196 protein-coding genes and 2 pseudogenes (2 of these 198 running past the window's edge) are annotated in these 230,686 nt (G+C 68.9%); 101 read left to right on the top strand and 97 right to left on the bottom strand.

Annotated features, from left to right (window positions below):
- Positions 1-662, top strand: partial view of an NAD(P)-binding domain-containing protein gene (locus ASF30_RS15685; protein ID WP_055908592.1) — the 3' portion only. It extends 406 nt beyond the left edge of the window; 662 of the gene's 1,068 nt are visible here — the last part of the coding sequence; its start codon lies beyond the left edge, outside the window; its stop codon occupies positions 660-662.
- A 9-nt stretch (positions 663-671) separates the two neighbouring features.
- Here ASF30_RS15685 and crcB read toward each other — a convergent pair whose 3' ends face one another.
- The 6 genes from crcB to ASF30_RS15655 form a co-directional block, all read right to left on the bottom strand.
- Positions 672-1,040 (bottom strand): fluoride efflux transporter CrcB, encoded by a 369-nt coding sequence (crcB, locus tag ASF30_RS15680; RefSeq protein ID WP_055908589.1) that lies wholly within the window; start codon positions 1,038-1,040, stop codon positions 672-674.
- Positions 1,037-1,456, bottom strand: a complete 420-nt coding sequence (locus tag ASF30_RS15675) for a fluoride efflux transporter FluC (protein WP_055908586.1) — start codon at positions 1,454-1,456, stop codon at positions 1,037-1,039. The genes crcB and ASF30_RS15675 overlap by 4 nt, the downstream gene beginning before the upstream one ends.
- Before the next feature lie 10 nt (positions 1,457-1,466).
- Entirely contained in the window at positions 1,467-3,581 is a 2,115-nt protein-coding gene (locus ASF30_RS15670) for an APC family permease (protein ID WP_442914973.1), read from the bottom strand.
- 75 nt (positions 3,582-3,656) lie between these two features.
- On the bottom strand, positions 3,657-4,184 hold the full coding sequence (locus ASF30_RS15665; RefSeq protein WP_055908582.1) for a GNAT family N-acetyltransferase: 528 nt from the start codon (positions 4,182-4,184) through the stop codon (positions 3,657-3,659).
- Between the two features lie 105 nt (positions 4,185-4,289).
- Positions 4,290-4,904 carry a PadR family transcriptional regulator gene (locus tag ASF30_RS15660; protein WP_055908579.1) on the bottom strand — a complete coding sequence of 205 codons (615 nt, stop codon included), beginning with the start codon at positions 4,902-4,904 and terminating at the stop codon, positions 4,290-4,292.
- The gene (locus ASF30_RS15655) at positions 4,901-5,761 is read right to left on the bottom strand and encodes a DUF4097 family beta strand repeat-containing protein (protein ID WP_055908576.1); all 861 of its coding nucleotides are present in this window, start codon (positions 5,759-5,761) and stop codon (positions 4,901-4,903) included. Before ASF30_RS15655 ends, ASF30_RS15660 begins: the two co-directional genes overlap by 4 nt.
- Positions 5,762-5,964: 203 nt before the next feature.
- Between ASF30_RS15655 and ASF30_RS15650 the strand changes: the two genes are divergently transcribed.
- Positions 5,965-6,723 carry a MerR family transcriptional regulator gene (locus tag ASF30_RS15650; protein ID WP_055908573.1) on the top strand — a complete coding sequence of 253 codons (759 nt, stop codon included), beginning with the start codon at positions 5,965-5,967 and terminating at the stop codon, positions 6,721-6,723.
- A 174-nt stretch (positions 6,724-6,897) separates the two neighbouring features.
- Here ASF30_RS15650 and yczE read toward each other — a convergent pair whose 3' ends face one another.
- Positions 6,898-7,599, bottom strand: coding sequence for a membrane protein YczE (gene yczE / locus ASF30_RS15645; protein ID WP_235480356.1), 702 nt, complete (start codon positions 7,597-7,599; stop codon positions 6,898-6,900).
- Positions 7,600-7,660: 61 nt separating this feature from the next.
- Between yczE and yczR the strand changes: the two genes are divergently transcribed.
- Positions 7,661-9,124 carry a MocR-like transcription factor YczR gene (gene yczR, locus ASF30_RS15640; RefSeq protein WP_055908570.1) on the top strand — a complete coding sequence of 488 codons (1,464 nt, stop codon included), beginning with the start codon at positions 7,661-7,663 and terminating at the stop codon, positions 9,122-9,124.
- Between the two features lie 18 nt (positions 9,125-9,142).
- Here yczR and ASF30_RS15635 read toward each other — a convergent pair whose 3' ends face one another.
- Positions 9,143-9,709 (bottom strand): HhH-GPD-type base excision DNA repair protein, encoded by a 567-nt coding sequence (locus ASF30_RS15635; RefSeq protein ID WP_055908864.1) that lies wholly within the window; start codon positions 9,707-9,709, stop codon positions 9,143-9,145.
- Between the two features lie 219 nt (positions 9,710-9,928).
- Between ASF30_RS15635 and ASF30_RS15630 the strand changes: the two genes are divergently transcribed.
- Complete coding sequence (locus ASF30_RS15630; protein WP_157497451.1) at positions 9,929-13,096, top strand: efflux RND transporter permease subunit; 3,168 nt, start codon at positions 9,929-9,931, stop codon at positions 13,094-13,096.
- Positions 13,097-13,250: 154 nt separating this feature from the next.
- Positions 13,251-13,724: an NUDIX hydrolase gene (locus tag ASF30_RS15625; RefSeq protein ID WP_055908568.1), complete on the top strand. Its 474-nt coding sequence runs from the start codon at positions 13,251-13,253 to the stop codon at positions 13,722-13,724.
- Positions 13,725-13,751: 27 nt separating this feature from the next.
- On the opposite strand, the gene ASF30_RS15620 is transcribed toward ASF30_RS15625, so the two are convergent.
- Positions 13,752-15,950, bottom strand: coding sequence for a heavy metal translocating P-type ATPase (locus ASF30_RS15620; RefSeq protein WP_055908859.1), 2,199 nt, complete (start codon positions 15,948-15,950; stop codon positions 13,752-13,754).
- 275 nt (positions 15,951-16,225) lie between these two features.
- Here ASF30_RS15620 and ASF30_RS15615 point away from each other — a divergent pair, with 275 nt between their 5' ends.
- A complete protein-coding gene (locus ASF30_RS15615) occupies positions 16,226-17,206 on the top strand; it encodes an arginase family protein (RefSeq protein WP_055908565.1) in 981 nt (326 codons plus the stop codon).
- A 147-nt stretch (positions 17,207-17,353) separates the two neighbouring features.
- Here the strand turns inward: ASF30_RS15615 and ASF30_RS15610 are convergent, their stop codons facing one another.
- A complete protein-coding gene (locus ASF30_RS15610; RefSeq protein ID WP_055908562.1) occupies positions 17,354-18,157 on the bottom strand; it encodes a dienelactone hydrolase family protein in 804 nt (267 codons plus the stop codon).
- 58 nt (positions 18,158-18,215) lie between these two features.
- Between ASF30_RS15610 and ASF30_RS15605 the strand changes: the two genes are divergently transcribed.
- Positions 18,216-18,743, top strand: coding sequence for a SixA phosphatase family protein (locus tag ASF30_RS15605; RefSeq protein WP_055908558.1), 528 nt, complete (start codon positions 18,216-18,218; stop codon positions 18,741-18,743).
- Between the two features lie 10 nt (positions 18,744-18,753).
- Here the strand turns inward: ASF30_RS15605 and ASF30_RS15600 are convergent, their stop codons facing one another.
- On the bottom strand, positions 18,754-20,049 hold the full coding sequence (locus ASF30_RS15600; protein ID WP_055908555.1) for an ROK family protein: 1,296 nt from the start codon (positions 20,047-20,049) through the stop codon (positions 18,754-18,756).
- A gap of 94 nt (positions 20,050-20,143) precedes the next feature.
- On the opposite strand from ASF30_RS15600, the gene ASF30_RS15595 reads away from it, so the two are divergent.
- From ASF30_RS15595 to ASF30_RS15580, 4 genes are all read left to right on the top strand, one after another.
- The gene (locus ASF30_RS15595) at positions 20,144-21,418 is read left to right on the top strand and encodes an ABC transporter substrate-binding protein (RefSeq protein WP_055908552.1); all 1,275 of its coding nucleotides are present in this window, start codon (positions 20,144-20,146) and stop codon (positions 21,416-21,418) included.
- Positions 21,419-21,450: 32 nt separating this feature from the next.
- Positions 21,451-22,401: a carbohydrate ABC transporter permease gene (locus ASF30_RS15590; protein WP_082467895.1), complete on the top strand. Its 951-nt coding sequence runs from the start codon at positions 21,451-21,453 to the stop codon at positions 22,399-22,401.
- Positions 22,398-23,315 (top strand): carbohydrate ABC transporter permease, encoded by a 918-nt coding sequence (locus ASF30_RS15585; protein WP_082467893.1) that lies wholly within the window; start codon positions 22,398-22,400, stop codon positions 23,313-23,315. Before ASF30_RS15590 ends, ASF30_RS15585 begins: the two co-directional genes overlap by 4 nt.
- 76 nt (positions 23,316-23,391) lie before the next feature.
- Positions 23,392-25,041 (top strand): glycoside hydrolase family 13 protein, encoded by a 1,650-nt coding sequence (locus ASF30_RS15580; RefSeq protein WP_055908851.1) that lies wholly within the window; start codon positions 23,392-23,394, stop codon positions 25,039-25,041.
- 41 nt (positions 25,042-25,082) lie between these two features.
- Here ASF30_RS15580 and hutI read toward each other — a convergent pair whose 3' ends face one another.
- Positions 25,083-26,351 (bottom strand): imidazolonepropionase, encoded by a 1,269-nt coding sequence (gene hutI / locus ASF30_RS15575; RefSeq protein ID WP_055908549.1) that lies wholly within the window; start codon positions 26,349-26,351, stop codon positions 25,083-25,085.
- 124 nt (positions 26,352-26,475) lie between these two features.
- Positions 26,476-28,230, bottom strand: coding sequence for a urocanate hydratase (hutU, locus tag ASF30_RS15570; RefSeq protein ID WP_055908546.1), 1,755 nt, complete (start codon positions 28,228-28,230; stop codon positions 26,476-26,478).
- A 121-nt stretch (positions 28,231-28,351) separates the two neighbouring features.
- Between hutU and ASF30_RS15565 the strand changes: the two genes are divergently transcribed.
- Positions 28,352-28,894, top strand: a complete 543-nt coding sequence (locus ASF30_RS15565) for a DUF1697 domain-containing protein (protein WP_055908848.1) — start codon at positions 28,352-28,354, stop codon at positions 28,892-28,894.
- Here ASF30_RS15565 and ASF30_RS15560 read toward each other — a convergent pair.
- Positions 28,891-30,432, bottom strand: coding sequence for a M23 family metallopeptidase (locus ASF30_RS15560; protein ID WP_055908543.1), 1,542 nt, complete (start codon positions 30,430-30,432; stop codon positions 28,891-28,893). The two genes, ASF30_RS15565 and ASF30_RS15560, sit on opposite strands and share 4 nt — an antisense overlap.
- A 149-nt stretch (positions 30,433-30,581) precedes the next feature.
- Positions 30,582-32,147 (bottom strand): histidine ammonia-lyase, encoded by a 1,566-nt coding sequence (hutH, locus tag ASF30_RS15555; RefSeq protein ID WP_055908540.1) that lies wholly within the window; start codon positions 32,145-32,147, stop codon positions 30,582-30,584.
- Between the two features lie 143 nt (positions 32,148-32,290).
- Here hutH and ASF30_RS15550 point away from each other — a divergent pair, with 143 nt between their 5' ends.
- Positions 32,291-32,752 carry a hypothetical protein gene (locus tag ASF30_RS15550; RefSeq protein ID WP_055908537.1) on the top strand — a complete coding sequence of 154 codons (462 nt, stop codon included), beginning with the start codon at positions 32,291-32,293 and terminating at the stop codon, positions 32,750-32,752.
- Between the two features lie 65 nt (positions 32,753-32,817).
- Positions 32,818-33,645, top strand: coding sequence for an IclR family transcriptional regulator (locus ASF30_RS15545; protein WP_055908535.1), 828 nt, complete (start codon positions 32,818-32,820; stop codon positions 33,643-33,645).
- Between the two features lie 111 nt (positions 33,646-33,756).
- On the opposite strand, the gene ASF30_RS15540 is transcribed toward ASF30_RS15545, so the two are convergent.
- The gene (locus tag ASF30_RS15540) at positions 33,757-34,815 is read right to left on the bottom strand and encodes an alpha/beta hydrolase (RefSeq protein ID WP_157497450.1); all 1,059 of its coding nucleotides are present in this window, start codon (positions 34,813-34,815) and stop codon (positions 33,757-33,759) included.
- Between the two features lie 179 nt (positions 34,816-34,994).
- Here ASF30_RS15540 and ASF30_RS15535 point away from each other — a divergent pair, with 179 nt between their 5' ends.
- A complete protein-coding gene (locus ASF30_RS15535) occupies positions 34,995-35,174 on the top strand; it encodes a hypothetical protein (protein WP_055908529.1) in 180 nt (59 codons plus the stop codon).
- A gap of 13 nt (positions 35,175-35,187) precedes the next feature.
- Here the strand turns inward: ASF30_RS15535 and ASF30_RS15530 are convergent, their stop codons facing one another.
- Positions 35,188-35,703, bottom strand: a complete 516-nt coding sequence (locus ASF30_RS15530; protein WP_055908845.1) for a GNAT family N-acetyltransferase — start codon at positions 35,701-35,703, stop codon at positions 35,188-35,190.
- A 260-nt stretch (positions 35,704-35,963) separates the two neighbouring features.
- Here ASF30_RS15530 and ASF30_RS15525 point away from each other — a divergent pair, with 260 nt between their 5' ends.
- From ASF30_RS15525 to ASF30_RS15510, 4 genes are all read left to right on the top strand, one after another.
- Positions 35,964-38,081 (top strand): DEAD/DEAH box helicase, encoded by a 2,118-nt coding sequence (locus ASF30_RS15525; RefSeq protein WP_055908526.1) that lies wholly within the window; start codon positions 35,964-35,966, stop codon positions 38,079-38,081.
- A 159-nt stretch (positions 38,082-38,240) separates the two neighbouring features.
- Positions 38,241-38,453: a hypothetical protein gene (locus ASF30_RS15520; RefSeq protein ID WP_055908522.1), complete on the top strand. Its 213-nt coding sequence runs from the start codon at positions 38,241-38,243 to the stop codon at positions 38,451-38,453.
- A 143-nt stretch (positions 38,454-38,596) separates the two neighbouring features.
- Positions 38,597-39,325, top strand: a complete 729-nt coding sequence (locus ASF30_RS15515; protein ID WP_055908520.1) for a sulfite exporter TauE/SafE family protein — start codon at positions 38,597-38,599, stop codon at positions 39,323-39,325.
- 291 nt (positions 39,326-39,616) lie between these two features.
- Positions 39,617-41,011, top strand: a complete 1,395-nt coding sequence (locus tag ASF30_RS15510; RefSeq protein ID WP_055908517.1) for an FAD-binding oxidoreductase — start codon at positions 39,617-39,619, stop codon at positions 41,009-41,011.
- A 35-nt stretch (positions 41,012-41,046) separates the two neighbouring features.
- Here the strand turns inward: ASF30_RS15510 and ASF30_RS15505 are convergent, their stop codons facing one another.
- Together ASF30_RS15505 and ASF30_RS15500 are read right to left on the bottom strand one after the other, a co-directional pair.
- Entirely contained in the window at positions 41,047-41,574 is a 528-nt protein-coding gene (locus tag ASF30_RS15505) for a hypothetical protein (protein WP_055908514.1), read from the bottom strand.
- Positions 41,575-41,804: 230 nt separating this feature from the next.
- Entirely contained in the window at positions 41,805-42,854 is a 1,050-nt protein-coding gene (locus ASF30_RS15500) for an LLM class flavin-dependent oxidoreductase (RefSeq protein WP_055908512.1), read from the bottom strand.
- Positions 42,855-43,005: 151 nt separating this feature from the next.
- Between ASF30_RS15500 and ASF30_RS15495 the strand changes: the two genes are divergently transcribed.
- The 4 genes from ASF30_RS15495 (at position 43,006) to ASF30_RS15480 (ending at position 45,680) form a co-directional block, all read left to right on the top strand.
- Positions 43,006-43,254: a hypothetical protein gene (locus ASF30_RS15495; protein ID WP_082467885.1), complete on the top strand. Its 249-nt coding sequence runs from the start codon at positions 43,006-43,008 to the stop codon at positions 43,252-43,254.
- 18 nt (positions 43,255-43,272) lie between these two features.
- On the top strand, positions 43,273-43,707 hold the full coding sequence (locus tag ASF30_RS15490; protein ID WP_055908509.1) for a YdeI/OmpD-associated family protein: 435 nt from the start codon (positions 43,273-43,275) through the stop codon (positions 43,705-43,707).
- Entirely contained in the window at positions 43,704-44,054 is a 351-nt protein-coding gene (locus ASF30_RS15485; protein WP_055908506.1) for a gamma-glutamylcyclotransferase family protein, read from the top strand. The genes ASF30_RS15490 and ASF30_RS15485 overlap by 4 nt, the downstream gene beginning before the upstream one ends.
- A 144-nt stretch (positions 44,055-44,198) precedes the next feature.
- Positions 44,199-45,680 (top strand): HNH endonuclease signature motif containing protein, encoded by a 1,482-nt coding sequence (locus ASF30_RS15480; protein ID WP_055908503.1) that lies wholly within the window; start codon positions 44,199-44,201, stop codon positions 45,678-45,680.
- A 74-nt stretch (positions 45,681-45,754) separates the two neighbouring features.
- On the opposite strand, the gene ASF30_RS15475 is transcribed toward ASF30_RS15480, so the two are convergent.
- A complete protein-coding gene (locus ASF30_RS15475; protein ID WP_055908500.1) occupies positions 45,755-46,015 on the bottom strand; it encodes a glutaredoxin family protein in 261 nt (86 codons plus the stop codon).
- Complete coding sequence (locus tag ASF30_RS15470; RefSeq protein ID WP_055908840.1) at positions 46,012-46,680, bottom strand: TetR/AcrR family transcriptional regulator; 669 nt, start codon at positions 46,678-46,680, stop codon at positions 46,012-46,014. The genes ASF30_RS15475 and ASF30_RS15470 overlap by 4 nt, the downstream gene beginning before the upstream one ends.
- Positions 46,681-46,788: 108 nt before the next feature.
- Here ASF30_RS15470 and ASF30_RS15465 point away from each other — a divergent pair, with 108 nt between their 5' ends.
- The 3 genes and pseudogenes from ASF30_RS15465 to ASF30_RS15455 all read left to right on the top strand — a co-directional run.
- Positions 46,789-48,327 carry a purine-cytosine permease family protein gene (locus ASF30_RS15465; protein WP_082467883.1) on the top strand — a complete coding sequence of 513 codons (1,539 nt, stop codon included), beginning with the start codon at positions 46,789-46,791 and terminating at the stop codon, positions 48,325-48,327.
- A complete protein-coding gene (locus tag ASF30_RS15460; RefSeq protein WP_055908496.1) occupies positions 48,324-49,379 on the top strand; it encodes an agmatine deiminase family protein in 1,056 nt (351 codons plus the stop codon). The genes ASF30_RS15465 and ASF30_RS15460 overlap by 4 nt, the downstream gene beginning before the upstream one ends.
- Positions 49,376-51,097 (top strand): annotated as a pseudogene (locus ASF30_RS15455) (amidase); the annotation flags it as partial. The gene ASF30_RS15460 and the pseudogene ASF30_RS15455, both read left to right, overlap by 4 nt.
- A 564-nt stretch (positions 51,098-51,661) precedes the next feature.
- Here ASF30_RS15455 and ASF30_RS15450 read toward each other — a convergent pair.
- The 4 genes from ASF30_RS15450 to ASF30_RS15435 all read right to left on the bottom strand — a co-directional run bounded on the left by ASF30_RS15450 (position 51,662) and on the right by ASF30_RS15435 (position 58,658).
- Entirely contained in the window at positions 51,662-53,482 is a 1,821-nt protein-coding gene (locus ASF30_RS15450) for a carbohydrate-binding domain-containing protein (RefSeq protein WP_055908487.1), read from the bottom strand.
- A gap of 19 nt (positions 53,483-53,501) precedes the next feature.
- Entirely contained in the window at positions 53,502-54,398 is an 897-nt protein-coding gene (locus tag ASF30_RS15445) for a polyphosphate polymerase domain-containing protein (RefSeq protein WP_055908484.1), read from the bottom strand.
- Positions 54,395-54,994: a DUF4956 domain-containing protein gene (locus ASF30_RS15440; protein WP_055908481.1), complete on the bottom strand. Its 600-nt coding sequence runs from the start codon at positions 54,992-54,994 to the stop codon at positions 54,395-54,397. Before ASF30_RS15440 ends, ASF30_RS15445 begins: the two co-directional genes overlap by 4 nt.
- Positions 54,995-55,142: 148 nt before the next feature.
- A complete protein-coding gene (locus ASF30_RS15435) occupies positions 55,143-58,658 on the bottom strand; it encodes a TM0106 family RecB-like putative nuclease (protein ID WP_055908478.1) in 3,516 nt (1,171 codons plus the stop codon).
- Between the two features lie 194 nt (positions 58,659-58,852).
- Here ASF30_RS15435 and ASF30_RS15430 point away from each other — a divergent pair, with 194 nt between their 5' ends.
- Complete coding sequence (locus ASF30_RS15430) at positions 58,853-59,461, top strand: hypothetical protein (protein WP_055908476.1); 609 nt, start codon at positions 58,853-58,855, stop codon at positions 59,459-59,461.
- A gap of 5 nt (positions 59,462-59,466) precedes the next feature.
- Here the strand turns inward: ASF30_RS15430 and ASF30_RS15425 are convergent, their stop codons facing one another.
- The 3 genes from ASF30_RS15425 to ASF30_RS15415 all read right to left on the bottom strand — a co-directional run bounded on the left by ASF30_RS15425 (position 59,467) and on the right by ASF30_RS15415 (position 62,668).
- Positions 59,467-60,924: an MFS transporter gene (locus ASF30_RS15425; RefSeq protein ID WP_055908474.1), complete on the bottom strand. Its 1,458-nt coding sequence runs from the start codon at positions 60,922-60,924 to the stop codon at positions 59,467-59,469.
- 67 nt (positions 60,925-60,991) lie between these two features.
- Entirely contained in the window at positions 60,992-62,362 is a 1,371-nt protein-coding gene (locus ASF30_RS15420) for a M20/M25/M40 family metallo-hydrolase (protein WP_082467879.1), read from the bottom strand.
- Positions 62,363-62,449: 87 nt separating this feature from the next.
- Complete coding sequence (locus ASF30_RS15415) at positions 62,450-62,668, bottom strand: hypothetical protein (protein WP_055908470.1); 219 nt, start codon at positions 62,666-62,668, stop codon at positions 62,450-62,452.
- A 213-nt stretch (positions 62,669-62,881) separates the two neighbouring features.
- Here ASF30_RS15415 and ASF30_RS15410 point away from each other — a divergent pair, with 213 nt between their 5' ends.
- From ASF30_RS15410 to ASF30_RS15400, 3 genes are all read left to right on the top strand, one after another.
- Positions 62,882-63,130 carry a hypothetical protein gene (locus ASF30_RS15410; RefSeq protein WP_147430862.1) on the top strand — a complete coding sequence of 83 codons (249 nt, stop codon included), beginning with the start codon at positions 62,882-62,884 and terminating at the stop codon, positions 63,128-63,130.
- A gap of 64 nt (positions 63,131-63,194) precedes the next feature.
- Positions 63,195-63,593, top strand: a complete 399-nt coding sequence (locus tag ASF30_RS15405; RefSeq protein ID WP_055908465.1) for a hypothetical protein — start codon at positions 63,195-63,197, stop codon at positions 63,591-63,593.
- An 84-nt stretch (positions 63,594-63,677) separates the two neighbouring features.
- Positions 63,678-65,174 carry an MFS transporter gene (locus ASF30_RS15400; RefSeq protein WP_055908462.1) on the top strand — a complete coding sequence of 499 codons (1,497 nt, stop codon included), beginning with the start codon at positions 63,678-63,680 and terminating at the stop codon, positions 65,172-65,174.
- 64 nt (positions 65,175-65,238) lie between these two features.
- Here ASF30_RS15400 and ASF30_RS15395 read toward each other — a convergent pair whose 3' ends face one another.
- From ASF30_RS15395 to ASF30_RS15360, 8 genes are all read right to left on the bottom strand, one after another.
- Positions 65,239-66,075: a tryptophan-rich sensory protein gene (locus ASF30_RS15395; protein ID WP_235480355.1), complete on the bottom strand. Its 837-nt coding sequence runs from the start codon at positions 66,073-66,075 to the stop codon at positions 65,239-65,241.
- Positions 66,076-66,243: 168 nt separating this feature from the next.
- Complete coding sequence (locus ASF30_RS15390; RefSeq protein WP_055908458.1) at positions 66,244-67,170, bottom strand: endonuclease/exonuclease/phosphatase family protein; 927 nt, start codon at positions 67,168-67,170, stop codon at positions 66,244-66,246.
- 137 nt (positions 67,171-67,307) lie between these two features.
- Positions 67,308-68,798 (bottom strand): sugar porter family MFS transporter, encoded by a 1,491-nt coding sequence (locus ASF30_RS15385; protein WP_235480354.1) that lies wholly within the window; start codon positions 68,796-68,798, stop codon positions 67,308-67,310.
- A gap of 201 nt (positions 68,799-68,999) precedes the next feature.
- Positions 69,000-69,716 (bottom strand): hypothetical protein, encoded by a 717-nt coding sequence (locus ASF30_RS15380; protein WP_055908455.1) that lies wholly within the window; start codon positions 69,714-69,716, stop codon positions 69,000-69,002.
- Positions 69,703-69,915, bottom strand: a complete 213-nt coding sequence (locus ASF30_RS15375) for a hypothetical protein (RefSeq protein ID WP_157497446.1) — start codon at positions 69,913-69,915, stop codon at positions 69,703-69,705. Before ASF30_RS15375 ends, ASF30_RS15380 begins: the two co-directional genes overlap by 14 nt.
- Before the next feature lie 127 nt (positions 69,916-70,042).
- Complete coding sequence (locus tag ASF30_RS15370) at positions 70,043-72,094, bottom strand: ABC transporter ATP-binding protein (protein ID WP_055908450.1); 2,052 nt, start codon at positions 72,092-72,094, stop codon at positions 70,043-70,045.
- On the bottom strand, positions 72,091-73,824 hold the full coding sequence (locus ASF30_RS15365; RefSeq protein ID WP_055908447.1) for an ABC transporter ATP-binding protein: 1,734 nt from the start codon (positions 73,822-73,824) through the stop codon (positions 72,091-72,093). The genes ASF30_RS15370 and ASF30_RS15365 overlap by 4 nt, the downstream gene beginning before the upstream one ends.
- Positions 73,825-74,050: 226 nt before the next feature.
- Positions 74,051-75,358 (bottom strand): MFS transporter, encoded by a 1,308-nt coding sequence (locus tag ASF30_RS15360; protein WP_055908823.1) that lies wholly within the window; start codon positions 75,356-75,358, stop codon positions 74,051-74,053.
- 73 nt (positions 75,359-75,431) lie between these two features.
- Between ASF30_RS15360 and ASF30_RS15355 the strand changes: the two genes are divergently transcribed.
- Positions 75,432-77,228: a DUF2207 domain-containing protein gene (locus ASF30_RS15355; protein WP_055908443.1), complete on the top strand. Its 1,797-nt coding sequence runs from the start codon at positions 75,432-75,434 to the stop codon at positions 77,226-77,228.
- 9 nt (positions 77,229-77,237) lie between these two features.
- Here the strand turns inward: ASF30_RS15355 and ASF30_RS15350 are convergent, their stop codons facing one another.
- Genes ASF30_RS15350 through ASF30_RS15335 form a run of 4 tightly spaced genes read right to left on the bottom strand, consistent with a single transcriptional unit; the run spans position 77,238 to position 90,188 of the window.
- Positions 77,238-79,010, bottom strand: a complete 1,773-nt coding sequence (locus ASF30_RS15350) for a hypothetical protein (RefSeq protein WP_055908440.1) — start codon at positions 79,008-79,010, stop codon at positions 77,238-77,240.
- Complete coding sequence (locus ASF30_RS15345; RefSeq protein WP_055908436.1) at positions 79,010-83,566, bottom strand: hypothetical protein; 4,557 nt, start codon at positions 83,564-83,566, stop codon at positions 79,010-79,012. The genes ASF30_RS15350 and ASF30_RS15345 overlap by 1 nt, the downstream gene beginning before the upstream one ends.
- A gap of 3 nt (positions 83,567-83,569) precedes the next feature.
- Positions 83,570-87,094, bottom strand: a complete 3,525-nt coding sequence (locus ASF30_RS15340) for a hypothetical protein (protein ID WP_055908433.1) — start codon at positions 87,092-87,094, stop codon at positions 83,570-83,572.
- A gap of 4 nt (positions 87,095-87,098) precedes the next feature.
- The gene (locus ASF30_RS15335) at positions 87,099-90,188 is read right to left on the bottom strand and encodes a DUF6603 domain-containing protein (RefSeq protein WP_157497444.1); all 3,090 of its coding nucleotides are present in this window, start codon (positions 90,186-90,188) and stop codon (positions 87,099-87,101) included.
- Positions 90,189-90,610: 422 nt separating this feature from the next.
- Here ASF30_RS15335 and ASF30_RS15330 point away from each other — a divergent pair, with 422 nt between their 5' ends.
- From ASF30_RS15330 to ASF30_RS15305, 6 genes are all read left to right on the top strand, one after another.
- Entirely contained in the window at positions 90,611-91,078 is a 468-nt protein-coding gene (locus ASF30_RS15330) for a MarR family winged helix-turn-helix transcriptional regulator (protein ID WP_055908429.1), read from the top strand.
- A gap of 45 nt (positions 91,079-91,123) precedes the next feature.
- Positions 91,124-91,741, top strand: a complete 618-nt coding sequence (locus ASF30_RS15325; RefSeq protein ID WP_055908425.1) for an isochorismatase family protein — start codon at positions 91,124-91,126, stop codon at positions 91,739-91,741.
- Entirely contained in the window at positions 91,738-93,186 is a 1,449-nt protein-coding gene (locus ASF30_RS15320) for an MFS transporter (protein ID WP_200918462.1), read from the top strand. Before ASF30_RS15325 ends, ASF30_RS15320 begins: the two co-directional genes overlap by 4 nt.
- A gap of 104 nt (positions 93,187-93,290) precedes the next feature.
- Positions 93,291-93,662: a YciI family protein gene (locus tag ASF30_RS15315; RefSeq protein WP_055908421.1), complete on the top strand. Its 372-nt coding sequence runs from the start codon at positions 93,291-93,293 to the stop codon at positions 93,660-93,662.
- Positions 93,663-93,681: 19 nt separating this feature from the next.
- Positions 93,682-94,902 carry an RNA polymerase sigma factor gene (locus ASF30_RS15310; protein ID WP_055908418.1) on the top strand — a complete coding sequence of 407 codons (1,221 nt, stop codon included), beginning with the start codon at positions 93,682-93,684 and terminating at the stop codon, positions 94,900-94,902.
- Between the two features lie 238 nt (positions 94,903-95,140).
- Positions 95,141-95,641, top strand: a complete 501-nt coding sequence (locus ASF30_RS15305; protein ID WP_055908415.1) for an Hcp family type VI secretion system effector — start codon at positions 95,141-95,143, stop codon at positions 95,639-95,641.
- Here the strand turns inward: ASF30_RS15305 and ASF30_RS15300 are convergent.
- Positions 95,638-96,252, bottom strand: coding sequence for a TetR/AcrR family transcriptional regulator (locus tag ASF30_RS15300; RefSeq protein ID WP_055908412.1), 615 nt, complete (start codon positions 96,250-96,252; stop codon positions 95,638-95,640). The genes ASF30_RS15305 and ASF30_RS15300 overlap by 4 nt on opposite strands.
- A 74-nt stretch (positions 96,253-96,326) precedes the next feature.
- On the opposite strand from ASF30_RS15300, the gene ASF30_RS15295 reads away from it, so the two are divergent.
- Both ASF30_RS15295 and ASF30_RS15290 read left to right on the top strand, forming a co-directional pair.
- Complete coding sequence (locus tag ASF30_RS15295) at positions 96,327-97,901, top strand: MDR family MFS transporter (protein WP_082467873.1); 1,575 nt, start codon at positions 96,327-96,329, stop codon at positions 97,899-97,901.
- Positions 97,902-97,934: 33 nt separating this feature from the next.
- On the top strand, positions 97,935-98,327 hold the full coding sequence (locus ASF30_RS15290) for an MmcQ/YjbR family DNA-binding protein (RefSeq protein ID WP_055908817.1): 393 nt from the start codon (positions 97,935-97,937) through the stop codon (positions 98,325-98,327).
- A gap of 271 nt (positions 98,328-98,598) precedes the next feature.
- Here the strand turns inward: ASF30_RS15290 and ASF30_RS15285 are convergent, their stop codons facing one another.
- Complete coding sequence (locus ASF30_RS15285) at positions 98,599-100,332, bottom strand: S8 family peptidase (protein ID WP_235480353.1); 1,734 nt, start codon at positions 100,330-100,332, stop codon at positions 98,599-98,601.
- Positions 100,333-100,660: 328 nt separating this feature from the next.
- A complete protein-coding gene (locus ASF30_RS15280; RefSeq protein WP_082467871.1) occupies positions 100,661-102,808 on the bottom strand; it encodes a beta-galactosidase in 2,148 nt (715 codons plus the stop codon).
- Positions 102,809-103,004: 196 nt separating this feature from the next.
- Here ASF30_RS15280 and ASF30_RS15275 point away from each other — a divergent pair, with 196 nt between their 5' ends.
- The 7 genes from ASF30_RS15275 to ASF30_RS22335 all read left to right on the top strand — a co-directional run bounded on the left by ASF30_RS15275 (position 103,005) and on the right by ASF30_RS22335 (position 112,270).
- Positions 103,005-104,321, top strand: coding sequence for an ABC transporter substrate-binding protein (locus ASF30_RS15275; protein WP_055908409.1), 1,317 nt, complete (start codon positions 103,005-103,007; stop codon positions 104,319-104,321).
- Positions 104,322-104,486: 165 nt separating this feature from the next.
- Positions 104,487-105,455, top strand: a complete 969-nt coding sequence (locus ASF30_RS15270; RefSeq protein WP_055908406.1) for a carbohydrate ABC transporter permease — start codon at positions 104,487-104,489, stop codon at positions 105,453-105,455.
- Positions 105,456-105,458: 3 nt separating this feature from the next.
- Positions 105,459-106,421, top strand: coding sequence for a carbohydrate ABC transporter permease (locus ASF30_RS15265; RefSeq protein WP_082467869.1), 963 nt, complete (start codon positions 105,459-105,461; stop codon positions 106,419-106,421).
- 27 nt (positions 106,422-106,448) lie between these two features.
- Positions 106,449-107,465 (top strand): LacI family DNA-binding transcriptional regulator, encoded by a 1,017-nt coding sequence (locus ASF30_RS15260; protein WP_055908402.1) that lies wholly within the window; start codon positions 106,449-106,451, stop codon positions 107,463-107,465.
- Between the two features lie 467 nt (positions 107,466-107,932).
- A complete protein-coding gene (locus ASF30_RS15255; protein WP_235480352.1) occupies positions 107,933-109,474 on the top strand; it encodes a gamma-glutamyltransferase family protein in 1,542 nt (513 codons plus the stop codon).
- Positions 109,475-109,853: 379 nt separating this feature from the next.
- Positions 109,854-111,353, top strand: a complete 1,500-nt coding sequence (locus ASF30_RS15250; protein WP_055908395.1) for a SulP family inorganic anion transporter — start codon at positions 109,854-109,856, stop codon at positions 111,351-111,353.
- Positions 111,354-111,598: 245 nt separating this feature from the next.
- Entirely contained in the window at positions 111,599-112,270 is a 672-nt protein-coding gene (locus ASF30_RS22335; RefSeq protein WP_235480351.1) for a helix-turn-helix domain-containing protein, read from the top strand.
- Between the two features lie 333 nt (positions 112,271-112,603).
- Here the strand turns inward: ASF30_RS22335 and ASF30_RS15240 are convergent, their stop codons facing one another.
- Complete coding sequence (locus ASF30_RS15240; protein ID WP_055908391.1) at positions 112,604-113,224, bottom strand: ClpP family protease; 621 nt, start codon at positions 113,222-113,224, stop codon at positions 112,604-112,606.
- The gene (locus ASF30_RS15235) at positions 113,221-113,835 is read right to left on the bottom strand and encodes a ClpP family protease (protein WP_055908388.1); all 615 of its coding nucleotides are present in this window, start codon (positions 113,833-113,835) and stop codon (positions 113,221-113,223) included. The genes ASF30_RS15240 and ASF30_RS15235 overlap by 4 nt, the downstream gene beginning before the upstream one ends.
- A 156-nt stretch (positions 113,836-113,991) precedes the next feature.
- On the opposite strand from ASF30_RS15235, the gene ASF30_RS15230 reads away from it, so the two are divergent.
- Positions 113,992-115,971, top strand: coding sequence for a collagen-binding domain-containing protein (locus ASF30_RS15230; RefSeq protein ID WP_055908386.1), 1,980 nt, complete (start codon positions 113,992-113,994; stop codon positions 115,969-115,971).
- A gap of 41 nt (positions 115,972-116,012) precedes the next feature.
- Here the strand turns inward: ASF30_RS15230 and ASF30_RS15225 are convergent, their stop codons facing one another.
- From ASF30_RS15225 to ASF30_RS15215, 3 genes are read right to left on the bottom strand one after another with little or no spacing between them, the layout of a single operon-like run.
- Entirely contained in the window at positions 116,013-116,204 is a 192-nt protein-coding gene (locus tag ASF30_RS15225; protein WP_147430859.1) for a hypothetical protein, read from the bottom strand.
- 32 nt (positions 116,205-116,236) lie between these two features.
- A complete protein-coding gene (locus ASF30_RS15220; protein WP_082467865.1) occupies positions 116,237-117,019 on the bottom strand; it encodes an ABC transporter ATP-binding protein in 783 nt (260 codons plus the stop codon).
- Positions 117,016-118,086, bottom strand: a complete 1,071-nt coding sequence (locus ASF30_RS15215) for an ABC transporter permease (RefSeq protein ID WP_055908382.1) — start codon at positions 118,084-118,086, stop codon at positions 117,016-117,018. The genes ASF30_RS15220 and ASF30_RS15215 overlap by 4 nt, the downstream gene beginning before the upstream one ends.
- 163 nt (positions 118,087-118,249) lie before the next feature.
- Between ASF30_RS15215 and ASF30_RS15210 the strand changes: the two genes are divergently transcribed.
- Together ASF30_RS15210 and ASF30_RS15205 are read left to right on the top strand one after the other, a co-directional pair.
- The gene (locus ASF30_RS15210) at positions 118,250-119,467 is read left to right on the top strand and encodes a sensor histidine kinase (RefSeq protein WP_055908381.1); all 1,218 of its coding nucleotides are present in this window, start codon (positions 118,250-118,252) and stop codon (positions 119,465-119,467) included.
- Positions 119,464-120,090: a response regulator transcription factor gene (locus tag ASF30_RS15205; RefSeq protein ID WP_055908378.1), complete on the top strand. Its 627-nt coding sequence runs from the start codon at positions 119,464-119,466 to the stop codon at positions 120,088-120,090. Before ASF30_RS15210 ends, ASF30_RS15205 begins: the two co-directional genes overlap by 4 nt.
- A gap of 151 nt (positions 120,091-120,241) precedes the next feature.
- Here the strand turns inward: ASF30_RS15205 and ASF30_RS23215 are convergent, their stop codons facing one another.
- The gene (locus ASF30_RS23215) at positions 120,242-121,441 is read right to left on the bottom strand and encodes a class I SAM-dependent methyltransferase (protein WP_055908375.1); all 1,200 of its coding nucleotides are present in this window, start codon (positions 121,439-121,441) and stop codon (positions 120,242-120,244) included.
- A 185-nt stretch (positions 121,442-121,626) separates the two neighbouring features.
- Here ASF30_RS23215 and ASF30_RS15195 point away from each other — a divergent pair, with 185 nt between their 5' ends.
- Both ASF30_RS15195 and ASF30_RS15190 read left to right on the top strand, forming a co-directional pair.
- Entirely contained in the window at positions 121,627-123,207 is a 1,581-nt protein-coding gene (locus ASF30_RS15195) for a Na+/H+ antiporter (RefSeq protein WP_055908371.1), read from the top strand.
- Positions 123,208-123,354: 147 nt separating this feature from the next.
- A complete protein-coding gene (locus ASF30_RS15190) occupies positions 123,355-123,717 on the top strand; it encodes a VOC family protein (protein ID WP_055908368.1) in 363 nt (120 codons plus the stop codon).
- Between the two features lie 52 nt (positions 123,718-123,769).
- Here the strand turns inward: ASF30_RS15190 and ASF30_RS15185 are convergent, their stop codons facing one another.
- From ASF30_RS15185 to ASF30_RS15170, 4 genes are all read right to left on the bottom strand, one after another.
- On the bottom strand, positions 123,770-125,014 hold the full coding sequence (locus ASF30_RS15185; RefSeq protein ID WP_055908365.1) for an alpha/beta fold hydrolase: 1,245 nt from the start codon (positions 125,012-125,014) through the stop codon (positions 123,770-123,772).
- 135 nt (positions 125,015-125,149) lie between these two features.
- Positions 125,150-125,713, bottom strand: coding sequence for an alpha/beta fold hydrolase (locus ASF30_RS15180; RefSeq protein ID WP_055908362.1), 564 nt, complete (start codon positions 125,711-125,713; stop codon positions 125,150-125,152).
- A 134-nt stretch (positions 125,714-125,847) separates the two neighbouring features.
- On the bottom strand, positions 125,848-126,225 hold the full coding sequence (locus ASF30_RS15175) for a RidA family protein (RefSeq protein ID WP_055908359.1): 378 nt from the start codon (positions 126,223-126,225) through the stop codon (positions 125,848-125,850).
- Between the two features lie 239 nt (positions 126,226-126,464).
- Positions 126,465-126,740: a GlsB/YeaQ/YmgE family stress response membrane protein gene (locus ASF30_RS15170; protein ID WP_055908356.1), complete on the bottom strand. Its 276-nt coding sequence runs from the start codon at positions 126,738-126,740 to the stop codon at positions 126,465-126,467.
- A gap of 169 nt (positions 126,741-126,909) precedes the next feature.
- On the opposite strand from ASF30_RS15170, the gene ASF30_RS15165 reads away from it, so the two are divergent.
- The 5 genes from ASF30_RS15165 (at position 126,910) to ASF30_RS22330 (ending at position 131,077) form a co-directional block, all read left to right on the top strand.
- Positions 126,910-127,548 carry a response regulator transcription factor gene (locus tag ASF30_RS15165; protein WP_235480350.1) on the top strand — a complete coding sequence of 213 codons (639 nt, stop codon included), beginning with the start codon at positions 126,910-126,912 and terminating at the stop codon, positions 127,546-127,548.
- A 186-nt stretch (positions 127,549-127,734) separates the two neighbouring features.
- Positions 127,735-128,169, top strand: a complete 435-nt coding sequence (locus ASF30_RS15160; protein WP_055908350.1) for a hypothetical protein — start codon at positions 127,735-127,737, stop codon at positions 128,167-128,169.
- A gap of 275 nt (positions 128,170-128,444) precedes the next feature.
- Entirely contained in the window at positions 128,445-128,573 is a 129-nt protein-coding gene (locus ASF30_RS23485) for a hypothetical protein (RefSeq protein ID WP_268765555.1), read from the top strand.
- 146 nt (positions 128,574-128,719) lie between these two features.
- Entirely contained in the window at positions 128,720-129,886 is a 1,167-nt protein-coding gene (locus tag ASF30_RS15155; protein ID WP_055908347.1) for an RtcB family protein, read from the top strand.
- Between the two features lie 123 nt (positions 129,887-130,009).
- A complete protein-coding gene (locus tag ASF30_RS22330) occupies positions 130,010-131,077 on the top strand; it encodes a G5 domain-containing protein (RefSeq protein ID WP_082467863.1) in 1,068 nt (355 codons plus the stop codon).
- Positions 131,078-131,164: 87 nt separating this feature from the next.
- Here ASF30_RS22330 and ASF30_RS15145 read toward each other — a convergent pair whose 3' ends face one another.
- Positions 131,165-132,169: a TM2 domain-containing protein gene (locus ASF30_RS15145; RefSeq protein ID WP_157497442.1), complete on the bottom strand. Its 1,005-nt coding sequence runs from the start codon at positions 132,167-132,169 to the stop codon at positions 131,165-131,167.
- 355 nt (positions 132,170-132,524) lie between these two features.
- On the opposite strand from ASF30_RS15145, the pseudogene ASF30_RS22325 reads away from it, so the two are divergent.
- A pseudogene (locus tag ASF30_RS22325) lies at positions 132,525-132,764 on the top strand (RtcB family protein); the annotation flags it as partial.
- 98 nt (positions 132,765-132,862) lie between these two features.
- Here ASF30_RS22325 and ASF30_RS15140 read toward each other — a convergent pair.
- The 3 genes from ASF30_RS15140 to ASF30_RS15130 form a co-directional block, all read right to left on the bottom strand.
- A complete protein-coding gene (locus ASF30_RS15140; RefSeq protein WP_055908341.1) occupies positions 132,863-134,677 on the bottom strand; it encodes a DUF262 domain-containing protein in 1,815 nt (604 codons plus the stop codon).
- Between the two features lie 207 nt (positions 134,678-134,884).
- Positions 134,885-135,643: a class I SAM-dependent methyltransferase gene (locus tag ASF30_RS15135; protein ID WP_055908338.1), complete on the bottom strand. Its 759-nt coding sequence runs from the start codon at positions 135,641-135,643 to the stop codon at positions 134,885-134,887.
- A gap of 34 nt (positions 135,644-135,677) precedes the next feature.
- Positions 135,678-136,055, bottom strand: a complete 378-nt coding sequence (locus ASF30_RS15130) for a RidA family protein (RefSeq protein WP_055908335.1) — start codon at positions 136,053-136,055, stop codon at positions 135,678-135,680.
- A 201-nt stretch (positions 136,056-136,256) separates the two neighbouring features.
- On the opposite strand from ASF30_RS15130, the gene ASF30_RS15125 reads away from it, so the two are divergent.
- The 3 genes from ASF30_RS15125 (at position 136,257) to ASF30_RS15115 (ending at position 137,389) form a co-directional block, all read left to right on the top strand.
- Complete coding sequence (locus ASF30_RS15125; RefSeq protein WP_055908331.1) at positions 136,257-136,541, top strand: hypothetical protein; 285 nt, start codon at positions 136,257-136,259, stop codon at positions 136,539-136,541.
- Between the two features lie 81 nt (positions 136,542-136,622).
- Positions 136,623-137,024: a ChaB family protein gene (locus ASF30_RS15120; protein WP_055908328.1), complete on the top strand. Its 402-nt coding sequence runs from the start codon at positions 136,623-136,625 to the stop codon at positions 137,022-137,024.
- A 131-nt stretch (positions 137,025-137,155) separates the two neighbouring features.
- Positions 137,156-137,389: a hypothetical protein gene (locus tag ASF30_RS15115; RefSeq protein ID WP_055908325.1), complete on the top strand. Its 234-nt coding sequence runs from the start codon at positions 137,156-137,158 to the stop codon at positions 137,387-137,389.
- Positions 137,390-137,578: 189 nt separating this feature from the next.
- Here ASF30_RS15115 and ASF30_RS22320 read toward each other — a convergent pair whose 3' ends face one another.
- On the bottom strand, positions 137,579-138,583 hold the full coding sequence (locus ASF30_RS22320) for a DNA cytosine methyltransferase (protein WP_082467861.1): 1,005 nt from the start codon (positions 138,581-138,583) through the stop codon (positions 137,579-137,581).
- Between the two features lie 255 nt (positions 138,584-138,838).
- On the opposite strand from ASF30_RS22320, the gene ASF30_RS15110 reads away from it, so the two are divergent.
- A complete protein-coding gene (locus ASF30_RS15110; RefSeq protein WP_162240771.1) occupies positions 138,839-140,785 on the top strand; it encodes a sigma factor-like helix-turn-helix DNA-binding protein in 1,947 nt (648 codons plus the stop codon).
- A gap of 25 nt (positions 140,786-140,810) precedes the next feature.
- Here the strand turns inward: ASF30_RS15110 and ASF30_RS15105 are convergent, their stop codons facing one another.
- Genes ASF30_RS15105 through ASF30_RS15095 form a run of 3 tightly spaced genes read right to left on the bottom strand, consistent with a single transcriptional unit; the run spans position 140,811 to position 145,641 of the window.
- Complete coding sequence (locus tag ASF30_RS15105) at positions 140,811-141,380, bottom strand: hypothetical protein (RefSeq protein WP_055908319.1); 570 nt, start codon at positions 141,378-141,380, stop codon at positions 140,811-140,813.
- Positions 141,377-143,107: a DEAD/DEAH box helicase family protein gene (locus ASF30_RS15100; protein ID WP_157497440.1), complete on the bottom strand. Its 1,731-nt coding sequence runs from the start codon at positions 143,105-143,107 to the stop codon at positions 141,377-141,379. The genes ASF30_RS15105 and ASF30_RS15100 overlap by 4 nt, the downstream gene beginning before the upstream one ends.
- Positions 143,108-143,130: 23 nt before the next feature.
- A complete protein-coding gene (locus tag ASF30_RS15095) occupies positions 143,131-145,641 on the bottom strand; it encodes an ATP-binding protein (protein ID WP_055908314.1) in 2,511 nt (836 codons plus the stop codon).
- 431 nt (positions 145,642-146,072) lie between these two features.
- Between ASF30_RS15095 and ASF30_RS15090 the strand changes: the two genes are divergently transcribed.
- From ASF30_RS15090 to ASF30_RS15080, 3 genes are all read left to right on the top strand, one after another.
- Complete coding sequence (locus ASF30_RS15090) at positions 146,073-147,077, top strand: hypothetical protein (RefSeq protein WP_200918461.1); 1,005 nt, start codon at positions 146,073-146,075, stop codon at positions 147,075-147,077.
- A gap of 2 nt (positions 147,078-147,079) precedes the next feature.
- The gene (locus tag ASF30_RS15085; protein WP_157497438.1) at positions 147,080-148,207 is read left to right on the top strand and encodes a hypothetical protein; all 1,128 of its coding nucleotides are present in this window, start codon (positions 147,080-147,082) and stop codon (positions 148,205-148,207) included.
- 258 nt (positions 148,208-148,465) lie between these two features.
- Positions 148,466-150,094 carry a DUF885 family protein gene (locus ASF30_RS15080; RefSeq protein ID WP_055908306.1) on the top strand — a complete coding sequence of 543 codons (1,629 nt, stop codon included), beginning with the start codon at positions 148,466-148,468 and terminating at the stop codon, positions 150,092-150,094.
- A gap of 37 nt (positions 150,095-150,131) precedes the next feature.
- On the opposite strand, the gene ASF30_RS23535 is transcribed toward ASF30_RS15080, so the two are convergent.
- A complete protein-coding gene (locus ASF30_RS23535; RefSeq protein WP_055908303.1) occupies positions 150,132-150,773 on the bottom strand; it encodes a TetR/AcrR family transcriptional regulator in 642 nt (213 codons plus the stop codon).
- A 98-nt stretch (positions 150,774-150,871) separates the two neighbouring features.
- On the opposite strand from ASF30_RS23535, the gene ASF30_RS15070 reads away from it, so the two are divergent.
- From ASF30_RS15070 to ASF30_RS15060, 3 genes are all read left to right on the top strand, one after another.
- Positions 150,872-152,179, top strand: coding sequence for a glycosyltransferase (locus tag ASF30_RS15070; protein WP_055908300.1), 1,308 nt, complete (start codon positions 150,872-150,874; stop codon positions 152,177-152,179).
- A 264-nt stretch (positions 152,180-152,443) separates the two neighbouring features.
- Entirely contained in the window at positions 152,444-152,782 is a 339-nt protein-coding gene (locus ASF30_RS15065) for a hypothetical protein (RefSeq protein ID WP_162240770.1), read from the top strand.
- Positions 152,783-153,127: 345 nt separating this feature from the next.
- Positions 153,128-153,832 (top strand): hemerythrin domain-containing protein, encoded by a 705-nt coding sequence (locus ASF30_RS15060; protein ID WP_055908294.1) that lies wholly within the window; start codon positions 153,128-153,130, stop codon positions 153,830-153,832.
- A gap of 57 nt (positions 153,833-153,889) precedes the next feature.
- Here the strand turns inward: ASF30_RS15060 and ASF30_RS15055 are convergent, their stop codons facing one another.
- A complete protein-coding gene (locus ASF30_RS15055) occupies positions 153,890-155,356 on the bottom strand; it encodes an amino acid permease (RefSeq protein ID WP_055908290.1) in 1,467 nt (488 codons plus the stop codon).
- Positions 155,357-155,714: 358 nt separating this feature from the next.
- Here ASF30_RS15055 and ASF30_RS15050 point away from each other — a divergent pair, with 358 nt between their 5' ends.
- Positions 155,715-156,605: a Rieske 2Fe-2S domain-containing protein gene (locus tag ASF30_RS15050; RefSeq protein ID WP_055908287.1), complete on the top strand. Its 891-nt coding sequence runs from the start codon at positions 155,715-155,717 to the stop codon at positions 156,603-156,605.
- Positions 156,606-156,654: 49 nt separating this feature from the next.
- Here ASF30_RS15050 and ppk2 read toward each other — a convergent pair whose 3' ends face one another.
- Positions 156,655-157,473: a polyphosphate kinase 2 gene (gene ppk2, locus ASF30_RS15045; RefSeq protein ID WP_055908284.1), complete on the bottom strand. Its 819-nt coding sequence runs from the start codon at positions 157,471-157,473 to the stop codon at positions 156,655-156,657.
- 388 nt (positions 157,474-157,861) lie between these two features.
- Between ppk2 and ASF30_RS15040 the strand changes: the two genes are divergently transcribed.
- Together ASF30_RS15040 and ASF30_RS15035 are read left to right on the top strand one after the other, a co-directional pair.
- A complete protein-coding gene (locus ASF30_RS15040) occupies positions 157,862-158,344 on the top strand; it encodes a PGPGW domain-containing protein (RefSeq protein WP_082467859.1) in 483 nt (160 codons plus the stop codon).
- A gap of 310 nt (positions 158,345-158,654) precedes the next feature.
- Positions 158,655-160,157 carry an HNH endonuclease signature motif containing protein gene (locus ASF30_RS15035; protein WP_055908281.1) on the top strand — a complete coding sequence of 501 codons (1,503 nt, stop codon included), beginning with the start codon at positions 158,655-158,657 and terminating at the stop codon, positions 160,155-160,157.
- A 53-nt stretch (positions 160,158-160,210) separates the two neighbouring features.
- Here the strand turns inward: ASF30_RS15035 and ASF30_RS15030 are convergent, their stop codons facing one another.
- Complete coding sequence (locus ASF30_RS15030; RefSeq protein WP_235480349.1) at positions 160,211-160,759, bottom strand: GNAT family N-acetyltransferase; 549 nt, start codon at positions 160,757-160,759, stop codon at positions 160,211-160,213.
- 100 nt (positions 160,760-160,859) lie between these two features.
- Between ASF30_RS15030 and ASF30_RS15025 the strand changes: the two genes are divergently transcribed.
- The gene (locus tag ASF30_RS15025; RefSeq protein WP_055908278.1) at positions 160,860-161,651 is read left to right on the top strand and encodes an alpha/beta fold hydrolase; all 792 of its coding nucleotides are present in this window, start codon (positions 160,860-160,862) and stop codon (positions 161,649-161,651) included.
- 7 nt (positions 161,652-161,658) lie between these two features.
- Here the strand turns inward: ASF30_RS15025 and ASF30_RS15020 are convergent, their stop codons facing one another.
- Together ASF30_RS15020 and ASF30_RS15015 are read right to left on the bottom strand one after the other, a co-directional pair.
- Entirely contained in the window at positions 161,659-162,171 is a 513-nt protein-coding gene (locus tag ASF30_RS15020) for a hypothetical protein (protein ID WP_157497436.1), read from the bottom strand.
- Between the two features lie 255 nt (positions 162,172-162,426).
- Positions 162,427-164,619 (bottom strand): glycosyl hydrolase 53 family protein, encoded by a 2,193-nt coding sequence (locus tag ASF30_RS15015; protein ID WP_235480348.1) that lies wholly within the window; start codon positions 164,617-164,619, stop codon positions 162,427-162,429.
- Positions 164,620-164,978: 359 nt separating this feature from the next.
- On the opposite strand from ASF30_RS15015, the gene ASF30_RS15010 reads away from it, so the two are divergent.
- The 4 genes from ASF30_RS15010 to ASF30_RS14995 all read left to right on the top strand — a co-directional run bounded on the left by ASF30_RS15010 (position 164,979) and on the right by ASF30_RS14995 (position 170,061).
- Positions 164,979-166,292: an L-fuconate dehydratase gene (locus tag ASF30_RS15010; RefSeq protein ID WP_055908272.1), complete on the top strand. Its 1,314-nt coding sequence runs from the start codon at positions 164,979-164,981 to the stop codon at positions 166,290-166,292.
- Positions 166,293-166,440: 148 nt separating this feature from the next.
- Positions 166,441-167,967, top strand: a complete 1,527-nt coding sequence (locus tag ASF30_RS15005) for a sugar ABC transporter ATP-binding protein (protein WP_082467857.1) — start codon at positions 166,441-166,443, stop codon at positions 167,965-167,967.
- Complete coding sequence (locus tag ASF30_RS15000; protein ID WP_082467855.1) at positions 167,964-168,998, top strand: ABC transporter permease; 1,035 nt, start codon at positions 167,964-167,966, stop codon at positions 168,996-168,998. The genes ASF30_RS15005 and ASF30_RS15000 overlap by 4 nt, the downstream gene beginning before the upstream one ends.
- A gap of 76 nt (positions 168,999-169,074) precedes the next feature.
- Positions 169,075-170,061 (top strand): ABC transporter substrate-binding protein, encoded by a 987-nt coding sequence (locus tag ASF30_RS14995; RefSeq protein WP_055908269.1) that lies wholly within the window; start codon positions 169,075-169,077, stop codon positions 170,059-170,061.
- Between the two features lie 103 nt (positions 170,062-170,164).
- Here ASF30_RS14995 and ASF30_RS14990 read toward each other — a convergent pair whose 3' ends face one another.
- The 12 genes from ASF30_RS14990 to ASF30_RS14935 form a co-directional block, all read right to left on the bottom strand.
- Positions 170,165-170,857 (bottom strand): FadR/GntR family transcriptional regulator, encoded by a 693-nt coding sequence (locus tag ASF30_RS14990; protein ID WP_055908267.1) that lies wholly within the window; start codon positions 170,855-170,857, stop codon positions 170,165-170,167.
- Positions 170,858-170,912: 55 nt separating this feature from the next.
- Positions 170,913-171,635, bottom strand: coding sequence for a sortase domain-containing protein (locus tag ASF30_RS14985; RefSeq protein WP_082467853.1), 723 nt, complete (start codon positions 171,633-171,635; stop codon positions 170,913-170,915).
- A gap of 16 nt (positions 171,636-171,651) precedes the next feature.
- Positions 171,652-172,539, bottom strand: a complete 888-nt coding sequence (locus tag ASF30_RS14980; protein WP_157497434.1) for a DUF4397 domain-containing protein — start codon at positions 172,537-172,539, stop codon at positions 171,652-171,654.
- A 220-nt stretch (positions 172,540-172,759) separates the two neighbouring features.
- Positions 172,760-173,482 carry a histidine phosphatase family protein gene (locus tag ASF30_RS14975; protein WP_055908257.1) on the bottom strand — a complete coding sequence of 241 codons (723 nt, stop codon included), beginning with the start codon at positions 173,480-173,482 and terminating at the stop codon, positions 172,760-172,762.
- Between the two features lie 44 nt (positions 173,483-173,526).
- Positions 173,527-174,753, bottom strand: coding sequence for an aminotransferase-like domain-containing protein (locus ASF30_RS14970; RefSeq protein ID WP_055908254.1), 1,227 nt, complete (start codon positions 174,751-174,753; stop codon positions 173,527-173,529).
- Positions 174,750-176,552 carry a dipeptide ABC transporter ATP-binding protein gene (locus ASF30_RS14965; RefSeq protein WP_082467851.1) on the bottom strand — a complete coding sequence of 601 codons (1,803 nt, stop codon included), beginning with the start codon at positions 176,550-176,552 and terminating at the stop codon, positions 174,750-174,752. Before ASF30_RS14965 ends, ASF30_RS14970 begins: the two co-directional genes overlap by 4 nt.
- Complete coding sequence (locus ASF30_RS14960) at positions 176,549-177,421, bottom strand: ABC transporter permease (RefSeq protein WP_055908251.1); 873 nt, start codon at positions 177,419-177,421, stop codon at positions 176,549-176,551. Before ASF30_RS14960 ends, ASF30_RS14965 begins: the two co-directional genes overlap by 4 nt.
- Positions 177,418-178,443, bottom strand: a complete 1,026-nt coding sequence (locus ASF30_RS14955) for an ABC transporter permease (protein ID WP_235480347.1) — start codon at positions 178,441-178,443, stop codon at positions 177,418-177,420. Before ASF30_RS14955 ends, ASF30_RS14960 begins: the two co-directional genes overlap by 4 nt.
- A gap of 17 nt (positions 178,444-178,460) precedes the next feature.
- The gene (locus ASF30_RS14950) at positions 178,461-180,116 is read right to left on the bottom strand and encodes an ABC transporter substrate-binding protein (protein ID WP_055908249.1); all 1,656 of its coding nucleotides are present in this window, start codon (positions 180,114-180,116) and stop codon (positions 178,461-178,463) included.
- On the bottom strand, positions 180,113-181,663 hold the full coding sequence (locus ASF30_RS14945) for an FAD-binding oxidoreductase (protein ID WP_082467849.1): 1,551 nt from the start codon (positions 181,661-181,663) through the stop codon (positions 180,113-180,115). The genes ASF30_RS14950 and ASF30_RS14945 overlap by 4 nt, the downstream gene beginning before the upstream one ends.
- A 258-nt stretch (positions 181,664-181,921) precedes the next feature.
- On the bottom strand, positions 181,922-182,899 hold the full coding sequence (locus ASF30_RS14940) for a patatin-like phospholipase family protein (RefSeq protein WP_055908247.1): 978 nt from the start codon (positions 182,897-182,899) through the stop codon (positions 181,922-181,924).
- Between the two features lie 160 nt (positions 182,900-183,059).
- A complete protein-coding gene (locus ASF30_RS14935) occupies positions 183,060-183,674 on the bottom strand; it encodes a dihydrofolate reductase family protein (protein WP_235480346.1) in 615 nt (204 codons plus the stop codon).
- A 131-nt stretch (positions 183,675-183,805) separates the two neighbouring features.
- Here ASF30_RS14935 and ASF30_RS14930 point away from each other — a divergent pair, with 131 nt between their 5' ends.
- On the top strand, positions 183,806-184,258 hold the full coding sequence (locus tag ASF30_RS14930) for an SRPBCC family protein (protein ID WP_055908241.1): 453 nt from the start codon (positions 183,806-183,808) through the stop codon (positions 184,256-184,258).
- Between the two features lie 94 nt (positions 184,259-184,352).
- Positions 184,353-184,877 carry a metallophosphoesterase family protein gene (locus ASF30_RS14925; protein WP_055908238.1) on the top strand — a complete coding sequence of 175 codons (525 nt, stop codon included), beginning with the start codon at positions 184,353-184,355 and terminating at the stop codon, positions 184,875-184,877.
- A 28-nt stretch (positions 184,878-184,905) separates the two neighbouring features.
- Here ASF30_RS14925 and ASF30_RS14920 read toward each other — a convergent pair whose 3' ends face one another.
- The 3 genes from ASF30_RS14920 to ASF30_RS14910 form a co-directional block, all read right to left on the bottom strand.
- Positions 184,906-185,838 carry a 1-phosphofructokinase family hexose kinase gene (locus ASF30_RS14920; protein ID WP_055908235.1) on the bottom strand — a complete coding sequence of 311 codons (933 nt, stop codon included), beginning with the start codon at positions 185,836-185,838 and terminating at the stop codon, positions 184,906-184,908.
- Positions 185,839-185,878: 40 nt separating this feature from the next.
- The gene (locus ASF30_RS14915; protein ID WP_055908232.1) at positions 185,879-186,754 is read right to left on the bottom strand and encodes an SIS domain-containing protein; all 876 of its coding nucleotides are present in this window, start codon (positions 186,752-186,754) and stop codon (positions 185,879-185,881) included.
- Between the two features lie 96 nt (positions 186,755-186,850).
- On the bottom strand, positions 186,851-187,705 hold the full coding sequence (locus ASF30_RS14910) for a class II fructose-bisphosphate aldolase (RefSeq protein ID WP_055908228.1): 855 nt from the start codon (positions 187,703-187,705) through the stop codon (positions 186,851-186,853).
- A gap of 141 nt (positions 187,706-187,846) precedes the next feature.
- Here ASF30_RS14910 and ASF30_RS14905 point away from each other — a divergent pair, with 141 nt between their 5' ends.
- The gene (locus ASF30_RS14905; protein ID WP_082467847.1) at positions 187,847-188,677 is read left to right on the top strand and encodes a DeoR/GlpR family DNA-binding transcription regulator; all 831 of its coding nucleotides are present in this window, start codon (positions 187,847-187,849) and stop codon (positions 188,675-188,677) included.
- Positions 188,678-188,698: 21 nt separating this feature from the next.
- On the opposite strand, the gene ASF30_RS14900 is transcribed toward ASF30_RS14905, so the two are convergent.
- From ASF30_RS14900 to ASF30_RS14890, 3 genes are all read right to left on the bottom strand, one after another.
- Positions 188,699-189,412 carry a GNAT family N-acetyltransferase gene (locus tag ASF30_RS14900; protein ID WP_055908225.1) on the bottom strand — a complete coding sequence of 238 codons (714 nt, stop codon included), beginning with the start codon at positions 189,410-189,412 and terminating at the stop codon, positions 188,699-188,701.
- Positions 189,413-189,537: 125 nt separating this feature from the next.
- Positions 189,538-189,777, bottom strand: coding sequence for a hypothetical protein (locus tag ASF30_RS14895; RefSeq protein ID WP_055908222.1), 240 nt, complete (start codon positions 189,775-189,777; stop codon positions 189,538-189,540).
- A 534-nt stretch (positions 189,778-190,311) separates the two neighbouring features.
- Positions 190,312-191,169, bottom strand: coding sequence for an endonuclease/exonuclease/phosphatase family protein (locus tag ASF30_RS14890; protein ID WP_055908219.1), 858 nt, complete (start codon positions 191,167-191,169; stop codon positions 190,312-190,314).
- Between the two features lie 134 nt (positions 191,170-191,303).
- Here ASF30_RS14890 and ASF30_RS14885 point away from each other — a divergent pair, with 134 nt between their 5' ends.
- A complete protein-coding gene (locus ASF30_RS14885) occupies positions 191,304-192,143 on the top strand; it encodes a patatin-like phospholipase family protein (RefSeq protein WP_055908216.1) in 840 nt (279 codons plus the stop codon).
- A 32-nt stretch (positions 192,144-192,175) separates the two neighbouring features.
- On the opposite strand, the gene ASF30_RS14880 is transcribed toward ASF30_RS14885, so the two are convergent.
- From ASF30_RS14880 to ASF30_RS14870, 3 genes are read right to left on the bottom strand one after another with little or no spacing between them, the layout of a single operon-like run.
- Positions 192,176-192,655 carry a gluconokinase gene (locus ASF30_RS14880; RefSeq protein ID WP_055908783.1) on the bottom strand — a complete coding sequence of 160 codons (480 nt, stop codon included), beginning with the start codon at positions 192,653-192,655 and terminating at the stop codon, positions 192,176-192,178.
- A gap of 38 nt (positions 192,656-192,693) precedes the next feature.
- Positions 192,694-193,005, bottom strand: a complete 312-nt coding sequence (locus ASF30_RS14875; RefSeq protein ID WP_055908213.1) for a putative quinol monooxygenase — start codon at positions 193,003-193,005, stop codon at positions 192,694-192,696.
- 59 nt (positions 193,006-193,064) lie between these two features.
- Positions 193,065-194,111 carry a LacI family DNA-binding transcriptional regulator gene (locus tag ASF30_RS14870; protein WP_055908211.1) on the bottom strand — a complete coding sequence of 349 codons (1,047 nt, stop codon included), beginning with the start codon at positions 194,109-194,111 and terminating at the stop codon, positions 193,065-193,067.
- A gap of 187 nt (positions 194,112-194,298) precedes the next feature.
- On the opposite strand from ASF30_RS14870, the gene ASF30_RS14865 reads away from it, so the two are divergent.
- The 9 genes from ASF30_RS14865 (at position 194,299) to ASF30_RS14825 (ending at position 203,738) form a co-directional block, all read left to right on the top strand.
- Positions 194,299-195,651, top strand: coding sequence for an NAD(P)H-dependent oxidoreductase (locus ASF30_RS14865; protein ID WP_055908208.1), 1,353 nt, complete (start codon positions 194,299-194,301; stop codon positions 195,649-195,651).
- Positions 195,652-195,763: 112 nt separating this feature from the next.
- A complete protein-coding gene (locus ASF30_RS14860; protein WP_055908205.1) occupies positions 195,764-196,828 on the top strand; it encodes a sugar ABC transporter substrate-binding protein in 1,065 nt (354 codons plus the stop codon).
- A 60-nt stretch (positions 196,829-196,888) separates the two neighbouring features.
- Positions 196,889-198,391, top strand: a complete 1,503-nt coding sequence (locus ASF30_RS14855) for a sugar ABC transporter ATP-binding protein (RefSeq protein WP_055908202.1) — start codon at positions 196,889-196,891, stop codon at positions 198,389-198,391.
- Positions 198,388-199,458 (top strand): ABC transporter permease, encoded by a 1,071-nt coding sequence (locus tag ASF30_RS14850; RefSeq protein ID WP_055908199.1) that lies wholly within the window; start codon positions 198,388-198,390, stop codon positions 199,456-199,458. The genes ASF30_RS14855 and ASF30_RS14850 overlap by 4 nt, the downstream gene beginning before the upstream one ends.
- Positions 199,455-200,444, top strand: coding sequence for an NAD-dependent epimerase/dehydratase family protein (locus ASF30_RS14845; RefSeq protein WP_055908196.1), 990 nt, complete (start codon positions 199,455-199,457; stop codon positions 200,442-200,444). Before ASF30_RS14850 ends, ASF30_RS14845 begins: the two co-directional genes overlap by 4 nt.
- The gene (locus ASF30_RS14840) at positions 200,441-201,367 is read left to right on the top strand and encodes an NAD(P)-dependent oxidoreductase (RefSeq protein WP_235480345.1); all 927 of its coding nucleotides are present in this window, start codon (positions 200,441-200,443) and stop codon (positions 201,365-201,367) included. Before ASF30_RS14845 ends, ASF30_RS14840 begins: the two co-directional genes overlap by 4 nt.
- 8 nt (positions 201,368-201,375) lie before the next feature.
- Positions 201,376-202,299 (top strand): amidohydrolase family protein, encoded by a 924-nt coding sequence (locus ASF30_RS14835; RefSeq protein WP_055908193.1) that lies wholly within the window; start codon positions 201,376-201,378, stop codon positions 202,297-202,299.
- A 106-nt stretch (positions 202,300-202,405) separates the two neighbouring features.
- A complete protein-coding gene (locus tag ASF30_RS14830) occupies positions 202,406-202,873 on the top strand; it encodes a MarR family winged helix-turn-helix transcriptional regulator (protein ID WP_055908191.1) in 468 nt (155 codons plus the stop codon).
- A 10-nt stretch (positions 202,874-202,883) separates the two neighbouring features.
- Positions 202,884-203,738: a 3-hydroxyacyl-CoA dehydrogenase gene (locus tag ASF30_RS14825; RefSeq protein ID WP_055908187.1), complete on the top strand. Its 855-nt coding sequence runs from the start codon at positions 202,884-202,886 to the stop codon at positions 203,736-203,738.
- 101 nt (positions 203,739-203,839) lie between these two features.
- Here the strand turns inward: ASF30_RS14825 and ASF30_RS14820 are convergent, their stop codons facing one another.
- Complete coding sequence (locus ASF30_RS14820) at positions 203,840-204,649, bottom strand: hypothetical protein (protein WP_055908184.1); 810 nt, start codon at positions 204,647-204,649, stop codon at positions 203,840-203,842.
- A 207-nt stretch (positions 204,650-204,856) separates the two neighbouring features.
- On the opposite strand from ASF30_RS14820, the gene ASF30_RS14815 reads away from it, so the two are divergent.
- A complete protein-coding gene (locus ASF30_RS14815; protein WP_055908181.1) occupies positions 204,857-206,266 on the top strand; it encodes a pyridoxal phosphate-dependent decarboxylase family protein in 1,410 nt (469 codons plus the stop codon).
- A gap of 6 nt (positions 206,267-206,272) precedes the next feature.
- Here the strand turns inward: ASF30_RS14815 and ASF30_RS14810 are convergent, their stop codons facing one another.
- The 3 genes from ASF30_RS14810 to ASF30_RS14800 all read right to left on the bottom strand — a co-directional run bounded on the left by ASF30_RS14810 (position 206,273) and on the right by ASF30_RS14800 (position 209,166).
- Positions 206,273-206,677: a hypothetical protein gene (locus ASF30_RS14810; RefSeq protein WP_055908178.1), complete on the bottom strand. Its 405-nt coding sequence runs from the start codon at positions 206,675-206,677 to the stop codon at positions 206,273-206,275.
- A gap of 198 nt (positions 206,678-206,875) precedes the next feature.
- Entirely contained in the window at positions 206,876-207,703 is an 828-nt protein-coding gene (locus ASF30_RS14805; protein WP_055908175.1) for a nuclease-related domain-containing protein, read from the bottom strand.
- Positions 207,704-207,807: 104 nt separating this feature from the next.
- Positions 207,808-209,166, bottom strand: coding sequence for a GNAT family N-acetyltransferase (locus tag ASF30_RS14800; protein ID WP_055908172.1), 1,359 nt, complete (start codon positions 209,164-209,166; stop codon positions 207,808-207,810).
- 174 nt (positions 209,167-209,340) lie between these two features.
- On the opposite strand from ASF30_RS14800, the gene metH reads away from it, so the two are divergent.
- Positions 209,341-212,940: a methionine synthase gene (gene metH / locus ASF30_RS14795; RefSeq protein ID WP_200918465.1), complete on the top strand. Its 3,600-nt coding sequence runs from the start codon at positions 209,341-209,343 to the stop codon at positions 212,938-212,940.
- On the opposite strand, the gene ASF30_RS14790 is transcribed toward metH, so the two are convergent.
- The 4 genes from ASF30_RS14790 to msrB form a co-directional block, all read right to left on the bottom strand.
- Positions 212,828-215,983, bottom strand: coding sequence for an ATP-binding cassette domain-containing protein (locus ASF30_RS14790; protein ID WP_055908169.1), 3,156 nt, complete (start codon positions 215,981-215,983; stop codon positions 212,828-212,830). The two genes, metH and ASF30_RS14790, sit on opposite strands and share 113 nt — an antisense overlap.
- 59 nt (positions 215,984-216,042) lie before the next feature.
- Entirely contained in the window at positions 216,043-216,600 is a 558-nt protein-coding gene (locus ASF30_RS14785) for a hypothetical protein (protein WP_055908164.1), read from the bottom strand.
- A gap of 130 nt (positions 216,601-216,730) precedes the next feature.
- Positions 216,731-217,261 (bottom strand): peptide-methionine (S)-S-oxide reductase MsrA, encoded by a 531-nt coding sequence (gene msrA, locus ASF30_RS14780; protein WP_055908162.1) that lies wholly within the window; start codon positions 217,259-217,261, stop codon positions 216,731-216,733.
- A complete protein-coding gene (gene msrB, locus ASF30_RS14775) occupies positions 217,258-217,746 on the bottom strand; it encodes a peptide-methionine (R)-S-oxide reductase MsrB (RefSeq protein ID WP_055908159.1) in 489 nt (162 codons plus the stop codon). The genes msrA and msrB overlap by 4 nt, the downstream gene beginning before the upstream one ends.
- 341 nt (positions 217,747-218,087) lie before the next feature.
- Between msrB and ASF30_RS14770 the strand changes: the two genes are divergently transcribed.
- The 11 genes from ASF30_RS14770 (at position 218,088) to ASF30_RS14720 (ending at position 229,344) form a co-directional block, all read left to right on the top strand.
- Positions 218,088-218,882, top strand: a complete 795-nt coding sequence (locus ASF30_RS14770; protein WP_055908156.1) for an SDR family oxidoreductase — start codon at positions 218,088-218,090, stop codon at positions 218,880-218,882.
- Between the two features lie 26 nt (positions 218,883-218,908).
- Positions 218,909-219,529, top strand: coding sequence for a TetR/AcrR family transcriptional regulator (locus tag ASF30_RS14765; protein WP_055908154.1), 621 nt, complete (start codon positions 218,909-218,911; stop codon positions 219,527-219,529).
- Positions 219,522-220,568 (top strand): NADPH:quinone oxidoreductase family protein, encoded by a 1,047-nt coding sequence (locus ASF30_RS14760; RefSeq protein WP_235480344.1) that lies wholly within the window; start codon positions 219,522-219,524, stop codon positions 220,566-220,568. Before ASF30_RS14765 ends, ASF30_RS14760 begins: the two co-directional genes overlap by 8 nt.
- Complete coding sequence (locus ASF30_RS14755; protein WP_055908151.1) at positions 220,565-221,299, top strand: glucose 1-dehydrogenase; 735 nt, start codon at positions 220,565-220,567, stop codon at positions 221,297-221,299. Before ASF30_RS14760 ends, ASF30_RS14755 begins: the two co-directional genes overlap by 4 nt.
- A gap of 74 nt (positions 221,300-221,373) precedes the next feature.
- The gene (locus tag ASF30_RS14750; RefSeq protein WP_055908148.1) at positions 221,374-223,449 is read left to right on the top strand and encodes a PQQ-dependent sugar dehydrogenase; all 2,076 of its coding nucleotides are present in this window, start codon (positions 221,374-221,376) and stop codon (positions 223,447-223,449) included.
- Positions 223,450-223,590: 141 nt separating this feature from the next.
- Positions 223,591-224,145 carry a hypothetical protein gene (locus ASF30_RS14745; protein ID WP_055908145.1) on the top strand — a complete coding sequence of 185 codons (555 nt, stop codon included), beginning with the start codon at positions 223,591-223,593 and terminating at the stop codon, positions 224,143-224,145.
- 414 nt (positions 224,146-224,559) lie between these two features.
- Positions 224,560-225,309 (top strand): ABC transporter ATP-binding protein, encoded by a 750-nt coding sequence (locus ASF30_RS14740; RefSeq protein WP_055908142.1) that lies wholly within the window; start codon positions 224,560-224,562, stop codon positions 225,307-225,309.
- Positions 225,306-226,022 carry an ABC transporter ATP-binding protein gene (locus ASF30_RS14735; protein WP_055908139.1) on the top strand — a complete coding sequence of 239 codons (717 nt, stop codon included), beginning with the start codon at positions 225,306-225,308 and terminating at the stop codon, positions 226,020-226,022. Before ASF30_RS14740 ends, ASF30_RS14735 begins: the two co-directional genes overlap by 4 nt.
- A gap of 2 nt (positions 226,023-226,024) precedes the next feature.
- Entirely contained in the window at positions 226,025-226,903 is an 879-nt protein-coding gene (locus tag ASF30_RS14730; protein ID WP_055908137.1) for a branched-chain amino acid ABC transporter permease, read from the top strand.
- Positions 226,900-228,048 (top strand): branched-chain amino acid ABC transporter permease, encoded by a 1,149-nt coding sequence (locus ASF30_RS14725; RefSeq protein ID WP_082467839.1) that lies wholly within the window; start codon positions 226,900-226,902, stop codon positions 228,046-228,048. The genes ASF30_RS14730 and ASF30_RS14725 overlap by 4 nt, the downstream gene beginning before the upstream one ends.
- Before the next feature lie 3 nt (positions 228,049-228,051).
- Entirely contained in the window at positions 228,052-229,344 is a 1,293-nt protein-coding gene (locus ASF30_RS14720; RefSeq protein WP_055908134.1) for an ABC transporter substrate-binding protein, read from the top strand.
- A gap of 86 nt (positions 229,345-229,430) precedes the next feature.
- Here ASF30_RS14720 and ASF30_RS14715 read toward each other — a convergent pair whose 3' ends face one another.
- Positions 229,431-230,686, bottom strand: the 3' portion of a protein-coding gene (locus tag ASF30_RS14715; protein WP_055908128.1) for an AMP-binding protein. 364 nt of this gene lie beyond the right edge of the window; 1,256 of the gene's 1,620 nt are visible here — the last part of the coding sequence; the start codon falls outside the window, past its right edge — the gene reads right to left on this strand; it ends in the stop codon at positions 229,431-229,433.

Here is a 230,686-nt window from a genome sequence, read left to right as displayed (position 1 = left end):
ATGCCACCGGAACCTGGGGCTCACCGTTCGTGCCGTACTACCCGGGCATGCGCGAGTTCACCGGACGCCACGTGCACACCTCCGAGTACGTCTCGGCGGAGGAGTTCCGCAACATGAACGTCGTGGTCGTGGGGGGAGGCACCTCGGCCATCGGCTTCCTGCTCGAGCTCGAGGGTGTGGCAGCGAGCACGGCGTGGGCGTCGCGGCGGCCCATCGACTGGATCGAGGGTGAGGCGCTCGACCTCGAAGGAGCATCCGCCGCCGTCGCAGCGCAGGACGAGGCCGCCCGCTCCGGCCGTGCGCTGCCGAGCATCGTCAGCGGGACCGGCGTGCACAAGAGTCGCCGCATCGCTGCCGGAATCGAACGCGGCGTCCTCGAGGCGCGGCCGATGTTCGAGCGCATCGAGGCCGATGGCGTGCGCTGGAGCGACGGATCGTTCTCGCCGGCGGATGCCATCATCTGGGCCACCGGATTCCGACCCGAGCTGCGCCAGCTCGCGCCGCTGAAGCTGCGCGAGAAGGCCGGCGGCATCACCGTGGGCGCCGGAGCATCGTGGAGCGACCCGCGGGTGTTCCTGGCCGGCTACGGACCGCAGGCCTCCACGATCGGAGCCCAGCGCGCCGGGCGCATGATCGCGCGGCAGATCGTGGCGCTGCTGTAGTTCGCGTCCTCACCGAGCGAGGAGATACGCGCCCGCCGCCACCACCAGGCCGAGGGCCAGCGTGACCACGATGTTCAGGACGGCCGCCCGCCAGCGACCACCCTCGGCAAGCTCGATGGTCTCGACGGTCCAGGTGCTGAATGTGGTGAGGCCGGCGCAGACGCCGCTCAGGACGACGAACTGCCACTCCGGCGAGACGGCCGCCCGCTCTGCGAGCCCCAGGGTCAGGCCGCCGACCAACGACCCGACGACGTTGACGATCAGCACGCCGCGAGGCAGGTGCCCCGGCACGACGGGCAGGGCCTTCGTCACGAGGAAGCGGATGACGGCACCGATCGCCCCGCACAGCAGGGCCGCGATCACCACGAGAGGAGTCACAGCGTGTCTCCGTCCTGGACCTCACCGGGCATCATGAGGTGCGCCAGCGTCGATCCGACGCGGAGACCTGCGAAGGCCGCGGCGAGGCCGAGCACGAGTGAGGCCACGAGATAGACGGATGCCGCACCGACGGCATCCGCAGCGCTCATGCCCACGACCGAGACCATGACGGCCGAGAACGTGGTGAACGAACCGAGCACGCCGGCGCCCAGCCCGGCCCGGACCCAATGGGGCAGACCCGGCCGCTTCCAGAGCGCTCCGACCAGCAGCCCGAGCACGAGGGCGCCCGTCACGTTGATGATCAGCGTCGACCACGGGAACTGCGCGGTCGAATGCGGAAGGGCGGCGTCGATCGATAACCGCAGACCCGTCCCCACGATGCCGCCGATGAAGACGGCCAGGAGGTCACGGGTCATGCGGATGCGGCTACTTGCGCTTGCGTCGGCGAGAGGCGGCCGGCCGTGAGACGCCGGGCGCTGCCGGCGGCGGCGCTATCGTCGTCGTCGTGATCGTCGCCGGTGGCATCGGCGCGCGGGGCACCGGGCGCACGGGCTCACCACGGCGGTCCTGGCCGGGCAGCGGCCGTGACCGGCGGCCGTAGAGCAGGTCGGAGGAGTCGAGCAGCCACGGCACCAGGGCGATGGTGACGCCGTGCACGAGCATCAGCTTCTGACGGATGCGGCGAGCCTTGTGGTTGTGCAGCAAGGACTCCCACCAGTGCCCGACGATGTACTGGGGCATGTAGATGGTCGTCACCTCGGAGCCGTGCTCGGCCCGGCGATCCTTCACGTGACGGATGACGGGGTAGCTGAGGTCGCGGTACGGCGACTGGATGATGCGCAGCGGCACCTGGATGTTCATGCGCACCCAGTCCTTCTTGACCTTCTTGGTCTCCTCGTCGTCGATGGAGACGTGCACGGCCTCGAGGCTCTCGTGGCGCGCCGCGATGGCGTAGTCGAGAGCCTTCAGCACGGGCTTCTGCACCTTGCCCACCAGCACGATGGCGTGGTCGCCCGTCGCACCGAAGGTCGTCGTGGGGTCGGCTTCGACCTCGGTGGCGACGTCGCGGTAGTAGCGGTTCACTCCCATCATGAGGAAGAACAGGATCGGCATCATGACGAAGACGATCCAAGCCCCGTGGCCGAACTTCGTGATGGTCACGACCACGAGCACGACGGCTGTCATGCCGGCGCCGAGGGCGTTGATGGTGAGGCTCTTGATGATCGAGCCCCGCGGTGCTCCCGGCGCCTTCAGCTCGCGGAGCCAGTGGCGCACCATGCCGGACTGCCCGAGAGTGAACGACACGAAGACGCCGATGATGTAGAGCTGGATGAGCACGGTGAGGTTCGCCTGGAACACCACGAGGATGAGGACGGCCGCGAGGCCGAGCAGGAGAACTCCGTTGGAGTAGATGAGGCGATCGCCGCGGGTGGAGAGCGACTTGGGGGCGTAGCCGTCCTTGGCCAGCACCGAGCCCAACAGTGGGAAACCGTTGAACGCGGTGTTGGCCGCGAGCAGGAGCACGAGCGCCGTCGCAGCCTGGATCACGAAGAACATGATGGAGCTGTTGCCGAACACCGCGCCGGCAACCTGTGCCATCAGGGAGAGTTGCGGCTCGGTGGCGCACTCGGCCCACCCCTGGAGCGAGCACGGATTCTCCGCGTAGTGCACGTTCGAGATGAGGGCCAGCGCCGTGAGACCGACGAACAGCGTGATGGCGATGCCGCCCATGATCACGAGGGTGCGCTGGGCGTTCTTGACCTTGGGGAGGCGGAAGGCCGGAACGCCGTTCGCTATCGCCTCGACACCGGTGAGGGCGGAGCATCCGCTTGCGAAGGAGCGCAGGAGGAGCAGCACGATCGCGGCCTGGGTCAACTGCTCGCCTTGCACGGTGTACGCAGCGGACTCCGCAACCGGGGCGACGCCGAGGAACGTCTGGCCGAGGCCGACGACGATCATGACGAAGACGCTGCCGATGAAGATGTACGTGGGGATCGCGAAGGCCTTGCTCGACTCGCTGACTCCGCGCAGGTTGACTGCAGCGAGCACGATGACGAAGAACACGGCCAGTTCGACGCGGAACGGCGCCAGCACGGGGATGGCCGAGATGATGTTGTCGACTCCGGATGCCACCGACACGACGACGGTCATGACGTAGTCGACGAGCAGGGCCGATGCCACGACGAGGCCGGCCTTCTCGCCGAGGTTCTTGTGCGCGACTTCGTAGTCGCCGCCGCCGGAGGGGTAGGCCTTGACCAGCTGGCGGTACGACATCACGACCGTGACGAGGAGCACGACCACTGCCGCGGCGACCCAGGGCGCGAAGGTCAGGAAGGACAGGCCGCCGAGCAGGAGGATCATCAGGAGCTCCTGCGGCGCGTACGCCACGGAGGAGAGCGGGTCGCTCGCGAAGATCGGGAGCGCCAGGTGCTTCGGGAGCAACTGCCCCTCGAGGTGTTCGCTCGGGAGCGGGTCGCCGATGATCCAGTGCTTCGGCGACTTCAGTTCGGGTGGGGGCGTGATCGCCCCGTCATTTGCCACGGGGGACAAACCTACTCAATCGGCACGCACTGTCAAGTTCCACACGTTTCCCTCACGGATCCCTTACGCGCGACGCTACTCCGCGGAGGGCGGAACAGGCGGAGGTTCGAGGACGAATTCCCAGTCGTTGCAGCGGATGGGAGTGCCGGGCGGGTACTCGAAGTCCATCTCGCCGTTGAGCGTCATCCCGGCCTTGGCGCAGATCGCGTTGGACGCCGCGTTGTCGGTGCGCGGGTAGGCGTGCACCGAGCGTCGACCGCCGACGAAGCCCGCGTGTTCGAGCACGGCGACGAGCGCCCTCGTGCCGATGCCCTGGCCCTGGTAGGCGCTCTCGACGCTCCAGCCGGTCTCGTAGACGGCGGTGTCGGCGTGCACGGCGTTCCAATAGCCGATGACGCCGACGCCTTCAGGATGCTCCGGGGTCACGATGCGGAACATGTGGGCCTCGCCCTCCCGGCCGAGCCGGAGGTACCGCTCCTGACGGGTGAGCAGCTTCTCCTCGGTCTCTGGACCGCCGAGGTAGGTCATCATCTCGGGCGCGTTGCTGCGACGCAACGTCTCGAGGTCGTCAGTACTCCAAGGCTTCAGCGTCACATCAGGCACGGGGTCATCCCACCACAGGGGGCAGACACAGCGGCACGGATGCCGGAACGCGCAGAGGAATGGGGCGGTCGGCTGTGCCGACCGCCCCAACCATCGTCGTGCTGGTCAGGCCTTGCCGCCCAGTGAGCCGAGGAACTCGGCCCGCACCTCGGCGAGGCGTCGACGCAGCAGGTCGACACTGGAGTCGTCGACCCCGGTGCGTGCAGCCTGCAGCCGCAGGTCGGTGCGGATCTGCTGGCGGAACTTGCTGATGATCAGTTCGGCGTCGCTGACGGCGCGGTTCGACGGCGTGGTGCTGGTCTCGTTCGCTCGTGTCGGAGTCGCCGTGCGCTTGGCCTCGCGAGCTGCACTCGCGAGATCGGCACGCAGGCTCTTCATGGCGGAATCGACCTCGGAGCGCACCTCGTCGGCGAGGCGGCGCACCGAGTCCGTCACCTCGTCCTCGATGCCGGCCAGCTCGGGTTCGCGGGCGGCGAGTTCGGCGCGTCCGGCATCCGTGATCTCGTAGACGGTCTTGCGACCGTCGGAGCTCTTGGTGACGAGGCCCTCCTCCTCGAGCTTCGCGAGGCGCGGGTAGATGGTGCCGGCGCTCGGACTGTACGTGCCGCCGAAGCGGTCGCTGAGCGCGGTGATGAGTTCGTAGCCGTGGCGCGGCTGCTCGGCCAGCAGGCTGAGCAGGTAGAGCCGCAGGCTTCCGTGGGCGAAGACAGGTGGGGTCATTCCGCGGCCTGCCCGTTCGTCGCGGTCGACTCCTGCGAGCTCGACGCTGCCGCCTCGCGGGCGACGACGGCGATGTCACCCGACACCGAGTTGGCCTGCAGATCGAGCCAGTCGCCGCCATCGAGCGAACCGATGACGCGCTCGAATCCCTTGCCGAGGGTTCCCTTCACCGTCGTGTCGTCGAGCTGCACCTTTCCGCCGACGGTGTTGACACGGTAGCGGGCACCGGTGCCGCGCGTGAGGCGCAGGGTGAGGTTTCCGGAGACGGTGTTGGTGTTCACGTCGCGAGGGGTCTCGGTCGCATCGACGATCATGTTGCCGGAGACCCCGTCTGCCGAGAACCGCGTGATGTCGCCGCTGGCGGTGATGTCACCCGAGACCGTGTTGGCGCGGATGCCTCCGGTGTGGCGGCCGATCGACAGCTCGCCGCTGACCGAGTTCAGGTCGAGGTCGCCGACGATGCTGTCGGTCACGATCTCTCCCGAGACCGTGCTGAGCCGGGCGTCCGCCGTGAGACCGGCGACGAGAGCGTCAGCCGTCACGACGCCGAGCTTCACCTCGACGTCACGGGGAACGAGGATGCTCACCTCGGCCTTGGCGCGACCCCGGAAGCCCTTGAACGTCTCGATGAAGTTGTCCCAGCGCACCATCGGGTGATCGATCAGCAGGCGGTCGCCGTCGATCTCGACGGTGAGCTCCTTCCCCGAAACCAGGCTCACCTCGACGCGGGCGTTCGGCTCGTCGTGGCCGATGATGTTGACCCGTCCGCCGATGAGGCTGACCTTGAGCCGGCGCACCACCTCGAGGTCGATGACCTTGGTCTGGTCGGGCTGGATGACCCATTTCTCGATTGCCATGTGGTTCTCCCTGCTGAGTGGCATCCGTGTCTCGGATGCCGGAAAATCATCGAACGCGATATATCGCGTGTCTTTGTTCTGATCACGATATATCGCGTTTCGGACGCGGTCAACCCTCGCGTCGGAGAATCATGCTTGACCTTGACGCAACGTCAACTTGTAGCGTGGGGACATCCACTGACGAGGCGAGAGGAGGCCCACCGATGGACTGGTCCATCCAGGAGATCGCGAAGCTGGCGGGGACGACGAGTCGCACCCTGCGTCACTACGGCGACGTCGGACTGCTCGAGGCCACCCGTATCGGCGGCAACGGCTACAGGTACTACGACGAGTTGGCGCTGATTCGCCTGCAGCGCATCCTGCTGCTGCGCGACCTGGGGCTGGGTCTCCCCGCAATCGGCGAGGTGCTGGAGAACGAGCGGGATTCCGGTCGTGCACTTCTCAACCACCTCACCTGGTTGCGGCAGGAGCGCGAACGACTGGCGCGCCAGATCGCGACGGTGGAGGACACGATTCTGACGATGGAGGGAGGTGAACAACTGATGGCAGAGAACATGTTCGATGGATTCGACCACACCCGCTACGAGGAGGAGGTCGCAAGCCGCTGGGGACGTGACGCCTATGCGACAGGCGATGCCTGGTGGCGCTCGATGACCGCCGCCGAGAAGAAGGAATGGCAGCAGAGGCAGGCCGCGCTCGCCGCGGACTGGGCTGCAGCAGCGTCGCGTGGTGTGGCAGCGGACAGCGACGAGGCTCAGGAGCTGGCGCGGCGACAGGCCGAGTGGCTCGGGAGCATTCCCGGCACTCCGGGCAGTGCACAGGGCCGGCCGACGAGGGAGTACTTCGTCGGGCTCGGCGAGCTGTACGTGGCCGACGAGCGCTTCGCGGCGAACTACGGCGGCGTGACCGGCGCGACCTTCGTCCGCGATGCGATGAGGGTCTATGCGGAGCAGCTCGGCTGACGCACCGCCCGTTGATCGAGTAGCGACCGAGCGCCGTGAGGACGCGTATCGAGATCACACCGGCGTCAGCGTGACGCTGGGAGTGGTCTCGATGCGGCTGCTCGCTGCGCTCGCGGTCTGCTCGACCAGCGGAACACGGGAGAGGTCAGCGGGTGGGCGTCCGCCGGCGCCCGGCTAGTTCGCCGGGGAGTCGACCGCGGGCTCCGAGGGTACGACCGATCCCTCGATGACGGCTTCAGTCGCTGCGTCCGTCGCTGCATCCGTCGTGGGCAGCCTGATGGCGAAGAACGGGATGGCCCAGCCGCACAGCGGGCCGATGAGCAGCGCGAATGCCAGCGTTCCGATGCCGACATTGCCGCCCAGCGCCCAGCCGATGGCCACGACGACGACCTCGATGCCCGTGCGCACGATCCAGATGCGCCAGCCGGTCCGGCGGTGCAGCCCGGTCATGAGGCCGTCGCGCGGGCCTGGACCGAAGTGCGCGCCGATATAGAGGCCGGTGGCGCCGGCCAGAACGAGAAGGCCGGCGATGAACACGAAGATGCGGGCGACGAGCGGCAGGTCCGTGGGAATGAGTGCCAGCCCGATGTCGGCCGACGGCCCGACGAGCAGGGCGTTCAGCACGGTGCCGATGCCCGGCCGCTGCCGGAGCGGGATCCAGAGCAGCAGCACGACGCCACTCGTGAGAATGGTGATGAGGCCGAACGAGAGCCCGGTGTGCTTCGCGATGCCCTGGGTGAGCACGTCCCACGGTGCCGCACCGATCTGGCCGCGGACTATGAGCGCGATGCCGATCCCGTAGAGGAACAGTCCCACGAGGAGCTGCGCGATGCGGCGGCTCATCAGCAGGGGTGCGGATGCGGCAGGTGCGGTCATGATGCAATCCAATTGCATGATTGGCCTTTCATCCAATATCCAATTCACCTAAAGTGGCCTCATGGCTGAGACCGTGCTGACCGCCCGTTCGCTTGAGAACCTGCTCGGCGACTGGCGCACGCGGGGAGCGGCCGCCTATCTGACGCTGGCCGAACGCATCCGTCTCCTCGTGCTCGACGGCCGCGTTCCCGTCGACACTCGTCTACCGGCCGAACGCGATCTCTCCGAGCGGCTCGGCGTCAGCCGCACGACGGTGACGGCGGCGTACAGGCACCTGCGCGAGGCCGGTTACCTCGACAGCGTGCGCGGATCGGGCAGCGCGGCCCGGCTTCCCGGAGTGAGGCCGACGGCCGCACCGTCGCACGATGCCGGCTTCCTCGACTTCAGCCAGGCCACGACGCCGGCCATTCCCGGTCTCGCCGACGATGCACGCGCAGCAGCCGAGGAGCTTCCGCTGCACCTGCTCGGCCACGGCTTCGACCCTGTCGGCATCCCGTCCCTGCGCGAGGCTCTGGCGCAGCGCTACGCCGACCGTGGACTCCCCACCAGCCCCGACCAGATCATGGTCACGATCGGTGCGCAGCACGCGATAGCCCTGCTCGCCCGCACCATCATCAGCCGCGGAGACCGCGCCGTCATCGAAGTGCCGACGTACCCGCACTCGTACGAGGCCCTGCGGGCTGCCGGTGCGAGGCTCGTCGCTGTCGGCATCACGCCGGAGTCGGATGGCGCAGCCGGTGCGGCCTTCGATACCGACGTCGCCGCCGCAGACGAGGCAGACGACCTCGTGCAGGCCATCAGGTTCAGCAATCCGGCGATGGCCTACCTCATCCCCGACTTCCACAACCCGACAGGTCGCTCGATGACGATCGAGGCACGCGAGCGGATGCTCGCAGCGGCGTCGCGCCAGGGCACGATCATCGTGGCCGACGAGACCACGGCCGAGATGGACATCGACCGCCCCAACTCGTACCTCCCGCTGGCCGCCTACGGCGACGCCGTGCTGATCGGGTCCGTCGGCAAGACGGTGTGGGGCGGCCTGCGGCTGGGCTGGATCCGCGCCGAGGCTCCGCTCATCCGCCGGCTGGTGGCGAACCGCTCCCACAACGACCTCGGGACGCCCATCCTCGACCAGCTCGTGGTGAAGCAGGTGCTGCAGCGCATGGACGACGTGCTCGCCGTCAGGCGCGAGCAGCTCCGGGTCGGCCGCGATCACCTCGAGGGCAGGCTCGCCGAGGCGTTCCCCGAGTGGACCGTGCCGCACGTCAACGGCGGCCTCGCGACCTGGGTGAACCTCGGAACGCCGGTGAGCTCGCAGCTCGCCCTGGGTGCCCGGGCGAACGGGCTGATCATCGCGGCCGGCCCGCGCTTCGGCATCGACGGGGCGTTCGAGAGGTTCCTGCGCATCCCGATCGGCTACACGCCCGAGGAGACCGACCGCGCCGTCGAGGCGCTCGCGCGATCCTGGGCTGCGCTCGGTTCGCATCCGGTTCCGGATGCCCCGTACCTGGCTGCCGTGGTCTGAGGCGTTCGCCCGCCTGCCCTACTTCTTCGCAGCGGCCTTCGCGGCCCGCTTGGTCTCGCGCACCTGGGCGAGCGAATCCGCGTCGACGATGTCGGCGACCGAACGGTGCGATCCCTCGTCGCCGTACGCACCGGCGGCCTGGCGCCATCCGTCTCCGGTGAATCCGTACTGCTTGCCCAGCAAGGCGACGAAGATGCGCGCCTTCTGGTCGCCGAAGCCCGGGAGTGCCTTGAGGCGCCGGAACACCTCGGCGCCGTCGGGGTCGCCGCGGGTCCAGAGCTGGGATGCGTCGTCGCTCCACTCCTCGGCGATCGCGGCGCAGAGTGCCTGGACGCGGCCGGCCATCGATCCGGGGAAGCGGTGCACGGCCGGGGTGGTGCGGAAGATCTCGACGAACTCGTCCTCGGGGAAGGCCGCGATGGTCGAGGCATCCAGGGTTCCCATGCGGTCGCGGATCTTCGCGGGGCCGGCGAACGCCGTCTCCATCGGCACCTGCTGGTCGAGCAGCATGCCGATGATGAGCGCGAGGGGGCTCTGGGTGAGCAGGTCGTCTGCGGCGTCGTCGCCGGTGATGTGGAGGGCCATGGGCTTCAGTCTGCTCTGCTCGTGTCGTGATCGCGAGTGCTCTCGAGCGATCTCGACACGCGTCGACGCGGTCGACGCCACTCGATCGACGACAGGGTTCACAGCTGCCCGTGACCTTCATGCAGTCACTGCAATGCGATACTGAACCCTGGTGCGTCGCCGCTGACCGCCCTCCGCCGCAACTCGCGGCATCCACACCTGTTCCCGAGGGGATCATCCGTGCACTTCCTTGCCGTTCTCAGCATGAAGAACCGCGCACTCATCGCGCTCATCACAGTGGTGGTGGCGATCTTCGGTGGCATCACGCTCACCACGCTCAAGCAGGAGCTCGCGCCGTCGATCCAGTTCCCGCAGCTCGCGATCGTGGCGACCTACCCGGGCGCATCTCCCGAAGTGGTGAACAACGACGTCAGCACGCCGGTCGAGGCCGCCATCCAGGGCGTGCCGGACCTCGAGAGCACCACGGCCGTCAGCAACACGAACCAGTCGCTCATCACGGCGCAGTTCACCTACGGCACCGACCTCGCGACGGCCGAGCAGAAGCTCACCCAGGCCATCAACCGCATCAAGGGCACCCTGCCCGACGGCGTCGACCCGCAGGTGTTCAGCGGAAGCTTCGACGACCTGCCCATCGTGCAGCTCGCCGTCACCAGCGATGACGACGAGAAGAGCCTCGCCGCCGACATCACGAAGCTCGCCCTGCCCGACATCGAGAAGGTCGAGGGCGTCAACGGCGCCCAGCTGACCGGTGCGGTCGGCCAGCGCATCACGATCACTCCCGACGATGCCGCGCTCGCCGCAGCCGGGCTCAGCAGCCAGGCCATCAGCGACGCCCTCAAGCAGAACGGCGTGCTGCTGCCCGCCGGTTCGATCACCGAGAACGACCTCACCCTCACCGTGCAGTCCGGCGCGAAGCTCGACTCGGTGGACGCCATCGCGGCCCTGCCGCTGGTGCCGACGGATGCGGCAGGGTTCGCATCCGGCATCCAGACCGTCGGCGACGTGGCCACGGTCGAGGAGACCGACGACCCGACCACCTCGATCTCGCGCGTCGACGGCAAGCCGGCGCTCACGATCGCCGTGACCAAGCTGCCGTCGGCGAACACCGTCGACGTCTCGAAGGGCGTCAACGCGCTCATCCCCGACCTCGAGGACAAGCTCGGCTCGAACGCGAAGATCACCGTGGTGTTCGACCAGGCTCCGTTCATCGAGCAGTCGATCCAGTCGCTCACCGAGGAGGGCCTGCTCGGCCTGTTCTTCGCCGTGATCGTCATCCTGATCTTCCTGATGTCGGTGCGCTCGACCCTCGTCACGGCCATCTCCATCCCGACCAGCGTGCTCGTCACGTTCATCGGCATGCAGGCGACGGGCTACACGCTCAACATCATCACGCTGGGCGCCCTCACCATCGCCATCGGCCGCGTGGTCGACGACTCCATCGTGGTCATCGAGAACATCAAGCGGCAGATGGTCGCCGGCGTCGATCGCGTCGAGACCATCCTGCGCGCGGTCAAGGAGGTCGCCGGCGCGATCACGGCGTCGACCATCACCACCGTCGCCGTGTTCCTGCCGATAGCCTTCGTCGGCGACGTGACCGGTGAGCTGTTCCGCCCGTTCGCCCTCACCATCACCATCGCGCTGCTGTCGTCGCTGCTGGTGTCGCTGACGATCGTGCCGGTGCTGGCCTACTGGTTCCTGCGTCCGCCCAAGGCGAAGCACGATGCCGTCGAGCTGCCGGCCGATGAGGGCGGTGATGCGAGCTTCGACGAGCTGGAGCATCCGTCGCGCCTGCAGAAGGGCTACCTGCCGATCATCCGCTGGACGCTCAGGCACTCGGTCGCGACCATCCTCATCGCCGTCGTGATCCTGTTCGGAACCCTGGGCCTCACCCCGCTCATGAAGACCAACTTCCTCGGGGCGACGGGCCAGAACACCCTGACGGTCACCCAGACGCTCGAGCCCGGAGCCTCGCTCGAGGCTCAGGATGCCGCGGCATCCGTCGTCGAGGACAAGCTGCGGGCGACCGACGGCGTCGAGACCGTGCAGCTCACCATCGGCTCCAGTGGAAGCGCCCTCCGTGACGCCTTCACCGGTGGCGGTGGCGGGATCACGTACTCGATCACGATGGATCCCGACGCCGATGCCACGGCCGTGCAGGCCGACATCGAGGACCAGCTCGCGCAGGTCACCGACTCCGGCGACATCGCCGTGACGGCATCGAGCGGTTTCGGCGGCGGCAGCGACATCCTCGTCGACGTCACCGCGTCGTCGAACGACGACCTGCAGAAGGCGTCGGACACCATCGTGAAGTCGCTCGACGACCTCGACTCCATCAAGGCCGTCTCGTCGAACCTCAGCGCCTCGCTGCCGTACATCGCCGTGACCGTCGACCGCGACGCGGCGGCGCAGGCCGGCCTCAGCGAGGTCGCGATCGGCAGCATCGTGTCGCAGGCCATGCAGCCGAGCACCATCGGCTCCATCGCAATCGACGACAGCACCCTGAAGATCTACCTGCAGTCGGAGAACCCGCCGACCACCATCGCCGAGCTCCAGGCGCTGCAGATTCCGACCATCGCAGGCCCCGTCGCCCTCGACACCCTCGCGACGGTGGAGGACACCAAGGGTCCGGCATCCGTCACGACGGTGAAGGGATTGCGCAGCGCCACCATCACGGCGACGCCGGGCACCGACAACCTGTCCGTGGCCAATGCCGACGTGACGGCGGCTCTCGCCGATGCGAAGCTGCCGCAGGGCGCGAATGCCGAGATCGGCGGCGTCACGGCCAGCCAGGGCGACGCGTTCAGCCAGCTCGGACTCGCCCTGCTCGCGGCCATCCTCATCGTGTACATCGTCATGGTGGCCACGTTCCGCTCGCTGCGCCAGCCACTCCTGCTGCTCGTCTCCGTGCCGTTCGCAGCGACGGGTGCGATCATCCTGCAGATCATCTCGGGCATCCCGCTCGGCGTCGCCTCGCTCATCGGCGTGCTGATGCTGATCGGAATCGTGGTGACGAACGCCATCGTGCTCGTCGACCTGGTGAACCAGTATCGACGGCGCGGCATGGGCGTGGAGGATGCCGTCATGCACGGCGCATCCCGTCGTCTGCGCCCGATCCTCATGACGGCGCTCGCGACCATCTTCGCGCTGCTGCCCATGGCGGTCGGTCTCACCGGCCACGGCGGCTTCATCTCGCAGCCGCTCGCGATCGTCGTGATCGGCGGCCTGGTGTCGTCGACGGTGCTCACGCTGGTCGTGCTGCCGACGCTGTACAACCTGGTGGAGGGCTCCCGCGACCGGCGTGCGGCGAAGAAGGCGGCGAAGGCGGAGGGTGCCTCCGCTCCCGCCTCCCCGTCCGCTCCCGCGGCGGCTGCGGCTTCCGCCGAGTAGCCCGCAGCAGCACGTCGTTTGCAGGATGAGAGCCGACACGAGCGCGATATGCGCCCGAGTCGGCTCTCATCCTGCATTCGGGGCGCTCGGCGCATTCGGGGCGTTCGGCGCATTCGCGGCATTCGCGGCATTCGCGGCGAAGTAGGGTGACGGCATGCCCACTCCCGACTTCGTCCTCGATCTGCGCCGAGTCGTCGGCCATGCTCCGCTCTGGCTGAGTGGCGTGACGGCCGTGATCCTGCGCGGCGACGAGGTGCTCCTCGCCCGCCGGGCCGACAACGGACGCATCGCGCCGATCGCCGGGATCCTCGAGCCGGGTGAGGAGCCAGCCGTCGCCGCCGTGCGCGAGGCGTTCGAGGAGACGAACGTCGTGATCGAGGTGGAGCGCCTCGCCTGGGTGCACGTGCTCGATCCCGTGACGTATGAGAACGGAGACCAGAGCGTCTACCTGGACCTGACATTCCGCTGCCGGTATGTCTCGGGCGAGCCGCATCCGGCTGACGGCGAGAACACCGAGGTGATGTGGGTGCGGCTGGACGAGCTGCACACGATCGAGCTGAGCGACGACCACCGACGACGCATCGCCTACGCCCTCTCGTCGGACGAGGCGGCGCACTTCGAGCGTTGAGCTGGGAGTGTCACCTCGGGCTCGCCGTCAGCGGCGCGCGGACACCTCCGGGCGCAGGTCGAGGCGACGCAGCAGCTGCGCGTTCGCTGCCACGATGATGGTCGACAGGCTCATCAGGATGGCGCCGACCGACATCGGCAGCACGAACCCGATCGGCGCGAGCACGCCTGCGGCGAGGGGCACCGACAGCAGGTTGTAACCGGCCGCCCACCAGAGGTTCTGCTGCATCTTGCTGTAACTCGCGCGGGACAGCTCGATGACCGACAGCACCGAGCGCGGGTCGGAGCTGGCCAGCACGACGCCGGCCGAGGCTATGGCCACGTCGGTGCCGGCTCCGATGGCGATGCCGACGTCGGCCTGGGCCAGCGCGGGGGCGTCGTTAACGCCGTCGCCGACCATCGCGACGCGAAGTCCCTCGGCCTGGAGCTCCTGCACCTTCGCCGCCTTGTCCTCGGGGCGAACGCCGGCGAAGACCCGGTCGATGCCCAGCGCCGAAGCCACCGTGGCGGCCACGGGCTCGGCATCGCCGGTGATCATCACCACGCGGATGCCCCGACGATGCAGGGCGGCGACGGCCTCGAGCGACTCCGGCCGGATCTCGTCGGACAGTGCGAGCGCGCCGGCGACCCGTCCGTCGACGACGACGTGCAGCACCGTGGAGCCCGCCTGCGCCCAGCCCGCCGCAGCCGTTGCGAGCGGGGAGGCAGCGGAAGGCGCGTGAGCCTCGGGATCGGCTGTTACGAGAGTCGCGAGCAGCGCCGGCCCGCCGACCTGAACCACATGCCCGTCAACGTCGGCGCGAACACCCACCGACGGCGACGCGACGAAGCCCGTCGCCGGTAACGACGCGAGGCCACGGAACGCAGCGTTCGCCACGATCGCCCGGGCGAGCGGATGCTCCGAGTCGGCCTCGGCGGCTGCCGCCAGGGCGAGCACGCGGTCGGGGTCGAAGCCGGGGGCTGCTGCGGCATCCGTCACCACGGGCTCGCCCTTCGTGAGCGTGCCGGTCTTGTCGAACAGCACGGCATCGACGGTGCGCATGGTCTCGAGCGCCAGGCGATCCGTGATGAGCACGCCGCCCTTCGCCGCCCGCTCCGTCGCGATCGAGACGACGAGCGGGATGGCCAGGCCGAGGGCGTGCGGGCAGGCGATCACGAGCACGGTGATGGTGCGCACCACCGCGTCGTCGGGGTTACCGAGGGCGGTCCAGACCACGGCGGTGATCACGGCGGAGCCGAGCGCGAACCAGAACAGCCACGCAGCGGCCCGATCGGCGAGGCGCTGGGCGCGGGAGCTCGACGCCTGAGCCTTCGCGACGAGGCGCTGGATGCCGGCGAGGGCGGTGTCGTCGCCGATGGCACTCACGCGGATGCGGATGGCGGTGTCGGTCGCGACGGTTCCGGCGACGACGTGGTCGCCGGGGCCGCGGGGGACGGGGCGCGACTCGCCGGTGATCATCGACTCGTCGATGTCGGCTGAGCCCTCCGTCACCTCGCCGTCGGCCGGCACGCGACCGCCGGGACGCACGATGACCACGTCGCCGAGTGCGAGATCGGCGGGGGAGACCAGCTCGGTGCCGGCATCCGTCACCCGCTCGGCCTCATCGGGAAGGAGCGCTGCGAGGGCGTCGAGCGCCGAGGATGCCTGCGCGATCGAGCGCATCTCGATCCAGTGGCCGAGCAACATGATCACGATGAGGAGGGCGAGCTCCCACCAGAAGTCGAGCTGCTGGTCGAGCAGGCCGAGGCTCGCGCCGAGGGAGGCGATGAAGGCCACGGAGATCGCCAGCGCGATGAGCAGCATCATGCCGGGCTGGCGGCTCTTCAGCTCGGAGACGCCGCCAGACAGGAAGGGCCAGCCGCCCCAGAAGAACATGACGGTGCCGAGCACCGGCGAGATCCAGGCGACGACGGATGCATCGGGCAGCTCGTACCCGAGCAGCATCGCGAACGTCGGACTGAACGCGATGACGGGCACGGCGATCGCGAGCATGATCCAGAACAGGCGACGGAACTGGGCGACGTGGTGGGCGTGGCCGCCGTGGCCTGCATGTCCGGAATGTCCGGCGTGGGCGTCGTGGTCCGAATGTCCGGCGTGGGCATCGTGTTCCGCGTGGTCGGCGTGGCCCGCGTGGTCGTGCCCGGCATGCTGGTCGTGCATCGCGTGGGCATCGTGCGCCGAATGGTCGGCGTGTCCCGCGTCGTCATGCCCGGCGTGCTCGTGCATCGCGTGGGCGTCGTGTTCCGAGTGGTCGTACCCGGCGTGCTCGTCGTGAGAGTGCGCGCCCGGGTGGCCGTGGCCTTCGTGGCCGTCATGTGCCGCCTCGTGCCCGTGCTGCGCGTGCTCGGCGTACGCATCCGTCACGACGTCCTTCTCAGCCATTACGACCCCTTTCGACCCGGTTTCCTGCAATACCCCTGGGGGGTACCTCTCCATACAACCACAGATCGCGGATTCTGTTCCCGATTCCGCCGAACGAGGCCACTCGTTAGGCTCGAAGGGTGACCGACCCCGCGACTGACCCCGACTCCGATCTCGACGCCGAACACGGTCTTCCGCACGACCCGCTCTGGCCCCGCGCCGGCGATTGGCCGTCGTTCGACGAGCTCGAGCCGGGCATCCACCCCGACCTCGCGATCATCGGTCTCCCGGCGTGGCGCACCTCGCTCTCGCCGACCGGTGCGCACGCCACTCCGGCCGCGATCCGCGAGGTGCTGCGCCGCTACAGCCCCGCCCTGATGCCCGACCGCAGCTCGACCTCGCGGCTCGTGCTCGACCACCTCGACCTGGCTGCGCTCGTCACCGTCGACGCCGGCGACGTCGACGACCCCGACGGACCCATCGGCGAGGGGCGTGCCATCGCCGCCGTGGCGGATGCCGCAGACCGAGCGCGGCTGCTCGTGGCACTCGGCGGCGACAACTCGGTGACCGTCGCCACGGCTCTCGGCGTGTGGGGTGAGGCGCTGCCTGCAGCCGGCCTCGTGACCCTCGATGCTCACTACGACCTGCGCGACGGCGAGTCGAACGGCTCCCCGGTGCGCCGCCTCATCGAGGCCGGCCTCGACGGCCGCCGCGTGGTGCAGATCGGCATCGCCGACTTCGCGAACTCAGCCGAGTACGCCCGTCGCGCCCTCGACTACGGCATCACCGTCGTGCACCGCGACGAGCTGCACCGCCGCCCGATGAGCGACGTCATGGCCGAGGCCCTCGACATCGCTGGTGCCGCGGGCGGGCCGGTCCACGTCGACGTCGATGTTGACGTCTGCGACCGCTCGGTCGCTCCGGGATGCCCGGCGTCAGTGCCCGGGGGCATCTCGGCCTGGGAGCTGCGCGCGGCGGCCCGTGCCGCAGCCGCCGACGATCGCGTGCGCTCCATCGACATCGCCGAGGTCGATGCCACAGCGGATGCCGAAGACGGACGCACTGTGCGCCTCGCCGCCCTCCTCGTGCTCGAGGCGCTGGCCGGGGTCGCCCTGCGCTAGGGGTCGCCCTGCGCTAGCGGTGGCGCTGCGCTAGCGGTCGCGCTGCGCTTGCGGTCGCGCGATCGAGTTGCCCACTTCCGGTGGTTACGGACTTCGCGACTGGCGGAAGTGGGCAACTCGGTGGCTGGGGTGGGCGACCCGAGACGCTCAGCCGAGCCGCTCGTGCAGGAACGCCACGACGCGGGCGCGAGCCTCGAGGGCCAGGTTCCCCGGCGTCTCGCGCACCTCGTCGGTGAGCACGGAGTGCGCCGTGCGGGAGAAGCCGCCGGGATTGCCGGGCGAGGAGTCGAGCGGGATGACCTCGAACGCCTCGCCGAGCCGCGCCTTGATGGTGCGGAAGCGAGCGCCCTGGGAGGCGAAGTCCTCGCTGAAGCGCAGTCCGATCGCGCAGAGGTCGCCGGATGCCGCCCGCGCGGCGACGCGATCCAACTCGGCAGTGCTCAGGCCGGGGTCTGCGATGCGCCGGGCGCCCAGGGGGAACGGAACCGACGGTTGGCTGGCGACGGCCGCGAGCACAGAGTCGTCGACGGCCGCCGCCAGCGCGAACCCGCCGGTGAAGCACATCCCGATCACGCCGACCCCCGGCCCCGGGGTGCGCTCATTGAGATCGGCGGCGACGGCGCGCAGGAAGGCGCTGACGGGGCGGGCGGCATCCGTTGCGAAGGCCCGGAACTCGCTCGAGACGCACAGCCTGGCGACGACCCCCATCGTGTAGCCGGTGCTCGCGGGACGCCCGGGCACGCCGAACGGCGACGGCACCACCACGGTGAAGCCCTGCCCGACCAGGTGCTCGGCGAGCCCGAGAACCTCGGGCGTGATGCCCGGGATCTCGGGGATGAGCACGACGCCAGGGCCGCTGCCCTTCTCGTAGCAGTCGTGGGTGAGGCCGCCGCCGGTGAAGGGCGAGACCACCCAGCCGTCGAGGGTTGCGGTGGGGGCGGCATCGGTCATGGGCTGATCGTAGCCGCAGCACCCACGCCGCTACCGTGCCGGAGTAGCGTGGACTGGCATGAAGACCCTCGTGATCGTGCGGCACGCGAAGTCCGACTGGGATGACCCGGACCTCACCGATCATCAACGCCCGCTGAACGATCGCGGGCGGCGGGATGCTCCTCGCATGGGGCGACGGATGCGGGAGCGTGGCCTCGCGCCCGACGTCGTGTTCTCCAGCAGCGCTGTCAGGGCGCTGACCACGGCCACCATCATCGCCGACGAACTGGGCTACGCGACCGATCGCATCCGGGTGCTCGACCTGCTCTACGGGGCATCGCCGGCGACGATGCTCGATGTCGTCGCCGAGTTGGACGAGACGGATGCCGACGCCGACGTCGACACCGTCATGGTGGTCGCGCACGACCCGGGTATGAGCGACCTGGCCGCGCACTTCACCGTGGATCGTGGGTCCGAGGCCATCGCCGCGATGCCCACGTGCGCCGTCGCCGAGTTCGGATTCGACACCGGCGCCTGGACGGGCCTGGCGGGGCTGCGGCCGGTCTCGGTGCTGTTCGCGGCGCCGGAGCACTCCGCCGATCGCTGAGCGCCTGACGTCAGAGCGACGCCGGGCTCCGTTCGGGCGTCGACGTCGCCCGGTCGCCTGCGAGCGAGGCGAGCTCGAGGTCCAGCGCGCTTTCACGGACGGCGTCGAGGGCCCTGCGCACCGCGCCGAGGCTGACGACGCCCCCTCCGAGACGGGACCCGACGAGCTCCGGAGCCGTCGGATCGTCATAGCCGGCGATGGAGACGCGAGCCGCGGCCAATACGGCCTCGAGCGGTTCGGCCATGGCACCGGCGATGACCACGCGCTGCACGTCGAGCAGTTCGCCGAGCACGACGCAGATACGGGCGAACCGCTCGGCGAGACGCTGGGTCACTGCCGCGGCTGCGGCATCACCGGCACCGGCGGCGTCGAGCACGTCCTGGGCGTCGAACTCGGGCAGTCCGGCGTGCCGCAGCACGCTCGTCGCCGGAACGGAACCCGTCGCCACCGCCTCGCGTGACCACTCCCTGATGAGTGCCGCCGCGCCGTCGGCCGATCCGACGCCGTCGACGTAGTCGAGCACGCGCATCTCTCCTGCTCCGCCGCGCACCCCGCGCAGCAGGTGGCCATCGACGACGATGCCGCCACCGATGCGCTCCCCGGAGAGGAGGGTGATGAACGACTCGACGCCCCTGCCCTCGCCGAGTCTCTCGGCGCCCTCGGCGATGGCGGCCAGGTTGGCGTCGTTGTCGACGAGGGCCAGGCGTCGCTCGTCCGCGAGCAGCCCGACGAAGTCGGGGTTGGACAACGACCAGAAGCCATCCGTTCCGCGCGGCGATGCACCGGTGGCGTCCGTCGGGGCCGGCACTCCGACGCAGATCGCGCGCACGCCGACGTCGGCGAGTCCGGCTGCCGCCACCGCGTCGTCGATGACGGCGCGCACCACGGCCCGCCGCTCCTCGCCGTCGGCGTCGTCGGTGATGGCCCGGCTGGCTGTCCCGAGCACGGTGCCGCGCAGGTCGGCTGCCGAGGCTGTGACGCTGTGGCGTCCGGCGTCCACTCCGACGACGGATGCTGCATCCGCCCGAAGTGCGTACCGCCTCGCCGGCCGGCCCTTGCTGTACTCGCCGACGCTGCGTGCATCGTCGAGTTCGGCGAGCCAGCCGCGGTCGACGAGTTCGTCGCAGACGCCGATGACGGTGGATCGCGTGAGCCCGGTGTGTGCGATCAGGTCGCTCGCGGTGAATGCCTGCTCGGACCAGGCGAAGCGCAGCACCACGTCGGCGTTCCGTCGTCGCAGCATCGTCGGCGATGTCGCTGCGACGGATTCGAGCACGCGCTTGACCTTTCCTCGAGGATGGTTCATTATTTCCTACACCAAGTAAATCTACATTCTATATTTACAAAGGAACGGATGCGGCCCGCTGGCGAGCCGCCGACGCACACAGGGAGACGACGACGTGCCCCACGCATCACCACGGCGCCCACGGCGCACACGAACCGCACTCGCGACCGCCGCGGTCGTCGGATTGAGCCTCGCCCTCGGCGGCTGCGCCGCGGACTCGGGCGGCGCATCCGAGATCACCTTCCTCATCAGCAAGCCCGAGGCGATCCCGTTCTTCCGCGACCTGGTGAAGACCTTCAACGCCGAGCAGTCCGACGTGCACGTCACGCTCGACAGCGCCTCCAACCTCTCGGCCGGATTCCTCCGCGGCAATCCGCCCGACGTCGGGCTGCTCAACTACAACGAGGAGATGGCGCGCTTCATGGAGCGCGGCGCCCTCTCCGACCTCGGCGACATGCCGGAGGCGAAGCGCATCCGCCCCGACGTCCAGGACCTCGTCGACCAGTACGCGACCTATCCGGGACGCACCAGCGTGCTGCCGTACTCCGTCGCAGCGGCCTCAGTGATCTACAACGTGAAGATGTTCGAGGACAATGGCGTCGAGATCCCGACCACGTGGGACGAGCTCATCGCCGCGTGCGACACGTTCCAGGCTGCGGGGATCACGCCCATCTACAGCACCTTCAAGGAACCGTGGTCGGTCGGGCAGGGACTGTTCGACTACACGGTGGGCGGCTCCATCGACGTCTCGGGGTTCTACGACGAGTTGAGTGCCGAGGGCACGGACGTGGGCCCGAGCTCGACGGTGTCGTTCGAGAAGACTCTCAAGGCGCCGGTCGAGAAGATGGTGAAGCTCGCTTCGTACACGAACCAGGATGCCGCCAGCCGCAGCTACGGCGACGGCAACGTCGCCTTCGCGAAGGGTGAGGCCGCGATGTACATGCAGGGGCCGTGGGCGCTCGGCGAGATCGCCAAGACGAACCCCGACCTCGAGCTCGGAACCTTCCCGCTGCCGGTGACCGACGATCCCGACGACCTCAAGGTGCGCGTCAACCTCGACCTCGCTCTGTGGGTGCCCGAGGTCGGCACCGACAAGGCTGCAGCGCGCGCGTTCATCGGCTACCTCATGCAGAAGCAGATCATGGACGACTACAACGCCGCCTTCCTCGGCTTCGGGACGACGACGGATGCGGCTCCCGCCACCGATCCGCGCATCCTCGGGATGCAGAAGTACTACGACGACGGCCGGTTCTACCAGGGCGCATCCAAGTTCATCCCGCTCAGCATCCCGTCAGACAACTACATGCAATCGATCGTCACAGGCTCCGACGTCGACTCGACGCTCTCGCGGCTCGACGCCGACTGGGCCCGACTCGCGCTGCGCGGGTAGACGAGCACCGGCATCCGGAAAGGACTGAACCGATGACAACAATCGCCAAGCCGGCCGGCCGCACGGCGACCCAGGCAGACACCGCCACGACCTCGCCGCCGCCCGGCGGCCCGGGTCGACGGAGGATCCGCGTCGAAGGGATCTACCTCTGGTATCTCGTTCCATCGCTCGTGCTCTTCACGCTGGCGATCACGCTGCCAGCAGTGCTCGGCATCTTCTACAGCTTCACGAACTTCATCGGATTCGGTGACTGGGAGTTCATCGGGATCACGAACTACATCGCCGTGTTCTCCGACCCGGCGATCCTGTCGAGCTACCTCTTCACCTTCGGCTTCGCCGTCGTGACGGTGCTCCTGGTCAACCTCATCGCGTTCCTGCTGGCTGTCGGGCTGACGTCGCGCATCAGGGTGAAGACGGGGCTGCGGGCCGTCTTCGTGATCCCGATGGTGATCTCGGGCATCGTCATCGCCTACGTGTTCAACTTCCTGTTCTCGAACTCGCTGCCGGCATTCGCGACTTCGATCGGCCTCGGTCCGCTGCAGGAGTCGATCCTCGCGAATCCCGATCTCGCCTGGATCGCGATAGTGATCGTGAGTGCCTGGCAGTCGATCCCCGGCACCCTGCTCATCTACATCGCCGGCCTGCTCTCGATCCCCGGCGAGGTGTACGAGGCCGCAGCGATCGACGGCGCCAAGCCGACCCGTCAGCTCTGGTCGGTCACACTGCCGCTGGTGTCGGGCTACGTCGTGATCAACATCATCCTGGGATTCAAGAGCTACCTCAACGTCTACGACGTCATCGTGGGCCTGACGAACGGCGGACCCGGAACTGCGACACGCAGCGTCGCCATGACGATCTTCACAGGCTTCACCGGCGGCGACTACGCCTATCAGATGGCGAACGCGACCCTCTTCTTCATCATCGCCGTGGTCATCTCGGTGATCCAACTCAGGCTCACCCGCGGAAGGACGGCCCTCGCATGACTCAGGCAGCAGCAAGCATCCCGCTCGGAGACTCCCGTCGGACCGCGCGAGACGAAGCTGTCACCACGAGGCGGCGGCGTGGCCGCGTCGGGCAGGAACGCGCCAACTGGGGCACGACGATCGTGCTCATGCTGGCGGCTCTCACCGTGCTCGTCCCGCTCTATGTGACAGTGTCGATGGCGCTCAAGTCGACGTCGCAGTCGGTGGACGGGAACGCGTTCTCCCTGCCGTCGCCGATCGACTTCTCCGGGTTCGCAAAGGCGTGGGAGCTCACGAACTTCCCGGTGTCGTTCACGATCTCCATCCTGATCACGGCCGTGACGGTCATCGGGACCATCCTGTTGAGCGCTCTCGCCTCCTATGCGATCGCCCGGAACTGGGAGCGCAGGTTCTTCAGGTACTCGTTCTTCTACCTGCTGGCGGCGATGTTCCTCCCGTTCACCGTCGTGGCCCTCCCGCAGATCCAGTTGACCGGCCTGCTGGGCCTGGCGAACCCGGCCGGGGTCGCAATCCTGCACATCATGTTCCAGCTCTCGTTCAGCATCCTGCTGTTCACGGCCTTCCTGCGGTCGATCCCGCTGGAGCTCGAGGAGAGTGCACGGATCGACGGCGCCACGACGAACCAGACGTTCTGGCGGCTCGTCTTCCCGCTGCTCGCCCCGATGAGTGCGACAGTCGGCATCTTCGCCTTCCTCGCCTCGTGGAACGACTTCATGATGCCGTCGCTGATCATCGCCGATTCGGCGCAGCAGACCCTGCCGGTGGTGCAGAACATCTTCCAGACGCAGTTCAGCACCAACTACAACGTGTCGTTCGCCTCGTATCTCATGGCCATGGCCCCGGCGATCATCGCGTACCTGTTCACCCAGCGTTGGGTCATGGAAGGCGTCACGCAGGGCGCCGTCAAGGGCTGACGCATCCGATCCGCACACAGCCACCTCAAGAAAGGAAGAGCGCTTGATCACTGTGCTCGACACCCCGCCCGATGCCATGGAGGATACGGAGGTGATGAACTCCGATCCCACCTGGTGGCGCCAGGCAGCCGTGTACCAGATCTACCCCCGCAGCTTCTCCGACGCCGACGCCGACGGCATCGGCGACCTGCCCGGGATCACGGCGCGCGTGTCCTACCTGCGCGACCTCGGCATCGACGCGGTCTGGCTGAGCCCGTTCTACCCGTCGGCGCTGGCCGACGGCGGTTACGACGTCGACGACTACCGTGACGTCGACCCGCGGCTCGGCACCCTCGCCGACTTCGACGCGATGGTGGCGGCGCTGCACGGAGCCGGCATCAGGATCATCGTCGACATCGTTCCGAACCACACCTCGAATCGGCACGAGTGGTTCGTCGAGGCGCTGGCATCGCCGGCGGGATCGGCCGCGCGAGCGCGCTACATCTTCCGCGACGGCCTCGGCGAGAACGGCGAGCTGCCACCGGCCGACTGGACCAGTGCGTTCGGCGGCCCGGCCTGGGAACCCGTCGGCGACGGACAGTGGTACCTGCACTACTTCGCCACCGAGCAACCCGACCTGAACTGGGACAACCCCGAGGTGCACGAGGACTTCGTGCGTACGCTGCGGTTCTGGTCGGACCGTGGGGTCGACGGCTTCAGGATCGACGTCGCCCACGGGCTGAGCAAGAAGCTCGACGCCGAGCTGCCGACCCAGGCGGAGATGGACGCCATGCCCCACGACGGCGGCCACCCGCTCTGGGACCGCGACGAGGTGCATGAGATCTACGCGGAGTGGCGCCGGGTCTTCGACAGTTACGACCCGCCGCGTACGGCTGTCGCGGAGGCGTGGGTCGACTCGTCGCGACGCCCCCGCTACGCCAGCCCCGACGGGCTCGGCCAGGCGTTCAACTTCGACCTGCTCGAGGCGGAGTTCGACGCCGACGAGTTCCGCTCGATCGTCGCGGCGAACCTGGCCCTGGCAGCGGCATCCGGATCATCGACGACGTGGGTGCTCTCCAACCACGACGTCGTGCGCCATGCGACCCGCTACGGACTGCCGCCGCGTTCCAGCGCCGGTGAGAAGCACGGGTCGCAGTGGCTGCTGTCCGGCGGCACCGCCCCGGTGCTCCTCCGTGAACAGGGGTTGCGTCGGGCACGGGCCGCGTCGTTGTTCATGCTCGGCCTGCCCGGGTCGGCCTACGTCTACCAGGGCGAGGAGCTCGGCCTGCACGAGGTCGCGGACATCCCGGCGGCCGAGCGTCAGGATCCCGCGTACTTCCGCAATCCCGGGGTCGACATCGGGCGTGACGGATGCCGCGTGCCGCTGCCCTGGACGCGCGCCGGCTCGTCCTTCGGCTTCGGCGACGACTCGGCCCACCTGCCGCAACCGGCCTGGTTCGGCGACTCCTCGGTCGAGGCCGAGCAGGGTGATCCGGGCTCGACGCTGTCGCTCTACCGCGACGCCCTCGCTCTGCGACATGCCCTGCAGACGGCGGAGGAACTCGAGTGGGTCTCCACTGATCGTGCCGACGTCCTGCATGTCCGCCGCCCGAACGGCTGGGAGATCGTGCTGAACTTCGGCATCGAGCCGGTGGCGCTGCCAGCAGGCGAGGTGCTCATCACGAGCGCTCCGCTCGACGGAGGCCGACTGGCCGGCGAGTCCGCGGTGTGGTTGCGCTCGGCGTGACGGCACGCCGGCTTTTCGACTGAGAGCGGTGTGCGGGTGGTTCAGGCCGCCCGCACGCCGTCCTTCCAGACCGCCGCGACCTGGGGAACGCCCGGCCTGTAGGCCAGGTGCACGTGGCTCGGCGCGCTCAGCTGCACGAGGTCGGCACGGGCGCCGGGTCGGATGACGCCCACGTCGTCGCGGCGCAGTGCTGCAGCGCCTCCGGCCGTCGCGGCCCACAGTGCCTCGCCCGGGGTCATGCCCATGTCGCGCACGGCCACGGCGATGCAGAACGGCAGCGAGCTCGTGTAGCTCGACCCCGGGTTGCAGTCGCTCGCCAGCGCCACGGTCACGCCCGCGTCGATCAGGCGGCGGGCATCCGGATACGGCTGCCGAGTCGAGAACTCCACGCCCGGCAGCAGCGTCGCCACGGTGCCGAATCCCGCGGTGCCGGATCCAGCGGCGCTGCCGGATGCAGCCAGCGCCGCGATGTCGGCATCCGTCAGGAAGGTGCAGTGGTCGACGGATGCCGCCCCCAGCTCGACGGCCAGCTGAACGCCGGCGCCCTCGCCGAGCTGGCTGGCGTGCACTCGGGGAAGCAGGCCGGCAGCGAGGCCGGCCTCGAGCACCCGACGCGACTCCGCGATGGTGAACGCGCCGGTCTCGCAGAACACGTCGATCCAGCGGGAGTGCGGCGCGCAGGCGGCGAGCATGTCTCCGACCACGAGGTCGACGTAGGCGTCGCGGTCGTCGGTGTACTCGGCCGGCACCACGTGCGCCCCGAGGAAGGTGACCTCCTCGGTCACCTCGTTGGCGAGTCTCACGGCGCGCTCCTCATCGGCGACGCTCAACCCGTAGCCGCTTTTGATCTCCACGGTCGTCGTGCCCTGGGCGCGCATCTCGGCGATGAAGCCGGCCAGCCGCATCCGCAACTCGTCATCGGAGGCCGCGCGAGTTGCAGCGACCGTGGAACGGATGCCGCCCGCCTCGTAGCGCCGCCCCGCCATCCGAGCCTCGAACTCGACGGCCCGATCGCCGCCGAACACGAGGTGGGCGTGCGAGTCGACGAACCCCGGGATGACGGCGAGTCCGCCGGCGTCGACGACCTCGCGCTCGCCGTCGAGGTCGATCGAGTTGCCCACTTCCGCCTGTGCGGCGGTCGTGCGACTGTCGGAAGTGGGCAACTCGACGGCCCGACCGACCCAGGCGATGCGCCCATCCTCGATGAGCACGGCGGCGTCGCGGATGATGCCGAGCATTCCGCCGTCGCGACCCGACGCCGGGTCGTTCGTGACGAGTTCGCCGATGTCGGTGATGACCAGGGTGCTCACGCGCCCATCCTCCCCGCTCCGGCTGCCGCCGTGTGAAGGCACAGCGACGACGCCGTCCGCGTGATCACTGGGGTCGGCGCGGGATTGCCTTCAGATGGATGGCGGAATGCCTTCATACGGTGGCTCACTCCTCCATCGGGATGCGCAGGCCGCGCTCGTGAGCGACCTCGCGGGCGCGGTCGTAGCCGGCGTCGACGTGGCGCATCACGCCGGTGCCGGGGTCGTTCACCAGCACCCGCTCGATCTTCTCGGCGGCGAGAGGTGTGCCGTCGGCGACGATGACCTGGCCGGCGTGGATGGAGCGGCCGATGCCGACGCCGCCGCCATGGTGGATCGACACCCAGGTCGCGCCCGAGGCCGTGTTCAGCAGGGCGTTCAGCAGCGGCCAGTCGGCGATGGCGTCCGATCCGTCGGCCATGGCCTCGGTCTCGCGGTAGGGCGATGCCACCGATCCCGAGTCGAGGTGGTCGCGGCCGATGACGACGGGCGCCGACAGTTCTCCGGATGCCACCATCTCGTTGAACTTCAGGCCGGCGAGGTGGCGCTCCTTGTAGCCGAGCCAGCAGATGCGGGCGGGCAGCCCCTCGAAATGCACCTTCTCTCCGGCCTGGGTGATCCAGCGGCGCAGGTGCTCGTCCTCGGGGAACAGCTCCAGGATGGCGCGGTCCGTCGCGGCGATATCGGCCGGGTCGCCCGAGAGCGCAGCCCAGCGGAACGGGCCCTTGCCCTCGGCGAACAGCGGACGGATGTAGGCGGGCACGAAGCCCGGGAAGGCGAACGCCCGCTCGAAACCGCCGAGCTCGGCCTCGCGGCGGATCGAGTTGCCGTAGTCGAACACCTCGGCTCCGGCATCCTGGAAGCCGACCATCGCGGCGACCTGCTTGGCCATCGACGCGCGGGCGCGGAGAGTGAACGCTTCGGGGTCGGATGCCGCGAGCTCATGCCACTCCTCGACCGAGACGCCCTCGGGCAGGTAGTGCAGTGGGTCGTGCGCGCTGGTCTGGTCGGTCACGATGTCGATCGGCACGTTGCGCTCGAGCAGCTCGGTGAACACAGTCGCCGCGTTGCCGACGACGCCGACCGAGAGCGGCACGCGTGCCGCCTTCGCCGCGAGGACGCGCTCGAGCGCCGCGTCGAGGTCTGTCGTGTACTCGTCGAGGTAGCCGTGCTCCACGCGGCGGGCGAGTCGCGACTCGTCGACGTCGACGATGAGCACGACCCCCTCGTTCATCGTGACGGCGAGGGGCTGTGCTCCGCCCATGCCGCCGCATCCGCCCGTCAGGGTCAGGGTGCCGGCGAGGGTCGCGCCCGCGAGCTGTGCCGAGTTGCCCACTTCCGCCAGTGGGAAGGCGTCTGCACGGGCGGAAGTGGGCGAATCGGCGCCGCGCGGCACGCGGGCCGCCAGCTTGCGCGCGACGGCCCCGAAGGTCTCGTACGTGCCCTGCAGGATGCCCTGGGTGCCGATGTAGATCCACGATCCGGCCGTCATCTGGCCGTACATGGTGAGGCCGAGGGCCTCGAGGCGGCGGAACTCGGGCCACGTCGCCCAGTCGCCGACGAGGTTGGAGTTGGCGATGAGCACCCGCGGAGCCCACGCGTGAGTGCGGAACACGCCCACAGGCTTACCCGACTGCACGAGAAGAGTCTCGTCGTCGTCGAGGGTCTCGAGGGTGCGCACGATGGCGTCGTAGGCCTCCCAGCTGCGGGCGGCCTTGCCCGTGCCGCCGTAGACGATGAGGTCCTCGGGGCGCTCGGCGACCTCGGGGTCGAGGTTGTTCATCAGCATGCGCAGAGGCGCCTCGGTCTGCCAGCTCTTCGCCGTGATGGTCGTGCCGCGGGCGGCGCGGACAGTGCGAGCTGTCGTGGGTGCATCGGTCATGCATCGATCACACAGCACCCGGATGCCGCGGACAACCGACGCCGCCACCCGAGTGTCCGGGATCCCAGACGTCGGCGGTTCGCCCGTGCACGGCATCCGTGGTCCGTGTCACAGTGGGGTCATGTCGCGTTCGGTCGCGCTGCTGCGCGGGATCAATGTCGGTGGCAGGAATGCCGTGCCGATGTCGGCCCTCGTCGACTGCTTCAGCGACGCCGGCTACACGGGCGTGCACACCCACCTGCAGAGCGGGAACGTGCTGTTCGAGGCGAAAGTCGCGACGGGACCGAAGCTCGAGGACGCCCTCGAACGGATGCTGCTGCAACGCTTCGAGATCCCGATCCTCGTCGTGGTGAGGTCGCACGACGAGTTCGCGGCGACGATGGCGGCCGCCCCGGCCGACCACGGCTCCGAGAAGCTGCGCAGCGACGTGTACTTCCTCAAGCAGCCGCTCACAGCCGACGAGGTCTGGCCGCACCTGCCCGAACTCCGCGACGGCGTGGACTCGATCGCCCGCGGTCCCGGCGCGCTCTACTTCTCGAGGGTCGCGGCGCAGGCCACGAAGACGCGCGTCCAGAAACTGATGGCGCTGCCGGTGTTCCAGCAGATGACTGTACGCAGCTGGCGCACGAGCACCCGGCTGATGGAGCTGCTCGACGAGGGCTAGTCGCCGAGTGCGACTCCGCGTGCGGCGAAGAACGGCATCGGGTCTGTGCGCACCCCGTCGAGTCGCACCTCGACGTGCAGGTGACATCCCGTCGATGCTCCGGTGCTTCCGACGAGGCCGATCGGTTCGCCGACCTCGACCTTCTCCCCGACGCTCACGACGGTTCCGCCGGTTGCGAGGTGGGCGTACGCGGTCTCGACGCCGCTTCCGTGATCGATGAGCACCCAGTTGCCGAGGGATCCGAACCAGCCGGTGTCGACCACGGTTCCGGCCGTCGCGGCGCTGATCCAGGTCGAGCAGGCGGCAGCGATGTCGGTGCCGTAGTGGAAGGGACCTGCTCCGGCCGGCTGCTCCGGCCGGGGCCCGTAGCCGTCGGTGATGTTCCCGAGAACCGGGCTGATCCAGCCGGCGTCGCTGAGCTGCCCGCGGTCCACTGCGCTCGGGATGCTGGACGCCACCCCGGATGCTGCGACCTGCAGGCGAACCGTCGCGAGGGCTGCCGTGGCGGTCCCCACCGTGCTGTTGGCCGCATCCATCGCGAGCTGCATCTCATCGAGCGGGACCGATGCGGCCTTCTGGGCTGCATCCGCCGCCTTCTCACGCAGTTCCTCGGCCCTGGCGGCGTCGGCCTTCATCCGCACGCCGAGATCGGCGGGATTCGCCGAGATGCGGTCGAGCTGCTTGACCGCGCCGAGTGCGCTGAGGAGGTCGCCGCCATGGGTGTCGAACAGGACGTCGAGCGTGCTCGGCCCCCCGTGAGTTCCCGTGGAGTGCGCCACCTGCAGCAGGGCGCGGGCGGAGGTCTGCGCCTGGAGGTCTGCCGCGTCAGCGAGGGACTCGAGCTTGTCGGAGACACTGCGTGCTGCATCGACCTCCGCCTGCGCCGACCTGTAGGCCTGCGAGGCCTTCGTGTAGCTCGCGCGCGCGGCGTCGAGCTTCGTCTTGGCCACGAGCATGCTCGCGGCGCGGGCCTTCGCCAGGCTGGCGAGGGCTGTGGACATGACGACGGGGCGGCGCACCGGGATCTGCGAGCCGGCGTCGTCCGGCTGTCCTGTCGGCGCCGCGATGGGCGGTGCGGTGGGCTCCGGATCGGCCGGGCCGGTGGTCGGCTCCGTCGTGGGCTCAGGGGAGGGAGTCGGCGTCGCCGTCGGCTTCGGAGTCGGCGTCGCGGTCGGCTTCGGAGTTGGAGTCGGTGTCGCAGTCGGCTTCGGCGTCGCCGTCGGTTCGGGGGTGGCGGTCGGTTCCGGCGTCGCGCTCGGCTCGGGCGTCGCCGTGGGCTCCGGGGTGGCGCTCGGTTCGGGCGTCGGGGTGGGAGTCGCAGTGTCCGTGCAGGCGGCGTCGGTCTGCCCGTCCGAGGGTTCGGGAGCCGGCGTCGACGTGGCATCGCTGATCGCCGTCGAGTCGCATCCCTCGGCCAGAGCCGCCGACGGCGCGCCGAGGATGCCGAGAGTCGCCGCCAGCGTGACGGCTGAGAGCAGCGAGATTCGGCGGACGACCCCCCGCCGTACCGCCGGTCGTGCTTCCGTCGAGTTCTGCATATGCACTGGATTCCATCTTCGGGTGATGGATGGCCGGTCATGCGACCGGCACCGATTTCAGTCTGTCACTCGACCTGCCCGGTGACAATGCATCTGTGCGCCGATCGGGGCGCAGAACGGTGAATTCTGCCCGAACGGGCGCCGGTTCGCTACCGAACGAGTGTCACGGCCGTGTTCGCGGCTGTGACGACGGCACCGGAGGCCACGAGTTCCACGATCGCCTCGATCTCGGGCGAGAGGAACCTGTCCTGTCCGGGTCCATCGACGACGGTGCGCACGAGGCCGACGACGGCACCGGTCGCGGCACCGGGAACGAGCGGTGCCCGAAGGTCGAGGCCCCGAGCGGCCGTCATGACCTCGATGGCGAGCACCCTGGTGAGGCCGTCGATCGAGCGGCGGAGCTTGCGGGCCGCTGCCCACCCCATCGACACGTGGTCCTCCTGCATCGCCGACGATGGAATCGAGTCGACGGATGCCGGGACAGCCAGCCGCTTCAGCTCGCTCACGATGCCGGCCGCCGTGTACTGCGCGATCATGAGGCCGGAGTCGACGCCGACCTCGTGCGCCAAGAACGGTGGCAGGCCGTGACTGCGGGCCTGGTCGAGGAAGCGATCGGTGCGCCGCTCCGACATGCTCGCGACATCCGCCACGGCGATGGCGAGGAAGTCGAGCACGTAGGCGACCGGGGCGCCGTGGAAGTTGCCGTTCGACTCGACCCGGCCGTCGAGAGTGAGCACGGGGTTGTCGACGGCGCTCGCCAGTTCGCGGTCGGCGACGGATGCCGCGTGGTCGACGGTGTCGCGGGCGGCGCCGTGCACCTGGGGGGCGCAGCGCAGCGAGTAGGCGTCCTGCACGCGGGTGCACTCTGGGCCCTTGTGGCTCGCGACGATGGGGGAGCCGGCGAGCAGGGCGTACAGGTTCGCGGCCGAGACCGCCTGGCCCACCTGGGGACGCAGCCTGTGCAGTTCCGGCGCGAACACGGCCTGGGTGCCGAGCAGGCCCTCGACGCTCATCGCGGCGCTCACGTCGGCCGTCGTGAGCAGCATCCGCAGGTCGTCGATGGCCAGGGCGAGCATGCCGAGCATGCCGTCGGTGCCGTTGATGAGGGCGAGGCCCTCCTTCTCGCCGAGCTTCAGCGGCGAGATGCCCGCGGCCGAGAGGGCATCGCCGGCGGCGAGCAGCCGGCCGTCGGCCGCGCGCACCTCGCCCTCGCCCATGGCCACGAGCGCGCAGTGCGACAGGGGGGCGAGGTCGCCTGAGCAGCCCAGGGAGCCGTACTCGCGCACTATCGGGGTGATGCCGGCGTTGAGGATGGCGGCGTAGGTCTCCACGGTGACGCGGCGCACGCCGGTGCGGCCGGTCATGAGGGTCGACAGGCGCAGGAGCATGAGCGCCCGCACGACCTCGCGCTCCACTTCCGCGCCGGAGCCGGCGGCGTGCGAGCGCACCAGGCTGGCCTGGAGCTGCGCGCGACGGTCGGCGGCGATGAAGGTGGTCGCGAGAGCCCCGAAGCCGGTGGAGATCCCGTAGTGCGGTTCCGGGTCCTCGGCGAGGGCGTCGATGATGGCGCGGCTGCGCTCCACCTCGACCAGCGCGGCCTCGTCGAGCACGACGGCGGCGTCGCGCCGGGCGACCGCGACGACCTCGTCGATGCTCAGGGCGGCGATGCCCACGGTGACGGATGCGGCCTGGCTGATGTCTGCGCTCGTGCTCATCCTCCGATCCCACTCCACGCCGGTGCGCCGGGCCACCACGCCGGCGGCATCCGTGTCCGGGATCCCAGACGTGCGGTCGGGCCTTCACCTCCGATTCAGCCGCTGTCCCCCGGGATGTCACCGCCGCGCGGAAGGGTGGACCCGTGACCGGAAGCCCGAGGATCGTCTTCTCGACCTTCCGGTCGGGCTCGGACCCGATGCTGCGGGCCTGGACCAGGTTCCGCGACTCTGTCGTCGGAACGCGACAGCTCGCCGACCACCCCGACCACCCGGGGGTGTGGCGGGTGCTCGCGTCGAACAATCGCGAACTCGCCCGCAGCGGCGGGTTGTACGACACCTTCGACTCCGCGCATGCGCACGCGATCGGCATCCGTCGGTCCATCAACGACCTCGACATCGTGCTCGTCGATGGGCAGGGTCCAGGCCGTCACGGCTGGTACTTCTCGCTCGATGGCTGCGTCGTTCTGACCTGCGGGCGCTGGTACGGCAGCTCTGCTCTGGGGCTTGAATCGGCGCTCGCGGCGGTGGACGCGCTGCGTACCGGTCTCGTCGCCGACGGGTCGCAGGAGATCCGATCGAGTCGACGGACGGCGCGCATCCACTGAACGAGGTCGCGGGCCGCGTGCGGCATCCGCTCGAGTCGGCGTGTCCGGGATGCCAGACTGTGCGCATGCCCGGCACCAAGGTTCCAGCCGCCGACCAGACCCTCGCGATCCTGTCGCACCTGGCAGCCCAGCGCGGTCCGGTGCCGGCGTCGACGATAGCGAGTGCGCTCGGCCTGCCGCGTTCCACGGTCTACCACTTGCTCGGCGTGCTCCAGGAGCGCGGCTTCGTCGTGCACCTGCCCGAGGCTCGGCGCTACGGGCTCGGCGTGGCCGCCTTCGAGCTGAGCAGCGGGTTCTCGCGGCAGCAGCCGCTCTCGCTGCTCGGTCGTCCGCTGGTGGCATCCCTCGTCGACCGCACGGGGGAGAGCGCTCACCTCGCGGTACTGCACGGACGCGACGTGCTCTACATCGTCGAGGAGCGTGCCCGGCGGCGACCCTCCCTGGTGACGGATGTCGGCGTGCGACTTCCCGCGCACCTCACGGCGAGCGGGCGGGCCCTCCTCGCGGCGTTGCCCGTCGCCCAGGTTCGGGCGCTGTATCCGGATGCCGCAGCCTTCGTCACCCGCAGCGACGACGTCGAGGCCACCGGGCCGCGCTCCCTCCGGGAGCTGCGCGCGGTGCTCGACAGGGTGCGCACCGACGGGTTCGCCGTGGAGGACGGCGAGATCACGGCCGGGTTCGCCTCCGTTGCCGTTGCGGTGCTGGACCACGCCGGCTGGCCGGCCGCCGGCATCGCGAGCACCTTCCCGCGGGAGAACGTGGCACCGTCGGATCGCGCGGCGCTCGCTGCGGAGATCACGCGCACGGCGAGCGAGCTGAGTCGCCGCATCCGTGGGGCCGCGACGCCCGCGGCAGGTGCCGCTGGTGCGGTTGGTGCGGCTCCGCAACGCTGACCGCGAGCCCAATTCAGGCCGGATCGAGCGACGCGCCGTTCCGGAGGCGCGACTCGCCATGCCGAAGCGAATCGAGCCTGAACTGTGCCGGCGTTCGAGCGCGGGCGCGGCTCAGCCCGCTGCGAGGGGCGCGGGCGTCGCCGCGGCCTGGGCGGCGGCATCCGTCGCCACCGGCGCAGCGAGCGTCGCCCTGAAGAAGTCGGCGACCTTGGCACGCATGCCCTCGTCGAGGATTCCGATGGAGTGACCGGCGCCAGCGACGACCTGGACTGTGTTCGCCACGCCGGCATTGCTCAGGGCATCGGCGAAATCCGTCGACTGCCCGAGAGGGATGAACTCGTTCTCCGAGTGCCCGATGAAGACCGGCGGATCGCTCGGGTCGATGAAGGTCGTGGCCGACGCGTCCGCTGCCTGGGGGCAGCTGTCGAGATGCTCGCATCCGAGGTAGTTCAGGGAGATCTGCTGCACGAGCTCGCCGGCTCCGGTGCTGCGCATGGCGGCGTCAGTGAGGTCGATGGGGCCGCTGAGCTCGGCTACGGCGGCGACCCGCGACCCGGTGTCCAGGGCGCCCTCGCCACGGGTTCCGAGGAGGGCCGCGAGGTTGCCGCCGGCCGAGCCGCCGAAGGCGCCGATGCGCGTGGAGTCGATGCCGTAGTCGGCGGAGTGCTCGCGCACCCATTCGACGGCGAGCTGCACGTCGTCGATCGCCGCCGGGAAGTGCACGGCCGGCACGAGCCTGTAGTTCACCGAGAACGCGACGAAGCCTTCCGACGCGAGCCACTGGCAGACATGACGCCAGTCGTCGTTCGACTTGTCACCGCGCGCCCAGCTGCCCCCGTGGATCGAGACGATGCCGATGCGGGTCTCGCCGGGCACGGGGTCGGATGCGGGGGAGCACACGTCGAGGTCGAGGCGCGTGCCGTCCTCTCGGGTGCCGTAGGTGATGTCGGGCTGCACCGTGATGCCCGTGGACACGGTCCAGGTGCGGATGCCGATGCGCTCGGGGGTGGTCAGCTCACTGGCTCGATCGGACCCGGCCGGGTCGATGTCGTGGAGTTCGGCGTGGAAGCCCGACAGCATCACTGCTCCAGCGAGCGCCGTCGCCGAAGCGGCGAGCGCTATGACGGCTCGGCGGCGGGGGCGCCCCTGGGCGGGTCGGGAGAACTTCACGGATGCTCCGGTCGTGCGGCGTGGATCGTGCTCCACGTGCCGGGACCGGTCGACTGAGCGTGAGATGAGGATAGATCCGCGTCGCCCCGATTCCTAATCCGAATCAGGGGTTCAGCACCGGCGAGAGCGCCCCGCATCTCGGTGACCCACGCAGCGGCCCCGAGCGTTATCGTCGGCTCATGGACTGGACGGGGTGGGCGGCGCTCGCCGTCATCGGCGCCGGCATAGCGGTCTACGCCCTCGTGGCGCGGGCGCCGCGGCGTCGAACGGAGGCCGACGAACTTCGCGACGACGACATCGTGCGTCGGGGAGTCGCCTCGGAGTCGGCCGGCGGCGATCGCACGCCCGACGCCACCTGAGAGCCGGGTGGGGTCAGACCGCTGCGGCGAGATCCTTGGCGAAGCACACGCTGTGCGGCTCGCCGACGTACTGGCCGAACTGCGGGATGAGCTCGTAGCCGGCACGTCGATACAGCGACTGCGCTGCGTCGTGCAGGTCGCCGGTCTCGAGCACGATGCGACGGATGCCGCTGGCAGCCGCATCCGTTTCGATGCGATCCAGCAGGCGGCTGGCCACGCGCTGACCGCGCGCCTCGGGGCTGACGAACATGCGCTTGAGCTCGGCGGTCTCCGTTCCGGCCCCGGACTCCCCCTCCCCGGACTCCCCGTCCCCGGACTCCGCGTCGACGACGATGGCCGCGCAACCGATGGCCTCCCCCCGTGTGCCACGAGCGACATAGAAGGTGACGCCGGGCTGCTCGAGCGAGTCGATGCTCAACAGGAAGTTGCTCTCCGGCGGATACAACGCCATGGCGTAGGCGCTGGATTGACGGAGCAGGTCTTCGATCTCGGGCTGACGGGGCGGTTCCACGGTGATGCTGACTGACACGGAAATCATGCTAAACCGGGCATATTTCATCGACGTTTCCCAGCTTCGTCCGGTAGTCTGCCTCAGTCGGCTCTTGACACCGCACTGTGTGCGGATGGGTTTGTAAGTCTGTTGGGCCGGTTTCGCAGCAATTCTGCTGGCGAAAATCACACTGTATGTGAACGGCCCCGGGCGACGAAGATTCCGGGTTCTCAGTTGCGCTGCGCTTTCGTGCGCACCGCTGTTCTGCCATGTACGCGAGAACAACCCAGGAATGAGCTATGCCCAATAACAAGAAGCCCGCTGGCGGTCGCCCCGCCAAGAACTTCGACCCCTACGCCCGTAGCGGCAAGGGTGGACCCAAGGCCGGCTCGCGCAGCCCGGGCCACCGCGGCTGGAAGCCCGAGTCGGAGGCCCCCGCCAAGAAGGCGCGCTGGAACGCCGACGAGCGCGCCGAGCGCGCAGCATCCGGTGCCGGAGAGCGTCGCTCCTACGGCAACGACCGCAACGATCGCGGCAACGACCGCCCGCAGCGCAGTGAGCGTCCCGCATACGGCCAGCGCTCCGAGCGCCCGGCCTACGGTGACCGCAACGCGCGTCCGGCTTACGGTGACCGCAACGACCGTGGTGCTCGCACTGAGCGTCCGGCCTACGGTGACCGCAACGACCGTGGTGCTCGCTCCGAGCGTCCGGCTTACGGTGACCGCAACGCGCGTCCCGCCTACGGTGACCGCAACGACCGTGGCGCTCGCACCGAGCGTCCGGCTTACGGCAACGACCGCCCCGCATACAACAACGACCGCCCGCAGCGCGGCGACCGCCCCGCCTACGGCAAGCGCGAGTCCGGCTACGGCGATCGCCCCCGCGAGGAGCGCGCACCGCGCACCGAGCGTCCCGCCTACGGCGACCGCAACGACCGCAGCGCTCGCCCCGCCTACAACGATCGCGCCCAGCGCGCCGATCGTCCCACCTACAACACCGGCGAGCGTCCCCCGCGTCGTGACGACAACCGTCGCGATGACCGCGGCGACCACCGTGGCGGCGCCTACGAGCGCCCCGGCTTCAAGCAGTCGGACCGCAGCGAGAGCAAGTTCTACGGAGCGCGCGAGCACAACGGTGCCGGTCGCGTGCACGGCGACCAGAAGGGGCACTTCACCCCCGAGGACGACGTGGTGCTCGAGCGTCTCGAGGCCCAGGCCATCGAGGCGACGGATGTCGACGGCGTGAGCTTCGGAGACCTGGGCCTCGGCGGCAACATCGTCGCAGCCCTCACCGCTCTCGGCGCAGCCAGCCCGTTCCCGATCCAGGCGGCGACCATCCCGGTCGTGCTCGAGGGTCGCGACGTTCTCGGCCGCGGCAAGACCGGCTCCGGCAAGACCATCGCCTTCGCGGCTCCCACCGTCGAGCTGCTCATGAAGCAGTGGGCGCAGAGCGGCAAGTCGGGCGGAAAGCGCCAGATCGGCCGCAAGCCCCGTGCGCTCATCCTCGCTCCGACGCGTGAGCTCGCCCTGCAGATCGACCGCACAGTGCAGCCCATCGCCCAGAGCGTCGGCCTGTTCACCACGCAGATCTACGGCGGCGTGCCGCAGTACAAGCAGGTCGGTGCCCTCCAGCGCGGCGTCGACATCGTGATCGGCACCCCCGGTCGCATCGAGGACCTCATCGAGCAGGGTCGTCTCGACCTCAGCGAGGTGGCCATCACGGTTCTCGACGAGGCCGACCACATGTGCGACCTCGGCTTCCTCGAGCCCGTGCAGCGCATCCTCCGTCACACCAAGGACGGCGGCCAGAAGCTGCTGTTCTCGGCCACCCTCGACAAGGGCGTCGCCACCCTCGTCAACGAGTTCCTCGTGAACCCGGCCGTGCACGAGGTCGCCGGTGAAGACCAGGCCTCCTCCACGATCGACCATCGCGTTCTCGTCATCGAGCACCGCGACAAGGCCGCCATCATCGAGCAGCTCGCCGACCGCAACGGAAAGACCCTGGTCTTCGCCCGCACGCGCGCCTTCGCCGAGCAGCTCGCCGACCTGCTCGACGACGCCGGCATCCCCGCCGTCTCGCTGCACGGCGACCTCAACCAGGGCCGCCGCACGCGCAACCTGGCCCAGCTCACCTCGGGTCGCGTCAGCGTTCTCGTGGCGACGGATGTCGCAGCCCGCGGCATCCACGTCGACGACATCGACCTGGTCATCCAGGCCGACGCCCCCGACGAGTACAAGACCTACCTGCACCGCGCCGGCCGCACCGGCCGCGCCGGCAAGCAGGGCACGGTCGTGACGCTCATCCCGCGTCAGCGTCAGCGTCGCATGAGCGAGCTGCTCGAGCGCGCCGAGATCTCGGCCGACTTCGTCGACACCCGCCCCGGCGACGAGCTGCTGCGCGAGCTCGCTGCGCTGTAGACCAGCGGCTCCTGCACTCGCAGGATGCATCGAAGGCCCTCGTCCGGTTCGCCGGGCGGGGGCCTTCCGTCTATTCGGTGTCGAGAAGTTCGCCTGCCCGTCGCCGTCCGATCACATGCGCGGCCTACCGTTCTCGGGAAACAAGCTGGGAGGAAGATCATGAGTCATGTAGAGGCTTTCGACGTCATCGACGCCGGAGAAGGACGCTGGGATGTGCAGCGTCGGCAGAGCCTGTCGGTCGTCGGTCATGTCTGGCGCACGGCGGCGGGATTCCTGCTCTGGGACTGGGCGGACCGCCAGCTCGGCACCTTCTCATCGCTCTCCGACGCGTTGCGCACCCTGTGGGCCATCGAGAACCGTACCTTCGCCTGACCCGTTCGCCGCTGCCTGCTCGCTCCTGACGGCCGGCGGCAAGCGGATCGGCCCGAATGGGGTGGGGCCGTGATTCGGTGCGAACGGATGCGGCGGGTTACGCTCATCCGTCCCCTCCGCTCGATCCGAAATGCCGATCCGCCATGCCCGCCGTCGTCGTCACAGTGCTCACCTGCGCATCGGTTCTCGTGGGAGCGGCGGCACAGCGCATCACCGGCCTGGGCTTCGCCCTCGTGGCAGCGCCCCTGCTGGTGGCATCCGTCGGCCCCGTCGCCGGAGTCTCGATGGGCAACGTGCTCTCCGCGGTGCTCTGCGTCGTGGTGCTCGCCAGTGCCTGGCGATTCGTGGACTGGCGCCGCGCACTGCTGCTGACGCTGCCGGCCCTCGTCGCCATCCCGCTCGGCGTCGCCGTCACCAGGCTGGTGCCGACGGCTCCCCTCATGATCCTCGTCGGATCGATCGCCCTCGTCGCCATCGCCACGGTCGCGTTCAGCCAGTCGGCCAGCGTGCTGCCTGGTCGGCGCGGAGCCGTCGTGGCCGGCGGACTCTCGGGCTTCATGAGCGCGACGGCCGGCGTCGGCGGACCGGCGCTCGCCGTGCACGCCTTCAGTGATCGCTGGCCCCGCCAGGTCTTCCTCGGCACTGGGCAGGCGTTCCTGCTCGCGACCAACCTCGTGGCCGTCGGCGTGAAGGGCATTCCCGTGATCGACGGATGGCTCTGGGTCGCCGCCGGCGCCTCGCTGGGCGTCGGCATCCTCCTCGGCCACCTGCTCGCCCCCACGGTCAGCGACGGGCTCGGGCGCCGGCTCGTGATCGGGCTCGCAGCGCTGGGCAGCGCGGCCGCGATCATCCGCGGCATCCTGCTGCTGTAGGCGGGTTCAGCGGATCCCGAACGCAGGACCAGACGGCACCTGGCCGCATATCGCAGCCGTATCGCGCCTGGTCCTGCATTCCGCACCCGTGGCCGGTGGCCCGATCTGCGGGTTGGCCCTGAGGAGAGAGCGGGGTGCTCTCCGATGGGCGCCCCGGCACTGCAGGTGTTCGATGGAGCTCGCGCCTCGTGCGGCGGAGGAGGACCTGGAGTCCCGCCGATCGTGTTGAGGCATCAGCTCCGTGACGGAGCAGCTACACCCGAGGAGCACCTCACCCGAAAGGAAACATCTGTGAACACCCTTGCGCCCACCACCGCACTCGACTCCACCCTCGCCGACGCCGTCCTCGAGTTGCGCGACGCCCTCGACGGATCGCTTCACCTGTCGACGGATGCCGACTGGGATGCCGCGCGGACAGCGTGGAACCTCACCGTCGACCAGCGCCCGGCAGCCGTCGTGATCGCCGGCAGTGCCCGCGACGTCGTGCTGACAGTGAACGCCGCTCGCGAGCTCGGACTGCGCGTCGCACCCCAGAGCACAGGCCACAACGCGGCCCCGCTCGGCGATCTCGCCGATACGATCCTGCTGCGCACCAGCAGCCTCCGTGGCGTGACCATCGTGCCGGAGGCCGGTACGGCGAGTTGCGAGTCCGGTGCCCTCTGGGCCGACGTCACGGCTCCAGCGGCGGCCTTCGGCCTCGCGGCGCTCGCCGGATCGAGTGCCGACGTCGGCATCGCCGGCTACCTGCTGGGCGGCGGCGTGAGCTGGCTGGCCCGCTCGCACGGCCTCGCCGTCAACCACGTCACGGCCATCGAGATCGTGACGGCCGACGGACTCCTGCGCCGCATCGACGCCGACCACGAACCCGAGCTGTTCTGGGCCGTGCGCGGTGGAAGCGGCAACTTCGGCATCGTCACGGCGATCGAGATGCGGCTGTACCCGATCAGCGAGGTCTACGCCGGAACGCTGTTCTTCCCGCTCGCCGAAGCCGGCCGCGTACTGCAGGCCTGGCGCGAATGGGTCGTCGACGTGCCGGAGCAGGTCACCAGCGTCGGCCGCATCCTGCAGTTCCCGCCGCTGCCGGAGCTGCCCGACTTCCTGCGCGGCCAGAGCTACGTCGTGATCGAGGCCGCCCTGCAGGCTCCGCCGGTCGATGCCGATGCCGTGCTCGCGCCGTTGCGCGACCTCGGCCCCGTGATCGACACCTTCCACCCCACGCCGATGTCCGAGCTCGACCAGTTGCACATGGACCCGCAGGGGCCGGTTCCCGGTGTCGGCGACGGCTTCGCCCTCTCGGCGCTCACCACCGAGGCCGTCGAGGCCTTCGTGGCCGCCGCTGGTGCCGGGTCGGGGTCCGCGCTGCTGTCGGCCGAGATCCGCCACGTGGGCGGCGCCACCGGACGCGCCCCGCTCGGTGCCGGCGTGGTGTCGCACTTCGATGCCGAGTTCCTCGTGTTCGGCGCCGGCATGGCGGCGACGCCCGCGATGGGGACCGCCGTCGCGGCCTCGGTCGAGAGGCTGGCAGCGGCCCTCGCGCCGTGGCGCGCCGAGGTGCTCTACCAGAACTTCGCCGAAGGCACTCAGGAGCCCGGCGCCATCTGGGGAGCCGACCTCGACAGGCTGCGCGCCATCAAGGTGGTCTACGACCCGAACAACACGATCCGCTCCAACCACCCGGTGCTGTAGCCGGCACCTGGCGCCGACACCGCAGAAGCTGCGGGTCAGAGACTCCTCTGACCCGCAGCTTCTGCGTTCCGGGTGAGGTCCGGCGTCGGCAGGTTCCGCTGCCAGCCGCTCGTCGGGCGCACCGACCCCGGGGTCGTGCCGGCGAAGGGCGCCACCAGCAGGTCGCCGACGCGAAGGTCGCGGGGGAGTGAGCCCGCGGCATCCGTCGCCGCATTCCCATCGAGCGAACGGATGCTGACCATCGCGGCCCGTGCGGTCGAGGCGCGCCCGATGAGTCGCAGCTCGCGCCAGTGCGGCGTGAGTGTCGCGAGGTCGAGATCGAGGGTGACGGATGTCGTCCCGCTGGCATCGCGCCCGACGTCGATCACGCGCACGACGACCACCCCGATGTCGTCGACCACATGCACCGCCGGGGTGGCGCTGACTTCGAGCAGGCGCAGAATCGAGACGCCGGACACGACGACGTCGGTCGTGGTCGCCGTGGTCGCGGGCGGCCAGGACGACGGGGTGAGCGGATCGGGGATCGAGCGACGCAGGCTCGGGACGATGGACGTGAGGGTCACGTTCCAGTTCTACGTCGATCGCGGCGCGGATCGGCGATTGTTACGGAACCTCGACGGCTGAGTAGGCGATCCTGACGGTTCGCCTACGCGCGTCTGCAGGACCAGGCTCGTCATGGCCGCATATCGCGGCTGTGGCGAGGCTGGTCCTGCGAACTCGACGAGCGCGGTCGACGGGCGTGCGTGCGTACGTGCGTGCCTGCGTGCGTGCGGTCGACGGGCGTGCGGGCGGGTTACGCCAGCAGTTCGGCTGCCAGCAGCTCCAACGTCTGCGCACGGCCCGGGGTCGAGTCGAGAGGGTCGCTGGCGAAGGCGCCGCTGATGGGCGACACCATCACCTCGTCGACTCCGTAGCGCGAGGCGAGCTGGCGGATGGCCTGGCCGGCGGCATCCGGAGCGCCGATGACCCAACGCTTCTCCATCGCGGCGACGAGCTGGTCCGTGGCGGTGTCGGTGCCGGCGTTCTCGGAGTCCTCGACGGTCTCGAGCACGCTGAGCGGGCGGCCCGTGCGAAGCCGCGCCATCGCGCGCATCTGCGGCAGGGCACGGCGGCGGGCCTCCTCTGCCGTCGGCGCGACCGAGGCGTTGAGCGTGAGGAAGGTCTGCGGCTCCGGGTGCTCGGGGCTCGGCGTGTAGTTCGTGCGGTAGAGCTCGAGGGCGGCCTCGATGCCGTCGCCCGAGAAGTGGTAGGCGAACACGTAGGGCAGGCCGTGGCTCGCGGCGAGGCGGGCCGAGTAGTCACTCGAGCCGAGCAGCCAGATGGTCGGAACGCTGCCGGCCGACGGCGTCGCATGCACCGTGTACTCGTTGCCGCTCGTCATGCGCAGGGCAGCGCCGTCGGGGTGGAGGAGTGCCTGGATGTCGGCGATGTGGTCGGGGAAGCGGTCGACGTCGGCGGTCGGGCCGCTGATGCGGAGCAGCTGTGTGATGACGGGGTCGCTGCCGGGCGCGCGGCCTATGCCGAGGTCGATGCGCCCGGGAGCCAGGGCCTCCAGGGCGGCGAACTGCTCGGCGACCACCAGAGGCGCGTGGTTGGGCAGCATGACTCCGCCGGATCCCACACGGATGCGCTCGGTCTGCGCCGCGGTCGCCGCGATGAGCACGGGCGGGGTGGTCGAGGCCACCGAGGGCATGTTGTGGTGCTCCGCATACCAGTAGCGCGTGTAGCCGAGGCTATCGGCGAGGCGGGCGAGCCCCACCGAGGCCGTCATGGCCTGAGAGCTGGTCTGCCCGCTGCGCACGGGAATGAGGTCGAGAACGGAGAGGCGGAGTGGTGCAGTCATCCCCAAGGGCAACCGGCGGGGGTGCGCGGCTATTCCGCGGCCGCCGCCGCGTGGTCGTCGGTTGCGGGCCGGTAGGGGCTCCGCCGCGTGGGGGAGCTGTCTCGGTCGGTTGACGGATGCCTCGGCTGCGGCATCCGCCTAGCGTGAAGGCATGGCTGACACGAAGAAGGCGGCGTTCGACTCGAAGGATCCGACCACGCGCGGCTGGGCGTTGGGGATCGCCATCGGGATCGCCCTGGGGGCAGGCCTCGGAGTCGCCCTGGCGAACGTCGGGATCGGGATCGCGATCGGCGTCGCGATCGGAACCGCACTCGCCGTCTCGTTCACCGAGATGTACAAGAAGGAAGACGCCGAGAAGGCCGCGGCGGATGACGACGAGTCCTCGCCGCCGACGACCTGACGCCGCCATAATCGAGGCATGCATTTCTCGACGACGATGTTCCAGACCGGAAACAACACGGGCATCCCGGTGCCCGAGGAGGTCATCGAAGCTCTCGGCGGCGGCAAGCGGCCACCGGTGAACGTGACCGTGAACGGCTACGAGTACCGCAGCACCGTGGCGCCGATGGGCGGTCGGTACCTCATCGCGTTCAGCTCCGACAAGCGCGCGGCCACGGGCATCCAGGGTGGCGACGCGATCGAGGTGGAGCTCACGCTCGACACCGAACCGCGGGTCACCGAGGTGCCGGCGGACCTCGCCGCAGCGCTCGCGGCGTCGGCCGAGGCACAGGCGGCTTTCGACAAGCTCTCGCCGAGCGCGAAGAAGGCGCACGTGGTGAACGTGGAGTCGGCGAAGACGGATGCCACTCGCCAGCGTCGCGTCGAGTCGATCGTGGCGAAGCTCGGCGGATGACAGACGTCGAGCACCTGTTCTCCTACGGAACGCTCCGGCTATCTGAGGTGCAGCGCGGGACCTTCGGCGCCGAGCTGCCGACCCGCGACGATGCGCTGCCCGGGTACCGGTTGGGCGTGCTGACGATCACCGACCCTCACGTCATCGCCTTGAGCGGATCGGACGAGCACCCGATCCTGGAGCGCACGGGCGATGCGGCCGACAGTGTTGCCGGGTCTGTGCTCGAGCTCACGCCGGAGCAGCTGGCCGCCCCCGATGAGTACGAGGTCGACGACTACGTGCGGGTGGCGGTGACGCTCGCGTCGGGGACGACGGCGTGGGTGTACGTGGCGGCTGCTGAGCGCTGAGCGTTCAGCGCTGAGCGGACTCCGGCACTCCTCCCCAGTTCGCCGTCGAGCCGTGAGCTTCCACACTAAATTCAACTGAAATCGCAGATCAGGGTCTGTAAATCGGCACGGTTGAGTGTCGGTGGGTGGTGCGAGTATCAGGGTATGGAAACCCCGGCACCCATCGCCCTGTTGCAGCAGGATGTTGCACTGCTGGCCGCCGTGTGGACTGAGGCGCTTCCGGCGTTCGGGGTGGTCCCTTCCGATGCTCAGGGCGGGTTCGAGTTGATGAACGGTTCGGGGGTGGTGTCGGTGACGGATGTCCTCACTCGGATTCGTCGTCACGCTGATGCGCTCCTGGCGCGGGCAGCGGGCGAGGTGGGGAAACGGTCGGGTCCGGAGTTCGGGATCGAGGGGTTGGCGAAGCAGAACGGGTTCCACAACCCGCAGGCCCTGATCGCTGCGTCGACGGGTGGCAGCACGGGAGAGGCAGCCCGGCTCGTCGCGGTCGGTATGGCGACGGCGTCCCGGCAGGCGCTCAGTGGTGAGCGGAGGTCGGCCCGATACCCGCATGTCGCGGCCGCTCTGGAGGGCGGTCTGATCAGTGTGGACGCGGCGGCGGCGATCACCGGGATGCTCGACCGGGTCGCACCCCGCGCTGACGCCGCCCTGGCCGAGAGTGTCGAGCAGATCCTGGCTGAGCGGGCTGCCGGGCTGCCGTTGAGCCTGCTGCTGCGGGTGGTCAAGCAGGCCGAGGCGCGACTGGATCCCGACGGTGCTGAACCCCGCGATGAGGAACGCTGGGCGGCCCGGTCGCTGACCATCCGGGAGGATCGCCACGGCGGGTTGGACATCCGCGCCCACCTCGACCCGGAGTCGGGAACGTACGTCAAGACCGCCATCGAAGCGCTCGTCTCCGACAGGTTGCGGGAGTCGCGCTCAGGCGCACAGACGCCCGCGCCTGTCAGCGCGACGGATGCCGCAGACGGTGACGGAGCCGGAACTGGCACTGCTCCTGACCCCGACGCCCGCACCAGCGCCAGCGGTCCAGTCGTCACTGATGACCGCACCATCCCGCAACGGCAGGCCGATGCCTTGGTCGAGATCATGCGCCACGTCCTCGGCTGCGCGCAGACGCTCCCGCCGCTGGCGTCGGTGACCACGGTCACCCGTATCGACCTCGACGCGCTCCGCACCGGGCTGGGTGTGGGCAGCATCGACGGCATCGACCAACCCGTCTCCGCCGGAACGATCCGGCGGATGGCGGCATCCGCCGACCTCATCCCCATGGTCCTCGGCACCGACAGTGCCCCGCTCGACGTCGGCCGAACAGCACGCCTGTTCAGCAGAGCGCAACGCATCGCTCTGCACGAGAGGGACGGCGGCTGCGCCAGCTGCGGGCTGAACGTCACCTACACGCACGCGCACCACATCCGCTGGTGGAAACGACATCGCGGCCGCAGCGACATCGTCAAGGGCGTGCTGCTCTGCAGCTTCTGCCACCACAGGATCCACCACGACGGCTGGACGATCCGGGCCACCCCGACCGAGGTGTGGTTCATCCCACCACCCCACATCGACCCCGACCAGAAGCCGCGACTGGGCGGCAGGGCGAGGTTCGATCTTCCCCGGACCGAGGTGGCCTGAACTGGGCTTGCCGGGGCGCGGATGCGCGGGCGGTGGGGCGGGCGGCGAGACTGAGCGACAGCCGGGGGGAGAGACTACGCGGCGACGGCCTCGAGCTTGGCGCGGAGGGCGGCATCCGTCGGCTCCACGAAGTGATCGCCGTCGGGGAAGACGACCACGGGGATCTGGGTGCGGCCACTGATGGCCTTGGCGCGGTCGGCGCCGTTCTCGACGGCCTCGAGGTCGACGTAGTCGTAGTCGACGCCCAGTCCGTCGAGGAGGCGCTTGGAGCGGCGGCAGTCGCCGCACCACTCGGCGCCGAACATGGTGATGCGGTCGAAGTTCTCGGAAGTCATCCGTCAAGCCTAAGCGCGGGCTGCTGGACATCCGCTGGCCGCGGCGCTGAGAGCGCCCCAGACGGCAGCGCCAGCGCGTGCTCGAGGGCATCGGTGATCAGCCGGCCGCGTGCAGCGGGATCTCGATACGACACCAGTCCCTGCGCGCTGAGGCCGTCGACCATGCCGAGCAGGTGCCAAGCGACGGCCTGGGGGTCGGATGTCGTGAACTCGCCCGTGGCGCACCCGGCCTCGACGACCTCCAGCACGAGGTGCTGCCAGGCATCCATCTGGGCGCGCACGGCCGTTGCGAGCGGGGTGCTGCGCCGACCCAGGCTCCAGCCGTCGAGCCAGACGGCTGTGACGTCGTCACGGCCGGACTCGACCAGCGTGTGGATGAGGGCGGCGAGGCGATCCGTCGGCGACCGGTACGGCTCGACGATGGCGGCGACCTCGACCATCTCGGTCACGACGACCGCGGTGAAGGTGTCTGCCACCAGCACTTCCATGTTGGGTTGGTAGTGGGCGACCAGAGCCGGCGTCACGCCGACGCGTGCGGCGACGCTGCGCAGGGTCACGGCCCAGAGCCCGCCCTCGAGGGCGACGGCACGTGCACCCTCGCGGATCTCGGCTGCCCGCTCCTCCGGAGTCTTGCGCACGGCCCGGGTGCGTTCCGCTCTTGACATCATCGCCTCCGGCTCTGTAGCGTCTCCCCCAATCTTATTGATCGCTCGATCAATAACAAGAGGCCCAGCTCTTTCCGAAGAGTACAGCCCCCTCGAGAGGCACGACCCATGAGCATCGACGCTTACCCGCGATCCGCGGATGCCGTCCCGCCGCCAGCGGCGGCAGCAGTCGCGGCCGAATCATCGGTCACGCCTCCGGTGGCCCGCGCCCCGCACCTCGAGGTCGACGCCGCCGGCGTCATCGAGACCCGCGGCACCGACTTCATCCCCGAGAACGAGCGCCACGGCAAGCCGCGCGAGCTGTTCTGGGTGTGGATGAGCGCCAACGTCGTCTACCTCTACTTCGTCATCGGCGGCGTGCTCATGCTGCTGGGCCTGGGCATCTGGGAGTCGCTGGCCGTCGTCGTGCTCGGCAACCTGTGGTGGATCGCCGTGGGCTGGCTCGCGATCAGCGGGCCGGCATCCGGAACCCCGAGCGTGACCGTGATGCGGTCGATGTTCGGCGTCAGGGGCAACAAGGTCTTCGGCGCGGGGCTCGGGGTGGCCATCGGCATCTTCTTCGAGATCATCAACATCGCCTTCGCCACGCTGGCGTCGCTGGCCCTGCTCGATCACATCGGCATCCCGCTGCCCGACGGTGCCGAGTGGGCCGTGCTCGCGGTCGTGGCCGTGCTCAGCTTCGGCATCAGCGTCTACGGTCACGCCACGATCATCAGGCTCAGCCCCATCTTCACCGCGGCGCTCGCCGTGTGCTTCGTTCTGCTCGCCGTGTTCGTCTTCGGTGCGGCCGACTACTCCTACCAGCCGGCACCGCTGCCGACGGCCGACCACTGGGGCCTGCTCGTACTCGGCTTCGCGATCGTCGCCGCCAACCCGCTGTCGTGGGGCACCGGCGCCGACTACGCGCGCTACCTGCCGGCGTCGGTGTCGAAGAAGGCCGTCATGGGCTGGACGGCGCTCGGTGGCTTCATCCCCGCCGTGGCCATCGCGGCTCTCGGGGTGTTCGCCGGTTCCGCCGTCGACATGACCGACCCGCAGATCTCCATCGCGGCCATAGTGCCGGCCTGGTTCTACCCGATCTTCCTGTTCGTGATCGTGCTCGGCAGCATCACGAACAACGTGCTCTGCGCCTACTCCACCGGCCTGTACTTCCAGGCCCTCGGTGGTCGCATCGGCCGCATCCCGCGCGCCTGGACCGTCGTCATCACCGGCCTCATCGCCACGGCGATCACCGCCTACCCGCTGTTCATCGCGCCCGACTTCCTCGACACGTTCAGTGCAGCCCTCGAGCTGAGCGTGACGGTGCTCGGTCCCCTGGTGGCCGTGTACGCCGTCGACATCGTCGTGCGTCGCAACCGCTACGACGGTCTGGCCCTCAACGACGAGAGCCGTCAGAGCCCGTTCTGGTACAGCCACGGAGTGTTCTGGCCCGGCGCCATCGCCATGGTGGTCGCCACGACCATCGCGGTTCTCATGGCCAACACGACGCTCTACGTCGGCCCGATCGCCGCGGCTCTCGCCGGTGCGGACTTCTCGGCCATCGCCGGACCACTTGTGGCCGGCGGCCTGTATGCGGTGCTCTGGTATCGCACCACTCCCTATCGCGACGCGAGCCGTCGCCCGGCAGAACTGGAACCGATCGCATGACCTGGCTGATGCCGCCCGAGACAGCTCCGCACGATCGACTCTGGATGGCGTTCCCTGTCGCCGGCCTCACCATCGGCGAGACCGAGGAGGAGCGCGAGGCCGCTCGTGCCGCCTGGGCGTCGGTCGCCCACGCCGTGCTCGAGTTCGAGCCGGTCTCGATGGTCGTGGACCCCTCGGCCGAGGCCGATGCCCGTCGGCACCTGAAGCCCGAGGTCGAGATCGTCATCGCCCCGCTCGACGACTTCTGGATGCGCGACTTCGGTCCCACCTTCGTCTTCGACGAGAAGGGCGAGCCCGGCGCCGTCGACTGGATCTTCAACGGCTGGGGCGCCCCCGCCTGGGCGACCTGGGGCAAGGACCGCGAGATCGCGCGGTTCATCGCCGGGGAGACATCCGTTCCCGTCATCTCGTCGATGCTGGTGAACGAGGGCGGCGCCATCCACGTCGACGGTGAGGGCACCGTCATCATCACCGAGACCGTGCAGCTCGACCCGGGTCGCAACCCCTACGCCGACAAGACGCGGGTGGAGGAGGAGCTGGCCCGCACCATCGGTGCCACCAAGGTCATCTGGCTGCCGCGCGGCCTCACCCGCGACTACGAGGACTTCGGCACCCGCGGGCACGTCGACATGATCGCCACCATCCCGTCGCCGGGAACACTGCTGCTGCACCAGCAGCCGAACCCCGCGCATCCCGATCACGAGGTCATGCGCGACCTGCGCGCCTTCCTCGAGACGACGACGGATGCCGCCGGCCGGCCGTGGACGATCATCGACCTGCCGGCCCCGGCCCAGCTCGAGGACGAGGAGGGTTTCGTCGACTACAACTACGTGAACCACGTCGTGGTCAACGGAGGCGTCATCGCCTGCGGCTTCGGCGACGACGAGGCCGACGCCCGTGCCCGAACGCTGCTCGAGGGCGCCTATCCCGGTCGCCGCGTCGTGACCGTCGACGCCCGCGAGATCTTCGCCCGCGGCGGCGGCATCCACTGCATCACCCAGCAGCAGCCCGTCGGTGTCGCGCAAGGAGTCGCACGAGGAGTCGCGCGATGACCTCGGGTGCTTCCCGGGTGTCGTTCGACGTCGTCGAGGCGTCGATCGCCCAGCTCGGTGCGGCTCTGTCGTCGGGCGCGGTGACGAGTGTCGGCCTCGTGGCCGCCTACCTCGAGCGCATCGCCGCCTACGACCGGCAGGGCATCAGGCTGAACGCCGTGCCGGTGCTCAACCCCGAGGCCTTCGCCGACGCCCGCGCCTCCGACGAGCGGCGCAGACGCGGCGAGACCCGGGGTCCGCTCGACGGCATCCCGTACACGGCGAAGGACAGCTACAAGGTGCGCGGCCTCACCGTCGCCGCCGGATCCCCCGCCTTCGAGAACCTCGTGGCGACGGATGACGCCTTCACCATCGCGCAGTTGCGCGCCGCCGGAGCCGTGCTCATCGGGCTCACCAACATGCCTCCGATGGCCAACGGCGGCATGCAGCGCGGCGTCTACGGTCGGGCGGAGAGCCCCTACAACCCGGACTTCCTGACGGCGGCGTTCGCCTCGGGATCCTCGAACGGATCGGGCACGGCCACGGCGGCGAGCTTCGGAGCCTTCGGGCTCGGCGAGGAGACCTGGTCGAGCGGGCGGGCGCCGGCTTCGAACAACGCTCTCGTGGCGTACACGCCGTCGCGCGGCGTGATCTCGGTGCGCGGCAACTGGCCGCTGGTGCCGACGATGGATGTCGTCGTGCCGCACACCCGCACAGTGGCCGACCTGCTCGCCGTGCTCGACGTGATCGTGGCAGACGACAACGAGACGCGCGGCGACTTCTGGCGTGCGCAGCCGTGGGTGTCGATCCCGACGTCGTCGGAGGTGCGTCCGGAGTCCTATGTCAGCCTCGGCGTGGCATCCCTGAGGGGAAAGCGTCTCGGCATCCCCCGCATGTACATCAACGCCGACCCCGAGGCCGGAACCGCACAGGCCGGCGGCATCGGAGGGCCGACAGGGCAGCGCATCGAGACCCGCGCATCCGTCATCGACCTCTGGGAGGCCGCCCGCCGCGACCTCGAGGCCGCCGGTGCGGAGGTGGTCGAGGTCGACTTCCCGGTGGTGTCGAACTACGAGGGCGACAGGCCGGGAGCTCCCACCATCGCGACCCGTGGCCTCGTGAGCGCCGAGTACCTGAAGCGCGAGATCGTCGACCTGTCGGTCTGGGCGTGGGACGACTTCCTCGCGGCCAACGGCGACCCCGACATCGGCGGTGTCGCCGATGTCGACGGCGCGCTCATCTTCCCGCAACCACCCGGAGCCGTGGCCGACCGCTACACGGGGTTCGATGACGACATCGCCGAGTATCCCGACTTCGCGCGGGAGCACCCGTCGGGGTCGCTCAGCGACATCCCGCTGCTCGAGGGCGGCCTGCGCGGTCTCGAGGAGACCCGACGCATCGACCTCGAGGAGTGGATGCGCGAGCTCGGACTCGACGCCGTGGTGTTCCCGGCCGTCGCCGACGTGGGTCCGGCCGACATGGACGTCAACGAGGCGTCGGCCGACATCGGCTGGCGCAACGGCACCTGGGTGGCGAACGGCAACCTGGTTCCGCGGCACCTCGGCATCCCGACGGTGACGGTGCCGATGGGACTCATGGCCGACATCGGCATGCCCGTCGGGCTCACCTTCGCCGGTGCCGCCTACTCCGACACGGCGCTGCTGCGACTCGCGGCGGCGTTCGAGGCCACGGGAGCACCCGGTTCGCGACGGGTGGCGCCGGGGCGGACGCCCGCGCTGACCGGCCAGGCTGTGCAGGCTGTGACGGATGCGGTTCCGGATGCCGCCGACGGTGGTGCGGCGGGGCCGCTCGATGACGGTCCGCGTGCCGATGTCGCGTCGCATGCCGACGCGCCCAGTCTCGTGCTCGAGGCCGAGGCGCTGCCGCCCGAGGGCGGCAGGATCGAGGTCGTCGTGCGTGGATCGTTCGCAGCGCCGGCGGGGTTCGAGGCGCTCTCGGTCTCGATCGACGGAGCGCCGGTGGCGGTCGCCGTCGACGGCGCGGGATTCATCGCCCGGGCGTCGATCGCCGAGGAGTCGCACCGGGTGCTCCACAGCGTGTGGCGCGAGCCCTACGGATCGATGGTCGTCGCCGTGCTGCGGGATGCGGCGGGTGCCGCTGTCGGGGCGACGGTGAGCGTGGGCGGGCTGTAGTCCGCAATCTCCCGCTCGCAGAGGCCCGGGAGCGCAGCGAGCGCGCCGAAGCGGAGGGAACCCTGAGCGAGATCCCTCCGCTTCACCGCTGCCGCTGCGCGCCTATGGCTCTGCGGGTGGGCGGGCGGGTCGCGTCGATTTCGCGGCGGGTCAGCGACCGTTCGGCGGCGTTCCTCCTCCGCCCATCTCGTTCGTCTGCTCTCCAGCGACGGCGCTTCCGGCAGCGGAACCGTCGACAGTGACCGTGTAGGTCTGGCCGTTCACGATGTCGGCCGAGGAGAACACCACTGAGGCGAACTCCTTCGTGGCCGTGAAGCTCGCGACCACGGCGCCGTCGTCGGCCGTGACCTCGACGGCGCTGCCCGCGGCGTGACTTCCGTCGAGCGTCACCGAGACCGACGCCTGGTCGGCGTCGGCATCCGGAGCCACGACCATGCCGGCGCTTCCGACGGCCAGCAGGGATCCGCCGCTGATGGCGAAGGTGCTGTCGACGTCGAGCGCGCCATTGCCGCTGCCCGTGGGGCCGTTCACGACCACAGCGCCGCCAGTCATCGTCGCCGAGCCGTTGGAGTCCAGCCCGTCGCCCTCGGAGTTCACCGTGAGGGTGCCGCCCGAGATCGTGAGGGTCATGTCGCCCGTCGTCGTGTCGGTCGCATCGGTCGCTGCGGCGTCGTCAGCGGCAGCGTCTGCTGCCTCCTCGGCTGCGGCATCCGCCGCCTGATCGGGCCCGCCCATGGGACCGCCACCGCCGCCCATCTCGCCGCCGCCGCTGCCATCGGAGACGTTCACGCCGTCGTCGCTGGCCGTCACCGAGACGGTGCCGCCGGCGACCTCGATCTGCGAGCTCTCGAGTCCCTCGTAGGACTGCGAGATGGTGAGGGTGCCGTCAGAGATCAGCAGGGCGTCGTCGGCGTGGACTCCATCGTCGCCCGTCGCCACCCTGACCACGCCGTCGGCGATGTGCACGGCATCGTCGGAGTGCACTGCGTCGTCGGCCGCGTCGACGGTGACGTCGCCACCGCCGAGCACGATGATGGCGCCGGCCTTGACGCCCTTCGCCGAGGCGTCGTCGGCGACGGTCTGGTCGGCCCCGCCGCCGGCGGTCACGTCGAGCGTGCCACCGGTGGTGACGACATCGGTGCTGGCCGCGAGGCCGTCGCCCTCGGCGTCGATCGTGACGGTGCCGCCCTCCACGGCTATGTAGCCACGGGTCGCGTCCTCGTCGTTGTCGCTCGTCAGGCCGTCTCCTCCGGCTGTCACCGAGAGGGTTCCGTCGGTGACCACGAGGTAGTCCTTGCCACGGATGCCGTCGTCGACGGCCGTGACCGTGATGTCGCCGCCGGCGATGACCAGGCCGTCCTTCGAGGAGACGCCGTCGTTGCTGCTGCCGGTGGCGTTCAGCGCGCCGGATCCCGTGATCGTGAGGTCGGCGGCGCTCGACAGGGCTGCGACAGGGGTGTCGGCATCAGCGTCGGCGTAGTTGGCGGCATCCGTCAGGGTGTTCGTCGACCCGTCGGCGAGGATCACCACGGCCTCGTCTGCGGCCACGATACTGATCGCCGAGCCTGTGGAGCTGGTGATGTCGACGCCATCGAGCACGAGCTTGACCTGCCCGTCGCCGGGACTGTCCACGACCACCTGGCCCTCGTCGAGAGTGCCGGTGAGGTGGTAGGTGCCCGCCGCCGAGATGGTGACGGTTCCGCTCTCGTCGTCGAGGTCGATCGCTGTGGCGTCGCTCTCGCTCCAGTCGGCGTCGGAGCCGTCGGTCGAGGCGTGAGATTTCTGGTTCGCCGCGAGCACCTCCGACGCCGACTGGGTGACGTCGACTGAGGCCGTCGGAACGAGCTCGGCGGTGGTCTCGCTGGTGTCGCTGGTGCTCGTTCCGCTGTCTGTGGCTGTGACGGCGCAGCCCGCGAGGACGAGGCCCGTGGCGAGGACGGGGACGAGGAGGAAGTATCTGGGGGATCGCATGATGTGGGGCTCCTGGAGCTCAGGCCGCGATGGACGCGGGGATGGTCTGGTGGGGTGCCGAGGGTGGGCCGGCTGGCGTGGGGCCGGCCTGGTCGAAGTGGCGGCGCAGCACGCGCGTCCACTTGTTCGACGGCAGGTCGGGGCGGAGGGCGGCCAGCCCGGTGCCGAACTTCGACACCGTGGCCGGACGGTGGCCGTGCCGCCACAGAGCGCGGTCGAGGCTGCCGGTGGCCCGCCCCGACTTGGTCTCGACGATGACCGATTCCGGGGTGCGCAGGCGCCGCGGGAACAGCCCGGCGCCCTCGTCGATCCACTCGAGATCGACGTCGATGGTCGCGCGGCTCTCGTCGCGGCCCGCCGTCGCCGGGATCAGCAGGGTGGTGCGCCTGTAGCGGGTGATGAGGGTCGGCGTGAGGGTCGACCACTCGCCGTCGGCCACCCCGGAGTCTCCGAGCACGCTGCTCGTGTACTCCAGGCCCTCGGCGGTGATCCTGTCATGGTCGGCCGGGTCGTACTCGAGTCGGTCCTTCACGGTGAGGCTGCGGCCGCCACGGGTCTTCACCTCGAGGAACGTCGCCCCGGTGTCCAGGTAGGAGCGGGTCCGCACCTTGAACCGGCGGCGCCGGCCGTGGGCGGCCAGGTGGAACGACACCAGCTCGGGAGTGTCGAAGTACACCGACTCGTAGGAGGAGGAACGGATGCTGGCGGGTCGTGCGTCCGCGGCATCCGTCGCGCACGGCGCATCGAGTTCCAGCACGCGGGTGTCGTCGTCGAGCTCGCACAACACCTCGGCCAGGTCGGCCAGCGGCAGCATGTACTTGCGGTCGATGCGCGTCTGCAGCTCGGCTCGGGCGTTGAGTTCGTCGAGGGTGACCGGGGAGAGGGCCGCGATGCTCGCCAGCGCCGAGCCCGTCATCGGGTCACGGCCAGGTCGTCGTGCCGACGGGTGGCTGCCGGGGCCGCATCCGTCGACGAGGTCAGCTGGTAGCGCACGTTCACGTGGGTGGTGTCGTTGACGAGGTCGAGCTCCTCCACCTTGACTCCGTGCACCTTCGCGCCGAGGAGCTGCTCGAGGTGGGCGATGAGCGCCGGCTCTGAGGCTATGGCCCGGTCGAGCACCACGAGCTCCTGGCGGTAGCGCGCGAAGAGCCGGGGGTGGTCGCCGATGTACAGCACGACCATGACGAGCCCCATGAGGGCGAAGGTGAGCCAGTCGAAGTTCACGCTCAGGCCCGCGATGAGGCCGAGGGCGAGCGAGGCGAAGTAATAGGCGACCTCGTGCTGCTCGATCTCGCGCGAGCGCAGGCGGATGATCGACAGCACCCCGAACAGGCCGAGTCCGAGGCCCGCGCCGATGGCCGTCGACCCGAGGATCATCGACACCGCCAGCACGCCGACATTCACGCCGAGGAAGGCGACGACCAGGTCGCGGCGCCTGTGACGGGGGAAGTAGATGCCGAGGGTGAGGACGCCGATGGCGATCAGGTCGATGGCGATGGTGATGGCTTGCATGGGATGGCTCCAGATGGTCTCGGTGGTGTCCGAGTTCCATCAAGCCGGATGCGGCTATGGCGACCCTTGCCGCGCCTGAGGCAGCCCCTGTGCGTTCGCTATGCGGTTTCTATGAGCGGATGCCGCCTCGCCGGGGTCCCTTCTGGCCCTACTCCTCCACCAACCTGATGAACGCGCTCAACTCGGCGACGCCCTGCGAAGTCACCGGCAGGTACTCGGTGAGCTCGGGGGAGTACACGAGGTAGGCGGCCCACTGCGCCCGCGAGATGGCCACGTTGAGTCGGTTCTTCATGATGAGGAACTCCATGCCCCGCGGCACATCGGCCGCCGATGATGCCGCGAGCGAGACCACGGCGACCACGGCCTCCTGCCCTTGGAACTTGTCGACGGTGCCGACGCGCACCTCCGGCAGCCCGGCGTCATCGAGGGCCTCGCGCACACGGGCGAGTTGGGCGTTGTACGGCGTCACCACGATGAAGTCGACCTGGTCGAGGGGCCGCGGCGCGGCATTGCGACCGGAACTCCAGGGGGATCCGAGAAGCGATCGCACGAGGTCGACGACGACGGCCGCCTCCTCGGGCGACTCGGTCGCGTTGCCGACATGCACGACGGGCAGCCTGTGCAGTCCGGGATCGACGCCGTCGAGCATCCTGTCGGCGGCATCGGGGTGCGAGCGCAGCGCTCCCTCGTAGGAGAGTCGCGACACCGGAGCGGCGACGGCCGGATGCATCCGCCTGCTCTCGGCGAGGAAGTAGCCGAACTCCGACGGGAGCACGTCGTGTGCGGCGGCCACCCAGCCGAGGGCCGAGCTGTCGACGGGCTCGGGATGGGTGCCCTGGCTCACCTGCGGGAGCTGCTGCGGATCGCCGAGCAGCAGGATGTTGCGGGCGCTGACGCTCGTGGCGACGGTCGACGCCAGCGAGAACTGCCCGGCCTCGTCGACGACGAGGAGGTCGAGCCCGCGGCGGGGGAAGCGGGCCGGGTTGGCGAAGTCCCACGCCGTGCCGCCCACGACGAAACCGCTCGCGGCATGCGCCTGCGTGAAGAGCAGCGCTGCGTCCTTGTCGGCGAACACCGTGTACTCGTGGGGAGTGGCGTCTGCGCTCTTCGGTGCCTTGCCGACGAGCGCGGGGTCGAGGCCGGCCTCGGCGAGGCGGTCGAGCAGGTTCTCCACGACGGAGTGCGACTGCGCGACCACGCCCACCTTCCACCTGTGGTCGTTCACGAGGCGCGCGATGACGTGGGACGCGAGGTGGGTCTTGCCTGTGCCCGGTGGGCCCTGCACGGCCAGGTAGGAGTCGTCGAGATCGAGCAGACTCGCCACGACGGCGGTCTCGGTGGAGCCGTCGCTGGCCGAAACGAGCTCGCCCCGCCTCGAGCGCGGCGGTCGGCGCCGGAGGATGTCGACCATGCCGTCGCGCGGCCAGGACGGATGCTCCCGCACCACGGCGGCGCCCCACGACCCGATGGCGTTCTCCAGCGCCGTCGTGCGTAGGGGCCAGCCCGGCGTGATCGCCATCGGCGTCTCCCGATGCTCCGCTGCCCCGACGGGAAGAGCCTCCTCGACGACGAGCCCGTCGTCGAGCACCTCGAGCACCGTCACGTCGCGTCGGATGCGCTGGCCGGGGTCGGACTCGTCGTCGATCACGGCGCCGTCGGGCTCGTAGAGGGCGAACAGGCCGGCGCCCGGCGACATCCGCGTGCCCGGACCGAAGCGACCGTGCAGGCGGAGCGTGCGGCGCTGCTTGCGGCTGCGTCCTTCTGGCAGTTGCCAGTCGACCTCGACGCGCGACCGGGCCGGGTCGACGACGAGGACGTCGCGGGTGTCCTCCCACTCGCGCACGGGCTGGTCGAGGCGGAAGAAGTGCGCCCACCAGTGGCTCTTGCGCTCGCGCGGGTAGTAGTCGATGGCGGCGGATGCGAGTGCCAGGGCGGTCTGGTCGGCTGTGCGATTCTCGATCGAGGCGTCGCCGGAGCCCGCCAGGTGGGCAAGAGCGATGGCGAGCTCGGACTGCACGTACTGCTCGCCCTCGCGCGGAGCACGCGGAGCCGGACGCACCCCCACCTCGGCGGCACGCTCGAGCAGCCACTCGCTCAACCGGAGCGTGGAGAGGACGTCGTACCGGTTGTAGCGGGCGATGTCGTCGAGCACGGCCTGGGCCTCGTCGGATTCCCCGGCGGCGGCGAGGTCCATGGCGCGCTGGTACTCCACGATCGAGTCGGCGGCGTTCGTCACGCCCTCGCGCTCCTCGTCGCCCATGTAGAGGGGCTCGAGCTTCTTGATCGAGTAGGAGCGGCTGCCGACGAGGATGCCCCGACGCACGATGGGGTAGAGGTCGATGAGCACGCCGTCGCTGAGGAGCTGGTCGACCCGAGCCTCGCAGGTGCCGTGCCGAGCGGCGATGGACAGCAGATGCGTGCGCTCGTAGCTGGCGTAGTGGTAGATGTGCAGGCCGGGATGGGCGGCTCGGCGTTCGTCGACGAAGTCGAGGAACCTCTCGAGGGCGAGCTTCTCCTCGGCGAAGCTGTGCGCCCAGAAGGTGGTGAACTCGTCGTCGCGGTCGAGCACGCCGAAGAGGTAGTCGATGCCCCAGCTGATGCCGGCACCCTCGGTGTAGAGCGGGTCGCCCTCGAAGTCGAAGAAGAGGTCGCCGGCGTTCGGCTCCGGCACTGCCGCCAGGGCATGGGCGTCGCGGACGGCGACGGGCGGCGGCAGGTGGACGGCGTCGGGGTCGTGTCCGAGAGCGGATGCCTCGGCTCGGGCGGCATCCGTCGCCCTGTCGGCCAGCACCTGCAGTGCCGCCTGCACGCTGAAGGCCTCGAGCGTGCTGCGCGCCATGCCGGCGACGGGCGACTCGCCGTCGGCTCGCAGGTCGACGTTCGCGAGCTCCTCGATCGTGGTGACGCCGGCCGTGCGCAGGGCGTGCCGCTGCGAGACGCGCATGCCAGCCACGAGCAGCACGTCGCGACTCGCATCGACCTCGGCGGAGCAGGTCTCGCAGCGGCCGCAGACCGTGTAGCGAGGATCGCCCCAGGCGACGGCCGTGTCGGCCGCCAGGCGCTCGTCGATGATCTGCAGCAGCCTGGCTCGGCGCTTGCGGTACACCGGCAGGATGTCGTCGACCCGGTGCGAGCTCACGCTGCCGTCGCCGAGCAGCAGCTCGACGGTGTCGGCCCGGGGCACGCCCAGGGCATCGAGCTGGTCGGCGTAGGCCGCCAGCTGCAGCAGGGCCGTCACGCGGGCGCGACGCGCGAGCTTGGTGTCCTGCACGAGGTAGACACCGCCGGGGCGGCGCACGATGAAGTCGGCGAACCCGACGAAGGAGCCGTCGAAGAAGGTGGCCTGGAACACGACGTCGGCCCCGGTCGCAAAGGCGTCGGCCGTGGCATCCGTCGCGTACTGCAGGGTCTCCGTCGTGAGTTTCGGAGGGCGGGCCACCTCGACGACGCCGTGACCGAAGCGCTCGCGGTAGTCGCCCAGCACCCGGTTCTCGTGCTTGTCGCCGAGCACGGCGGTGCGGGCGAGCATGGCGTCTTCGGCATCGGGGACGGCGTCGATGCGCCCGAGCTTCGCGTCGAGCTTGCGCAGGAAGGCGAACTCGCACTTCGAGGCGTTGGTGAGATCGCTCGCACTCGTGACCACAGAGCCGTCGAGCAGGAACATGCCGCCTCCGCTGCAGGCGTCGAGTCCGTCGCGCCGCCTGTCTGCACGATAGCGCGAGCCGACGACATGCGAGCGTGGGCGGCGACACGCGGGGCGCCGGTCGATCTCGACGCCACGGGACTGCCGTCGTGTCGTGGGCCGCCGGTATTCTCGAGAGTGGTGCGCCGACGATCGACGCCCGGGGCGGGAGTGCGATGTGGTTCAGTCGGTGGCGCAGGAGGAAGCCGCCGCCGTTCGACTACTCGACGCTGCCGTGGGCCGAGCCTCCCGAGGAGGCTGACGCCCGCGAGGAGGGCGTGATGCTCGCCGAGTACTCCAGTCGCATGGTGCTGAAGAACCGCATCCTCGTGAGCATCCTCGGTGATGACGTCGATTTCGACGTCGAGAGGTTCCTCCCCGATGCCCGCGACGCGCTGGTGCGGCTGGCCGACGAGATGCGCGCGGCAGCCGACAGGGTGGCGCAGGAGAGCGCCGCGGCCGCCACGCTGCACGGACGCCCGCAGGACATGCACGACTACCGCTCCAAAGACCTGGGGAACCTCGAGCTGCGGGAGCGGGTCAACCGGGCCGTGGCGCGCGACCTCGAGCAGCGCGCAGGCGACGACGAGTACCTGCGCACCTTCATCCTGGCCGCCCGCGATGACGCCTGGGACGACGTGGCCGGCGCCATCGGGACGCGCCTCGACCTGGAGCGCCCGCAGAGCGCCGTCGACGCCAACTACAGGCGAACGCGGAAGGAGCGGATGCGCCTGGTGCGCAACGTCGACCTGGCGCGCCTGGAGATCGAGAAGCTCGACTACTGAGCGCCCTAGCGGACGACGGGCTCCGTCGCCGCCTCGGCGACGGCGGCATCCGAGAAGGCCAGCTTCGGCACGAAGACCAGCAGCACTGCGGCGACGACTGCGGTCAGGCCGCAGACCAGCCAGACCGTCACGTAGCCGCTCAGAGACCCGGCCGTGCCCTCGGTCGCGGCGCCCCCGACGTGGCTGAGCAGGGCGATTCCGAAGACGCAGGAGGCGATGGCCCCACCCACGGTCTTGACCGAGTTGGTCAGACCCGTGGCGACCCCGGTCTGGTTCCGCGGAGCCGCAGCGGCGGCCGCAGCCGGGAGCGCAGCGACGAGGGCGCCCGAGCCGATGCCGGCGATGACCATGTTGGCGAGCACGTTCAGGTAGCCGTCGTGGAACGGCAGGAAGAGCAGATAGCCGAGTGCCACGAGCGAGCTGGCACCGATGAGGGCGATGCGCGGCGTCACGAAGCGGGTGACGAGCGGGAACAGCATGGCCCCGACGACGAGCGAGAGCACGTACGCGCCGATGAGGATCGAGGTCTGGCCGCTGGTCGCGGAGAGGCCGTAGCCGTAGGTTGCCGCGTCCGTCCTGGCGAAAGTGGAGAGCGGGGCCTGGGCGCCGAGCACGCTGACCCCGAACAGGCCGGCCGTGAGGAAGATCGGGCCGAGCGACGGCGAGCGGAACAGGCGCACGTCGATGAGCGGGTCCTTCTGCCGCAGCTCGAACCTGGCGAACGGGATGACGAGCAGAACGCCGAGCAGCACGACGGCCCAGGAGAGCAGGTCGCCGGGGCCCGAGAGGCGCAGCAGGCTGAGGCCGCCGGTGAGGGCGAGCAGGGCCAGCGAGATGAGCACCAGCCCTCCGGTGTCGAACTTCCCGCCGGTGAGGTCCGGCGACTCCTTCACGCCGAACAGCACGACGAAGAAGCAGATCGCCACGGCGATGGCCGGCACCAGCAGGGTGGCCTGCAGCGGGATGGCGTCGGCGAGGGAGCCGGCGGTGAGCGCACCGGCGATCGCGCCCAGCTCCAGCGCCGCCACGAGCAGGGCTGCAGCGCGACGGGTGATGGCGGCGGGAGAACCGAGCGAGCGGCTGCGCGACCACACGAGTGCGATCTCCAGAGGCAGCCAGACCACGTAGAAGCCCTGCAGTGCCCACGCCACGAGGAACACCCAGAACACGTCCGTGAAGGGCAGGGCGAGCGAGGCGATCGCCGTGACGGCGGTCGAGATGAGCAGCATCCGCCGGTGTCCGACCATGTCGCCGAGCTTGGCCATGGCCGGCACGACCAGTGCCGAGAGCATGAGCTGCGTGCCCTCGAGCCAGTTGACGTCGGCGTCGTGGATGCCGAGGTGGCGCGCGATCTCGGTGAGCAGGGGTGTGTAGTAGCCCTGCAGGATGCCGCTCGTGAACTCCACGAAGGCGAGGAAGCCGACGACGCCGGCCACCGATCCGAGTTTCACTGCGCGCGACATCGCGGCTCCCTACTGCACGAGGACGACCCGGAACCGGGCCGAGTCACACTCTAGGCAGACGATTGTTTCAGGCAGGCAACGAACGCAGCAGCGAGTTGTAGAACCGCTCCCCCCGTTCGAGGCTGTCGATGGAGACGTGCTCGTCGACACCGTGGATGGAGGCGCGCTGGGCGCCGGTCATCATCAGCGGCGCGAAGCGGTAGGTGGCCGGCGAGAAGCGGTGGAAGTGGCGCCCGTCCGTGGCCGACATCTGCACGTAGGGGGCCGTCACGGCCTCGGGATACGCCACGCCGACGGCGTCCCGGATGAGCGCGAACTGGGCGTTCTCGGTCGATGACTCCGGCGACGGGTCATCGCCCTCGAGCACCGTGACGGTGATGTCGAGACCACGCACGAGGTGACGGATGCGGGCAACCGAGCTCGCGACCGTCTCGCCGACGGCGATGCGGATGTTGAGCGTGGCCGCGGCCTGCGACGGCAGCACGTTGGCGGCGGTTCCCCCGTCGAGCATGGTGACGGCCACTGTCGTGCGCACCATCGCCCCGGCGTCGCCGGCCAGGCGGGCGAAGACGCGAGCCGTGAGCGGAGGCACGGCGAGCAGCGCCGACACGATGGCGCGCGGCCGGCCGGTGGTGTTCTCGCGGAACACCCGGAACATCGAGCGCGCCGCCCGCGGGAAGTGCGGCCTGAAGCCGCGCCGGTTGATGCGCCGCACGGCGAGCGCGAGACGCGTCGTCGCGGTCTCCCGCGGGGGAGCCGACGCATGGCCGGGCTCGCCGCGGGCGTCGAGGCGAACCGTGAGGGCGCCCTTCTCGGCCACGCCGACGACTGCCGTGACCAGCGGGATGAACGGGAGCGGCGCATCCGTCACAGCACCACCCTCGTCGAGCACGAGCCACGGGCGGAGGCCGCGCTCCTTCAGCGTGGCTGCGATGGTCCTGGCGGCGTCGCCGAAGGTCTCCTCGTTGCCGCCGAAGGAGAGGTAGACGTCGCGTTCCGGTGTGAAGCCAGACGCGAGGAGGTTCTCGACGGCGTCGAGGATGAGCACGAGCTCGCCCTTGTCGTCGAGGGTGCCCCGGCCCCAGACGATGCCGTCGGCGATGGTGCCGGCGAACGGCGGGTAGGTCCACGGATCGCTCTCGTCGACGGGTACGACGTCGTAGTGGGCCATGAGCACGGCGGGCTCGGTCGCGCCGCGGGAGCCGGGCTGGGCGCCCGCCCAGCGGTAGAGCAGCCCGAAGTCGGTGATCTTCTCGAACTCGAGGTGCTCGTGCGCGAGGGGGTAGAGGCGACGGATGAGCGCCTCGACGCCCTCGAACGGCTCCAGCCCGCGGGTCTCCAGCTCGGCCGAGACCGTGGGGAGGCGCACCAGTTGGGCGAGGCGCTCGGCGATGCCCGGGCGGGGTGCTGGGGTGATGGGGGACTCGTCGGTCGGCACGGATTCCAGCCTAGGCGTGGCGCCTCGTGGCCGGCGACGGGACGCGATGCCTCGAGGACGAGGGCCCGGACGAGGAAGCGGCGTGACTCAGGCCGGCGTCGAGACCAACGAGATCAGCAGGAAGCCCAGGCCGCCGATGACGACGACGGCGCCGATCGTGCGCACGGCGATCGACTCGATCCGCGCGAGCCTGGGCTGGAGCAGCCCGAGCGGGTTGAGGATCTCGGACAGGTCACGGGGGGCACCGGGCGTCGACGCCGCGGATTCCTCCTGCGTGGCGGTGGAGGTGTGGAGTGTAGGGCTCACAGTTCAACGCTAGCCATCGGGCCGTCGCGCCGATATCCCCGGAATGCGGGACAAATCACCGACGACGACCCCATCAGCGCGGCACCCATCGCGCTGACCGGGGGTACAACGGGGTACATTCCGTCGGCAGATGTCGGCGTTTCGGACGACCGGGGCGCGAACCGCCGGATCGGTGCCGCGCCGATGTCGGTGGGCGGACGTACCGTCGTCTGCATGAGCACCATCGAGATCAACACCCCCACCGAGGCCCGTCGCTTCTCGTGCCCCGACTGCCGCTCGGGCGCGACGGTGCAGATCATCTACGGCATTCCCGACGAGGTGCTGCGCGCCGCCGCCGACGAGGGTGACGTCGTGCTCGGCGGCTGGCTCACCGAGACCGATGCCCCGAGCCGACACTGCCGCGCCTGCGGCTCCGAGTGGATCGACGCCGACGACTTCGTGGAGCGCCTGCACTCGGCCTGAGGCTCAGCCTGCCGAGGCGGCGACGTGCCTGGACACAGCGCGCGCCGCTGATAGAGTCCGCACCATGAGCCTGGTACCCGCCCAACCAGTCCCGCCCGCTCCGTTCCTGGTGAGCATCGGCAATGTGCATGCCACGCAGTTCCACGTCGTGACGCCATCGGGATCCTGGCCGATCGCCGACGTCAACGTGTCGACGACGGATCAGACAGTGGTGACCACGCACACGCCGGCCTGGGCTGTGGTCATGGTCGTCCTGTTCATCTGGTTCTTCTTCCTCAGCCTCCTGTTCCTCCTCGCCCGTGAAGTGCGGGTGAGTGGTTACGTGCAGGTCGTCATCCAGGCCGGTGGCCAGTCCTATGTCGAACAGGTTCCGATCTCGTCATCGTCTCAGCGCGCCGACGTCTTCAACAGGGTGACGTACCCCCAGAGCCTCATCGGCCGAGCACGCTACTCGGCCAGCTGACGACACTCCAGTAGGCGGCGCGATCGTGCAGCGATCGCCGCGCTGCCGAGCATCTTTCCGCTCCGCGCACGTAGGCTGGCATCGATGACGGATGCGCCGATCACGCAGAACATCCCGCTCACCCCGCAGAAGCGCTGGCGAGCCTATTGGGTCTGCGTCGCGGTGGCCGCGCTCACCATCCTCGACCTCTCGAAGGTCAATGTGGCGCTGCCGTCGATCGAGGAGTCCTTCGGGGCGAGCTCCACGGAGCTGCAGGTCATCGTCTCGGGGTACGTGCTCGCCTTCGGGCTCACGCTCGTCCCGGCCGGGCGGTTCGGCGACATCCGCTCGCGCAAGGCCTTCTTCATCGTCGGCCTGACGCTGTTCACCCTCGCCAGCGTCGCCTGTGCGCTGGCTCCCACCACCACCTTCCTGCTCGTCGCCCGCCTGGTGCAGGGCGTCGCGGCCGGCATCCAGATGCCGCAGGTGCTCGGCCTCATCCAGCAGCTCTTCCAAGGTGCGGAGCGCGCGAAGGCGTTCGGGCTGTTCGGGGCCATGATCGGCATCGCCACGGCGTTCGGCCCGACGCTCGGCGGGCTTCTCATCGCCATCGGCGGGGAGAGCGACGGATGGCGGCTGATCTTCTGGATCAATCTCCCTCTGGGAGCGGCCGCCCTCGCGCTGGCGATCTGGCTGCTTCCGCAGACCCGCGAGCGATCGTCGCGCTCTGTGACCGTCGATCCGATCGGCATCCTGTTGTTCGGCATCACGGTCCTCGCGCTGATGTGGCCGTTCCTCCTCACCACCGGCGCACCGACCGATGACCCCTCCCGGTGGTGGCTGCTCGTGGTGTTCGTGCTCGGGGTGACGGCATTCATCGCCTGGGAGACCCGCTACGCCGCGCGCGGCCGCGATCCCCTCATCCCGCTGGTGCTGTTCCGCATCGCATCGTTCCGCAACGGATCGGCGCTGATCGCCGTGTACTTCGCCGCGCTGCCGTCGGCCTTCCTGCTCACGACCCTCTACCTCCAGCAGGGTCTCGGGCTCGCGCCGGTGTTCGCCGGCATGGTGACGATCGGCTTCGCCCTGACGAGCGCCCTGTCGTCGTGGCGCGGCGGCACGCTGGTCGCGCGTTACGGCCGTTCGCTGGTGGTGTGGGGCCTCGTCGGCGTGCTGGTCGGCGCCGGGTTGCTCGTGGCCGCGGCCATCCTGACCCCACCGGAACTGACCCCGTGGTTCATGGCGGCGGCCATGCTCGTCGCCGGGACCGGGGGCGGCTTCGTCGTCTCGCCGAACCAGACGCTGACGCTTCATGACATCCCGGTGCGGCAGGGCGGCCTGGCCGGGTCGGTCGGCCAGCTCGGCCAGCGCATCGGCACGGCGATCGGCACGGCCATCGCGCTCTCGCTGTTCTACTCGACGATCTACCGCGAAAAGGACAGCGGAGAGGGCGACATCACCCTCTACCACCACGCTTACGCCTACGGGATGCTCTCGGTCGCCCTGTTCATCGCGGTCGCCTTCGCCATAGCCGTGCTCGATCTCGGGTCGAGGCGCCGCAGGGCGGAGGCAGGCGCCGCTGACGCGGACTCGATCGACTGAGGCCCGGCCGGCCGCCGGACCCGGTCAACGCGGCGGGCACCCCCGCCGGCAGCGGCAGGGCGGACTAGGCCGCCGAGGCTGCCGGCACCCTGTCCGGATCTTCCGTAGTGGCCCGCAGCCGCGCGACGATCGTCACGATCACGATGGCGACGACGGCGGCGATCGCCGTGACGGCGGTCGGCGTGGAGAGCGGGTCGCCCGTGAGGCGGGCGACGGCGACCCAGCCGATGCCCCAGCAGAGTGATGCCGTCGGCGCGAGTCGCCCCTCTCCGAACAGTGCCAGGCCGATTCCGATGAGTCCGGCGATGACGATGACGATGACGCCCCAGATGTCGGGATCGATGCCGAAGCCCTCGAATCCGGCCTCCACGAGCACGGCCGTGATGTTCGCCACCGTCGCGATGATGACCCAGCCGAGGTAGAGGCCGATCGTGCCGTCGGTGATGATGGCGTCGATGGTCCCATCGGTGCGGAGGCGGCGGGTGATGAGGAAGGCGCGGATGAGGACCAGCAGCAGGACCACGATGACCGGCACGCTCAGCCAGAGCTGGTCGAACTGGATGCTGAGGATCCACGCCGCGTTGAGGATCAGCGACGCCGCGACCCAGTAGCCGAGGGCGCGGTGGCGCTCCGCCGTGCGCTGACCCGGGAAGAACTGCCAGACCGCGTAGGCGAGCAGGCCGACGTAGATGACGCTCCAGATGGAGAAGGCGCCGCTGCCCGGCGCGATCAGGGTGGCGTCAGCGGCCAAGGCGCCGCCGGCAGCATCCTGGATCGGCGTGCCTCCGGCCGCGCCCGAGCCTATGAACGAGCCGACCACGGCCAGGACGGCGCTCACCGCCACCACGATCATGCGGGCGTAGTCGCCGCCCGTCGCCGGTTGCTGAGTCTGCGGTGCCATGCTGTTCCCCCATCGGATGGATCCTCATCCAGCGTACGGTGCGTCCCTCGTTCAGGGGTGGTCTGCACGGTGAATGCACGGCTGCCCGCCAGCAGTACCCGACGCGCGGTGGGCGACGGGCGACGCCCGATCCAACGCCTGAGCTCAGCGCCCGACTCAGCGCCCGACTCAGCGCCCGATGGTGAGGGCGATGGGGCGATGATCCGATCCGTTGGCCGGGAGCACGTGAACGGATGCCGCGCCGATGCCGCGGGCCATCGCGTGGTCGAGCGCCACGAGCGGAATGCCGGCCGACCATGTGAACGGGAAACCGGCCGTATCGGTTCGGACCAGCGCCGCCTCATCCGTCACGGGAACGAGCTTGTGGTCGTCGGTCGAGGTGTTGAAGTCGCCGATCACGACGAGCCGCTTCGAGTCGTCGGCGGCGAGAGTCGTGGCGAGACTCTCGAGCATGCCGTCGCGATCCTCGTGCTCGCCGGGACGGAACGACGCGAGATGAACGGCGAACAGGCGGGTCGCGCCCTGCGGCGTCTCGACGTCGACGCTGAGTGCCCGCTTCCAGCCGAGTCCGAGGTCGAGCCGCTGGCCGTTCGAGAGTTCGGTCGTGCTCCACACGCCGACGGTGCCGGCCACGAAGGAGTAGGGGTACCTCTCCGCGAGCGCGTCGGCGACGGTGTCGCGGATGTCGGCACTGAGCTCCTGCAGCACGATCACGTCGGGTTCGTCATCCGCCAGCGCCGCCACCATCGCGGCGGCATCCCCGTTCCCGGCTTCGAGGTTCTCGCTGACCACAGTGGTCGTCTCGGCTGTCGCAGCAATGGCCGGAACGGGCAGGGCGGCCGGCAGAACGACGATGCACCAGGCCAGGGCCGCTGCGCCGGCGCCGATGAACGCGGCCGGCGTGCGCACGATGATCGCCGAGACGAGCAGGGCCAGCACGAGCAGCCCGAGCCAGGGGAAGGCGGCCTCGATGAGGGACAGCGCGCCGGCGAACCCGGGCAGCACGCGGTGGAACGCCAGCAGTGCCGTGAGCAGCAGGCCCCAGACCAGCACGGATGCTCCGCGCGCTCGGCGGCGGCGGGTGCGGCGGGTCATCGGTCGATCATGGCAGTCGACCGGTGCCCGAAAGTGAACGGGAGCTGAGTGCCCACTGCATGCCGGGCGCGTCGACGACGGATGCGTCGGGGGCGTCGGGCGCGATCGCGGTCAATCGCTCGCGCCCGACGCGCAGATCACAGCTTGGCGCCGACGGCGTCCCGTCCACGCTTGGGCTTCGCGGCGAAGGTGACCTCGGCCTCCTCGAGCGCCATCCCCCGGGTCTCGGGGATCTTGAAGAACACGAAGATGCCCGAGAGCAGCGCGAAGGCCGCGTACATGCCGTAGGTGAAGGTGAGCGAGAACGCCGCCAGTGCCGGGAACGACACCGTGATGAGGAAGTTCGCGATCCACTGCGCTGCCGCCGCGAGGCCGAGGGCCTTGCCACGGATGCGGCTCGGGAAGATCTCGCCGAGCAGCACCCACACGATGGGGCCCCAGGACGCCCCGAAGGAGATCACGAAGATGTTGGCGGCGACGAGCGCGATGGGCCCCCAGGCGTCAGGCAGCGAGACTTCGCCATCGGACCCGGTGACGGCGAACGAGAACGCCAACGCCATTGCGCCGAGCGAGATGAACATGCCGGCGGAGCCGGCGAGGAGGATCGGGCGGCGGCCGAGGCGGTCGACCAGGAGGATGGCGACGACGGTGACGGCGACGTTGGTGACCGAGGTGATGACGCTGATGAGCAGCGAGTCGGACTCGGCGAATCCGACGGCCTTCCAGAGCGTGGTCGAGTAGTAGAAGATCACGTTGATGCCGACGAACTGCTGGAAGATCGACAGCGTCAGGCCGATCCAGACGATGGGCTTCAGGCCGAAGGCCTTGCCGCGCAGGGTGGCCTTCTCGCCCTCCTTGTCCTCGTCGATGGCCTTCTGGATGTCCTCGACGGCGCGGTCGAGGTCGTCGGCCTCGACCAGGGTGGCGAAGATGTCGCGAGCCTCGTCGGTGCGTCCCTTGGTGAGCAGGTAGCGCGGTGATTCCGGCAGCCGCAGGGCGATCACGCCGTAGACGATGGCCGGGATGGCGCCGACGAGGAACATCCAGCGCCAGGCCTCGAGGCCGAACCAGAGCACGTCGTCGGCTCCGCCGGCGACGCCGGCGAGCAGGGCGTCCGACAGCAGGGCGGCGAAGATACCGATGGTGATGGCGAGCTGCTGCAGCGAGGCGAGGCCACCACGGATCTGGCGGGGCGCGATCTCCGCGATGTAGGCCGGAGCGACGACGGAGGCGATGCCGATGCCGAGACCGCCGATGACGCGCCAGATGCCGAGGTCCCAGACGGAGAAGGCGAGGCCGGCGCCGATCGAGCTGATGAAGAACAGCACGGCACCGAGGAGCATGACCTTGAGTCGGCCCCAGCGGTCGGCGAGCGTGCCTGCGATGTAGGCGCCGAGAGCACAGCCGAGAAGCGCGACGGCCACCACGAAGCCCGTGATGACGTCGTTGAGTCCGAAGTCCTGCTGGATCGAGTCGACGGCGCCGTTGATGACCGACGAGTCGAAGCCGAACAGGAACCCGCCGACGGCGGCCGAGACCGCGAGGCCTATCGCCCTGCGCCGATACTTGCCGGTCGGGGCCTTGCCGCTCGTCTCCGTCGACTTGGCACCCTCATTGGAAGTCGTCACGACTCTCCCCTTCAATCGTTCCGGCGCGCTCGTCTGGGCGTGCTCGTGTCAGCTGCGCACCGCGGATGCGTCGACGTGGCTGAGCGGAGATTCGTACGGACTGCAGACGGCTTCTTCGGCATCATCAGGTCCTCGGCTCGCACGGGAGCCGCCCTCTCCACGGCATTCATCGTATGCCCGCGGGCGTGTGCCGGCCTCAACTCAGGGGAGGGTTGACAACGGGGCTCCGGCGCGCTTAGTCGCGGCGATGACGAACAGGCATCCGCTGATCACGAGAACGCCGCCGGGCAGGAATCCCGTGCCGATCGGGGAGTCGTGCGACGCGAGGAACAGGTTCGACAGGAGCACGAACTCGGCGATCTGGCTGCCGAGGAACGACCCGACGATGAGAACGGTCCAGGCCAGGCGGCCGCGTCGTGACGGCGAGAGCACGAGCAGGGCGATCGACGCGACGATCGGCGCCAGGACGGCGATGAGACCGAGAACTGAGGCCGGAACCCACTCGAGCACGCCGAGGGCGGCATCCGTCACGGCGGCCAGAAGCTGGCCGGTGCCGACGACGACGGCCGATGCCGCGGCGACGAGGCAGGCGACCATGGCCGTGCGCGACGCCGCGGCCCAGGACGCCCACAGCAGCCAGAAGCCCGCCATCACGAACGAGGCGAGGGCTGCGAGCACGACGGCGCCGAGGATCGGCTCGAACGGTGCGCTGACGATTCCGTAGTCGCGCAGGTGGTCCTGCGCCGCGACGCATGCCAGGGAGTCGAGGTCGACGACGCACGGCTGCCACCTGATGCCGGCGGCGAGGATGAGGGCGGTGCCGGCGACCACGAGGAGGATGGCGGTCGGGGCCCACGGTGCTGGAGCCGTCTCCTCGGTCACTCGCATGGCGACCCGCTCGCCATCACCTGTCGTCACCGAGGGTGAGGATTCCGATACCCGTCACGAGGACGGCGACGGCGACGGCGACGATGATGAGGATGAAGGCCACCTCGTAGCCGGTGAGGTAGATGACCGTGCCGGTCAACGCGATGGCGATGGCCACGATGACGGTGGCAGTACCGATCACCCTGGCCGCCGAGGCCGCTGGCGGCATCCGTTCGTCACGTGCTCGCATGGCACGAGTCTGACGCGCACCCACCCGCGGCGACAGGGCGGTCTGGTGAATTCTCTCGCCTGATCGAGTTGCCAGCTCGAAGGGGTGGCGGATGCCGCCCACCCCTCGGAACTGGCAACTCGATGCGTCAGGCGTTCTCCGGCACCGATCCCGTCTCGGATGCCGCTGATACCGAGCCTGTGACGGCGGCGAGTTCGGCATCGATGTCGGTCGCGCCCTGGAACTGCGAGTTGTACAGCCGGAAGTAGGCGCCCTCCCGCGTGATGAGCTCCTCGTGCGAGCCCTGCTCCACGATGTCGCCGTGCTCCATCACGAGGATGAGGTCGGCGTCGCGGATGGTGGACAGGCGGTGCGCGATCACGAACGAGGTGCGACCGTTGCGGAGCGCGGCCATGGCGTGCTGAAGCAGCAGCTCGGTGCGGGTGTCGACCGACGAGGTGGCCTCGTCGAGGATGAGCACGGAGGGATCCGACACGAACGCCCGGGCGATCGTGATGAGCTGCTTCTCACCGGCCGAGACGTTGGACGCGTCCTCGTCGAGCACGGTGTCGTAGCCGTCGGGCAGGGAATGCACGAACCTGTCGACGTAGGTCGCCTTGGCGGCGGCCACGATGTCGTCGTCCGTCGCGTTCTGGCGCCCGTACCGGATGTTCTCGCGGATGGTGCCCGCGAACAGCCACGGGTCCTGCAGCACCATGCCCGTGCGGGAGCGCACGTCGTGGCGGCGCAGCTCGGCGATGTCCTGGCCGTCGATGAGGATGCGGCCGCCGTTCAGCTCGTAGAACCTCATGATCAGGTTCACCAGCGTGGTCTTGCCGGCACCGGTCGGTCCGACGATGGCCACCGTCTGGCCGGGCTTCACGCTGAACGACAGGTCACGGATGAGCGGCCGGTCAGGCGTGTAGGAGAAGGCGACGTTCTCGAAGGAGATCGTGCCGTCGCCGTCCGCCGGCACCGGCGCATCCGCACCGTCGGGCTGCTGCTCCTCCTCGTCGAGCAGCTCGAAGACGCGCTCGGCCGACGCCGTTCCCGACTGCACCACGGCGGCCATGCCGCCGAGCTCGGAGAGCGGCTGGGTGAACTGCTGCGAGTACTGGATGAACGCCTGCACGTCGCCGAGGCGCAGCTGGCCGCTGGCCACCATGAGCCCGCCGAGAACGGCGATGCCGACGTAGGTGAGGTTTCCGATGAACATCATGCCCGGCATGATCATGCCCGACAGGAACTGCGCCTTGAACGAGGCCTGGTAGAGCTCCTCGTTCTCGGCCTTGAACTTCGCCATGGCGTCTTCCTCGCGGCCGAACACCTTGACGAGTGCGTGACCGGAGAAGGACTCCTCGACGCGGGCGTTGAGGCGTCCGACCTTGCGCCACTGGATGCCGAACGCCTTCTGCGACTTCGGGCCGATGACCCCGAAGATGACTCCCATGAGCGGCAGCGAGACGAGGGCGACGATGCTGAGCTGCCAGGAGATCGAGAACATCATGATCAGCACGCCCACCACGGTGAGCACGCTCGTGATCACCGTCGACAGCGATTGCTGCATGGTCTGCGTGATGTTGTCGATGTCGTTCGTCACGCGGGAGATGAGCTCGCCGCGCTGCACCTTGTCGAAATAGCTGAGCGGCAGGCGGTTGATCTTCGCCTCGACCGACTCGCGCAGGCGGTACATGGTGCGCATCATGATGATGTTGATCACGAAGCCCTGCACCCAGCTGAGCACTGACGCCACCAAATAGAGCGCGAGCGCGAACATGAGCACCTGGCTGAGGCGCACGAAGTCGACGCCGTCGCCCGGGGTGATGTTCATGGCGGCGATCATGTTCGCCTGATCGGTCTGACCGTCGGCGCGCAGGCCGGCGACCACCTGGTCCTGGGTCACGCCTGCAGGCAACTGCGCGGAGACGACGCCCTCGAAGATGATGTTGGTTGCCTCGCCGAGCACCTTCGGTGCCGCGACGGTGAGCAGCACGCCGATGGCGCCGAGAAGCGAGACGAAGATGAAGGCGACGCGGTGCGGCTTCAGCAGGCCGATGAGCCGGCGGAAACTCTGGCCGAAGTTCGCCGCCTTCCCGGGCTTGACGCTGTCCCAGTCGCCTGAGGCGAGACGCGCCTGCTCGGCGAGTTCGAGTTCGAGTTGCTCCTCTGCGGAGATCGCGCTGGTGGTTCCGGTGCTCATGCGCCTGCCTCCACTCCGAGCTGGGATTCGACGATCTCGCGGTAGGTCTGGCTCGACTCGAGCAACTGCTCGTGCGTGCCGACCCCCACCATCCGTCCGTCGTCGAGGACGACGATGCGGTCGGCATCGGTGATGGTCGAGATGCGCTGGGCGACCACGATCTTCGTCACCTGTGGCAGCTCCCTCCAGAGTGCTTGTCGTAGTCGCGCGTCGGTCGTGAGGTCGAGGGCCGAGAACGAGTCGTCGAACACGAGTACGTCGGGCTGGTGCACGATCGCCCGGGCGATGGCCAGGCGTTGCCGCTGGCCGCCCGAGACGTTGGTGCCGCCCTGGGAGATGCGGGCCTCGAGCTGGCCGTCCATCTCGGCGACGAAGTCTGCACCCTGGGCGATCTCGAGGGCGCGCCAGAGCTCGTCGTCCGTCGCCTCCTCACGGCCGAAGCGCAGGTTGGACGCGATGGTACCGGTGAACAGGAACGGACGCTGCGGCACGAGGCCGATGCCGTTCCACAGCAGGTCGAGGTCGGCCTGGCGCACGTCGACGCCGCCGACGGACACCGAGCCGGCCGTGACGTCGAAGAGGCGCGGGATGAGCGAGACGAGCGTGGTCTTGCCGGCTCCGGTGGATCCGACGACAGCCACGGTCTCGCCGGGCTCGGCGCGGAACGTGATGCCCGAGAGCACGGGCTGCTCGGCACCGGGGTAGGTGAAGCCGGCTCCGTCGAACGACACCGAGCCGGGCTGGGGGAACGTGGTGGTCGGCTTCGCCGGGCGTACCAGGGTGCTGGTGCTGTCGAGCACCTCGCCGATGCGATCGGCCGACACGGCGGCGCGGGGGATCATGATCGTCATGAAGCTCGCCATGAGCACGCCCATGAGGATCTGCATGATGTACTGCATGAACGCGAACAGGGTGCCGATCTGGATGTCGCCGTTGTCGACACGGATGGCGCCGAACCAGATCACGGCGACGACGGTGACGTTGAGCACCAGCATCGCGAGCGGGAACAGGATGACGAACAGCGATCCGACCTTGCGACCGACGACCATGATGTCGTAGTTCGCCGTGGCGAAGCGCTCCTCCTCGATGGGCTCGCGCACGAAGGCGCGCACCACGCGGATGCCGGTGAGCTGCTCGCGCATGATGCGGTTCACGGCGTCGAGGCGCTTCTGGTAGGTGCGGAACAAGGGCACCATGCGGCTGATGATGAGGGCGGCGACGATGAGCAGTGCCGGCACGGCGATGGCGATGATCCAGGTGAGGCCGATGTCCTGGCGGATGGCCATGATCACGCCGCCGATGGCGAGCAGCGGCGCCGAGACGAGCATGGTCGCGCCCATCATGGCGAGCATCTGCACCTGCTGCACGTCGTTCGTGTTGCGGGTGATGAGCGAACCGGCGCCGAACTGCGAGACCTCGCGCTCGGAGAATCCGCTGACCCTCTCGAAGATGTTGTCGCGGATGTCGCGGCCGGCCTGCATGGCCGCTCGTGCCGCGAAGTAGGTGGCGATGATCGAGGCGACGATCTGCGCGAGCGAGATGCCGAGCATCATCACGCCGGTCGACCAGATGTAGCCGGTGTCGCCGGTCGCGACGCCCTTGTCGATGATCTGGGCGTTGAGGGTGGGCAGGTACAGCGACGCGAGCGCCGCGATGAACTGGAAGACGAGCACGCCGAGCAGGGCCCAGCGATACGGCTTCAGGTAGCGGACGAGGAGCTTTCCGAGCATCAGATCTCCGAATGGTGGTGGAAGGGAGGGGACATCTGGGGTGATGGGGTGGAGACGGGATCGCAGACGCAGTCTGCACGCACCCGCCGACACTGCTGCCGGCGATGGCTGTGGTGGGTGGGTGTGCGCGGCCGCTGGGCGCGTCTCCGGCGCCCGATCAGCCTTTCAGAATCGCACGACGACGCCGAGTCGTCAAGCGATCATTCCTCGATTCCGGATGCCGGGATCAGCCGGGCACGGATGCCGCGGCGAGCTCCCGCGGACGCCGCGAGATCGAGATGCTCACCACGGCCGCGACGACGCAGAGGCCGGCTGCACCGAACCACGCCAGCGTGTACTCGCCTGTCGCATCCCGCACCGTCGCCGCAGCCGTCGCGGCGATGGCCGCCCCGATCTGGTGGGCGGCGAAGACCCAGCCGAAGACGATGGGCCCGTCCTTGCCGAACACCTCGCGGCAGAGCGCGACGGTCGGCGGGACCGTGGCCACCCAGTCCAGGCCGTAGATGACCACGAAGACGATGATGGGCGGCGCGACTGTCGCCGAGAGCAGGAACGGCAGCACGAGCAGTCCGATGCCGCGGCCGGCGTAGTAGACGGCGAGGAGGATGCGCGGGTTCACCCGGTCGGTCAGCCAGCCGGAGGCTATGGTGCCGACGATGTCGAACACCCCGACGACGGCGAGCAGCCCGGCCGCGGTGGTCTCGGACATGCCGTGGTCGTGCGCGCTCGGGATGAAGTGGGTGCCGACGAGGCCGTTCGTGGTCGCGCCGCAGATCGCGAAGCCTGCCACCAGTGCCCAGAAGGTACGTACCCGGCTGGCTCTGGCCAGGGTCGACAGCGCGAGCTTCGCCGCATTGCCCTTCGCGGGCGGCTGGTAGACGTAGCTGTCTGGAGCCCCGAACGGCGTGAGTCCGAGGTCGACGGGATTGTTGCGCAGGAAGAGCAGCACGAGCGGGACCACGGCGAGGGCACCGGCGGCGACGAGCAGCGAGGCGTAGCGCCAGCCCTGCTGCTCGACCAGGATCGCGATGAACGGCAGGAAAGCCAGCTGGCCGGTGGCGCTGCCGGCGGTGAGCACGCCGACGACGAGGCCGCGGCGGCGCACGAACCACTGGTCGGCCACTGTCGCCGCGAAGACCAGCGCCATCGAACCCGTGCCGACGCCGATGAGCAGGCCCCAGGTGAGCACCAGCATCCAGGGCTCGGTCGCGAAGATGCTGAGCCCGGCTCCGGCGGCCACCAGCAGCAGCGCACAGGTCGTGACTATGCGCATGCCGAAGCGCGCCATCAACGCCGCCGCGAACGGCGCCATCAGGCCGTAGAGCAGCAGGTTGACCGTGACGGCCACCGACAGCTGGGTGCGCGTCCAGCCGAACTCCTCCTGCAACGGCAGCATGAGCACGCTCGGCGCGGCCCGGAATCCGGCGGCACCGACCAGTGCGAGGAACGCGACGGCCGCCACGATCCACGCGGGATGCACTCGCCAGTTCGGATGCTGGCGCGCGTTCCCCGGGCGTACCGGCTGGGTGGACATGATTCCGAGTATGGCGGATGCCACGCCACCATCACGCCGGTCGCGCGTCGTCGCCCCGACCTAGGCTGGGGCTGTGAGACGTCTCCTGCTGCTGACCATCGCCGTCGCCCTGGTCATCGGGGGATCTGCCGCTCCAGCCGCGGCCGACACCGACGACTTCACCTTCGAGAGCTTCCACGGCGACTACTCCCTCGACCGCGACGCCGACGGGCACTCCACCCTGACGACGGTCGAGACGCTGGTGGCCGTGTTCCCCGACGCCGACCAGAATCACGGCATCCGTCGCGCCCTGAATGAGGACTACGACGGGCACCCGACCGAACTGCACGTGGTGTCGGTGACCGACACCGACGGCCAGGCGCGGCCGTACGAGGAGGACAGCGACGACGGCGTGCTGACCCTCACCATCGCCGCCGACGACTACGTGCACGGTCGACAGGGCTACGTGATCACCTACACGCAGAAGTACCTCGACAAGTACTACGCCGACACCGACGCCCAGGAGTTCTACCGCGACACCAACGGCACCGACTGGGCGCAGCCGTTCGGCCAGGTGAGCGCACGGGTGCACCTGCCCGCAGACCTGCTCGAGGCACGCACCGGGAAGGCCGACGCCGCATCCGGCCCGGAGGGCGCCGATGGTCCGGCCGACATCTCCGAGACTGCCGACGGCTACGTCTTCGCGGCATCGGACATCGGGCCGCACGAGAACCTCAGCTTCTCGATCGGCTTCGAGCCCGGCACGTTCACCCCGCGTGACGACGGCTTCTGGGCCGCTCCGTGGCCGATCATCGCGCTGGTCTTCACCGTGCTCAGCGTGCTCGCCATGATCGGCGCCTTCATCATCCGTGCGACACGACTGAGGAGCGCGCCCGGCCGGGGGATCATCGTGGCCGAGTACCTCCCGCCGGTCGGGGTGAGCATCCCGTTGGCCGGCGTGATCCTCAACAAGACCACGACCGTGACGCCGGCGCAGATCCTCGCGCTCGCCGTCGCCGGTCGTGTGCGCATAGTCGAGGTCGCGAACCCGAGGCCCGGCCGCAAGGACGGCTACGAGATCGAGTTCCTGCAGACCCGTGCCACGGGGCGCGAGGCCTTCCGTAACCCGGATCCGAGCGCTGACGACCTCGAGCTGCTGCACGCCGTCTTCGGTGCCGAGCTCACCCCCGGTGAGCGACGGCCGCTCGGAAAGAGCGACTCGAAGGCCCTCAAGCGCCTTGCCGCACTGGGAAAGAGGGTGCGCGCCGATTCCGTGACGGATGCCTATCGCAAGCCGTTCCCGACCCGGGCCGTCGCCCTCGTCGTTGTGGGAGCCATCGTGACGAGCATCGCGGCCGTCCTGTTCTCGGCCATAGCGCTGGCGACGGTCTACGGCGGCTTCTGGCCTGGCGTCTTCATCGGCGTCGCCGTGCTCGCGCTCATCGCTGCCTGCGTGGCCGTGGCGAAGCATCCGCTCGATGCCAAGGGCGTCGAGGCACGCGACCACCTGAAGGGGTTGGACGAGTACATCCGGCTGGCCGAGGCCGATCGCATCAGGTACCTGCAGTCGCCGCAGGGTGCCGAGCGCACCCCGATCGCCACCGACGACAGGGAGCAGATGCTCGACCTCACCGAGAGGCTGCTGTCGTGGGCCGTGCTCCTCGGCCACGAGAAGACGTGGACGGTCGAACTCGGGCGCTACTACGAGGAGGCCGGAACGCAGCCCGGCTGGTACGTGGGGTCGCATCCGTTCAACGCGGCGGTCTTCGCCGCGAGCATCGGCTCGGTCTCGTCGAGCGTGACCTCGAGCTACTCGGCGTCGAGCGGTGGCTCGGGTGGAGGCGCCGTCTCCGGCGGAGGCAGCGGCGGGGGCGGTGGCGGCGGGGTGTGAGGCGCGCGCCTACGCCGTCGGCGGATGCGTCATGTCGGTGAACGACAACGCGGAGTCCCACGCGAGTCGGCTGGAGGCCTCGCCGCGTCCTGTGCGCACGCGATAGGCCGCCCACTTGGCGTAGCGACCGTCGGCCCGCCGTGCCAGCACCGGAACCGCGCGCAGGTGCACGCCCTCGCGCGGCAGCTCCTCCCCGGGGAACGTCAGCGGCGTCGGATGCAGCGTGACGCCGCTCGGCACCACGGGAACGCCGTCCCGCAGCAGCGCCGCCTTGCGCAACGACACCTGCCCCGGCTTCAGGGCCACGGGCGCCAGCGGGATCCAGTGCGCAGGCACCGGCGACTGGAGCCTGTACGCCCTCTCCTCCTGGGTGAGTCCCTCCGGCCACGGGTCGGGCTCCGGCGGTCGCTCGCTGGAACGCCGCCGCGGGTCGCCGCTGCGCCCCTGCACCGAGTTCTCGATCGCCCAGGCCATGTTCGCCATCTCGTCGCGGAGGAACAGCACGTCCTCGAGGGCCTCGCCGACGATGGTCCCAGCGGCCACAGGGGGCAGCACGATGCCCGGCAGCATCCGCCCTCCGGCCGAGGCGACACCGAACATGGTGAAGGCGGGATCGACCAGTTCGGGAACCGTGACGGCGTCGCCGAAGTCGTCGGTCAGCGTGACGACGCCGACGCGGTTCACGGCCCCGAGGAGGCCGTCGACAGGAACGGCCAGCCAGTCGTCGCCCGACGACATGGCGAACTCGGCCAAGCACAGACGGGCGAGGTCGTTGGTCTGCGCCTCGATGGCCCCGACGTCCACAGCGCCGTCCTCGAGCTGCCAGTAGCGGTCGGCCGGCATGCCCGGGTATCGCAACGGGGTGGCGAGCATGGTCGCCTCGCTGGTGACGGGGGTTCCGGCCGGCGCCTCGTCGGGGAGGTCGGCACTGGCGCCCTCGACCCACTCCAGGTCGCTCCAGCGCACCGACGCCGAGCCGAACTGGGTGCCGCGCGCGAAGACAGCGTTGGCCTTGTCGCCGAAGCGCAGAGCGAACCTGTACTCGAGACGCTCGGTCGACCACGCGCCGCCCGAGTCCGGCGCCCCGCCGAGCCAGTCGAGCCACTCGACGATCACGGCGCGGGTGGCCGCTGTATCCGCGGCGTCAGCGATCCAGGCCGGGTCGCCGGCACGCAGCTCGGTTGCGAGGGTGCCGCCGTCGGGAACCTTTCCACCCAGCACGGCGAACAGGCGGGCGGCCTGCGGATCATTGAGGCCGAGCGGATCGTTCGGATCGTCGTCGAGGGCGAGCGGATGCAGCCCCGCCAGCGAACGCGCCAGCGTCTTCTCGCCGGCATCCGTCAGCAGGTCCACCAGCTGGGCGCCGGCCTCGGCGCGTTGCCGCAGCCCGTCGCCGAACGCGAGCTCCGGCACGTCCTGCACCAGTTCCTCGAGCAGCGCGCCGTCGCGCCACGGCCGCCAGTCGGCGCCGGCCAGGTCGATGGAGGAGCCCGACAGCGGGGCCCATGCCGTGATCGGCAACGCGCTGGATGCAACGTGCACCGAGACCACCGACCCCGCGTCCTCGCCGGTGAGTTCGCCGAACTGCCACTGCCGCCCGAGCATCCAGGCGGCGTCGGCGATGCGCGCCTCGGCGCCCGGCGCCGGGTCGCCGGTGATCGAGTCGGGCTCGAGCCGCACCATCGCCGGGGGATCGGCCACCTGCAGCAGCGTGAGGATCGCCTCCAGCTTCGGATTCGTCACAGCGCTGACCATCATGTCGATGGGGATGTTGACGGCCATCACTTCACCTCCGAGAGGAACGGGATGGCGTCCCCTGCCCACTTGACCGTTGCGAGCTCGCTGAACTCGAGCCCCTTGCGGATCTGCAGCCACGGACTCGCCACGTAGATGGCGGGCAGGATGGCGGCATCGCCCGGCGTGTGCTCGTAGGTGACGAGCCGGGCCTTGGCCAGGTCGACCGCCTCGAGCACCGTCGCCACCACGGAGTCCGTCGTCCAGCGCTTCCCGTCGGGCGACACGGCCGACAGCAGCACCTGCGGCGCTCGGGCCGAGGCCTGGTTGGCGTGCACGGCCAGGCCTGTCGTGGCTCGCGCCGCGCGCAGCGGATTGTCGGGGGCTGCGGGATCGAACGCCCGTTGGTCGGGCTGGAACGGCAGGGTCTCGGCCCAGCCGTCGATGGCCAGCCCGGCGAACGGGCCCGAGAAGTCGTCGTCATCGCCCAGCAGTTCGACGAGGAGATGGCTGGCGGATGCGGCAGGCCACGGGATGTCGTCGGGCAACGGCCCCGCCAGCCAGCGCTCGGTGCCGGCGGCCGGGTCGCCGGTCTCCTCATCGTGCTCGGTGAGCTGCACCACGCGCAGCGGGATCGGGGCGCCGAGCACGCCGCCGAGCAGTTGCGCCTCGGCGAGGCGCCCGACGCCGGCCTGCACGCTCGCGTGGTCGCGCACGAAGGCGTTGATGTGCGCTCGCGCCGGTTGCTTCTTCATGGCCGGTCGCGTGATGGCGTCGTGGAACGAGTCGGTGCCGGCCGGCTTCGCCAGCAGCGGGAGCAGCAGGAAGCCGTCGCCCAGGATCCCCTCGGCCACGGCCCGGCAGGCGTCGACGATCTCGCCCGTGGTCGCTGCCGGTTCGCGAGCGGGGTCGCGCAGGGCGGCGAGGGTGGCCCGGGCCTGGCCGAGCCGAGCCGATGCCGCCTGCCAGGCGCCGACGGCCCATGCGACGTTCGACGGGATCGCGGCATCCGGAACCAGGGGAACGCCGAAGGCGGTGAGCCCGCGCACCGCGGCGACGACGGCGGCGACGTCGGCTTCCTCGACGGCGAGGGTGTCGGGATCGACGGCGGCGATGACGGCCTGGCCGGCACCGAGGACATCGGAGAGGGCGTCGAGAACCCTGTCGACCCTGTCGAGAAGCTCGTCGGTGTCGAGGCTGCGCTCGGGCGCGACTCCGGTGCGCACGAGGGCGTCGGGCCCGAGGGGTGTTCCGCCGGCGGCGAGGGAGCGCAGGCTGCCGGCGAGGGCGGCCGCGCGCAGCAGCTCATCGGCAAGCGGTGCGTCGCCCATCGCCGGGATCGCAGCGCGAAGCTCGCGGTCGAGCGACGCCGGGTCGTCGGTGAAGACGAGGTCGAGGGCGGCCCAGCCCGCCTCGGCGAGGGTGTGCCCGCCTGCGGCCCCGGTCACGGTGATGTCGGCCGGATCTCCGAGCCGCCGTGCCGCCCAGGCCTCGAGCCTGGGCTCGGCGATGGCACGCGGGCGGGTGGTCGACCAGCCGGGAGCGCCCACCGGGATGGCGGCGAACACGCCGTGGGTGAGCACGCGGCCGGCCTGACGCACGTTCAGCACGCCGAGGTCGGGGTCGACGGCGGCACCGCTGGCCATGGCGTCCATCGCGGCCGAGGCGCGCTGTGGGTTTCCCGAGGAGTACTGCAGCACGCTCTCGCTGAGCAGTGCATCCGACACGGCGTCGAGGGTGGCGGCAGCACCGCGCATGGCGGCCACCAGCCGGTCCCATTCCGCGTTCGACACGGCATCCCAGGTCTCGATGAAGGCGTTGTCCGGCTTGCGGGAGAGCCGGGCACGCAACGGCGGGTTCGCGACGGCGAGGGAGTCGAGCGGGAACCGCCGCAGCAGTTCGGCTCCGTCGACGACATCGGCCGCTGCGACGCGGGCCGCCGCGACCTCCTGAGCCTCGTCGTTGCCGAGCTGGTCCGTGGCCGCCGGGGCGATCTGCCGCAGGCTGAGCTGGAAGCGGGCGGCCGACGTTCCGGCCAGCCCGCGTTCGATCTGGTACCCGAGGAGCGCTCCGATCGACTGGCCGGCCTGCACGCCCTCGAGCACGCGACGCAGCTCGACGCCGCGGCGGCTCGACAGGTCGATCGCGAAAGGCTGCGAGCCGGGCTTCGCACCGATGTTGGAGGTGTGGGCGCTCGCGAGCACTCCGGCGGCGACGGCGTGCGAGCTGCTCGGGGCGTGGATCCAGCCGTCGGGGTCGCGGCGACTCGCCCCCAGGCGGATCTGCTCGACGTAGCCGAAGGCGCCGATGGTCATTCCGACGGGGGCGGATGCCGCCAGCGTGGCACGTCGTGCGCTCGCCAGCCCCGTGGCCCAGGCGTCGACCCTGTGCGAGGCGATGTCGAGGGCGTGGGCGACGGCGATGCGCCTCTCGTCGAGCGGGGCGTCGGCGAGGGCGATCATGGCGGCGCGCACCTCGCCGCCGACGCCGAAGGCGTAGAGCAGTTCGGTGATGGCGCTGCTGCCCAGCCACTTCGCCTGGGCCGTGTCGCCGAGGTCGAGGGCCACCTGGGCGAGTGAGGTGCGCGCCTCGGCCACGGGCTCGATCGCGGCTATGCTCACGCGCTCGGCGGGCTGGCCGTCGAAGTGCTGCACGGCGGCCACCTTCTCGGCGGCGGCGAAGAACCGCGACGGCGCCGTGTCGTCGACGGCGGCATCGGCGGATGCCGCCGACTTCACGATCTGGGCGATGTCGGGGTCGAGCTGAACGAAGTCGAGCAGCGGCCCCACGAACTCCTGCGGCGCTGCACGGAACCGCAGCCGTTTGGCGCTGTCCCAGGCGATGTCGAGCAGAGCCTGCAGCACGCTGTCGACCTTGGGGGTGGTGCCGGCGAGGATCTGGGCGACCACCTCGGCATCCCGATCGGAGACGAGGGGCAGTCCGATGGTGCGGGAGTCGTCGTGCGGCGCCGGCGTCTGCAGCACCTTGGCGGCGTCGACGGAGAACTGCGCCAGCATGGCCGTACGCAGCTGCGCCTCGGCCACCAACTGGGCGGCATCGGCTCCAGTCGCCGCGGCGAAGGAGGCCAGCTGCGGACCGTCGACGGCAGGCCTGGCTCGCACCCCGGTCGCCACCGGGCTGGTTCCCAGCATGTCGAGCAGGTCCTGGTCGCTGAGCTGGTCGCCGGGACGCACGTGCGGCACGACCGGTGAGCGGCTCACCCAGCGGGCCAGGGTGCGCCGGATGAGCGGCACGAGCTGCGCGGTGATCTCGCCGGAGCGCGGGCTCCAGGCGTCGAGGTCTGCGACGGGGAGCACGCCGTACGGCTGCGCACCGATGCGCAGCGCCGGGGCCGGGCCGGCTCCGCGCACGTGGTCGCGGTGCAGGCGCCTCGCCGACTCGATGCTCCCGGGCGTGACGGCCGGGATGTCGAGGTCGTCGAGGCGCTCGAGCACCGGCTCCCAGGTGGCGAACCAGAGCGCCGTGTTGGCGGCAGCCTCGGCCTGGTCCTGCGTCGAGACCGGCGCTGCCGGATCGAGGAGGTGCTCGACGGATGCCGCGTCGAGGCCGAGCGCCGCCGCGAGCCGGGCGGCATCCGGTGACGGCGTCCGCGGCTCGACGGACGGTGCGCCGGCGCTTGCGGCCGGGCGGTAGGGGGAGCGCTCGGCATCGGCGTTGTTCGTCGCCGTTCCGGCGGCGAGGAGGGAGACGCCGTCGCTGAACCTGTGACTGGTGAGGAGTTCGACGAAGTCGGCGGCGTTCGCCTCCTCCGACACCGAGTTGCGGGTGCCGACCACCACGATCCTGTCGAGGAGAGTCGTGCCGGCGGGCAGCGGAACCTCGACCCCCAGGCCGGCCGTCTTCGCCGCCTCGAAATCGATCGTCCACTCCGAGCCGACGGGCACGTTCAGGCCGGCCACCTCGCTCAGTTCGTCGTCGCCGAAGGCTATCGGCGAGAGCGGCACGTCGGGCGCGACGGGCGAGCCCGTCACTGTGATCGGGGCCCCGCCGCTCGGGAACACCCGCACCACGAACTGGTCGGGTAGGCAGCGCGCAACCGTGCCGTGAGCCACCTCCTCCGGTGTTGCGGGGAAGGCAGGGTCGCCCTGTCCACGGGTGGCGAGATTCGTGGGGGTGGTCACCTCGGCCACCCAGCCGGCGCGGCGGGCGCCGACCGCCTCGGTGAGGGTCGTCCACGCCGCGGCGTCGGCGACGGCGTCGGCAGCGGCATCCGGCGCGTCGACCCAGACGGCGTGCCAGTACACCTGACCGGCGGCGACCTCGGCTTCAGTCACCGATCGAAGCAGGCTGTCGATGTGAGCCTCGTCGGGCGTGATGCGCACGCGCAGCGTCGACGTACCGGGGGCGAGCTTGCTCTCGATGCGCACGGGCAGGAGCACCAGTGGTACCTCGGGCGACGCGTCGCAAGGGTCGAGCCTGTCGCGCAGGCCGCCGATGACCTCGCGCAGGTCGTCATCGAGGTCGAGGATGTCGCCGCGCAGGCCGCGGCCGGGCGGCCGGCGGAGGAGGGTGCGTCGCTTCTCGGTGAGTGTGGCGATGCGCTCGCGCACGGCGGCGAGTTCGTCGGGGGTCTCGACGGGCATGGTCTACGCCTCTCTCACGATGAGGTCCGTCGCCTGGAAGGCCACCCGCACCGGGCGGTGCAGGTGCTTCTCGGCGTAGGCGGCTGAGTGCTGGGCTGTGTCGGTGAGCTGCGTCTGGCCCGCAGGCAGCTGGGCGTCGGCCGGACGCTGGAATCTGGTGGCCGACGGATGCTCCGCGATGGTGATCCACCACTCATCGCCGTCGAGTTCGTCGACCGAGATGTCGACGCCGACGAGGGCGATGTCGGGGTCGAGCACCTCGGAGAACAGGATGGGCGCGGTCTTCTGCGGAGAGTCGACCTTCTCGAACACCGGGTCGCGCACAGTGCCCTGGTTCTTCACGGCCTGGATGATGAGGTCGGGGAAGCGGCGCACGAGTTCGCTCTTGACCACGATGACAGCGCAGTCCTTGCTGCCTCCGCCGAGGGAGATCTGGTCGGCCAGCTTCTTCTTCGGGAACAGGTGGATCGGCTTTCCCAGCTCGTCCTTCAGCGGATTCCAGAACCGGTGGAAGTAGGTGCCGCGCTGGTCGGTGGGGTAGCCGCGCCACAGCAGTTCGCGGCCCATCTCGTCGCTGAGCCCGACGAAGAACGCGGCCATGAACTCCCGATTGGTCGAGAGCACCGTGACGAAGTCGTTCGCCGGCAGCAGGCCGAGCCCGGGAACCAGCCATTCGCGGTCGTACTCCTCGAGGGCGCGGTACATCGGGCGGTCGAAGCGCGGCGCCGCCATGATCGGCGCTATGCGCGGCTGGGCGAACCAGCGGTCGGCGAGCCCGGCGCTGAGGTGCAGTCTGCCCGCGAGGGACGCGCGCACGGTGGTCCGCGGATCTATGGCCGTCGTGATGGCGGCGGATGCCACGGCCAGGGCGTCGCGGTGCGGGACGGTGTCGATGGTGAGCAGGGCGCCGGGGTCGATGAGCGAGGTCATCTCGGCCCGCAGCACGTCGAAGGGCAACTGGTCGATGCGGTCGAGGGTCGGCGTCAGCTTCACCTCGGCCAGCTCGGCGAACTGCGCCAGGCCGGCGTCGAGTTCAGCGCTGTCCCTGGTGTCGCCGAGCTTCTTGAGGTTCTGCACGTCGATGACGCGCAGGCCTCTGCCGCCCACCAGCACGTGCCCTTCGACGGGGATGCGGCGGGCACCGAGAGCGCCACCGCCGACCGCCACGCCTCCCGCGCCGCCTCTCAGGGCACCGCCGTCGACGGGAACGCGGACTGCGGGGCCGGCTCCGCCCTGCGGCAGGCGACCGACGGCTCCGCCGATCGGGGAGCGGCGGGTGAGCGGGATGCGCGGGTTGAGGGGAGCGACGACGGGGCCGCGGATGACGGGGCCGTCGACGATCGGCCCGCGGATGATGGGGCCGTCGATGACTGGGCCGTCGACCGGGCCGCGGATGATGGGTCCGTCGATCACCGGCCCGTCGATCACCGGGCCGTCGGGTCGCACGTCGACGACGCCGAGGTCGACCAGCACCCTGTCGTTGAGCTTCACGGCCGTGCCCTTGAGCCGCTCGCGCAATGGGCTCGCGCTCGTCGTCTTCGACAGCGACAGCTCGGCGGCGAGCGGCCCGACGCGTTGGGCGCGGATGGCCTCGACGGCCGGAACCGACGACGGGCGCAGCAGCTTCTCGCTCCACCGGGTCGCCACAGCCGCGCCCAGGTCGAACGACGCGTCGGCGGCCTTCCACCGGTTCGGCTCGGTGAGGTAGGTGGCGAATCCGCCCTCCCGTTCGACGCGGGCGTTGGCCTCCTTCAGCACGCCCGCGATGGAATCGACGGGGGTGCCGATGGCCGCGCTCACCAACTGCAGGTCGAGATGGGCGACGACATCGGCGGTGAGACGGCCGATGCCCTCCGGGTTCTCGTACACCCTGGTGAAGTCGCGCATGGTCGCCTCGGTGCCCACGATGTCGCCCGCCCGTTGCTGGGAGGCCGCATCCGTTCGCCGGATCAGCGGTCCTGCTGGGCGGGTGACCCGGCGGAATGCGCCTCGCGTCGCGGCGACGGGCGTGGCGCTCAGGGTGACGTCGGAGAACAGCGTGCTGCCGGCGTTGACGGAGATGCGGGTGGCGAGAGGGGCCGCGACCTGGAGCAGGTGCCCGGTCTGCAGTTCGCCGATGCGGGTGAACAGCCTGGTGGCGAGCAGCTCGGCGAGCTGGGCGAGGCGGATGGCCCGATTCGCCGCCTCCACCTCTCCGAGCTGCGCCCAGGCCGACTGCATCAGTCGCTCCTGGTCGCGTTGCACCACCCGGGTGCCGAGTCCGCCGACGATGCGCTTCACCGGGGCGAGGTTGAGCTCGGCGAACCAGTCGGAGCCCTCAATGACAGCACTGCCGCGGTGCAGTTTCGCGTAGATGCGCGGGCCGATGATGGGCAGGTCGGGTACGCCGTCGGTCTGCTCCTCGGTGCCCTCGATCGCCGCCGGGAGATCGAGTTCGGCACGGAGCTCGTCGATCATGGCGTCGGGCCAGACCGCCGTCTCGGCCACCTGCTGCTCGGGGGTCTTCGGTGCGCTCGGCGAGAACAGCGCGCAGCGCAGCACCTGCTTGCGGCCGACCTCGTCGGCGGCGAGGGCACGCAACGGCTTGCCTGGCTGGGAGGTGTCGATGAACTTGCGGCCGACCTCATACGGGGCCGCCACGCCCTGCAGCTTGATCGCGAGCGAGCGGAAGTCGCCGTCGGGTCCGGTGCGGAACTCCCAGCTGTCGTACACGGGCAGGCGCACGGGGTCGGGCGAGGAGCTCGTCCAGGCCGGATCGAGGGAGCCGCCGGTGAGGCCGAGACCGCCGCGCACCCCCGCATCCGTCGTCGGAACCAGGGCCGCGACGTAGTCGGTGTCCTGCTTCAGGATGCGCGGCGAGATCACCCGCGACAGGTTGACGGGGGCATGGGCCGGGGACAGGCGCGCGCTCAGGTCCTGCCCTGTCGTCGTGGCCGGAGCCTGCGCGTGCGCCCAGAGGTCGGCGCGGGTGAGGGTGGGCAGCTGCGCGAGCGGCACCTGGAACACCGGCAGCAGCGCGCTCGTCGCCGGCTCGCGGGTGATGGTCGACCGCTCCAGTACGACGAGGGTGAGCCACGGTCGCATGACCGCCGCCTGGGGTGCGGCGCTGAACGCCCACGGCAGCTCCGGCCTGTCGAACTCGATGTGCGCGAGCACGGTCTCCTCGGCGGTCTGGGTTCCCGGCGCCGGGAACCGTCGCACGATCTGGGCCGGATCGATACCGCGCACGTCGCCCGGACCGTACAGGGTCACGGAGAGGCCGGCGGATGCGGTCCCACCGGCGCTGTCGGCGAGCGGAACCTCCACCCGCGATGTCGTGCGCACGCTTCCGGCGGGCGGCGCGCTCGCCGCAGCGGCCAGGCCGCCGACGGCCGTCGAGGCGAACTCGAGCGATTCGATGGCCACGGCGCTCTCGTCGAACTCGTCCTCCTTCGCGAGGGCCAGCGAGAAGGCGTCCTGCACCACGCGGGTGGCGGTGTTCGACAGCGGCGCGACGACGCTCGCGGCGATGGCATCAAGGTCGGCCATCAGGTCATCCCCTCACGATCAGGCGCGTCGCCGATGCGGCGCTCTCGGTGTTGACGGCGGCAGTCACGAGGGCGGCCTGCGTCGCCGTGAGCTCCCCGAGGCCGGCGAGCAGCGCGCCGCCGGTGGCGGCATCCGCGATCGTCGAGGTGCCCTTGTCGGAGACCGTCACCCCGGCGTTCGGTGGTGTCGGCTGCAGGTACGGATTGCCGACGTCGGCGACGGCCCGACCCACGTTCGTCTTGGTGGCGTAGGACGTGGCGTAGGTGGCGAAGATGCCCGCGAACTCGATCAGGGAGTCGGGCTCGTCGGGGTTGCGCACGTAGGTCTGGTACGCGACAGTCGCCGGCGTCGCGGTGCCGACCTTCGGGGTGGTGGCCGCTGCGATGCGGCATCCGCCGGTCATGTCCTCGAAGCCGGAGCGGGCGAGCAGGCCCTCGCCCTCGAGCTCGAAGAACTGGCCCGGTGCGAAGGCGGTCTTGAGCTCGCTCACGGCTCCGACCAGGCCCGAGTCCGGGGTCGACGTCGGAGTGCCGATGGTCACCATGTCGGCCTGCACCGGGGCGGAGCCGATGCGGCTGATCTTGACTCCGAACGGCACCTGGGTCTGCGACACCTCGACGCCGGCCAGGGGATGCGCGATGCGTCCGTCGATGTCGTCGACCTCGGCCAGGGTGACGAGCTGCGCCGCGTGGTCTGGCAACTGCACCTTCCAGGCGTCGTCCTCGTTCATGGCGCGGGCCGCGATCGCCAGCGCGTCGACCTTGGCGAGGATCGGAGCCGGCTTCTCGCCCCACTCGACCGGGCCCAGGTCCTCGTCGAAGGTGGGGAGGAACCAGACGTCGACCTTGATGTGGCCCTGGAGCTTGAACGGCTTGGTGCCCTCGAGCGAGCCGCGGAAGACGATCGAGCAGATCGTGCAGCCGAACAGGTCGACCTCGACGCCCACCTCGATGCTGATCTTGAAGGCGAAGCGCGGCGCCCAGATGAAGATCATGTCGAGGGTGAGCCAGGCCCTGGCCGCGATGACGGCGAAGTCGGCGTTCAGCTTGCCCTCCACGCCGAGCATGACCGAGCCCGCCGTGATGGCGAAGTAGGCCTTGATGACGAAGCTGATGGCCTTCGACGGCGACAGGTCGATGGTGACGCGGTCCATGTCGCCGAGTTTCGGCTTGCCGCCGGTGAGCTTCTCGTACTCGGGATGGAAGCCGCCGACCGAGAACTCGAACGCGCCGCTGCCCGACCACTGGATGTAGAGGCCGAGATCGCCCGAGATCTTGATGCCGGCGATGGTGGAGTCGCGCATGCTCGCGAACAGCAGCAGGTAGTCGGGCGTGATCGCGATGAAGACGTCGGCACGGATGTCGGTGATCGGCGCCTCCTTCGTCGGGATCCGGACCCGCAGGGAACCGAGCACGACGATCATCGGGTCGGGCAGTGCCAGGACGACGCCGAGCTTCATCTCGACGAACTTCGCCTGCGAGCCCCAGCCGAGCTCGACGATGGGCCCGAACACGAAGCCGCCGTCCTTCGGCGGGAACACACTCGCGACCTTGTCGAGCAGCTTGGGCGCCTCGGCGACGGGGTTGTCGGGGAACAGCATCTTGTCGAGGATGTGCTCCTTCATGCCCGAGCGCAGGGCCTCCAGGTCGAGGCCTCGGTTGAGGGCCAGGATGCCGCCGATGCCGTTGAGCGTGAATCCCATGCTGAGGTCGATGGCCACCGGGAACCGCACGCCGATGACGAGCACCAGGGAGAACGGATCCGGCGAGAGGATGACGATGGCCGAGAGTCCGAACTTGAGGATCTGCAGTTGCACCACCCCGCCGAACTCGACGCGCTTCACGTCCTGTCCGTCGACCTTGTAGGTGCGCTCGACGCGCTGGATGAAGCCGCCACCGGTGACGGGGCCGGCCTTGACCCGCAGGCCGATCGCATCGGGCCAGCGCGGGGAGACCGGGATGTCGAAGACGGCCTGCTGCTCGACGTCGCCGTTCAGCGCGACGATGAAGCCGGTGCCGACGATCTGCAGGCCGATGACGTCGCCGAGCTTGGCGGCGATGGACGTCGTGAGTTCGAATCCGGTGACGTCGCGGGCCTCGTTCCGGCGCAGTCCGAAGGCCACCTCGCGCAGTTCGACGCCCGGGAACGAGAAGCGCACGGGCAGGACGGCGCGTTCGTTGCCGCGGCCGTCGCCGAGGTAGACGCCCTGGCCGGTGTCGACCGAGATGGTGGTCAGGGTCGTGGTCTGCGGTTCCGCCGAGCCCGGCATGACCTTGGAGAGCAGCGGGTCCTTGGTGAGTCCGGGCTCGAGCATGGTCTGCATCCTGAAGCCCAGGATGACGACGTCGCCGATGAACCACTTGCCGTCCCGTTCGAGCAGGCTCGTCTTCTCCTCGGCGGTCGGGTTCGCGATCTCGCGGTCGCTGAACTGCAGGAAGGCCTCGAAGGAGACCTTGTCGAGAGTCATCAGGCCGAGGGTGACCGGTCCGAGGTTCACGAGCTTGGCGGCCAGGATGAACTTGCCACCGGTGCGGTCGAGCACGAGCACGTCGCCGAGCTTCTTGGTGAGGTTCGAGACGCCGAGTACCGTCGTCCCGAAGCTGTCGAGCAGCTTGCCCGAACCGGCCCCCAGGTCCTTGAACGGCTGCGCCCACGGGTTCCAGAAGTCCATCAGGCCGGAGCGGATGGCCTCGTCGACAGTGCCGTCGGCCTTCTTGGCGAGCTCCTTGGCGACGATGTTGAACGCCTCGTCCATGGCGGCGAGGGCCATGCCGATGCGCACGGCGACGCGGGCCGCTGTATCGGCGTTGAAGTCGTCCTTGTCGATGTCGTCGGCCGACTCCTTCACCATCTTGGCGATCAGGTCGGTCTGCTTCTTGATCGCCTTGGCGATGGGTTCGACCAGGGCGACGGCGGCCTTGATGTCGGCCTTCAGCTTCTCGAAGGTCGGCTTCACGTCGCCGACGGCGCCGAAGGTGACGATCGACTCGAGGAACGGCACCGTGTCCTTGAAGGAGGTGCCGCTCATCTCGCCGAGGCGTGAATTGGCGAAGGCTTCGATCCCGTTGAGGAATCCGGTTCCGATGTCGGTCATCGTGTCCCACTGTGCGGTTCGGACGGATGTCGGCAGCATGCCTGCCGTGGGCGTCCGGTTCGGTGCGTGCATGCGTCCGCAACTCTGCGGACGATTCGGCTCCGGGCGTGCGGATCGAGCGGGGTGACGGCTCGGCGCACGGGCGGAGGATGCCCGGAACACAGCGGACATCGCGAGAATTCAGTTGTTCGGGATGCAGCCAACTGGCGCGTAGGGGCGGGAGCTGACAACTGATCTGCTGCCGATCATAGACCCGCTCCCGGGCGGGCTTCTAGGGGCAGGCCCCGGTCTGGCTCGATCGGGCAACTCGCCGACGGAACGACGAAGAGGCGTCGAGATCGAAGGAACCTCCTGCGTGAAGTTCCGGAGGTTCTTCAGGAAAACTGTGCAGGTAATCTGTATATCGGAGGTACAGTGGATTCATGACCTCGGATGCCGCCCCCGCCGCGATAGCCCCGGAGCTCGCAGCACTCGCCGCCGCCCTCCCCTCCACGGTGAGCCGCCTCAACCGGCGCCTGCGCGCGGAGTCCGGTGTGCAGGAGTTCTCGACGACGCAGGGGAACATCGTGCGTCGGCTGTACTCCGTCGGCCCGGCCACGACGTCGGAGCTCGCCCGCGGCGAGGAGATGCGCCCGCAGTCGATGGCCGCGGCTCTCGCTCCGCTCGAGAAGGCCGGCTACGTCGCCCGCAGGCCCGATCCCGCCGACGGACGAGCGAGCGTCGTCTTCCTCACGGAGAACGGTCAGCGCCAACTCCTCGAGGGCCGGGACGCGAAGCGCGGCTGGCTCGCTCGTCGGCTCGACGAGCGCCTGACCGCCGCCGAGCAATCGCGCCTCGCCGAGGCCGTGCTCCTCCTCGACCGACTGCTCGATCCCGACTTCAGCCGCTGACCCCGTCCTGACCCCGTCCCGTCCCCGAACCCCGGAAAGACCCCCATGCCCATCACCCCGCTCGATCCCCGGCCCGCCCTCGTCGTCATCGACCTGCAGAACGGCATCACGGCCCTGCCCGTGGTCCACGACATCTCCACCGTCATCGGCCGTGCCGCCGCCCTCGCCGACGCCTTCCGTGCCGCCGACCTCCCCGTCGTGCTCGTCACTGTGACCGGGGGAGCGCCCGGTCGCAGCGAGCGATCGCTCGCCCTGGCTGCGGCATCCGTCGCCTCCGGACAGGCGGCACCGGTCCGTCCCGCCGACTGGGCCGACCTGGTGCCCGAGCTGGAGGGCGAGGGAATCAGGGTCGTCAAGCGCACCTGGGGTGCCTTCCACGAGACCACGCTGCATGAGCAGTTGCAGCAGCTCGGCGTCACGCAGATCGTGTTCGCCGGCATCTCGACCAGCAAGGGCGTCGAGACCACGGCGCGGGCGGCCTTCGAGCACGGCTACAACGTGGTGCTGGCGACCGACGCGATGACCGACTCGGATGCCGCCGTCCACGCGAACGCGGTCGAGAACATCTTCCCGGCCCTCGGTGAGACCGGGACGACGGCCGAGGTGCTGGCGCTGCTGCGCGCAGCAACCGCACCGGTGGCCGCTGACGTCGAGGTGCGGTGACCGACCGCCTCGAACCCGGCGACGCCGTGAACTCCGGCGTCGGTACCGGCGCTGTGCCGGCGGTGCAGCCCGCGGCATCCGTCGCACCCCGGAAGGCCTTCCCGGCCCGATTCGTCGCGCCGTTGATGTGGGGTGCCGCTCTCAACCCGATCAACAGCTCGATCATCGCCACCTCCCTGGTGGCCATCGGTCTCGCGTTCGGGGTCAGCGCCGGACAGACGGCGACGCTCGTCGCCGCGGTCTACGTCGCCAGTGCCGTTGCCCAGCCGACGATGGGCAAGCTGGCGACGCAGTTCGGGCCGCGTCGGGTGTTCATCGCCGGCATGGCGATCGTGGTGGTCGCCGGGTTCGTCGGCGCCTTCGCCCCGAGCTTCGGATGGCTGCTGGTCTCGCGGGTGCTCATCGGCATCGGAACCGCCGCCGGCTATCCGACGGCGATGGCGTTGATCCGCCAGCGCGCTGACGGACTCGGGCTCGGCATTCCCGGCGCCGTGCTCGGAACCATGTCGATCGCCGCCCAGGTGACCGCAGCGCTCGGTCTGCCCCTCGGCGGAGTGCTCGTCGGACTCTGGGACTGGCGCGCGGTGTTCGCCATCAACATCCCGCTCGGTGTCATCGGCATCGTCATGACACTGCTCTGGATCCCCGCCGACGCACCGCGCCGCCGGGACGGCGGTCGAGAGCTGCTGAGCGCGCTCGACCCGGCCGGACTCGCCCTGTTCGCGGCCGCCATCGTGGGACTCATCCTGTTTCTCCAGGGCATCAGGCAGCCCGACTGGTGGCTGCTCGCGCTCGTCGTGACGGCTGTCTCGGGGCTCATCCTGTGGGAGCGTCGGGCCCGGCATCCGTTCATCGACGTGCGGATGCTGCGCCGCAACGGACCTCTCGTGCGCACCTACGGTCGCCAGGCACTCACGCAGACGGCGATGTACATGGTGCTCTACGGCTACGTGCAGTGGCTCGAGGAGGGGCGCGGCCTCGCGGCCAGCGTCAGTGGACTCGTCATGCTGCCCATGACCCTCGTCGGCGCCGTCGCGGCGGCGCTCGTCTCGCGTCGCGCTCTCGTGCGTGGGCCGCTGATCGGCAGCGCCGTCGCCGTGACCCTGGGCGGCGTCGCCCTGTCGATGGTGAGCGGCGACACCTCGGTGGTGCTGCTCGTGGCTCTCAGCCTGCTGTTCGGCGCCGTCACCGGCCTCACCGGCGTGAGCAATCAGGCCGCCCTGTACGACCAGGCGCCGGCATCCGACATCGCCGTCGCCTCGGGGCTCCTCCGCACCTCGACCTACCTGGGGGCGATCGTGGCCTCGGCGATCATCGGCTTCGCCTTCCCGGAACGGGCGACGGATGCCGGACTCCACGGCATGGCCGGCGTCGTCGTCGGGCTGGGCGTGGCCCTGCTGGTGCTGGTGCTGGTCGATCGGCGTGTTCCGTGGAGGGCTCGGTAGCTTCGCACGCTTCTGTGGCGGACTGTCGAAATCCCGGCACCGGCATCGACATACTGATGGGAACGCCATCCGGCCTCCCGCCCATCAGTGCAAGGAGTGGATTCGTGAAGTACCTCATCCTCATCAAGAGCAATCCCGAGTGGGCGGGCGCCTTCGCCTCGTTCACGCCCGAGCAGCAGGCTGAAGGCATGGCCATCTACGAGAAGCTGTTCGCCGACCTGCAGGAGTCCGGCGAGCTCGTCGACGCCGAGCAGCTCGCCGCCCCCGAGACAGCGCGCGTCGTGAGCGTGGGCGCCTCGGGCCCGATCGCCAGCGACGGGCCGTTCATCGAGGCCAAGGAGTGGTTCGGCGGCTATTACATCGTCGACGTCGACACCCTCGACCGCGCCGTCGAGATCGCCGGGCGGCTGCCCGAGGCCCAGAACGGCATGGTGTCGGTGCATCCGGTCATGGCCAACGCCGGTATGGAGCTCTGACGCCAGCGCCAGCCCTGTCATGACCGACGTCGAACCGATGCTGCGGGCCGCCGCCCCGTCAGCCCTCGCCATCCTCGTGCGTCGCACCCGCGACTTCGAGGCCAGCGAGGACGCGATGCAGGAGGCGCTGCTCGCGGCATCGGTTCAATGGCGGGAGGATCCGCCCGAGAACCCGCGGGCCTGGCTCGTCACCGTCGCGCACCGTCGCTACGTGGAGCAGGTGCGGAGCGACGTGGCGAGGCGTCGGCGCGAGGAGACAGTGTTCGACCTCGATGCCCCGCCGGACTCGATTCCGGCCCGCGACGACTCGCTCACCCTGTTCCTGCTCTGCTGCCACCCGGCCGTGCCGCTGCCGGCGCAGCTCGCTCTCACTCTGCGGGCAGTCGGTGGCCTGACGACGGCCGAGATCGCTCGCGGACTGCTCCTGCCAGAGGCGACGGTGGGCCAGCGCATCTCGCGGGCGAAGGCACGCATCCGAGCGAGCGGATCCGAGTTCCGGATGCCGCAACCCGATGAACTGGGCGATCGGATCGCGGCGGTCTGCGCCGTGCTCTACCTCGTATACACCGAGGGGCATACGGCGACGGGGGGTGAGACCCTCACGCGGATCGACCTGTCCTCCGAGGCGATCAGGCTGGCCAGGCAGCTGCACGCCGCGACTCCCGACGATGCGCCGTGGCGGGGCGAGGTCGCCGGCCTGCTCGCACTCATGCTGCTGACGGAATGCCGGCGTGAGGCGCGCATCAGCTTCGCCATCGAGGGCGGCCCCGGCACGCTGGTTCCGCTCGCCGAGCAGGACCGTTCGCTGTGGGATCGGTCCCTGATCGACGAGGGCGTCGCGCTCGTGACGGGAGCACTCGAGTCAGCACCGGCCGGGCCGTACCAACTGCAGGCGGCCATCGCCGCCGTGCACGACGAGTCGCCGTCCACGACCGAGACCGACTGGCCCGAGATCCTCGGGCTCTACGAGCTGCTGCGCCGCACGGCGCCCGGGCCGATGGTCGAGCTCAACTGGGTCGTCGCCATGGCCATGGTGTGGGGCCCCGACGTCGGGTTGCGGGAGCTCGAGACCGTCGCCCTCGAACCGGCACTCGCCGGACACTTCAGGGTGCACGCCGTGCGCGCGCACCTGCTCCAGCTGTCGGGGGCTCCGGATGCCGCACGGGCCGAGTTCGCGACAGCCGCGCGGCTGGCCCTGAACGCCGCCGAGCGGCGCTACCTGGAGTCCAAGGCCGGTTGAGCCGCCCACTCCCCGCGGCGTGGGGTCGAGTTGGCAGTACTGGTTGGATGCCGCATCCGTCAGGCAGCCAGAACTGCCAACTCGACTACGGAGAGACTCGACCGCGCACCGTCCTCAGCGCGCGACACGAGGCGCAGCACCGGGCCGACACCCTTGCGCCCGACGGTCCAGCGGGCGTGGGATGGGACCGGGCGGGGCGCCACCCGACGCATCCGTCGTCGTCCAGAGGAGCGCCACCATGTCCAGCCCCATGTTCCTGCAGATCGCCGGCATCACCGGTGAGAGCACCGATGCCGAGCACCGCGACGAGATCGACGTGCTGTCGTGGAGTTGGGGTGCGACGAACTCCGGGGGCGGCAGGTTCGGCGGCGGAGGCGGGGTCGGCGGGGCCGGCGCCGGCAAGGTGCAGCTGCAGGACTTCCACTTCACGCATCACGTCGATGCGGCATCCGCGGGCCTCCTGCTCGCCTGTGCCACGGGGAGGCACAGTCCCGATGCCGTCTTCGCGGCACGGCGTTCAGGCGAGAGCCCGACGCAGCACCTCGTCGTGCGATTCACGGACGTGACGGTGACGTCGGTCTCAGGCGCCGGAGCAGTCGAGGTGGATGCCGCGCTCGAGAGCGTGAGCTTCGTCTACAGCGCCGTGAGCTTCGAGTACAGCAGGCAGCTGCCCGACGGATCCCTCGCCCCGGCATCCCTGTTCCAGTGGGATGTGAAAGCGAACCGCGAAGGCTTCTAGCCCTCGACCGGCGCTGCGTCCGGCCGCACCAGCGGCAGGAACACCTCGTCGACGATCTCGTCGATGACGGTGTCGGTGATCGGCTTCAGCGTCATGAGCACGTCGTGCCGGAACAGGTCGAACGGCAGGGTGGCTATGCGGGGGGTCAGGCGGTTCGGGTCGATCTCGCCGCGGGCGATGGCGCGCTCGTAGATCACGTTCATCTCGCCGCCGTCGCTGCGTTCGCCGATGATCGACTGGCGGATGTCGGCGAAGGTCGTTCCGGTCTCGGCGTAGTAGGCGCCGAGCTGCACGCTCACCAGCGGGATGAGCGGCGTGCGTGCGATGTTCCAGAGCCGCAGCGTCTCCACGAGGTCGCCGCGCAGCGTGCCGGTGTCCGGCGCCTCGACGCGGTCACGCACGATGCCGAAGCGCAGGGCGGCGAGCACCAGGGCGTTGCGGTCAGGCCAGCGTCGGTAGATCACGGGGCGACTGGTCTGGGCACGCTCGGCGACGGCTTCGATGGTGAAGGCGCTGTACCCGCCCTCGGTCAGCTGCTCCCACGCCGCGGCCAGCAGGGCGTCCTCGAGCTCCTGCCCGCGCCGACGCTTGGGGGTGTCCGCAAGATCCATTTGTGTATCTTAGCGCGGCGGAGTAGCATCCGTTGAGATACATGTCTGTATCTTAATTTCTCCAGGAGGACAGGATGCCGCAGGCGCCCGAGAAGCTCGATCGCGGTGTGCTCACCATCGCACTCGTCTTGGTGACAGGCGGCCTCGCCGTCATCTTCGACAGCACCATCGTGAGCGTCGCACTGCACACTCTCGCGACGGATCTGGATGCCTCCGTCGCCGTCATCCAGTGGGTGAGCACGGGATACCTGCTCGCGTTGGGCGTGACGATCCCCGTGGTCGGGTGGGCGCAGGCCAAGCTCGGTGGCAAGCGCCTGTGGATGATCGCCCTCACCATCTTCCTGAGCGGGTCCGTCGCCTGTTCGCTCGCCTGGAATGCGCCGAGCCTGATCGCCTTCCGCGTGCTGCAGGGCGTCGGCGGCGGACTCATGCTGCCGCTGATGGCGACCCTCGTCATGCAGGCGGCGGGCGGCAGGTCGATCGGTCGTCTCATGGCCGTCGTGAGCCTGCCGGCCGCGCTCGGTCCCATCCTCGGCCCGGCGCTCGGCGGCGTCATCCTCACGACGCTCGACTGGCGCTGGATGTTCTGGGTCAACGTGCCGTTCTGCCTCGTCGGGCTCGCCCTGGCCTGGCGCTTCCTGCCGGCTGACGGCCCGCGCGGCGGCGTCAGGCTGGATCTGCGCGGCCTGCTGCTGCTCTCCCCGGCCCTCGTCGGCATCCTCTACGGACTCTCGAACGTCGGCAAGGACGGCGGCTTCGGTCGGGCCGACGTATGGGCCCCCGCGCTCGCCGGTGCCGCACTGCTCGTGGCCTTCGTGTTCTCGGCGCTGCAGCGGCGCGGTGACGCTCTCGTCGACATCAGGCTTCTGGGCCGCCGATCGGTGGCATCGTCGTCGGTCGTGCTGTTCCTCTCGGGAGCATCGCTGTACGGCTCGATGCTGCTGCTGCCGCTGTACTTCCAGAACGTGAAGGGAACGGATGCCCTGGCGGCCGGCCTCCTCCTCATTCCCCAAGGAGTCGGAGCGCTCCTCAGCCGCACCCTGGCCGGGCGCCTGACCGACTCCATCGGCGCACGGTGGGTGACCGTGGTCGGGTTCGTCGTTCTGGGGCTCGCGACAGTGCCGTTCGCGTTCGCCGACGGATCGACGAACGAGCTGTGGCTCATGCTCGTGCTCGTCGTGCGGGGAATCGGGCTGGGCACCGTCATGATCCCGGTGATGTCCGTCGCCTTCATCGGGCTCGAGCGCGCGGAGGTTCCGCACGCCAGCATCATCACGCGGCTCGCCCAGCAGATCGGCGGATCGTTCGGCGTCGCGATCCTCGCCGTCATCCTCGAGCTCTCGACGGCGTCGGCGACCAGCACGGCCGACGTGGAGCGTGGCTTCGACGGCGCGTTCTGGTGGGCCGTCGGCTTCACCGTCGTGGCAGCCGGGGTGTCGCTGTGGCTGCCGGGCCGCGCGATGACGGATGCCGCTGCGCCCGCGGCCGTTGCACCTGCTCCGCCTGCGGCCTCCTCCGCGCCCGCCGTGCCTGCGGCGTCCGCTGCACCCGTCGCGCCTGCGGCCGCGTCGGAGTCCGCGGCATCCGTCCCGACGGCTCCAGTGCCCGACACGGCCTCGTCGTCAGGATCCGCGACCAGCACCAGGTGACAGCCGCGGGTGCGCGGGCGTACCGTGGCGAACATGGCCGACTGGGACGAGGTGCGGCGGCTCGCGCTCGAGCTGCCCGATACGACCGAGGCCGTGAGCTGGGGCAGCGCGCACTGGCGGGTGCACGACAAGGGCTTCGTGTGGGAGCGGCCGTTGCGCAAGAAGGAGCTCGTGCACCTGGGCCTCGTCGAGCAGGAGGAGCCCGTGCTCGGGGCGCGGGTCGACGACGAGGCGACCAAGCTCGCCCTGCTCGAGGAGGACGCCGACGTGTTCCTCACCACGCCGCACTTCGTCGACTTCCCGGCGATCCTGGTGTGGCTCGACCGCATCCAGCAGCGTCGCCTCGAGGAACTCGTGGTGGAGGCGTGGTTCGCCGTGGCTCCGCCGAAGCTGGCCTCGCGCTGGCTGGCGGATCACCCCGACTGAGCGCTGCCGGGCCCGGGCCCCGAGCCCGAGCACCGAGCACCGAGCCCCGAGCCCCGAGCCCCGAGCCCCGAGCCCCGAGCATCCGCCCCGCCCGATCGACGTGCGAATGCAGGATGAGAGTCGACTTGCCCCCATATGGCGCCTGTGTCGGGCCTGGTCCTGCATTCACGTCGCGGTGCGGGCGACCGGATACCGCAGGTCCGCGCCGGCGCACGGAAACGGGGCCGACCCGAAGGCCGGCCCCGCATCGCTGTTCAGCGCGACGCCGCGATCAGTGGCCCACGGCCCGCAGCGCGTTGACGATGCCGGATCCGTAGAACCCGTTCTTCGCCTTCGTGCCCTCGCAGGTGTGGGTGTCGGTGACGACAGCACCCGAGAGCAGCGTGCGCGTGTAGGTGTACGCCGCCGGAACCGGGCAGGCCGTGGCGACGGCGCTCTGCTTGAGTCGCGCCTCCACCAGCTGGGGCGGCAGGTACTTGCCGCCACGGATGATGTCGGGCAGGCCGTACTTGCTCACGATGAGCGCCGCGACTCCGACGGCGTGCGGCGACGCCATCGAGGTGCCCTGCAGGTACTGGTAGTACCCGCAGGTCTTCCCGGATGCGTCGCAGCTCTTCACGGCCCACGGTGCGATCACGTTGCCCGCATCGTCGATGGCGCCCTCGGCCAGGGCGACGTTCGCGGGGTAGGCCGCGAGGATGCCGCCGGCGAGGTCGCGTGTTCCGGCCGGGGTGTCGTAGACGTCGCCACCGGGAGCCGCGACGTCGACGTAGCCGTTGCCGTAGTCGGAGTAGTACGCCTTGCGCTTGGTCTGGCCGGTGCTGCTGACCGAGATCACGCCCTTGCCCTCGGACGGCATCGAGACGCAGTTCGCGGGGTCGAGCAGGTCGCGCGTGTACGCCACCTCACCGGGAACGTCGGCGAAGTCGGGGCTGCCCGAGTCCGTGAGTGCCTTGGTGTAGTCGGTCGCACCGTTGCCGGCAGCGGAGATCAACGTCACTCCGCGCAGCCGGGCGAAGTCGAGCGCACGCTGCATGGCCGTGATGATGGTCTTCTGCTCCTGCTGGTCGGCGGGGGAGTCCGCCGAGTTGTTCGTGCAGTTGAACAGCCACGGGTCGACGTAGTAGCTCATGTTCACGACGTCGACGCCGAGCTTGCCGGCGTAGGTGAGGGCGTCGAGCGACGGCTGCAGGAAGAAGTATCCCGAGTCCTGTCCGGCGCGCAGGTTCACCAGCGACACGTTCGGTGCGACCCCGGCGATCCCGATGCCGTTGATCGGCGAGCCGATCGTCGAGGCGACGTGGGTTCCGTGACCGTTTTCGTCGACGTCGGCCGGGTCGGTGCAGGACTGGTCCGGCTCCTCCTCGCATGGTCCGTCGATGGTGGCGCCGTTGGCGTCGACGGGCACGTCGACGGTGAAGTTGCGGCTGTCCTTGGCGTCGAAGTTCGGCGCGATGTCGGGATGCGATCCGTCGACACCGGTGTCGATGATGCCCACGAGGACCTTCTTGCTCCCCTTCTCGTACTTGTAGGAGCCATCGGTCGTCGCGCCGATCTGCTTCATGTCCCACTGCAGCGATGCGAGCGGTTCGGCCGCGGCCGTGCCCTTCTTCGCTGCCGGGGCCTTGGCGGCGGCCTTCGCTGAACCGGTGGCCTCGCGCACGGCGGCTTCGGCCTCGTCGACCTTCTTGGCGTCGCCTGATGCCGAACGGGCGGCAGGCACGTCGGCGATGACGCGGTTCTGCGCCGTGCCGGCGATGGCCTTCTGGGAAGCGGCATCCGTGGCGAAGTCGGCATCGGTGGTGCGCACCGTCGCGACCCCGACATCGGTGTTCTCCGAGACGATCGTGCCGCCGGCTGCGGCCACAGCCGCGTGAGCGGCATCCGTGGACGTGCCCTCGGCGAAGAGCACGACGAACTCCTGCTCTCCCGTCGCCTCTGTCGTGGCGGCCCCGGCCGGAGCCGCGGCCAGGGCGGTGAGGGCGAGAGCGAGTGCTGATGTCACTGCGATGGTTCTGTATCTGCGCATGTCTTTCCTGACGTCGTAGTAGGAGTGCGCGCCGGTGAACTCCGGCGTATGTTTCGCGATCAAACCACCGCTTCGTCGCAGCCTGCAAGGGTGCAGGGCCAAGAACGTCGATGTCCCACAAACGGGTGACATGAAACCGCAGATCCTGCGACGAGAGAGCCGCGATGGTGTAGTCGCGCGCAGCATCCGCAGCCGGTCCCATGAGGTACCGATGCGCTCAATTCAGGCGGGACCGCGCGCCACGCCGCGCTCGGACGCGCGCCACGCCCGTCACAGGGATTCGAGCCTGAATTGTGCGCCGTTCTCAGTGCCTGGACTCCCGGATGATGCGCACGGCCCCGCCCGCCACCACGGCGTCGGCGGCGACGGGTTCGCCTGTCGCCAGGTCGGTTCCCTCGATGCCGACGGAGGCGGACGTCTCGGCGTGGTTGATCACGACGGTGTAGCGCGTGCCGTCGTCGGCGACCCGAGTGACCCGCTCGAGGCCGACGACAGGGGGCTGCACGGCGACGCCGGCAGAGGTGAGCACGTCGACGACGAAGCCCTCTAGGTCGGCGCCGTCGAGGCGGGTCGAGAGGTACCAGGCCGAGCCGTCACCGGAGTCGTTGACCGTGATCGCCGGCTGCCCGGCGGCAGGTCCGTCGACGTAGCTGCTCACCGCGGTTGCGCCCTCGAGGACGATGGCGTCGCTCCAGACGGAACCGGTCCATGCCGCATCCGTCGCTCCGGACAGTCCGACGGTGTCGCCGGACTTCAGCGGCAGGAACTCCTCGATCGAGAGTCCGAGCACCTCGCGCAACTGGCCGGGATAGGCGCCGGCCGGCACGTCGTCGTTCGACGACACGATGCCGGAGAAGTACGACACGGCGAGGGTTCCTCCACCGGCGACGTAGCCGCGCAGGTTGGAGGAGCCCTCGTCGTCGAGCAGGTAGAGCGACGGCGCGAACACCACGGCGTAGCCGGAGAGATCGGCCGACGGGTGCACGTAGTCGACGGTCACGCCGAGGTTCCACAGCGCGGTGTAGAACGCCTCCATGCGCTCGCGGTGGGCGAGGTCGACCGAGGGCCGCCACTCGAGGTCCTGCGCCCAGAACGATTCGGTGCTCCACACGATGGCGACGGATGCCTCGACCCGTGAGCCGCGCAGCGACGATGCGGCGCCCAGAAGCGAGCCGAGCTGCACCACCTCGCGCCAGGTGCGAGAGGAGGTGCCGGCGTGGGGGAGCATCGCGGAGTGGAACTTCTCGGCACCGAAGCGGCTGGCCCGGAACTGGAAGAACAGCACGGCGTCCGACCCGCGCGCCACGTGGGAGAGGCTGTTGCGGGCGAGCTCGCCCGAGCGCTTGGCGATGTTGCGCGGCTGCCAGTTGACCGCCGAGGTGGAGTGCTCCATGAGGATCCACGGCCTGCCGCCGGCGAGAGAGCGGGTGAAGTCGGCGTCCATCGCCAGCATCACGTGGTTGTCGTCGCGTTCGGCGGTGAGGTAGTGGTCGTTGGAGACGATGTCGACCTCGCGCGCCCACGTCCAGTAGTCGACCGAGGGGCAACTCGTGGCCATGAAGTTGGTGGTGATGGGCTGCGGCGCGTGCCGGCGGATGGCGTCGCGCTCGCCGATGAAGCAGGCGAGGAGGGCATCCGAGGAGAACCGCTTGAAGTCCAGGCGCTGCGCCGGGTTGGAGATGGAGGCCGACTGCCGCGGGGCGTCGATCTCGTCCCACTCCCCGTAGCGCTGGCCCCAGAACGACGTGCCCCAGGCCGAGTTCAGCTGCTCGAGCGATCCGTAGCGGTCCTGCAGCCAGCGCCTGAAGCCGAGCACCGAGTAGTCGTCGTAGCTCTCGCCGATTGGGGCGCCGTACTCGTTGTGCACGTGCCAGAGCACCACGGCGGGGTGGGATCCGTAACGCTCGGCGAGGGCCGAGGCGACGGCGACGGATGCCGCCCGGTACTCCGGCGACGACGGGCTGACGAGCCCGCGCGAGCCGAAGCCGAGCGTGACGCCCTCCCGGGTGACCGGACGCGACTGCGGGTACTTCTTCCAGAACCAGGCCGGCGGCACCGTCGTCGGAGTGCCGAGGTCGACGTCGATGCCGGCACCGGCGAGAAGGTCGAGCACCTCGTCGAGGAAGCTGAAGTCGTACTCGCCCTCGCGCGGCTCGATGAGCGCCCAGGAGAAGATGCCGACGCTCACGAGGTTGACCCCGGCCTCGCGCATCAGCTCGATGTCCTCGAGCCAGGTCTCGCGCGGCCACTGCTCGGGGTTGTAGTCGCCGCCGAACCGGATGGCGCTGGTGCCGGGGATCCAGCCGGAGCGCGCTGACGTCGTCGGCGCGGCGGCGGAGTCGCGCGCTGCGGCAGACGACGCGTCGGTCGCGGCATCCGTCACGGGATCGGACACGTCGAAGGCGTGCTCTGCAGGGGCCGCGAGCGGGCTTCCCGTGTGCTGGGTCGACATGGACGATCTCCTTTGACTGTGTGCGTTCCCAGTTCTAGCACACAAGCAAACACAAGCAAAAGCAGGCTGCAACCGTGTTGACAACCCATTCAGTCTGTGAGTTACTGGGATCGCTCACAGGCACAGCGGCGTTCTTCTCAGCGAGAGCGGTCGTGCCACAACCCTGCACAACACAGCTTTCGACAAGGAGGACGAAATGCGAGCTCGACTTCGCATCGGCGCCATTGCAACAGCCGCCGCAGCAGCGCTCATCATGACGGGATGCACGGCCACGGCCGATTCTGGCAGCGACGGCGGATCATCGGACGAGAAGGTGGATCTCACCTACTGGGCCTGGGCGCCCAACCTCGACAAGGTGGTCGACATCTGGAACAAGGCCAACCCGAACATCCAGGTCACCGTCGCCAAGCAGGACGGCGGAGACCCGGCCATCACGAAGCTCCTCACGGCCATCAAGGCGGGCAGCGGCGCCCCCGACCTGATCCAGGCCGAGTACCAGAAGATCCCGACGCTCGTCTCGGCCGACGCCATCGCCGACATCGCCGGCGACGGAGCGAAGGACCTCGCCTCGACCTTCCCCGACGGCGTCTGGAACTCGGTCACCCTCGGCAGCGACGCCGTCTACGCCATCCCGCAGGACACCGGCCCCATGATGTTCTTCTACCGCGACGACATCTTCCAGCAGCTCGGCATCAGCGTTCCCACCACGTGGGACGAGTACGCGGATGCAGCCCGCAAGATCCACGCGGCAGACCCCACCAAGTACCTCGGCACGTTCTCGGCGAACGACGCCGGCTGGTTCACCGGCCTCTCGCAGCAGGCCGGAGCCTCGTGGTGGTCGATCGACGGTGACGCCTGGGGCGTCGACATCGACGCAGAGCCCACTCAGAAGGTCGCCGAGTACTGGGGCGGACTCGTCGAGGAGGGCGTGATCGACAACAAGCCGATGTACACCCCCGAGTGGAACGCCGGCCTGAACGACGGCACCCAGGTGGGCTGGACCGGAGCCGTCTGGGGCCCCGGCGTGCTCTCGGGCAACGCCGCCGACACCGCCGGCAAGTGGAAGGCGGCGCCGCTTCCCAACTGGGACGCCTCGGCACCGTCGAACGGCAACTGGGGTGGATCCTCGACGGCCGTCACCACGCAGTCGAAGCACGCAGCGGCCGCAGTGAAGTTCGCGACCTGGCTGAACACCGACCCCGAGGCCGTCAAGGCTCTCGTGAAGGAGACCGGCATCTACCCGGCGGCGACGGATGCAGCGGCATCCGCCCTCACCGAGGCTCCGGCGTTCTTCAGCAACCAGCCCGACTTCTACGATGTGGCAGCGGATGCGGCCCAGGCCGTCGGGCCGTTCACCTACGGCCCGAACGTCAACGTGGCCTACAGCGCCTACAACGACGAGTTCGCCAAGGCGGCCGAGGCCAAGAAGACCAGCGCCTTCCTCGACGCCGTCACGGCGATGCAGAAGATCACGCTGGATGACATGAAGGCCAGCGGTTTCACGGTCAAGTAGCACTCTCCCGCTGATCGAGTAGTGCCCGAGCGCAGCGAGGACACGTATCGAGATCGCATCCGGGCGGGGGCCGAGTCCATGCGGCCCCCGCCACCCCTTTCCCATCACCGTTCGCAGAGGCCCGGCCGCAGGCCGCGGCCGAAGCGCACACCACAGGAGACCCCGATGACAGCGACAGCCGAGAGGCCAGTCAAGCTCAGCCCGGCCAAGCTCAGCCCGGCCAAGCGCAAGGCGGCACGCAAGCGGGCGCTCGTGCCCTACATGATGCTGCTGCCCGGCATTGTGCTGTTCCTCGTGTTCATGGCGGCACCCATCGTCTACACGCTGTACCTCAGCTTCCAGAAGACCGTCGTGAAGGGCCTCGGCCTCGGTTCCGGTGCCCGCTCGCAGGTCTTCGCCGGCTTCGACAACTACATCGCGTCGCTGTCGGATCCGGCCTTCGCGGCATCCGTCATCCGGGTGCTGCTCTACGGGCTCATCCTGGTCCCGACCATGCTCGGCCTGGCCCTGCTGTTCGCGCTGCTGCTCGATTCCCGTCGCACGCGCGCCCGCGGCTTCTCCCGCGTCTCGATCTTCCTGCCGTACGCGGTTCCCGCCGTCATCTCCTCGCTGCTCTGGGGCTTCCTCTACCTGCCCGGCGTGAGCCCGTTCTACTGGATCTTCGACCAGCTCGGCTGGGATGTTCCGTCGCTGCTGTCGCCGGGGCTGGTGATCTTCGCCATCGCCAACATCGCGCTGTGGGGTGGCGTCGGCTTCAACATGATCGTGATGTACACCTCGCTGAAGGCCGTGCCGAGCGAGATCTACGAGGCCGCGACCATCGACGGCGCATCCGAGGTGCAGATCGCCCTGCGCATCAAGATCCCGATCATCGCACCGGCTCTCGTGATGACGGCGTTGTTCTCCATGATCGCCACGCTGCAGGTCTTCGCCGAGCCGATGACGCTGCGCCCGCTCACCAACAGCCTGTCGACCACGTGGTCGCCGCTCATGCTCGTCTACCGCGACGCCTTCACCCGCGACGACGTGTACACGGCATCGGCCACGTCGATCATCATCGCGCTGGCCACCTTCGCCATCTCGTTCTTCTTCCTCCGCGTCGTGCAGCGACGCGCTTTCGGTCAGGAGGACTGATCCATGACTGCAACGACCAACATGCCGGCTGTGAACCCCCGGCCCGCCTCCGGCTCCGGAGTCCCCTCTCCCTCGGATGCTCCCCGCCTGCCATCGCTCTCGCGGCGCCCGAAGACGCTGCCGTCGCGTCGAGCCAAGGCGCCCATGTCGCTCGGCACCACGCTGGTGCTGCTCATCGGAGCCCTGTACTGCCTGACGCCGGTGATGTGGGTCGTGATCGCGTCGACCAAGGACGGCTCCGAGCTGTTCAGCACCTTCACCTTCCTGCCGTCGACCCACCTGTGGGACAACATCGTGGAGCTCACCCAGTACCGCGACGGTCTGTACTGGCGCTGGATGCTGAACACGGCGTTGTACGCCGGCGTCGGTGCGGTGCTCTCCACCTACGTGTCGATGCTCTCGGGCTACGCTCTGGCCAAGTTCACCTTCCCGGGCAAGTCGGGCGTCTTCAAGGTGCTGCTCATGGGCGTGCTCGTGCCCGGCGTGATCCTGGCGATCCCGCAGTACTTCCTGCTGGCGCAGGTGGGCATGACCAATACCTACTGGGCCGTGCTGGTGCCGCAGATCATCAGCCCCTACGGCATCTACCTGGCGCGCATCTACGCGGCTGCCGCGGTGCCGACCGAGATCATCGAGTCGGGCCGCACGGAGGGGGCGGGCGAGCTGTTCATCCTGCACCGCCTGGCCATGCCGATGATGCTGCCGGGCCTCGTGACAGTGTTCCTGTTCCAGTTCGTGGCCATCTGGAACAACTTCATGCTGCCGTACATCATGCTCGGCGACGACAAGCTGTTCCCGATCACCGTGGGCCTCTCGGGCCTGCTGAACCAGGGCTCGACAGTGCCGGCGTTGTACACCCTGGTGATCACCGGGGCGCTGCTGTCGATCATCCCGCTCATCGCCCTGTTCCTCGTGCTGCAGCGCTACTGGCGGGTCGACCTGGCCGCTGGCGCGGTGAAGGCGTGATCGTCCACCCACCCCTAGGCTGACACCGTGGCTGACAGCACCCCGCGCAAGCGTCCGACGATCGAGGACGTCGCGCGCGAATCCGGCGTCTCGCGCGGCACGGTCTCACGCGTGCTCAACGGCGGTCACTGGGTGAGCCCGGATGCAGCCGCCGCCGTCGAGAAGGCCATCAAGAAGACCGGCTTCCGCGCCAACCCGCACGCCCGCAACCTGGCGACGGCCCGTGCCAACTCCATCGCCTTCCTGCTCACCGAGTCGCACGAGCGCCTCTTCGAGGACCCGAACTTCTCGGCCCTCATGCGCGGAGCAGCCGCCGCCCTCGCCGAACGCGACCTCCCGCTCGTGCTGCTGATGGCGGGGTCGGATGCCGAACAGCGGCGCGCCACCGAGTTCATCACCGCCGGACACGTCGACGGAGCTCTGCTCGTCTCATCCCACCGCGGACGTGAGAGCTTCCTCGGGGAGCTCGTGGCCGCCGAGGTTCCGGTCATAGCCTGCGGCATCCCGCTCGGCTACGAACGCCGGATCGGCTACGTCGCCGCCGACGACCTCGAGGGCGCGCGCGACATGGTGGTGCACCTGCGTGGGCTCGGGCGCACGCGGGTCGCCCACATCGCCGGTCCGCTCGACACGTCGGGAGGCACCGGGCGCCTCGAGGGATACAGGCTCGAGATGGGCTCCTCGTTCGAGGAGTCGCTGGTCGAGGAGGGCGACTACTCGCGCACGAGCGGCGAGAGGGCCATGCGGGCGCTGCTGGAGCGGCATCCGGATGTCGACGCCGTCTTCGCCGCCAACGACCTCATGGCTGCAGGCGCCCTCGACGTGCTGCGCGCCGCCGGACGCTCGGTGCCCGGCGACGTCGCCGTGGCGGGGTTCGACGACGCGCCCATCGCCACGCGCACCTCGCCCGAGCTCACCACCATGCGCCAGCCCTTTGATCGCATCGCCCGCGAGATGGTGCGGATGCTGCTCGAGGTGATCGACGGCCAGCCCGCCGCGCGGCTCACGATGCCGACGGAGCTGGTGGTGCGAGGGTCGGCGTAGCGCGCCCCACTTCCGTTCGCTGAGGCCCGAATGCGTTCGCTGAGGCCCGAACGGAGTTCGCGGTCGAAGCGCGCGAGCCACGGCCAACCCACCCCGCTGACCTCGCGCCTCTCCGGCGCACCCTTCCTCCGTCGGCGCACCGAGCACCCTGCGCCGTCGGAGCACAGGTGCGCCCACCGGGAGAGAGGTGCGCCCGACAGGAGGATGGTGCGCCGTGGGAGCAACAGTGCGCCCGCGAGACCCTTGTCCCATCCGGCACCCGGGGCTAGCGTGGGCAGCACCTGCCTGTGACCATTTCGGGGGACAACGCATGATTCGCAACGTCGCACCTACTGCTCCTTCACACCGCTCCCGGATGCTCCGACGGATGGCGCTCGCCACCGCCGGCGCTCTCGCCCTGGGCGCCCTCGCTGGCGTCGCGCCGGCGTCGGCGCAGCCGCTGGCTGCAGCATCCGTCACCGCGTACGGTGCCCGCACCGGCAGTGGCACGGGCAGCGGCACCGGCCACGGCGGCGGTCACACCAAAACGGGAGACGGCACCGGCCGGCATCACGCCCGACGCGTTCATCGACCCTGCGACAGGCGCGCCCTATCCGTTCACGCCGCAGCTCGTCTCTTCGGGAGTCTCGGTGGGAGTGCCCGGATCGCTCGCCACCTGGGACGCGGCCCTCGACGAGTACGGCACCAAGGGCCTCTCGACCATCCTCGCGCCGGCCATCCTGCTGGCCGCGAAGGGCTTCCCGGTCGACGACACCTTCCGCAACCAGACCCTCGACAACAAGGCGCGGTTCGCCGCGTTCCCCGACACGGCCAAGCTGTTCCTGCCCGGTGGCGACGCCCCGAAGGTCGGCACGACGTTCCGCAACCCCGCGCTTGCCAAGACTCTCGCGTTGATCGCCCTGCGCGGACCGGACGCGCTCTACAGAGGGCGGCTCGCCGCCGAGATCGCCGACGTGGTGCAGCATCCGCGGATCGATCCGTCTTCCACCCTCCCCGCGCCGGCCGGCACCATGACCACCGCCGACCTCGCCGGATACGAGGTCGTGAAGCAGGCGGCCACGCACGTCGACTACCGCGGCCTCGACGTCTACGGCATGGCGCCGTCGTCGTCCGGCGGCATCGCGGTGGGCGAGGCGCTCAACATCCTCGAGAACCACGAACTGTCGTCGACGGATGCCGCAGCCGCCCTCCACCTCTACCTCGAGGCATCGGCCAGGGCCTTCGCGGACCGCGGCGCGTACCTCGGCGACCCCGCGTTCGTCGACGTCCCGACCGACACGCTGCTCAGCCAGTCGTTCGCGGATTCGCGCGATTGCACGATCGACCCGACCGCTGCATCGGTTCGCCCCGTCGCTGCAGGTGCCTTGGACGGCTCCGGATGCGGCACTGCGGCGTTCGAGGAACCGGCCGACACCGAGAACGTGTCGACCACGCATGTGTCCGTCGTCGACAAGTGGGGCAACGCGGCGGCGTACACGCTCACGATCGAGCAGACCGGAGGCTCGGCGATGGTGGTGCCCGGACGCGGCTTCCTGCTCAACAACGAGCTCACCGACTTCAGCACCGTCTACAACGCCACCGACCCGAACCGCATCGAGCCCGGCAAGCGCCCGCGGTCGTCGATGTCGCCGACCATCGTGCTCGACGACGGAGCGGTCAAGTTCGTCGTCGGATCGCCCGGTGGCGCGACCATCATCACCACGGTGCTTCAGATCCTGATGAACCGCATCGACCTGGGCATGACGCTGCCCGAGGCCGTGGCGGCGCCGCGCGCGTCGCAGCGGAACGGTCCCACGACGTCGGCGGAGCCCGAGTTCATCACCGCCTACGGTGCCGCGCTGGAGCCGTACGGCCAGGTGCTGGTGCCCTCAGGCGACCAGTTCACCTCGGCCGCGCAGATCGGTGCGGCGGCCACGATCGAGGTGGGGCCGAAGGGCCTGCTGACGGCCGCGGCGGAACCCGTGCGCCGCGGAGGCGGCACGGGCCTGGTGGTGCGCCCGGCGCGGTAGCCGTCGCCGCGCGCCCGGCGCCCGCCGGGCCGCCGGCAGCGCATCCGTCGCCCGGCGCCGGCGCCGACGCCGGCGCCGGCGCCCGCCCGCCCGCGCCGCATCCGCCGCCCACTCGGCGGGGTATCGGTGTCTCGGCGGCGGTTCCTACCCCCGCCAGAACATCTACACCCCGCCAGGTCGAAGCCTCCCCGGGTCGGACGGTCTTGTAGTGTTGTGCGTTCGCGGCCGCGCACTCGGCGTCGCCGCATCCGTTCCTCCACCCCGCCGTCGCTGCTGACGGGCGTGGACTCCCGCGCGACGTTGCGCTCACCACCGCCACCTCGTCCCACCGCTCTGCCGGAGTCCTTCTCCCGGAGCCACTCAGCCGGAGTCCGATCCCATGCCCGCTGCCCAGCGCCCCGCCCTCATCCGCACCCCGGTCACGGTCCTGACCGCGCTGCGCTCGCCGCGCCAGCTGTCGCGGGAGGTGCTCGCCGGTATGGTCACGACCCTCGCGCTCGTGCCCGAGGTCATCTCGTTCTCGATCGTCGCCGGGGTCGATCCCATGGTGAGCCTCGTCGCGTCCATCGTGCTGGCACTGACGATGTCGGTGCTCGGCGGCCGCCCCGGCGTCATCACCGCCGCAGCCGGTTCCGTCGCCCTGGTCATCGCGCCGTTGGTGCACGACCGCGGTGTCGAATACGTGCTCCCGACGGTGATCCTCGCCGGACTCATCCAGATCGCCTTCGGCCTCGCCGGCCTCGCTCGGCTCATGCGCTTCATCCCGCGCTCCGTGATGATCGGCTTCGTCAACGCCCTCGGCATCCTCATCTTCGTGGCGCAGGTGCCGCACGTGATCAACGTGCCGTGGATCGCCTACGCCCTCTTCGCGCTGACGCTCGCGATCATCTTCATCGTGCCGCGCTTCACGAAAGCGGTGCCGTCGCCGCTGATCGCCATCGTGGTCGTCACCGCCATCGTCATCATCGCGAACATCGCGGTTCCGGATGTCGCAGACGAGGGCCCGCTCACCGGACAGCTCCCCGGCATCACGCCGTTCCTGGTGCCACTGAACCTCGCGACGCTGCAGATCATCCTGCCGACGGCATTGAGCGTGGCGTTCGTCGGTCTCATGGAGACTCTCCTCACCGCGAAGCTCGTCGACGAGATGACCGACACTCCGTCACACAAGGGCCGCGAGTCGTGGGCGCTCGGGGTCTCGAACATCCTCGCCGGCTTCTACGGCGGCATCGCCGGCTGCGCGATGATCGGCCAGACCGTGCTCAACGTCAAGACCGGCGGCGCCCGCACCCGCATCTCCACCGCCGTCGCGGGCGTCTTCCTGCTCTTCCTGGTCACGGCGTTGAGCCCGATCATGGGACAGATCCCCATGGTCGCCCTCGCCGCCGTCATGATGGTGGTCGCCGTCACCACGGTCGACTGGCACAGCCTCAAGCCGTCCACTCTGCGACGGATGCCGATCCCCGAGACGCTCGTCATGGTGGTCACCGTGGTCGTCGTCGTTGCGACGAACAACCTCGCCCTCGGCGTCATCGTCGGCGTGATCCTCGCGATGGTGCTCTTCGCTCGACGCGTCGCCCACGTCATCTCGGTCGAGCGTGAGCTCAGCGCCGACGGCGAGAGCGTGCACTACGACGTGGTCGGTCCGCTGTTCTTCGGCAGCAGCAACGACCTCGTCGACAGGTTCAGCTACGCCGACGACCCGGCATCCGTCACCATCGATCTCAGCCGGGCGCAGATCTGGGACGCCTCCACCGTCGCCGCCCTGGACTCCATCGAGACGAAGTACCGATCGCACGGCGCCGCGGTCACGATCGAGGGACTCGACGAGCGCAGCACCGGCTTCCACCGTCGCCTGACGGGGCGGTTCGGGGTCTGACGGCGCCGCCGGTCTGCACGTCGCGGGTCGCGGATCGCACGCTTCCGCGCTGACTCGGCGGGGTTCCGATGACTCGGCGGGGTTCCGCTGACTCGGCGGGGGTTCCTGCACCCGCCAGAGCATCGACACCCTGCCGAGGGCGCATCTGATGTCGGACGCGCGCAGCCCTGTCGAGCACGACGGCATCCGTTCTGCTCTGAGCGGATAGGGATGACGTGGCGGCACTCGCTGACTAGCCTCGCGCTATGGGTACAGTGATCCCGATCCGCAGCGACCTGACCATGATGCCGTCCGCGCGCTCGATGCCGAGCAGGGCGCCGAGCACGCAGCCGCAGCCGCAGCGCGAGCCGCTCTGGCGCGATCTTGTTGGCGCCTTCCTGCGCCAGACGCGCGCCGAGCAGCGGCGCATCCTCGCCGACGTGGCCTCAGCCGCCGGCGTGAGCACGCAGTACCTCTCCGAGATCGAGCGCGGACGCAAGGAGCCCTCGAGCGAGATCCTCGGTGCCGTGGCCGAGGCGCTCGGCCTCACTCTTCACGACATCGCGGCAGGAGTCGGCGCCATGATCGAACGCCGAGACGGCGAACGGATGCGGCGACTCACGGCGCTGCGACGCACGCGTTCTGGCGCGCAGCGTCAGGCGGGGCCGACGCGCGGCGAGACCGACGTACCGCCAGCTTCGCCCGACGAGCCGAGCGCTCCAGGGGTGCCCGAAGCTCCCGAGCCGCCGTTCATCCCGTCGGCTCCGGATGCCCCGACTCAGCCCGACGAGCCCACGCAGCCTCCCACTGAGCCCGATTTCCCGCTCACGCCGACGGAACCCGGCATCCCGATCGCCCCAGAGCCAGGCTTCCCGGGGGCGCCCGAGGAGCCGATCGCGCCGTTCGGTGCCGCGCCCACCTACGTGATGGCCGCCTGAGCAGCGCCCTACCGCCCCGCGGGTCCCAGTAGAGAGCGACGAAGGAGCACGCGCGCCCTCCCGCCCGCTGGTCGAGTAGCGCGCGACGAAGGAGCACGCGTATCGAGACCCGCCGACTGCGGCGCCACATGCGTGGCGCGATCCTGGTGGATCTCGATACGTGTCCTCGCTGCGCTCGGGCACTACTCGATCAGCGGTCACTCGCCCGCCGGCTGCGGCGCCGAATGCCTGGGGCGGTCCTGGTGGATCTCGATACGTGTCCTCGCTGCGCTCGGGCACTACTCGATCAGCGGCCACTCGACCGCTGACTGTGGCGCTGCACGCGCGCGGTTCCTAACGTGCGGGAAGCAGTGCGCCAGCACCACCACGCTGCGTCGCCACCACGGCATCCGCCAGCCCATACTCGACGGCGGCGGCCGCCGGCAGGATGAGGTCGCGGTCGGTGTCTCGCCGCAGCGACGCCAGGTCGCGTCCGGTGTCGGCCGCGAGCACCTCCTCGAGCTCGGCGCGCACCCGCAGCACCTCGTCGGCGTGGATGATCAGGTCTGGAATGGATCCCTGCCCCTGCGTCGACGGCTGATGCAGGATGACACGACCGTGCCGCAGGATCGCGCGGTTGCCGGGCGCTCCGCCGGCGAGCAGCACCGCCGCAGGCCCCGCTGCCTGGCCGACGCAGGTCGTCGCCACCATCGGACGGATGTGCTGCATCGTGTCGTACACGGCGAGCATCGCCGACGGCGAGCCGCCGGGGGAGTTGATGTACAGGCTCACCGGCGCATCCGTGCTCTCCGATTCGAGATGCAGCAGTTGCGCGATGAGTACGTTGGCGACGCCGTCGTCGATCTCGGTGCCGAGATAGACGATGCGTTCCGACAGCAGGCGACTGTAGACGTCGAGCGAGCGTTCGACATTGCCGCGCCGTTCGACGACGGAGGGGATCGTGTAGGTGCTCATGCCCGCGGTCCGATCGGCAGCGACCCGAAGGTGCGCGGGTAGATGTCGGGCATGCTCGACACCACCCGATCGAGGAAGCCGTACTCGCGTGCCTGCTCGGCCGTGTACCAGCGGTCGCGCAGCGAGTCGACGGTGAGTGTCTCCACGCTCTGGCCCGTGGCGTCGGCCATGATGCCGAGCACCAGGTCGCGGGTGTAGCGCAGGTCGTCGGCCTGCAGTTCGACGTCGACCGCGGTTCCCCCGATGCCCGCGGAGCCCTGGTGCATCAGGATGCGCGCGTGCGGCAGCGCGTACCGCTTGCCCGGCGTGCCCGATGTGAGCAGGAACTGCCCGGCGCTCGCCGCCATGCCGATGGCGAGGGTCGACACGTCGTTCGGGATCGCCTGCATCACGTCGCGGATCGCCAGCATCGCCGACACCGAGCCGCCGGGGGAGTTGATCCAGAAGCCGATGTCGGCATGCTGATCTTCAGCGCTCAGCATCAGCAGCTGGCTGCACAACCTGTTGCCGAGGTTCTGGTCGAGCTCGTTGCCGAGCATCACGACGCGGTTCTGGAACAGCCGCGTGACGAGTTCATGGTCGATGGGTTGGATGGCGGTGTCTGTGCTCATGTCATCCACTGTGCGGTGAACGGATGCCGTGAGCCCAGCGCATCCGCCACGGGCAGTTCTGCCGTCGGCGGATCGTCTGTGGGCGGTTGGCCCCGGCAGTCGTCTCAGGCCCGCGCACCCCCTTGTCTTCCGAGCATGCCGATGCGAGCATGAGACATGCTCAGTCGGCCAAGGCGTTCCATCACCCTCATCGCCGCCGGCGCACTCACCGCAGGGAGCGCAATCCTCGGAGGCCTCGTCGGAGTCGTCGCTCCGGCGGCCGCCGACGTCGGTCCGGTCAATCCCGTGCGCGTGCCGATCACTCCCACCCCACCCCCGCCCCCGGCGACGCCCTATCCGGCGCATCCGGCGAACAGTGGCTTCCTCGTGTTCATCGAGCGGAACGTCTTCCTCAACGCCGACGAGTCAGAGGGCACTCTCGCGCTCGGCGGAAACCTCTCCTTCGGAACCACCTACAACGTCGAGGCCGGCGGCACCACGCCCACGCCCACGTTCATCGCCCCAGGCGACACCGTTCCGACATCGCTCTATGTGGGTGGGGGCATGAACTTCGCCCAGTCGGGCGGGAACATCCTCCGGGTGCTGAACGGCGGCTACGCCAAGGTGGCCAATCCGAGCACCTATCTCGCGCACGACGTCGACATGAACAACTCGCCCATCGACTGGCGCATCACGAAGCCTGCTGCCGCCGCCGAGGCTACTCCGCGCATCGAGGGCACGTCGCGTCAGACGCCGGCTTCGATCGGCACCCCGGTGCCGTCGAATCTCATCGACATCCCGACAGCCTTCAAGACGTATCGCGGCCTGTCGACGGATCTCGGCACGTGCCCGAACACCGTCGTGCTCACCGACGACCAGGGCGCTCCCCTGACCTCGCCATTCGCCACCGGGACACGCGGACACGTTGAACTCGTTCCGGGCCAGACCAACGTGCTCACCATCACCGCCGAGGACCTCTCGGCGCTCGGTGAACTCACCTACGATGACGAACCCACGCAGTCCTCGCCCCTTCTCGTCAACGTCACTGGCTCGTCGTTCAACGGTCGGATGCCGAACTCTCCCGGCGCAACATCGGCCCAGGCGCCGTTCATCCTGTACAACTTCCCCACAGCGACGACCGTCACAGTGACCGGCGGCGACTCGCTCGAGGGAACGATCTACGCGCCGCGCGCCGACGTGCTCTGGGAGGTGACGCAGAACATCGAGGGCAACATCATCGGTACCTCCTTCACGCATGGGCCAGGCGGCCCAGCGGGCACGACGCCCCGCGAGGTGCACGACTTCCCGTTCGACGCGCAGCTCAGCTGCTCGACTCCGCCGACGCAGGCGGAGCTCACGCTGGTGAAGGTCGTCGACGGCGGCGACGCGGATGCTGGTGACTGGGAGCTGTCGGCTTCGGGTCCGACTCCGATAACGGGTGCGTCGGGGGATTCCACGGTGACGGATGCCGTCGTCGATCCCGGTGACTACACGCTGAGCGAGTCGGGCGGGCCCGCCGACTACACCGCCGGCGACTGGAGTTGCGACGGAGCCGAGGTGGTGGACGGCGTGGTGTCGGTGGAGGCCGGTGACGACGTGACGTGCACGATCGTCAACACCTTCGACCTCGCTGATCCGAAGCTCACGCTCATCAAGATCGTGTCGGGCGGAACCGCCTCCCCCTCCGACTGGGTGCTCTCAGCGGCTGGTCCGACTCCGATCTCGGGGGCGACGGGATCAACGCCGGTCACGGAGGCCGAGGTGCTTCCTGGTGACTACGTGCTCAGCGAATCGGGTGGGCCCGACGGCTACGTCGCCCGTGATTGGGTCTGCACCGGCGCCACCGTGGTGGGCGACACCGTGACGGTCGACTGGGGCGACGACGTCTCCTGCTCGATCATCAACACAGCCGACTCCGGAGGTGGCACGGGCGGCGGCGGTACCGATGGCGGCGGCACGGGTGGCGGCGGCACGAGTGGCGGCACGAGTGATGGCGGCGGCTCAGGCACCGCTTCCGGCGGGTCCGGCACCCTGGCCGCGACCGGTGTCGACTCGCGGGACTCCCTCGCGGCCGCCGTGTTCCTCACGGCGCTGGGGATGGCGCTCCTCGGAGCCGCCCGCATCCGTCGCACCCGGAAGACCCGCTCTGTTCGCTGACGGCTTCCGGGCCTCGGCGATCGAGTCCGACCGCGCCAGTCCTACCCGCGTCGCCGGTGGAACACGATGGCGAGCCCGATGTTGAACACGCCGCACGCGATGATCACCCAGGCGAGCAGCGCGTTGTCGTCGGTCGTGAGCAGATCGAGCAGGCCCACGAGCAGCATCACGGCGCCGACGGCACTGAACAGGATCGTGTAGGTGCGTACGGAGCGGTCCTGATCATCAGCCATGTGGCTGAGCGTAGCGGCGGCGGCCCCCGGCGTCACGCATCCGTCGGTTGAAGCCGTGACGCAGACGCGGGCGCGGGCCCAGTCGCAGACGTAGGCGCGGGCCCAGTCGACGACGCAGCCGCAGCGCCACCGGCGGTCGCCGACTCCACGCGCCCATCGACGATGCGCACCACGGCATGCATCCGCGGCAGGTGCACGAGGTCGTGGGTGACGAGCAGCGTGGAGGTGCTGCGCTCGGCCGACAGTCGCAGGATGAGCTCGATGATCTCGGCGCCGCGCTCCTGGTCGAGGGCGCTCGTCGGTTCGTCGACGAGCAGCACGCTCGGGTCGTTCATCAGCGCCCTGGCGATGTTCACGCGCTGGCGTTGCCCGCCCGAGAGCTGGTGCGGGCGCTTGCCGCGCTGGTCGGCCAGCCCGACCGACGCGAGGAGGTCGTCGGCGTGGGTGGCGGCTTCAGCTCGCCGACTCCGCGAGTGCTTGGCGCCGAGCTCGTTCATCACCATCAGCTGCTCCCGCGCCGTGAGCGACGGCAGCAGGTTGGACTGCTGGAAGACGATGCCGATGGAGTCGCGGCGCAGTCGGCTGGCGTCGCCGGCGCCGAGACCCGTGGTCTCGACCCCGTCGATGATGACGCGACCGGAGTCGGGCGTGATCAGCGTGGCGGCGACGGCGAGCAGGCTGGACTTGCCGCTTCCGCTCGGCCCGGTGATGCCTGTCACGGTTCCGGGATGCGCTGTGAGAGACACGTGGTCGACGGCGGTGACGCGGGTGTCTCCGTCGGGGAAGGTGAGGGTGACGTCGTCGAGGGTGATCATCGGTTGCTCCCGAGGGCTGTGAGGGGGTCGGCTGAGGTGACGGAGCGGAGCGCGAAAGCGGCGCCCGCGAGGCCGAGCACGATCATGATCGCGCCGGGCAGGAGGGTGGTGATGGGGGAGAGCAGGAACGGCAGCGCCGTTCCGGCGAGGGCGCCGAGGCCGGTGACGACGGCGAGGCCGACGCCGATGCCGAGCAGGAGCACGATGAGCGCCTGTCCGAGGGCATCCTTGACGAGCGAGGGCGTGCTTGCACCGAGGGCCTTGAGCACGGCGATGTCGCCGGTGCGCTGGATGGTCCACACGGTGAAGAACGCACCGATCACGAGGCCCGAGATGCCGAACAGCATGGCGACCATGAGCAGCAGCGAGCCGATCTCGGAGCGGAACGCGCCGATGGCGGTGAGCGATCCGATGAGGCTCTCCGACTGCGTCGCGGCTGTCTTGTCGACGGATGCCCAGTCGGGGTCGCCGTCGACGGCGAGCACTGTGGCGTAGGCGTCGGGGTTGCCCGTGGCGGCCGAATACGCCTGCCAGTCGTCGATGGTCATCTGCACGACGGGGGTGTGGCTGTACCACCAGTCGCCCTCGACGGTCTCGACCGTGTAGTCGGTGCCGGCGATGGTGACGTCGTCACCCGTCGTGACGCCGAGCTCATCGGCGGCAGTCGTGGACAGGCCGAGCCGGCCGTCTGCCGTGGGCGACGTGGCGTCGAAGCCGGGCTCGACGCCGAAGAGAGCGATGGCCGTGCGGATGTCGCCGGCCTCGGCGCGCGTCTGGCTGATGCCGAGCGGCTGCGCCGAGTCGACGCCGTCCGCTGATGCCCAGGCCGCTGCCATCTGCTCCGTGATGGCGGAGTCGGAGAAGCTCGCCGATCCGGAGCCGTCGGTGGGCTCCGAGAACACGAGCCTGTCGGCCGGGAGGGCCAGCACCCCCGAGATGTTCTGGATGGCGAGCCCGCCGGTGAGTCCACTGAGGAACCCGACGAGAACGGTGATGAGGGCGACGACCGAGCCGATGAGCACGAATCGGCCCTTCGCGAAGCGCAGGTCGCGCAGTGCGACGAACATGGTGACTCCATTTCCGTCACCGCATCCGGTGACCATTCGACTCTCCCGTCGATGCGCGTTCGGGTCATCGGCCGCGAGCATGCTCCTCGGCGACCGATCGGCGGGTCTCCGAGTCGTACTTTCGGACGATGAGCCGCAGCGCCGCCGCGCGTAGAGTCAGCACATGGCCCACACCCCGCTGACCCCGGTGTTCGCGGGCCTGCGTGCCGGGCTGCACGTGCTGTTCCTCGCCCTCACCGTTCTCGTCGTCGCCCGCGCCGCGCTCGTGCCGACCGACTCGAGCGCCGCCGTGATCGCCTTGTCGGTCGTGCTGCTGGTCACCTACGTGTTCGGCGCCGTGCTGGCTCGCGGCATCAGTTCGCGGGGACGGATGCCGAGACTCCTGTGGCTCGGACTCCTCAGCGCCGAGTGGATCGTGCTGCTCTGGCTCACCCCGGATGCCGCCTACATCGTGTTCCCGCTGTTCTTCCTCTACCTGCACCTGCTCGGCCGCTGGTGGGGCTCGCTCGCGATCGTGCTGTCGACGATCGTCGCGATCGTCGCCCTCGGATCCCACGGGGAGTGGACCGTCGGCGGCGTCGTGGGCCCGCTGGTCGGAGCCGGCGTCGCGCTGCTCATCGGGCTCGGTTACCAGGCTCTCGCCCGCGAGGCCGAGCAGCGCGAGACCCTCATGGCCGAGCTGATCGCCACTCGCGACCAGCTCGCGATGACCGAGCACGAGTCCGGCGTGCTGGCGGAGCGGGCCCGGCTCGCCCGCGAGATCCACGACACCGTCGCCCAAGGGCTCTCGAGCATCCAGATGCTGCTGCATGCCGCCGAGCAGGCCGACCCCGATCGCCCCGGGGTCGAACACATCAGGCTGGCCCGCGAGACGGCGGCCGCGAACCTCGCCGACACCCGCCGCTTCATCCGCGAGCTGAGCCCGCCGGAACTCGACGACCAGGGTCTCGGCGGCGCGCTCCGGCGGCTCGCCGCCACCCAGTGGCAGCCGCTCGAGGTCACGGTGCGGGTCTCGGATGCCGTCACCCTGCCCATGCACCTGCAGACGGCGCTGCTGCGCATAGCGCAGGGCGCCATCGCGAACGTCATCCAGCACGCCGATGCCAGCCGCGCCACGATCGAGCTCACTGTCGACGGCAGCGCGCTGCGCTTCACCATCGTCGACGACGGGTCGGGCTTCGACATCGGTCAGACGGATGCCGCCGACGGCGTCACCTCGGATTCCTTCGGGCTGCGCGCCACGCGCGAGAGGGTGCAGCAGCTCGGCGGCTCGCTCGAGATCGACTCGGCGCCGGGCCGCGGCACCACCCTCGCGATCGAGATCGCGCTCGCCGAGGCAGAGGCGGGGTCGGCGTCGGGGTCGGGGTCGGGCGCGCCATGATCCGTCTAGTGATCGCCGACGACCACCCCATCGTGCGGGCTGGGCTGCGCGCGCTGTTCGACCTCGAGCCCGACCTCGAGGTCGTCGCCGAGGCCGAGACGCCCGAGGATGCCGTGCGCGCCGCCGAACGCGAGAACCCCGACGTGGTGCTCATGGACCTGCAGTTCGGTTCCCGCTCGACCAGCACCGGCGCCGACGCGACCCGCCGCATCCGTGCCCTCGATGCCCCGCCGTACGTTCTCGTGCTGACGAACTACGACTCGGATGCCGACATCCTCGGTGCCGTCGAGGCCGGTGCCAGCGGTTACCTGCTGAAGGACGCGCCGCCGGCCGAGCTGACAGCCGCCGTGCGGGCGGCGGCCGCCGGCGAGAGCGCCCTCGCACCGGTGATCGCGTCGCGTCTGCTCGACCGCATGCGCGCACCCCAGGTGAGTCTCAGCTCACGCGAGATCGAGGTGCTCGAACTCGTCGCCGCCGGCCTGTCGAACACCGAGGTGGCCGGGCGCCTGTTCGTGAGCGAGACCACGGTGAAGTCTCACCTCGCACACATCTTCTCCAAGCTCGACGTGACCTCGCGCACGGCGGCGGTGTCGGCCGCGCGGCAGCGGGGGATTCTGCGCTGATGGGGCCGCGGCCTGACTGCCTGACGGGTCTGGCCGGCGTTCGCTTGGCGCGCTGCGTGTCGTGCCCCGCGACCCCACGCCGGAACGCCGCCGCGACGCCGCGTCGCGATTGCGGCTTGGGGTGCCGCGATGGCGCCGGGCGGCGGGGCGTTCAGGGCCGCAGCGCGTAGAACCTGAACGCCGCGAAACCCTCGATCGGCAGCACGTCGACGGCGGCGAACCCCGCCCGCCGGGCGTACGACTCCAGGATCGAGCGGCGCATCACGGTTCCGGTCGCCTCCGATGGGGTGTGCGAGCGTCCGTCGGGAAGGCAGACCAGCAGGCTGAAGCCGTACATCAGCTGCTCGGTCTCGTCGCCCGGGGCGGTGAACTCGTCGGCGACGGCCTCGTCGACGACGATCATCAGGCCGCCGGGCGCGAGTGCCGCCCGGGCTGCAGCGAGCACGGGAACGGGCTGCGCCATGTCGTGCACGCACTCGAAGGCGAACACGACGTCGAAACTGCCGGCGAGGTCGGCTCCGTTCGCGAGGTGGAAGTCGATGCGGTCGTGCACGCCGGCGTCGGCCGCGTTCTGCCGTGCGAGGGTGACGGATGCCTCATCCACGTCGAATCCGGTGATGGCGGCATCCGGGAATCCGAGGGCGAGCGCGATGGAGGCGTGTCCGCCGCCGAACCCGATCTCGGCGATGCGGGCGCCCGGTCGCTCGAGGGCGCTCTTCAGCTCGGGGACGGAGCGCAGCACGTCGGCCAGTCGGCTCTCGAACCACGGTCTGTTCGCGTCGGCCTGGGACTCGCGCATGTCGGCGCCGTACTCCGCCCAGCCCACGCCATCGCCCGACCTGTAGGCGTCGAGCAACTCGGGCATCCGCACGGCGGCGGCCGTGAGGGTGCGCGCGAACGGCGCCACGTAGGCGAGGCTGTGCTCGTCGGTGAGCACTTCGGCGGCGGCCGGCGGCAGGCGGAAGGTGCGGGCTGCGGCGGCGGCGGCTGCGGCTTCGGATGCGGCGGCGCCGGCGTTGTCGGCAGCATCGGCGGCGCTGCCAGCGCCGGCACCACCGGAGCCCACGCCTGTGCCGTCGCCCGCGCCCGGGGCCGCGCCCGCGCCGACGTCGGAGCCGGCATCCGTCGCCTCGAGCAGTCCGAACACGGCCTGCTGCTCGAGCCACTCGCGCGCGTAGCGCTCGTCGGTCGAGGTCGCCTCGGCCAGCTGAGCCGACGTGCGCGCGCTGCCATCAGCGAGCGCGCGGTACCACCCCAGTCGATCGCCGATGTAGATCGACAGCATCTGCGTCATTCCGAGCCCGGCCGTGAGCAGTTGCCCGGCCAGGGCATCGACCTCGTCGTCAGCCATGCCGCCGAGCGTAGACCTGAACGCCCGTGACGTCACGTGCAGGCGCCTCGCCCCAGTGGATCCCGAGTCGACTTGGCAGTTTCGGCGGGCTGACGGATGCCTCAGCCCACCACAACTGCCAAGTCGACCGCGGGGATGAGGCGCAACCCCTCCCTCCGGCACCCCGGCACTGCCAAGCTGGACGCATGCTCGCGCTCGAGGTGATCGTCGCGATCGGCCTGGCCGTGCTCATCGGCGGCCTGATCGCCGCTCGTCTGCGCGTGACCACGCCGATAGTGCTCATCCCGCTCGGCGTGCTGCTCGGGTTCATCCCGGCCTTCCGCGAGGTCGAGCTGCCGCCCGAGGCCGTGCTGCTGCTGTTCCTCCCGGTGCTGCTGTTCTGGGAGAGCCTCACGACGTCGACGCGCGAGATCCGCCGCTTCATCCGTGTCATCCTGCTGAACGGCACCCTGCTCGTGTTCGTCACGGCCCTCGGCGTGGCCGTCGTCGGCACCTGGTTCGGCCTGCCCTGGATCGTCGCCCTCGTGCTCGGTGCCGTTCTCGCGCCGACGGATGCCACAGCCGTGAGCGAGCTCGCGGGTTCGCTGCCGCGTCGCCAGCGCACAGTGCTGCGCGCCGAGAGCCTCATCAACGACGGCACGGCGCTGGTGATCTACGCTCTCGCCGTCTCGGTCGCGGTGAGCGGGCAGCAGATCTCGCCGCTCGAGATCACCTGGACGCTCCTGGTCTCCTACGTCGGCGGCGTGGCCATCGGAGTCGGCATGGGCTTCCTCGGTTCGCTGACCCTCCGCATCCGGATGCCGCTGCTCAGCAACGTGGGACTCATCATCACCCCCTTCGCGGCCTTCTTGATCGCCGAGGTCGTCGGCTCGTCGGGCGTGCTCGCCGTGGTGGTCTGCGGACTGGTGATGAGCCGCATCGCTCCCCGCGTCGCCCGCCCCGAGGCGCGCGACCAGGCGCAGTCGTTCTGGACCGTGACCACCTACCTGCTGAACGCGGCCCTCTTCGTGCTGATCGGGCTCGAACTGCAGGTGGTGCTCCGCGAGCTCCCGCCGTCGCATCTCGGCCTCGGCGTGGTGTTCGGTGTGGTGGTGTGGATCGCGCTCATCGTCATCCGTGCGCTGTTCATCGTGATCACGACGACGATCATCCGCACCGTCGACCGGCGGCCCTACCAGCGCACCCTGCGGGCCTCGCCGCGAGCCCTCGTGATGGCGGCGCTCGCCGGATTCCGCGGTGCCGTGTCGCTGGCCGCGGTGCTGGCCGTTCCGACGGTTCTCGCATCGGGCGACGCGTTCCCCGACCGTGACCTCGTGGTGTTCGTGACCACCGTCGTGATCGTGCTCACCCTCGGTGTGCAGGGCCCGATTCTGCCGCTGATCATCAGGTGGGCGCGGCTGCCCGCCGACGACGGCATCGACGAGGAGCGCAACTTCGCCGAGCTGGCGGCATCCCGCGCGGCGATCGAGGCGCTCCCGGGCATCGCGAGCGAGCTCGGAGTCGACGACAGTGTGCGCGACAAGGTGCTCGCCGAGGCGGAGCAGCACGTCAGCGTCCTCGAGGCGGCCGGTGCCGAGGAGCCCGACGAGGAGACCACGCGCCACAAGGAGCAGTACAATCGCCTCCGGCTCGCGGCGCTCGAGGTGAAGCGCGAGACCATCGTGAGCCTCCGCGACGAGAAGCGCATCGACGACATCGTGCTGCGTCGCATCCAGTCGCAGCTCGACCTCGAGGAGCTGCGACTGACGGGTCGTGAGCTGGAGTAGGCACGTCGCTCCGCCGAGAGCGGTACCGCGCGCGAGCCCCGAAGCGCCAAGAAGCAGCCTCGAAGCAGAGCGGCCGAAGCGGCAGAGCGGCCGAACCAGCCCGGCCACAGGGTTGACCTCCGCCCGCCTCAGGGAGAGGCTGTCGGCATGATTCAGTCGGCGTTCGCGATCCTCGAAGTCCCCGATCTCACCGCCGCCCTCGCCTTCTATCGAGATATCGTCGGCGGCGAGGTGCGCTACGCCTTCCCCGACGAGACCGAGCCCGTCTACGTCTCCCTGCAGCTCGGCTCGAGCGCACTCGGCATCGGGCTGACCGAGCACCCGGATCCGGTGGGCGGCATGCTCCTCTGGATCTACGTCGACGACGTCGATTCGGCGACGGATGCCGTCCGCTCAGCCGGCTTCCCCGTGGAGGAGGAGCCCTCCGACCAGCCGTGGGGCGAGCGCGTCTCCCTGGTGCGCGATCCCTTCGGAACCCGCGTCAGGTTCGGTGCGCCGCTGGCTTCCTGACGCGCTTCGGGCGGTCGCTTCGCTCGACCCTCAGTGAGCGGTGGTACCCGCCTCAGTCTGCAGGATCCGTCAGCGACGCGGCGAACTCCCGCATCCGTCGCGCCAACTCCTCGGGGATCTCTGCCGCGGTGAAGTGGCCGCCCTCCTCCAGCCGGTCGAACGAGCGGATGCCGGTGTAGTGCCGGCGCGCGACCGACTCGGGGTAGCTGCCTTCGTGCCTCTGGATCGCGATGGCCGCCGGCACCGACGTCGGCGGGATCGCATCGGGGCGGTCGGCACCCTCGTAGTACGGCCGGAAGGACGTGCCGATGCTCTGGGTGACCCAGTAGATCATCGCCTCGGTGAGGATGCGGTCGCGCGAGATGCGTCGCTCGACGGCCCTCGGGTCACCCTGCGGGGTATCGCTCCACTCCACCAGCTTCTCGGCGAGCCAGGCCAGCAGCCCGGCCGGGGAATCGTTGAGCGCCGCCGCGAGAGTGTCGGGCCGGGTGTTCTGCACGTGACCGTAGGCGCCGTCGGGGCCGCCCTTGGCCGTCAGCTCGTCGAAGAAGGCCTTCTCCTCAGGGTCGGTCAGAGCGTCACGCTCGTCGTAGCTCGGGAAGTGCGCACTCGTCGCCAGGATCCCGATCACCTGCTCCGGATGCTGCGCCGCGAGAAGGTCGCTGATGTTGGCCGTCACGTCTTCGCCGTAGGTGATGTAGTGCTCGTAGCCGAGCACCTCGGTCATCAACGCGTGCATCGTGTCGGCCAACCGGGTCTCCGACATCGGTCCGTCGGCGTAGGGCGAGGAGAACGCGAAGCCGGGCAGGCTCGCGACGACCACGTTGAAGTCGGGCAGCTGGTCGGCGAAGTCGAGCTGCAGAGCGAAGGTGTGCGGCCACCCGTGCATGATGAGGAGCGTGGGCGCCTCGGTGGGGATGGTGGTCGCGGCACCCTCGTCAGCGTCGGCGTCGGATGCGCTGACGCCCGAGTCTCCGGATGCGGCATCCGCGCCCCCGCCCGAGCCGACATGGTCGCCGGCGTGCCTGCCGGCATCCGTCGCCCGTCGATGCACGAAGTGCACGGCACTGTCGCCGATCTGCGCGATGAACTGCGGATGCGCGTTGAGCCAGGTCTCGCGGGCGCGCCAGTCCCAGTCGATCCAGGTGTCGATGAGCTCGCGCAGGTAGGCCGCGTTCATGCCCGACGCGGGTTTGCGGGGCGAGTCGGGGAGCAGGCGGGTGCGCCTCAGGCGGTCGCGGAGATCGTAGAGAACGGCGTCGGGAACATGGAGCTCGAATGCCTGTGGAGCGCTCATGCCGCACAAGCTACTCCGCCCCTCCGACACCCGGGCGGGCGGGCGGGTTGGCAGGCGGGCCGCCGCGCGGGTGATCAGTAGTGGTACCGCGCCGCGATGATCACGAGTCGTTGAGCGCGAGGCTCAGTCCGAGCTCTACTCCGCCACAGCGCGCATGTCGGCGACCAGCTCAGGCAGTCCGTCCGAGAACAGGTGCCCGCCGTGGTCGAGGCGCCGCACCTCCGCATCAGGGAGCTCGCGGGCGTAGCGGTCCAGATGGGAGGCGGGCACCACGTCGTCGTCGCTGCTCTGGTACAGGAAGATCGGCAGCCCGTCGGGAAGCCTGCTCGCGAAGTCAGCGGGCAGCATGAAGTCCTCGAGCTCGCTGCCCCAGTAGGGCGTGGCCACGAGGAAGAGCGCGCGGATGTCGGCATCCGTCACTCCCTCCGCGAGCACCTTCAGCAGAACGGATGCGCCCAGCGAATGTCCGACCACCAGCGGCGGAGCGGAGGCTGTATCGAGCAGCCGGACCACCTCGGTCTTCCAGTCAGCGTACGACGGGTCGTCAGGCGCTGGCATGATCGGGAAGTCGACGGGGAACTCGGATCCGAGTGCCGCGCGCAGGGAATCGACGAAGTCCGAGCTGCCCTCGCCTGCGCCCTGGGGTCCGGCGCTGTGGATCAGGAGCACCGGGGTGGTCGTGTGTGGTCCGAGGCTCATGAGAGGCCTTCTTCCTTCAGCCGACGATGGAGCTCGGCTGATGATGGGGGCACTGTACTGCGCATCCGGTGCCGATCGCCAGCGTCGGCGGCAGGATGCGGATCGGCCGCGCCCCGCAGCGAGCCGACGACCGCCTAACCGATGTACGCGGTCATGCGGATCGATACGAGCACGCCCGGGATCACGGCGCCCAAGGTCGCCGCGTAGCGCGTCGGCGGATCCTCCGGGAACCAGCGGCCGTACTCCTCGTTCATACCGGCGAAGTCGTCGGGGTCAGCGAGCAGCACTCCCACCTCGACGACATCGTCCAGGCTCGCGCCGGCCGATTCCAGCACAGCTCGGCAATTGGTCAGCGCTTGCCGCACCTGTTCGCCGATGGTCGGGCCTGCGAGCTGCCCGGTCTCGACGTCGATGCCGGTCGTCCCCGACACGAAGACGAACGGGCCGGCCTTGACGCCCTGGCTGAACATCGGTGATCTCGGGGCTTGGGTGGAGACGACGACCTCGCGCATATGCACGAGGATGGCCCTCCCGACCGGCGGTGTCCAGACGCGCACCGGAGTTCGCGCGGCCTCAGGGCGTGACGACGCCGACGGATGCCGCCCTACAGGGCCTGCAGCGCGTGGTCCGCGGCGCACTGAGCTGCAGCATCCGTCGCCGCGAACACCCGCTTAAAAGAGGAACCGCGGCCCACGCACGAGCGTGGACCGCGGTTCATCGGCGACTGGAGAGCCGCCATCCTGCCCGAGGGTCAGTGAGCGACGCTGCGGCGACGAACGCTGACGTAGATCAGCAGCGCGATGATCGCGCCGATGATGGAGCCGATGATGCCGGCGGGCTGGAAGAAGCCGTCGGCCGGGTCGTGCTGGAAGATCAGGAATCCGAGGAATCCGCCGATGAACGAGCCGACGATTCCGAGCACGATGGTCATGAGGATGCTCATGTCCTGCTTGCCGGGCACGACGGCGCGGGCGATGAAGCCGGCGATCAGGCCGATGACGATGATGCTGATGATGAGGCCGAGCATGGTGTTCTCCTTCTATTGGTGGACGCCTGCTGGAGGCTTGCCGAGCCCCGACTGTAGCCGGGGACAACAACCGACTCAACCACCCCTGGGGGTGCTGGACTACACCCCTATGGGTGTGATATCCGGGAGTATGGCAAACGCATCCGTTCAGAGAACTCGCCCTGTCACAGTGGCGCTGGTCGACGACTACGACGTCGTTCTCACCGGTCTGGCGCACCTGTTCGACAACTATCGCGACCGCGTCGTCGTGGCCGAGATCGACGCGAACGCGGCGATGAGCGACGAGGTCGACGTGGTGCTCTACGACTCGTTCGCGCAGCCGGAATCCGATCACCACGAGATCGCCGGGCTTGTCGCCAACCCCCGGGCGCGGCATGTGGTCGTCTACACCTGGAACCTCCAGTCCGAGCTGATCGACTCCGCCCGCGCCCTCGGCGTGCACGGCTACTTGTCGAAGACGCTGCCCGCCGCGGAACTCGTCGCCGCCATCGAAGCCGTGCACGCCGGCGAGGTGGTGATCAGCGACTCCGGCCGCCGCGCCGCGAGTGCACCCGGCCTCGACTGGCCCGGACGCCTCGAGGGCATCACCGATCGCGAGTCGGAGATCCTCGCGCTCATCACCCAGGGCAAGAGCAACGCGGACGTCGCCCGCCTCACCTACCTCAGCCCCAACACGGTGAAGTCCTACATCCGGTCGGTCTACCGCAAGATCGGCGCGACGAGTCGCACCCAGGCCGTGCTCTACGGCGTCAGCCACGGCTTCGCCCCCGACCACCACCGCATCGACCACTGGCTGGGTGGGCCGTAGGGGTGACGCCTGCGTTGCCCACGACCGTTTGGGGAAGGGTGACTGAAACGGATGCCGCTGGCGAACACTCACGACAACGGATGCGGTTCGCCCGCCCTCCGCGGTCGGGGCGAAAAGGCCGAGCACCCTGTCCCGTGGCAGGCCATACTCGGAGGATGCGACGGCGCCGGTGCGAGAGTGTCACTCATGTCTGAAGCGGCATCCGCCCGGCTGGCCCCGAATGATGCCGGAGCGGGTGGTGGCCGCTCGGCCAAGCCGCGCGCTAGTGGTCAGCGACTCTTCTGGGCCTATGCCCTCCACGGGCTCGGAGCCCTCATCGGAGTCATCGCGGTCGGCCTCACCCTCTGGCTCGCGCCGATGTACTACGGCATCTACGCGCAGTTGATCGACGCCGGCGACTCCTATGGCGCGGGGGTGACCCGGGCATGGAACACGGCCTTCCTCGATGCGATCGCTGTGTTCGCAGCGCTCGGAGTGTTGATCGCGGTGGCGGGACTGCCGGTGCTCCGTGGGCGCTATCGCAGCCCGATCGCATGGATCCTGGTCGGCGTGGCCGTCGTCGGTCTGGTCGCAGCAATCGTCGGCGTCGTCGTCATCCAGAACCAGGGCACGCAGTCCTGAGCCTGCTGACCGCTCGCTCGAACGCCCTGCGGAATTCGGCCGTTTCGTAGGGGCGATCGGGCGACGGATGCTTCCGCCGACGCCCAGGCGTGCGAGTCAGCGGAGTCCATCCCGTCGCAGCCGCCAGAACACACGCATCCTCCGATCAACCCTCGTGAACTCCGCTGACTCGAACACACGATCGTTGACACCGAACGCCCAACGCCCATAGGGTCTCAAGGCTGCGCACTCTCGCGCAGCATCCGTCACACCCCGGAATCTGAAAGGACGTCACCGTGTACCTGCAGCGCACTCTGTCGTCCATCGAACTCGCAGCGAACGCGAATGCGATCGCTACCGAAGGCCAGCGCAGTCCGCGCCAGCCCGAGCGCGAGCTCGATCAGCTTCTCGATCCGGCACACTGACGCCGACCTCTCGACATCCGTCGAAGATCATCGTCACCCCGTGCCACTCGAGGCCCGGGGTTTTTCTCTGTCTGCGCGCGCGACGGATGCCTCGGGCCCGAGGTCGCGACATCCGTTCAACAACAAGCACAGACAAGGAAAGGACCATGGAGAAGATCTCCGAACGGCTCGTCTCATGGGCGAGCCTGCTCGACGAGAAGACCGTCGACCAGGCGAAGCTCTCATCGACGATGCCGTTCATCTACCCGCACCTGGCGCTCATGCCCGACGCGCACCTGGGGCTCGGCGCCACCGTGGGGTCGGTCATCCCGACCCTGCAGGCCATCATTCCGGCCGCCGTGGGGGTGGACATCGGATGCGGCATGATCGCGGTGAAGACCGGGTTCGCGGCATCCGACCTCCCCGCAGATCGGAGGGAGGTGCGGGAGCAGATCGAGCGCGCCATCCCGCTCTCGGCCGGCAAGTACAACCGCAAGATCGTGGCGACGGCCGTTCCGCGCATCGCTGAGCTCGAGGAGCTCGCCGAGGCGAAGGGCTTCGACCCCGCGACCTACGCGGGCAACTGGCGGGAGCAGCTCGGAACCCTCGGCAGCGGCAACCACTTCATCGAGGTCTCGCTCGACGAGACGGATGCGGTGTGGCTGTTCCTGCACTCCGGCAGCCGGGGAGTGGGCAACAAGATCGCGCAGCACCACATCAAGGTCGCCCAGAGGCTGGCCAAGAAGTGGTGGATCGACCTGCCGCACCCCGACCTCGCCTACCTGGTGGAGGGCACGCCGGAGTTCACGCGGTACATCGACGAGCTCCGGTGGGCGCAGCACTTCGCGCTGCTCAACCGGGAGGAGATGATGGACCGGGTCATCCGGCAGGTGAGTGAGTGGGTCGGCACATCGGTCGTCGAGCTCGAACGGATCAACTGCCACCACAACTTCACCGAGAGCGAGATGCACTACGGCAAGAGGGTGTGGGTCTCGCGGAAGGGTGCGATCCAGGCGGATGCCGGGCGGCCGGGGTTGATCCCCGGGTCGATGGGCACGGCCTCGTACGTGGTGGAGGGGCTCGGCAACCCGGTGTCGCTGAACTCGTCACCGCACGGTGCTGGGCGGACCTTCTCGAGGTCGGCGGCTCGGCGGGAGTTCACGCACGAGCAGCTGCGGGAGGCGATGGTGGGCATCGAGTTTCGCGACACCGATGCCTTCATCGACGAGATCCCGCAGGCCTACAAGCCGATCGACCAGGTGATGGCCGACGCGTCCTCGCTCGTCACGATCAAGCACACGCTGCACCAGATCGTGAACGTGAAGGGCGACTGAAACGGATGCCGCGGCCCGCGCGTGATGCGCGGGCCGCGGTGTCGCAGCCGTCGCCCCCGGACTGGGACATGAATGCGGCCTGCCGTAGTCGTTAGCCTCCGGTGGACCCACGAAAGGCACACCATGGCGAACGCTCCTGCAGGCTGGTTCGACGACGGATCTGGACGCCAGCGATGGTGGGACGGCGCCGCCTGGACCGACCGGTACCTCGACGAATACACGAAGGCGGTTCCGACGCCGAGAACAAAGCCGACTCCGAAAACTGTGAAGCCGACGGCGACGCAGGCGGTGCCTACGAAGGTAGCGACTACGACGGCGACGCAGGCAGTGCCTACGAAGGCAGCGACAACGAAGGCGACCGGCGCTGGCCACTCACGACTCGTTCGGAATATCGTCATCGGCATTGTCGGCCTCGTCTGCATCTCTCTCGTGGCGTCGGCCGGATGGGCAGGGTTGCTCCTCCTCATCGGCATCGCTGTGCTGGCGTCGGGCATCTATGCGCTCGTTGTCGGCTCCTTCCGTGCGATTCGGGTGAAGTCGCGGGCGAGCGCAGCTCTGGTGTTGATCGTCGGACTCGCCATCGTCAGCGCGGGTGGCTCCGCCGTCGCTGCAACGATCCACTCGGGTCAGAACCTCGCGGCGAGCCAGAGCGAGAGTACCGAGGCCCCGACTGTCGTGAAGAAGTCGGAGGCACCCACTCCAATCCCCACGCCGACGCCGACCCCCGTGCGCACCACCAAGCAGGTCGAGGAGCGCACGCCGATTCCGTTTGCGTCGTCCACCGTCGACGACGCCAATCTCGATGCGGGCACGACGGCGGTTGCAGTCGTCGGAGTCGCGGGCGAGAAGCTCACCACCTGGTCCGTCGTCTACGAAGACGGCGTCGAGATCTCGCGATCCGTCGCGTCGGAGGCGACCAGCATTGCACCGGTGAACGAGGTCATCGCCAACGGCACCCGTCAGCCGGCCCCCGCTCCGGAGCCGGTCGTGGCACCTGCTCCGGAACCTGTCGCCGAAGCCGGCAACGGATGCGACACCAACTACGCCGACGCATGCGTGCCGATCGACTCCGACGTCGACTGCGCAGGTGGAAGCGGTAACGGCCCCTCCTACGTCGCCGGGCCAGTTCGCATCGTCGGAAGCGACATCTACGACCTCGATCGCGACGGCGACGGCATCGCCTGCGACTAGTGACTGCGCCCGAAACCGGATGTCGCGGCCCGCGCGTATGCGCGGGCCGCGGTTCTCAGGCCCGTCATCGACTGCGTGATTTGCGAACTATCCGACCGTGAACGTCCAGTTGCCGTCGGCTCTGATGTCGATCACTGACGGCCCGCCACTGAGGGGGACTGTTCCCGAATAGGGTCCGATCTCGTTCACCAGGAGCCCCATGCTGAGGGCATCGCCCGTCTCTTCGGACACCACGAAGTTCGCGGCGCCGTCGTGCGTGATAGCCGCCGTAGACGCCTCACCGTCATAGAGGAACACGGCATCGCCGGCGCCGCTCGGTGCAAGCGCCGGCGCTGAGCTGATGGGAGCGATCGTGATACTCCAGTTGCCGTCCGCTTTCACTTCCAGGTTGACACCCTGCGCGATCGCGTTGAACCCGTAGGCAGTCGTGCCGGAGTATGCGCCGATGGTGTTGACGAGCAGATCTCCTGTCGACTGATTGGTGGCATCCAGAACCGAGATTGCGAAGTTGGAGGAGCCATCGTGCGTTGCGGTCACCACGGCGGCAGTCGCATCCGGAAGGGCAATCACGCTGTCACCTGTACCAGTCTGGCTGATCGGGTCGAATGTCCCGAACGTGGAATCTGCCCAGTCCTGTGGGGTGTTCGTTTCCTCGGCTGGCGCCTCGCTTGACGGCTCGTCCTCTGGCGCAATCTCGGCGGAGGTGCTGTCGGTCACCGCTTCGTCCACGGCCGTCACGAGGACCGCAGCGTAGACAACGCTCATGATGATCGAGATGAGCAGCGCGATGCCGGAGACGATCGTGCCTGCGAGCGCGACGTTCCTCGGACGCCCCTTTGCTACGAGGCCGATGATCCCCAGGATGATTCCCAAGACGGCCAAGAAGATGCCGAAGAAGCCGACCGCTGGAATCCACGCGAGAACGAATGCCACGATCCCGAGAATCAGCGCCGCGACTCCAAGCCCGTTGCCTGATTTGGTATTCGAGGCCTGTGCTGGTGGAGGCGACGTGGGTGGCGGGGAGGTGGCATCCGCTGGCGGTGGGGGAGTTTGATTCGTCGGAAGTGACTCGTCCGGAGGCACGCCAGTCATCTGAATACCTTCTTCCCCCCATGGCGACCGACTTCCCCCCATGGCGACCGAGGTCGCCCGCTTAGATGAGCAATCTTCATGATTGCGCAAGTGGGCCTATCTGGGCAAGGAGTGAGGTGACGCGCACTACCGCTTCGACTTGACGATCCCGAGCCGTCTCACGTCCGCTGCCGCTGCCGGCCCACCCGGTCTACGCCTGCGGATCGAACACGGCCAACTCGACTGGCGCGAGGGTGTTCCGGTCCGCGTGACGAATCTGCAGACAACGGTGCCCGGGGGCCACAGGGCAAAGCGGATGCGAAGGCGCCAGCAAGCGCTCTCCGCAGGTATTGAACTGCTTCTGCCGCCAACGGGGTCGCTGAACTCGTCCCCGCGCGGTGCCGGGCGCACGTTCTCGAGGTCGGCGGCTCGGCGGGAGTTCACGCACGAGCAGCTGCGGGAGGCGATGGTGGGCATCGAGTTCCGCGACACGGATGCCTTCATCGACGAGATCCTGCAGGCCTACAAGCCGATCGACCAGGTGATGGCCGACGCGTCCTCACTCGTCACGATCCGGCACACGCTGCACCAGATCGTGAACGTGAAGGGCGACTGAAACGGATGCCGTGGCCCGCGCGCAGTGCGCGGGCCGCGGTGTCTCGCTCACTCGACCACTGAGGTAACCGGCGGCTTTTGTAGGGACAGGGGAACGAATCAGCTGGCCAAATCTAGAACATCCCTCATATGGGGCTGGGTTCCCTCGCACGCCATCGCCATGAATTTGCTGACGAGTGCAGAGCGGTGCTTCAGAAAAGCGTCATAGTCGGGCTGTACTTCGGCACGTAGTTCGTCGCCAGAGGGTTGCGGATATGGCCCTGCGCTGACGAGGCTCTCGTACGGAACGAGGTGAGACTCAAGCCGGTCGCGTATATCTCGGTCGTCGGGAGCCGCTTCAGCACGCTTCTCGAGGTATGTGATCGGGTCGAGTCGCCCGATCGTTCGGTTCGTCTTCCATGTGATCAAGACGCAGTTCAAAGCAAGCATGGGCTCGATACCAGCTTCCGCAAGCAGTTGATTCGGGAAGACGTGGTGGTACTCCCGGGCAGTTACATTTTCCGGCGTCAGTATCGTGTCGTCCGCGAAATCGCGCGCACCGAAGTAGTTCGAGGCCGCGAGTATCGCGCGCGAGATCGAGTTCTTGTTCTTTGGCCAAGGTGCACTTCGGAGCTCGCGTTCGGTCGGGAGGGGATACAGCTCTTCATCAAACACCGGAACCGACTTCTCAGCGCCGTCCCCAGCGAGCATCTGCGCCAGCCCCCGATAGTCCGCGAATGCCCGGGTCGCGGCGGCACCTTCATAACGGTTGGTGCAAAAGCATCGCCATGCGTAGCGACGCATGACCTTGTCGACGTTGGCCCGGCGATCTCCCTCTTCTGGTTCGTCCGCAAGTAGCGCTGCGATTACTGGGAGGGGAATAGCCGATGGCAACCGCTCACCATCGAAGATTCGCAGGGACTCAATCGTCTGTACCGCGCGACGTAGGCCACGAGACATGCGAGGCCAGTTTTCGGCGAAGAGTGCGTAGTCCATGTCGAAGTAGCCGACTTGGTTCGGCAACTTCGTCTGAAGGAGCGCAGAAGTTTGGAGCACTGCGTTGTCGAGCGAAAGGTACTTCTTGATTCGAGGCTGCTCGGCGTCGAGTTCTGCTTCCATCTCCTTCAGGCGATGACCGGTCGCCCCTTCAAGCTCAGCGACCACGATGTCATACGCCTTCAATGGCTTGGCATTTGTGTTCATGTTGACGAACACGCTCAAGGCTGTCTCTTTGTGTGTTGTGGCCGGCAACCGAAGGTATGGAAGATTGAAATGGGCTACGGTTTCCCGCTTCTCGGCGATGAGCTTCTTCAAGCGGTCGCGTGTCGTCGTTACATGCTTCATCCTCGCGCGGAGCTCGACAATGTCGGTCACGTCCTCGCCAGGCTCGAGGTGCGCGGTTGCGTGTTCAATCCATACACCGCTCTCATCGCTGGCAGGGTCGAACAGGCGCACCGGCACCAATCCACGTTGCAGACACTCTTTCGGCGAATCGACCCAGACCGGGAATCGCGTCCCATGCTTGTTGTCCCAACGGCGCTCCACTCGGACCGACACGTCGTGGTCGTCGTTGCGAGGATCGTCGTCGAGTTCCGGCAGATGGAGGAAGTACGTGATGCGTGGGTCGTTGTCCCTCAACGCCCGGTACAGCGCAGTGAGGCGTTGCTGACCGTCGAGCAAGTGCTCAGTGACTGCCTCCGTCGTGTCAGGTGCCGACACGAGAGGCCGTGAAACAAACTGTTCCTTGTCGCCCACGTTGAGCACCAGCGCTACTCCGAGCGGGAGATCATGGATGATCGTCTCCAGCATCGAAACGACGCGCTTTGGCTCCCAAGCGAGTCCTCGTTGAAAACTTGGCAGGCGTGTCTGCCCGCGATCGATGCTGACCAGCCAGTCGCGAATCGTACGGTTCTGTGCTTCGCTACCCGCGCCCATCTCTGCTTCCCTTCGGCCGCCAGCGCTGGACTCGGAGATTCGTCGCAGCCCAACGATCAAGACTCGTCCGCCAGATTAGGGGACCTCGGACTGCTTCGCATCGGCTTCACAGACTCGGCCTAACACTTGAAACCCACGCGGTGTCTTCCTCACCCGGGCTGCAGGCCTGCCCCGGCCGCCCGGTGCCCAGCGTGCGGCGCGCAGTGCTCACACCCGCGCGATCGCCCACCGGAATGAGTTGCGCAGCACGTAGCCGCCCCGACCGTCGCGGAACGGGGCGGCGGCCGCCACGATCACTGCGTGCAGCGACGTCACCACATCGGCGTCCTCCCCGAGGAGGATGCCGCGCACGAGGGTGACCTCGTCGGGCGCGAACCACGGCACGTCCACCACGCGGGAGTCCACGACCTGGACCCCGCCGGCCGCGAGCGCCGCCTCGATACCGCCGGCCGGCCGCAATGGGCCGTCGGGGTACGGTTCGTCATCTCGGGCCTCGGCGATCGCGGCCTCGACCACGTCGATGTCGTTGAGGGCAGCCTCCGCCCAGTTGGACACGGCCACGATGCCTCCCGGTCGCACCACCCGGGCGAGCTCGCGAACGGCGGCTGTCGTGTCCTCGGCGAACTGCAGTGCGTTCACCGCCGTGGCCACGTCGAAGGCGGCATCCGCGAAGGGAAGGTTCTCGATGTCGGCGAGCACGACGTCGGCGCCGGTGCCAGCGCTGGCCTCCCGAGCGAGCGCGACCATGGCGGGGGCGGGATCGGCACCGACGGCAACCGCCCCGCGCTCGGCGAGCAGGTCGAGGAATTCACCGCTGCCGCAGCCCGCATCGAGCACGCGCGTTCCCGGCCCGATCGCGGCCGCCTCGATGATCGCCCGTCGCGCCGGATCCGCGAACGAGCCCCAGAGTTCCGCCCAGCCCTGGGCGACCTGCGACCACCCGTCCGCGTCCGCGCCATCCACCATGCGGCCACAGTATCCCGAAGGGCGGACGGCGCACCTACCCCACGTACGCCGTCATCCGAATCGACACCAGCACCCCCGGAAGCACCGCGCCGAGCTTCGCGGCGTAGCGCGTGGGCGGCTCGATCGGGAACCAGCGTGCGTACTCCTCGTTCATCCCCGCGAAGTCGTCGGGTTTGGCGAGCAGCACGCCCACCTCCACGACGTCGTCGAGGGTCGCATTGGCGGCCTTCAGCACCTCTTCGCAGTTGGTCAGCGCCTGCCTGACCTGCTCGCCGATCGTGGGCCCGGCGAGCTGCCCGGTCGCGACGTCGATTCCGGCTGTGCCCGAGACATAGACGAACGGGCCGGCCTTGACGCCCTGACTGAACATCGGCGAGCTCGGGGCTTGGGTGGTGGCGAGAACCTGGCGCATAGCCACGAGGATGGCCCTCTTCGATCGACGTGTCCAGACCAGACGTTTCTCTTCGCAGTCGATGCCGAATGGGCGATGGCGACGACGGATGCCGCCCTCGAACCACGGCGAAGCTCCGGATGCAACCCCGCCACGAGACCGAGGGGTCGCGCGCAGACTGGTGCTGCCGCCAAGCCGGCGGCGCGAGTGAAGGAGGGCACGATGGCGGATCAGGGTGGACTCGGCGACGAGACCAAGGACTATTCAGACGCGGACAAGAGTGCATCGCCGAACGCGACGGGGTTCGCCATGCCGGGTGCTGCCAGTGAGGCTGTCGGCGACGCGGGCGACGCGGGCGACGCAGGCGAGAGCGCTGGCGAATATACGGCTGATGAGTCGACCACCGCTGTCGACAACCGGAGGGCCGGAACGGATGACTCGACCGACGCGGCCGACGAACAGATCGGCGCCGCCGATAGTGCGGTGAACAAGTCGGTCGGGCTGTAGGGACGAAGGGTGGCCGGTGGCGGCGGGGCCGCATCCGTCGTCATCGGCGTACCGTGAGAACGAGGAACGCGAGGAGGAACGATGCCCGCACGCGAGGAGCTGCCGTCGACGATCGCCCGGTCGCCGAAGCATGCGCAGGAGATCTGGCTCGAGACCCACGACGCCGCGGTGAAGAGCTACGGCGAGGGCGAGCGTGCGCACCGCACGGCGTTCGCGGCGCTCAAGCACCAGTACGAGAAGGTCGGCGACCACTGGGAGGCGAAGGCCGAGTGGGGTCCGAGCGACGAGGGGGCGGCGCAGCCCGGCCCATCCGGCGACACGGCGGGCGGGGTGGATGCGAACGCCTCGAAGCGTCACCTCTACGACATCGCGAAGCGCCTCGACGTGCCGGGCCGTTCCACCATGACGAAGGATGAGCTGGTCGAGGAGATCCAGCGAGCCAACGACCGCGAGACCCGTCGCAGCCGCGAGCGGGAGGGCTGAGAGGGCGGCTTCGCAGCGGTTCGCGACCTTCCCCTCGCAAGAACGGATCGCCGCCGGCGCGTCGATCACCATCGCGACTTAGGCGGCCTTTGTGCCTCCCAGCAGCACCGCTCCACCGCCACAATGGACCCGTGACCCCTCCCGCCGAGTCGTTCCCGAAGCGACCTACCCGCGCGACCGACATCCACGACGACTTCTCGTCGCCGACCTTGCGGACTGACCTGTGGGTCGCCGACTACCTCCCGCACTGGACGACCCCGGAACGTTCCCGCGCCCGCTACGAGCTGGCCGGCGCATCCGGTCTCCGCATCCCGATCGAGCATGACCAGCTCGAATGGCGGGAGGAGCTCTCGGCAGCCGTATAAATTCATCGACGTGTCGCTGGACGCGCATGATTCCGTGCGGCTATTCCTGCTTTCCTGCGGCGGGCGGAGTCGATACCGAGATTGCGTTGCATCCCGCTATCGTCATCCCGAAATCGTGGCACCTTGTCATGAACGTGAAGGACAATTCATCCTCGGCCGGGAGCGCAAATCCCTGGGTTCGTAGGATTGTCAGCCAGCCAGAGTGGTGCTAACTCGGTCAAGGTCGCGTCGGTTGTTCAGCATGGTTTCGCCCTGTTTTCCCGACAGGGCACGCAGTATTTGTCGCCCAACTGCTTCTGCCACAGGGGGTGGGAATGCGTTTCCGATCTGTCTGTAGGCAGCCGTTTTCCGGCCGTGAATCGTCCAATCCGGGGAGAAGCCTTGAACTGCGGCGGCCATATCGAGTGTGAGCCGAGGTGTGTGGTCGAGCGGGGTCAGATGATTCGGCGCGTGGTCTGCAATTCCGCGTCCATCCACGCCTAGTGCCAGCCACGCAGCTTTCGCTCGGGTTGGGCCGAGATCTGCCCCGCCGTGCTTCTTGCTTCCGCCGACGAGGGTAGGGGCGACTTTGCTTGCGTTCGATGCCCACCGGCTCGCGCCTAGCCAGCCGTCAGCGCTCATCAACGGGTACAACGCCTCTCCAACGGTCTTTGTTTGCCCGTTGTGCAATCCCCAGGAGAACTTCTTAAAGTGTCGACGCTTCATCGCCACAAGGATGAAGCGCGGCCGCAGTTGAGGTACGCCGTACGAGGCGGCCTCTAGCAACTTCCAGTCACTGTCATAACCTAAGTCATTCAACTCGCTGAGGATCGCCTCGCGATAGGAATCGAAGCGACGAGAGGCGAGGCCCCGTACGTTTTCGAGTAGGACCGCCGTTGGACGAGCCTCGCGGACGAGCCGCAGCGCTTCTGGAAACAGATCGCGCTCGTCGTCCTTACCGAGCTGCTGTCCTGCGATGGAAAAAGGTGGGCAGGGCACACCGCCCGCCAACAGATCGATTCCTCGATAGTCTCTTCCGTTTACGGCTCTCACGTCGCCTTCGAACACATCCCACCCTGGCCGGTTCAACCGCAGGGTGTTCGCAGCAGCCGGATCGATCTCAACGGCAAGTTGGTGCTCGAAGCCTGCTGCCTCAAGCCCCGAGGCTTGACCGCCGGCGCCCGCACAAATCTCGAGCACTGATATGCCTGTCATTGGATCTCCTAGCAGTCGGGACGCGTCTATTCTCGGTTACTACAGCAAGCTTTGTCGGACCGACAGACGGTAAGCATACGTAGGGCATCAGACATTCGAGCGCCAGAGGCAAGTATGACCACTATCGAACAAAGGGCGGTTGCAACGTCGCGGCTGATTCCTTACGCGATTGCTGGTATTGACGCTGGACAATTGGCAACCGTTGATACGCCCGAGCAGGCACGTAAACTGGCCCGCCTTGTCGCACTGGCGGTCATGGCTGACCGCCAGCACGTGCCTCTGGGGACGCTATACAGCAATGTCTACAGTGGGACGCTCCTTCGCAGTTTGGGGCTAGCAACTCGCATGATGAACGCCTTAATGCGAGAAAAGCGCTCCACATTCGAGTCCATTTCCGAGGAAAGCGTTGCCTCGATCATGGACTGGAGTCATGTCGGTGAACTTTCGATCCTGAGCCTGATTGAGTCTCTTACAATCGAGTCGATTAGGGACGTCAAGGGGACCACCGACGTTCCTCGTCCGATGGCTGAGGCGCGACCGTCAGTCGCCCCGTGGGTAGACGCGACGGTTAGTGACTTCCATCTCATTGCCGAGTGGAACCTAATGCTTGGTCGCCCGAATTCCTCCCTACTTGCCAGCGACGAGTACTTGAACGCTCCCTACGAAGTTGCCGAGTCTCTACGTCGGCTGTCCGCTCTAACGGCGTCAGAACTTTTTCCTATGGGTGGGAGTACACCTGCCATCATCCTTCAGCGGCAGTCGGAGGAGATGGATCCGCGCATGACCGCTGTCCTTAAGCGCCGGTCCTTTGCAGATGCTCCTGAAACGTATGAGGGGATTGCAGTAGACCTTGGCGTCAGCCGGGAACGCGTGCGCCAGTTGGAGCGGAAGGCGAGGCGGGAGCTGGTCTCGCTTGTGATGGATGGTGCCATGTCATCTATTGCGGTCACCGTTAGGGCGCAGGCGACTGGGGTTCTAGCCCTTGATCAACTTCTGCGGGCGATCCCGTCTCTTCGGGAAGTGGTGAATACCTACGAACAGCCAATTTGGAGGATTTTAGACCGGCTAGACGATCGATACGAAATCGCGGACGGATGGTGCGCGGCGCCAAGTATCGCCGCGGCACGTGGCATGACGATACAGGCGCTGAGGGCTGCTGCCCGCGGAGGGGTGAGCGTTAGCGCGCAGCATGTTATCCCTGTTGATACTGCGCTCAGCATCGTCCCCGGTCACAAGCTTGATGCCGACCTGCTCCCTCAATGGATCAACTACTGCGGCTTTAGCATCGTCGAAAGTCTTGTTCTCGCGGGGGGAGCGGGTACTCGGGGCCGCGCGATTGCGGTCTTGGTCAGCGAAGGTGAACCGTTATCTGCCGAATCAATTCTCGACCGGCTTGGAGAAGAGCGGTCTCTCGTTGGACTGAAGAACGTACTCGGGTCAGATTCCGCTTTCTCCAGAGTTAACCGAGATTTATGGGGTCTAAGCGAATGGGAAATGAGTCCATATAAGCCGATCCGAGAACTCATTGAGGACGTCCTAGGAACCAACGACGGGTCGGTGTCGCTAAGCGACCTCGTCGATACCCTTACGAGCAACTTTAACGTTATGGCGACCAGCGTCATCGCATATGCCGCGGCTCACCCCTTCGTTACTGAAGCGGGTACGGTGAGGCGTCGCCCGGGTGACGCGGGCGCCCCCGCGAAATCGCCGTGGCTGACTCGACGCCTCTACAGACAACCCACGGCGTGGGTGTACCGAACCGTGGTGACGGACGAGCATCTCCGCGGTAGTGGATCAGTCCTGCCCATTGCCGTCGCCGCGCTCACGCACCTGGATCGTGGCGGCAAAGTTGAACTTAGGAGTTCCGACGGGGTGCAAGGAATCTCGTGGAAAGGTATCCAGCCAACGCTGGGAAGTATCAAGCGATTGACGGCTCAGCTATCTCTCGAGGCTGGTCGTGCTGTCTTCTTCACCTTTTGGGACGACGGTCGATTTTCCGTTGATGAAGTCCGCGAGGGGAACGGGGTCGTAGACACGGTCCTGGCTCAAGTCGGCTGCACTTGGATAGCGTCTCCCCGTGAGGGCGTGCAGGCACTTGCAGATGCTCTTGGCCTGAGCGGGGCGACCGGGTTCGATGGCATCATTGCCCGATTGCGCGCCAGGCGGGAGGATGATCTCGCAGAATTGTTGGAGGGACTGTAGACCGTCCTAGTCGCGAGCGCGATTCTCAGTCGAGTGAGGCCAGAAGTCGCCGGCGGTCTTGCTCATCGACGGTCTTGTCTTCTCGAATGTTTCGTTTGACCTGTACTAGCGCCCCTTGATGCGCTGCGGGGTGCGAGTCTCGCAGCAGATAGATTGACAGCCCCCCATTTGAATATGCATCGATACGTAAACCAAGCCCACGCAACTCGCGGGTGCGTCTCTCGGTATGGATGGCATCACCGGTCAGAACGCGTAGCTCGTCAACACTCACTTCCTCGCCCTGCCGTGCGCAGAGATAGGCGTATAAAAGTGCGTGAGTTCGGCCGTACCCACGAACCGTCCGGTACTTCAACGGTACCTGCGGGAACAGGACACCCATCGTTGCCTCCAGGCCCGTTTTCAGCTCCGCAAAGCGGCCGTCGTCCTCGAAGCTGTCCTCCGCAAGCTGTTGGAAAGCCAACGCCAGCTGACGCTTTGCGTCGAGGTATGCGCTGATTAGCCTCGGTGTCGGGGCGTTGGCATCGCTAAGAACCTCGCTGAGTAAGTCCGTGGCTTCGGCCGCTCGGTGACGATTCTGGTTCCACGACGAGTTCATGGGAGTGGCGCCGAATTCAGTGGAGGGTATCGGAGAACGCTTACGTCCTCTCCCGCGGCCTCGACTGCTTCCAGGTCGCCGAGCCATTCGCGGAGGAACGCCGCTGCCTCGTCATCCTTGTTGGTGGCCCTCATGAACGTAACGCTGTTGGGTAGCTTCACTCTTACCTCGTTTCCTGGCCGGGGGCCCCATTCGTCGAGCGATCTCTGGAGATCTAAGCCGGCTGCGAATCGGCGCACGTCCGAAACGAAGTCCAACACAATTACCTTCGATTTCCCGGGCGCGAGCCGCAGACCGCGGCCGAGTTGTTGGACGAAAATGCGCCGACTGTGAGTCACTCTCTGGAACACCACCAGATTCACATCGGGGACGTCGACGCCTTCATTTAGAACGTCAACGGCGCAAAGTATGCCCGTCTTGCCATCGGCAAAGTCCCACAGAACCCGGTTTCGATTGATTGGGGTCATCGCGACGCCAGAGCTACCTTTTGAGTAGATGGCAGCAGCGCTGGTGAAACCGAGCGCGTTGATGCGCTCGGACAGCCGGTCAGCATGTGACACTGTGCCGCAGAACACGATGCCACGCGTCTTGGGATTCTCGGCCCAAACCTCCGAGATTCGCGAGACAACCGCGTCGTCCCAATCGTCGATGAATAGCGTTCTGTTAATCGCTCTCGGGGTGAAGCGATCACCCTTCAGCTGCTTCAGTTGGTCCCAGTCGACATTGTCGGTGTACATCCGGTAGTCGACATTTGCCAAGAAGCCAGACCCTAGTCCTTTCACCAGATCGATGCTCACAGTCGGCCCATCGAACCATCGCTCGAGTCTTGCTCCTCCTGGTCGCCATGGGGTGGCTGTCAGCCCAATCAGAAATGGGCCTCCGCCCACACCAACTCCCAGATCCTCGAGCAGGCTGTCATAAGTTTTCGATTCCAAATGATGACATTCGTCAACGATGACGATGTCGAATGGTGGCAATTCGATGCCCGCCGTAGTTGCGTTCACTAGAGTGTCGCGGGAGGCGAACACGATATCGAATGCGCTGAGATCTGCCCAAGCAGGCTTCTCGGTCCCGTTGACCACAACCGTGGCTTGGTTCGAGCGGAGGAACGGCCAAAACGCTCGTTCTAACTGGTAGACCAAATCATTCGTGTGCGCGAGGACGAGTACTCTGAGCTCGGGTTTTAGGGCAGACATTCGCCGGACCGATTCACCTGCGACGAACGTCTTTCCCAGACCCGTTGCAAGTACTACCAGCGACGATTGCGTGGACTCATTTGCCCATGACGCCAGAATCTTTGCGCACGCCTCGGATTGGTACTCCCGCGGCTGGTACCTGTTCGGGTACTCGGTTACCAACGCTTCGAGGGGCGCGAACGCTTGTTGTTTCCGAAAGGCCGCCTGGTCCCACAACTGAACGTTGATGCCTTCGGCAGCCAATTGACGACGCTGTGCGTGCAAAGACTGGGTGAAGCCATTCCTGCTGACTATCACCGGAATATCTGCCTCATAGGTGCGCATCGCGGCCAATGTTCGCTCAATTACTTCGGGGCCAACGGGCTGGCTCATCCGTTTGACTTGGAAGAGCCAGCGCCTCGAGTTCTTAGTAGCGAGGACGTCCGCTCCGCCATCGCCGCTAGCTCCGATTAGTGAGACGTGTTGATAGCCGAGAAGTGGAAGTAGTCGGGTAAGGGATCGTTCGTAGGCTTGCCATCCGGTTGCTGCCATCGCAAAGTCACCCAAGAAGTCCGTCACAAGAGGTGGGCCTCCAGGTAGTCTTTTGAAGCTTGAGCCCTGGCAACGATGAGCGGATCAGGGTAAATAAAGCGAAGGTAAGCGGCGCAATCTTCGAGACACCGAGAGTAGTTGCCCACCTTCTGCTCCATGGCGGTGGCGGCAGCGGCGACGCCGACATCCGCGGCATCCGGCAAGACGTCGTTCCAGACAGAGCCGAACCAGGATGAGGGCTGGTGCCTAAATAGTTTTGCGAGCACGCTAGGCCCGGTGAACTGTAAATAGGCCCCCGTCCGTTTGAGCTCGGTTAGTTCGTCTAAGCGGCCGAGAGAAATAAGCCGGTCGGCCAGTTGCCGCTGCTCGAACTCATCGAGCTCATCGTAGAAATCGGCCGCGTCGTCAGTGACGATCCGGTCCGGGATCCGTTCGAAAATGGCGCGGATGCTTTCCGCCGTTGACTCAGGAGTTCTTACCAACACGTCGGACCAGACTTCAGCAAGAATTTGAGCCGCGATGTTTGGAACGGTGTGTCCAGGGCGCCCCTGTAAGTCGGTGCGCAGGCTGTACAGATATTGCGCTGCCTCGATAGCGACGAGCTGTTGTGGACTGGTTCCCAGCTGAGCAAATAACGGGTGCGATTCGTTCACGAAGACTTTGATTCGTCCTGGGCTGCGGAAGGTAATGCTCGGGACAGGATCCGCGTTCCATGCGGGACGCAAGACGCCGGCCCTGAACGTCTCAATGTCGAGCGGCTCCGTTTTCCGTCCATCCGTCAAAGTGAAGACGCGATTTTTAAAGGAGTACTCGTCCGCTGCCGAGCTGTCGCGCTGGAGGGCTGCGGCCGAGATTGGACTCTCGCTGCCGCGAATTGAGTCGCATTCGACACACTTATCGCTCTCTACGTCGTTTGTCTGACCACAAACGTTGCAACTCCAGGGCTCAATGACCTCAGGAATTTGCGACGCGCCACAGTGTGGGCATTGAACCGCACTTTGTTGAATTGCCTCACCGCAAGCGACGCACGGCTTGGACCGAAGCAGCGCGTCGCAGCCGTCGCAAACTTCGTCGCTCGGCAAATTCTGAAATCCGCAATGCGGACACTCGGAGAGTCCCACGATGGGCTGAATGCCAGCGGATTCGACGAGCTCCCACCACTTGCTGTCGTCAAAGAACCCTGGCTCCTTGTTTACAAAGCGTTGATAGTACTCCGCCTCGATTGCACGCGATATACGCGTCGGCTTGTTCGTGCTTTCGTCCCAACGGCCCATATACATATCGGACTTGCCGGGATTGCGTACCTTTCGATAGCCCTGGAATAGCTTTGACACCGGGGTCTCGTTGCGCTCGTCGCCGGACCAGCTACTCGGGAGTAATGAGGCACCTCGGAGAAAGGCCACTGCACGGATCCACTCATCAGTCGTGCGCTGAAAGTCCTGCTTCTGGAAGTCGACGGGAACATGATCCAGGTGGACTTCTCCGACGATCCGGCCGGTCTGCTGATCGGTGGGGTACTCTTTGACGCTCTCGCCGACTTCGTTCTGGTAGTTGAAGAATGCGTCCTTCTCGCTCACGCGAATGGTTCGACCCTTCCTGATGAGATCGATTCCAAACTTGTTGTTGTCGTCGTAGCGCTGGATTCCAACCCATCCGCGTATGCGTTCATCAACCGTCCGAAACTCTTCGCTTTGACACTCAAGGCAAGCATTGGAATCTGTCGGGATCGCAGCTCCGTCCATGACGCAACGGCGCTGCGTTGCAATGACTTCATTGAACGTGATTTGGGCGGGGATGGTGCCCCATCCCTTTCGCTCGACGAAGCGGGATTCCGACCAGACACAATGCTCAAATGGCTCGAGGGCATCTTGGTTCACGAGGACGCGGATTGAGTCGTCGTTCGATCGTTTGAGCACAGTTGCATATCGTCGCCCCAGTTGCTGCCTCAACAGCAGCTTAGGGATGGCCCCGAGCTGCGCGGCAAAGCCCGCGTTGGAATCGCCGTCGGGCCACCAGCCGTCGACCTCCACGATCGTTCCGTGCTCAAAGTTGGTCGGCTTGGGCACGATCTCAACTGGGACGTTGAACGAACGCGATCGCACAATTGTGGGCAGGTCGAGCGTCACCTGCAATGCCATCTGGTCTGACTGACGGGCAGTAGTAACTCGAGTTCTGCGTCCAAGCTTCCCGGTCGCAATGTTGAAGCCCATTCCAAATAGGCCCAAAGTGTCGAATCGGTTCTTGCCGCTAAACCCAGCCCGCAGTGTGTTCTCGAGGCCTATGCGGTCGAGGCCGCCGCCGTTGTCGTAAACGCGCACCATCCCCTCGCCCCTTTTCACGACTGAGGCCCCGGGCACGGTCACTTCGACGAGTCGATGCGAAAGCGGGATGCCCTCCATGCTCGCTGCGGCGAACGCATCGATTCCGTTGTCGATTAGTTCACAGAGAGCGTCCAACGGCTTGAGAGGAGTTTGGGTGAGGGCGAGGAGAACCTTTGGGTCGGGCGTGATGTCCAGGAACTCAGCCGTGGTCATTGTTCCTCCGTTGCCGTGCAGTCTGAGTCGATTTGAGGAAGCTAGCTACCCCCTGGATCCTATTGTCCAGCGGAGTAGGGGAGGTCGCACTCCCCAGTCAGAGGTTCGGATCCTGCCCATCAATCGCTGAGAGCGGAAGTTCAGTCGAGGGGAGTGCTCCGGCGCGATGCAGACCACGAAGCGTGATGCGCTTCTAGCCGCTGGAGGTCCGGATGGCGTTTGGGGCGGGATCAAGTTCTACGCGGCAACGCTATGGTGAGCGATATCGACAGAAAGGTCCATCGATGCAGGTAGTTTCTCGGCTCCGTGACAACAGGATCGATTCGTGGAATGTCTTAGTTGAGGTGAGTCTTCGGGAGTATGCAGATCTAATTCGAGGGAACCTTGATCAAAACCCCTTCCAACGGAAGCGTGTCAGTTCGTCGAAGAGCGTGTACTCACTTCTCAAGTCGGACATTGCGCAAGGTTGCGTTGTACCACCTGTGGTGCTGGCGTTGCCTGGAACTGTCCCCGACCCGGCGAGCCTTTCCGACAAAGAATTGGCGGTAGCTATCGCGGACAACTCAAAGAGTTTGATGATTCTCGATGGGTTGCAGCGTACACATACGATCATCGACTACTTGGCGGAACTGGATCCATCCGCCACGGACAGCGCGGTCCCATTGCGTATCGAGGTGTACCTCGGCTTAAACCGCCTCGGAATCCTTTACAGAATGCTGACTCTAAACACGGGCCAAACCCCTATGTCGCTTCGTCAACAGATCGAAATGATCTACACGGACTATCAGGGCAAGACACTGAGTGGCGACGTGGAGCTCCTCGCAGAGTCAGACAGCAAGTATGCGACGAAGCCATTCCAGTTCAATTTCAAGGATGTTGTGGAGGGCTACAACTCCTACATAAGCCGTGACGAGCTCCCGATGGACCGATCCACGGTGCTGGATAACATCCGCACCCTAGAGCGTTTGGCCGCAGAGAACCAGGACAGTGATGTCTTCGAGAAGTACGTCGCAGTAGTCCACTCGATGGTCACATTGCTCGATTCACTTGGTGACGTATCACTTCCTCCGGAGTTCTCCGATACGATCACGAGCCCGTTCGGTGCGAACCTCCTAAAAGTATTCAAGAGGCCTCAGGCTTTATCAGGACTCGGTGCCGCGCTCGGAAAGCTCATCGATCGGGGAGTGTTGGCGAACGTTGAAGATGGTTCCGCCCTCCTGGAAAAGTCGGGGTCCAGTGATCCCGAGGATTTGTTAGTAAGGCTGAACGAATCGCTTGATTGGCTGAAGAACAACACAACCAAGATTGGAAACGCGCAGCGTTCCTACTTCACCTACTTCTTTAGAGAGCTCTTCAACGACGACACCGACAGCTATCTCAAGCTAAACGATGCAGCCGTCAGCGCCCTGCGAAAGTATCAGGACCAGAATGGCTAGGCATGGTGCAGAGTAGCGGCGGCCTGGCACCTCGAAGTGTGGAGCGCGTCGATGACACTTTTGTTGTGAGGGTAGGGGAGCAAGAGGAGTTTTTTGTATCTACGCCTCTGGTTTTGGATGAGGCGCACGCCGAGAAATCTTTCGCAATTCACCGGTTCGCTCGCAAGGACTTATCGGAGAACTCAGTGAGGCAGGTGCTCGTCCGATCAGGGAAGGGGCGGACACGGATTGGATGGCTCATCCCAGCAAACGCGCTCGGCTCAGTCGATCACGACGAATCCGGGAATGAGTATTTTCTCAAGTACGCGTATATGACGATCCAGTTAGCACTTCGCGAAATCGACCTCGAAGTGTTGAGGTTAAAGGCGGCAGATGCGGGAGCTGCCGTCAACATCGCCGATCTGTTCGACGACAACATTGCCTTTCTAACCATCAGCGAAGAGACCCTGGGATCCCTGGCACCTTTCGACATTTCTCAAATTGTGCCAGCACTCGTGCGTTTTGGTTTCGTCCCAGAGCGCTACTACGAGCCGGGCCAACTCGAGTGGTCCGGTCCCGACACCCCTCTCGGCCACTTCGTACTGGAACGGCAATCGTCCGCTGTTGCATCTCCTGAAATGGTATCGAGGCTCATCTCGTTGGCCGTCACGTCAAGTTCTTCTCCCATCACCCAGTTCTTCTACTCGTATCAGGTCTTCGAGTATTTGATGGAGCTAGTTCTTGCCGAGCGCCTGTCGAAGGTGGCTAAGGAGATCTCGGTCGAGCTTTCAAAAGAAGGACAAGGTTTCTTCGGTGTTCGAGATGCCTTGAATGACCTAAGCGAGGAGATGAATGAGAAGAAGCGCCTCAATCGGCTGGTGACTGACTACTCACAGGGCTACAGTCTCGATGAGTTGGAGTTTGCCTCAAATGAGCTGCTAGTTAAGAGCGGGCAAGCTCCGAAGCAAGGCATAGCAGCAATGTACTCAGTGCGAAATCTTGTCTTCCACCGGGCACGTGATGTACCGGACGAAGCAATGCAGATTCTCGTGCGGTTGGTCAGGGCGATGCTCGACCTCTTTCCAGAGCTGCTTGCGTCATTCGAGCCGCCTGCAGCGCTGCAGCCGGGCGGGACCATAACGACTGGATAAGAGACCAACCCCGCGCGTTAATTAGCCAGGTCATGAGGCGCGCGCCGGCCAGGAAAGGTAATCGCTCGTCGTCAGCGGTGCGAAATACCTCTACCGGTGAAGCAAGCGTCGCGGGTCTCGAGGATGCGTCGGCGGGTGGTCGCTGCCTGCTCGGTGCGGAGCGACGAGACGTCGGTGCAGGTAGGGGCTTAGGTTCACGGCGCCGCTGACGAATCCCACCCCTGCCGCGTTGTCGGCGGTGCGCAATACGCTGGGAGCATGTCTGCGACGACGGATCTCGACCGGCTCGGCTCCGAATTCTGGGCATGGAAGGCGGCGACCGGCTTCCACACCTCCGATGACGTTCCGCGGATGGCGCGGCCCGCGGGGTGGGTGCCGTCGTTCGATGCCGCATCCGTCGCCGAACGGATCGTGCAGCTGCGCGTGTTCGCCGAGAGGCATGCGGCCATCGACGTGAGCGCCGAGCCCGTGCCGGTGCAGGTCGACCACCGGCTTCTCGGCTCCGCCCTGGCGCGCGTGCACTGGGAGCTCGACGTGCTCCGCAACTGGGAGCGCGACGCGGTGTTCCTCTTCGGCCAGATCGTCGGCCCGTGGTTCGACCTGCTGCTGCAGCCGGCGCCCTTCCATGCCGAGCGCCGGGCCGACCTCGTGATGGTGCTCACCGCGATGCCGGATGCCGTCGACGGCGCCATCGCCAACCTCGCCGAGCACGGCGTCGCGTCGCTGGCCCACGTGGCCATCGGGATGCTGGACGACATCGGCGAGCGGCTCGCGACATCCGTCACCGCGGTCGCCGATCACGTCGATGACGAGACGCGACTTGCCCTCACCGCTGCGCTCCCGCCGGCCCGCGACGCCCTCGAGCGTTACCGTGCCTGGCTCGAGGAGAACGCGGGCGACCTCGGACCTGACGCCATCGTCGGACGGGAGGAATTCGTCTGGTACCTGCGTCATGTCGCGCTGATCGCCGGCGAGCCCGAGGAGCTGGTGCGCGCCGCTGAGCAGGACTATCGGCGTGCGGTCGTAGCCGAAGAGGCCGCCCGGGCAAGCTTCGCGGGGGAGGCGGAACCGCCGGTTGCGGCATCCGTCGACGCAGAAGTGTCGGCACAGATCGAGGGAGAGCGGGAGGTGCGCTCCTTCTACGAACGGCACGACCTGCTCAGCCAGCCCGAGAGCCTGCGGCACTACGAGTTCGCCGCGACACCCGCCTATCTGTCGCCGTTCGCGATGTTCGGGGTGACCGACGACCTGGGCAACCACGCTCGCATTGAGACGGCCACCTCCTACATCCCCGAGCCGTCGACCGAGCTGCCCTACTTCGACGCGGCAAGCGCGCGCGATCCGCGGCTCGGCATCATCCACGAGGGCGTGCATGCCCAGCAGCTCGCGCTCTCCTGGGGCAATCCGCGGCCGCTGCGGCGCCACGTCTACGACTCGGTGCCCAACGAGGGCCTCGCGCACTACAACGAGGAGCTCATGCTCACCGCCGGGCTGTTCGCCGACGCCCCGCACTCGCAGGTGATCGTGCACAACTTCATGCGGCTGCGGGCGCTGCGGGTGATCGTCGACGTCAACCTCGTCACTGGCGTTTTCAGCCACGCGGATGCTGTGCGCTTCTTCGTGGAACGGGTGCCGATGGATCTCGCCACGGCCACCGAGGAGACCGCCATGTACGTCGCGACGCCGGGGCTCGCGATGTCGTACAACGTGGGCAAGCACGAGGTGCTGCGGCTGGTGGCGGATGCGTCCGTCGCGGGCGGCGCCGCCTTCGACCTGCGTCGCCTGCACGATTTCCTCTGGGAGAACGGCAACGTGCCGGTGTCGCTGCTGCGCTGGGAGATGCTCGGCGATCGCTCGGATGTCGACGTGCTCGACGGGGCGGAGTGACGCGGCCTGACACTGCGCCATTCCGGCGCAGCGACATTCACCCCACGAACTGCTTCCGTGCCGCGTCGGCCAGCCACTGGTCGTAGTCTTCGGTCGTCCACCCGCTCTGCAGCACGAGCTGCTGGTGGCTCTCCGGCGACCACAGGAATGACAGCGTGGCGGCGGCTGCCTCGACGTCGTCCACGCCCGTCGCGAGGCCACGCGAAATGAGCTGCTCGACCACACCGCGGTAGTCCGCCCGGCGACGAGCGAGCAGGTTGTCCAACGCGGCGGCGACCAGCGCATCCGCGTTGGCCGCCGCCAGGAACTCGATCCAGAGCACGCTGGTGCGGGCGTTTGCGGCGGCGACGAAGGCGGCGGTAGCGGTGAGGAAGGCCTCCGCATCGGTTATCGCCAGAATCTCCTGGGCGGGGTCGCTGTCGACGACGGGCGCTGGGCCCTCGGTACCGGCGAAGGCCTGCTCGAAGGCTCCGAGGAGGAGTTCGCGTTTGGGGCCGTTGTTCTTCACGGTCTCGGGGGAGACTCCGGCGCGGGCGGCGATGTCGGCGAGCGAGGTGCCGCTGTAGCCGTTCTCGGCGAAGCAGACGGCCGCAGCCTCGAGGATGCGCCGGCGCGTGGTCGCCGCCTGCTCGGTGCGGAGCGACGAGACGTAGCTGCGGGTAGGGGGCTTCCCTGACATGTCGGTTATCCTATTGCTTAACCCTACGGGGTAGTGAATACTGCGGGAGGTGGTTCAATCGTAACCGCCTTCCACTCGACCCGAGGAATCTCGTCACCATGACATCCGTGCTCATCACCTCCACGCCCGTCCACGGGCACGTCACACCCCTGCTCTCCGTCGCGGCCTCGCTCGTCGCCGCCGGCGATCGCGTGCGCTTCCTCACCGGTGTGCGCTACCGCGACGCCGTGGTCGCGACCGGCGCCGAGTTCCTGCCGCTGCCGGATGCCGCCGACTACGACGACACCGACATGGACGCCGCGTTCCCGGGGCGACGTGGGCTGCGCGGACCCGCGGGCATCCGTTACGACATGATCGAGATCTTCCTGAAGCCGGTGCCCGCGCAGCTCGCGGCCGTGCGCGAGGCTCTTGCGGCTGAGAAGACGGATGCGATCCTCGCGGAATCGATGTTCGCCGGCGCCGCGGTGCTCAGCGGGTTGCCGCGGTCGCGGCGTCCGCTGCTGGTGAACCTCGGGATGATCCCGCTCGGTCTCAAGCACCCCGACGTCGCCCCGTTCGGTCTCGGCATCAAGCCCCTGCCCGCTGGGCTCGGGCGGCTGCGGAACGCGTTCTTGACCGCGACCGCCGAGAAGGGCGTGTTCGCGCCGGTGCAGCGCTACGCGAACGAGATCGCGCGGGCCGAGATCGGTCGCGAGTTGCCGCGCTTCTTCCTCGACTGGCCGAGCGGAGCCGACCTGGTCGTGCAGTTCACGGTGCCGGAGTTCGAGTATCCGCGGGCGGGGTTGCCCGACACCGTGCACTTCGTCGGACCGGTGTCGCGGTCGCGGGCATCGACGGCTCCGCTGCCGGCGTGGTGGGGCGATGTGCTTGCTGCGCGGGGAGTGCGTCCGGTGGTGCACGTGACACAGGGGACTGTCGCCAACTCGGACTGGAACCTGGTCGAGCCGACTGTACGTTCTCTTGCATCGCTCGATGCCCTCGTCGTGGTGGCGACGGGCGGGCGTCCGGTCTCGTCACTGCCCGCCGACTTGCCTGCCAATGTGCGGGCGGCGTCGTTCCTGCCGTACGACCAACTGCTGCCGCTCACCGATCTCATGGTGACGAACGGCGGATACGGCGGCGTGCACTACGCGCTCGAGCACGGAGTTCCGCTCGTCGTCGCCGGGATGACCGAGGATAAGACGGAGGTGAGTGCGCGCGTGGACTGGGCGGGTGTGGGCGTGAATCTGCGGACGGATGCGCCGACTGAGGCGAAGGTCGGGGCGGCTGTTCGTCGTGTGCTTGGCGACGATGGCTACAGTTCGCGGGCCGCGGCGATCGGCGAGGCGATCCGGCGCTCGCCGGGGCCGGATGCCGTGCACGGGATCCTCGCGGATGCGCTGGCGAAGAAGCGGCAGGTTGCGTGAGGGTGAGGGCGCGCTTCGGCGCGGACTTCGTCCGTGCCCTGCGGGCGGGTGCGCTTCGGCCGCGACTGCGTCGGGCCTCAGTGGGCGGGTGGCGCTGGCGAGACGGCGGGCGGGGGTAGCCAGCCGGACGATCGTTGCCCGCCTCCGGGACCGCAGCAGTTGAAATGGCTCCCGCGCGGAAATCAACCCCTGTCGGCGCTCGCTGTCGAGTGATTTGCTCGCGGGTACATCCCGACAACCGAAAGGCTCCTCATGAAGCGTCACATGTTCGCAACCGTTGCATCGATCGCACTCGCTGTACCGATGTCTCTCGGCGTGGCCGCTGCAGCGAACGCGGCGCCTGCTCCGGCCGCGTTGTCGGCATCCGTCGGTTCGACTCTCATCAAGGCGACCCTCGCGCCAACGTGTGTGAGGGAGACGAAGACGGGCCACAGCTGGGGTTTCCCGTACGCCATCATCAAGAACACGTGCTCCACGACGCAGCGAGTCAAGATCATCTGGGCCGCCGCGCCCGACAGCCCGTGCAAGACCCTCTCACCCGGAGCGACCTACCGTCACTCCACCGGCGCCCTGGGTCAGTTCGACGGCATCAAGAAGTGCTGACGCTGTCGGCGTAGTGCGGCGGCTCGGCCGAGGCGATCCGGCGGTCATTGTCATCCGGGACGGATGCCGCGCTGGGGTCATCGCGGAGACGTTGGCGAAGAAGCGGCGGGTCGCGTAGGTGATTCGGCCGCGACTTCGTCGGGCCTCAGCGAGCGGTTGAGTGCTGCTCGGCCCGTGGGCGCTGCCCGGCGTAGGAATTGCCTGTTGCGTGAGGGCGTCGGCCGGAGTGGAATGTGGTCTGGCAGCATCCGAGCGTCAGCGTCGTCGTAACCGGCCCAGCCGGTTCGACGATCCGGCGCTCCGCTCGCGTGCCTTTCCAACCTCCTGACCCGAATGGAGCTCCCCATGTCTGCAACGATCCTTCCCGCGAGCGGTGACCAGCCCGGAGGCGGGGGTGCGGCATCCGTCACCTGCGATGCCTCGGGGATGGAGGAGATCCACCGGATGTTCCGCGCCGGCTTCGAGGAGGGCCCCGCGCTGGTCGAGGGAGTGCGCGACGGCGACGCGAACCACGCCGGGATTGTCGCCGATCACCTGACGCTGCTGTCCCTCGGGCTGCACGCGCACCACGAGGGGGAGGACACCCATCTGTGGAGCACGCTCGAGCAGCGCGCGCCATCGTGCGCCGCGCACGTCTCGCGCATGAAGGCGCAGCACGCCGAGATGCTGGTGTACCTCGACGCCCTCGACGAGGCGCTGCCCGCCTGGCGTTCGAGCGGGTCGCCGGCGGATGCGGCATTCGTCCACGGTGCTCTCGACGGCATCAATGCGGCGCTCGACGTGCACCTCGGCGATGAAGTGGCGAACATCGTGCCCGTCATGGAGACCACGCTCACCCAGAAGGAGGTGGACTGGTTCGGCGAGCATGGGCGCAAGGCCACGCCGAAGGGCGCGATGTTCCTGCAGCTCGGCGCGATCCTCGCCGCCCAACCCGACGGCGGCGTCGAGTGGCAGAAGAAGCACCTGCCGGCTCCGGTGCGCACGATCTGGAAGCTGGTGGGCAAGCGCAAGTACGAGGCGAACCGGGCGGCGCTGGAGGGGGTGCGCTGACCTCTGAGCTGGCCGAGTAGCGCCCGTTGCCACCGCCTTTGTCGCCGCGGTCGTCGCTCAGCCCTTCTCGCCCGGGTCCGAGGTGGCATCCGGAGCCCCGGCATCCCCAGGTCGCGTCGCGTGCTCCCCTCGGCGCAACCGCGAGTGTCGGATCGAGTACGTGAAGTAGATGATGAGGCCGGCCACGAGCCAACCGACGAACCGAACCCAGGTCTCCCACGGCAGCTGCGCGATCAGGTAGCCGCAGAGCAGGATGCCGATGAGCGGCACCACGGGCGAGCCCGGCACGCGGAACGGCCGCTTCATGTCGGGGCGGGTGCGGCGCAGGATGATCACGCCGACGTTCACCAGCACGAAGGCGAACAGGGTTCCGATGTTGACGAGTTTCACGATCTCGTCGAGGGGCACGAGCGCGGCCAGGACCGCGATGAGCGTGCCGAATCCGAGAGTGAGGCGAGCCGGGGTTCCGAAGCGCGGGTTCACCTTCGCGAGGCGACGGGGGAGAAGGCCGTCGCGGCACATGGCGAAGAAGATGCGCGTCTGGCCGTACAGGAGCACGAGGATGACGCTGGTGATGGCGATGAGGGCGCCCGCCGCGAGCAGGCCGCCGGCCCAGGGGATGCCCGCGCCCTCGTCGAGCGCCGTGGCGAGCGGGGCGTCGCTGCCCGAGAGGGTGTCGACCGAGGCCACACCGACGGCGGCGATCGCGACCAGCACGTAGAGCACGGTGGAGATGAGGAGGGATCCGATGACGGCGATGGGAAGGTCGCGTCCGGGGTTCTTCGATTCCTCGGATGCCGTGGTCACCGCGTCGAAGCCGATGTAGGCGAAGAAGATCACGCCGGCCGCGGAGGCTATGCCGGCGAATCCCTCGGGGGCGAACGGCTCGAAGTGATCGGCCTGGAACGCCGTGAACGCCACCACGATGAAGAACACCAGGATCACGATCTTGATGCCGACCATGACGGCATTGGCGCGCGCGCTCTCGCGGGTGCCGAGGGTGAGCAGGATGCTGATCAGCATCACGATGAAGACGGCCGGCAGGTTGATCACGCCGCCGTCCGACGGTGAGGCCGTGAGAGCTGTGGGCAGCTCGATGCCGAACACCGACTCGAGGAACGCGTTGAGGTTGCCGCCCCAGCCGACGGCGACGGCCGCGACCGCGACGCCGTACTCGAGGATGAGGTCCCAGCCGATGATGAAGGCGACGAACTCGCCGAGCGTCGCATAGGAGAAGGTGTACGCGCTGCCCGAGACGGGCACGCTCGACGAGAGCTCGGCGTATGAGAGCGCCGAGAACCCGCAGGTGATCGCGGCGAGGATGAACGCGAGGAATAGACTGGGGCCCGCCAGCTTCGCCCCCTCGCCGATGACGACGAAGATGCCCGTGCCGATGATGGCGCCGACGCCCAGAGCCGTGAGACCGACCGGTCCGATGCTGCGTCGGAGCCTCTCGTCGCCGTACTCCGTCTCGTCGATCAGGTCGCTCACGGAGCGAGTGACGAACAGGTCCTTGACTCTCATGGCGGTTCCTCTCGGTGAGGGTGGTCGCGTTCTGTGTTGCTCTACCTGCTTTTGCTGCTCTGTCTGCTTGTTCTGTCGAGCGCTGGGCGTGGCTGATCGGTGCGAATACTCTGGCACCAACAGATGCCCCCGAACAGGGGTGGTGCGGGAATTCTTCGGGGAGTAGGTTCTCCGCCGCTTGGCTCGTGGGCGTGTGGGAGGGCGGACGGGCGAGCGGATGCTGCCGCGCAGCGCGCTTCGACCGCGGCTTCGCCGGGACTCAGCGGGCGGGTGTGTGAGCTGGTTGGCGCGCGAACGCTCCCGTTCGGCGCCCGTCAAGCCCCTCACGGCATCCGTTCGAGCGGCCTATCGTCACTGCATGCTCAGTGCCAGCGCCAATCGGATAGTGACGAAGATCTTCTCCCCGGTGGAGAACGCGACAGCGCTCGATCCGCTCATCTCCACCCTGCAGAAGGCGGTGCGAGCGCTCGTGCCGCCCGGGGAGGTGCGCGATGTGCTCCATGGAGTTCCCGCGGCGCATCCCGTGCACCCGGTGCTCGTGCAGATTCCGCTCGGATCGTGGACATCCGCCGCCATCCTCGACCTCGTGCCCGGCACCGAGAGCGCGAGCAGGAGGCTCATCTGTGTCGGCGTCCTGGCGGCTGCCCCGGCGGCACTGACCGGCGCGACCGACTGGTCGGAGCTGCACGAGCAGCAGATGCGCACGGGCGTCGTGCACTGGGCGGCCAACCTCGTGGCGGTCTCCCTCTACGCGGCGTCGTACGTGCAGCGCCGGCGCGGTCGGGACGGAAGCGGCAAGGTGCTCTCCTACCTCGGACTCGCCGTCGCCTCCGCCGGGGGATTCATCGGCGGACATCTGGCCTACCACCAAGCCGCCGGCGTCAACCATGCCGAAGAGGTTCCACACATCGTCCCGAGCGGGTGGAACTCCATCGGCACGCTCGAGGACTTCGCCGAGGGCCGCGTGACGAGGAGCGCAGTGGGCGACGTGCCGATCCTCGTCTTCCGCGACGGAGAACGCCTCTCGGTCCTCTCCGACCGGTGCAGTCACCTCTCGGGTCCGCTCAGTGAGGGCGATCTGGTGACGGATGCCGACGGCTCGGCCTGCATCCGGTGTCCATGGCACGGCAGCACGTTCTCGCTCGCCGACGGCAGCGTACGACGGGGTCCGGCCATAGCGCCTCAGCCCGCGTTGCAGGCCCGCCAGGGGGACGGGCGCGTCGAGGTGATGCTGCCCGGCGCCGACTGAAGGGGCCGGTGTCGGGCGCTCCGCTCTTTGCGCGCGAAGCGTCCCAGCCCTAGAGCGTCGCCGCGTGATCGGGCACGAACCTGTGCTTGTCGATCGGCGGGCGAGCCGTTTCGGCGGCAGCTGGGCGATCGGGGAAATGCACCTCGTCGGGGTCGATGGTGTCGTACGGGACCTGGCTGAGCAGGTGGCTGATGGTGTTGATGCGGGCGGCGCGCTTGTCGTCGCTGTCGATCGACCACCAGGGGGCGTCATCGGTGTCGGTGACATCGAACATCGCATCCTTGGCCTTGGAGTAGTCCTCCCATTTGGTGATCGAGAGCAGGTCGGTGTCGGAGAGCTTCCAGCGGCGCATCGGGTCGTTCAGGCGGGAGCGGAACCTCTTCTCCTGCTCGGTATCCGAGACGGAGTACCAGTACTTCAGCAGGATGATGCCGTCTTCGACCAGCATCCGTTCGACAGTCGGAACCTGCACCAGGAAACGCTCGTACTCCTCGTCGGTGCAGTAGCCCATGACCCGCTCGACGCCGGCGCGGTTGTACCAGGAGCGATCCATCAGCACGATCTCGCCCTTCGTGGGCAGCCGTTCGATGTAGCGCTGGAAGTACCACTGCCCCTTCTCGCGCTCGCTCGGCTGCGGCAGCGCGACGACGCGTGCGGTGCGGGGGTTGAGGTACTGCCTCACGCGCTTGATGGCGCCACCCTTGCCGGCCGCGTCACGTCCTTCGAAGATCACCAGGACTCGGGCGCCGGATGCCGTGACCCATTGCTGCATGTTGACGAGTTCGATCTGCAGCCGGGTCAGCTCCTTCTCGTAGGCCTTCTTGTCGAGGCGCTTGGACTTCTTCTTCGAGTGCTTCTTGTCGGACATGGGGCTCCTCTGTTGGTGCGTGCGGGTTCATGTGTGTGTGTGTGCGTGTGCGTGTGCGTGTGCGTGTGCGGGCGCAGGGCGTGGGTGCGCTGTCGGCCCTCTGCGCAACGGCAAGGATCGGCGCGTTGGTACAGCAAACTCCTGTTTCGGCGATCGGGAGAGGGCCTTGCCGGGCGGAGGACCGGTGGCTAGCCTTCTGGGGCGACTCGGACGTGCGGGCTCCGACACGCGCGGTCGAACCGCTGACCCGGTGGCCCGCCGACTTGCTGACCCGTCGACCCGCTGGGACACTGCGGTGTCCAGGAGCGACTCGAGGACGGTGATCGGATCGTCCTGAGTCGACGAACTGCCCCTGCCCATTTGCGGCATCCGCTCATATGCTGGCGTCATGAGTGATCTCAAGGTGGGCGAAGTGATCGTCGTCGAGCAGGCAACTGGGGCCGGAGCGGGTGACGACGCTGGGCCTGAAGCTGAAACCGCAGCCGGTGCCGCACCGAGTTCGGAGGGGCAGGGCGCCCATGCCGATCAGGGGTCCCGCCGGGCGACCGTCAAGCGCGTGGGCGTCATCTTCGGGCGCGCCGCGCGCGGCGCCGCACACGGCACCCGCGAGGTGATCCGCAGCAACCCGACCGCCAACACGGTCTACCGCACGGGTGTCGGAGTCGTCGGAGGTGGCACCGTCGCTCTCGGCGTCGCGCTCATCCCGTTACCGGGACCCGGAGCTCTGGTCGCACTCGGTGGGCTCGGCATCCTGTCGACGGAGTTCGACAGCGCGAAGCGGGTGAGCACCAAGGCCAATGCGGCCGCCAAGGAGGCCGTGCTCGTCGTGAAGGACCTGCGGGACCGGCGCAAGGCAGCGCGCGCCGAATAGTGCGAGGGTGCTCCGTCGCTGAGTGGTGGTGGCGGGGACCGTTATCGCGAGGGCGTCGGGCGTCCGATGTAGAGTGCGGGGCGGCGGGCGTGCGGTATCGCGTGCGGATTGTCGTGTTCGGTGCCTCCAGCGGTTGTGATGATGTGGGCAGACGGGCGGATGCCGGATTCGGATGCTCGGGCCGACCGCATCCGTCGATCCGGCACGGTGACTGGACTCGAACTTATCAACGACTATGGATCCATCGTGAGTTCTCCACAATCGAATATGAAACCGAGAGAATGTCGGTTGTCCGCGCGATGATGGAGGCATGAAGAAGCACCTCGGCATCCTCCGCGACAGCGTCAGCGCGCTGCGCCGCGCGTGGGTCGAAGCGCTTCCGGCGCTCGTGATTCCGGGCAGCGACGCCCAATCCGCGGTCGGCAGCATGAGCGATTCCGGGCTCCTGCGCGTGATGGACGCTGTGTCCTTCGTCGTGCGCACCGCGATCGCGTTGCAGACCGTTATCGCTGCCGAGATCGGGCGACGATCGGCGAAGGAACTCGGGCACGATGGGCTCGCCGCCCGCCACGGGTTCGGTTCCCCCGAGGCTCTGCTGGCGCAGAGTGCCGGCACATCGCGATCCGATGCCGCCAAGCTCGTGTCGGTGGGCGACGCCACCCGTGAACGCGAGAGCTTCACCGGTGAACGGATGCCGTCACGCCACCCGCACGTCCACGGGGCCCTGCATGCCGGGATCTTGAGCGTGGCCGCCGCGGCGATGATCACCGGCATGCTCGATCGCGTCGCCGTACGGGCCGATGCCGAGGCGCTCGACGCGGCCGAGAACCGACTCGTCGCCAATGCGGCCGAGTTCAGCATCGAGATGTTGGCGCGGCTGGTCAAGCGCGAAGAGTCGTACCTCGATCCCGACGGCGTCCGACCTCGGGAAGACGAGCTCCGCGACGCCCGGTCGTGTTCCGTCATCGAAGATGCATCCGGTGCCATCGTGCTGCGCGGCCGGTTCGACCCCGTCAGCGGAGCCCTGATCAGGCAGGCGATCGACGCCGTCGTCTCCACTGAACTGCGCCGCGCCCGCGACGCGTTCGGATCCGGCTCGACGTGCTCCTGCTCTGCCGGCATGCCGCCCGAGGCCTGCACCTGCCACGATCCCGCCACCGCCGAGCATCGCTCGATGACGCAGATGCGGGCTGATGCGCTCACCGACCTGCTGCGCCACGCACTCGGATGCCGCGAGACCGTCATCTCCGAGTCGCAGACGCTGGTCGTGCGGATGGACGTCGCCGATCTCCAAAGCCCCGACAGTGTCGGCACGGCCACCATCGACGGCATCGACACCCCCATCTCTGCGGAGAGCGCGCGTTCCATCGCCGCCACGGCCGGCATCATCCCGCTGGTGCTCGGAGGCGCATCCGTTCCACTCGATCTCGGGCGCACGCAGCGGCTCTTCACCAGGGCGCAGAAGCTCGCGCTGGCCGAGCGCGACGGTGGTTGCGCCTTCCCGAACTGCTCTCGGCCACCGGGATTCACCGAAGCGCACCACGTTCGTTGGTGGGATCGCGACGCCGGACCGACGGATCTCGACAACGGTGTGCTCCTGTGCTCGCAGCATCACCACCTGCTGCATCGGGAGGAGTGGGTCATCAGAATCGTCGACGGTCACACCTGGTTCATCCCGCCCGCTCACATCGATGTCGATCAACGGCCGAGGCCAGGTAATTCCCTCCGTCGGGAGCTCGGATGCGGCTCTCCAGGTGGCGGCGACAGTGGCGTGCCCGTGAGGGCGGATGTGGGCGGAGGGGTCGCGGCATGACTGGCGTCGCCGTCGTATCGGCCGCCGACGCCGCCGTGCCGGTGCCTTCGGCCTCAGATGTCTCGGCTGAACGTCACCCGGTGCTCGCCGGGGCCGTCGTAGTCCCGCCAGACGGGCACGCCGTCGATCTCGGTGTCGCCGCTCATGGTGAAGCCCATGCGGGTGTGGAAGGCCTGGGACGTGCGGTTGGGCGGTCCGGTGATGGCCTCCACCCTGTGGCATCCGTCAGCGCGCGACTCGGCGAAGAAGGTCTCGTAGAGCGCCCGGGCGAGGCCGGCGGTACGCAGGTCTGGTCGCACTCCGACGAAGTGGATGTACGCGACGCCGGGCTGGGCCGACGACCTGAAGCCGATCAGGAACGCGGCGAGGCCCTCATCATCCTCGGCGAGGAAGCTCGTGTCGCTGAAGTGCTGGAAGAAGAGGCGCGGCAGCAGCGTCCCGAGAGTCGTTCCGGGGCGGCCCCACCACTCGGGAATCGTTCCGACCACGGCCGCGTGATCATCGGCGGTCGGCCGCCGTAGCGTGAGGCCGGCGGGGAGGGTGACGCCATCGGGCAGATGGATCGCGGGGATGCGGGGTGGAACGTCGGGCATGTCGGGCATGGCTGCGACCTCCTCGTTCTTCTCGATGACGGTTCGATCGTAGTTCGACGGCGGCGAAGCACCCCTTGCCGGTGTCGGCGGGCGGTGGTCTGATGGAGGCATGCAGCACGCAACGTCAGCGGACGGCACACCCATCGCGTTCCACCAGGTCGGGGAGGGGCCGCCCGTCGTCATCGTCGGCGGCGCGTTCTCCACGGCAGAAGCTGGAGGGCCGCTCGCCGCAGCTCTCGCTGAGGCCGGATTCCAGGGCGTCACCATCGACAGGCGGGCGCGAGGGGACAGCGGCGACACCGCGCCCTACGCGCCCGAACGGGAGGCGGACGATCTCGCCGCGGTGATAGCGGCGGTCGGAGATGAAGTCGGTGAAGCGTCGGTTCTGGGCCATTCCTCCGGAGCCGTGCTGGCGCTGTTCGCAGCAGGGCAGGGGGTGCCGATCACGCAGCTGTTCCTGTCGGAGCCGCCGTTCCACTTCGGCGAGGACGAGCCGGCCGACGACCTGCCCGAGCGACTCCAGGCGCTCGTCGACGACGGCAAGCCGGAAGAGGCCGTGACGACGTTCCAGCTCGAGGGTGTCGGCCTGCCCGAGGCGATGGTGGAGCAGATCAAGGCGAGTCCGATGTTCGCGTCGCTCGTTCCGTTGGCTCAGTCCGTCGTCTACGACGCGCTGCTGACGGCTGCGGTGTCGACGCCGACGGATGCGATGGCCCGCGTGAGCCAGCCCGTCACGATCTTCCGGGGCGAGCCGACCTTCCCGATGCTCGTCCGGGCGGCCGACTTGTTGGCCGAGTCGATCCCGCAGGCCGAACTCGTGATCGTGCCCGAGTCGCACGACCACAGCGTCGATCCTGCGGGAACTGTTCGGGAGATCAGCAAGCGACTCCGGAAGGGCTGAGCTGACGTCAGCGGGCGCGAATCGACAGCCGGAACTTCTCCTGCTGACGATTGAAGAAGGCCTCCAGGAGTGTGGCCGCCGACTCGGTCGCCTCGTCGGCACCGCTTCCTACTTCAACATGAAGGACCGTGCACACTGACGGCCCGCCGGACGCAGGTACCACTGTCGCATCGAAATGCAAGATTGCCGGTCCCCGCGTACCCCACGCGAAAGCGATCTCGAAGCTCAGCATCGCCCGGGCGCTGTCCCACAGTTGGGCATTGGCGAGGGTCAAGGCAGCATCGGGGAACAGGTCGAGGATCCGCGTGATCGCTGCCGCGGCACCGACGGCCGCATCGATGTTCGAGACGTGGGACACGCGGGCAAGGAAAGCATCTTCGAGCGCGGCCAAGTCTTGCTTGGCATGTGGCGCCTCGGTGCTGGCGGGCACGAGATGGGTGCCGGTGAGACTCGTCACGGTCCGCAGGACGACCCCGTCGATCTCAGTGGTGGGGATACTGCGGCTTTCTGTCGTGCGCATTCTGAACTCCTCCTCGAACGTCATCGCCCCCGTGAGCGAGTTGGAGTGAGTCTGAACACTGAGCGGGGACATCCGCTGGCCCCCAATGGAGGCCGCGGCCGCCTCGCGTCTCCTGGACGCTTGAGTTCTCGCGGTCGGGCGTCGTTCGGGTGCCCAGATCTGGGGTGGAGGTCGCTCGTGGACAACCGTCGAGAACGCCCCGGCACCAAAAGTGGTGGCCGGGGCGTTCTGTGCCGATCAGATCGGACTCCCGTCCTACCTCCGCACGGGCTTCAGCTTGAGCAGTGCAGCCGTCACGAGCAGCGACGCCTTCACCACGTCGGCCTTGGTCGCCTTCGGAGCGGTGATGACGACGGTTCCGATGGCGACGGCATCCGTGAGGCCGGCGATGGAGGCCGGCGTGAACTTCGTCGGCTTCACCGCTGCGGCGAGGGCGAGCACGGCCTTGAGCGGACGCTTGTCGACAGTCGACGGAGGGGTCACGGCGACCAGACGCACGTCATCGAGGACTCCCCAGGCTCCGGCCGAGAGCGCGAAGTTCGCGGCCACGGTGACGACACCGTCGGAACCGACGACGACAGCGGGCAGGGTGGCCGTGTGGAACTCGTTCCACGCGGTGAAGGAGAGCGGAGCGCTCCAGCTTCCGGCCGAGGTCGTCGCCGACAGGGTGCGCGTGTCCGTCGCCGGGCTGTTCGTGCCCTGCGTCGTGGCCTGCAGCGTGTACGTGCCGGCCGGCACTCCCGTGATCCTCTGCGTCGCCGAAGTCGTGTAGGCGGTGCCGTTCCAGAAGGTGACGGCGAAGTCACCGTCGGATCCGTCGGCGGTCTGGGTGCGGGCGGCGGGGCCGGTGAAGGTCCACGCACTGGTGTCGGCATCCTCGAAGCTGTGGTTCTTCACGAGGTTCGCGGCCAGCACGGTCACTGTTGCGGTGACGCTGATGCCGGTCGAGGTGGTACCTGGGATCGAGTAGGTGCCCGGTCCGCGGATGTACCTCACGGCCTTGCTCCAGGCGACGGCGGGGTGCTCGGTGGTGCTGTCGTTGTAGGTGACGGTGATCGTCGCCGGCAGGGCGATGGGAGCGCCATCCGTCACCGAGAGGGCGACCTTCTCGACGGAGACGATCTCCCGCGGTGCGGCCGCTCCGGTGCGCACGTACTCGAAAGTACGCAGCGACTCGAGCGCAGTGCCGTCGAAGTCGAAGAGGGCCTGGTTGTCCCACGAGGAACCGCCGTAGAAGGTGCCCACGTTCACGGGGTCGTAGCCGGATGCCGCGCTGGTGGCCCAGCCGGATCCATCGCGCTCCCAGAGCACCTTGTTGGCGTCGAGGGCGCTGGGCGGGCCGACCGGGATCCACGCGGGCTCCCAGTAGAAGACGCCGATGCCGGCACTGCCGACGGCCGCGACGGCGGCGATCACGTCGCGCAGCTCGGTGGCTTGGCCCTGCACGCTGCCCGGGTAGGCGTCGGTGATGGTTCCGCTGCCGATGGAGTTGCTGAATCCGTCACCGTCGTCGAGGGTGTGCGCCCACGAGGTCTCGGCCACCATGACCTTCTTGCCGTAGGTGGTGGCGATCTGGGTGAGCACGGAGGTGAGGTTCGCCGGGGTGCCGTGCCAGTAGGGGTAGTACGAGCTGGCGAACACGTCGTAGTCGACGCCGAACTGCGCGAGACCGGCGGCGTAGGTGGCGTATCGCCCGGGAGTCTCGGGGTTGGTGAAGTGCACGGCGACGAGTGCCGACGGCAGCACCTCGCGCACGGCCGACGAGCCGGCCTGTAGGAGCGCCGCGAACTGCTGGTCGATCGCCGTGCCCGGACGGGTGTACCCGGCGATGGCGTTGTTGGTCTCGTTGCCCACCTGCACCATGCTGACGTCGACGCCGGCGGTCTCGAACTGCGTCAGCGCGTCGACGGTGAAGTCGTGCAGCGCCGTAACCGTGTCAGCCGGTGACAGACCCTGCCAGGCCTTCGGGGCCAGCTGTCGTCCGGGATCGGCCCAGAAGTCGGAGTAGTGGAAGTCCACGAGCACCTTCAGGCCGGCGGCGGTGGCGCGCTCGCCGATCTCCACGGCGCGGGGAACATCGACGGTTCCGCCGCCGTAGCCGTTGCCGTCGGCGTCGTACGGATCGTTCCACACGCGGATGCGCACGGTGTTGACGCCGCTGTCGTGCAGCACGTCGAAGAGGTCGGCCGGGTTGCCGGCGGCGTCGCGGTAGACGACGCCGCTGGCCTCCTCGCTCAGCACGCTCGACACGTCGACGCCGTTCACGAAGTCGGGCGAGAGGCCGTCGACCTTGTTGACGAAGATGCCGGCCTCGACGGGGCCGTCGTCCTGTCCGGCTGCGATGGCGACGGATGCCGCTCCAGCAGGTACTGCGATCACGGCGGCCAGGGCTCCGGCCAGCGTGGCCAGCGCGACGCGCCGTCGTCTCCAGGTGCTTCGTTCTCTCACGATCGATGTTCCTCTCGAGTCTGCAGCTCGGGCGGGACACCTCCTCGGAGGCGGATGGATCCGCGGCGCTGCGGTGATGGCTGTGTGCGCTCCCAGTTCTACCACACGAACTGCCGCCTGAATAGGGGTGGTTTGCGAATGACGACTCCTATGGGCACTCAGGAACTCGGAGCGCTCACAGGCTTCTGGCCTCAGTGAATGGGGCGGGCGCTCGCGCGCTTAGAGCGCACCCAGGCGGCCGTAACATCGGAACTCTGCTCGCCAGATGGCGGCATCCGGCGGCAGAATCTCGCCAATCGAGGTGCTTGACAGTGCAGACATCAGATGTCTAGGCTCGGCATCGCCCTCGAAAGGACATCATGAGCACCATCGTCAGCGTTGACACCCGGGACATCCGCTTCCCCACCTCCCTCGAACTCGACGGTTCGGATGCGATGAACCCCGACCCCGACTACTCGGCCGCCTATGTGGCGATCCGCACCGACGCCGAGGACGGCCTCGAGGGTCACGCCTTCGTGTTCACGATCGGCCGCGGCAACGATGTGCAGGTGGCAGCGCTCGACGCCCTCCGCGGGCACATCGTCGGTCGCGACGTCGAAGAACTGCTCGCCGACATGGGGGCGGCATCCCGCCTGCTCATGCACGACTCGCAGTTGCGTTGGCTCGGCCCGGAGAAGGGCGTGATGCACATGGCCATCGGCGCCATCGTCAACGCCCTCTGGGACCTGCGGGCCAAGCGCGCCGGACAGCCGCTCTGGCTGCACCTCTCGAGCCTCAGCCCCGAGGAGCTGGTGTCGGTGGTGGACTTCCGCTACCTGAGCGACGCACTCACCCCGCAGCAGGCCCTCGAGATCCTGCGGGCCGCCGAGCCGGGGCGCCAGGAGCGCATCGCGCAGCTGGTCGAGGCTGGCTACCCCGCGTACACGACGACGCCCGGCTGGCTCGGCTACTCCGACGAGAAGCTCGACAGGCTCTGCCGCGAGGCCGTCGCCGACGGCTTCCCGCAGATCAAGCTCAAGGTGGGCGCCGACCTCGGGGACGACATCCGTCGCCTGGGCATCGCGCGTGCGGCCGTCGGGCCCGACTTCCCCATCGCCATCGACTCGAACCAGCGCTGGGACGTCGCCGACGCCATCGCCTGGGTCAACGAGCTCGCGGCGTTCGACATCGCCTGGATCGAGGAGCCGACGAGTCCGGATGACATCCTCGGCCACGCCGCCATCGCTCGCGGTGTCGCCCCGGTGCGCGTGGCGACGGGCGAGCACGTGCAGAACCGCATCGTCTTCAAGCAGCTGCTGCAGGCCGAGGGCATGCAGGTCATGCAGATCGACGCCACCCGCGTGGGCGGCGTGAACGAGAACATCGCGAACCTGCTGCTGGCCGCGAGATTCGGCGTTCCGGTGTGCCCGCACGCCGGCGGCGTCGGGCTCTGCGAGGCCGTGCAGCACCTGTCGATGTTCGACTACGTGGCGGTCTCGGGCACGATGGACGGACGCATGATCGAGTTCGTCGATCACCTGCACGAGCACTTCGTGACGCCGACCATCGTGGAGCGCGGGCGCTACCTGGTTCCGTCGGCACCCGGAGCCGGCACCGAGATGCTGCCGGCCTCGATCGACGACTACACCTGGCGCGGCGCGCACCCCGTTCCGACTGGCGCGGCATCGGCATGAACACGACGACGAAAATGCGCACGTCATTCCAGATCGGACCTCTAAGCCCGATCTGTGCCCCAGATCACGGATCAGCCGCAGAATCGGCCCCAGACATCCGACGAGTAGTACACTCGAGCAGACCCGTCTCAAGGAAGAGAGGCCCTCGGTGCTGAACGAGTTCGACCCACCGCTGCTCGAACTCGAGGGCGTGAGCAAGGGCTTCCCGGGCGTGCAGGCACTCGACGATGTCAGGCTCGACCTGCGTCACGGAGAGGTGCTCGCCCTCGTCGGCGAGAACGGTGCCGGCAAGTCCACGCTCATGAAGCTGCTCGCCGGCATCTACAGTCCCGACGCCGGCGTGTTCCGCATGAACGGCCGGGAACTGGTGATCGACGGCCCGCGCCACGCGCAGGAGCAGGGCATCAGCATCATCCACCAGGAGTTCAACCTGATGCCCGGCCTCACCGTCGCGCAGAACATCTTCATCGGCCGCGAGCAGCGCTCGGCCGGACTCTTCCTCGACGATCGCGCCCTCAACCGGCGCGCCCAGGAGCTCTTCGACAGGCTCGGCCTCGCGCTCGACCCGGCCGAATCCGTCGAGCGGCTCACCGTCGCCCGGCAGCAGATGGTGGAGATCGCCAAGGCCCTCTCCTTCGACGCCAAGGTGCTCATCATGGACGAGCCGACGGCCGCCCTGAACGACGCCGAGGTCGACGTGCTGTTCGACCTCATCCGCCGCTTCAGGTCGCCCGAGACCGGCGTCATCTACATCTCGCACCGCATGGAGGAGCTCTCCCGCATCTCCGATCGCATCTCGGTGCTGCGCGACGGCCGCTACATCGACACCCTCGAGACCGCATCCGCCGAGCAGAAGGACGTCATCTCGCTCATGGTGGGCCGCGAACTGCGCACGGAGCAGCGGCCGTCGGCCGTGGCGGCATCCGACGCTCCGGTGCTCTCGGTGCAGGGGCTGTCGACCAAGCGCCTGCTGCGCGACGTGAGCTTCGAGGTGCACGCCGGTGAGATCCTCGGGTTCGCCGGCCTCATGGGTGCGGGGCGCACCGAGGTGGCTCGCGCCATCGTCGGTGCCGACAGGCGGGAGAGCGGCGTCATCACGATGCGCGGCACGCCCGTCGACATCCAGAATCCGGCGGATGCCGCCCGCCTCGGCATCGGCTACCTCTCCGAGGACCGCAAGCAGCTCGGAGTGCTGCTCGAGCGCAGCGTGCGCGAGAACATCGTGCTGGCGTCGCTGCGCGACTACGTGGGCGGCCTCGGCTTCGTGAACAACAAGCGCATCGAGGCGACCGGTGCCGAGTACGTCTCGAAGCTGCGCATCAAGACGCCGTCGACGGCGCAGCTGGTGCGCAACCTCTCCGGCGGCAACCAGCAGAAGGTCGTGATCGCCAAGTGGCTGGCGAAGGACTGCGACGTGCTCATCTTCGACGAACCGACGCGTGGCATCGACGTCGGCGCCAAGGAGGAGATCTACGTGCTGCTGCGCCAGCTCGCCGACCAGGGCAAGGCCATCATCATGATCTCGTCCGAGCTGCCCGAGGTGCTGCGCCTCTCCAACCGCATCGCCGTGATGGCCGAGGGCCACCTCACCACGGTGCTCGACAACGCCGACGCCTCGCCCGAGGTCGTCATGGACTACGCCACCCGCTTCAGCGCCGAAGGAACGATCGCATGAGCCCCACCACGACACCGACAGCCGAGCCGCAGACACCGTCGACCTCCGCCTACGCGGCGATAGAGGCGGGCAAGCCGCGCCTCGCCTGGCTGCGCGGATCGCTGCAGCAGCTTCTCGCCGCCGCCAGCCTCATCGTCATCGTCATCTTCTTCTCGGTCACCAGCACGCACTTCTTCACGGCGAACAACCTGACCTCGATCCTGACGGCGGCCACCGTGACGGGCATCCTCGCCCTCGGCACCACCTTCGTGATCATCACGGGCGGCATCGACCTCTCGATCGGCACGGCGATGGTGCTCTGCGGCGTGATGGCCGGCGTGTTCCTCACCTACTGGGGCTGGCCGCTCTGGGCCGGGGTGCTCGCCACCATCGTGTTCGGTGGCATCATCGGGCTGATCAACGGCGTGAACGTCTCGATCCTCGGCATCCCGCCGTTCATCGCGACCCTCGGCATGATGCTCATCGCCGCCGGTCTCTCCCTGGTGATCTCGGGCACCAAGCCGATCTACTTCAACGACACCCCGTCGTTCCAGCAGATCATGAACCTGTCGATCATCCCGGGGGTGCGTTTCCCGCTCGGCGTGGCCATCTTCATCGTGATGATCGTGGTGGCCGCCATCCTGCTCTCCCGCACGATCATCGGCCGGTACACCTTCTCGATCGGATCGAACGAGGCGGCGACCGCACTCTCCGGTGTCAACGTGCGGCGCTGGAAGATCATCGTGTACACGCTCGCCGGACTGTTCGTCGGCATCGCCGGCGTGCTCAGCGCCTCGCGGCTCTCCTCGGCGCAGCCGACGGGCGGCATGGGCCTCGAGCTCGAGGCCATCGCGGCCGTCGTCATCGGCGGCACCTCGCTGCAGGGCGGCAAGGGCTCCATCATCGGCACCGTCATCGGTGCTCTCATCATGGCCGTTCTCACCAACGGCCTCCGCATCATCTCAGTCCCGCAGGAATGGCAGTCGGTCGCGGTCGGCATCGTCATCCTGGTCGCCGTCTACCTCGACATGCTGCGGCGACGCAAGGACTGAGACATCCGGGACTCCCGGACATCAGCAACACACAGCGACACAACTACGACAGCAACATCAACACAAAGGAGTGACCATGTTCACAAAGCGCGCGATGGGGGCCATCGTCGGCCTCGCTGCGGCGGCGCTCGTCCTCTCCGGATGCGCGAGCGACGGCGGCGACAGCTCGGGCGGCGGCGACGACGGCGGGAAGCCGTACGTCGCACTCGTCTCCAAGGGCTTCCAGCACCAGTTCTGGCAGGCCGTGAAGTCGGGCGCCGAGCAGGCAGCGGAAGAGTTCGACGTCGACATCACCTTCGAGGGACCCGACACCGAGGCCGACGTCGACCAGCAGATCCAGATGCTGCAGACGGCCCTCGACAAGAGCCCCGACGCCATCGGATTCGCCGCCCTCGACAGCCAGGCCGCCGGTCCGCTGCTGCAGCAGGCCAAGGACTCGAGCATCCCGGTGATCGCCTTCGACTCCGGCGTCGACAGCGACATCCCGCTCACCACGGCAGCGACGGACAACACTGCAGCGGCGGCCGAGGCCGCGAAGCACATGGCCGACGCCATCGGCCACGAGGGCAAGGTCGCCCTCGTCGTGCACGACCAGACCTCGGTCACCGGCCAGGAGCGTCGCGACGGCTTCGTGAACTACATGAAGGACAACGAGCCGAACATCGAGGTCGTCGACATCCAGTACGGCGGTGGCGACCAGGCGAAGTCGGCCGACCTCGCGAAGGCCATCATCGCGGCCAACCCCGACCTGAAGGGCCTCTACGGCTCGAACGAGGGCTCGGCCATCGGCGTCGTGCAGGCGGTCAAGGAGCTCGGCATCGATCCCGCGAAGCTCGTCGTGGTCGGCTTCGACTCCGGCAAGGCGCAGATGGACGCCATCCGTGACGGCCAGATGCTCGGTGCCATCACGCAGAACCCCGTCGGCATCGGCTACGAGACCGTGAAGGCCGCCGTCGAGGCGATCGACGGCAAGGACCTGCCGAAGACCATCGACACGGGTTACTACTGGTACGACAAGGACAACATCGACGACGAGAAGATCGCCGCAGTCCTCTACGAATAGGGCGCATGAGGGGAGGGAGGGGCGTCGACGCGAGTCGGCGCCCCTCCCTTGTGCGTCGGCTCGTGCGTCGGTGACGGATGCCGCCCCGCGGCGGCGCCGTCGACTAGAGCTTGGGCGCCTCGGGGCCCAGGGCGCTGCGCAGCCACTGCTCGACGCCGGAGACGTGCACGACGGTGAGGGCCGAGGCCAGGTCGCCGTCGCCCGCCGCGATCGCGTCGAGGATGGCGTGGTGCTCCTGCAGGGTGCGGCCGACGGCGTTCTCCTGGGTGATGCCGCGCCAGATGCGCGCCCGCACGGTGTGGGAGGACAGCGAGTCGATGAGGCTCGCCAGGTAGGCGTTGCCCGCGGCCTCGGCGATGCCGCGGTGGAACTCGAGGTCGTGCTCGACCAGGCCGGCCACGTCGGCCGCCTGGTCGACGCTGGCCACGACCTCGCGCAGGCGGTCGAGGTCGGGTTCTGTCGCATTACGCGCGGCGAGCGACGACGCAGCGGGCTCCAGGATGCGCCGCACGGCGAAGATCTCGAGCACGGAGTGGTCGTCGTGCAGGTCGACGACGAACGACATCGCCTCGAGCAGCAGACGCGGCTCGAGGCTGGTGACGTAGGTGCCGTCGCCGCGTCGCACGTCGAGCACCCTGATCACCTCGAGCGCCTTGACGGCCTCGCGCAGTGAGGAGCGGGAGAGGCCGAGGCGCTCGCTGAGCTCCTTCTCTGGCGGGAGCCTGTCGCCGGGGGCGAGATCGCCGGCAATGATCATCTCTTTGATCTTCAGGATCGCTTCATCGGTGACCGCCATGCCCCGATCGTAGCGCGATGAAGGGGAGACATCCGATCTCTCGGGAGGCTTCTCGTCACTCGCCGGCTGGAACCAGCGAGGCGAAGACCACGAAGTTATTGGCGTACGACTGCGCTGCATCGTCGTACGGGCCGTTGCAGGTGATCAGCCGTAGCTGGGCGTCGGGCGTCGGGCCGTAGACGCGGTCGCTCGGGAACTCGGCCTTCGAGGTGTCGAGCGCCGAGTCGACGGCGAAGGTCGCCCGCGAGCCGTCGGAGAGCGTCACCACGACGCTGTCGCCCACCGTCAACTCCTTGAGGCGGGCGAACACCGCGGCGCGCTCGGTGGTGTCGAGGTGCCCGGCGATCACGGCGGGGCCGACCGCTCCGGGGAGCACACCGGCGTCGTACCAGCCGGCATCGGCCCACTCGGTCGGAGGCTGCAGGATGCCGCTGCCGTCACGGGCGATCAGCTCGACCGCGGCGTCGACGCCGATCGCCGGGATCTCCACCCGTTCGACGGTGACACCGCTGAGGTCGGCCGGCGCCGTGGCGGCGACGGGATCCTGGATGCGGCCGGCCGCCGAAGCCGGGGATGGGGTCGACGGCGTCGATAGGGGCGTCGTGACCGCGGTGGGAGCGGCATCCGGCGTCGACTGCCGAGTCGCGGCGGTCGTCCAGGCCGTGGCCATTCCGCCGGCCGCGAGGACCGAGGCCGTGATGGTCGCCGCCACGAGCAGTCGACGGCGGCGGTGGTGCCGCCGACGTCGCGGTCGGAGCAGGGGCGCGGGTTCGTTCATGATCAGCGACCCGCAGTCAGGAGCGCAACGCGGCCGCGGCCGCCTGCACGAGCCCGGTGACGAAACGGCCGATCGCGGCGAAGGGGTCGGCATCGGCAGCGTGCCGCGCGGCATCCGTCGTCGACGCGAACGTGCCGGCGCCGCCGGCATCGCGCAGTCCACCGCCGCCGGTGTCGAGCGAGCCGTCGGGGGCATCGCCAGCCCCGGAGCTGTCGAGCACGGATGTGATGGTGAGCCCGCCCGAGGCGTTGTCGAGGACGAACAGGGTGTTCACGGTTCCCGGCGCGAGGGTCACCGAGGTGTCGTAGGAGGCTGATGGAGCCGTGACCATGAGGTTCCACGGTCCGACCGGAACGTCGGCGTAGGCCGAGGCCGAGCCGGCCTTCGCGTCCGTCGCGATCGGGACGCCAGTCGTCGTGGCGACGTCGAGGTCCTTCACGCGGGTGGAGGCCTGGATGACGCGGATGCGCGCCTCGCCGGTCGCCGGGCCGCTGAGGTCGTCCACGAACACGGTCGTCCGCAGTGATTCGTTCAGGCCGTACGCCACGACTGTCGTGGCCTGGCCCGCCGTGATGGTGGGCTCGGTCGAGATGGCCGGTGACGTGCCATCGGGCGATCCGGCCGGCACCATCGTGAGCTCGTAGTCGCCGGCGGGCACAGCGGTGTACGGCGAGACTTCGCCGTAGGAGACGTCGTGCAGGTCGAGCACGGGGCTGCCCGCAGAAGCCGGCGTGAGCGCCACGTCGACCGCCCTGGTGTCTGGGGAGAGGTGGCCGATGCGGATCCATCCGTCGTCGGCCGAAGCCGCGTTCGCGGGCGCCGCTCCGAGCCCAACGAGTCCGGCGATGGCGAGCGCGGCGACTCCGCAGACGATGATGCGTCGGGTGCGGTTCGTTCTGGTCATGGTGGCCTTCTCCTGATCGGCGGTAAGCGAGTGGAGCGACAGGACTGATGCGTCGGGCGCAGCACGTTCCGGTGCGCCGGTGTTCGGGTACCGGCGCACCGCTGAGGCGTGGCCTCAGCCGACCGTGGGCGAAGAAGGGCAGACGTCTGCGGTCATCACGGTGTTCGTAGCCGCAGACGCATCGGTTTGGGGCGGATGCCGTCGCTGACGCGTGCCCGAGCTAGTCGACGACCGAGCCCGACGGCTCCGGCAGCTCGCCGAGGGTGCGCTTGATCGGGTCGACCGCCGACTCGTCGATGAGGTGGGGGCCCATGACGGGCTCGGAGTGCCAGTCGATGAGGGTCCAGTGGCCGGTGGCATCCGTGTCGAGAGTGACCAGGCCCGTGTTGTCGAGTTCGTGGGTGGCGGCGTAGTCCCCGTCGACGTTCCGTGCGCGGGATCCCGCCCAGGCGCGGATCGCCATGCCGTGGCTCACGACGAGTGCGCAGGCGGCACCGGATGCCACCACGTCGGCGATCGCCGCGTCAAAGCGGGCGAAGAACGCGTGGCCGTCGGCGCCGCCGGGGATGCGCCGGTCGAGGTCGCCGGCCGCCCAGGCGAAGGCTGCCTCGAGATAGGTGCGCACAGACTCGGGATCGCTGCGGTCCTCGAGGGCTCCGGCCTCGACCTCGCGCACGCCGGGCAGTACCGTCGCGCGCAGGCCGAGGTGCTGAGCTATGGGCACGGCGGTCTGCTGGGTGCGCAGCACTGTCGAGACGAAGAGGGCGTCGGGGGTCCGGGCGTGCGGAAGCTGCAGCCCCGGGGCGAGTCCGGCGAGAGCTCCCGGAACCTCCTTGGCCTGCTGCTCGCCGAGCTCGGTGAGGCTGGGCCCCGGAGCATCGGTGTCGAGCAGGCCGAGCACGTTCGAGGAGGTCTGGCCGTGGCGGAGGAGTAGCAGACGCATGGTGCGAGCGTAGACCGGGCGTGCGGCATCCGTCCCCTGCGGGTTCAGTCGAGCTGCCTCCGCAGCGCACGACCCAGGCGGGCGGCGGCCTCGTCGAGCTGGGGCTCGGGGATGTGGCCGTAGGCGAGGCGCAGGTGGCGGTCGGAGTCGGTTCCGGGGCCGGAGGGGAAGAACGATCCGCGCTGGTACTCGACGCCCTCGGCGCTGGCATCTGCGGCCAGGCGATCGGGGTCGACGGCGTCGTCGGTCAGGCGCGGCCAGAGGAAGAGGCCGCCGCCGGGGAGGACGGTCTCGAAGGATCCGGGTGCCTCGCGCTCGAGCGCCGCCACCAGACGTTCGGCGCGGCCGCGGTAGAGCCGACGTGCGCGCTGGAGCGTGCTGTCGAACAGGGTGGGCTCGGCCGTGACGAGCTCGCCGACGACGGCCTGCACGAAGGTGGAGCTGTGCGAGTCCTGGCGGCTGCGGAGCGCGGTGATGGCCGGGCGCAGCGGCTCGGGCACGACGATCCAGCCCAGTCTCAGGCCGGGTCCGAGGGTCTTGGTGAAGGTGTTCACGTGGATGACGTGATCGGAGGAATTGAAGGCGTCGACGCTCTCGGGGGCATCGCCGAACCACAGTTCGCGGTACGGGTTGTCGGCGTAGACGATGAAGCCGTAGTGCTCGGCGAGGTCGACGAGTTCGCGGCGGGCCTCGGCCGGCAGCGTGCCCTGCGATGGGTTGTGGAAGTCGGGCACCGTGTAGAGCGCCGCGGGGCGGGCGCCGGCGCGCAGTTCGTCGCGGAGATGCTCGATGTCCAGTCCGTCGGAGCCGACGCGGATGGGCAGGATGCTCGCGTCGGCGAGCTCGAGACCGCGGAGGAAGAGCGGGAAGATCGGGTTGTCGACCGCCACGAGGTCGCCGCGCTCGAGGGTGGACTGGATGGCGAGCGACAGGCCGTGGAAGCCGCCGTTGGTCACGACGATGCGATCGACCGAGACGCCCTCGCGCTCGGCGATCCACTCGCGCAGTGGCGAGATGCCCTCGGTGCGCGAGTACTGCAGCGCCGGGAGCCCGGGCCTGGAGAGCACGCGTGCCGTCGCCTCGGCGAGCTCCGATGCCGGGAGCACAGCGGCGTCGGGGATGCCGCCGAGCAGTTCGATCGCATCGGTGCGGCGATCACGCAGAGTGGCGTCGCCGAACCCCTTCGGTGCCGTGAGGGCGGCGATGAGAGCCGGGGTGCGGGTCGGTGCTGGCTCGAGGGGCGGTGCTGCGAGGGTGTCGAGAGTTGTCATCGTGTCGCTTCCTTCGGTGCTACGGGAACGAGGGGGATCGCGTCGAGCAGCGATCGGGTGTACGGATGCTGCGGCCTGGAGAAGATCGGCTCGACGGGCCCGGCCTCCACGACGAGTCCGCGTTGCAGCACCGACACGGTGTCGGCGAGCTGGCGCACCAGGGCGAGGTCGTGCGAGACGAACAGGTAGGTGAGCCCGAGCTCGCGCTGCAACCGGGAGAGCAGCTCGAGGATGCCGGCCTGCACGCTCACGTCGAGGGCCGAGGTGGGCTCGTCGAGAACGACGACATCGGGACGCAGCACGAGGGCACGGGCTATGGCGACGCGCTGGCGCTGGCCGCCCGACAGCGTGGCGACGCGACGGGGAAGGACCGCATCCGTCAGCCCGACGGATTCGAGGGCCTCGAGAACGCGGCCGGAGCGTTCAGAGCGGGTGCCGATGCCGTAGCGCACGACGGGTTCGCCGACGATGCGGCCGACCCGCCAGGTGGGATCGAGCGAGGTGAACGGGTTCTGGTAGACGAGCTGGAGGTGGCGGCGCACACTGCGCAGCTCCTTGTGCGAGCGGCCGTGCACCGGCTCGCCGCCCACCAGGATCTCGCCGCTGTCTGGCTGCTCGAGTCCGAGCAGCAGGCGCACGGCCGTCGTCTTGCCCGACCCCGACTCGCCGACGAGGGCGTGTGTGCTGCCGCGCGGGATGGAGAACGACACGTCGTCGACGGCGACCACGCTCGTGCCGCTGACCGTGAACCGCTTCGAGACCGAGCGCACCTCGATCTGCGCGGGCGCGGCGGATGCAGCGGGCGCGGCGGATGCGGAGGTCGCGGCGGATGCTGCGGGCGCGGCAGGCGCTGAGGGGATGATCGCTCGTTGCCGCCGATACCGCTCGGGGTTCAGGGCCGGAACGTCGGCGCGGAGGCTGCGGGTGTAGTCGGAGCGCGGGTCGGCGAACACATGGCTCGAGCGACCGCCCTCCTGCACGGCGCCGTCCTTCAGCACGACGATCGCGTCGGTGCGTTCGGCCGCTATGGCGAGGTCGTGCGTGATGAGAAGCAGGCTGATGCCGAGGTCGCTGCGCAGCTCGGTGAGCATGTCGAGGATGCGCTTCTGGATCGTCACGTCGAGGGCTGAGGTGGGTTCGTCGGCGATGATGAGCTTCGGATGCGGCAGCACCGTGAGCCCGATGAGCACGCGCTGCAGCATCCCGCCCGAGAGCTGGTGCGGGTAGGAGTCGTAGACGCGCTTCGGATCGGGCAGCCCCACCTGCTCGAACACCTCGAGGATGCGCGCGCGGCGCACCTCGCTGGTGCGGCGGGCGCCGTCGAGCCTGTCGGCGCCGAGCCTCTCGGTGCCGAGCAGGGCTGCGGCCTCCTGCGCCTGCGACCCGATGGTGCGCACGGGGTTGAGGGCCGAGCTCGGATCCTGCGGGATGTAGCCGAGCTCGCGCCCCCGCAGCGGCCTGAACTGCTTCTCGGGCAGCCCGATGAGTTCCCGATCGCCGAAACGGATGCTGCCGGTCACGGTGGAGTCGTCGTGGTGGAGCAGGCGCAGCACCGTCTTCGCGATGGTGGACTTGCCGGACCCGGACTCGCCGATGAGGGCGACGCTCTCGCCACGGCCGACGGCGAAGTCCACGCCATGCAGCACCGGGGTCTGGCCGAACGAGACCGACAGGCCCTCGACGTCGAGGAGCGCGGGGAGGGGTGCGAGCACGGGCGGCTGCGCGGGTGCCGGAGCGGCCGTCGGAGGAGCGGCATCCTGTCGCCTGATGGCAGGGGCGAGGGGCGGTGAGATTGTCATGATGTCTTCCTCATCCAGCGGCTGATGCGGTTGACCGAGAGCACTGTGACCACGATCACGACGGCCGGGGCGTAGACCAGCCAGGGAGCAGTCGGGTAGGTCTTGCCCGAGGCGACGAGCAGGCCCCACTCCGACGACGGGGGCGGATCGCCGTAGCCCAGGAACGCGAGCGAGGCGATGATGAGGATCGAGGTGCCGAACTGCAGCACGGCCAGGGCGACGACCGACCTGTAGGCGTTCGGCAGGATGTGCTGCAACAGGGCGTGCACGCGGGTGCCCCCGCCGAGGTACGACGCCTCGACGAAGACGGCGTTGCGCCCCTTGATCACCTCGGCGCGGGTGAGTCTGGCGAAGACCGCGACGGCGGAGACTCCCGTGGCGATGGCGGCGTTGATGGTCTGGAAGCCGAGCGAGCTCACGATCACGACGGCGAGCAGGAAGCCCGGAATGGCGAGCAGCACGTCGACGAGGCGGCCGAGGGCCGAGTCGACCCAGCCGGCCAGGAAGCCGCTGGCCAGGCCGATCGCACCGCCGATGACGAGGCCGATCAGCACGGCGACGAGGGCGCTGGTCACGGACGCCGCCGTGCCGTGGACGACCCGGGCGAACAGGTCGCGTCCGAGGTAGTCGGTGCCGAACCAGTGGGCGGCGCTCGGAGCCGCGAGCTTCTGCGCCGTGTCGCCGGTGACGGGGCTCTGCGCTGTGAACACCCCGGGAACGAGCGACCACAGCACCACGACGAGCACGATGAGGAAGGAGATGAGCACTGTCGGCGGGATGCCGAGGGTGACGCGGCGGGCGACGGATGCCGCGGCGCGAGGTGCGCTCGGCACCCGGGGTGACGTGAGGCGGGGCAGGGTTGCGGTCATGCCGTCACCAGCTCTCGGCGGGCCGACTGCAGCTGGATGCGCGGATCGAGCAGCGGTGAGACCAGATCGGCCAGCAGGTTGACCGTGACGAAGACTATGGCGGCGAGCGACACCACGGCCTGCAGCACCGGCAGGTCCTGGCTGGTCACGGCCTTCTGCACCACGACGCCGATGCCGTCGCGGCCGAAGATGGTCTCGGTGATCACGGCGCCGCCGAGCAGTTCGCCGACGATGAGTGCGACCATGGCCACCGCCGGGAGCATCGACGGCTTCACGAGGTGCTTCGCGAACAGGCGCGTCTGCGTGAGGCCGCGCGAGCGGGCGACGAGGGCGTACTCCTGTCGCGACTCGTGGTCGAGATTGGCGATGAGCACCTCGGCGAGCGGTGCCGACACCGGGATGGCCAGGGTGATGGCGGCGAACAGGGTGGCGGCGGCGCTGTTCGGGTCGATCGTGGTGAACACGTTGAGCCTGAACGCGAAGATCTCGATGAGCACGAGGCCGATCACGAAGTTCGGCACCGACAGGAAGAACGACGGGAACGAGCGCAGCACCGAACGGGCGCGCGCCCACGGCAGGTGCTGCGAGCCGTAGGCGATGGCGACGGCAAGCACGATCGAGACGCCGAGAGCCGTGACGGCCAGAGCGAGAGTCGACGGGAGGGCGTCGCCGATGAGCTGGCCGACGGGCAGGTTCGACTGCAGCGAGACGCCGAGGTCGCCGGTGAGGAAACGCCCGAGCGAGAGCGCGAGCTGCACGATCACCGGCTTGTCGAGCCCGTAATAGGCGATCGTCGACTCGATGTCCTCCTCGCTGAGCCCGTTCTGCGGGTCGCGCAGCGAGTTGCTGATCGGGTCACCGGGCAGCACGCTGATCACGAAGAAGGTCAGCACGTAGGCCAGCAGGATCACGACGGCGGCCTGCGCCGTGCGACCGCCGGCGTAGCGCAGATAGCGATGCCTCATGGTGGGTCCCTTTCGAATGCGGGTGGTGACGGATGCCGACCCGGTTGAGGTCGGCATCCGTCAGCCGTCGATGGCTACTTGTTGATCCACGCGGTGTAGAAGTTCGCGTAGGCCAGGCCGTTGTACTCCACGCCCTCGATGGCGGGGGAGATGAGGTACAGGCGCTGGATGAGCTGGACCGTCGGGATGGAGTAGGCCTGCTCGAGCACGTACTGCTGCAGCTCGTCGGCGACCTTGGCCCGGGAATCCCGGTCGGAGGCGCTGACGATCTGGTCGGAGAGGTCGTTGAGCTTCTCGTCGCTGGTGCCGAGGCTCCACCAGTCCTCGCCGCCGTTCTGGCCGGTCAGGACTCCGGCGACGGTTCCGACGTCGACGAAGCTGCGCGAGGTCTGGAACAGCGGCGGCTTGCTGGCCTGGATGGCCGCATAGCCCGACACGTCGACGACCTTGAGGTTCACCTTGATGCCGATGCGCTCGAGCTGCTGGGCGATGAGCTCGTCCTCGGCCTGCGTCGACGGCACGTACGGGTTCGGCGAGAGCGTGAACTCGAGGGTCTTGCCGTCCTTCTCGCGGATGCCGTCGCTGCCGGCGACCCAGCCGGCGTCGTCGAGGGCCTTCGTGGCGGCGTCGGGGTCGTAGGAGATCAGGTCGCTGTAGTCGCCGGCCTCCGGGACGTTGCCCTGGATGAAGGTCGTCGCGGCCTCCCAGTCGCCGGTGTAGACGGTCTTCACGATCTCGTCGCGGTCGATGCCGTGTTGGATGGCCGTGCGCACGGCCGGGTCGTTGGTCGGGAAGACGCTGGTATTGGCCTGGAAGCCGTCGGTGAAGCCGAGGTACTTCGGTGTTCCGACGGTGAAGCCCTGGTCCTTCAGCGAGTCGATCTCCTGCGGCTCGATGTTGAACGCCACGTCGGCCTGGCCTGCTGCGACGGTGGAGGTGCGCACCGAGGTGTCCTTGATCACCTTGTAGGTGATGGTGTCGAGGTAGGCCGGGCCGGTGTGGCCGAGCGCCTCCGGGCCCCAGTCGTAGTCCTTGCGCTTCTCGAGCACGTAGCTGTCGCCCTGCTTGAACGACTTGACCACGAACGGACCGGAGCCGATCTCCTTGCTCAGGTCGGCCTGCTCGTCGACGGAGAGCGCCAGGGTCTTCGGCGACAGCAGGATGGTGCCGTGGTAGGCGAGAGTGGGGATGAAGCTCAGCGTCGGAGCCGAGAAGGTCACCGTGACCGTCGTCGGGTCGGTGGCCTCCGCGCTGACGTAGTTCGTCGACGGGAACAGGCCCACCTTCGTGATGCCGCGATCGGGGTCGCCCTTCGCCCAGGTGTCGATGTTCTCGACCACGGCGTCGGCGTCGAGCGCCTCGCCGTCGGAGAAGGTGACGCCCTCCTTGAGGTGCAGCACGAACTTCTTGGCGCCGTCGAGCTCCTCCCAGCTCTCGGCGATCCACGGGCTGAGGGTGCCCTTCGGGTCGACGTAGACGAGCTTGTCGGTGATCTGACCCCAGAGGTTGCCCTCGTAGCTCGAGATGGCCGTCTTGCTCGGCACCCAGCCGGCGTCGTAGCCCTGGATGAGGAAGGTGAGGTTGCCGCCCTCCTTCGGTTCTCCGGATGCCCCGGCCGAGTCGGATGCCGCCCCACTGCCGCACGCGGCCAGGAGGAGCGAGGCTGTGGCGGCGATGGCGATCGCGGCGGTGATGCGCGCTCGTCGTCGGGTGAGGTGTGGTGCGGTCATGATGTGCGGGTCTCCTTGGATGGTGTGCGTGATGCAGCTGTGTGGTGGTGCTGGGCGGGGTGGGGGTCGAGGTGCTGGTCGGTGCCCCGGCGTGCCGGAGAGATGGCCTTGCCCGGATTGAGGATCCGGTCGGGGTCGAGGGCCGCCTTGACGGCGTGCTGCGCCTCGAGGCTGCGCTGCGAGAGCTCGAGGGCCGACCAGTCGAGCTTCACCGTGCCCACGCCGTGCTCGCCGGTGACGGTTCCGCCGAGGGCGAGGGCTATGCGCACGAGTTCGGTGGCGGCATCCTGCAGCTCCGCGGGAGGCGTGGTCTCGCCGGGTGCCTTCGCCCGGGCGATGAGCGGATGCAGGTTGCCGTCGCCGGCGTGCGAGACGGCGGAGACGCTCACGCCGAAGCGGGCCTCCAGCACGGGGAATGCCGCGTAGATCTCGGGCAGTCGCGACTTGGGCACGGCGATGTCCTCGCCGATGAACCAGCGATCGGCCGGGAAGCCCCGGCCGTGGCGGCGGAGGTGCCAGAGAGCTGCGGCATCCGTCTCGCTCTCGACCCTCACCCTGGCGCCGACGCGGGTCAGCGCTGCGCTGAGGTCGGCGGTCTGCTCGTCGATGCCGTAGCCGTCGAGCTCGATGAGGATCAGCGAGCCGCCGCGCTCCCGCAGGGCCGTGTGCGAGAAGGCGTCGATGCCGACCAGGCTGGGCTCGTCGAAGAACTCGATGACCGATGGGCGCACGGGCGAGAGGGTGATGGCGCCGAGGCCGCGGGTTCCGGCATCGGTGCTGTCGAAGAAGGCCGTGATGGTGCGTCGTGTGACGGGCACGGGGCGAAGGCGAACCGTGGCGCTCACGACGATGCCGAGCACGCCCTCCGAGCCGACGAACAGCGAGGCCAGGTCGAGCCCGGTGACGCCCTTGATCGAGCGGTGTCCGACCGAGATGAGGCTGCCGTCGGCGAGGACGACGTCGAGCGCGAGAACGGATTCGCGGGTGACGCCGTACTTGGCGCAACGCAGACCCCCGGCGTTGGTGGCGATGTTGCCGCCGATCGAGCTGATCTCGAAGCTGGCGGGGTCTGGCGCGTAGAACAGGCCGAAGGGCTCGAGCTCGACGTTGAGGTCGGCGTTGATGACGCCGGGCTCGACCACGGCGACCTCGTCGAGCGGCGAGATCTCGATGATGCGATCGAGCCGCTCGGTGGAGATGACGAGCTGGGCCGTGCTGGCGGATGCCCCGCCCGACAGGCCCGAGCCCGCACCGCGGGGCACGACGGTGACGCCGTGCGCTGAAGCGGCTCGCACGAGCTGCTGCACCTCGGCGGCCGACGCGGGGAAGGCGACGGCGGGGCCGACGGGTGCTGACGGGGCCGTCGGCTCTTCCGGTGCTGCCGGCGCCGTCGCCCGGTCGTGGCTGTACAGCGCGGTTCCGGCCGACGAGGGCCAGACCTCGATCTGCGGATGCCGCGCGGCGAGGTCGCCGACGAGGGCTGTGACGGATGCCGTGGCTGCAGCGGTGGCTGCAGCATCCGTCGCACGGGTGTCGAGTGTTGTCACCGTGGGGTCCTGTCCGTCGTGTCGTTGGCTGGGTCGTCGCGATCGGGGATGATCGGGCTGCCTCGGTGAGGTCACCGGAGGCGGGTGGTGACGATTGTTCAGCTCACGCGACGCTCGGCGTCGGGACGGTGACACAGTTGTTCAGGGCGCGTAACACGGCGTCAGGGTGCTGGCCGGATGGGGGTCCGGCGTGCAAGCGCGAGGCCGGGCCCGCGCTCGTGGAGGCCGGCCGAGTGGTCTCGACCGGCCTCGCGTGGGTCAGCGCCAGAAGGCGGTGAGGCTCTCGGCGAGAGCTCGACCCTGTTCGAGACCGGCTCGGGCGGCGGCCGGGCGGAGCGATGGATTCATGGCGTTGCCGCCGAACAGGTGATCGGCCTCATCGTCGGGAACCACAGTCTCGACGGTGCTGCCGCCGGCGCGGAGGGCATCGACCTGGGTGGCCAGGTGCGTGCCCCACGCGAACGGATGCAGCGACCTGCCGCCGAGCGGTGACAGCACCAGTACGCGGGCGAAGCCCGCCGCCAGGTCGGCGTTCTCGGCGTTGGCCCTGTAGCCGCCGTCGATGTACCGGCCGTCGCCGATGGCGTACGCGGAGCCGCCGCCCGAGGTGCTGGCGGCGACGGCGTCGACCAGGTCGACTCCGCTGCGGCCGTCGAAGACGACGGGCTCACCGGTGACGGCGTCGACTGCCGTGATGAGGGTCGTCCGCTCCGGCCACAGCTGCCCGGGCAGGCGGGCGGCGACGATGGCGCGCCAGCGCGCGGAGCCGGAGCCATCCGTCTCCGCGTCCCTCGCGAGAGCAGTGGCGCCGATCGTGCGGCGCATGTCGGCCAGGTCGTCGGATTCCGCGATGATTCGGCGGAATCGTTCGAGATGGTCGGCCACCGGGTTCGCGGCGACGGGTGCGGCGGGTGCCGGTGCGGCAGGTGCGGGTGCGGCGGGTGCCGGTGCGGCCGGCGCGGGCCGCTGCAGGGGCGGCGCGTCCAGCACGGCGGCGAGCAGCTCGGTCGGAGTCGCTCCGGCCAGCTGGGCCGCCGCTGTCGCGCCGGCTGAGGTGCCGATGGTCAGGTCGGCCGTCGTCACGTCGAGCCCGGCCTCGAACAGGCCGGCGATCACGCCGATCAGCCAGGCGTTGCCCGTCGAGCCGCCGCCGCCGAGCACGAGGGCTCGCTGGCCCGGCTGGATCCGCCCGGTGGCGTCGATCACGGGCAGAGGAGAGGAAGAGGATGTGTTCATGGGAGTCGCCTTTCGCGATGTGCGTGGCGGGCGCTCCGGGTTGCGACTACCTCAGTCGCTCGATCGTGGACTTCAGGGGAGCGCCCACTGTGGATACTGCGTACATGGGTCTCACCTCCTGACGACGACAACGATCGCTGGAACGTTAGCACGCCGGGCGTCAGCGCGGCGCATACCGTGCCAGGGTGATGCCCGTCGCCGTGGTGAGGCTGCTGAGCAGGGTCAGGTCTTGGCGTACGCCGTCGAACATTCGCTGTCCACATCCGAGCAGGAGCGGATGGACGATGAGCACGTATTCGTCGATGAGCCCGGCGGATGCCAGTGCCCGCACCAACTCGCCGCTGCCGAGGATGGACAGGTCGCCGCCGGCGCTCGCCTTGAGCTCGGCGACGGTCTGCACGGCCTCGCCGGCCACGAGCGTGGAGTTCTGCCAGTCGAACTCGAGCGACGGGTCGCGGGAGACGACGAACTTCTCGGTGCGGTTGAGGTGTTCGGTGAACGGGTTGCCGTCGCTCTGGTGCGGCCAGAAGGCCGCCATGCCGTCGTAGGTGCGGTGTCCGAAGAGCATGGCGCCGTTGCGTGACATGCCGGCGCCCATCTCGGCCTGCAGCTCGGGGTCGGCGCCGGCACCGACGGCCCAGCCGCCGAGAGTGAAGCCGCCCCTGTCGTCCTCCTCGGCCGACATCGGCGACTGCATCACGCCGTCGAGTGAGATGTTGTTGGTGACCGAGATGCGACGCATGAGTCGAGTCTCGTCCTCGGGCCGTGTGGGCACCAGCCCCTCCGCGTTGCTGGGAAGTCAAGGCCTAAAGCTGCGAGCCATGGGTCCGTAGCGTCGTGAGCAGAGGCATCCGGTGCCGAGTGCACCGACCTCATGAACCACCAACCGGAGGAGACAGCCACACCATGGCCCAGGTAATCGAAACGATCGACGTCGACGTTCCCGTGACGACTGCGTACAACCAGTGGACGCAGTTCGAGTCGTTCCCCAGCTTCCTGCACTACGTCGATGCGATCACGCAGACCGACGACACCCACAGCCACTGGACCGTCACCATCGCGGGCCAGACCCGCGAGTTCGACACCGAGATCACCGAGCAGCACCCCGACGAGCGTGTCGCGTGGAACAGCACGGACGGCGAGGTGAACCACGCCGGCGTCGTGACGTTCCACCGCCTCAGCGACCTCACCAGCCGGGTCACCGTGCAGCTCGACTGGGAGCCGACCGGAGCGGCCGAGAAGGTCGGATCGGCGCTCGGCTTCGACTCGCGCGCCGTGAAGAAGGACCTCGAGAACTTCAAGGAGCTCATCGAGAAGCAGGGCACGGCCGGCGGAGCCTGGCGCGGCGAGGTCGCGTAGCCGCCTCGTTCGTTCAGCATCGCAGCGCCGTCCGGCATCCGGGCGGCGCTGCTGCGTACCAGCGAGACGATGGGGCGAAGGGCGAAGATGGGGCATGGTCACACGGATGCTGCTCATCTCCGACACGCACCTGCCGGCTCGGGCCCGCCGCCTGCCTGATGCCGTCTGGCAGGCGATCGACTCCGCCCACATCGTCATCCACGCCGGCGACTGGGTCGACGTCGCCACCCTCGACGCCATCGAGGCCCGGGCGGCGCGACTGGTGGGCGTGTACGGCAACAACGACGGACCGGCATTGCGCGCCCGCCTCCCCGAGGTGGCTCGGATCGAGATCGAGGGTCTCCGATTCGGCGTGGTGCACGAGACCGGTGCCGCGACGGGACGCGAAGCGCGGATGGACGCTGCCTACGGCGGCGGCAGCGGAGACGGCGGAGCGCTCGACGTGCTGGTGTTCGGGCACAGCCACATCCCGTGGGACACGACGACGCCGGGCCGCATCCGTCTGCTCAATCCGGGGTCGCCGACGGATCGCCGCCGCCAACCCGTGTGCACGATGATGACGGCGGTGGCTGAAGCCGGAACGCTGCGCGACGTGGAGCTGGTGCCGGTCGAGCGCTGAGCGCCGGCTGCCTGAGTGGGCGCGTGCGTCAGCCGGCGGAGTCGCCCTCGCGCACGAGGGTCGCGGCGAGGCACGCCTCGACCGTGGCGAGGTCGAAGGTGGCCGTACCTGGCGCCTCCGCATTCGCGGTTCCGCACGCGGCGGCGATGCGGAGGGCCTGCGGGATGCCGGTGCCGTCAACGAGCTCGGCCAGGAGGCCGGCGAAGAAGCAGTCGCCGCTGCCGACGGGGAAGGCTCCGGGAGCACGGGTCGAGGTCGCGCGCCAGCTGCGGCCGGCGGAATCGGTCGCGAATGATCCGTCGGCACCGTCCGTCAGCACCACGAGGCCGGCTCCGACCCGCTGCAGGCCGGCGGCGTGGGCGGCCAGCTCGGCGGATTCCGGCAGGCCGGTGATGGGAGCCGCTTCGCTGCGATTGACCTTGACGATCCACGGATGCGCTCCGCCGATGATGGCGCCGAGGGCGGGGCCGTGCACGTCGACGGCGACCCGCACCCCGCGTTCCGTGCAGCGTGCCAGAGCGGCGACGACGGCAGCGACGTCGAGCCCGTCGGGGATCGCCCCCGAGATCGCGAGCACGTCTCCGGCCGGTACGGCATCGACGTGCGCGATGATCGCCGCGACGGCGTCGGGGCTCGGGGTCGGTGCCCGCTCGTAGAACTCGGTGAGGGCTCCGGATGCCGCGGCGGTCACGCACATGCGCGTCTCGTCCGCCGTCGGCACGGCCGTCAGCTCGATCGGCGTCTGGGCGAGCAGGTCGACGATGACCTCGCCGATGCGCCCGCCGAGCGGCACGATCGCTGCCGCCGGTCGCCCCAGGGTCGCGAGAGCGCGGGCGACGTTGAGCGACTTGCCGCCGGCCGAGCGCAGCACCCGGCTCGGCCGATGGATGGCGCCGACCGTCACGGCGTCGACGATGTAGACCACGTCGAGCGACGGGCTGAAGCCGAGGGTGCGGATCATCTGTCTGGCCTGCCGGGTGCGCGCGTCAGCCGGGCGCGCGTCAGTCGAGGACGATGGAGCGGGTGAGGTGGCGCGGAGTGTCGGGGTTGAGACCACGCAGTTCGGCGACGGCCACGGCGAGGCGTTGCGCCTGGGCCAGCTCGATGAGCGGGTCGCTGGTCGCCGTGAGCACAGCCGCCCCGGTGCGACGGATGTCGTCGGCCAGGTCGGCGTCGCTGCGACCGAGCATCCACACCAGCGAGCCGTCGCCGGCGACGGCGAGCGGGCCGTGCCTGTAGTCGAGGAGGGGGTAGGACTCCGCCCAGGCCTGGGCGGCCTCGCGGATCTTGAGGGCGGCCTCCTGGGCGAGCCCGTAGGTCCAGCCGGTGCCGAGGTAGACGAAGTGCTCGAGCGGAGCGACGTCGATGGGCAGGGGAGCCTCGAGCACGGCGTGCGCCTGGTCGGGCAGCGCCGAGACGTCTTCGCCCAGGGCGGCGCGGGCGAGGATGAGGAAGGTCGTCGGGAACCGGGTCTGCACGACGGACTCCTCGTCGGCGAAGTCGAGCAGCAGCACGTCGTCGCAGAGGTCGGCGACGGGGGAGTCGGCGACCCCGGTGACGGCGATGGTGCGCACGCCGGCCGGCACGGCGCGCAGAGCGTCGGCGACCTCGGTGGTCGTGCCCGAGCGGGTCAGCGCGATCACGGCGTCGTACGGACGCCAGACCCGGGGCTCCGAGGCGTAGGCGGCATCGGTCTCGCCGAGCCCGGCCGCTTCGCGGAGGGCTGCGAAGGACTCGGCCACGAACGCGGAGGTGCCGCATCCGATGACGAGAACGCGCTCGCCCGGTCGGGCGAGGAGCTCGGTCGCCTCGGGAATGCGGGTGAGGGCTTCGCGCCAGATCGCCGGCTGGCTGGCGATCTCCTGGGACGTGATCACGTGGTGACTCCTGCTGGTTCGAGCGGGCGAGCGATCGCGCCGCGGTGTGGGTTCATCTTCGGTTCGTTGTGACGGTCTGGCAACGGATGCGGGGCATCACAGCGCGGTGCCGGCGATGACCCCGCACAGCTGCGCCACCAGCGCCGCCGTCTGCGCGCGTGACGCGCCGGAGTACTTCCGCGGATCGACGGCGTCGGGCTGCTCGGCGAGCGAGGTGCGCAGGGCGGCGGTTCCGGCGATGGTGATCGCCGTGCCCACGTTCACCTTGCGGATGCCGGCGCTGACGGCATCCGCGATCACGGCGTCGGACACCCCCGACGACCCGTGCAGCACGAGAGGGGCGGAGACCCGCAGCGCGAGCTCCCGGATGAGGGCGATGTCGAGCCTGGCGCTGCGCTCGCGCATGGCGTGCGAGCTGCCGACGGCCACGGCCAGGCCGTCGACGCCCGTCGCTTCGACGAAGGCACGCGCCTCGTCGGGGTGCGTGCGCACGCCTGGAGCGTGGGCGCCATCCTTGCCGCCGATCTCGCCGAGCTCGGCCTCGACCCAGAGGCCGAGCTGTTGGGCGCGGCGGGCGAGGGCCGTGGTCGCGCGCACGTTGGCGGCGTAGTCGAGCCTCGAGGCGTCGTACATGATCGATCCGACCCCGAACTCGGCGGCGCGGGGCAGCATCCGTTCGACCAGTTCGTCGTCCTCGATGTGGTCGAGATGGATTCCGACGGGGACGGATGCCGCGAGGGCGAGTTCGCGGCAGGCCGCGAGCATCGGCTCGGGAGCGCCGTGCCACGCGATGGCGTTCTCGCTCAGCTGCAGGAGCACGCCGCACTCCGCCTGCTCCGCTCCGGCGACGATGGCCTCGGCGTGATCGAGGGTGATCGCGTTGAACGCAGGCACAGCGGTGCCGCGCTCGGCTGCGTCGTCGACGAGCGTGCGGGTCGAGGCCAGGCTCACAGCGGAGCCGACCCGAACCGACCGCCGGGGAGGACGATGGGAAGCATGGATCGATCATCTCGGGATTGAGCGAAGCGCGCAACTTGCTGAGCACTCCGAGGTAAAGTGATCATTCTGAGTGATCGGGTGCTGGCTCGATCGATGACGACCGAGGGAATCTTCACGATGGCTGCTGCTGACACCGCGATCGCGCGAGTCGGTTCCGGCAAGCGCTCCCAGCGGATGGTGGCCATCCTCGACCTCGTCGCCGAACACGGCGCCATCGGCCTCGCCGAACTCTGCGACGCCCTGCGCATCTCGCCGGCCACGGCCCGACGCGACCTGGCCGTGCTCGCCGAGCAGAAGCTGCTGCTGCGCACCCACGGCGGCGCGACGATTCTCGATCACGGCACCGAACTGCCGGTCGCGCTTCGCGACACCAGGTTCCAGGACGCCAAGCGCCGCATCGCCCGCACCACGGCCGAGCTGCTGCCGCAGGGCAGGCACGCTGTCGCGCTCTCCGGCGGCACGACGACGGCGAGCGTGGCGCGGGAGCTGGTGCGCCATCCCGACCTGACCATCGTGACCAACTCGCTCACCATCGCCGGACTGGTCGCGAACCATCCGCAGCTGAAGGTGGTCATGACGGGCGGCATCCTGCGGCCGCAGTCGCTCGAGTTGGTCGGCGTGCTCGCCGAGGGCACTTTCACGGCGGTGAACGTGGGCACGGCCATCCTGGGGGCCGACGGCATCTCGGCGGCATCCGGGGTCACCACCCACGACGAGACCGAGGCGCGCACCAATCACGCCATGGTGATGAAGGCGCAGCGCACGATCGTGGTCGCCGACGGCTCCAAGATCGGCCGGGTCGCCCTCGCCCGGATGGCCGACCTCGGCCAGGTGGCCGTGCTCGTCACCGACAGCAGCGCCGACGCCGCCGAGCTCGAACGCATCAGGGCGGCGGGCGTGGAGGTGGTCGTCGTCGCCGACTGAGCGACGTCGCGCTCGGTCGCGCTACTGCGGCGCCTGCACGCCGACGAAGGTGATGTCGCGTCGAATGGTGAAGCCGAGCTTCTCGTACAGGCGGACCGCGCCGACGTTGTCGCCGGCCACGTGCAGGATGGGCACCTCGCCGCGGGCGACGATGCCGCGCGCTACCGCTTCGATGAGGCGCCCGGCGTAGCCGCGGCCCCGATAGGCGTCATCGGTGCAGACGGCGCTCACCTCGGTGAAGCCCGGAGGATGCATCCGCTCGCCCGCCATCGCGACGAGGGTGCCGCCGTCGCGGATGCCGACATAGCGGCCGAGCTCCCCGGTGCGCGGCCCGAAGGGACCGGGTCGGGTGCGGGTGGCGAGCTCGAGCATGGCCGGAGCGTCGTGCGAATCAAGCTCGACGACGTCGGGGTCGGTGGCCGGGGTGCCCGCCGCGCGGAGCCGCTCGGCGAGATCCCAGCCCACCATCTGGTAGCCGACGATGCGGAAGGTCTCGGTCCAGTCGGCGGGGAGAGGGAGCGGCGTGCCCGCGACGGCGCCGGTGCCGCCGGGGCCGAGCAGGACCGCCAGGTCGGCGTAGGCGTCGGGACCGTCGAGCCGGGAGCCCACGAACGGCGAGATCTCGCGGTCGAACGCGACGGCGCTGCCGAAGCCGATGGCGAGATGGGCCTGGTGCCCGATGAGGGCGGAGAGGACGGGGTGGTCGAGCACGGAATCGTCAGGTGCGGCTGGCATCGGTCGAGTCTAGCGACGCCGTAGCGACGCCGCCCGCAGAGACAGGAGTGCCCCGAGGGCATGCTCTCCACCGCGCTGCTGGAGCAGAGGTGGAGCGCATGCCTCTCGGGGCATACGGCCGGTCATCAGAACTGGCCGCGGGAGAGGAGCACCAGCAACTGGGTGTCGCGGGTGCTGTCCACGCGCAGGGCGTCGGCCTCGCGGCGAGCAAGCATGCCGTCTGTCGACAGCTGCAGGCTCTCCGGTCGGCGCGAGCTCCAGCGCACGAGCGCGAGTCCCGCGCGTCGAGCGAGACGGTCGAGCCCTGTCGTGGAGTACTGAGCCCGAGACCGTGTATCTCGGGCGGTGAGGACTTGCGAATTCATCGTGTGTTCCTTGTCGTGATGGTGGTGTGTGTTTCAGGGAGCAGCGCGCATCGTCGGCGGCATCCGCTGACGGGAGAACGGCAGCGCGAAGCGTCGGCGATGGGTCGCTGGTGGAGAGGACGCAGGCGCGGACGCGCACTGCGGAGGGCGAGCGCTCGCCAGTCGGATCGGCGATCGACATGGGTCGATCAGCGGGACGACGGGGCGACCGTCGGCGATGGCTCAGCCATCGATGCCACCCGGAGGGTGGAGGGGCGTGACGCTCGGCGCGTCAGCGGCCAGGGGTCAGCCGGCGATCCGAGGGAAGGAGGCCGCAGAGGTGAACGGCGTGATCGGAGCGATCGGCGTCATCTGAGTTGTAAAGAACATGGGGTCTTCTCCTTCCTGTCGGGGGCTGGGCCTGCCGGGATCGAGCAGCACCAAGAGATGAACCTAGCGGGGCGCCGCGAGGGGCCGCAAGAGGGGCGTGAGCTGAGTCGCGGATCGTTACCTTGCGGTTACCTGACGCGCAACAGCCTTCAGGTCCGTCAGGCTCTAGCGGGACGCGACGGCCCGCACGACGGCTTGGACCGGGTCGTGGTCGGATGCCGCAGCGCCGTCGAAGCGCACCACGTTGATGCCCGTGCGCTCGACCTCCACGGTGGTGCCGACGAGGATGAGGTCGATGCGCTTGCCGCCGGGACGGAGGGGCAGGTAGTTCGAGAAGGTCCCCCACTGCGGCGTGAGGCGCTGCTCGGCCGCGTGCCAGCTGTCGCGCAGCACCCCGCTCTCGGTGAGGTGCCTGTACACGGCCGAGTTGACGTCGGCGTTCACGTCTCCGGTCACGATGACGAGGGCATCCGGGTTCGCGCTCTGCGCCTCGGCGACGAGCTTCAGCACCATCTCGGCCGAGCGCGTGCGAGCCGTCGGGGACTTGTGGTCGAAGTGGGTGGTGAAGGCGATCACGCGCCCGCCGGTTCCGAGGTCGTCGAACTCGGCCGAGACGACAACGCGCGGCACCGAGTTGCCCCAGCTGCGCGAGCCCGGCTTGTCGGGGGTGTCCGACAGGGCGAACTGGCTCGACGCGGTGAGGCGCAGACGCCGCCGGTCGAAGAAGATGATGCTGCGCTCGCCGCGTCCGTTCGCATTGCGCCCACGGCCGACGCCGCCGAAGTCGGGCCCGAGGCTCTCGGCAACGAAGGCGGCCTGGTCGGCCAGGGCCTCCTGCACGCCGAGGATCGTGGGCTGTTCGGCTTGGAGGATGCGCCGGAGCAGTGGGCGGCGGGTCGCCCAGCGATCGGGATGGGTGCGCATGACGTGCCCGATCCGGCGGCGGATGTTGTAGGTCATGACGTGCAGGTCGGGGGAGGCGACAGGGCCGATCATCGGTGCCGTCGTGGCTGCATCCGTCATTCGTTCAGCGTAGGGGCATGCCGGGCGCGCATCGGTGCGTGTCGCGCGTCGCGGGCTCGCGCCGTGGGCGAGGATGGCGCGAGCGGCGCCGCACGGCACCTCGACAGGGACACGCGAACGCAGGGAGGGCGCAGATGGCCTCGGCACTGGTGCTCGGCGGTGGAGGAGTGACGGGCATCGCCTGGGAGACCGGGCTGCTCTTCGGACTGGAGCAGGCCGGCGTGCAGCTGCGCACGGCCGATCGGCTGGTCGGAACGTCGGCCGGATCGACCGTCGCTGCGCAACTGGCGGCCGGCACGTCGTTGGAGCGCCTGTTCGACGCGCAACGTCGTGGCACCGTCGGCGAGCGAGCAGCGAAGCTGTCGGCGGGCGGCATCCTGCGCCTGGTCGGCGGGCTGGCCTTCGCCCGTGACCGGCCCAAGGCCATTCGCAAGCTCGGCCAGGCGAGCCTGGAGCACACCGACCGCGCCGACGCCGAGGCCCGTCGCGCCATCATCGCCGAGCGCGTGCCCGTCGCCGAATGGCCCGACCGTGACCTGCGCATAGCGGCCAACGACGTGCTCACCGGCGAGCTGCACGCCTTCACCGCCGCCGACGGCGTGCCCCTCACCGATGCCGTCGGCGCCAGCTGCGCCGTGCCGCTGGTGTGGCCGCCGGTGGAGATCGACGGGCGGTACTACATCGACGGCGGCCTGCCGTACTCGGCCAACGTGCAGTTGGCCGCCGGATGCGACACCGTGGTCGTGATCGCTCCCCTCACGGGCGGCATCGGCGTCGGCACCTCTGTCGCGGCCCAGCTGAAGGCTCTCGGACCCGGAGTGCGGAGCCTCGTGCTCTCGCCCGACCGGGACGCGAAGCGTGCCATGGGTCGCAACTCCCTCGATCCGGCGGCGCGGGAGGCGTCGGCGCTCGCCGGGCATCGTCAGGCTGAACGGGTGGCCGCCGAGGCGCTGGCGTTCTGGGAACGCGAGTAGCGGGCGAATAGCGGGCGAGTAGCGGGCGACGCTCAGCTGCGCTTGCCGACGGCGTCGCCGATGCGCTCCACCAGCTCGTCGAGCGTCTCCCCCGGATCGACGACGACGGCGACGCCCGGCTCATCGCTCTCGAGGGATTCCAGCGTCGCCAGCTGCGAGTCGAGCAGCGACGACGGCATGAACTCGTGCGACCGCACGCGCACCCGGCGCTCGAGCTCCTCGCGCGGGACGTCCAGCTCGACGAACACGGCATCGGGAGCGGCGAGCAGCAGCCTCTCGCGGTAGCGACGTCGCAGGGCCGAGCAGGCGATCACAGTGCCGGGACTGGCGACGGCGGCGGCTCCGACGGCGTCGAGCCACGGCCAGCGGTCGTCATCGGAGAGCGGATGCCCCTCGGCCATCTTCGCCACATTCGACGCCGGATGCAGGTCGTCGGCGTCGACGAAGGGGCGCCCGAGGTGCGCGGCCAGCGCGGCCCCGACGGCTGACTTGCCGGCTCCCGAGACGCCCATCACGATGATCGTGGGGGTTGCCTCGCCAGGGTGCGACGTCACAGTTCCCCCTGCTCGGCCGTGCCGGCCGGAAGCGGCGTCATCACCGTGACGACGGTGGGCTCGGCGAGGAATCCTCCGACGGCCGCGTCGAGTGCGACGACGGCCGGTCCGGTCGTGTGCGCGTCGAGGTCGGCCCGAGAATCCCACTTCTCGAGCATGGTGATGGTGCCGTCCTCGGCGTCGTGGATGGCATAGAGACGGCATCCACTCTCGGCATGCACGGCGGGGATGCTCGCCCGCAGCGCGGCGACGAGGTTGTCGTGTTGACCCACGCGGGGACGGAAGACGGCAGTGACGACGACGGACATGGATGCTCCTGGCGGTTCGGCCGCCGCCAGCAGACGGCTCCGGCGGCGTGATGGGTGGGTCAGACGGCTGCAGCCGGCGCAGCAGGGGAGATGCGGGGCGCAGCGCTCGAGCGCTGCACGAACTCGGCGTCGATCTCGATGCGCCGTGGCGGCTCGGTGAATGCACCGCGCATCCGCCCGACGGCCACGTCGACCGAGTGCGAGGCGAGCATGTCGATGGGTTGGCGGATCACGGAGAGCGGTGGCGACACCAACTCGGTCCACGGGTTGTCGTCGAAGACGACCACGCTGAGGTCCTCGGGAACGCGGATGCCGACCTGCTTGATGCGCCGCAGCGACGATCGAACCTGCGCGGTGTTGCCCACGATGATGCCCGTGGGCGGATCAGGCAGCGCGAGTAGTGCACTCACGGCGTCGCCGCCGGTGTCGCCCCGGAAGGGGATGGCCCGGATGAGCCTGTCGTCGACGGGGAGCCCGGCATCCGTCATCGCGTGGCGGAAGCCGGCCACGCGTGATCGTCCTGTCGACGTCGTCAGCGGACCCGAGATGAACGCTATGCGCTCGTGGCCGAGCTCGATGAGATGACTCGTGGTCACCTCTGCCGACTGGTCGTTGCGGATGGTGACGACGTCGGCCTCCGGCAGCTCTTCGATCTCACGGTCGACGAAGACCACGTGAACGCCGAGGTCGATGAGCCGCCGCCACCTGTCGGCATTGCCACCGGTCGGCGTGGCGATGACGGAACCGACCGAACGACCGATGAGGGTCTCGATGGACTCCGCCTCGAGGTGCTCGTCCTCCTGGGTGGTGAGCAACACGACATGGATGCCACGGGCCCGCGCCTCCCAGACCACGCGGTCCGCGAGGCGGGCGAAGAACGGGTTGGTGAGGTCCGCGAGCACGAGGCCGATCGTGGTGCTTCCCCGCTGCTGCAGCTCTCGGGCGGCGGCTCGTGGCTGGTAGCCGAGCTGCTCGATCACCTCGACGACCTTGGCGCGGGTCGCTACGGCGACGGGCCCGGATCCCTCGTTGATGACGCGAGAGACAACGGCGACCGAGACGCCAGCTTCGCGCGCTACGTCGCGGATCGTGGCTGGTTTCCGCACGCTTTCCTCCCCTGCGAGTCGATGGCCAGCCTACCGATTTCCGTACGAGGTGTTGACGCCGGTGGAACGCTGGTGGTACAAAAGTGTAACCGTTACCACTTCAACCACCAAATAACGACGAAGGTGTCGCGCCGGACTGATCGGCACGAGGATCCGCCATCGTCGTGCACCACTCAGAAAGGCGATCGTGAACCTTCACCCCCTCCTCCAGCAGCGTGAACGCGAGGGCCGCCCGATCCGTGTCGGCCTCATCGGCGCCGGTCGCTACGGCACCATGTACCTCGCTCAGGCTCGCAACATCCCCGGCATCCACGTGGTCGCCATCGCCGACATCAACGTCGCTCGCGCCCAAGGGGCCTTCGCCCTCGTCGACTGGCCGGCCGACGCCATGGCGGAGTCCATCGAAGAGGCGCTCGCGAACCGCACGACCACGATCGTGGCGGATGCGGCGGCCCTGTTCGACTCCGACATCGATGTGATCGTCGAGGCGACGGGGAACCCCATCGTCGGCGTGAACCACGCGTTGCGCGCGATCGAGACGAAGAAGCACATCATCATGGTCACCGTGGAGGCGGATGCCCTCGCCGGCCCCGCGCTCGCACGTCGCGCCGAAGCTGCCGGAGTGGTCTACTCCATGGCCTACGGAGACCAGCCCGCCCTCATCATGGAACTCGTCGACTGGGCCCGTACCTCGGGATTCGACGTGGTCTGCGCCGGCAAGGGCGCGAAGTACCTCTCGCACTATCACGAGATGAATCCCGACAACGTCTGGGACAACTGGGAGTTCTCGAAGGAGCTCACCGACTCCGGACAGCTCAACCCCTACATGCACACTTCCTTCCGCGACGGCACGAAGGCCGCGATCGAGATGGCGGCCGTCGCCAATGCGGCCGGCCTCGTGCCGTCCGATGACGGCCTCACCTTCACCCCCGGCAACGTCGAGGAGATCGCCACGATCTGCCGCCCGTCGGCCGTCGGCGGGGTACTCGCCAACGGCGGGTCGGTCGACGTCATGTCGAGCGTCACCCGCGCCGGCGACTGGATCCCGTTCAACACCCAGGAGGGCGTCTTCGTCGTCGTCAAGGCCACCAACGCCTACGTCTCCGGGTGCTTCACCGAGTATCCGTGGCACCCCGACCCCACCGGCCAGTACGCCGCCCTCTATCGCCCGTACCACTACGTGGGTCTGGAGCTGAACGTCTCGATCGCGAATGCGGCCCTCCGCGGGATCGCCACCGGAGCCCCGACAGGTTTCCACGGCGACGTCGTCGCCACAGCCAAGAAGGACCTGACGGCCGGGGAGTTCCTCGACGGCGAGGGCGGGTTCACCGTCTGGGGGAAGCTGGTCTCCGCCGAGACGAGTGTGCGCAACCGCCTGCTCCCCGTCGCGCTCGCCCACCACGTCGAGCTCACGCACGACGTGGCGAAGGGCCAGAGCGTGAGCTGGGACGACGTGATCATCGACGAGTCGCTCGCGACAGCCCTCGAACTGCGCCGGGAGACCGAGGCGCTCATCGACGTGGAAGCACTCGCGCTCTAGCGCCGGCGCTACCTCACCGGCCCCGGCGCTCGCGGCGGAGAATGGAACCGGTCACCACCGCGAGCACCACTGCACCATCCCTGGATTCCTTCCAAAGACGAAAGGCAGCACAATGCAGCGACGAACGGGTGCGATCGCACTCCTCGCAATCACGGCCACCGCGGTGCTGGCGCTCAGCGCCTGCACCGCCACCCCCGACGGCGGGACCGCCGGCGGCTCGACCACTGGAGGGGCCGACATCGCCTCCCTGGTGCAGGCGGACACCAAGACCGACATCGAAGAGGTGGAGAAGACCCTCGGCGACCCCGACGTCGGTGACGGCGTCAAGCTCTGCTACGTCACTCGGACCCTTGCAAACGAGTTCTGGGGCTATGAGCGTGACGGCTTCGAGAACGAGGCGAAAGAACTGGGCGTTGACTACCAGACCTTCGCCGTGAACGACGAGGCCTCCATCACGGAGCAGCTCGACAAGGCGCAGAGCGCACTCAATCAGGGCTGCTCGGCCATCCTCGCCTCACCCATCTCGGCGACGGCGCTCGACAGCGTCTTCACCGCCGCCCTCGCCCAGGGCGTTCCGGCCATCGTGCTGAACGATGCACAGGGCACCATCCCAGGCGTCGTGTACGTCGGCCCGGATGCCACGACCATCGGTGAGACGGCGGCGGACTACATCGCCGACAAACTCCCCGACGGCGGCAAGGTCGCCATGATCGAGGGCGACCCCGGATCCTCCAACGCCATCAACCGCGGCAAGGGCTTCAAGGCCGGTCTCGAGAACCACCCGAACCTCGAGCTCGTCGCCTCCCAGAGCGCGAAATGGGACACCAACCAGGCGCAGACAATCGCCACAGCGATGCTCACCGCGAACCCCGACATCAAGGCGTTCTACTCCCAGAACGATGGGATGGCTCTCGGAGTGCAGTCGGCCATCGACGCCAAGGGGCTCACGGGCGAGGTGATCCTGGTCGGAACCGACGGCATCCCGCAGGCCAAGAAGCAGATCGCCGACGGCACCTACACCGCCACGGTCAGTGAAAGGCCGACCACCGAGGGCGCATCGGGCGTGAAGGTCGCGCTGTGGCTGCTCGCGGGCAAGGAGGTGCCGGCCTGGGTCGACGTACCCGCCTTCATCATCGACGAGGCGAACGTGGCCGACTACCCGAACGGCATGCCCTGAGCCGCCCGCCCGCCCGCTTGATCCGCGTTCGACGATGAACTGCACGGAGGAGAACCCATCATGACCGACACCCTGCTCGAGATCAGGAACATCGCGAAGTCGTTCCCGGGCGTCCGTGCCCTCGACGACGTGAGCTTCTCGCTCGGACGCGGGGAGGTGCTCACCCTCGCTGGCGAGAACGGCGCTGGCAAGAGCACCCTCCTCGGGATCATCGGCGGCGCCCTCGCACCGGACAGCGGCTCGGTGTACGTGGACGGCGTGCGGCGCGGTGAGTACTCCCCGCGCCGCGCGCTCGCCGAGGGCGTCGTCATCGCCCATCAGGAACCGGCCGTCGTCCCACAGTTGACCGTCGAGCAGAACCTTCTGCTCGGAAAGACGCGCGGGGAACGGCAGGCTTCGGCCACCCAGGTGGCTGAAGCCCTCGCCGACGTCGCGACGATGGGCTTCCCGCTCGACCGACGGACACCGATGTCGAAGCTCAGCCCAGCCCAGCGGCACGCCCTCACCATCGCCAAGTCCTTCGCATTCGGCGCGAAGATCGTGGCGCTCGACGAACCGACCACCTCGATGGTGGAGCAGAACGTCGAAGCCGTCCTGCTGCGGGTACGCGAGCTCGCCGCCGAACGCGGCGTCGCCGTCATCTTCGTCTCGCACAAGATGCCGGAGGTCATGACCGTCTCCGACCGAGTGGTGGTCCTCCGCGACGGCCGCGTGGGATACGAGTCGTCCATCGCCGACACGTCGACGGAGGAGATCGTGCGCAACATGGTCGGCCGCGAACTACTGGACTTCAGGCGCGAGCATCCGATGGCGGCGGATGCGCCGGTGCTGTTCTCGGCGGCATCCGTCACCCGTCCCGACACCGAGCACACGAACGAGATCGCGGTGCGCCGGGGAGAGATCGTCGGCATCGCCGGCCTGGTTGGATCGGGGCGCACGGAGTTCCTGCGGGCCATCGTGCGGGCCGACCCCGGTTGCGGTGGAGTCATCACCATCGACGGCGTGACGGAGCGCATCCATACGCCGAACGACAGTCGCGACGCCGGTATCGCGTTCATCCCGGAGGATCGCAAGCAGCAGGGCCTCGCCCTGCAGATGCCGGCGTACGCGAACATCTCGCTGACCGCCGCCCCCGACCTCGTGGGCAGGGGACCCTTCCTCAGCGTCCGACGCCAGGTCGAGGTGTCCACCCAGATCGCGCAGTCGCTCGCCCTCAAGCCCGCGAACGTGAAACTCAGGGCGCGCCAGTTCTCGGGCGGGAACCAGCAGAAGCTCGTCATCGCCAAATGGTTGCGACGGGGCTCGAAGGTGTTCCTGTTCGACGAACCCACCAAAGGCGTCGACGTGGGCGGCAAGGCCGAGATCTACGGCCTCATCGACAAGCTCGCCGCTGCAGGCAACGCCATCGTCGTCGTGTCGAGCGACCTGCCGGAGATCATCTCACTCAGCGACCGGGTGCTCGTGATGAGCGGCGGACGCTTCGTCTCCGAGCACCTCGGGGACGACATCAACGAACACAGCCTCGTGGCCAGCGCCATGGGCATCGCGAAGGGAACATCATGAGCAACGACGCTGCGACCACCCGTTCGGGCAGGAAGCTCGACTTCAACTTCCAGGCACTCGGCATCTTCATCGCCGCCGCCGTCATCTTCATCATCTTCGGCATCCTGAGCCCGAACTTCCTCACCCTCGACAATCTGCGAGACGTGGCCGTGTCGGCCTGCGTGAACGCGCTCATCGGCATCGGTCTCACCTTCGTGATCATCACCGGCGGCATCGACCTGTCCGTCGGCTCCATCGCAAGCCTGGTGGGCATGGTGTCGGCGAACATGATGGTGAACTCCGGAGTCGCACCCATCCCCGCCCTGCTGGCAGGGATCGTCGTCGGATTCAGTGCCGGAGTCGTGAACGGCCTGCTCATCACCCTCTTGAAGCTGCCACCGTTCATCGCCACGCTGGGAACCATGAGCGTGTACCAGGGCCTGGCCTACGTCGTCACGAACGGCACGCCCGTCTACAACGTGCCCCAGGAGTTCGTGCTGATGCTCAACAGCTACATCGGCGGCGTTCCCGTGGTCGTCATCATCGTGATCGTCGTCGCCATCCTCGCCTCGCTCCTCCTGCGCCGCACAGTCTTCGGCCAGAACGTCATCGCCATCGGCGGCAGCGAGGAGACTGCGTGGCTGTCGGGCATCCGCGTCAACCGGACGAAGATCATCGTCTATGGGATCTCGGGGGCCCTTGCCGCTCTAGCCGGGCTCGTCCTCGTGGCACGCATCAGTGCCGCCCAGTCCGAAGCCGGCAGTCCGTACCTCCTCACGGCCATCGCCGCGGCTGTGATCGGCGGTGCGAACCTCATGGGTGGCGAGGGCAGGATCACAGGAACTCTCGTCGGAGCGCTCATCCTCGGCGCGCTCACCAACGGCCTCGTGCTGCTCAACGTCCCGAGCTTCTACGAGCAGATCGTCACCGGTCTCGTCGTGATCATCGCCGTCGCTGTCGATCAGGGAAGCAAGGGGTGGCCCATGATGAAGCGTGGGAGCCGCGGCGATCGGGGCAAGCCGATCCCGGCACCGCTGACCTCATCGGTGGCCGCTGTCGGCGGCGAGAGCGTGGGAGCCTCCAAGTGAGTTCAGCGCCCAGCGCGAGTGCGCTCGAGTCGGTCGAGAACCGACGCGTGCTCGTCACGGGCGGTGACGGCCTCATCGGGCGCGCCGTCGTGCGACACCTCGCTGAGGCCGGCGCCATCGTCACCGCACTTGATCGCGGAGCGGAGGACGCCGCGGACCGCGCGACAGCCGCCGGTGCGGCAGCCTATGTCAGGGCATCCGTCATCGACGAGCGGGCCGTGCGATCGGCGATCGCGGGACAGGATGCCGTCGTCCACCTGGCGGGCATCCCCGGCCTCGGCTTCACCGGGGCAGGGGAGATCTACGCTGCGAACGCACTCGGGACATTCCTCGTGTTGAACGCCGCCGCTGAGGCAGGTCTCGCCAAGGCCGTGTTCGCGTCGAGCATCAACGCGTTCGGGCTGCCGTTGAACGCCCGGCCGGTACTCCCATCCCGATACCCGTGGACCGAGGACGAACCCGCGGACATCGCAGATCCGTACTCCCTCTCCAAGCAGGCCAACGAGGAGGCTGCGCTCGCGATCACCCGCTGGTCGGGGCTTCCGATCACGGGACTGCGCTTCCCCCTCGTCCGTGACATCACCGTCGACGGCGGTCGGGTGTTCGCCGGGCACGTCCGTGCGGCACTGCGCGACGACCCACGCCGGCAGGCGTGCGAAGGCTGGACCTACCTCGACGTGTCCGACGCCGCGGTCGCGACGCTGGCGGCCCTCACCCACGACACCCCCTCCTCGCCGGGCATCCTCGTGGCGGCTCCGCGCACCTACCTTCGGCAGGGCACGGACGAGGCGCTGGACGCCGTCGTCCCCGCGGTACCGCGAGCAGCCATCACCGGCAGGGACGTGCCGGTTCGACTCGATCGTGCGCAGACCATGCTCGGCTTCCGCGCGATCGTCGCCCTCGAGGACATCGACCCCGACCTGCTTGCCGACGTGTCGGGTGTCGACGCCTTCGAGAGCGTCGGGAACACCGGGCCCCGATCGTGAGCGCTCCAGCCGTCTCCCTGCTCGGACTCGGTCGGATGGGCGAGCCCATCGCCAGGCGTCTGCTGGCGTCGCTCGGTGAGCTGACGGTCTGGAACCGTTCCATCGGCAAGGCCGACGCTCTGGTCGAGGCCGGCGCTCTGCTCGCTCCGACGCCCGCCGAGGCGGCGGCGACGGTGACCCTCACCGTGCTCACCGATCTCGACGACGTCGAGCAGCTGCTGGGCGGCCCGGACGGGCTGCTCGCGGGCTGGCAGGCGCACGGGGTGGAGCACCCGGTGCTGGTCGTTCACGGCACGGTGTCGCCGGTCGGTATCGCAGCGCTCGGTGCCCGTCTTGCCGATCACGGCGTCGAGGTGGTCGACGCCCCGCTCAGCGGTGGCGTGGCCGGCGCGGAATCGGGAGCCCTCAGCGTGATGGTCGGCGGAGCACCGGATGCGGTCGCGCGCGCCTGGCCGGTGCTGGACGCCGTCGGATCCACGGTGATCCATTTGGGCGCACTCGGAACCGGCGAGACGGCCAAGGCCTGCAACCAGGTGGTCGTCGCTGCGACGGTGACCGCCCTCTCGGAGGCTCTCGTGCTCGCCGATGCCAGCGGCATCGACCGGGGCGCCCTGTTGCGGCTCTTCGAGGGCGGGCTCGGCTCGTCCGAGGTGCTGCGTCAGAAGAAGGAGCGCTGGCTCAGCAGTGACTTCGCCGGCGGCGGCAGTTCGAGCAACCAACTCAAGGACCTGCTGTTCGTGACCGAGACCGCCCGATCCCATGGACTCGTGCTGCCGGTGGCGGTTACGCTCACAGACGTCTTCGAGCGGGCGGTGCGCGACGGCGACGGGGAGCTCGATCACTCCGCCATCGAGCTGTCGATCGCCCGGCTTGCCGCATCCGGAACCGGCGACGAGCCGACATCCCCGCCCGCACTCGACTGAAGGAACCGATGCTCGACCTCGACGTCATCGACGCGCACCACCACCTGTGCGCTCTCAGTTCGGCCTCGTACCCCTGGCTAGAGGGGCCGCGAGTCGATCGCTATCACGGCGACGACGTCCCGCTGAGGCACGACTACCTGCTGGCCGACTATCGAGCGGATGCCGCAGAGCTCGACCTGCTCGGGGGCCGCCTCGTCGGCTCGGTGCACGTCGAGAACGGTGCTGCCGATCCGCGTTGGGAGAGCCGATGGATCGACGGGATCGCCGCCGCCGGACTGCCGAGCGTGCAGGTGGTGAAGGTCGACCTGACGTCGACGGATGCTGCAGACCAGCTCGCCGCTCACGCCTCCCTGCCGTCGGTTCGGGGAGTTCGCGACATCCTGAACTGGCACGTCGACCCGTTCTACGCGCACCGCGACCGGGGTGACCTGATGCGGGATCCGGCCTGGCTGTCGGGCTTCGGGCACCTGGCGTCACTCGGGCTGTCATTCGACCTGCAGGTGTTCCCGCATCAGCTCGAGGACGCCGCGACGCTGGCGGCGGCTCATCACGACGTGCCGATAGTGCTCGACCACGCCGGCATGCCCATCGAGCGCGACGACGACGCGCTGGACTCCTGGAAGCGTGGGATCGCTCTCGTCGCCGCGCAGCCGAACACCACGGTGAAGATCTCGGCGCTGGGCACCAATGATCACCGGTGGACCACCGAGAGCATTCGTCGCATCGTCCTCGACACGATCGAGGTGTTCGGCCCGGAGCGAGCGATGTTCGGCAGCAACTTCCCGGTGGACGGTCTGTACTCGTCGCTGGGGGCGCTCTACGGGGCGTTCGACAGGATCACCGGCGAGTTCACGCGGAGCGAGCGGGAGCGCCTGTTCGCCGGCACCGCCCGGGAGTTCTACAGGATGGCCGGCACTGCCGCTGCTCGCTAGCGGAGTCCGTGGCAGGCGCGCTGCTCGGCGCTCGAACCTCGCTCTGTTGCATCCTGCAACTTAGAGGCGTACTGTTGCACTAAGCAACAGAGAGCGAGGCGCCCCGATGGTCCGTCAACGCGACGAGCACGCAGCGAGCGTGCTGCGCGCCCTCATCCGCATCTCCCGCCGGGGGGTCGCCGATGCCCGCACGGCAGGCATCCGGCTCTCCCTCACCGACCAGTCGATCGTCGCGTTCATCGTCGACAACCCGGGCAGCCGCTCCACCGACATCGCGACCGAGTTCCTGCTGAACCGCTCGACGGTGTCGCGGCAGCTCACGAACCTGGTGAAGCTCGGGGTCGTCCGCGAGGCGACGGATGCCGCAGGCCGCGGCCGCCCGCTCGAGCTCACCGACGCGGGGTGGGACGCCTACCGCGAGAGCCTCGGCATCCTGCAGGACGTCGTCGACGCGCAGATGGGCGACTGGACCGACGACGAGGTCGCCGCCTTCGCGCAGGCACTCGCCAGGTTCAATGCCGCGCGGCCCGCGGCATCCGCCCCTCAGACTCCACAAGAGAACCCAGAGAAGTAAGAAGGAAGCAATGTCAGAACTGACGAAGATCACCGTGCTCGGAACCGGCGTGCTCGGGTCGCAGATCGCCTACCAGACCGCGTTCCACGGATTCGAGGTGGTCGCGTACGACATCAGCAACGAGGTGCTCGAGCAGGCCAAGGCGCGATTCGCCGGCCTCGCCGCGACGTACACCAAGGAGGTGGCGGGAGCCGCGGACGGCAAGGCCGACGAGGCGCTGGCCCGCATCCGTCTCTCAGCCGATCTGGCCGATGCCGTGACGGATGCCGACCTCGTGATCGAGGCGATCCCCGAGAACCTGTCGCTCAAGCGCGACACCTACACGAAGCTCGCGGCCCTCGCCCCCGAGCGCACCATCTTCGCGACGAACTCGTCGACCCTGCTGCCCAGCGACCTCTCGGGCTTCACCGGACGCCCCGATCGCTTCCTGGCGCTGCACTTCGCGAACCACGTGTGGGTGCAGAACACCGCCGAGATCATGGGAACGCCGGCGACGGACCCCGCCGTCTTCCAGACCGTCGTCGACTTCGCATCGGCGATCGGCATGGTGCCGATCGAGATCCGCAAGGAGAAGGCCGGCTACCTGTTGAACTCGCTGCTGGTTCCGTTCCTGGATGCTGCCGGCGAGCTCGTGGTGGGCGGCTACGCCGACCCCGAGACCATCGACAAGACTTGGCGCATCGGCACCGGGGCGCCGCTCGGCCCGTTCCAGATCTACGACATCGTCGGCCTGACCACGGCCTACAACATCTCCTCGCACGGCGGCCCGAAGCAGCAGGCCTTCGCCGCGTACCTCAAGGAGAACTACATCGACCAGGGCAAGCTCGGCACCTCGACGGGCGAGGGGTTCTACTCCTACAAGTAGGGCACCTGCGAGTCTGCAGGATGAGACGGGTCATGGGCGCGCTATGCGCCCGTATCCCGTCTCATCCTGCAAACGGCCCCTGATCAGCGGGATCGTGCGACTCAGCGGAGGTGCTCGCTGAACCACTCCACCGCGAGGGCGTCGTAGGCAGCTGCCGCCTCGGTCTGCGGAGCCGGCTCGATGCCGGGCTCCTCGGCCAGCGCGTGCGCGACGCTCTCCATGAGCTGCAGGTCGGCTCCCGTGGCGACGGCGAACAGGCGGGCCGGCCCCACGAAGGCCGGTTCGTCGTCGAGTCCGACGATGACGCGGAGGGCGGCATCCGTCGCCGTGATCTCCTCGGCTCGGGCGACGAAGTCCATCTCGGCTGCGACCCGCCTGGACTCCGGATGCCACGCGTAGGCGTCGCCGCCGAAGAACTCGGCCATCGCATCGATGTTCGGAGCGAGCTGGAGCATCGGGCTCACGAACACCGCGGCCGAGGCACCCGAGGTGCCGCTCGCGAGCACGCCGGCGGCGACCGCGGATCCGGCGGAGCCGCCCAGCAGGCCGACCGCCGCATCGGGCGACACATCGAAGCGCTCGCACAGCTCGGCGAAGGCGGCAGGGAACTCGGCGACGGCACCCTCGAGGATGGGCGCGAACAACCGCATCACGGCGTCGTCGCCGGCGAGACGCATGATCTCGTCGAAGCCGCCATCCGGCATGCGATCGCCGCTCAGCGGAAGGCCGAGGTAGAGCACCGTCGCATCGAGTCCGGCCAGGGGCAGTGCCGCCGCGAAGGCTGCGGGCGTGCGCGGCGGATCGAGCAGGTGCCACGCCGCGATGACGGGAGCCCCCGTCGTCGAGGTCGCGCGGGCGACGAACGGGACTCCGGTCGACGTCGTACCGGAGATCAGCTCTGATTCGGTCATGACCTCACGCTAGCCCGGGCGTCCGACACGCACGACAGCGGCCTGCGCGGTGCGTGCGCGACGGGAACGCGGCGATTTCCTGCACCTCCGCACCCGAACGCGCGCGAAGGTCCCGCTCCAGTCAGCAACACTGCGCGCCGTATCGGATTCACTGGTCTGAGCCCAGCTGTACTCCCGGAGACGGCGGCTGAACGCAAGGATGTACCCATGAACGCAGCACGCGGAACGACACCTGCCGCCGGAACCCAGACCACCCGCATGCACGAGGTCTCGAAGGAGACCTCCGACATCGTCGACGTGGTTCTCGAGTACTCCCGTCGCCGCATCCTGAGCTCGGACACTCCGCTCGACAAGCCGCTCAGCGCCGTCGAGCTCGACCGACTCGCCGGCCGATCGATCGACGAGAACGGCATCGGCGCCACCCGCGCGCTCGCCCTGTTCGAGCACGTGCTCGCCCCGGCATGCATCACGACGGATCATCCGCAGTACCTCTCCTTCATCCCGTCGGCGCCCACGAAGGCGGCGATCTCCTTCGACCTCGTCGTGTCGGCGAGCGCGCTCTACGGCGGATCGTGGCTCGAGGGTGCTGGCGCCGTGTTCGCCGAGAACGAGGCCCTCGGATGGCTCGCCCGCGAGTTCGGCCTGCCCGAGACCTCGGGCGGCGTCTTCGTGCAGGGCGGAACCCTCGGCAACCTGTCTGCGCTCGTCGCGGCCAGGGAGCGCGCCCGCCTGCGTGTCACCGAGAGCGGCGAGGAGCAGCCGCGACGCTGGGTGATCGTGTGCAGCGCCGAGGCCCACTCGTCGATCGCCTCGGCGGCCCGCGTCATGGACGTCGAGGTCGTTCCCGTCGCCCCGCGGGCCGACGGCGTGCTCACGGGCGAGAGCGTGCGGGGAGCCCTCGTGGAGCACGGGGCATCCGTCTTCGCCGTCGTGGCCACGGGTGGATCGACCAACTTCGGCGTCGTCGACGACATCGCCTCGATCGCCGCCCTCAAGGACGACTTCGAGTTCTGGCTGCACGTCGACGGCGCCTACGGCCTCGCCGCGATGCTGTCGCCGTTGGCCCGGCACAGGTTCGCCGGCGTCGAGCACGCCGACTCGGTGATCGTCGACCCGCACAAGTGGCTGTTCGCCCCGTTCGACGCCTGTGCGCTCATCTACCGCGACCCCGAGACCGGTCGGCGGGCGCACACGCAGCACGCCGAGTACCTCGACACCCTCACCGAGACCAGCGACTGGAGCCCGTCGGACTACGCCGCGCACCTCACCCGCCGCGCGCGCGGACTTCCGCTCTGGTTCTCGCTGGCGACCTACGGCGGCCAGGCGTACCGCGACGCCGTGACGCACTCCATCCAGCTGGCCCTCGACATCGCCGCCGAGATCGAGAAGCGGCCCGGCCTCTCGCTGGTGCGCGACCCGCAGCTCTCCGTCGTGGTCTTCGAGCGCGACGGATGGGCCAAGGCCGACTACGACCGGTGGTCGGCGCGCCTGCTGAACGAGCAGCACGCCTTCGTGACGCCGTCGTCGCATGCCGGTCGCCCGAACGCGCGCTTCGCGATCATCAACCCGCTGACGACGTTCGAGCACCTGATCGGCATCCTCGACACGATGGAGTGAGTCGGCTCAGGCAGCGGTCGGGGCCAGGCGCAGCAGCCTGAACTCCTCGCGGTTCAGCAGCCGCAGAATCGCCGCGCGCGGGCCGCCGAATGCCCGCAGGCCGGCATCCGTCGCGTAGGGCTCGATCGAGCCGATGCTGTACTCGCGACCGCCGGAGATGATGACGCAGGAGCCGGCGGCCACGATGTTGCGGTACCAGTTGACGCCGTCGCCGTAGGTGAGCTCGGCGACGAAGCCGTTGGGCACACGCGCCAGGATGAGCGGAGTCTCGAAGGTGCGTCCGCTGGAGCGGCCCACGTGGCGCACGAGCGAGAACGGACCGTGACCCCAGCGGGCGAGCCTGAGGGTGAGCCTGTTGAGGGTGTTCTTCAGCACCCAGAGGAATCCGCGCTTCACCCGCCCCGTCGCCATGGAGCCAGCCTCGCATCTCGCGGGCGTGCGCGTCGAGGGTGTCGGCGGGTGCGTTCACAGGATGAGCGGTGTGTTCACAGGACAGGAGGTGCGTTTGCAGGATGAGACCGCCGATGGGTGCTGTGGAGCACCCAAGGCGGCCGTGGTCCTGTAAACGTGAGGTGCAGGGCTCGGCGGGCCGGCGCTGGTCGGCCCTGCTCAGCCGAACATCAGGGCGAGCGCTGGCGTCAGCTGCGTGACGGCGACAGCCCCGATGGCGACGGCCCCGGCACCGACCCAGATGGCGCGCACATCGCGAGCGGTGCGCACCTCCTGCTGCAGGGTGGCGAACTGGTCGAGGTTCGCGTGGGCGAGCGCCTCGGCGCCGTTCTCGTGCCAGGTCGACGGATGCTCCGCCGCCGCGACGACGGGCGCTGTCGCGAGAGCCGGTGTGCGGCGCCGGCGCTTCAGCCAGCGCACGAGTTGGGTGTCGGCCAGCACCATCACGTCGCTCGGCAGCTCCTTGACCGTGATGGACTTCGCGCCGACGACGGCGATGACGGGGCGCACCACCACGTCCATCCCGGTGGCGGCGCTGAGCAGGCGCGTGGCCCGTTCGGCCTCGTGCCGGGAGTTGCGCAGGTGATCGGTCGGCTGGCCGTTCACCAGGAGCTTCCGTGCCCCGACCCACACGCGGGCGTCGTCGTGGTGCTTGGTGTTGATCGTGTAGACGCCGGACGGGCCGATGACGATGTGGTCGATGTCGCTCTCACCGCGGCCGACGGGCACGGAGTGCAGCACCGTCCACCCCGACCCGAGTTGCTTGAGGCGGCCCGCGACGGCGAGTTCGCCCAGTGCTCCGAGGTACCAGCTGCGGGACTCCTCCGACAGTGGACTGCGTCCGAAGACTCTGGCGAGACGACCGCGGTCGGGAACCTGGGACTGCTCGGCCAGGCACCGGGTGATGACGGAGGCTCCGGCCGCGCGACTGCGCAGGGAGGTCGCTGCGTTGCGTGCAGGGCCGACCTCGGGGGAGAGAGCCGTCATCGGAGCCTTTCAGGGGTCAGACCCTTGAGGTTACGGATGCGCGCGGGCCCGCGGAAACCCCCGTTCGCGGGCGGCTGGCGGTGATTCCGCGGCAGAGACCGCGACTAGAAGACGATGCTGAGGTGCGGGGTGCGCTCGGCGGCGAACAGGCGATCGGCCAGGGCGAGGGTCTCGAGGCTCTCGGCCGCGATCAGGCCGGCAGCGGCGAGCACCGTGGGGCGGATGCCGCCCAGGAGGATCGCGCCGAGCTGGTTGACCGCGAGGGTGAGCGTGGCGGTGGCCTCGGTGGTGGCGCCGGTGGCGCCGGCCGCGCCGGTGCCGGCATCCGGAACTGACGTCACCCGCGTCACCGACGCCGATCCGTCGGCGCCGACCTCGAGGCTGAAGCGGCCGCCCGCGAAGCCGAGGGCGTCGGTCACCTCGAGCTCGAGCCGGCCGGCGGCGCCGAAGCGCCGGCTCTCGAGCGCTGCGATGGGATCGAGCACCCGCACCCAGAGGAAGTCCTCGACCTCGCTCCATCGCACGGCGCGGGAGTCGGCCAGCAAGAGCGGCAGCGGTTCGTCGATCGACCGATGACGGGCACGGATGCTGGTCACGAGGTCGTGCTCGAGCAGGAACTTCCACAGCCCGTTGTAGGCGTCATCCGTCGCAGCAGTGAAGTGCTCGACCTCGAGCCGCACCACGTCGGGCTCCTGCTCCACGAGCCTGAACGCGACGATGCCCTGGGCGGTACCGTCGGCGTCGTCGTAGCGGGCCGTACGGATGGAGCGGCCGCGGTCGCTGTCGGGGTCGATGAGTCCGAAGTGCTGGTCGAACCTGCCGCCCCATCGGTCGATCTCACCGGGAGTGCGGCGCACGGCGCGCGCCGAGATCTCTTCGACGACAGCCCGGGCGGATGCCGCCTCGACGAAGTGCACGCGGCCCTGCGGCGTCGGTCCGGTCCATTCCACACGGCGGCGGTCGACCTCGAGCGTGGCGACCGAGGTGGCCGGAGCGTAGCCGTAGCGACTGTAGATGGTGGCCTCGCTCGCGGTGAGGATGGCCAGCGGCACTCCGGCCGCGTGGGCCGTGCGCAGTTCGCCCTCCATGAGGGCGCGCGCGATGCCGCGTCGGCGATGGGTGGCGGCGACGGTGACGGAGCTCACGGCCCAGGCCGGAGCGATCGCCGGACCCGGGACCGTGAGCTCGGCGACCCAGGTGCTGACCGTCGCGACGGGCACGGCGGCATCCGGGATCGTGTCGTCCCAGACGCCGGTGGTGCGACGGTAGGCGAGGTTGGCGAAGTTCGCGTCGATGGTGGTGTCGGAGAGGCGGCTCTCGTGGAAGCCGCGCGCATCGGCCTGGTCCCAGGCCGCGAAGGCGGCCCGGTCCGTGGTGTCGACGAGGCCGTACCGCAGGCCGCCGGCGGCGAGGGCCGCCGCGGATTCGGTGTCGACGGGAAGGAGGCGGGCGTCGGCGGTCATGTTTCGAGCCTAGCGAGAGCTTCGGCCGCCGACTCCTCGGAGCCTGAGCGGGCGGTAACAGACCCCGATGCTCCGGATGCCCGCGGATAGACTCGGCGCGTGAACGCGCCCGGAACCATCGCACCCTCGGCAGCGGCATCCGCAGCCCCCAGATTCGCCCTCGACATCGGCGCCGTGCCGCGGCCCGCGCGTTCCGAGGCGCTGCTCGAGGCACTGCGCAGCCGGGTGGTCATCGCCGACGGCGCCATGGGCACGCAGCTGCAGGAGTTCGAGCCGACCCTCGACGACTACCAGCAGCTCGAGGGCTGCAACGAGATCCTCAACGTGAGCCGTCCCGACATGATCGCGGCGATCCACGACGCCTATCTCGCCACGGGCATCGACGCCGTCGAGACCAATACCTTCGGCGCCAACTGGTCGAACCTCTCCGACTACGGCATCGACGACCGCATCCGCGAGCTCGCCCGGGAGGGTGCGCGCATCGCCCGGGAGCGGGTGGAGGCCGCTGAGAGTGAGGACGGCCGCATCCGCTGGGTGCTGGGATCGATGGGCCCCGGCACGAAGCTGCCGAGCCTCGGCCACACCACCTACGACCACCTCAAGGAGACCTTCGCCCTGCAGGCGCACGGCCTCATCGATGGCGGCGCCGACGCCTTCCTCATCGAGACCTCGCAGGACCTCCTGCAGACCAAGGCCGCCGTGAACGGCTGCAAGCAGGCGATCGTGGAGAGCGGCATCCGCCTGCCCATCTTCGTCGAGGTCACCGTCGAGACCACCGGCACCATGCTCATGGGAAGCGAGATCGGCGCAGCGCTCACGGCCCTCGAACCTCTCGGCGTCGACGCCATCGGGCTCAACTGCGCCACAGGCCCCGCCGAGATGAGCGAGCACCTGCGCCACCTGTCGAAGCACTCCACCGTGCCCGTCGTGTGCATGCCGAACGCCGGCCTGCCCGTGCTCGGCACGCACGGCGCCAGCTATCCGCTCACCCCCGTCGAACTCGCGACGGCGCATGAGCAGTTCGTGCGCGAGTTCGGCCTGTCGTTGATCGGCGGATGTTGCGGCACGACGCCGGCGCACATGCGCGCCGTCGTGGAGCGGCTGCACGGCACCGGCGCCGGCGCGACCCCGGTGGCGCCCGCCGCCCGCGTCATCGAGGAGGAGGCCGGTGTCGCCAGCCTCTACCAGCACGTCTCCTTCGACCAGGACGCCTCCTACCTCGCGATCGGGGAGCGCACCAACGCCAACGGCTCGAAGGCCTTCCGTGAGGCGATGCTGGAGGAGCGCTGGGACGACTGCGTGGAGATCGCGCGCAACCAGATCCGCGTCGGCGCGCACCTGCTCGACGTCTGCGTCGACTACGTCGGCCGCGACGGCGTGGCCGACATCCGTGAGGTGGTCTCGCGACTCGCGAGCGCGTCGACGCTGCCGCTCGTCGTCGACTCCACCGAGCCGCCCGTGCTGCGGGCCGGCATGGAGCTCATCGGCGGCCGGCCCACCGTGAACTCGGTGAACTTCGAGGACGGCGACGGCCCCACCTCGCGCTTCGGCCGCATCATGCCGCTGGTCGCCGAGCACGGCGCAGCGGTCGTGGCCCTCACCATCGACGAGGAGGGCCAGGCCCGCACCGCCGACGACAAGGTGCGGATCGCGTCCCGCCTCGTCGACACCCTCGTGGGCGAGTGGGGCATGCGGGTCGAGGACATCATCGTCGACGCCCTCACCTTCCCCATCGCCACGGGCCAGGAGGAGACCCGTCGCGACGGCATCGAGACCATCGAGGCGATCCGGCGCATCACCGCGAAGTACCCCGGCATCCACACCACCCTCGGCGTCTCGAACGTGTCGTTCGGCCTCAACCCCGCCGCGCGTTCCGTGCTGAACTCGGTGTTCCTGCACGAGGCCGTCGAGGCGGGCCTCAGCTCCGGCATCATCGACGCCGCCAAGATCGTGCCGCTGGCCTCCGTGCCCGAGGACCGCCGCAAGGTCGCCCTCGACCTGGTCTGGGATCGCCGCGAGTACGACGCCGAGGGCACCCTGGTCTATGACCCGCTGGAGAAGATGCTCGACCTGTTCGCCGGCGTCGACACCGCCGCGCTCCGCGACCAGCGCGCCCACGAGCTCGCCGCCCTGCCCGTGGGCGAGAGGCTCGAGCGTCGCATCATCGACGGCGACGCCAAGGGACTCGAGGGCGACCTCGACCTGGCCCGGGCCGACGGCATGAGCGCCCTCGGCATCGTCAACGACCACCTGCTCGAGGGCATGAAGGTCGTCGGCGAGAGGTTCGGCTCCGGTGAGATGCAGTTGCCGTTCGTGCTGCAGTCCGCCGAGGTGATGAAGGCCGCCGTCGCTCTCCTCGAACCGCATATGGAGAAGACGACCGACGCCGGCAAGGGCCGCATCGTGCTCGGCACCGTGCGCGGCGACGTGCACGACATCGGCAAGAACCTCGTCGACATCATCCTGACCAACAACGGCTACGAGGTGATCAACCTCGGCATCAAGCAGCCCATCGCCGACATCATCAAGGCGGCTGAGGAGCACGACGCCGACGTGATCGGCATGAGCGGGCTGCTGGTGAAGTCGACCGTCGTGATGAAGGAGAACCTGCTCGAGCTCAACTCCCGCGGCCTCGCCGGCCGCTGGCCCGTGCTGCTCGGCGGCGCCGCCCTCACGCGGGCCTACGTGGAAGACGACCTCGCCGGCCTGTTCGACGGCACCGTGCGCTACGCCCGCGACGCCTTCGAGGGCCTCGCGCTCATGGAGCCGCTCGTGGCCATCGCGCGCGGGGCGGATCCGGCATCCGTCGGCCTGCCCGCATTGAAGAAGCGCATCCATCGCGAGGGCAGCCTGCTCACGCTCACCGAGCCCGAGGACATGCCGACCCGGTCGGACGTGGCGACGGATGCAGCCGTTCCCGTTCCGCCGTTCTGGGGCACGCGCATCGTGCGCGGCATCGCGCTCGCCGACTACGCGGCGTTCCTCGACGAGCGCGCGACCTTCATGGGCCAATGGGGCCTCAAGCCCGGTCGCGGTGACGGCGCGGCCGGCTACGAGGAGCTCGTGCAGACCGAGGGGCGGCCGCGGCTGCGCTACTGGCTCGACCGCATCCTCGCCGAGGGCATGCTCGACGCCTCCGTCGCCTACGGCTACTTCCCCGTCGTGAGCGAGGGCGACGACATCGTCGTGCTGAACCACGGCGACGATCCGACGGGTGTGCTCGGGGTCCCCGGGCTGCTGGCGCCCGACGGCGGGTCGGACGGAGCTCTCGGCTCCGACCGCCTGCGCTTCCACTTCCCGCGGCAGCGCCGCGACAGGCACCTGTGCCTGGCCGACTTCGTGAAGCCGCGCTCGTCGGGCCTCGTCGACGTGATGCCCGTGCAGCTGGTGACGGCCGGCGCCCACATCGACCAGGTCACGGCGAAGCTGTTCGCCGAGAACAAGTACCGCGACTACATGGAGCTGAACGGCCTCGTCATGCAGCTCACGGAGTCCCTCGCCGAGTTCTGGCACGGCCGCATCAGGTCGGAGCTGGGCTTCGCGGCCGAGGACCCGAACGACGTCGCCGGCCTTTTCAAGCTCGAGTACCGCGGTGCGCGCTTCTCGCTCGGCTACCCCGCCTGCCCCGACATGGAGGACCGCCGCAAGGTGGTCGAACTGCTCAAGCCCGAGCGGATGGGCGTGGAGCTGTCGGAGGAGCTGCAGCTGCATCCGGAGCAGTCGACCGACGCGTTCGTGTTCCACCACCCCGAGGCGAAGTACTTCTCGGTGTGAGTGTTCCGATGGCAGAGGGACCGCGAAGCGGCCCCGAAGCAGAGGAACCACTCGGGAGCTTGGCACGCCGCAGCGCGGCGAGCACGGCAGGTCCCGCCACGACGATGCCGACCACACTGGTGACGGCGCGCAGGGTGTCCCAGGTGAGCGTCGACGTCACGAGCGAGTAGAGCAGGAACGAGCTCGCGTTCTGCGCGACGGATGCCCCGGGAACATAGGCGATGTCGGATGCCGTCCCGACGGCGAACGGCCAGAACCACAGGTTCATCACGAGGCCGAAGGCGTAGGACGCGACGGCTCCGTAGACGGCGAGCACGGTGATCTCGAGCGCGCGGCCGTGTCGACGCATCCGGGCTCGCTGCATCCGGAACCGGGGGAGGAGTCCGGCGCCGGCGCCGACCCAGCCGCAGGCGAACATCTGGAACGGCGTCCACGGGCCGAAGCCGCCCCACATCGTCGACGAGAGCGCGATGGTGAGCACGCCGAGCAGGAAACCGAAGCGGGCGCCGAACGCACGTCCCGCGAGGATGAGCAGCACGAAGAGGGCCTCGACGCCGCCGACGCCGGTGCTGGCTATGCGCACGGCGGCACCGATGGCCGTCAGGGTGCCGAGCATGGCGAGGGTCTTGGCCGAACGCACAGCGCCGTCGAGCGCCAGGGCGACGGCGACGAGGACGAACGGCAGCAGCGCTATCGCGGCGAACGGGGCTGCCGCCTGCGCCTGCGCGGGCAGCGCCGGGACGAGCAGCGGCCAGGCGAACGCGGCGGCCGCGACGAGCGATCCGGCGACGAGGACGAATGACTGCCAGCGGGGGCTCGCGCTCGCAGCCGCCCTCGTGCTGCCGCTCCGGCTCGCGCTCGGTCGTCGGGTCCTGCCCGCAGTCGCGCTTGGCTGGCCGCTCGCCTTGAGGCGTCCCCTTTCGCTCGCAGTCGCGGCCGATGGCTCCCTCCCGCTCGCAGAGGCAGTGACTGAGTCGCCGCCCTTCCCGCTCGCAGAGGCAGCGACGGAGTCGCCGCCGAAGCGGAGGGACCCGGCGCCGGCATCCTCGGCTTCAGCGCGCTCGCTGCGCTCCCGTGCTTCTGCCAGCGGATGTCCCAGCTGCCCGTCGCTCATCTCGAGCGCACGATCGGAGACCTCCGCTGCGAACGCGCGATCGTGGCTGGCGATGACGACGGCGCATCCGCTCTCCGCCGCCGTCCGCAATGCACCGGCCACCTGGTCGCGGGCGAGCTCATCGAGTCCGCGTGTCGGCTCGTCGACCAGCAGTACCCGCGGCGCTGCCGCCAGCTGGATGGCGATGGCGAGCAACCGGCGCTCCCCGGTCGAGAGATCGCGCGGATGCCGCAGCGAATGTCCGCCCGGCACCGAGCCCGACAGCGACTCGAACAGCCGCTGGGTCGTTCCGCGCTGCACGTCGGCCGAGCTGTCGGCCCGTCGGCACTCCTCGGCGACGGTGGTGGAGAACAGGAGGTCGTCGGAGGCGTCGGGCACGAGGGCGACCGACATCCGTCGCAGTCGAGCTGTTAGGTCGGCGACGTCGGCGCCGTCGATGGAGACGGTTCCGGATGCCGTCGGCAGGGCCACCGCCTGCAGCAGGCTCGACTTCCCGGCGCCGTTCGGGCCGGTGATCGCTGTGATCTCCCCGGACGCCAGCGTGAAGGAGGCGTCGATCACGGCGAGGTGGCCGGCGTGGGCGACCGAGACGCCACTGATGCGGGCGATCGTGCTGCCGGATGCCGCACTCGCGTTCGCGCCGGCCGTCGGGTTGGCAGCCGCCATGGTTTCTGCGCCGCGCTGCTGAAACTCGGATGGCGCGGCGGGGGAACTGGGGCGCGGCTCGCTGGCGGCCAGCTGACCGTCCGCGATCGACAGCACCGCGTCGGCCACGTGCGCCAGTTCGCCCACGCGGTGCTCGGCGACGATGACGCAGACGCCGGCCTCGTGCGCCAGCGTTCCGAGCAGCTCGGCGATGCGCGACCTGGCGTCGAGGTCGAGGTCGGCGAGCGGCTCGTCGACGAGCAGCAGCGTCGGCTGCTCGATGACCGCCGCCGCGATGGCGACGAGCGTCGCCTCTCCGGCCGAGAGGGCGCGGATGTCGCGGCCGACGAGATGCTCGATGCCCACGTGCCGCGCCACCTCGCGCACCCGCGCCGCCACGATGACGGGCGCGACTCCGCGCACGTCGAGGGAGAAGCCGATCTCGTCGGCCACGCTCTCGCTGGCGAAGCCGAGTCGCGGCTGTTGCAGCACGACCCCGACGAAGCCGGCGGTGTCGCGCGGAGGGACGGCCGCCCGGTCCACACCACCGATCTCGATCAGGCCACTCGCCTCGCCGCCGTCGACGTGGGTGAGCAGACCGCTCATGGCGTGCAGCAGCGAGGTCTTGCCCGACCCCGTGGGCCCCGCGATGACGGTGAGGGTGCCGGTGGAGAGCGCGAGGTCGATGGAGTGCAGCATCCGTCGCCCGTCGAAGCCGATGGAGACGTCGCGCAGGACCACAGGCCTGTCGCAACCGCCGTCGACAGGGCGGGTCGACGCGAAGCCGCGCACCTCCATGGTGGCGGCCACGGCGACGGCGCGTTCGACAGTGCGCTCGAAGATCGGCACCAGCAGCGAGGCGAGGCCGCGCTCGGCACGCAGGCGGCGGGCGCGGCGCACGGAGGTCACGGCATCCGTCAGCCCCGGAAAGGTCGCCCAGGCGATCACGAGGGTGCGGGCGATGCCCCGGAACGGGCCGCGCCGGGCGCCACGCGCGAAGAGGCGCGAGACGTCGACGACGGCGTTGAGAACGCCGAACGCGAGGATCACGAGCGCTATCGGCAAGGCGCTCTCGACGGCCACGACGATGCCGCCGGTGGTGATGGGGCCGAACAGGGTGACGTGGGCGAACGGCGGCGGCAACCGCACGCTCGGCAGGTCGATGAGGAGGAGGCCGGAACCTCCCAGCCCGTTGAACAGGGCCCGATACGCCAGGCGCAGCGCGATGAAGCCGACGGCGAGGATCGCCGCGGCTCGCAGCGGTGCAGCACGGAAGCGGAGCATCAGGGCCTCAGCATCGCATCATCGGGCGCGCGTCACAGCCCGGACGGGGCCGAGTGCGGTTACGCGGCGGGTGCCGCGGGCTCGTCGTTGAGGGTGAACAGCAGCTCCACCGAATCGCCGGGAGCGAGCTGCAGGGTTCCGAGGCCCTCCTGCGCGTACGCCCATTCGCCGCCCGCCGGCTTCACCCAGAGCGACCAGTAGGCGAACGCGGCCGGCATGCCCTCGCACTTCTCGACGTAATCCGTGCCGTCGGCGGCGGTGATCGGCTCGTCCTCGGACGGCACGCCGTTCACGCGGCAGACCACCTGGTCGCCGTACTCGTCGGTGCCCTCAGTGGTCACATCCGCCTGCTTCAGGGCCTCGGATGCCGCGATCGGGGCCGTCGCATCGATGCACGCCGTGGTGGACGGGTCATCGGCGGTCTCGAGGTTGCCGGCGTCGACGATGACGGCGACCCCGGTGCAGTCACCGATCGGTTCGGCGGAGGCCGACGCGGCAGGTGAGCTGGTGGTCGGCGCTGAGGAATCGGTGCCGGACCCGCTGCAGGCGCTGAGGGCGAGCAGGGCGAGTCCGGCGACGGCGGCGAGCGTGGCACGAGTGGCGAGGCGGGTCGTCATGCTCCCAGCGTAGGGGCGGCGGTGGGCGTGTTACCTCCCGCTCGGCGAGGCGGGCGGGCGGGAACGGACGAACGCCCCGCCCGATCCGAGGGGATCGAGCGGGGCGTTCGGTGTTCGTGCCTACTGCGAGCTACGCGTTCTGCTCCGCGTTGCGCTTGGGCAGCACCCAGCCCGGACGCACGAAGTGGCAGGTGTAGCCGTTGGGGTAGCGCTCCAGGTAGTCCTGGTGCTCGGGCTCGGCCTCCCAGAACGGTCCGGCCGGCGTGACCTCGGTGACGACCTTGGCCGGCCAGAGGCCCGAGGCGTCGACGTCGGCGATGGTGTCCTCGGCGACGGCGGCCTGCTCCTCGGTCAGCGGGAAGATCGCCGACCTGTAGCTGGTGCCGATGTCGTTGCCCTGGCGGTTGCGCGTGGTGGGGTCGTGGATCTGGAAGAAGAACTCCAGCTGGTCACGGTACGAGGTGACCGTCGGGTCGAAGACGATCTCGATGGCCTCGGCATGGCTGCCGTGGTTGCGGTACGTCGCGTTCGGAACGTCGCCGCCCGTGTAGCCGACGCGCGTGCTGATCACTCCGGGACGGCGGCGGATCAGATCCTCCATGCCCCAGAAGCATCCGCCCGCGAGGACGGCCGTCTCGGTGGTGGCGGGTGTCGTGGTCATGAGTTCTCCTTCGTGGTGGATGCTGCGGCGCCGTCGGCGTCGGTCTCGAACAGGCCCCGGAATTCACCGTAGCCCTGCTCCTCGAGCTCGGCGAGTGGGATGAAGCGCAGTGACGCCGAGTTCATGCAGTAGCGCAGGCCTCCGGCATCCGCGGGCCCGTCGTCGAAGACGTGTCCGAGGTGGCTGTCGGCGCCGGAGGAGCGCACCTCGACGCGCTTCATGAAGAGCGTGCGGTCGGTGTGCTCGGTGACGACGTCAGGGCTGATCGGCTTGGTGAAGCTCGGCCATCCGGATCGCGAGTCGTACTTGTCGATCGAGGTGAACAGCGGCTGGCCCGAGACGACGTCGACGTAGAGCCCGGCGTCGTGGTTGTTCCAGTACTCGTTGCGGAAGGCGGGCTCTGTGCCCTCGTCCTGCGTGACCTTGTACTGGTTGGGGGTGAGGCGGGCGAGGGCCTCGGGAGTCTTGCGGTAGTCCTGTGACACGTGCTCCTCCTTCTGCTGGCGACGCTGGCTGCGGCGCCCGACACCTATGTATTTCGGTGCCACCTAGGAGAACGGATGCCGCGGGCCTGCTGTTCCGCCGGGGCTGGGAGCGCGCTGTGAGTTGTGGGACGTCGGCGCCGATGAGCGCCGAGTCTGCAGGATGAGACGGGACATGGGCGCATATCGCGGCCATGTCGAGCGTGGTCCTGCGAACTCACGGAACGACGAGGCGGAGTGCACGCAGTGTTACGCTCGGGTGGGACAAACCGTCTGGTCGGTCTGTAGCATGATGGCGAACGGATGCCAGGCAGCAGCGTACGCGCGTACTCGAAGGGGAGCACATGCAGAGGTTCGACGGCCGGGTGGCTCTGATCACCGGCGGCAGCAGGGGCATCGGGCTCGCCATAGCGAAGCGGCTGGTGAGCGAGGGCGCGCAGGTCGTCATCACCGGGCGCAAGCAGGAGTCGCTGGACGCGGCGCTCGCCGAGCTGAACGCGATCGGCGGCGCTGCCACGGACAGTGCCACGAACAGTGCCACGAGCAGGGCCACGAACAGGGCCACCGCCGTGGCCGGCAAGGCCGACGACCCCGAGCACCGCGCCGCCGTGTTCGCGCACATCGCCAAGCAGCACGGCCGCCTCGACCACCTGGTGAACAACGCCGGCATCAACCCGGCCTACGGGCCCGCGCTCGAGATCGAGGCGTCGATCGTGCGCAAGATCCTCGAGGTGAACGTCGTCGCCGCCCTCGAGTGGACCCGCGACGCCGTCGGCGCCGGGCTCAGCACCTCCATCGTCAACCTGTCGTCGATCTCGGCGCTGTCCGCCGCTCCCGGCATAGCGTTCTACGGCGTCTCCAAGGCCGCGCTGGTGAACCTCACCCTGCAGCTGGCGCACGAGTTGGCCCCGGGCATCCGCGTGAACGCCGTCGCCCCGGCCGTGATCAAGACGGCCTTCGCCCGCGCACTCTACGAGGGCCGGGAGGAGCAGGTGGCCGCCGAGTACCCGCTGCAGCGCCTCGGCGTACCCGACGACGTCGCCGGCCCTGTCGCGTTCCTGCTCTCCGAGGACGCAGCGTGGATCACCGGCCAGACGATCGTGATCGACGGTGGCGGCAGCATCCGCCCGGTCGGATGACCCACAGAACCAGCGAGGATGAACGCATGAGAGAAACCAGTGTCGTCGACGACGTGACCCGGGCCGCCGTCGAGCTGTTCGCGGCCCAGGGCTACGCGAACACCAGCGTGCAGCAGATCGTGGAGGCCGCCGGTGTCACCAAGGGCGCGATGTACCACTACTTCCAGTCGAAGGACGACCTGCTCTTCGCCATCTACGAGCGGATGCTGTCCCTCCAGAAGGCGCACCTCGACGAGATCGTCGCGAGAGGCGGAGCCGTCGACGCCGTGCTGCGCGCGGTCTGCATCGACGTGATCGAGACCTCGATCGACTTCCTGCCGGAGGGCACGGTCTTCTTCCGCAGCCAACACATGCTTTCGCAGCCGCGCCAACAGGAGGTCACCCGCCGCCGGCGCGACTACAACGACGAGTTCAGCGCGCTCATCGAGGCCGGGCAGCAGCAGGGGCTGTATCGCACCGACGTGCCGCGGCCCGTGCTCATCGCCCACTTCTTCAGCGACCTGCACTACCTCTCGCAGTGGTACTCGCCTGAGGGTCCGGAAGGCAAGACGCTCCTCGCCGAGCAGCTCACCGAGCTGTACCTGCGGAGCATCGCGGCAACGGATGCCGCATCGGGGAGCGCGGCCACGGAGCGGGTCGATGCCTGAGCCGGCCACGATGCGCGCCTGGCAGGTCATGCGGAACGGCGAGCCGAGCGACGTGCTCGAGCTGCACGATGTTCCGGTGCCCGTGCCGGGCGCCGGCGAGGTGCTCGTGAAGGTGCGCGCCGTGGCGGTGAACTTCCCCGACGTGCTGCTCGCCCGCGGCGAGTACCAGGTGCGCCCGGAGCCACCGTTCACCCCGGGCATCGAGTTGAGCGGCGAGATCGTCGCGATCGGTGCGGCGACGGATGCCGCGACGGATGCCGCGGACCCGTCGGCAGCCGGCGCCGAGGTCGGCGCGCTGAGCGTCGGCGACAGGGTGGTCGCCACGAAGATCGGCGTGCTCGCGGAGTACGCCGTGCTGCCGGCATCCGATGTGCATCCGACTCCGCACAGCCTGAACGACGTGCAGGCGGCGGGACTCATGATCGCGTACCAGACGGCGTGGTTCGCGCTGCATCAGCGCGCGCGGCTGCAGCCCGGCGAGACCGTGCTCGTGCACGCGGCGGCCGGAGGCGTCGGGAGCGCCGCGGTGCAGCTGGCCGTCGCGGCCGGCGCCAGGGTCATCGGGGTGGTCGGCAGTGCCGGCAAGGCCGGGGTCGTTCGTGACGCCGGTGCCGAGCTCGTGATCGTGCGCGGTGACGAGGATGTCGCCGCGCTGGTGAACGAGGCCACTGGAGGACGCGGCGCCGATGTCGTGTTCGATCCGGTCGGCGGCGACAGCTTCGAGCGCTCGACCAAGTGCATCGCCTTCGAAGGGCGCATCGTGGTGGTCGGCTTCGCCGGAGGCACGGTTCCGACCGTGCGCGCGAACCACGCCCTGGTGAAGAACTACAGCGTGCTCGGGCTGCACTGGGGGCTCTACCCGGTGAAGGATCCCGGGCTCGTCGCCCGGGCTCACGCCGAACTGGTGGCGCTCGCCGACGCCGGCGCCATCTCGCCGCTGGTCGGGGGAGTCGTCGACTTCGCGGATGCGCCGACGGCCATCCAGGAGCTGGCCGGCGGGCGGACCGTCGGGCGACTCGTGGTGCGGGTGACGCCATGACGGAACTCGAGGGGCGCGTCGCGCTCGTCACCGGCGGAGCCCGCGGTCTCGGCGAGGCCTACGTGCGAGCACTGCACGCTGCCGGCGCCAGGGTCGTGATCGCCGACCTTCTGGTCGAGGAGGGCGCTGCTCTCGCCGCCGAGCTCGGCGAGCGGGCGGTGTTCCAGGCCTTGGACGTGACCGACGAAGCGGGATGGGAACGCGTCGTGGCGGCATCCGTCAGCGCCTTCGGATTCGTCGACGTGCTGGTGAACAACGCGGGCATAGCGAATGCGGCACCGATCGAGCACCTCACGCTGGCCAAGTGGAACGCCGTGATCGCCGTGAACCTCACCGGGGTGTTCCTCGGCTGCCGCGCGGTCGTGCCGCAGATGAAGGCGCAGGGCACCGGGTCGATCATCAACATCTCCTCGGTCGAGGGGATGCGGGGCTCGCCCGGACTGCACGGCTACACGGCGTCGAAGTTCGGCGTGCGCGGGCTCAGCCAGTCGCTCGCGGTCGAGCTGGGGCCGGCGGGCATCCGGGTGAACTCGGTGCATCCGGGGCTGATCCTCACCGACATGACCACGCGCATCGACCCCGCGCGGATCGACATCCCGCTCGGCAGGCCCGGGGTCCCCGATGACGTCGCCGGCACCATCGTGTTCCTGGCGAGCGACGCCTCGCGCTTCACCAGCGGCGCCGAGTTCGTGGTCGACGGCGGCATGATCGCCGGTATCCCGCACCACTGACCTCCCACCCGGAGGGGCCGCGGGGTTAGCCTGAAGGCGGTACGCGCTGGAGCGTGCCGAACAGGGGACCGATCATGAGAACCTCGCTCCGGATGCTGCTCGCCGGCATTCTCTCCATCGCCTGCGTGACCGCGCTGCTGACGCTGCCGGCCGATGCCGCGCTCGCCGCGACCGGCAAGCCCATCGTCGGAGTCGCCTCGAAGAGGTGCCTCGACATCGAGGGCGGCTCGAAGACCGCCGGCACGCAGACCGTGCTCGGCACCTGCGACGGCAAGGCCGACCAGCGCTGGTCGCGCACCGCCGCCGGGGAGTTGCGCGTCTTCGACGGCGCCCGCTGCCTGCAGGCCGGTTCCGCGGTCAGCGCAGCCGGGAGGAAGGCCGTCATAGCGAGCTGCACCGGAGCGGCGAGCCAGAAGTGGAGCTACACCTCGGCCAAGACCCTCAAGCACACGACGTCTGGATGGTGCCTCGACGTGCGCGGAGCCAAGACCGCGGCGGGGTCGCAGGTCTACCTGCACGCGTGCACCACGGGCACGAACCAGAAGTGGACCGTTCCGGCGAAGCTGCCTGACACCACTCCGCCGACAGCCCCGACGGGCCTGACGAGATCGGCGCTCACCTGCACCGCCGTCACGCTGAGCTGGACCGCATCCACGGATGCCGTCGGCGTGACGGCCTACGACCTGTACCACGACGGCCAACTCGTGAAATCAGTGGCCGGAACAGTGCGCTCGTCCTCGGTGAAGGTCGTGGCCGGCGTTCCGTGGGGCTGGTACGTGAACGCCCGGGACGCCGCCGGCAACGTCTCCCAGGCCAGCGCGACGGTGACTGTCACTCCGCCGCAGTGCAGTACCGACACCGTGGCGCCGAGCGTGCCGAAGTCGGTGGCGGCCGTGGCATCCGGAACCAGCGTGAACCTCACGTGGGCGGCGTCGACCGACAATGTGGCCGTCACCCGCTATGACGTGAGGCGCGACGGCGCGACCACCCCGGTCGGATCCGTCGGCGGCGGCGTGCTGACCTTCACCGACAGCGGGCTCGCCGTGAACCGCGCCTACTCCTACACCGTGACCGCGCGCGACGCCCAGGGCAACGCCTCGGCCCCCAGTGCGGCGGCCACCACGACGACCGGAGCCGCCTGCGGCAGTGCCATCTGCGGCGTCACCCAGGCGACCACCGACACCGACATCCCGTGGGGCCTCGTGACGCTGCCCGACGGCTCGGTGCTCTACGCCAGGCGCGACGCCCACGGCATCGTGCGCCTGGTGCCGACGACGGGCGCGAAGACGACGGTGGGCACAGTCCCCGGCGCTCAGAGCACCGACGGCGAGGGCGGCGTCATGGGTCTCGCCATTGCATCGGACTTCTCGGCCGACCCCTGGCTGTACATCATGCACACCACGGCATCCGACAACCGCATCGTACGGATGAAGTACGCCGCCGGAAAGATCGACCCGGCCTCGGTGCAGGTGCTCGTGAGTGGAATCCTCCGCAACAAGTACCACAACGGCGGTCGCCTGCGCTTCGGCCCAGACGGCATGCTCTACGCCTCGACGGGTGACGCCCAGAACGGCGACTACGCGCAGCGACTCACGGGCACGGGATCGCTGAACGGCAAGATCCTGCGGCTCACCCGCACCGGTGGCACCCCGAGTGACAATCCCTTCGGCAGCTACGTCTGGAGCTACGGCCACCGCAACCCGCAGGGCATCGCCTTCGACAGTCGCGGCAGGCTCTGGCAGCAGGAGTTCGGCAACAGCGTCATGGACGAGACGAACCTCGTCGTCAAGGGCGGCAACTACGGCTGGCCGCAGTGCGAGGGGACGTCGGGGAGCGGATGCGGCGCAGCCGGCCTGATCGCCCCGAAGATGACCTACCCCACGGCTGACGGATCCTGCAGCGGTCTTACCATCGTGCGCGACGTCGTCTACATCGCCTGCGGGCGTGGCTCGCGGTTGTACCGCGAGGTGATCAGTGGCGACAGCCTCACGGACAAGCAGCAGTTCTTCGTCGGCACATACGGACGGCTGCGCACTGTCGAGCCGACGCCTGACGGCGGACTCTGGCTTACCACGACGAACCAAGGCGACAAGGACAGCGTCGCGAACAACAGCAACGAGAAGATCCTGAAGGTGTCGCTCGGCGGGTAGGCGCTGCGCGCGACATCCTCCCGGTCGAGGCCCGCAGTCGATGCGCCGCGAACCAGACCCGCCGACAGAAATCAAGCCCTGTACCTCGGGGCCGATCAGGTCTTTTCTGAGGATGGGGACAAGTCGAGTGAGGAGTCCGAAGTGGACACGAGTATCTGGATCTGGATCGTCGTCGCTGTTGTCGTCGTGATCATCGTGGTGGTGGTCGCGCTTCTGGTGACGGCTCCGAAGCGCCGCGAGGCGAAGCTGCAGGCCGAGCGTGAGAAGGCAGCGGAACTGCGGGACAAGGCAGCCGAGCGCGACCTTGCGGCGCGTGAACGGGAGGCCACGTCAGCCCAGGCCGCCGCCGACGCGCAGCAGGCGCAAGCCGATGCCGCACAGGCCGCTGCCGCGGCTCGCCAGGCGGAGCTCGACGCCGAGCGGCTGAAGCGCGAGTCGACCGAACAGCAGCACGATGCCGCGGGTCTGCGCGCCGAGGCCGAACAGCATGCCCGTCGTGCCGACGAGGTCGACCCTGACGTGCGTGATGCCGACGTGCGGGATGCCGACGTGCCTGATGCCGACGTGCCTGACACGGCCGCTGCCCCCACCGCAGGTGACGGCGGAGCGCACAGGGCCGACGTCAGTGGAGATCCGTCGACGCGTTACGACGGCACCGCGAGCGAGCAACCCCGCGATCTCGACAACCGCGTCTGAGCGCTGCGCCGGCGCCTCGACGGCGGGCGTCCCGGGCCTCGGCGAGCGAGCCGGGGCGCCCGCCGCTGAGGCCTGCGCTCGGCCAATGCCCGCATGGCTCGCCGGGTAGTCGCGCCTCCGCCCGCTGGCAGAGGCACGGGGCGAGGCAAGCGCGCCGAAGCCGAGGGAAGCGCCGGGGGCTCCCCTTCGCCGCAGCCGCAGCCGCAGCCGCAGCCGCAGCCGCTGTGCGTCTGTGGCTTTGCGAGCGGATGAGTGAGGCAGCGCGCGGCTGAGTGTGATCTCGATACGTGGCTTCGCTGCGCTCGGGCACTACTCGATCAGCGATAAGGATGGCGGAAGCCTTGTGCAACATCGGCATACCGTCTGGTCGGTTTCTGTTGTAGGGTGTTGGCACCACGACACGAAGAGGTGCCGATGCATTCACCAACGCCCCGGCTGCGGATCAGCGGGCTCACCGTCGCCTTCGGCGGGCTCACGGCCCTCGACGACGTCTCCCTCGATGTCGCCCACGGTGAGACCGTCGCCCTCATCGGGCCCAACGGCGCCGGAAAGACCACGGTCTTCAACGCCGTCTGCGGACTCGTGCGTCGGGCCGGCGGCAGCATCGAGATCGACGGACGGCCGGCGCCGTCGGCTCCGACAGCCCTGGTCGGCCGAGGCGTCGCGCGCACGCTGCAGGGCCTGGGTCTCTTCGACTCGATGACGGTGCTCGAGAACGTGCTCGTTCCTCTCGGACCCGGCACGTCGAGCCGCGCGGGTCTGTCCCGGGCCACGGATGCGACCCTCGCCGCCACAGACCAGCTGGCCGCCCTCGGCCTCGCCGCCGACGCCGGCCGCCCCGTGGCGTCGCTGCCCTACCCCGAGCGCAAACGCGTCGCCCTCGCCCGCGCTCTCGTGACGCATCCGCAGCTCCTGCTGCTCGACGAACCTGCTGGTGGGCTCGGCTCAGACGACATCGCCGAGCTCGCGGGGGTGGTGCGCGACATCGCGGCGTCCGGATGCTCGGTGCTGCTCGTCGAGCACCACATGGACTTCGTCATGAGCCTCGCCGACAGCATCGCGGTGCTGGACTTCGGCCGCGTGATCGCGCGTGGCACACCGGCCGAGGTGCAGGCTGACCCTCGGGTCGAGGAGGCCTACCTCGGCGTGGAGCCCGCAGCATGAGCGCGCTCCTCGAGATCGACGGGATCACGGCCGGCTATGGCGGATCGCCCGTACTGCACCAGGTGCGCCTGGCGATTCCGCAGGGCGCGATCGTCGCACTCCTCGGTGCCAACGGGGCCGGCAAGACCACCCTGCTCCGCACTGTATCCGGCCTCGTCGCACCGGCCGCCGGACGCGTGATCCTCGACGGCCGCGACCTCTCCAGCGTGAGCGTCGAGGACCGCTCCCGCAGCGGACTCGCCCAGGTGTCGGAGGGGCGCAGCGTCGTCGCGGAGCTCACGGTCGACGAGAACCTGCGGCTCGGCGGGCTCTGGCGCTTCGACCGCCGCGGGCTCTCCGCCGCCGTCGACGAGATCTACGCGCTCTTCGAACCGCTGTCGCGTCGGCGGGCGGCATCCGGCCACCAACTCTCGGGCGGCGAACGGCAGATGCTCGCCCTCGGACGGGCCATCATCGCCAGGCCCCGGATGCTGCTGCTCGACGAACCGTCGCTCGGGCTGGCACCGCGTGTGGTCGCCCAGATCCTCGGCGTACTGCGATCCCTGCGCGACGACACCGGCCTCACCGTGCTGCTCGCCGAGCAGAACGTGACCAGCGCCCTCGCCATCGCCGACCACGGCGTCGTGCTCTCGCTCGGCAGCGTCGTGGCCGACCGCTCGGCGGCCGAGCTGCTCACCGATGACGCCCTCCGTCACGCCTACCTGGGGTTCTGAGAATGGACAGGCTGCTCTTCCTCCTCGCCACCGGCATCGCCCGCGGCGCGATCTTCGCGTTGTTCGCGCTCGCCCTCGTGCTCATCTGGCGGGCCGCGCGCATCGTGAACTTCTCGCAGGGCGCGATGGCCGTCGTCGCCACCTACGTGGCGTTCGCCGTGACGGCCTTCACGGGCTCGTACTGGGCGGGGCTCGCCAGCGCGCTCGTCGCCGGCGCGGTGCTCGGCTACGTCGTCGAGCGCGGGGTCATGCGCTTCGCTCCTCGCGACTCGCCCCTCTCGGGCGTGATCATCGCGATCGGCGTCGTCATGGTGCTGCAGTCGGCGCTCGGCATCGCCTTCGGCCAGCAGTACCGACCCATGGCCGCACCGTTCGACCAGAGCCCGATCATCATCGGCGGGGTGCCCGTGCTCTCGCCGTACGACGTGTTCGTGCTCGTCCTCGCCGTGGGGGTGATGGCCGGGCTCGCGCTGCTCTTCACGCGCACCTCGCTGGGCCTGCAGCTGCGCGCATCGGCTTTCGCCCCCGAGGTCTCCCGGCTGCTCGGAGTGCGGGTCTCGCGCATGCTCACCATCGGGTGGATGCTCGCCGCCGCCGTCGGAGCCCTTGCTGCCTTGTTGCTGGTGCCCACCGAGCTCGGCCTCAACCCGCACTCGGCCGACATGCTGTTCGTCTACGCGTTCACCGTCGCGGTGGTCGGCGGCCTCGACTCGCCCGTCGGCGCACTCGTCGGCGGACTGATCGTGGGCGTCGCCATCAGCCTGGTGACGGGGTACCTGGGATCGACCGTGGCCCCGATCGCCGTGCTGGTGCTGCTCGTCGCGGTGCTGCTGGTGCGGCCCGGCGGCATCTTCTCCGCACGAGAGGCACGCGTCGCATGAGTGTCGACGTCGCGACAGCGTCCAACCCGGCCGCCGCACCGGCGGCGGCATCCGGCGATCGCCTGCGACGGCCCACTCGGCGCCGCACCCGCCTGATCGGCACAGCCCTCGTGCTCACGGCGCTGGCCATCGGCGGCACCTTCCTGCTCGACCCGTACCGCAACTACCAGTTCGCCCTCGTGGCGGCCTACTTCTGCGCCACCGCAGGACTCAGCCTGCTCATCGGCCTCACCGGGCAGCTCTCGCTCGGGCACGCCGCCCTCATGGCCGTTGGCGGCTACGGTTACGCCCTCGCCTCGAATGCGCTGACGGATGCCGGCATCGACGGCGTCGCTCGCTTCGGGCTGGCGCTGCTGGCCGCTCTCGCGGCATCCGGAGTGCTCGGACTGCTGCTCGGCCTCGCCGCCGCTCGACTGCGCGGGCCCTATCTGGCCGGCGTGACGCTCGCCCTCGTCATCGCGCTGCCCGCCGTGACAGCTGTGTTCAGCGGCGTGCTCGGCGGCGACCAGGGCCTGCAGGTCGCCTATGACGATGTGCCGCCCGCCCTCGCCACGATCATCGCCGTCGAGCAGTGGCAGGCCTGGGTGGCCATCGGGGTCGCCGCCGTGGTCGTGACGGTGCTGAGCGGCATCCGCTCGGGCGTGCTGGGCTTGCGGATGCGAGCCGTGCGCGACGACGAGGTGGCCGCGCGCCTGAACGGCGTGCGCGCCGGGCGCGTGAAGGTGTTCGCATTCACGGTGAGTGCCGTGGCCGCCGGCGCCGGCGGGGCCGTGCTCTGCTTCGTGACGCAGTCGGTGAGCCCCGGCGCCTACACCCTGGCGTTCTCGCTGCTGCTCGTGGTGGCCGTCGTCATCGGCGGCCTCGGCAGCATGCTCGGGGCGTTGCTCGGCTCGATCGTGATCGTGCTTCTCCCGTGGCTCATCGGAACCGTCACCGGGGCGCTGGACCTGCCGGCCGACCTGACGCAGCGCCTCTCGGGCAACCTGCCCGTGCTGGTGTTCGGCGCGCTGCTCATCGTCGTGACGCTGCTCTGGCCCGCCGGCATCCGCGGGGCCCTGCCGACTCGGCTCACGCGACGGCGCGGCATCCCCTCCTCGACGACGTCCGTCCCAGCAGCACCACCCACCACCGAAACAGAGAGGTGACCCATGTCACACCGAAGCGCACCACCCCGCCGCGCGATCGCTGTCGCCGCGGCATCAGCACTGCTCGTCACGCTCGCGGCCTGCAGCACCCCGGCCGCATCCGATCCGGCCGCCGAGGCCCCCGGAGTCACCGACGACACCGTGACCATCGGCACCCATCAACCGCTCACCGGGCCTGCCGCCGCCGGCTACTCCTCGATCTCGGCCGCCACTCAGGCCTACTTCGACTACGTGAACGAGAAGGGCGGCATCAACGGTCGCACCATCGAGTACCTCGTCAAGGACGACGGCTACAACCCGGCCACCACGCAGACCGTCGTGCGTGAGCTCGTGCAGGACGACGACGTCTTCGCCATCCTCAACGGCCTCGGAACGCCGACGCACGCCTCGGTGCTCGACTACCTCAACCAGAAGAAGGTGCCCGACCTGTTCGTGGCGTCGGGCTCCACGAGCTGGAACCAGCCCGAGAAGTACCCGTACACCTTCGCGTTCAACGCCGACTACGTCACGGAGGGCGAGGCTCTGGCCCAGTACGCGACCGACGAGTTCGCCGGCAAGAAGGTGTGCGTGCTCGGCCAGGACGACGATTTCGGCGACGAGTTCATCACCGGCGCCGAGAACGTCCTGGGCGCCGACGGCCTGACCAGCGTGCAGCGCTACTCGGTGTCGAACCAGGACGTCGTGGCGCAGGTCAGTGCCATGAAGGCCGCCGGATGCGAGGTCAACATGCTCGCGACGGTCAACGGGTTCACGGCCCTGGCCATCGGAACCGCCGCAAAGCTCGGCTGGTTCACCCAGTGGTTCTCCTCCTCGTCGGGCGCCGACTACCCGACGCTCGTCGGCTTCCTCGGCGAAGACGTCGGTCCGAAGCTGCTGCAGGGCTTCGTGAGTTCGAACTACCTGCCGGCACGTCAGGGCAACGACTGGAGCGAGCTGTTCGAGAAGGTCAACGCCGACTACAACGACGGCGCCCCCTTCGACGGCAACACGATGTTCGGCATGTCGGTCGGCTACCTCTTCGCCGAGGCGCTGGCCGCGGCCGGCGAGAACCCCACCAGGGAGAGCCTGCTGGAGGCCGTGAACTCGGGTGACCTGGTCGGCAACGGGATCCTGCCCCTGTCGTTCGGCGATGACAGCCACGCGGCCTACACCGGCGTCGGCATCACGACGGTCGACCAGGGCGTGCAGGACTACATCGGCACGACCTACGTGAGCGACGGCACGGGGAAGGTCTCGGTGACGGATGCCGACCCGGTGGCGGTGGAGAACGAGGGGGTGCCTGCCTCCGCCGAGTAGATTCACGCACCGGATGCCGCGGACCGATCGGGTCCGCGGCATTCGCGTGTGTGCCGCTGCTCCGCTGATCGAGTAGTGCTCGCGGCCTACTCGACCGGCGACAGGGCGTCGACCGCCGCGAACTGCGCCGCCAGCTCGCGCTTGAGCACCTTGCCGCTGCCGCCGAGGGGCAGCGCGTCGACGACGTGCACCACGCGCGGGTACTTGTACGCCGCGATGCGCTCCTTCGTGAACGCGACGATCTCCTCGGCGTCGAGGTCGTGCCCGTCGAGGGCGACCACGGCGACATGCACCTCCTGGCCGTGGGTGGCATCCGGCAGTCCGAAGACGGCCGCCTGCGCGACGGACGGATGCCGCACGATCACGGCCTCCACCTCGGTCGGGTACACGTTGTAGCCGTTGCGCACGATCATGTCCTTCTTGCGGTCCACGATCGTCACGATGCCGTCGGTGTAGGTGCCCAGGTCTCCGGTGCGGAACCAGCCGTCGACCACGGCCTCGGCAGAGGAATCCGCTCGACCCAGGTAGCCCTTGAACAGGTTGTGCCCGCGCACCACGATCTCGCCGAGCTCGCCGTCGGGTGCGAACTCGATGCGACCCTCCACCTCCGCCTCCGCGATGGCCACGTCGATGCCCCAATAGGGGCGCCCGACGGTTCCCGGGCGGATCGGCTCGAACACTGTGTTGAACGAGACCGTCGGCGAGGTCTCGGTGAGTCCGTAGCCCTCGTGCACCTGGGCTCCGTACTCTGCGGCGAACGCCTCGAGCACGGCCACGGGCAGCGCTGCACCGCCCGAGACGGCGTAGCGCAGCGGTGGCCGCGCCTCGGCGTGAGTGGACGAGCGGCGGGCGGCCTCGATCATGCCGACGAACATCGTGGGCACGGCTGTGAACACGGTGGCCCGGTGCGCCACGAGCAGTTCGAGCGCCTGGTCGGCGTCGAACTTCGGCAGCAGGATCACGGATGCCCCACGCCGGAACGCCACGTTCATCACGGCCGTCTGCCCGAAGGTGTGGAACAGCGGCAGGCCGCCGAAGATCACGTCGTCCGGTGTCATGTCGAAGGCGTCGATGAGGGCGCAGTGCACCTGCTCGACGATCGCCAGGTGCGAGCCGACCGCACCCTTGGGCGTGCCCGTCGTTCCGCTGGTGTAGAGGATGGTGGCGGCATCCGTCGGCCGCACCGACACGTGTCGCTCGATCGGAGCGGCGACGGATGCCTCGGCCTCGAGTCGCGCCAGCTCGGAACCGTCGGCGCCCGCGGTGCCGGCGGGCGCCAGCACGGTCACCAGCGGAACACCGGCGTCGCGGGCAGCGGGCGCGGCCTCGGCGAGCATCGGCG

Source organism: Leifsonia sp. Leaf264, from assembly GCF_001422325.1.
Classification (GTDB): domain Bacteria; phylum Actinomycetota; class Actinomycetes; order Actinomycetales; family Microbacteriaceae; genus Orlajensenia.
The sequence above is the reverse complement of the archived record's forward strand: the minus strand, read 5'-3'. Positions and strand labels throughout refer to the sequence as shown.

Bases quoted from the DNA above. Each gene is read 5' to 3' on its own strand.
- ASF30_RS14905 (WP_082467847.1), top strand. From the start codon at position 187,847: ATGACGACCGAGGGAATCTTCACGATGGCTGCTGCTGACACCGCGATC.
- ASF30_RS15225 (WP_147430859.1), bottom strand. From the start codon at position 116,204: ATGGCTGATGATCAGGACCGCTCCGTACGCACCTACACGATCCTGTTC.
- ASF30_RS14785 (WP_055908164.1), bottom strand. From the start codon at position 216,600: ATGACGACCCGCCTCGCCACTCGTGCCACGCTCGCCGCCGTCGCCGGA.
- ASF30_RS23535 (WP_055908303.1), bottom strand. From the start codon at position 150,773: ATGTCAGGGAAGCCCCCTACCCGCAGCTACGTCTCGTCGCTCCGCACC.
- ASF30_RS14800 (WP_055908172.1), bottom strand. From the start codon at position 209,166: ATGACCGCCGACGCCCGCCTCCTTCCCGTCGACACCGAATCCGCGGCG.
- ASF30_RS15235 (WP_055908388.1), bottom strand. From the start codon at position 113,835: ATGAGCACAGACACCGCCATCCAACCCATCGACCATGAACTCGTCACG.
- ASF30_RS15295 (WP_082467873.1), top strand. From the start codon at position 96,327: ATGCCGCAGGCGCCCGAGAAGCTCGATCGCGGTGTGCTCACCATCGCA.
- ASF30_RS15375 (WP_157497446.1), bottom strand. From the start codon at position 69,915: ATGCGAGCACGTGACGAACGGATGCCGCCAGCGGCCTCGGCGGCCAGG.
- ASF30_RS15085 (WP_157497438.1), top strand. From the start codon at position 147,080: ATGGTGCAGAGTAGCGGCGGCCTGGCACCTCGAAGTGTGGAGCGCGTC.
- ASF30_RS15610 (WP_055908562.1), bottom strand. From the start codon at position 18,157: ATGACCGATGCCGCCCCCACCGCAACCCTCGACGGCTGGGTGGTCTCG.
- ASF30_RS15545 (WP_055908535.1), top strand. From the start codon at position 32,818: ATGCCCGGCACCAAGGTTCCAGCCGCCGACCAGACCCTCGCGATCCTG.
- ASF30_RS15405 (WP_055908465.1), top strand. From the start codon at position 63,195: ATGAGCCTGGTACCCGCCCAACCAGTCCCGCCCGCTCCGTTCCTGGTG.
- ASF30_RS15175 (WP_055908359.1), bottom strand. From the start codon at position 126,225: ATGCGCGAGGTCGTCGTCTCCACCCAAGCCCCGAGATCACCGATGTTC.
- ASF30_RS15340 (WP_055908433.1), bottom strand. From the start codon at position 87,094: ATGGCCGACCTTGATGCCATCGCCGCGAGCGTCGTCGCGCCGCTGTCG.
- ASF30_RS22335 (WP_235480351.1), top strand. From the start codon at position 111,599: ATGGGTACAGTGATCCCGATCCGCAGCGACCTGACCATGATGCCGTCC.
- ASF30_RS15395 (WP_235480355.1), bottom strand. From the start codon at position 66,075: ATGGCACCGCAGACTCAGCAACCGGCGACGGGCGGCGACTACGCCCGC.
- ASF30_RS15350 (WP_055908440.1), bottom strand. From the start codon at position 79,010: ATGGCCGTCAACATCCCCATCGACATGATGGTCAGCGCTGTGACGAAT.
- ASF30_RS15040 (WP_082467859.1), top strand. From the start codon at position 157,862: ATGAGTGATCTCAAGGTGGGCGAAGTGATCGTCGTCGAGCAGGCAACT.
- ASF30_RS15065 (WP_162240770.1), top strand. From the start codon at position 152,444: ATGTTCGCAACCGTTGCATCGATCGCACTCGCTGTACCGATGTCTCTC.
- ASF30_RS15145 (WP_157497442.1), bottom strand. From the start codon at position 132,169: ATGACTGGCGTGCCTCCGGACGAGTCACTTCCGACGAATCAAACTCCC.
- ASF30_RS15140 (WP_055908341.1), bottom strand. From the start codon at position 134,677: ATGGGCGCGGGTAGCGAAGCACAGAACCGTACGATTCGCGACTGGCTG.
- ASF30_RS14825 (WP_055908187.1), top strand. From the start codon at position 202,884: ATGTCAGAACTGACGAAGATCACCGTGCTCGGAACCGGCGTGCTCGGG.
- ASF30_RS14895 (WP_055908222.1), bottom strand. From the start codon at position 189,777: ATGAATTCGCAAGTCCTCACCGCCCGAGATACACGGTCTCGGGCTCAG.
- ASF30_RS15180 (WP_055908362.1), bottom strand. From the start codon at position 125,713: ATGAGCCTCGGACCACACACGACCACCCCGGTGCTCCTGATCCACAGC.
- ASF30_RS14885 (WP_055908216.1), top strand. From the start codon at position 191,304: ATGGCCTCGGCACTGGTGCTCGGCGGTGGAGGAGTGACGGGCATCGCC.
- ASF30_RS15240 (WP_055908391.1), bottom strand. From the start codon at position 113,224: ATGAGCACCTACACGATCCCCTCCGTCGTCGAACGGCGCGGCAATGTC.
- ASF30_RS15445 (WP_055908484.1), bottom strand. From the start codon at position 54,398: ATGACGGGCTCGGCGCTGGCGAGCATCGCGGCCCTCTCCCCGGTCACC.
- ASF30_RS15460 (WP_055908496.1), top strand. From the start codon at position 48,324: ATGACCTGGCTGATGCCGCCCGAGACAGCTCCGCACGATCGACTCTGG.
- ASF30_RS15345 (WP_055908436.1), bottom strand. From the start codon at position 83,566: ATGCCCGTCGAGACCCCCGACGAACTCGCCGCCGTGCGCGAGCGCATC.
- ASF30_RS15050 (WP_055908287.1), top strand. From the start codon at position 155,715: ATGCTCAGTGCCAGCGCCAATCGGATAGTGACGAAGATCTTCTCCCCG.
- ASF30_RS15310 (WP_055908418.1), top strand. From the start codon at position 93,682: ATGACCGACGTCGAACCGATGCTGCGGGCCGCCGCCCCGTCAGCCCTC.
- ASF30_RS15210 (WP_055908381.1), top strand. From the start codon at position 118,250: ATGGCCCACACCCCGCTGACCCCGGTGTTCGCGGGCCTGCGTGCCGGG.
- ASF30_RS14830 (WP_055908191.1), top strand. From the start codon at position 202,406: ATGGTCCGTCAACGCGACGAGCACGCAGCGAGCGTGCTGCGCGCCCTC.
- ASF30_RS15025 (WP_055908278.1), top strand. From the start codon at position 160,860: ATGCAGCACGCAACGTCAGCGGACGGCACACCCATCGCGTTCCACCAG.
- ASF30_RS15035 (WP_055908281.1), top strand. From the start codon at position 158,655: ATGAAGAAGCACCTCGGCATCCTCCGCGACAGCGTCAGCGCGCTGCGC.
- ASF30_RS15185 (WP_055908365.1), bottom strand. From the start codon at position 125,014: ATGAGCGCTCCACAGGCATTCGAGCTCCATGTTCCCGACGCCGTTCTC.
- ASF30_RS15585 (WP_082467893.1), top strand. From the start codon at position 22,398: ATGACTCAGGCAGCAGCAAGCATCCCGCTCGGAGACTCCCGTCGGACC.
- ASF30_RS14725 (WP_082467839.1), top strand. From the start codon at position 226,900: ATGAGTGTCGACGTCGCGACAGCGTCCAACCCGGCCGCCGCACCGGCG.
- ASF30_RS15620 (WP_055908859.1), bottom strand. From the start codon at position 15,950: ATGCACGAGCACGCCGGGCATGACGACGCGGGACACGCCGACCATTCG.
- ASF30_RS15655 (WP_055908576.1), bottom strand. From the start codon at position 5,761: ATGGCAATCGAGAAATGGGTCATCCAGCCCGACCAGACCAAGGTCATC.
- ASF30_RS15000 (WP_082467855.1), top strand. From the start codon at position 167,964: ATGAGCCCCACCACGACACCGACAGCCGAGCCGCAGACACCGTCGACC.
- ASF30_RS14720 (WP_055908134.1), top strand. From the start codon at position 228,052: ATGTCACACCGAAGCGCACCACCCCGCCGCGCGATCGCTGTCGCCGCG.
- ASF30_RS14880 (WP_055908783.1), bottom strand. From the start codon at position 192,655: ATGGGCGTCTCGGGAGCCGGCAAGTCAGCCGTCGGGGCCGCGCTGGCC.
- ASF30_RS15275 (WP_055908409.1), top strand. From the start codon at position 103,005: ATGCGAGCTCGACTTCGCATCGGCGCCATTGCAACAGCCGCCGCAGCA.
- ASF30_RS14985 (WP_082467853.1), bottom strand. From the start codon at position 171,635: ATGAACGAACCCGCGCCCCTGCTCCGACCGCGACGTCGGCGGCACCAC.
- ASF30_RS14790 (WP_055908169.1), bottom strand. From the start codon at position 215,983: ATGCTCCGCTTCCGTGCTGCACCGCTGCGAGCCGCGGCGATCCTCGCC.
- ASF30_RS22320 (WP_082467861.1), bottom strand. From the start codon at position 138,583: ATGACAGGCATATCAGTGCTCGAGATTTGTGCGGGCGCCGGCGGTCAA.
- ASF30_RS15325 (WP_055908425.1), top strand. From the start codon at position 91,124: ATGCCCATCACCCCGCTCGATCCCCGGCCCGCCCTCGTCGTCATCGAC.
- ASF30_RS15265 (WP_082467869.1), top strand. From the start codon at position 105,459: ATGACTGCAACGACCAACATGCCGGCTGTGAACCCCCGGCCCGCCTCC.
- ASF30_RS15095 (WP_055908314.1), bottom strand. From the start codon at position 145,641: ATGACCACGGCTGAGTTCCTGGACATCACGCCCGACCCAAAGGTTCTC.
- ASF30_RS15290 (WP_055908817.1), top strand. From the start codon at position 97,935: ATGGCCGACTGGGACGAGGTGCGGCGGCTCGCGCTCGAGCTGCCCGAT.
- ASF30_RS14940 (WP_055908247.1), bottom strand. From the start codon at position 182,899: ATGAACACATCCTCTTCCTCTCCTCTGCCCGTGATCGACGCCACCGGG.
- ASF30_RS14755 (WP_055908151.1), top strand. From the start codon at position 220,565: ATGACGGAACTCGAGGGGCGCGTCGCGCTCGTCACCGGCGGAGCCCGC.
- ASF30_RS15230 (WP_055908386.1), top strand. From the start codon at position 113,992: ATGCTCAGTCGGCCAAGGCGTTCCATCACCCTCATCGCCGCCGGCGCA.
- ASF30_RS14765 (WP_055908154.1), top strand. From the start codon at position 218,909: ATGAGAGAAACCAGTGTCGTCGACGACGTGACCCGGGCCGCCGTCGAG.
- ASF30_RS15190 (WP_055908368.1), top strand. From the start codon at position 123,355: ATGATTCAGTCGGCGTTCGCGATCCTCGAAGTCCCCGATCTCACCGCC.
- ASF30_RS15410 (WP_147430862.1), top strand. From the start codon at position 62,882: ATGAGCACCATCGAGATCAACACCCCCACCGAGGCCCGTCGCTTCTCG.
- ASF30_RS15470 (WP_055908840.1), bottom strand. From the start codon at position 46,680: ATGTCAAGAGCGGAACGCACCCGGGCCGTGCGCAAGACTCCGGAGGAG.
- ASF30_RS15215 (WP_055908382.1), bottom strand. From the start codon at position 118,086: ATGTTCGTCGCACTGCGCGACCTGCGCTTCGCGAAGGGCCGATTCGTG.
- ASF30_RS14965 (WP_082467851.1), bottom strand. From the start codon at position 176,552: ATGACAATCTCACCGCCCCTCGCCCCTGCCATCAGGCGACAGGATGCC.
- ASF30_RS14970 (WP_055908254.1), bottom strand. From the start codon at position 174,753: ATGACAACTCTCGACACCCTCGCAGCACCGCCCCTCGAGCCAGCACCG.
- ASF30_RS15465 (WP_082467883.1), top strand. From the start codon at position 46,789: ATGAGCATCGACGCTTACCCGCGATCCGCGGATGCCGTCCCGCCGCCA.
- ASF30_RS15250 (WP_055908395.1), top strand. From the start codon at position 109,854: ATGCCCGCTGCCCAGCGCCCCGCCCTCATCCGCACCCCGGTCACGGTC.
- ASF30_RS15360 (WP_055908823.1), bottom strand. From the start codon at position 75,358: ATGTCCACCCAGCCGGTACGCCCGGGGAACGCGCGCCAGCATCCGAAC.
- ASF30_RS15100 (WP_157497440.1), bottom strand. From the start codon at position 143,107: ATGGCAGCAACCGGATGGCAAGCCTACGAACGATCCCTTACCCGACTA.
- ASF30_RS14770 (WP_055908156.1), top strand. From the start codon at position 218,088: ATGCAGAGGTTCGACGGCCGGGTGGCTCTGATCACCGGCGGCAGCAGG.
- ASF30_RS15675 (WP_055908586.1), bottom strand. From the start codon at position 1,456: ATGACCCGTGACCTCCTGGCCGTCTTCATCGGCGGCATCGTGGGGACG.
- ASF30_RS15330 (WP_055908429.1), top strand. From the start codon at position 90,611: ATGACCTCGGATGCCGCCCCCGCCGCGATAGCCCCGGAGCTCGCAGCA.
- ASF30_RS15580 (WP_055908851.1), top strand. From the start codon at position 23,392: ATGGAGGATACGGAGGTGATGAACTCCGATCCCACCTGGTGGCGCCAG.
- ASF30_RS14750 (WP_055908148.1), top strand. From the start codon at position 221,374: ATGAGAACCTCGCTCCGGATGCTGCTCGCCGGCATTCTCTCCATCGCC.
- ASF30_RS15155 (WP_055908347.1), top strand. From the start codon at position 128,720: ATGGAGAAGATCTCCGAACGGCTCGTCTCATGGGCGAGCCTGCTCGAC.
- ASF30_RS14975 (WP_055908257.1), bottom strand. From the start codon at position 173,482: ATGCGTCTGCTACTCCTCCGCCACGGCCAGACCTCCTCGAACGTGCTC.
- ASF30_RS14950 (WP_055908249.1), bottom strand. From the start codon at position 180,116: ATGACCGCACCACACCTCACCCGACGACGAGCGCGCATCACCGCCGCG.
- ASF30_RS15370 (WP_055908450.1), bottom strand. From the start codon at position 72,094: ATGAGCACCGGAACCACCAGCGCGATCTCCGCAGAGGAGCAACTCGAA.
- ASF30_RS15660 (WP_055908579.1), bottom strand. From the start codon at position 4,904: ATGACCCCACCTGTCTTCGCCCACGGAAGCCTGCGGCTCTACCTGCTC.
- ASF30_RS15430 (WP_055908476.1), top strand. From the start codon at position 58,853: ATGTGGTTCAGTCGGTGGCGCAGGAGGAAGCCGCCGCCGTTCGACTAC.
- ASF30_RS15450 (WP_055908487.1), bottom strand. From the start codon at position 53,482: ATGCGATCCCCCAGATACTTCCTCCTCGTCCCCGTCCTCGCCACGGGC.
- ASF30_RS14890 (WP_055908219.1), bottom strand. From the start codon at position 191,169: ATGACGGATGCAGCCACGACGGCACCGATGATCGGCCCTGTCGCCTCC.
- ASF30_RS15130 (WP_055908335.1), bottom strand. From the start codon at position 136,055: ATGCGCCAGGTTCTCGCCACCACCCAAGCCCCGAGCTCGCCGATGTTC.
- ASF30_RS15365 (WP_055908447.1), bottom strand. From the start codon at position 73,824: ATGCTCGGAAAGCTCCTCGTCCGCTACCTGAAGCCGTATCGCTGGGCC.
- ASF30_RS14980 (WP_157497434.1), bottom strand. From the start codon at position 172,539: ATGACCAGAACGAACCGCACCCGACGCATCATCGTCTGCGGAGTCGCC.
- ASF30_RS15475 (WP_055908500.1), bottom strand. From the start codon at position 46,015: ATGACTTCCGAGAACTTCGACCGCATCACCATGTTCGGCGCCGAGTGG.
- ASF30_RS15635 (WP_055908864.1), bottom strand. From the start codon at position 9,709: ATGGCCCTCCACATCACCGGCGACGACGCCGCAGACGACCTGCTCACC.
- ASF30_RS15535 (WP_055908529.1), top strand. From the start codon at position 34,995: ATGGACTGGACGGGGTGGGCGGCGCTCGCCGTCATCGGCGCCGGCATA.
- ASF30_RS15400 (WP_055908462.1), top strand. From the start codon at position 63,678: ATGACGGATGCGCCGATCACGCAGAACATCCCGCTCACCCCGCAGAAG.
- ASF30_RS15120 (WP_055908328.1), top strand. From the start codon at position 136,623: ATGCCCGCACGCGAGGAGCTGCCGTCGACGATCGCCCGGTCGCCGAAG.
- ASF30_RS15110 (WP_162240771.1), top strand. From the start codon at position 138,839: ATGGCTGACCGCCAGCACGTGCCTCTGGGGACGCTATACAGCAATGTC.
- ASF30_RS15485 (WP_055908506.1), top strand. From the start codon at position 43,704: ATGACAGACGTCGAGCACCTGTTCTCCTACGGAACGCTCCGGCTATCT.
- ASF30_RS14820 (WP_055908184.1), bottom strand. From the start codon at position 204,649: ATGACCGAATCAGAGCTGATCTCCGGTACGACGTCGACCGGAGTCCCG.
- ASF30_RS14900 (WP_055908225.1), bottom strand. From the start codon at position 189,412: ATGCCAGCCGCACCTGACGATTCCGTGCTCGACCACCCCGTCCTCTCC.
- ASF30_RS15515 (WP_055908520.1), top strand. From the start codon at position 38,597: ATGCCCGCCGTCGTCGTCACAGTGCTCACCTGCGCATCGGTTCTCGTG.
- yczE (WP_235480356.1), bottom strand. From the start codon at position 7,599: ATGACCGCACCTGCCGCATCCGCACCCCTGCTGATGAGCCGCCGCATC.
- ASF30_RS15525 (WP_055908526.1), top strand. From the start codon at position 35,964: ATGCCCAATAACAAGAAGCCCGCTGGCGGTCGCCCCGCCAAGAACTTC.
- ASF30_RS15650 (WP_055908573.1), top strand. From the start codon at position 5,965: ATGGACTGGTCCATCCAGGAGATCGCGAAGCTGGCGGGGACGACGAGT.
- ASF30_RS14730 (WP_055908137.1), top strand. From the start codon at position 226,025: ATGGACAGGCTGCTCTTCCTCCTCGCCACCGGCATCGCCCGCGGCGCG.
- ASF30_RS14930 (WP_055908241.1), top strand. From the start codon at position 183,806: ATGGCCCAGGTAATCGAAACGATCGACGTCGACGTTCCCGTGACGACT.
- ASF30_RS15625 (WP_055908568.1), top strand. From the start codon at position 13,251: ATGCCCACTCCCGACTTCGTCCTCGATCTGCGCCGAGTCGTCGGCCAT.
- hutH (WP_055908540.1), bottom strand. From the start codon at position 32,147: ATGAGCACGAGCGCAGACATCAGCCAGGCCGCATCCGTCACCGTGGGC.
- ASF30_RS15300 (WP_055908412.1), bottom strand. From the start codon at position 96,252: ATGGATCTTGCGGACACCCCCAAGCGTCGGCGCGGGCAGGAGCTCGAG.
- ASF30_RS15520 (WP_055908522.1), top strand. From the start codon at position 38,241: ATGAGTCATGTAGAGGCTTTCGACGTCATCGACGCCGGAGAAGGACGC.
- ASF30_RS15280 (WP_082467871.1), bottom strand. From the start codon at position 102,808: ATGTCGACCCAGCACACGGGAAGCCCGCTCGCGGCCCCTGCAGAGCAC.
- ASF30_RS15605 (WP_055908558.1), top strand. From the start codon at position 18,216: ATGAAGACCCTCGTGATCGTGCGGCACGCGAAGTCCGACTGGGATGAC.
- ASF30_RS15435 (WP_055908478.1), bottom strand. From the start codon at position 58,658: ATGTTCCTGCTCGACGGCTCTGTGGTCACGAGTGCGAGCGATCTCACC.
- ASF30_RS14860 (WP_055908205.1), top strand. From the start codon at position 195,764: ATGCAGCGACGAACGGGTGCGATCGCACTCCTCGCAATCACGGCCACC.
- ASF30_RS15480 (WP_055908503.1), top strand. From the start codon at position 44,199: ATGGAAACCCCGGCACCCATCGCCCTGTTGCAGCAGGATGTTGCACTG.
- ASF30_RS15565 (WP_055908848.1), top strand. From the start codon at position 28,352: ATGTCGCGTTCGGTCGCGCTGCTGCGCGGGATCAATGTCGGTGGCAGG.
- ASF30_RS15600 (WP_055908555.1), bottom strand. From the start codon at position 20,049: ATGAACCATCCTCGAGGAAAGGTCAAGCGCGTGCTCGAATCCGTCGCA.
- ASF30_RS14740 (WP_055908142.1), top strand. From the start codon at position 224,560: ATGCATTCACCAACGCCCCGGCTGCGGATCAGCGGGCTCACCGTCGCC.
- ASF30_RS14875 (WP_055908213.1), bottom strand. From the start codon at position 193,005: ATGTCCGTCGTCGTCACTGCCGTCTTCCGTCCCCGCGTGGGTCAACAC.
- ASF30_RS15060 (WP_055908294.1), top strand. From the start codon at position 153,128: ATGTCTGCAACGATCCTTCCCGCGAGCGGTGACCAGCCCGGAGGCGGG.
- ASF30_RS14835 (WP_055908193.1), top strand. From the start codon at position 201,376: ATGCTCGACCTCGACGTCATCGACGCGCACCACCACCTGTGCGCTCTC.
- ASF30_RS14955 (WP_235480347.1), bottom strand. From the start codon at position 178,443: ATGCCGACCTCAACCGGGTCGGCATCCGTCACCACCCGCATTCGAAAG.
- ASF30_RS15205 (WP_055908378.1), top strand. From the start codon at position 119,464: ATGATCCGTCTAGTGATCGCCGACGACCACCCCATCGTGCGGGCTGGG.
- ASF30_RS15020 (WP_157497436.1), bottom strand. From the start codon at position 162,171: ATGCGCACGACAGAAAGCCGCAGTATCCCCACCACTGAGATCGACGGG.
- ASF30_RS15220 (WP_082467865.1), bottom strand. From the start codon at position 117,019: ATGATCACCCTCGACGACGTCACCCTCACCTTCCCCGACGGAGACACC.
- ASF30_RS15125 (WP_055908331.1), top strand. From the start codon at position 136,257: ATGGCGGATCAGGGTGGACTCGGCGACGAGACCAAGGACTATTCAGAC.
- ASF30_RS15305 (WP_055908415.1), top strand. From the start codon at position 95,141: ATGTCCAGCCCCATGTTCCTGCAGATCGCCGGCATCACCGGTGAGAGC.
- ASF30_RS14850 (WP_055908199.1), top strand. From the start codon at position 198,388: ATGAGCAACGACGCTGCGACCACCCGTTCGGGCAGGAAGCTCGACTTC.
- ASF30_RS14805 (WP_055908175.1), bottom strand. From the start codon at position 207,703: ATGACGGCTCTCTCCCCCGAGGTCGGCCCTGCACGCAACGCAGCGACC.
- ASF30_RS15055 (WP_055908290.1), bottom strand. From the start codon at position 155,356: ATGAGAGTCAAGGACCTGTTCGTCACTCGCTCCGTGAGCGACCTGATC.
- ASF30_RS15070 (WP_055908300.1), top strand. From the start codon at position 150,872: ATGACATCCGTGCTCATCACCTCCACGCCCGTCCACGGGCACGTCACA.
- ASF30_RS15425 (WP_055908474.1), bottom strand. From the start codon at position 60,924: ATGTCGCGCGCAGTGAAACTCGGATCGGTGGCCGGCGTCGTCGGCTTC.
- ASF30_RS15010 (WP_055908272.1), top strand. From the start codon at position 164,979: ATGAGCACCATCGTCAGCGTTGACACCCGGGACATCCGCTTCCCCACC.
- ASF30_RS15560 (WP_055908543.1), bottom strand. From the start codon at position 30,432: ATGCAGAACTCGACGGAAGCACGACCGGCGGTACGGCGGGGGGTCGTC.
- ASF30_RS14815 (WP_055908181.1), top strand. From the start codon at position 204,857: ATGAACGCAGCACGCGGAACGACACCTGCCGCCGGAACCCAGACCACC.
- ASF30_RS15490 (WP_055908509.1), top strand. From the start codon at position 43,273: ATGCATTTCTCGACGACGATGTTCCAGACCGGAAACAACACGGGCATC.
- ASF30_RS15170 (WP_055908356.1), bottom strand. From the start codon at position 126,740: ATGCTCGGCCTCATCATCAGCATCATCGTCATCGGCCTGATCGCCGGC.
- ASF30_RS15080 (WP_055908306.1), top strand. From the start codon at position 148,466: ATGTCTGCGACGACGGATCTCGACCGGCTCGGCTCCGAATTCTGGGCA.
- hutU (WP_055908546.1), bottom strand. From the start codon at position 28,230: ATGACCGATGCACCCACGACAGCTCGCACTGTCCGCGCCGCCCGCGGC.
- ASF30_RS14810 (WP_055908178.1), bottom strand. From the start codon at position 206,677: ATGGCGACGGGGCGGGTGAAGCGCGGATTCCTCTGGGTGCTGAAGAAC.
- ASF30_RS15160 (WP_055908350.1), top strand. From the start codon at position 127,735: ATGTCTGAAGCGGCATCCGCCCGGCTGGCCCCGAATGATGCCGGAGCG.
- ASF30_RS14990 (WP_055908267.1), bottom strand. From the start codon at position 170,857: ATGGCGGTCACCGATGAAGCGATCCTGAAGATCAAAGAGATGATCATT.
- ASF30_RS15270 (WP_055908406.1), top strand. From the start codon at position 104,487: ATGACAGCGACAGCCGAGAGGCCAGTCAAGCTCAGCCCGGCCAAGCTC.
- ASF30_RS14855 (WP_055908202.1), top strand. From the start codon at position 196,889: ATGACCGACACCCTGCTCGAGATCAGGAACATCGCGAAGTCGTTCCCG.
- ASF30_RS15335 (WP_157497444.1), bottom strand. From the start codon at position 90,188: ATGACCGACATCGGAACCGGATTCCTCAACGGGATCGAAGCCTTCGCC.
- ASF30_RS14735 (WP_055908139.1), top strand. From the start codon at position 225,306: ATGAGCGCGCTCCTCGAGATCGACGGGATCACGGCCGGCTATGGCGGA.
- ASF30_RS15495 (WP_082467885.1), top strand. From the start codon at position 43,006: ATGGCTGACACGAAGAAGGCGGCGTTCGACTCGAAGGATCCGACCACG.
- ASF30_RS15030 (WP_235480349.1), bottom strand. From the start codon at position 160,759: ATGCCCGACATGCCCGACGTTCCACCCCGCATCCCCGCGATCCATCTG.
- ASF30_RS15440 (WP_055908481.1), bottom strand. From the start codon at position 54,994: ATGCAAGCCATCACCATCGCCATCGACCTGATCGCCATCGGCGTCCTC.
- ASF30_RS22330 (WP_082467863.1), top strand. From the start codon at position 130,010: ATGGCGAACGCTCCTGCAGGCTGGTTCGACGACGGATCTGGACGCCAG.
- ASF30_RS15590 (WP_082467895.1), top strand. From the start codon at position 21,451: ATGACAACAATCGCCAAGCCGGCCGGCCGCACGGCGACCCAGGCAGAC.
- ASF30_RS14925 (WP_055908238.1), top strand. From the start codon at position 184,353: ATGGTCACACGGATGCTGCTCATCTCCGACACGCACCTGCCGGCTCGG.
- ASF30_RS15105 (WP_055908319.1), bottom strand. From the start codon at position 141,380: ATGAACTCGTCGTGGAACCAGAATCGTCACCGAGCGGCCGAAGCCACG.
- ASF30_RS15500 (WP_055908512.1), bottom strand. From the start codon at position 42,854: ATGACTGCACCACTCCGCCTCTCCGTTCTCGACCTCATTCCCGTGCGC.
- ASF30_RS15390 (WP_055908458.1), bottom strand. From the start codon at position 67,170: ATGACCCGCCGCACCCGCCGCCGCCGAGCGCGCGGAGCATCCGTGCTG.
- ASF30_RS15195 (WP_055908371.1), top strand. From the start codon at position 121,627: ATGCTCGCGCTCGAGGTGATCGTCGCGATCGGCCTGGCCGTGCTCATC.
- ASF30_RS14760 (WP_235480344.1), top strand. From the start codon at position 219,522: ATGCCTGAGCCGGCCACGATGCGCGCCTGGCAGGTCATGCGGAACGGC.
- ASF30_RS15135 (WP_055908338.1), bottom strand. From the start codon at position 135,643: ATGGTGGATGGCGCGGACGCGGACGGGTGGTCGCAGGTCGCCCAGGGC.
- yczR (WP_055908570.1), top strand. From the start codon at position 7,661: ATGGCTGAGACCGTGCTGACCGCCCGTTCGCTTGAGAACCTGCTCGGC.
- msrA (WP_055908162.1), bottom strand. From the start codon at position 217,261: ATGACCACGACACCCGCCACCACCGAGACGGCCGTCCTCGCGGGCGGA.
- ASF30_RS14920 (WP_055908235.1), bottom strand. From the start codon at position 185,838: ATGATCCGCACCCTCGGCTTCAGCCCGTCGCTCGACGTGGTCTACATC.
- ASF30_RS14995 (WP_055908269.1), top strand. From the start codon at position 169,075: ATGTTCACAAAGCGCGCGATGGGGGCCATCGTCGGCCTCGCTGCGGCG.
- ppk2 (WP_055908284.1), bottom strand. From the start codon at position 157,473: ATGTCCGACAAGAAGCACTCGAAGAAGAAGTCCAAGCGCCTCGACAAG.
- ASF30_RS14960 (WP_055908251.1), bottom strand. From the start codon at position 177,421: ATGACCGCAACCCTGCCCCGCCTCACGTCACCCCGGGTGCCGAGCGCA.
- ASF30_RS23215 (WP_055908375.1), bottom strand. From the start codon at position 121,441: ATGGCTGACGACGAGGTCGATGCCCTGGCCGGGCAACTGCTCACGGCC.